The sequence below is a fragment of the Cytobacillus sp. IB215316 genome (assembly GCF_033963865.1).
Classification (GTDB): domain Bacteria; phylum Bacillota; class Bacilli; order Bacillales; family SM2101; genus Nanhaiella; species Nanhaiella sioensis.
In genome coordinates this window covers 1-230,686 of sequence record NZ_JAXBMC010000003.1, presented here as the reverse complement: position 1 = coordinate 230,686, position 230,686 = coordinate 1, and the positions used below count along the sequence as shown (strand labels likewise).

205 protein-coding genes, 1 tRNA gene, 1 other RNA gene and 2 pseudogenes (1 of these 209 cut by a window edge) are annotated in these 230,686 nt (G+C 34.6%); 42 read left to right on the top strand and 167 right to left on the bottom strand.

The features are described from left to right. The 18 genes from SLH48_RS08150 to SLH48_RS08065 all read right to left on the bottom strand — a co-directional run. Positions 1–179: the 5' portion of a hypothetical protein gene (locus tag SLH48_RS08150; protein WP_320257754.1), read on the bottom strand. The gene continues 460 nt to the left of window position 1, outside the view; the window shows 179 of its 639 coding nt (coding positions 1–179); the start codon lies at positions 177–179; its stop codon lies off the left edge, out of view. Positions 180–291: 112 nt separating this feature from the next. Next, positions 292–1,239 carry a M23 family metallopeptidase gene (locus SLH48_RS08145; protein WP_320257753.1) on the bottom strand — a complete coding sequence of 316 codons (948 nt, stop codon included), beginning with the start codon at positions 1,237–1,239 and terminating at the stop codon, positions 292–294. Positions 1,240–1,441: 202 nt separating this feature from the next. Continuing rightward, a complete protein-coding gene (locus SLH48_RS08140; protein ID WP_320257752.1) occupies positions 1,442–2,509 on the bottom strand; it encodes an S-layer homology domain-containing protein in 1,068 nt (355 codons plus the stop codon). A gap of 68 nt (positions 2,510–2,577) precedes the next feature. After that, entirely contained in the window at positions 2,578–8,316 is a 5,739-nt protein-coding gene (locus tag SLH48_RS08135) for a glycine-rich protein (protein WP_320257751.1), read from the bottom strand. Between the two features lie 20 nt (positions 8,317–8,336). Continuing rightward, positions 8,337–9,335 (bottom strand): hypothetical protein, encoded by a 999-nt coding sequence (locus SLH48_RS08130; protein ID WP_320257750.1) that lies wholly within the window; start codon positions 9,333–9,335, stop codon positions 8,337–8,339. A gap of 1 nt (position 9,336) precedes the next feature. Next, the gene (locus tag SLH48_RS08125; protein ID WP_320257749.1) at positions 9,337–9,786 is read right to left on the bottom strand and encodes a hypothetical protein; all 450 of its coding nucleotides are present in this window, start codon (positions 9,784–9,786) and stop codon (positions 9,337–9,339) included. A 19-nt stretch (positions 9,787–9,805) separates the two neighbouring features. Continuing rightward, positions 9,806–10,246: a hypothetical protein gene (locus SLH48_RS08120; protein WP_320257748.1), complete on the bottom strand. Its 441-nt coding sequence runs from the start codon at positions 10,244–10,246 to the stop codon at positions 9,806–9,808. Between the two features lie 5 nt (positions 10,247–10,251). Then, on the bottom strand, positions 10,252–10,641 hold the full coding sequence (locus SLH48_RS08115) for a hypothetical protein (protein WP_320257747.1): 390 nt from the start codon (positions 10,639–10,641) through the stop codon (positions 10,252–10,254). Positions 10,642–10,644: 3 nt separating this feature from the next. Next, on the bottom strand, positions 10,645–11,100 hold the full coding sequence (locus SLH48_RS08110) for a hypothetical protein (protein ID WP_320257746.1): 456 nt from the start codon (positions 11,098–11,100) through the stop codon (positions 10,645–10,647). A gap of 182 nt (positions 11,101–11,282) precedes the next feature. Continuing rightward, complete coding sequence (locus SLH48_RS08105; RefSeq protein WP_320257745.1) at positions 11,283–11,849, bottom strand: hypothetical protein; 567 nt, start codon at positions 11,847–11,849, stop codon at positions 11,283–11,285. Between the two features lie 121 nt (positions 11,850–11,970). Continuing rightward, complete coding sequence (locus SLH48_RS08100) at positions 11,971–13,968, bottom strand: hypothetical protein (RefSeq protein WP_320257744.1); 1,998 nt, start codon at positions 13,966–13,968, stop codon at positions 11,971–11,973. A gap of 3 nt (positions 13,969–13,971) precedes the next feature. Next, on the bottom strand, positions 13,972–15,870 hold the full coding sequence (locus SLH48_RS08095; RefSeq protein WP_320257743.1) for a hypothetical protein: 1,899 nt from the start codon (positions 15,868–15,870) through the stop codon (positions 13,972–13,974). Next, complete coding sequence (locus tag SLH48_RS08090; protein ID WP_320257742.1) at positions 15,867–16,661, bottom strand: hypothetical protein; 795 nt, start codon at positions 16,659–16,661, stop codon at positions 15,867–15,869. The genes SLH48_RS08095 and SLH48_RS08090 overlap by 4 nt, the downstream gene beginning before the upstream one ends. After that, on the bottom strand, positions 16,658–17,230 hold the full coding sequence (locus SLH48_RS08085) for a hypothetical protein (RefSeq protein ID WP_320257741.1): 573 nt from the start codon (positions 17,228–17,230) through the stop codon (positions 16,658–16,660). Before SLH48_RS08085 ends, SLH48_RS08090 begins: the two co-directional genes overlap by 4 nt. 1 nt (position 17,231) lies before the next feature. Beyond that, a complete protein-coding gene (locus SLH48_RS08080) occupies positions 17,232–18,404 on the bottom strand; it encodes an SAF domain-containing protein (RefSeq protein ID WP_320257740.1) in 1,173 nt (390 codons plus the stop codon). Between the two features lie 502 nt (positions 18,405–18,906). Next, positions 18,907–19,506: a hypothetical protein gene (locus SLH48_RS08075; RefSeq protein ID WP_320257739.1), complete on the bottom strand. Its 600-nt coding sequence runs from the start codon at positions 19,504–19,506 to the stop codon at positions 18,907–18,909. After that, entirely contained in the window at positions 19,490–19,864 is a 375-nt protein-coding gene (locus SLH48_RS08070; protein ID WP_320257738.1) for a hypothetical protein, read from the bottom strand. The genes SLH48_RS08075 and SLH48_RS08070 overlap by 17 nt, the downstream gene beginning before the upstream one ends. Positions 19,865–19,939: 75 nt before the next feature. Then, positions 19,940–20,803: a hypothetical protein gene (locus SLH48_RS08065; protein WP_320257737.1), complete on the bottom strand. Its 864-nt coding sequence runs from the start codon at positions 20,801–20,803 to the stop codon at positions 19,940–19,942. Positions 20,804–21,239: 436 nt separating this feature from the next. Between SLH48_RS08065 and SLH48_RS08060 the strand changes: the two genes are divergently transcribed. Further along, positions 21,240–23,006 carry a serine/threonine-protein kinase gene (locus tag SLH48_RS08060; protein WP_320257736.1) on the top strand — a complete coding sequence of 589 codons (1,767 nt, stop codon included), beginning with the start codon at positions 21,240–21,242 and terminating at the stop codon, positions 23,004–23,006. Between the two features lie 190 nt (positions 23,007–23,196). Here SLH48_RS08060 and SLH48_RS08055 read toward each other — a convergent pair whose 3' ends face one another. From SLH48_RS08055 to SLH48_RS08000, 12 genes are all read right to left on the bottom strand, one after another. Beyond that, positions 23,197–24,561, bottom strand: coding sequence for an FHA domain-containing protein (locus SLH48_RS08055; protein ID WP_320257735.1), 1,365 nt, complete (start codon positions 24,559–24,561; stop codon positions 23,197–23,199). Between the two features lie 277 nt (positions 24,562–24,838). Next, on the bottom strand, positions 24,839–25,303 hold the full coding sequence (locus SLH48_RS08050; RefSeq protein ID WP_320257734.1) for a DUF5085 family protein: 465 nt from the start codon (positions 25,301–25,303) through the stop codon (positions 24,839–24,841). Continuing rightward, positions 25,296–25,751: a DUF5085 family protein gene (locus SLH48_RS08045; protein WP_320257733.1), complete on the bottom strand. Its 456-nt coding sequence runs from the start codon at positions 25,749–25,751 to the stop codon at positions 25,296–25,298. Before SLH48_RS08045 ends, SLH48_RS08050 begins: the two co-directional genes overlap by 8 nt. Continuing rightward, entirely contained in the window at positions 25,748–26,506 is a 759-nt protein-coding gene (locus SLH48_RS08040) for a hypothetical protein (protein ID WP_320257732.1), read from the bottom strand. The genes SLH48_RS08045 and SLH48_RS08040 overlap by 4 nt, the downstream gene beginning before the upstream one ends. 14 nt (positions 26,507–26,520) lie before the next feature. Further along, on the bottom strand, positions 26,521–27,729 hold the full coding sequence (locus SLH48_RS08035; RefSeq protein ID WP_320257731.1) for a hypothetical protein: 1,209 nt from the start codon (positions 27,727–27,729) through the stop codon (positions 26,521–26,523). Between the two features lie 42 nt (positions 27,730–27,771). After that, the gene (locus tag SLH48_RS08030; protein WP_320257730.1) at positions 27,772–28,098 is read right to left on the bottom strand and encodes a hypothetical protein; all 327 of its coding nucleotides are present in this window, start codon (positions 28,096–28,098) and stop codon (positions 27,772–27,774) included. 228 nt (positions 28,099–28,326) lie between these two features. Further along, positions 28,327–28,629, bottom strand: coding sequence for a pore-forming ESAT-6 family protein (locus tag SLH48_RS08025; RefSeq protein WP_320257729.1), 303 nt, complete (start codon positions 28,627–28,629; stop codon positions 28,327–28,329). 33 nt (positions 28,630–28,662) lie between these two features. Further along, positions 28,663–28,965, bottom strand: a complete 303-nt coding sequence (locus tag SLH48_RS08020) for a WXG100 family type VII secretion target (RefSeq protein WP_320257728.1) — start codon at positions 28,963–28,965, stop codon at positions 28,663–28,665. A gap of 33 nt (positions 28,966–28,998) precedes the next feature. Next, positions 28,999–29,250, bottom strand: a complete 252-nt coding sequence (locus tag SLH48_RS08015) for a methyltransferase (RefSeq protein WP_320257727.1) — start codon at positions 29,248–29,250, stop codon at positions 28,999–29,001. 4 nt (positions 29,251–29,254) lie between these two features. Continuing rightward, positions 29,255–33,769, bottom strand: coding sequence for a type VII secretion protein EssC (gene essC, locus SLH48_RS08010; protein WP_320257726.1), 4,515 nt, complete (start codon positions 33,767–33,769; stop codon positions 29,255–29,257). A gap of 391 nt (positions 33,770–34,160) precedes the next feature. Then, a complete protein-coding gene (locus tag SLH48_RS08005) occupies positions 34,161–34,652 on the bottom strand; it encodes a hypothetical protein (protein ID WP_320257725.1) in 492 nt (163 codons plus the stop codon). A 623-nt stretch (positions 34,653–35,275) separates the two neighbouring features. Next, the gene (locus SLH48_RS08000; RefSeq protein ID WP_320257724.1) at positions 35,276–35,680 is read right to left on the bottom strand and encodes a PH domain-containing protein; all 405 of its coding nucleotides are present in this window, start codon (positions 35,678–35,680) and stop codon (positions 35,276–35,278) included. 939 nt (positions 35,681–36,619) lie between these two features. Here SLH48_RS08000 and SLH48_RS07995 point away from each other — a divergent pair. Together SLH48_RS07995 and SLH48_RS07990 are read left to right on the top strand one after the other, a co-directional pair. Beyond that, positions 36,620–37,378: an SDR family NAD(P)-dependent oxidoreductase gene (locus tag SLH48_RS07995; protein ID WP_320257723.1), complete on the top strand. Its 759-nt coding sequence runs from the start codon at positions 36,620–36,622 to the stop codon at positions 37,376–37,378. A gap of 442 nt (positions 37,379–37,820) precedes the next feature. Then, positions 37,821–38,414 (top strand): kinase, encoded by a 594-nt coding sequence (locus SLH48_RS07990; RefSeq protein ID WP_320257722.1) that lies wholly within the window; start codon positions 37,821–37,823, stop codon positions 38,412–38,414. Positions 38,415–38,457: 43 nt separating this feature from the next. On the opposite strand, the gene SLH48_RS07985 is transcribed toward SLH48_RS07990, so the two are convergent. The 4 genes from SLH48_RS07985 to SLH48_RS22475 all read right to left on the bottom strand — a co-directional run bounded on the left by SLH48_RS07985 (position 38,458) and on the right by SLH48_RS22475 (position 43,064). Next, on the bottom strand, positions 38,458–39,417 hold the full coding sequence (locus SLH48_RS07985) for a nuclease-related domain-containing protein (protein WP_320257721.1): 960 nt from the start codon (positions 39,415–39,417) through the stop codon (positions 38,458–38,460). A 224-nt stretch (positions 39,418–39,641) separates the two neighbouring features. Next, complete coding sequence (locus SLH48_RS07980; RefSeq protein ID WP_320257720.1) at positions 39,642–40,505, bottom strand: AraC family transcriptional regulator; 864 nt, start codon at positions 40,503–40,505, stop codon at positions 39,642–39,644. A gap of 56 nt (positions 40,506–40,561) precedes the next feature. Further along, entirely contained in the window at positions 40,562–41,785 is a 1,224-nt protein-coding gene (locus SLH48_RS07975; protein ID WP_320257719.1) for a PQQ-binding-like beta-propeller repeat protein, read from the bottom strand. Positions 41,786–42,380: 595 nt separating this feature from the next. Then, positions 42,381–43,064, bottom strand: coding sequence for a hypothetical protein (locus SLH48_RS22475; protein ID WP_413785403.1), 684 nt, complete (start codon positions 43,062–43,064; stop codon positions 42,381–42,383). Between SLH48_RS22475 and SLH48_RS22470 the strand changes: the two genes are divergently transcribed. Next, positions 43,032–43,148: a DUF2933 domain-containing protein gene (locus SLH48_RS22470; RefSeq protein ID WP_410627399.1), complete on the top strand. Its 117-nt coding sequence runs from the start codon at positions 43,032–43,034 to the stop codon at positions 43,146–43,148. The two genes, SLH48_RS22475 and SLH48_RS22470, sit on opposite strands and share 33 nt — an antisense overlap. A 719-nt stretch (positions 43,149–43,867) precedes the next feature. Here SLH48_RS22470 and SLH48_RS07965 read toward each other — a convergent pair. The 6 genes from SLH48_RS07965 to SLH48_RS07940 all read right to left on the bottom strand — a co-directional run bounded on the left by SLH48_RS07965 (position 43,868) and on the right by SLH48_RS07940 (position 48,747). Then, a complete protein-coding gene (locus SLH48_RS07965; protein WP_214481146.1) occupies positions 43,868–44,329 on the bottom strand; it encodes a GNAT family N-acetyltransferase in 462 nt (153 codons plus the stop codon). A gap of 257 nt (positions 44,330–44,586) precedes the next feature. After that, the gene (locus tag SLH48_RS07960) at positions 44,587–45,036 is read right to left on the bottom strand and encodes a carboxymuconolactone decarboxylase family protein (protein WP_320257718.1); all 450 of its coding nucleotides are present in this window, start codon (positions 45,034–45,036) and stop codon (positions 44,587–44,589) included. 325 nt (positions 45,037–45,361) lie between these two features. Then, on the bottom strand, positions 45,362–45,865 hold the full coding sequence (locus tag SLH48_RS07955) for an RrF2 family transcriptional regulator (RefSeq protein ID WP_214481148.1): 504 nt from the start codon (positions 45,863–45,865) through the stop codon (positions 45,362–45,364). A gap of 555 nt (positions 45,866–46,420) precedes the next feature. Then, positions 46,421–46,822: an NUDIX hydrolase gene (locus SLH48_RS07950; protein ID WP_320257717.1), complete on the bottom strand. Its 402-nt coding sequence runs from the start codon at positions 46,820–46,822 to the stop codon at positions 46,421–46,423. 314 nt (positions 46,823–47,136) lie between these two features. Continuing rightward, entirely contained in the window at positions 47,137–47,745 is a 609-nt protein-coding gene (locus SLH48_RS07945; RefSeq protein ID WP_214481149.1) for an alpha/beta hydrolase, read from the bottom strand. Between the two features lie 18 nt (positions 47,746–47,763). Beyond that, positions 47,764–48,747 carry a ring-cleaving dioxygenase gene (locus SLH48_RS07940; protein WP_320257716.1) on the bottom strand — a complete coding sequence of 328 codons (984 nt, stop codon included), beginning with the start codon at positions 48,745–48,747 and terminating at the stop codon, positions 47,764–47,766. Between the two features lie 666 nt (positions 48,748–49,413). Here SLH48_RS07940 and SLH48_RS07935 point away from each other — a divergent pair. Beyond that, positions 49,414–50,259 (top strand): enoyl-CoA hydratase/isomerase family protein, encoded by an 846-nt coding sequence (locus SLH48_RS07935; protein WP_320257715.1) that lies wholly within the window; start codon positions 49,414–49,416, stop codon positions 50,257–50,259. Between the two features lie 63 nt (positions 50,260–50,322). Here the strand turns inward: SLH48_RS07935 and SLH48_RS07930 are convergent, their stop codons facing one another. Both SLH48_RS07930 and SLH48_RS07925 read right to left on the bottom strand, forming a co-directional pair. Further along, positions 50,323–50,511 carry a hypothetical protein gene (locus SLH48_RS07930; protein ID WP_214481152.1) on the bottom strand — a complete coding sequence of 63 codons (189 nt, stop codon included), beginning with the start codon at positions 50,509–50,511 and terminating at the stop codon, positions 50,323–50,325. A gap of 25 nt (positions 50,512–50,536) precedes the next feature. Further along, positions 50,537–50,935, bottom strand: coding sequence for an ArsI/CadI family heavy metal resistance metalloenzyme (locus tag SLH48_RS07925; protein ID WP_214481153.1), 399 nt, complete (start codon positions 50,933–50,935; stop codon positions 50,537–50,539). Positions 50,936–51,703: 768 nt separating this feature from the next. Here SLH48_RS07925 and SLH48_RS07920 point away from each other — a divergent pair. Then, positions 51,704–52,594, top strand: a complete 891-nt coding sequence (locus SLH48_RS07920; RefSeq protein WP_320257714.1) for an alpha/beta hydrolase — start codon at positions 51,704–51,706, stop codon at positions 52,592–52,594. Positions 52,595–52,878: 284 nt separating this feature from the next. Here the strand turns inward: SLH48_RS07920 and SLH48_RS07915 are convergent, their stop codons facing one another. The 3 genes from SLH48_RS07915 to SLH48_RS07905 all read right to left on the bottom strand — a co-directional run bounded on the left by SLH48_RS07915 (position 52,879) and on the right by SLH48_RS07905 (position 54,320). After that, positions 52,879–53,286 (bottom strand): hypothetical protein, encoded by a 408-nt coding sequence (locus SLH48_RS07915; RefSeq protein ID WP_320257713.1) that lies wholly within the window; start codon positions 53,284–53,286, stop codon positions 52,879–52,881. Between the two features lie 142 nt (positions 53,287–53,428). Next, positions 53,429–54,007 carry an aldo/keto reductase gene (locus tag SLH48_RS07910; RefSeq protein ID WP_320257712.1) on the bottom strand — a complete coding sequence of 193 codons (579 nt, stop codon included), beginning with the start codon at positions 54,005–54,007 and terminating at the stop codon, positions 53,429–53,431. Beyond that, positions 54,000–54,320 carry an aldo/keto reductase gene (locus SLH48_RS07905; protein ID WP_320257711.1) on the bottom strand — a complete coding sequence of 107 codons (321 nt, stop codon included), beginning with the start codon at positions 54,318–54,320 and terminating at the stop codon, positions 54,000–54,002. The genes SLH48_RS07910 and SLH48_RS07905 overlap by 8 nt, the downstream gene beginning before the upstream one ends. A gap of 270 nt (positions 54,321–54,590) precedes the next feature. Between SLH48_RS07905 and SLH48_RS07900 the strand changes: the two genes are divergently transcribed. Further along, positions 54,591–55,997, top strand: coding sequence for a PLP-dependent aminotransferase family protein (locus SLH48_RS07900; protein ID WP_320257710.1), 1,407 nt, complete (start codon positions 54,591–54,593; stop codon positions 55,995–55,997). A gap of 181 nt (positions 55,998–56,178) precedes the next feature. Here the strand turns inward: SLH48_RS07900 and SLH48_RS07895 are convergent, their stop codons facing one another. The 6 genes from SLH48_RS07895 to SLH48_RS07870 form a co-directional block, all read right to left on the bottom strand. After that, complete coding sequence (locus SLH48_RS07895) at positions 56,179–57,378, bottom strand: hypothetical protein (RefSeq protein ID WP_320257709.1); 1,200 nt, start codon at positions 57,376–57,378, stop codon at positions 56,179–56,181. Between the two features lie 16 nt (positions 57,379–57,394). Then, on the bottom strand, positions 57,395–58,228 hold the full coding sequence (locus tag SLH48_RS07890) for a hypothetical protein (RefSeq protein ID WP_320257708.1): 834 nt from the start codon (positions 58,226–58,228) through the stop codon (positions 57,395–57,397). Then, the gene (locus SLH48_RS07885) at positions 58,225–58,914 is read right to left on the bottom strand and encodes an ABC transporter ATP-binding protein (protein ID WP_320209647.1); all 690 of its coding nucleotides are present in this window, start codon (positions 58,912–58,914) and stop codon (positions 58,225–58,227) included. Before SLH48_RS07885 ends, SLH48_RS07890 begins: the two co-directional genes overlap by 4 nt. A gap of 607 nt (positions 58,915–59,521) precedes the next feature. Beyond that, the gene (locus tag SLH48_RS07880) at positions 59,522–60,475 is read right to left on the bottom strand and encodes an NAD(P)-dependent alcohol dehydrogenase (RefSeq protein WP_320257879.1); all 954 of its coding nucleotides are present in this window, start codon (positions 60,473–60,475) and stop codon (positions 59,522–59,524) included. A gap of 267 nt (positions 60,476–60,742) precedes the next feature. Continuing rightward, complete coding sequence (locus SLH48_RS07875) at positions 60,743–61,438, bottom strand: DUF4386 domain-containing protein (protein ID WP_320257707.1); 696 nt, start codon at positions 61,436–61,438, stop codon at positions 60,743–60,745. Between the two features lie 357 nt (positions 61,439–61,795). Further along, complete coding sequence (locus tag SLH48_RS07870; RefSeq protein ID WP_320257706.1) at positions 61,796–64,432, bottom strand: LuxR C-terminal-related transcriptional regulator; 2,637 nt, start codon at positions 64,430–64,432, stop codon at positions 61,796–61,798. A 587-nt stretch (positions 64,433–65,019) separates the two neighbouring features. Between SLH48_RS07870 and SLH48_RS07865 the strand changes: the two genes are divergently transcribed. Both SLH48_RS07865 and SLH48_RS07860 read left to right on the top strand, forming a co-directional pair. Then, the gene (locus tag SLH48_RS07865; RefSeq protein WP_214481163.1) at positions 65,020–65,274 is read left to right on the top strand and encodes a hypothetical protein; all 255 of its coding nucleotides are present in this window, start codon (positions 65,020–65,022) and stop codon (positions 65,272–65,274) included. A 502-nt stretch (positions 65,275–65,776) separates the two neighbouring features. Further along, on the top strand, positions 65,777–66,271 hold the full coding sequence (locus SLH48_RS07860; protein ID WP_320257705.1) for a DUF4064 domain-containing protein: 495 nt from the start codon (positions 65,777–65,779) through the stop codon (positions 66,269–66,271). A 313-nt stretch (positions 66,272–66,584) separates the two neighbouring features. On the opposite strand, the gene SLH48_RS07855 is transcribed toward SLH48_RS07860, so the two are convergent. From SLH48_RS07855 to SLH48_RS07830, 6 genes are all read right to left on the bottom strand, one after another. Further along, positions 66,585–67,043, bottom strand: a complete 459-nt coding sequence (locus SLH48_RS07855) for a hypothetical protein (RefSeq protein ID WP_320257704.1) — start codon at positions 67,041–67,043, stop codon at positions 66,585–66,587. A gap of 269 nt (positions 67,044–67,312) precedes the next feature. Further along, a complete protein-coding gene (locus tag SLH48_RS07850) occupies positions 67,313–67,477 on the bottom strand; it encodes a hypothetical protein (RefSeq protein ID WP_320257703.1) in 165 nt (54 codons plus the stop codon). Between the two features lie 447 nt (positions 67,478–67,924). Beyond that, positions 67,925–68,698, bottom strand: a complete 774-nt coding sequence (locus tag SLH48_RS07845; RefSeq protein ID WP_320257702.1) for a DUF1129 family protein — start codon at positions 68,696–68,698, stop codon at positions 67,925–67,927. Between the two features lie 4 nt (positions 68,699–68,702). Further along, positions 68,703–69,038, bottom strand: coding sequence for a PadR family transcriptional regulator (locus SLH48_RS07840; RefSeq protein WP_320257701.1), 336 nt, complete (start codon positions 69,036–69,038; stop codon positions 68,703–68,705). A 213-nt stretch (positions 69,039–69,251) separates the two neighbouring features. Next, a complete protein-coding gene (locus SLH48_RS07835) occupies positions 69,252–70,025 on the bottom strand; it encodes a Cof-type HAD-IIB family hydrolase (protein ID WP_320257700.1) in 774 nt (257 codons plus the stop codon). A gap of 214 nt (positions 70,026–70,239) precedes the next feature. Next, on the bottom strand, positions 70,240–70,593 hold the full coding sequence (locus tag SLH48_RS07830) for a hypothetical protein (protein ID WP_320257699.1): 354 nt from the start codon (positions 70,591–70,593) through the stop codon (positions 70,240–70,242). Between the two features lie 98 nt (positions 70,594–70,691). Between SLH48_RS07830 and SLH48_RS07825 the strand changes: the two genes are divergently transcribed. Continuing rightward, complete coding sequence (locus tag SLH48_RS07825; RefSeq protein ID WP_320257698.1) at positions 70,692–71,483, top strand: SDR family oxidoreductase; 792 nt, start codon at positions 70,692–70,694, stop codon at positions 71,481–71,483. A 556-nt stretch (positions 71,484–72,039) separates the two neighbouring features. Here SLH48_RS07825 and SLH48_RS07820 read toward each other — a convergent pair. The 11 genes from SLH48_RS07820 to SLH48_RS07770 all read right to left on the bottom strand — a co-directional run bounded on the left by SLH48_RS07820 (position 72,040) and on the right by SLH48_RS07770 (position 83,068). After that, positions 72,040–73,377, bottom strand: coding sequence for a hypothetical protein (locus tag SLH48_RS07820; protein ID WP_320257697.1), 1,338 nt, complete (start codon positions 73,375–73,377; stop codon positions 72,040–72,042). 122 nt (positions 73,378–73,499) lie between these two features. After that, complete coding sequence (locus SLH48_RS07815) at positions 73,500–74,747, bottom strand: MerR family transcriptional regulator (RefSeq protein WP_320257696.1); 1,248 nt, start codon at positions 74,745–74,747, stop codon at positions 73,500–73,502. A gap of 177 nt (positions 74,748–74,924) precedes the next feature. Further along, positions 74,925–75,494 (bottom strand): histidine phosphatase family protein, encoded by a 570-nt coding sequence (locus SLH48_RS07810; RefSeq protein ID WP_320257695.1) that lies wholly within the window; start codon positions 75,492–75,494, stop codon positions 74,925–74,927. A 114-nt stretch (positions 75,495–75,608) separates the two neighbouring features. Continuing rightward, on the bottom strand, positions 75,609–76,808 hold the full coding sequence (locus SLH48_RS07805; RefSeq protein ID WP_320257694.1) for an MFS transporter: 1,200 nt from the start codon (positions 76,806–76,808) through the stop codon (positions 75,609–75,611). Positions 76,809–76,990: 182 nt separating this feature from the next. Then, a complete protein-coding gene (locus SLH48_RS07800; protein WP_320257693.1) occupies positions 76,991–77,443 on the bottom strand; it encodes a GNAT family N-acetyltransferase in 453 nt (150 codons plus the stop codon). A 133-nt stretch (positions 77,444–77,576) separates the two neighbouring features. Next, positions 77,577–78,005: a GNAT family N-acetyltransferase gene (locus tag SLH48_RS07795; RefSeq protein ID WP_320257692.1), complete on the bottom strand. Its 429-nt coding sequence runs from the start codon at positions 78,003–78,005 to the stop codon at positions 77,577–77,579. 117 nt (positions 78,006–78,122) lie between these two features. Next, positions 78,123–78,590 carry a GNAT family N-acetyltransferase gene (locus SLH48_RS07790; protein ID WP_320257691.1) on the bottom strand — a complete coding sequence of 156 codons (468 nt, stop codon included), beginning with the start codon at positions 78,588–78,590 and terminating at the stop codon, positions 78,123–78,125. Positions 78,591–78,785: 195 nt separating this feature from the next. Next, positions 78,786–79,565, bottom strand: coding sequence for a class I SAM-dependent methyltransferase (locus tag SLH48_RS07785; protein ID WP_320257690.1), 780 nt, complete (start codon positions 79,563–79,565; stop codon positions 78,786–78,788). A gap of 1,044 nt (positions 79,566–80,609) precedes the next feature. Further along, positions 80,610–81,509 (bottom strand): NAD(P)/FAD-dependent oxidoreductase, encoded by a 900-nt coding sequence (locus SLH48_RS07780; RefSeq protein WP_320257689.1) that lies wholly within the window; start codon positions 81,507–81,509, stop codon positions 80,610–80,612. A 68-nt stretch (positions 81,510–81,577) separates the two neighbouring features. Further along, a complete protein-coding gene (locus SLH48_RS07775) occupies positions 81,578–82,438 on the bottom strand; it encodes a class I SAM-dependent methyltransferase (protein ID WP_320257688.1) in 861 nt (286 codons plus the stop codon). Between the two features lie 249 nt (positions 82,439–82,687). After that, positions 82,688–83,068, bottom strand: coding sequence for an RrF2 family transcriptional regulator (locus SLH48_RS07770; protein WP_214483682.1), 381 nt, complete (start codon positions 83,066–83,068; stop codon positions 82,688–82,690). Positions 83,069–83,348: 280 nt separating this feature from the next. Between SLH48_RS07770 and SLH48_RS07765 the strand changes: the two genes are divergently transcribed. Beyond that, positions 83,349–83,798, top strand: a complete 450-nt coding sequence (locus SLH48_RS07765) for an S-Ena type endospore appendage (RefSeq protein ID WP_320257687.1) — start codon at positions 83,349–83,351, stop codon at positions 83,796–83,798. 342 nt (positions 83,799–84,140) lie between these two features. Here the strand turns inward: SLH48_RS07765 and SLH48_RS07760 are convergent, their stop codons facing one another. The 4 genes and pseudogenes from SLH48_RS07760 to SLH48_RS07745 form a co-directional block, all read right to left on the bottom strand. Further along, the gene (locus SLH48_RS07760) at positions 84,141–84,503 is read right to left on the bottom strand and encodes a hypothetical protein (RefSeq protein WP_320257686.1); all 363 of its coding nucleotides are present in this window, start codon (positions 84,501–84,503) and stop codon (positions 84,141–84,143) included. A gap of 217 nt (positions 84,504–84,720) precedes the next feature. Continuing rightward, a pseudogene (locus tag SLH48_RS07755) lies at positions 84,721–85,051 on the bottom strand (HIT domain-containing protein). Between the two features lie 211 nt (positions 85,052–85,262). Beyond that, positions 85,263–85,811: a GNAT family protein gene (locus tag SLH48_RS07750; protein ID WP_320257685.1), complete on the bottom strand. Its 549-nt coding sequence runs from the start codon at positions 85,809–85,811 to the stop codon at positions 85,263–85,265. A 91-nt stretch (positions 85,812–85,902) separates the two neighbouring features. Beyond that, a complete protein-coding gene (locus tag SLH48_RS07745) occupies positions 85,903–86,058 on the bottom strand; it encodes a hypothetical protein (RefSeq protein ID WP_320257684.1) in 156 nt (51 codons plus the stop codon). A gap of 696 nt (positions 86,059–86,754) precedes the next feature. Between SLH48_RS07745 and SLH48_RS07740 the strand changes: the two genes are divergently transcribed. Continuing rightward, entirely contained in the window at positions 86,755–87,792 is a 1,038-nt protein-coding gene (locus SLH48_RS07740) for an MBL fold metallo-hydrolase (protein ID WP_320257683.1), read from the top strand. A 528-nt stretch (positions 87,793–88,320) separates the two neighbouring features. Here SLH48_RS07740 and SLH48_RS07735 read toward each other — a convergent pair. The 4 genes from SLH48_RS07735 to SLH48_RS07720 form a co-directional block, all read right to left on the bottom strand. Next, positions 88,321–88,878 (bottom strand): isochorismatase family protein, encoded by a 558-nt coding sequence (locus tag SLH48_RS07735; RefSeq protein ID WP_320257682.1) that lies wholly within the window; start codon positions 88,876–88,878, stop codon positions 88,321–88,323. Positions 88,879–89,343: 465 nt separating this feature from the next. Next, positions 89,344–89,793, bottom strand: a complete 450-nt coding sequence (locus tag SLH48_RS07730) for a hypothetical protein (protein WP_320257681.1) — start codon at positions 89,791–89,793, stop codon at positions 89,344–89,346. 272 nt (positions 89,794–90,065) lie between these two features. Continuing rightward, a complete protein-coding gene (locus tag SLH48_RS07725; RefSeq protein WP_320257680.1) occupies positions 90,066–90,698 on the bottom strand; it encodes a LysE family translocator in 633 nt (210 codons plus the stop codon). Between the two features lie 182 nt (positions 90,699–90,880). Next, a complete protein-coding gene (locus SLH48_RS07720; RefSeq protein ID WP_320257679.1) occupies positions 90,881–91,060 on the bottom strand; it encodes a hypothetical protein in 180 nt (59 codons plus the stop codon). Positions 91,061–91,538: 478 nt separating this feature from the next. Between SLH48_RS07720 and SLH48_RS07715 the strand changes: the two genes are divergently transcribed. After that, positions 91,539–92,183, top strand: coding sequence for a hypothetical protein (locus SLH48_RS07715; protein ID WP_214483672.1), 645 nt, complete (start codon positions 91,539–91,541; stop codon positions 92,181–92,183). A gap of 299 nt (positions 92,184–92,482) precedes the next feature. Here SLH48_RS07715 and SLH48_RS07710 read toward each other — a convergent pair whose 3' ends face one another. Beyond that, positions 92,483–92,866, bottom strand: coding sequence for a VOC family protein (locus SLH48_RS07710; RefSeq protein WP_320257678.1), 384 nt, complete (start codon positions 92,864–92,866; stop codon positions 92,483–92,485). A gap of 145 nt (positions 92,867–93,011) precedes the next feature. After that, complete coding sequence (locus tag SLH48_RS07705; RefSeq protein WP_320257677.1) at positions 93,012–93,212, bottom strand: hypothetical protein; 201 nt, start codon at positions 93,210–93,212, stop codon at positions 93,012–93,014. Between the two features lie 365 nt (positions 93,213–93,577). On the opposite strand from SLH48_RS07705, the gene SLH48_RS07700 reads away from it, so the two are divergent. Then, positions 93,578–93,826: a hypothetical protein gene (locus SLH48_RS07700; RefSeq protein ID WP_320257676.1), complete on the top strand. Its 249-nt coding sequence runs from the start codon at positions 93,578–93,580 to the stop codon at positions 93,824–93,826. A gap of 223 nt (positions 93,827–94,049) precedes the next feature. Here SLH48_RS07700 and SLH48_RS07695 read toward each other — a convergent pair whose 3' ends face one another. From SLH48_RS07695 to SLH48_RS07685, 3 genes are all read right to left on the bottom strand, one after another. After that, a complete protein-coding gene (locus tag SLH48_RS07695) occupies positions 94,050–94,931 on the bottom strand; it encodes an alpha/beta hydrolase family protein (RefSeq protein WP_320257675.1) in 882 nt (293 codons plus the stop codon). Between the two features lie 191 nt (positions 94,932–95,122). Further along, complete coding sequence (locus SLH48_RS07690; RefSeq protein WP_320257674.1) at positions 95,123–96,019, bottom strand: AraC family transcriptional regulator; 897 nt, start codon at positions 96,017–96,019, stop codon at positions 95,123–95,125. Positions 96,020–96,672: 653 nt separating this feature from the next. Beyond that, positions 96,673–97,605 (bottom strand): serine hydrolase, encoded by a 933-nt coding sequence (locus SLH48_RS07685; protein WP_320257673.1) that lies wholly within the window; start codon positions 97,603–97,605, stop codon positions 96,673–96,675. A 731-nt stretch (positions 97,606–98,336) separates the two neighbouring features. Between SLH48_RS07685 and SLH48_RS07680 the strand changes: the two genes are divergently transcribed. After that, a complete protein-coding gene (locus SLH48_RS07680) occupies positions 98,337–98,528 on the top strand; it encodes a YbxH family protein (protein WP_320257672.1) in 192 nt (63 codons plus the stop codon). A gap of 296 nt (positions 98,529–98,824) precedes the next feature. On the opposite strand, the gene SLH48_RS07675 is transcribed toward SLH48_RS07680, so the two are convergent. The 6 genes from SLH48_RS07675 to SLH48_RS07650 form a co-directional block, all read right to left on the bottom strand. Next, positions 98,825–99,157, bottom strand: a complete 333-nt coding sequence (locus tag SLH48_RS07675; RefSeq protein WP_320257671.1) for a hypothetical protein — start codon at positions 99,155–99,157, stop codon at positions 98,825–98,827. A 291-nt stretch (positions 99,158–99,448) separates the two neighbouring features. Beyond that, positions 99,449–99,676, bottom strand: coding sequence for a hypothetical protein (locus SLH48_RS07670; protein WP_320257670.1), 228 nt, complete (start codon positions 99,674–99,676; stop codon positions 99,449–99,451). Positions 99,677–100,174: 498 nt separating this feature from the next. Then, on the bottom strand, positions 100,175–101,176 hold the full coding sequence (locus SLH48_RS07665) for a phosphotransferase enzyme family protein (protein ID WP_320257669.1): 1,002 nt from the start codon (positions 101,174–101,176) through the stop codon (positions 100,175–100,177). A 156-nt stretch (positions 101,177–101,332) separates the two neighbouring features. Beyond that, positions 101,333–101,599 (bottom strand): CD3324 family protein, encoded by a 267-nt coding sequence (locus tag SLH48_RS07660; RefSeq protein ID WP_320211261.1) that lies wholly within the window; start codon positions 101,597–101,599, stop codon positions 101,333–101,335. A 729-nt stretch (positions 101,600–102,328) separates the two neighbouring features. Next, positions 102,329–102,670, bottom strand: coding sequence for a cupin domain-containing protein (locus SLH48_RS07655; protein WP_214483656.1), 342 nt, complete (start codon positions 102,668–102,670; stop codon positions 102,329–102,331). A gap of 266 nt (positions 102,671–102,936) precedes the next feature. After that, the gene (locus SLH48_RS07650; protein ID WP_320257668.1) at positions 102,937–104,172 is read right to left on the bottom strand and encodes a hypothetical protein; all 1,236 of its coding nucleotides are present in this window, start codon (positions 104,170–104,172) and stop codon (positions 102,937–102,939) included. A 289-nt stretch (positions 104,173–104,461) separates the two neighbouring features. On the opposite strand from SLH48_RS07650, the gene SLH48_RS07645 reads away from it, so the two are divergent. Further along, positions 104,462–105,649 (top strand): MFS transporter, encoded by a 1,188-nt coding sequence (locus SLH48_RS07645; RefSeq protein ID WP_320257667.1) that lies wholly within the window; start codon positions 104,462–104,464, stop codon positions 105,647–105,649. Positions 105,650–106,204: 555 nt separating this feature from the next. Further along, a complete protein-coding gene (locus SLH48_RS07640; RefSeq protein ID WP_320257666.1) occupies positions 106,205–107,002 on the top strand; it encodes an alpha/beta hydrolase in 798 nt (265 codons plus the stop codon). An 832-nt stretch (positions 107,003–107,834) separates the two neighbouring features. On the opposite strand, the gene SLH48_RS07635 is transcribed toward SLH48_RS07640, so the two are convergent. Then, positions 107,835–109,172, bottom strand: a complete 1,338-nt coding sequence (locus SLH48_RS07635) for an ATP-grasp domain-containing protein (protein WP_320257665.1) — start codon at positions 109,170–109,172, stop codon at positions 107,835–107,837. Between the two features lie 14 nt (positions 109,173–109,186). After that, a complete protein-coding gene (locus SLH48_RS07630) occupies positions 109,187–110,431 on the bottom strand; it encodes an MFS transporter (protein WP_214483646.1) in 1,245 nt (414 codons plus the stop codon). 203 nt (positions 110,432–110,634) lie between these two features. On the opposite strand from SLH48_RS07630, the pseudogene SLH48_RS07625 reads away from it, so the two are divergent. Next, positions 110,635–110,727 (top strand): annotated as a pseudogene (locus SLH48_RS07625) (helix-turn-helix domain-containing protein); the annotation flags it as partial. 131 nt (positions 110,728–110,858) lie between these two features. Here the strand turns inward: SLH48_RS07625 and SLH48_RS07620 are convergent. From SLH48_RS07620 to SLH48_RS07605, 4 genes are all read right to left on the bottom strand, one after another. After that, positions 110,859–111,677 (bottom strand): SPL family radical SAM protein, encoded by an 819-nt coding sequence (locus SLH48_RS07620; RefSeq protein WP_320257664.1) that lies wholly within the window; start codon positions 111,675–111,677, stop codon positions 110,859–110,861. Positions 111,678–111,776: 99 nt separating this feature from the next. Continuing rightward, positions 111,777–112,490, bottom strand: a complete 714-nt coding sequence (locus tag SLH48_RS07615) for a 2OG-Fe(II) oxygenase (RefSeq protein WP_214483644.1) — start codon at positions 112,488–112,490, stop codon at positions 111,777–111,779. After that, complete coding sequence (locus SLH48_RS07610; RefSeq protein WP_320257663.1) at positions 112,483–113,031, bottom strand: methylated-DNA--[protein]-cysteine S-methyltransferase; 549 nt, start codon at positions 113,029–113,031, stop codon at positions 112,483–112,485. Before SLH48_RS07610 ends, SLH48_RS07615 begins: the two co-directional genes overlap by 8 nt. Beyond that, positions 113,021–113,671 carry a bifunctional transcriptional activator/DNA repair enzyme AdaA gene (locus SLH48_RS07605; protein WP_320257662.1) on the bottom strand — a complete coding sequence of 217 codons (651 nt, stop codon included), beginning with the start codon at positions 113,669–113,671 and terminating at the stop codon, positions 113,021–113,023. Before SLH48_RS07605 ends, SLH48_RS07610 begins: the two co-directional genes overlap by 11 nt. Positions 113,672–114,197: 526 nt before the next feature. Between SLH48_RS07605 and SLH48_RS07600 the strand changes: the two genes are divergently transcribed. Continuing rightward, positions 114,198–114,446: a hypothetical protein gene (locus SLH48_RS07600; RefSeq protein WP_320257661.1), complete on the top strand. Its 249-nt coding sequence runs from the start codon at positions 114,198–114,200 to the stop codon at positions 114,444–114,446. A 1,303-nt stretch (positions 114,447–115,749) separates the two neighbouring features. On the opposite strand, the gene SLH48_RS07595 is transcribed toward SLH48_RS07600, so the two are convergent. Next, entirely contained in the window at positions 115,750–116,529 is a 780-nt protein-coding gene (locus tag SLH48_RS07595) for a hypothetical protein (RefSeq protein ID WP_320257660.1), read from the bottom strand. 479 nt (positions 116,530–117,008) lie between these two features. Between SLH48_RS07595 and SLH48_RS07590 the strand changes: the two genes are divergently transcribed. Continuing rightward, positions 117,009–118,232: an MFS transporter gene (locus SLH48_RS07590; protein ID WP_320257659.1), complete on the top strand. Its 1,224-nt coding sequence runs from the start codon at positions 117,009–117,011 to the stop codon at positions 118,230–118,232. 478 nt (positions 118,233–118,710) lie between these two features. Beyond that, on the top strand, positions 118,711–119,130 hold the full coding sequence (locus SLH48_RS07585; RefSeq protein WP_320257658.1) for a hypothetical protein: 420 nt from the start codon (positions 118,711–118,713) through the stop codon (positions 119,128–119,130). 314 nt (positions 119,131–119,444) lie between these two features. Here the strand turns inward: SLH48_RS07585 and SLH48_RS07580 are convergent, their stop codons facing one another. The 7 genes from SLH48_RS07580 to SLH48_RS07550 all read right to left on the bottom strand — a co-directional run bounded on the left by SLH48_RS07580 (position 119,445) and on the right by SLH48_RS07550 (position 126,510). Further along, complete coding sequence (locus SLH48_RS07580; protein ID WP_320257657.1) at positions 119,445–120,464, bottom strand: cytochrome D1 domain-containing protein; 1,020 nt, start codon at positions 120,462–120,464, stop codon at positions 119,445–119,447. A 255-nt stretch (positions 120,465–120,719) separates the two neighbouring features. Continuing rightward, entirely contained in the window at positions 120,720–121,223 is a 504-nt protein-coding gene (locus SLH48_RS07575; RefSeq protein ID WP_320257656.1) for a hypothetical protein, read from the bottom strand. Positions 121,224–121,374: 151 nt separating this feature from the next. Then, positions 121,375–121,800: a hypothetical protein gene (locus tag SLH48_RS07570; RefSeq protein ID WP_320257655.1), complete on the bottom strand. Its 426-nt coding sequence runs from the start codon at positions 121,798–121,800 to the stop codon at positions 121,375–121,377. Positions 121,801–122,116: 316 nt separating this feature from the next. Further along, positions 122,117–122,474, bottom strand: a transfer-messenger RNA (tmRNA) gene (ssrA, locus tag SLH48_RS07565). 166 nt (positions 122,475–122,640) lie between these two features. Further along, positions 122,641–123,111: an SsrA-binding protein SmpB gene (smpB, locus tag SLH48_RS07560; RefSeq protein ID WP_214483637.1), complete on the bottom strand. Its 471-nt coding sequence runs from the start codon at positions 123,109–123,111 to the stop codon at positions 122,641–122,643. Positions 123,112–123,284: 173 nt separating this feature from the next. Next, positions 123,285–125,609, bottom strand: coding sequence for a ribonuclease R (rnr, locus tag SLH48_RS07555; RefSeq protein ID WP_320257654.1), 2,325 nt, complete (start codon positions 125,607–125,609; stop codon positions 123,285–123,287). A 154-nt stretch (positions 125,610–125,763) separates the two neighbouring features. Then, entirely contained in the window at positions 125,764–126,510 is a 747-nt protein-coding gene (locus SLH48_RS07550; RefSeq protein WP_214483633.1) for an alpha/beta hydrolase, read from the bottom strand. Positions 126,511–127,332: 822 nt separating this feature from the next. Here SLH48_RS07550 and SLH48_RS07545 point away from each other — a divergent pair. Together SLH48_RS07545 and SLH48_RS07540 are read left to right on the top strand one after the other, a co-directional pair. After that, complete coding sequence (locus SLH48_RS07545) at positions 127,333–128,187, top strand: SDR family oxidoreductase (protein WP_320257653.1); 855 nt, start codon at positions 127,333–127,335, stop codon at positions 128,185–128,187. 253 nt (positions 128,188–128,440) lie between these two features. After that, positions 128,441–129,295, top strand: a complete 855-nt coding sequence (locus tag SLH48_RS07540; protein WP_320257652.1) for an SDR family oxidoreductase — start codon at positions 128,441–128,443, stop codon at positions 129,293–129,295. A gap of 464 nt (positions 129,296–129,759) precedes the next feature. On the opposite strand, the gene SLH48_RS07535 is transcribed toward SLH48_RS07540, so the two are convergent. Next, a complete protein-coding gene (locus SLH48_RS07535; protein WP_320257651.1) occupies positions 129,760–130,836 on the bottom strand; it encodes a cytochrome D1 domain-containing protein in 1,077 nt (358 codons plus the stop codon). Between the two features lie 757 nt (positions 130,837–131,593). On the opposite strand from SLH48_RS07535, the gene SLH48_RS07530 reads away from it, so the two are divergent. Then, on the top strand, positions 131,594–132,712 hold the full coding sequence (locus tag SLH48_RS07530; RefSeq protein ID WP_320257650.1) for a glycosyltransferase family 1 protein: 1,119 nt from the start codon (positions 131,594–131,596) through the stop codon (positions 132,710–132,712). Positions 132,713–134,215: 1,503 nt separating this feature from the next. Then, the gene (locus tag SLH48_RS07525; protein WP_320257649.1) at positions 134,216–134,824 is read left to right on the top strand and encodes a transporter; all 609 of its coding nucleotides are present in this window, start codon (positions 134,216–134,218) and stop codon (positions 134,822–134,824) included. A 273-nt stretch (positions 134,825–135,097) separates the two neighbouring features. Here SLH48_RS07525 and secG read toward each other — a convergent pair whose 3' ends face one another. Both secG and SLH48_RS07515 read right to left on the bottom strand, forming a co-directional pair. Continuing rightward, positions 135,098–135,331 (bottom strand): preprotein translocase subunit SecG, encoded by a 234-nt coding sequence (gene secG / locus SLH48_RS07520; RefSeq protein ID WP_214483628.1) that lies wholly within the window; start codon positions 135,329–135,331, stop codon positions 135,098–135,100. Between the two features lie 234 nt (positions 135,332–135,565). Continuing rightward, positions 135,566–136,411, bottom strand: a complete 846-nt coding sequence (locus SLH48_RS07515) for a LysR family transcriptional regulator (RefSeq protein ID WP_320257648.1) — start codon at positions 136,409–136,411, stop codon at positions 135,566–135,568. A 152-nt stretch (positions 136,412–136,563) separates the two neighbouring features. Between SLH48_RS07515 and SLH48_RS07510 the strand changes: the two genes are divergently transcribed. Further along, on the top strand, positions 136,564–137,232 hold the full coding sequence (locus tag SLH48_RS07510; RefSeq protein WP_214483626.1) for a type 1 glutamine amidotransferase domain-containing protein: 669 nt from the start codon (positions 136,564–136,566) through the stop codon (positions 137,230–137,232). Between the two features lie 167 nt (positions 137,233–137,399). Further along, entirely contained in the window at positions 137,400–138,833 is a 1,434-nt protein-coding gene (locus tag SLH48_RS07505; protein WP_320257647.1) for an NAD-dependent succinate-semialdehyde dehydrogenase, read from the top strand. A 154-nt stretch (positions 138,834–138,987) separates the two neighbouring features. On the opposite strand, the gene eno is transcribed toward SLH48_RS07505, so the two are convergent. The 9 genes from eno to SLH48_RS07460 all read right to left on the bottom strand — a co-directional run bounded on the left by eno (position 138,988) and on the right by SLH48_RS07460 (position 148,486). After that, positions 138,988–140,280 carry a phosphopyruvate hydratase gene (gene eno / locus SLH48_RS07500; RefSeq protein WP_320257646.1) on the bottom strand — a complete coding sequence of 431 codons (1,293 nt, stop codon included), beginning with the start codon at positions 140,278–140,280 and terminating at the stop codon, positions 138,988–138,990. A gap of 12 nt (positions 140,281–140,292) precedes the next feature. After that, positions 140,293–141,828 (bottom strand): 2,3-bisphosphoglycerate-independent phosphoglycerate mutase, encoded by a 1,536-nt coding sequence (gene gpmI, locus SLH48_RS07495; protein ID WP_320257645.1) that lies wholly within the window; start codon positions 141,826–141,828, stop codon positions 140,293–140,295. Next, a complete protein-coding gene (gene tpiA / locus SLH48_RS07490; protein ID WP_320257644.1) occupies positions 141,821–142,582 on the bottom strand; it encodes a triose-phosphate isomerase in 762 nt (253 codons plus the stop codon). Before tpiA ends, gpmI begins: the two co-directional genes overlap by 8 nt. 159 nt (positions 142,583–142,741) lie before the next feature. Further along, positions 142,742–143,926 carry a phosphoglycerate kinase gene (locus SLH48_RS07485; protein ID WP_320257643.1) on the bottom strand — a complete coding sequence of 395 codons (1,185 nt, stop codon included), beginning with the start codon at positions 143,924–143,926 and terminating at the stop codon, positions 142,742–142,744. A 144-nt stretch (positions 143,927–144,070) separates the two neighbouring features. Next, on the bottom strand, positions 144,071–145,078 hold the full coding sequence (gap, locus tag SLH48_RS07480; protein WP_214483620.1) for a type I glyceraldehyde-3-phosphate dehydrogenase: 1,008 nt from the start codon (positions 145,076–145,078) through the stop codon (positions 144,071–144,073). A 47-nt stretch (positions 145,079–145,125) separates the two neighbouring features. Continuing rightward, positions 145,126–146,145 carry a sugar-binding transcriptional regulator gene (locus SLH48_RS07475; RefSeq protein ID WP_214483619.1) on the bottom strand — a complete coding sequence of 340 codons (1,020 nt, stop codon included), beginning with the start codon at positions 146,143–146,145 and terminating at the stop codon, positions 145,126–145,128. Positions 146,146–146,279: 134 nt separating this feature from the next. Further along, on the bottom strand, positions 146,280–146,531 hold the full coding sequence (locus SLH48_RS07470) for a glutaredoxin family protein (RefSeq protein ID WP_320257642.1): 252 nt from the start codon (positions 146,529–146,531) through the stop codon (positions 146,280–146,282). Between the two features lie 33 nt (positions 146,532–146,564). Continuing rightward, complete coding sequence (gene rpoN, locus SLH48_RS07465) at positions 146,565–147,884, bottom strand: RNA polymerase factor sigma-54 (RefSeq protein WP_320257641.1); 1,320 nt, start codon at positions 147,882–147,884, stop codon at positions 146,565–146,567. Between the two features lie 530 nt (positions 147,885–148,414). Further along, positions 148,415–148,486: transfer RNA gene (locus tag SLH48_RS07460), tRNA-Arg, on the bottom strand. Between the two features lie 208 nt (positions 148,487–148,694). Here SLH48_RS07460 and clpP point away from each other — a divergent pair. Beyond that, positions 148,695–149,279 carry an ATP-dependent Clp endopeptidase proteolytic subunit ClpP gene (clpP, locus tag SLH48_RS07455; protein WP_320257640.1) on the top strand — a complete coding sequence of 195 codons (585 nt, stop codon included), beginning with the start codon at positions 148,695–148,697 and terminating at the stop codon, positions 149,277–149,279. A gap of 55 nt (positions 149,280–149,334) precedes the next feature. On the opposite strand, the gene SLH48_RS07450 is transcribed toward clpP, so the two are convergent. The 7 genes from SLH48_RS07450 to SLH48_RS07420 form a co-directional block, all read right to left on the bottom strand. Continuing rightward, the gene (locus tag SLH48_RS07450; protein ID WP_214484204.1) at positions 149,335–149,592 is read right to left on the bottom strand and encodes an HPr family phosphocarrier protein; all 258 of its coding nucleotides are present in this window, start codon (positions 149,590–149,592) and stop codon (positions 149,335–149,337) included. Between the two features lie 28 nt (positions 149,593–149,620). Beyond that, positions 149,621–150,574 carry a DNA-binding protein WhiA gene (gene whiA / locus SLH48_RS07445; RefSeq protein ID WP_214484205.1) on the bottom strand — a complete coding sequence of 318 codons (954 nt, stop codon included), beginning with the start codon at positions 150,572–150,574 and terminating at the stop codon, positions 149,621–149,623. A 248-nt stretch (positions 150,575–150,822) separates the two neighbouring features. Then, positions 150,823–151,803, bottom strand: a complete 981-nt coding sequence (locus SLH48_RS07440; protein ID WP_320257639.1) for a YvcK family protein — start codon at positions 151,801–151,803, stop codon at positions 150,823–150,825. A 3-nt stretch (positions 151,804–151,806) separates the two neighbouring features. Then, positions 151,807–152,694 (bottom strand): RNase adapter RapZ, encoded by an 888-nt coding sequence (gene rapZ, locus SLH48_RS07435; protein WP_214484207.1) that lies wholly within the window; start codon positions 152,692–152,694, stop codon positions 151,807–151,809. Between the two features lie 22 nt (positions 152,695–152,716). Continuing rightward, a complete protein-coding gene (locus SLH48_RS07430) occupies positions 152,717–153,175 on the bottom strand; it encodes an 8-oxo-dGTP diphosphatase (protein ID WP_214484208.1) in 459 nt (152 codons plus the stop codon). 466 nt (positions 153,176–153,641) lie between these two features. Continuing rightward, complete coding sequence (gene trxB, locus SLH48_RS07425) at positions 153,642–154,583, bottom strand: thioredoxin-disulfide reductase (protein WP_320257638.1); 942 nt, start codon at positions 154,581–154,583, stop codon at positions 153,642–153,644. A 311-nt stretch (positions 154,584–154,894) separates the two neighbouring features. Further along, entirely contained in the window at positions 154,895–156,385 is a 1,491-nt protein-coding gene (locus SLH48_RS07420) for a tetratricopeptide repeat protein (RefSeq protein ID WP_320257637.1), read from the bottom strand. 540 nt (positions 156,386–156,925) lie between these two features. Between SLH48_RS07420 and SLH48_RS07415 the strand changes: the two genes are divergently transcribed. Further along, the gene (locus SLH48_RS07415) at positions 156,926–158,437 is read left to right on the top strand and encodes an MDR family MFS transporter (protein ID WP_320257636.1); all 1,512 of its coding nucleotides are present in this window, start codon (positions 156,926–156,928) and stop codon (positions 158,435–158,437) included. A 130-nt stretch (positions 158,438–158,567) separates the two neighbouring features. Here the strand turns inward: SLH48_RS07415 and hisIE are convergent, their stop codons facing one another. Genes hisIE through SLH48_RS07375 form a run of 8 tightly spaced genes read right to left on the bottom strand, consistent with a single transcriptional unit; the run spans position 158,568 to position 165,040 of the window. Then, entirely contained in the window at positions 158,568–159,194 is a 627-nt protein-coding gene (gene hisIE / locus SLH48_RS07410; protein ID WP_320257635.1) for a bifunctional phosphoribosyl-AMP cyclohydrolase/phosphoribosyl-ATP diphosphatase HisIE, read from the bottom strand. Then, entirely contained in the window at positions 159,191–159,949 is a 759-nt protein-coding gene (gene hisF, locus SLH48_RS07405; RefSeq protein ID WP_320257634.1) for an imidazole glycerol phosphate synthase subunit HisF, read from the bottom strand. The genes hisIE and hisF overlap by 4 nt, the downstream gene beginning before the upstream one ends. After that, positions 159,946–160,683: a 1-(5-phosphoribosyl)-5-[(5-phosphoribosylamino)methylideneamino]imidazole-4-carboxamide isomerase gene (gene hisA, locus SLH48_RS07400; RefSeq protein WP_320257633.1), complete on the bottom strand. Its 738-nt coding sequence runs from the start codon at positions 160,681–160,683 to the stop codon at positions 159,946–159,948. Before hisA ends, hisF begins: the two co-directional genes overlap by 4 nt. Further along, entirely contained in the window at positions 160,680–161,306 is a 627-nt protein-coding gene (gene hisH, locus SLH48_RS07395) for an imidazole glycerol phosphate synthase subunit HisH (protein WP_320257632.1), read from the bottom strand. The genes hisA and hisH overlap by 4 nt, the downstream gene beginning before the upstream one ends. After that, the gene (gene hisB / locus SLH48_RS07390; RefSeq protein WP_320257631.1) at positions 161,307–161,894 is read right to left on the bottom strand and encodes an imidazoleglycerol-phosphate dehydratase HisB; all 588 of its coding nucleotides are present in this window, start codon (positions 161,892–161,894) and stop codon (positions 161,307–161,309) included. Continuing rightward, a complete protein-coding gene (gene hisD, locus SLH48_RS07385) occupies positions 161,891–163,177 on the bottom strand; it encodes a histidinol dehydrogenase (RefSeq protein WP_320257630.1) in 1,287 nt (428 codons plus the stop codon). The genes hisB and hisD overlap by 4 nt, the downstream gene beginning before the upstream one ends. Continuing rightward, complete coding sequence (hisG, locus tag SLH48_RS07380; protein WP_320257878.1) at positions 163,174–163,812, bottom strand: ATP phosphoribosyltransferase; 639 nt, start codon at positions 163,810–163,812, stop codon at positions 163,174–163,176. The genes hisD and hisG overlap by 4 nt, the downstream gene beginning before the upstream one ends. 58 nt (positions 163,813–163,870) lie before the next feature. Further along, positions 163,871–165,040, bottom strand: a complete 1,170-nt coding sequence (locus tag SLH48_RS07375; protein WP_320257629.1) for an ATP phosphoribosyltransferase regulatory subunit — start codon at positions 165,038–165,040, stop codon at positions 163,871–163,873. Between the two features lie 1,083 nt (positions 165,041–166,123). Between SLH48_RS07375 and SLH48_RS07370 the strand changes: the two genes are divergently transcribed. Continuing rightward, positions 166,124–167,284, top strand: coding sequence for a cation:proton antiporter (locus SLH48_RS07370; RefSeq protein ID WP_214484219.1), 1,161 nt, complete (start codon positions 166,124–166,126; stop codon positions 167,282–167,284). A gap of 277 nt (positions 167,285–167,561) precedes the next feature. Here the strand turns inward: SLH48_RS07370 and SLH48_RS07365 are convergent, their stop codons facing one another. From SLH48_RS07365 to SLH48_RS07335, 7 genes are all read right to left on the bottom strand, one after another. Beyond that, a complete protein-coding gene (locus tag SLH48_RS07365) occupies positions 167,562–168,095 on the bottom strand; it encodes an acyltransferase (RefSeq protein ID WP_320257628.1) in 534 nt (177 codons plus the stop codon). Next, positions 168,092–168,739 (bottom strand): pyrophosphatase PpaX, encoded by a 648-nt coding sequence (gene ppaX, locus SLH48_RS07360; protein ID WP_214484221.1) that lies wholly within the window; start codon positions 168,737–168,739, stop codon positions 168,092–168,094. Before ppaX ends, SLH48_RS07365 begins: the two co-directional genes overlap by 4 nt. Beyond that, entirely contained in the window at positions 168,729–169,673 is a 945-nt protein-coding gene (locus SLH48_RS07355) for a nucleoside recognition domain-containing protein (RefSeq protein WP_320257627.1), read from the bottom strand. Before SLH48_RS07355 ends, ppaX begins: the two co-directional genes overlap by 11 nt. A 115-nt stretch (positions 169,674–169,788) precedes the next feature. Then, positions 169,789–170,601 carry a prolipoprotein diacylglyceryl transferase gene (gene lgt / locus SLH48_RS07350; RefSeq protein ID WP_320257626.1) on the bottom strand — a complete coding sequence of 271 codons (813 nt, stop codon included), beginning with the start codon at positions 170,599–170,601 and terminating at the stop codon, positions 169,789–169,791. Positions 170,602–170,645: 44 nt separating this feature from the next. Further along, complete coding sequence (gene hprK, locus SLH48_RS07345) at positions 170,646–171,575, bottom strand: HPr(Ser) kinase/phosphatase (RefSeq protein WP_320257625.1); 930 nt, start codon at positions 171,573–171,575, stop codon at positions 170,646–170,648. 706 nt (positions 171,576–172,281) lie between these two features. Next, positions 172,282–173,391 carry a DUF4097 domain-containing protein gene (locus tag SLH48_RS07340; protein WP_320257624.1) on the bottom strand — a complete coding sequence of 370 codons (1,110 nt, stop codon included), beginning with the start codon at positions 173,389–173,391 and terminating at the stop codon, positions 172,282–172,284. A gap of 116 nt (positions 173,392–173,507) precedes the next feature. Next, entirely contained in the window at positions 173,508–173,816 is a 309-nt protein-coding gene (locus SLH48_RS07335; RefSeq protein ID WP_214484226.1) for a DUF4870 domain-containing protein, read from the bottom strand. A gap of 561 nt (positions 173,817–174,377) precedes the next feature. On the opposite strand from SLH48_RS07335, the gene SLH48_RS07330 reads away from it, so the two are divergent. Further along, positions 174,378–176,099: a methyl-accepting chemotaxis protein gene (locus SLH48_RS07330; protein ID WP_320257623.1), complete on the top strand. Its 1,722-nt coding sequence runs from the start codon at positions 174,378–174,380 to the stop codon at positions 176,097–176,099. A gap of 532 nt (positions 176,100–176,631) precedes the next feature. Next, the gene (locus SLH48_RS07325) at positions 176,632–177,963 is read left to right on the top strand and encodes a sodium-dependent transporter (RefSeq protein ID WP_320257622.1); all 1,332 of its coding nucleotides are present in this window, start codon (positions 176,632–176,634) and stop codon (positions 177,961–177,963) included. A gap of 144 nt (positions 177,964–178,107) precedes the next feature. Here the strand turns inward: SLH48_RS07325 and uvrA are convergent, their stop codons facing one another. The 4 genes from uvrA to SLH48_RS07305 all read right to left on the bottom strand — a co-directional run bounded on the left by uvrA (position 178,108) and on the right by SLH48_RS07305 (position 186,062). Beyond that, a complete protein-coding gene (gene uvrA / locus SLH48_RS07320) occupies positions 178,108–180,987 on the bottom strand; it encodes an excinuclease ABC subunit UvrA (protein WP_320257621.1) in 2,880 nt (959 codons plus the stop codon). 10 nt (positions 180,988–180,997) lie between these two features. Further along, positions 180,998–182,974, bottom strand: coding sequence for an excinuclease ABC subunit UvrB (uvrB, locus tag SLH48_RS07315; RefSeq protein ID WP_320257620.1), 1,977 nt, complete (start codon positions 182,972–182,974; stop codon positions 180,998–181,000). 666 nt (positions 182,975–183,640) lie between these two features. Then, the gene (locus SLH48_RS07310) at positions 183,641–185,707 is read right to left on the bottom strand and encodes a heavy metal translocating P-type ATPase (protein ID WP_320257619.1); all 2,067 of its coding nucleotides are present in this window, start codon (positions 185,705–185,707) and stop codon (positions 183,641–183,643) included. Between the two features lie 22 nt (positions 185,708–185,729). Next, on the bottom strand, positions 185,730–186,062 hold the full coding sequence (locus tag SLH48_RS07305) for a metalloregulator ArsR/SmtB family transcription factor (protein ID WP_320207574.1): 333 nt from the start codon (positions 186,060–186,062) through the stop codon (positions 185,730–185,732). Positions 186,063–186,283: 221 nt separating this feature from the next. On the opposite strand from SLH48_RS07305, the gene SLH48_RS07300 reads away from it, so the two are divergent. The 3 genes from SLH48_RS07300 to SLH48_RS07290 are packed head-to-tail and all read left to right on the top strand — an operon-like array spanning position 186,284 to position 188,638. Further along, positions 186,284–186,544 carry a FeoA family protein gene (locus tag SLH48_RS07300; RefSeq protein WP_320257618.1) on the top strand — a complete coding sequence of 87 codons (261 nt, stop codon included), beginning with the start codon at positions 186,284–186,286 and terminating at the stop codon, positions 186,542–186,544. Beyond that, positions 186,535–187,272, top strand: a complete 738-nt coding sequence (locus SLH48_RS07295) for a FeoB small GTPase domain-containing protein (protein ID WP_320257877.1) — start codon at positions 186,535–186,537, stop codon at positions 187,270–187,272. The genes SLH48_RS07300 and SLH48_RS07295 overlap by 10 nt, the downstream gene beginning before the upstream one ends. Further along, positions 187,268–188,638 carry a nucleoside recognition domain-containing protein gene (locus tag SLH48_RS07290; RefSeq protein ID WP_320257876.1) on the top strand — a complete coding sequence of 457 codons (1,371 nt, stop codon included), beginning with the start codon at positions 187,268–187,270 and terminating at the stop codon, positions 188,636–188,638. Before SLH48_RS07295 ends, SLH48_RS07290 begins: the two co-directional genes overlap by 5 nt. 351 nt (positions 188,639–188,989) lie before the next feature. On the opposite strand, the gene SLH48_RS07285 is transcribed toward SLH48_RS07290, so the two are convergent. The 9 genes from SLH48_RS07285 to SLH48_RS07245 all read right to left on the bottom strand — a co-directional run bounded on the left by SLH48_RS07285 (position 188,990) and on the right by SLH48_RS07245 (position 200,148). Then, on the bottom strand, positions 188,990–189,838 hold the full coding sequence (locus SLH48_RS07285; RefSeq protein WP_320257617.1) for an MBL fold metallo-hydrolase: 849 nt from the start codon (positions 189,836–189,838) through the stop codon (positions 188,990–188,992). Between the two features lie 835 nt (positions 189,839–190,673). After that, the gene (locus SLH48_RS07280; protein ID WP_214484278.1) at positions 190,674–190,970 is read right to left on the bottom strand and encodes an antibiotic biosynthesis monooxygenase family protein; all 297 of its coding nucleotides are present in this window, start codon (positions 190,968–190,970) and stop codon (positions 190,674–190,676) included. 473 nt (positions 190,971–191,443) lie between these two features. Next, positions 191,444–192,295 (bottom strand): amidohydrolase family protein, encoded by an 852-nt coding sequence (locus tag SLH48_RS07275; RefSeq protein WP_320257616.1) that lies wholly within the window; start codon positions 192,293–192,295, stop codon positions 191,444–191,446. Then, positions 192,282–195,368 carry a GNAT family N-acetyltransferase gene (locus tag SLH48_RS07270; RefSeq protein ID WP_320257615.1) on the bottom strand — a complete coding sequence of 1,029 codons (3,087 nt, stop codon included), beginning with the start codon at positions 195,366–195,368 and terminating at the stop codon, positions 192,282–192,284. Before SLH48_RS07270 ends, SLH48_RS07275 begins: the two co-directional genes overlap by 14 nt. Before the next feature lie 807 nt (positions 195,369–196,175). Then, positions 196,176–196,844, bottom strand: coding sequence for a TetR/AcrR family transcriptional regulator (locus SLH48_RS07265; protein WP_320257614.1), 669 nt, complete (start codon positions 196,842–196,844; stop codon positions 196,176–196,178). Positions 196,845–196,918: 74 nt separating this feature from the next. Continuing rightward, positions 196,919–197,947 (bottom strand): ABC transporter permease, encoded by a 1,029-nt coding sequence (locus SLH48_RS07260; protein ID WP_320257613.1) that lies wholly within the window; start codon positions 197,945–197,947, stop codon positions 196,919–196,921. Further along, positions 197,944–198,672 (bottom strand): ABC transporter ATP-binding protein, encoded by a 729-nt coding sequence (locus SLH48_RS07255; RefSeq protein WP_320257612.1) that lies wholly within the window; start codon positions 198,670–198,672, stop codon positions 197,944–197,946. The genes SLH48_RS07260 and SLH48_RS07255 overlap by 4 nt, the downstream gene beginning before the upstream one ends. A 310-nt stretch (positions 198,673–198,982) precedes the next feature. After that, positions 198,983–199,342 carry an MmcQ/YjbR family DNA-binding protein gene (locus tag SLH48_RS07250; protein ID WP_320257611.1) on the bottom strand — a complete coding sequence of 120 codons (360 nt, stop codon included), beginning with the start codon at positions 199,340–199,342 and terminating at the stop codon, positions 198,983–198,985. Positions 199,343–199,386: 44 nt separating this feature from the next. Beyond that, on the bottom strand, positions 199,387–200,148 hold the full coding sequence (locus SLH48_RS07245) for a MerR family transcriptional regulator (RefSeq protein WP_320257610.1): 762 nt from the start codon (positions 200,146–200,148) through the stop codon (positions 199,387–199,389). Positions 200,149–200,544: 396 nt separating this feature from the next. Here SLH48_RS07245 and SLH48_RS07240 point away from each other — a divergent pair, with 396 nt between their 5' ends. From SLH48_RS07240 to SLH48_RS07225, 4 genes are all read left to right on the top strand, one after another. Next, complete coding sequence (locus SLH48_RS07240) at positions 200,545–201,255, top strand: type II CAAX endopeptidase family protein (RefSeq protein WP_320257609.1); 711 nt, start codon at positions 200,545–200,547, stop codon at positions 201,253–201,255. A 102-nt stretch (positions 201,256–201,357) separates the two neighbouring features. Continuing rightward, the gene (locus SLH48_RS07235) at positions 201,358–202,005 is read left to right on the top strand and encodes a hypothetical protein (RefSeq protein ID WP_320257608.1); all 648 of its coding nucleotides are present in this window, start codon (positions 201,358–201,360) and stop codon (positions 202,003–202,005) included. A gap of 665 nt (positions 202,006–202,670) precedes the next feature. Beyond that, positions 202,671–203,921 carry a polysaccharide deacetylase family protein gene (locus tag SLH48_RS07230; protein WP_320257607.1) on the top strand — a complete coding sequence of 417 codons (1,251 nt, stop codon included), beginning with the start codon at positions 202,671–202,673 and terminating at the stop codon, positions 203,919–203,921. A gap of 552 nt (positions 203,922–204,473) precedes the next feature. Next, positions 204,474–204,839: a hypothetical protein gene (locus tag SLH48_RS07225; protein ID WP_320257606.1), complete on the top strand. Its 366-nt coding sequence runs from the start codon at positions 204,474–204,476 to the stop codon at positions 204,837–204,839. A gap of 369 nt (positions 204,840–205,208) precedes the next feature. On the opposite strand, the gene SLH48_RS07220 is transcribed toward SLH48_RS07225, so the two are convergent. Further along, a complete protein-coding gene (locus SLH48_RS07220; RefSeq protein ID WP_320257605.1) occupies positions 205,209–205,481 on the bottom strand; it encodes a hypothetical protein in 273 nt (90 codons plus the stop codon). Positions 205,482–205,858: 377 nt separating this feature from the next. On the opposite strand from SLH48_RS07220, the gene SLH48_RS07215 reads away from it, so the two are divergent. Then, a complete protein-coding gene (locus SLH48_RS07215) occupies positions 205,859–206,392 on the top strand; it encodes a CueP family metal-binding protein (RefSeq protein WP_320257604.1) in 534 nt (177 codons plus the stop codon). Between the two features lie 121 nt (positions 206,393–206,513). On the opposite strand, the gene SLH48_RS07210 is transcribed toward SLH48_RS07215, so the two are convergent. After that, the gene (locus SLH48_RS07210) at positions 206,514–207,707 is read right to left on the bottom strand and encodes a PDZ domain-containing protein (protein ID WP_320257603.1); all 1,194 of its coding nucleotides are present in this window, start codon (positions 207,705–207,707) and stop codon (positions 206,514–206,516) included. Positions 207,708–208,174: 467 nt separating this feature from the next. On the opposite strand from SLH48_RS07210, the gene SLH48_RS07205 reads away from it, so the two are divergent. Further along, a complete protein-coding gene (locus SLH48_RS07205) occupies positions 208,175–208,744 on the top strand; it encodes a GNAT family N-acetyltransferase (RefSeq protein ID WP_320257602.1) in 570 nt (189 codons plus the stop codon). 97 nt (positions 208,745–208,841) lie between these two features. Here the strand turns inward: SLH48_RS07205 and SLH48_RS07200 are convergent, their stop codons facing one another. Beyond that, positions 208,842–210,302 carry a S41 family peptidase gene (locus SLH48_RS07200; protein ID WP_320257601.1) on the bottom strand — a complete coding sequence of 487 codons (1,461 nt, stop codon included), beginning with the start codon at positions 210,300–210,302 and terminating at the stop codon, positions 208,842–208,844. Between the two features lie 353 nt (positions 210,303–210,655). On the opposite strand from SLH48_RS07200, the gene SLH48_RS07195 reads away from it, so the two are divergent. Further along, complete coding sequence (locus SLH48_RS07195) at positions 210,656–210,883, top strand: hypothetical protein (protein WP_320257600.1); 228 nt, start codon at positions 210,656–210,658, stop codon at positions 210,881–210,883. A gap of 116 nt (positions 210,884–210,999) precedes the next feature. On the opposite strand, the gene SLH48_RS07190 is transcribed toward SLH48_RS07195, so the two are convergent. From SLH48_RS07190 to SLH48_RS07115, 16 genes are all read right to left on the bottom strand, one after another. Continuing rightward, entirely contained in the window at positions 211,000–211,749 is a 750-nt protein-coding gene (locus SLH48_RS07190) for a methyl-accepting chemotaxis protein (protein WP_320257599.1), read from the bottom strand. Positions 211,750–212,324: 575 nt separating this feature from the next. Next, positions 212,325–213,566, bottom strand: a complete 1,242-nt coding sequence (locus tag SLH48_RS07185; RefSeq protein WP_320257598.1) for a murein hydrolase activator EnvC family protein — start codon at positions 213,564–213,566, stop codon at positions 212,325–212,327. A 78-nt stretch (positions 213,567–213,644) separates the two neighbouring features. Further along, positions 213,645–214,532, bottom strand: coding sequence for a permease-like cell division protein FtsX (gene ftsX / locus SLH48_RS07180; protein ID WP_214484297.1), 888 nt, complete (start codon positions 214,530–214,532; stop codon positions 213,645–213,647). Beyond that, positions 214,522–215,208 carry a cell division ATP-binding protein FtsE gene (ftsE, locus tag SLH48_RS07175; RefSeq protein ID WP_320257597.1) on the bottom strand — a complete coding sequence of 229 codons (687 nt, stop codon included), beginning with the start codon at positions 215,206–215,208 and terminating at the stop codon, positions 214,522–214,524. Before ftsE ends, ftsX begins: the two co-directional genes overlap by 11 nt. Positions 215,209–215,695: 487 nt before the next feature. After that, complete coding sequence (gene cccB, locus SLH48_RS07170; RefSeq protein WP_214484299.1) at positions 215,696–216,070, bottom strand: cytochrome c551; 375 nt, start codon at positions 216,068–216,070, stop codon at positions 215,696–215,698. A 55-nt stretch (positions 216,071–216,125) separates the two neighbouring features. After that, positions 216,126–216,995, bottom strand: coding sequence for a YitT family protein (locus tag SLH48_RS07165; protein ID WP_320257596.1), 870 nt, complete (start codon positions 216,993–216,995; stop codon positions 216,126–216,128). Positions 216,996–217,618: 623 nt separating this feature from the next. Beyond that, positions 217,619–218,720 (bottom strand): peptide chain release factor 2 gene (gene prfB, locus SLH48_RS07160; protein WP_320257595.1). Its coding sequence is split into 2 segments (ribosomal slippage): positions 217,619–218,647 and positions 218,649–218,720, totalling 1,101 coding nucleotides; the frame shifts between segments, so codons are not numbered across the junction. 187 nt (positions 218,721–218,907) lie between these two features. After that, positions 218,908–221,415: a preprotein translocase subunit SecA gene (gene secA, locus SLH48_RS07155; protein WP_214484302.1), complete on the bottom strand. Its 2,508-nt coding sequence runs from the start codon at positions 221,413–221,415 to the stop codon at positions 218,908–218,910. Positions 221,416–221,913: 498 nt separating this feature from the next. Further along, positions 221,914–222,186, bottom strand: coding sequence for a hypothetical protein (locus tag SLH48_RS07150; RefSeq protein WP_320257594.1), 273 nt, complete (start codon positions 222,184–222,186; stop codon positions 221,914–221,916). Positions 222,187–222,449: 263 nt separating this feature from the next. Next, positions 222,450–222,995 carry a ribosome hibernation-promoting factor, HPF/YfiA family gene (gene hpf, locus SLH48_RS07145; RefSeq protein WP_320257593.1) on the bottom strand — a complete coding sequence of 182 codons (546 nt, stop codon included), beginning with the start codon at positions 222,993–222,995 and terminating at the stop codon, positions 222,450–222,452. An 814-nt stretch (positions 222,996–223,809) separates the two neighbouring features. Continuing rightward, complete coding sequence (locus SLH48_RS07140) at positions 223,810–224,196, bottom strand: hypothetical protein (RefSeq protein ID WP_320257592.1); 387 nt, start codon at positions 224,194–224,196, stop codon at positions 223,810–223,812. An 8-nt stretch (positions 224,197–224,204) separates the two neighbouring features. Next, positions 224,205–224,555, bottom strand: a complete 351-nt coding sequence (locus tag SLH48_RS07135) for a flagellar protein FliT (protein WP_320257591.1) — start codon at positions 224,553–224,555, stop codon at positions 224,205–224,207. Beyond that, entirely contained in the window at positions 224,555–224,956 is a 402-nt protein-coding gene (gene fliS / locus SLH48_RS07130; protein ID WP_214484307.1) for a flagellar export chaperone FliS, read from the bottom strand. Before fliS ends, SLH48_RS07135 begins: the two co-directional genes overlap by 1 nt. Positions 224,957–224,978: 22 nt before the next feature. Beyond that, the gene (locus tag SLH48_RS07125; protein WP_320257590.1) at positions 224,979–226,490 is read right to left on the bottom strand and encodes a flagellar hook-associated protein 2; all 1,512 of its coding nucleotides are present in this window, start codon (positions 226,488–226,490) and stop codon (positions 224,979–224,981) included. 18 nt (positions 226,491–226,508) lie between these two features. Further along, complete coding sequence (gene flaG, locus SLH48_RS07120; RefSeq protein WP_320257589.1) at positions 226,509–226,865, bottom strand: flagellar protein FlaG; 357 nt, start codon at positions 226,863–226,865, stop codon at positions 226,509–226,511. 257 nt (positions 226,866–227,122) lie between these two features. After that, positions 227,123–230,686: Ig-like domain-containing protein (locus SLH48_RS07115; protein ID WP_320257588.1), on the bottom strand; the 3,564-nt coding region annotated here is incomplete at its 5' end.

The following is a 230,686-nucleotide window of genomic DNA, read 5'->3' as shown; positions in this document are numbered from 1 at the left end:
TCTTCCAATTTACCGTTCACACCTACGGCTGTCTTAAGCTCTTCAAATGTGTACTTGTCTGATACTATGATAGCTTGATCATATACATCTCTATGTATATAGAAATAGGCATCATTTTTAAATAGTACGATTGTATTAATCATCGTTGGTAAGTACCGTTCTTTCGAAAAAACAATCATTCATATTCCTCCTCTCAATTAAAACTAACTTTATTATTTGTAGAATAACAAAAACCTAGTAGCAAAGTATTTGTTTGAGTACCTACTTGTCCATTAAGTTATGGAAGCTCTTTTAGCCTTTTATAAAAACAGCAGGATCTACAGCCTGTCCATTTATATAAACACCAAAATGTAGATGGGGACCTGTGGTACTTGTTCCTGAATTTCCTGATGCTCCAATCGCCTCATATTGCTGCACCTTCTGACCTACTTGAACATCAATACGATCTAAATGACCATACAATGTTTCAATGCCATTTCCGTGATCTATGATGATATGATTTCCAATAGCTGATTCATAGTTTGCTTTTTTAATCGTGCCATTAAATGCCGCTAATACAGACGTTCCTGTAGATGCTCTCATGTCCATACCTTTATGTGTGGAGATTTGTGCTCTTGTGACAGGGTCTAGCCTTGGACCAAATGGAGAGGTTACAAATACTGACCTATTAAGTGGAGATTTGAAATTACTTATCTCTCCTAGCTCTTCATATGAAGTAGCTTTCTCATAAGCTAAGCGTTGCTGCTCTACTTTACCCTCTAATTCTATTAATTTCTTCTCGGCCTCTACATCCTTATAGGTTATTTGAGAGGATTCGACGTACTGTAGCCACTCACTTCGTTGTTGATACAAAGTATCTAAAGAGGATTGGGTTGCCCTAAAGCTTGCATCTAATTGTAATAAATACGCAACCTCCCTGTTTTTACTTAGAGACATCTCCTCTTCTATCTTTTGCAATGAATCAGTCAATTCATAAATCTCTTTATCTACTTCAATTAACTTCTCACTATTCAGCTTACTAGATAATTCTGAAGAAATTGCCAACATCGTATTCAAACTTACTTCTTTCGATACCTTTCTATAATCCGCAGTCATTTGATCAAGTTTTTGCTTTTCCTCTGCTTCCCCTATTGCTGTTTGTATACCATACATATTTAATAGAACCGATGAATCTTCACCAAGCGCAACAGAGGGAAGCAAAAGAAATAATATGATGACAACCAAGAAAATCCTTCTCATATATGCTCCACCTTTGAATCAAGCGTATTCATTTAATTTAGTAAATTTATAAACCTAAAAACTTAATTGAAGAGAAAAAGCTCAAATTTAGGTTGTGAATAACCAAACATAACATGTTGCTTGAATACACTGGAATGTTCCTCAATTTAAATTCAGATAAAATGTTTGCCCTACTTAAATGACGTGATTATTCCTACCACCTTTAATTAATAGGCTTGGGATCTACTTCTACTTTCGGATAACCGTACACATGACCAACTAACGCATTAAAATACCCTGGTATGTCTTTCAATGTAAATTCGAGTAAGTGATTTTCTGTAAAAGTTTCTATTGTCATATAGCCGTAATCTACTTTTGCTCCTTCTCCTTTTAACGCTGCATCTAAAATCCATGTATAAGTTCTATTTAATAGATTACTTTGAAAACCGTAAATAACGATTGCCTTTTCGTGGTCATAGCGTACTCCCGATTCAGAAGTTGCATTATAAGTAAACCACAGTTCTCTTAAGGTTTTGTCAGAAAGACTGAACTCTCCCTCATCCTCATAGGATACATTCACATAGTCTTTTCCGACATTGTAAGTCAAATCTTCAAACCAAGCAAAAACAGTGATATCCCCTCTTAGCTGTAATGTAATATACTTGGCATAATCGAGCACTCTTATTATCGTTACAATCGCTTGCTCTCTCGTAATATGCTTTCGTGGCATAAATTGACCGTTAGACCCTTGCATAAGTCCCAAAGTGTAGGCAGCACTTACAGCAGGTTTTGCCCATTCTCCTATTTGATCATAATCCGAATAGCTCATGTCGTCTTCTGTTGCATATGATAAAATACTCGATTTATGAATTGTATTTATTAACATTTGGGCTGCTTGCTCACGTGTGATATAAGCATCTGGTGAAAAGGTCGTATCAGATGTACCATTTACACTGCCAATAATATACGCAAGCTTGACGTGATCTAAATCTGTGTCTTCAAATGGTTGATCAATCGTCACTTTTTCCAGTACCATCTCCTTTGTCCATTCATATGACCTTTCGACCATTTCTAATTTTTTAAAAGCTACATTTACTAATAACTCCGCAAACTCCTCTCGTGTAATGGGGTCAGCATAATTAGCTTGTAGTCGTTCTGGAACAATCCCTAAATCAATTCCTCGTTGAATCGTATCTTTCGACCAAGCACTTGGCTGGTCTCCAGCTGCAAATACTGACGTCACTGGGAGTATTAGTACAGTGATTAAAACGAATAATAGTATTTTTTTCATAAAAGCTTCTCTCCTTATGAGGTTAGAACAATATGCTCTAACCTTATTATTTTTTAATACTAAACACTTTAATGCGTTCCTGATATTTCTAAATCATGGGCAGATGAACGATGTGCTGAATAAACTGAAATGACTGGTAGCCGTTCACCTTTTTCATTCATAACTCCACTTAAATCATATTCTCTCCCGGCAATCTCAACGGTGTCACTCATTATATCGTACTGTAAAGCATAGGTATCACCTACTGCTTTAATATCAGCTGCCATGAGGATGACGGAACGATTATTCATTAACGTATCAATATTCGATTGTGTAATGTTAGAAAGTGTATTACCTCCATCGTGCTCAACGATCACCGCTGAGGACGGTAAGCCATAGGTGAAATGCCACCTTTGCGCTTGTAAGGCAAAATTCTCTTCGAAAATTTTTCCACCAGGATTATTATTCACACCGTAAGTTTGTGATGAACCAATAAAGGTTCTATTTCGGTCTTTTAAGTGTAGTATTTGAGCCGTTCCAAATGGATATTGAGATCCAAAGGGAACTCTTAATATCGAATCTTCATCCTTCGTACCATCACTATTCACAACTGTGAACATATCCACCACTCGCTCGGTCAAAGCTCCTTCTTCATAATTTCTTCTAACAGATTCGTTATCCCAATCTAAATTATAAATGAACTGATAGTACTTATCTGTTGAGTATTCAGAATCATATGGAAAACCAAATATATTTATTGGCTTGTAATAGCTATTAACATCCATATATACATCAACAGGAGTAACCGTAGGGTTGATGACACCTGTTTCAGTAGTCGGTGTTAGATCTAAGTGAAAATAATAAGGTACAATTTGCATATTATCATGATAGTTGCCGATTGTTTGAATATCTGCAAATACGTTATAACCTATTCTCATCGGTTGATTTTTTAAAGCAGCAATATTATTATCGGCTGGTGTCAATGGGAACCCAATCGGCTCTTGTATTTCTAAAAACGGCAATGTTCCATACGTATTTAAAAAGTCAGTGTCTACTCCAACAATATCTCCTCTTATGTTAGTCAAATCACCGTACACTCTATTTTGCATAGATAAATCTACATTTTTCACTACATTTGGGACTAGCCATTCAGTTGGATTTAATGGCTGTTTAAACAAATTAGAGAATCTAAAATCTCCTGTATCTTCTATAACCATATTCCCTATTCTTCCTACCACATCTATGTTCCATTTTTTGATCGCACTATGCTTTGCTGCTTTCCTACTATTTCTCGTTCTGTTTGTCGGCATGTCATTATCTAAATAACTACCATTATTCGCTATAGCTTTAAATTCTACTAAAGCACTCATAGCTTCTCTATTTGATAGGGGAACATAAAATTCATACATTTCTTGTTCTACCTTTAAGTCAATCCATTGACCTGCGGAATGCAAAGTGCGAGACAATATATTATCTTGGTTATTTTCATCCCTTATGACATATATTACATCAAAATCAAACTTGACTTGTTTAGAATCAGTCCACTCTGTTGTATCCATACCATTTGTATATCCCATACCACGTATTGAAGATGTCTTTGATATACCATGAGCATTATTGCCTTCAAAGTCCCCTTTATTCGGAAAATAAATATCAAATTTATAATCTATATTAATGAAATTCCCTGGAGTAAATGGCGTTAAATTACCGTCTTCATCTGGAGCCATTACGGGAGCTTCTGGATCCTCTGATACTAAAACATATTCATAAGCACTTTCTGGAGGCTCTAATTGACCAGGGTCAGTCATCACGGATACAGTAATATACTCTTCCCCTTGCGCTGGGGTTGATGGTGAGGTAATTTTAGCCTTTCCATTCCCCGAGTTTACTCCTGAATCCATATCCCCATCTAATACGCCGCCTATATAACCAGAACCACCGCCTCCGCCGTGTCCAGTGGAGGTACCACCCCCGTAGTAGCCTCCGCCACCTCCGCCGCCATCAGAACTACTTGAGGATGCTCCTTGACCTAAGCGTCCATCCCATGACCCATTTCCTCCTCTTGTTTGTGTACCTCCACCTGCTGAAGAAGAACTTGAACTTCCTGAAGTACTCTTACCATGTCCTCCAGTTTCTCCTCCTCCAACTCCTCCATCTCCGTCGTTCGTATCTACACCACCGCCGCCTCCAGCGACGATAATTCTAGAGTTTAACGAGGATGATGTTCGTATGTCAGTTGCACCTCCTCCTCCACTTTCTCCATTATCATCTCCTCCTACATTTCCTCCACCGTTCCAACCTCCATAGCGTCTCCCACCTTGTCCACCAACGTAGACTCTAATGGTTTCATCAGCTTCTAAGCTAATCGTTCCTTTAGCATATCCACCTAACGCGCCGTGTCTCCCTCCACCTGAAGTACCACCTTGAGCTCCCCAAACTTCAAGGGTATAGGTTGCTGAAGCAGGAGCTGTAAAAGTTTGATAATTCCCCGTGTAATTATATGTTTCAGAAACACCTGGAAACTCAGGTATATAATCAAGGTTACGTATTGTTTGCTCTTCATAGGTAGGCTCTGTCGGCGTAAATACGTAGCCTTCTTTCAGTACCTTTTCATACTCAGAAGCAGGTTCCTGTAAGTTACCACCAATGAGCTTACTATCATTCGTTCTCTGATCCCTACTGTCATCTAATGGTTTAACGATCGCATCCTCTGTTGATACAGGATTATGAACGACTATATCATTTACTTTGTTATGGCTATCGGAATATGCAGAAATAAATTCATGTCCAGCCTTGCTATACCTGCCGTTATATCCAGTATCATATGGTAGCGTCGTCGTACCTTTTTCAAAATTATTATCATATTGATAAAAGACACTTGCATTTCCTACAATATACTCACCATTACGCTTGGTATCTGGAATATCAATTCCTGTTTCTTCTAATCTCATAGCTTGAGAAGGTCTTGACGGCCTAGCTAAATCTGCCGGCATTGTATCAAATATTGTACTCACCTTTCGATTGCTATAAGTGGAATATTTCTGACTTGGATTTGAATAATTACCATTGTATGAACCTACAGTAATATGATCCTTCTCCCACTTGGCAGCAGAATTGGGATTATTCGTCCACATCATCTCGAAACTAGATGTAGGTACTGTTAAATTCTCAGTAGTCTTTCTAGTATCTGACTTTTTCTCAAAATACATTACAGACTGGTCTCCTTGAGATGTTTGTAATATTAAAAAGTCAGATATTGCTGTTACATTAGTGGTCATATTTCTAGCTTCGTCAAATTTCTCTTGTTCATTAACAGTTCCGCTATATCTTGAGTTATCGTCAGGATTAATATTATCCGAATCCTCCTCCCAAATAACAAGATCATGCTGGTCTGTTTCAAATGAATATCTTAATCGGTGTTCTTTGCTCGTATTTTCATCAGCGATATTACCAAATATATTAGGTGTACCTTGTTCAATCTGAGCTGTAAATTCATCTGTCGCTGTTAGCTCTTTCATACCGTCTATTTTGGATTCTACTAACTTCCACACTTTCACTTTATTAATTTTCATATAATCATAGGTTACAGTTTGTGTCCACTCATCGGTATGTCCACCAACCATAGTTGAAGGGTATCCCTCTCGTACCCACCAATATTCCGTACCCATGACAGCCGGCTTTCCACCTGTACAAGGATCTCCACTACAGGGGACCTCTGGTTCTTTTTCATATTCTCCCTCTTCCAATACCACCTTTTCTATATAAATATTTCCCCCGCTATCTTCTCTTTTTCTAGGTTCTGGCTTAGGGGGAGGAGTGTCTTTTTGCCTTGATCCCGGGTCAGGATCCATCGCCCAGCCATTTACTACTTTATTAAATATATATTTGTATGTTCGAGTTGATGTTGCATTTGACACATACTCTACTTCAATATCTACTATAAATTCTGAACCACCTGACGCAAAGTATAAGTCTCTTGTTGTAGGGGTTCCAGCCATCGCTTCGAAAGTTTCATTTTCTGGAGAACCTTGCTTTAACTCTGACCAATAACTCGGAGCTGACTGATAGTAACCTATTTCTGGCTCCGGCTCTTGCGGTCTCGTAAAGATGATAGGTTGCTCCGTTCCTACCTCACATTCATACTCAAACGGTTCACCTAAACGATTGATCCCTTTTATCGTTAATATGGCGTTGTATGTTAACTTTACTGACGAATCCTCAGCTATCGGGAAGTTAGACAAATTATCCTGATACATCTTCACCCCCTCTGTGAGAGAACTTATTAGAGCGCCTTCATCAACAGAGATCCATTGCCCTGGTGTCAACCCTGTATTGATCGGCGTAAGCTGTGGAGATGGACTTCCTGATTCACGTGTAATGTCCATTTTCATTTGTAAATTAGTAGCCCCGTCTAGTAACAGACTCCAATTATTTAATTTTGATTCATCTTTCATTGTCATATCAACATTTAGGGATACTATTTGATTTATCTTTTCTGTTTCTACCACAACATCTTTCAATTGATCTTTATTGGATATTACGATATTAGTTTCACATTCGCATACTGGAGGAGGTCCACCTCCTGTATTCTGAGGGCCACCCTGTATTAAAAAACCAAATTGGTTGTCTTGAAAATGTAAGGTGGTCATTAGTCCTGGTAAACTATTAGATTTTTCCACCGCTACACCAGTTTCAGTATGGATATTATCTCCTAATACACCAGAGTATCCGAAAGCGAAGGCATCACTCAATAATGCATTACCTCTTTTACTTGTAGTCCTCTTTCTATTAGGTGCTTCCTTAATAGAGATATTTGCAGAGTCCATTAATAATTTCACCGTATCTTTTAATGCTCCATTAGTTGCAGCAAAATCAGGTGAGGTAATATCCCCCTTCGGGGTAGCACTGTGGGCAAACATTAAAAATTTCGTGTCTGGGATGAACATATAATTCCCACTACCTAATGCGCTAATAGATGAAAATCTTGAAACAGTGTCTATCGATAGCAATAACGGTCTTTCAAGTAATGTATCCCTTTCTCCGAAGAATCTGTCTAAGGACTGTTCAAAAAAAGGTTTATCCTCAGGACTTGCTAATGCCCAGACGGTCATAATTAAATCAATATATTTTAAAACCGCTCTATGACGTTCTCCTTCAATATCATTATCTATATTTATATCTTCTGTATAGTCTTTAATTCTTTCTTCTATACCTCTAGCTTCTTGAAGTATCCAGTTCCATGTATTTTTCGATTTTACTCTGTCATCAGCACTCGGTATAATCTTTTCCTTCCATTTTCCGTTAGCTAAGTTGTCAAAATCTGCGGATGTCGGAATCTCAGCTGCTAACCTAGAGTAAAATACATTTTGCGAGTTTTGATTATTCGTTTCTATCCGTCTTATTGTATAGTCATAATATGGATAGTCCCTTGGTGTTGTAACTAAATTACCGGAGCTAGGAATATAATCACCGATTAATTTTGTCCCAACATCATAGGCACTAGGGTATGCAAACATAACATAGCTATGGACATTAGGAAAATGGTTGTCATAATGCTCCTTTATTTTATTCCTAATTGAATCGTTATCATCCTCGTTTTCCACAAATTCAGTTCCATCTTTCATCTCTTCATCAACAAGGCCTACTCGAAAAGCTGCTGGTCCCGTCGTTGGACCTGGTGGAATATGTATCCCCCCATCTTTTCCCGCACTTCCTCCAGGTGGAACTGTTCTTCCTCCCCCTACAACGGCTGAATCAACTATTATCATTGGATATAACGAAGATGCCAGTAATACGAAAACGAGCATTATTCCAACAAATTTTTTCATTTTTCATCCCTCCTGTCATACTAATCCATGTACAGACTATCATGGTAATAACCTTCTGATGCTGCTTCTCTTACAGTGCTGAATACATTAATTAATTGGATGCTAGCTCCTATATCAACTTCTGGGATTTTGTCCAAATAAGCGTAGTATTTGATATCTTCACCATTTACATTGCGAATATAGGCACCTACCATTCTAGCTTGATCTATTTTTGATCCAGAAATGGAAAAAGCACTTATCGGTCGTGGAGTGGTGAAGTCAAGACCTTGAACTAATGTGATAAACGACGGTCCTTGTATAGAGTTATTGTCTCTAACACTACTAATACTGTCTGGAATATAGAAGTTATTAGCCCAATCTGGGTTATGCTCATTTGTTTTATTAATAGAGTAAGCCATATCTTGAGATATTATTTTATTGATCATTGACCAAGCTTGCTGTTTAGTGAGCGGAACTCCGTCTCTTGGTGGTAATCCTTCATCTCTTCTCATTACATTTCCATCAATGGCGATCGTGTAGCTCATACCCATGTTCAGTGCATAACTAACTCCACTATCATTATGTGTATAGGGTGTTTTCATACCAAATATTAAATCCCAGTCGGCGTCATTTACAGGACCTTCTGGATAATTGCCACCACGATTTCTTACTAGCTGGTGATTTGCTAAATATACCCCGTCAAAGGTCGCCACTGCTGCTACTGGCATGTATTGTTTAATTGTTTGTTTATTTTCTTCACTTGGGACCATATCATAGTTAAAGGCAAAGACATTAAGAAAAGACTCTAGCGCTAATTCTGGATTTATATTAAGATATTTATGATTCCCATAGTCCATATCTAAGCTTCCTGTTCTTAGCATTTCTTGTGCACCTGCATCAGTAGCATAATCTATTGCATACGATAACCTGAGCTGTTCGATCTCATCTGTTTCATTTTTTACGTAATTGACAAACCCTACGATTAATGCGGCAAAGAATAATAACGAAGTGATGTTAATTAAGCCAAAAAACCTAGACATATCAATTCCTCACCATACCCGAAAGAGTAAATTCAAACTTTGGCATCGCAAACTTTAATAACCGATGCATAATTCTTTGACCGCCTGTATAATCAATTGCTTCTACATGGACTTGAATAATATCACCTTTATTCCACGTATTTATATTGTCACTTAACGTATAAGTTGTGTACGTCCCACCGGTACCATCTGGGTTTACAACCCGTACAAATCGTTTAATTGTCGCATTGATAGCAGTTCCATGAGAGGATATACCTAAATTAAAATCTCCTACATCACCATCATCAATAACTCCAATATCCGTAACCTTATCGATGAAATTCGTCGTTTCGTTCATTACACTTCTTTTCATTTCTAACTCCGACATTAATGTAGAAATCACTAACGGTCCAGCAACTAATAGTGCAAAGGCTAGAAAAACCCCTATGATTTTATTAATAATATCTACCACAAGAATCGTACCTCTTTTCTTATTCCTCTGTAACTTGCCAATAGCGCATTCCTGAAGGGCCAGCATAAAGATCTATTTTAATTAAATTTGATTCTATTTCATTCATAGTCGACTTCGCATTTATTAAATCCCCTGTTTTACTATTTAAGAAATCATTATTAATATTAATAGTCTGCATTACCGGGATCCCACCAGTATCTTCACTGACAATATGCAATGATTTTGGCATCGGAGTATATTCGTCTGCTACAACGAGCATGAGCATTATATCATTCGTCGTAAGCTGCCTTGCTATAGGCACAATTTCACTTTCTGTTTTTAATGCGGTCTTCTCGATTTGTGTATCAAATCCACCGAGATCGCCTTTATAAAAAGGAATGGCTTGGTTGATCGTAATTGGTAGAAATGCAACTAAAACGAGAATTAGTACTAAAACGTCTAGTATGTCATCGCCATCCATTATTATTACTCCTCTCTAATATCGACTTTGAACTTGTCTGCACTTTCAGTTACATTTACTGTAACTTTTGTATGAAAGATATTTTTAAATGCAATTTCAAACTTTTCTCGATCCTCAAAGTCAATAATTGTTCCATTTAGTGTAATTTCTTCAAGTGCATCCATGTTCTTATCTAATATGACAAATAACGAAGTGGCAGATAACGGCTTGCCATATTGCTCCGCAGCTAATATTTCGGAACCATATGTTTCTGCTTGTATGCTAGCGATATTAGTCGTATTAACACTTGCATACGTGTTCCCAATTGAAGTTAAAACTGCATATGTAGACAAAATAACACTGACAATGACCAACATTACTGCTATATCTAACGCTTTAAACAGTTCTCTCTCCATCGTTTAATCCCTTTCAATATCTATTATTAATATCTCCCCATTCTTTCCCTTGATTATCTTAGAGGTAAAAGTTCCACTCTCGCCAAACTCGCTTGCAAGTAAAGTAGAAAGATATGTAGGGGAGAAAGATTCTTTTGAAGAACTTGAATCCCATAAAAAATCAGGTATATACTTACCATTTATATCCCTACCCAACGGACGACCTTTTTTAAATAATTCGATTATCGGTATTCCTCTAGACTCCGCAATAAGTGTTACTACATCCTGGGAGTATACGGTTGTACCATCATACTGGTTGTACTTCCTATATTCCTTCATAATAGCAATAGAGTTTTGTTCTTCTTGTTGAACTGCTGCATACTCTCTTCCGAAAGTTACTAGTAATGATACTAAACCTATAATGATAGATGCTGCTAGTAGACTCGTTGCAATCCAAATATATTGTGCCCACTCATTCATAATTTCCCACACGCTTTCTATTAGATTGGAGTAGCGGTATTGGCTATTTGCGGAACAACTGTAAAAAGTAACTAAAGTATTTCTAACGTTTTATATGTAATAGTCAGTTAGGACACATTACCATTATTTCAAACTCTATAACGATTACGAGCAAGAGGCTCGTAATCGTTTAGAGTATAAAATTATTGTTGCGTGAATACCATACCTACAATTGTTCCAGTTGAATCCTTTATTAACTCACCTAAGAATTTAGCTGTAGGTCGGATATAAGCATCAGATCCTGAAGTTTTAGATTCCAAATAGTCCATATTATATGTCATACCACCACCACTCCCTGTTACTTTTAAGTTCATGGTATAAAAGCTGTTACTACCTTTCATGCCAGATATATCTTCAGTAATAATACTTACATCCGGGTCGTCTACAACAGATTTATCGAACACAGCTCCATAATTGTGACCAGTTTCACCTGTTGTAGCCATTTGTGCACTAGTTCTAACTATGATTCCAATAGGACGACCTTCATACATTTTAATTGTAGAAGCTACTTGCGTTCCTGAAAGAATTTGTTGGTCATAGCTGTCAAATTGTGATAATGTCATAGAATCCATCGTATTCTGCACTGATGTTGTACCTTCATTGGCACTCGTTCGCGTAAATGTTAGTAAAACGAAGACGATTGTTACTACTGCTAAGAACAGCAGAATACCTATCGCAATCGTTAAACCCTTACTAATTTCATCAAACATTTAAATCTCCCCTTTTAGTTATTTTCTTGGCTACTAAATAGAATAAATCTATAGAAAGAGTGTTTACTCTTACTAACATTGTGTACTCTTCTTACTATCACCACCTTTTAAATGACGGTTCTTACATATTGCTCATTGTATCGATAAACTCTTTATAACCTAATATTCCTAAAGGAATCATAATATAGAGAAAAATTGTTAAGTATAGAGGCAACATGGCTATTGGACTCACAATGGCTCTCTTTCGCATGATGGTCGTTTCTTGAGACATCTCTCTTATTCTCATCACGTGGTTTCGTTCAGATATAAGATCACTAAACGCTTCCTTTAATGTAATTTGATGAATCGTAAGTATTAGTTTATCTACAAGTCTCTTAAATTCTCCTACGACCGATTTGTTCTTTAATCTATTCAGCGATAGCTCCGGATTTGAAGGGTACTCGTGATAAGCGTCTATTAACGCATTTTTGTGCACTCTACTTTGCCTCTCTAACCAATAGATTGTATCTAGCGTATCTGAGCTTGTATTCATGAGGATGGCAATAATCGTTTGCATTTGCAAAACGTCTTCTTCACTTTCTGTCTTCAATACCCATGCTCTAGCTATTAATATAATATCCGGTATTTTCCAGCAAATTAAACTTATTACAAAGCAGACCGCCAGCATCCACCATTTTATCTCCGCATTATGATAATCTGTATATTTCTGCTGTAATCTCTTAACCTGTGCTGACTTATCGTATTCTTCAAGCTCTGGTAATTGTTCCTCTACAAATAGAAGGGTGTCCCTTTCACTAGGTAATACAGGCAGAGAAAGAAAATATTCATCCATTTCTAACCTTTTATCAATATCTTCCTGCGTTAACTTCTCTCCTCCTAATAAAGACACTTCTCTTGTATTTTCATATACGAACTCTTTTCCTATACCAATAGCAAAAATTGTAATAGCAATAGACAGAATAAAAGCAATAGAAGCATATAAGAATTTAGATGCATACAGATGTGGTATATCAATCATACTTAAGGAGCCCTTAATCGCTTTATTCTTTCTTAATAACTTCTTATATTTTTTAGGCATAATATCTTCGATAAATATCCTGAATGTCTTTTTACTCAATAGCCATAAAATGACTATGTTTCTATCATCCTTTTTCACTGTTACAGCACTGTTTATTCTAGCAATTGTTAAATAAGCAATGATTGATGATACGACGATAACTACTCTAAAAATATAACCTGTCGATCCGTTATAGATAACGGAAGTACCAGGGATTGTATTCGAGAAATAGTTTTCTATTAAACCGATAACACCAACAGGTGCAATTGGTAAATACTCAAGCTTTCCAAATTTGGCTTTTTGAGTGGATATCCGCCTAATCTCTAGATTTACTTCATCAGCTATCATTCCCATAGACTGAATAAAACTTGATGAGCCATCATCTAATTTCGCATCACCTGAGTTATTTAAGATAAAGCACGTCCCAGCAAACGTCTGTAATAATTTAAAGGGTGTGCTCGCATAAAACTCGTCCAAGCGTTGTTCACCATCAATAGCAGTTAATATTAAGTAAATATCTTCAAAAGCTCTTTGTAATTCCGAACCGATCTCTGCTTCTGTAATTGAATCTGGTATAGATCCCAGTCTTAAATAATTTTGCCTAACTGACGATAATGCGATAGATAATTGCTTAAGGATCTTAAAGTGAACACTATCAATCTGTTTGTCTACTAATACATTTTTCATGACGATTGCATATGCTAAAACTAACAAAATTGAAAATAAGTCCTGAAATATGATCGCACCTGTAACGACTAGTCCAACTGAGGCAAAAGATGATACTAAGTAAAATTTTACGGCCATGACCCTTAACTCAAGGTTAGTATATACAGACAATTCAGATAATCTAGTTCTTATTTTGTTAATACTACCTCGGGTGAAAAATAAGTTATCTAGCAATTTATATATACGAAAATAAGTAGAAATTGGAATTAACCCTTGTTTTTTTGTACCTTGTTTCTTTGCTTTTGTATTATTTTTTTTCTCCATTGAAACTAGGACTGCAACAACAACAAGCATTGTTAGGGTTAGTGCAATAAGTAGGAATAACATGATTTGCATATGCTAAATCCTCCAATTTTCACTTACAAATTGTTTAAATTCATTTCTTTTAATACTAGGCATAGCTTCTAACATTTGTTTTGTCAAAGTAGGACTAAACCAATCCAACGTTTCATAGGTCTTTGTTTCTTTGTTAAATTGCAAAATATCCCTAGTCGTAAATGTTTCCCTATCTGTTTGTCTAGCATAATACTCAGCAGTAATTTTGTTCATTGAGTTTACAGGATCATTCTCGTTATAGTGAGGATAAGGAACTCCTTCCTCTAGTCTTACGATTTCAGAAACACGTTCCACAAAGCGGTTTCCTTCTGTGTCGTAATTTAAATGAATATCTACACGAATAACATCAATTACCTGCTGTTCAGCTGTGATCATATTACCTGAGAAGCCACCAGCGTTTACTAACGAATTACGCAACGCATATACTAAATCTTGAGCTCTGTTAGCATGATGCGAAAATATTGTAAATATAGATGCTACTTGACCTAGTTGAATCATCCGAGCTGCAATAGCATCTGTTGCTACCTCACCAGCAATCGAAACAGCAGCATCAGATTTTTTAAGCGCATCCTGTAATTCTGTCGCAGTTACGAAGTCTGTTTCTTGCACTGTCAGGATGTTACGTTCAGGGTATAATTCCCTTAAGTATAATTCGAAAGCCATCTCCAACACTCGTATCGTATGTTTAGGGTCCATGAATTTAATCATTGCCGCCATTAAAGTCGTTTTACCAGAACCTTGCCGCCCTGTTACACCACACGTTACTTGGCCACTCATTAGAAATTGAATGAGCTTCATTGGAATATCTCCTCGGCCTATAAATCCTTGCTCATCTCCACCTGCTACTAATTTTGACATGATCTCTTGCGTCATCTCTTTACTTTTATCAATTGGCTTTATTAATAAACTTTCGATACTAGCGTCGGTTAACGTGAATTTCCTGACGAATACCGCCCAATACTCTGACGCAGGTGGCCTTAACGCAAGCACTCGAGATTTATCATACATCGTGTTTACTAAATACCCACGTTTCTCTGTTAATGGACCTGGATTATTGTATCGACATAATAGTTGTACTACTCTGCGCAATTCCTGTTCTGATTCAAATGTTAAAAATCTTAAATGTATATACTTACCTTTATAGTAAAGCCATACAGAACGAGGAGCTTCCATCACTCTTTCTTCACGGCTTAGAACATTACTTAAAACAGAACCTGAAGTACCACAGTTAAAGCCGTTAATATTCATTTCACGTAATGTATCAACTACACCAAAACCTTTATAACGTTGATAAATCATTACCGTTAAAATGTCTAACATCACTGGATAACTTAAATTAAATCGCTTATCATCATAAATCTTTTCAATATCTTCAATAGTGATAAGATACGAAGCTTGCGTTTTATCTTCAATCTCATACCTTTCTCTATCAAGGCTGAATTCTTGGATCATCTCTGCTAAAGCATTTTTGCCATAGTCCTTCTTATAAAAATACATTAGTATTTCGAATTTAATTCTAGGATCTAAACTCCCAGATCTAAAATTATAAACTTCTAATACCTCTTCTTCTGTTTTCAGATGCTCCTCAATGACACTTCTAATTAAATCTTGAACGATTAACTTAGCTGAATCGATACCATATACACAGTTACGCATCGCATCTTGTATACGAGCTTTACGCTTATACATCGCTTCAAAATCTTCATCTGCCAATCCAGACAAGTTTTCCTCTTTTACAAGATCAGCTAAGCTATATTTCACTATATCTAGTAAACGATCTAATGTAATCTTATCGGATCTTTGTACATCTGGTTTTTCATACTTCGCTCTTAAATAGAGAAAAATGAGGAGTACGATTATGATTACAATCGTTATGATGAGTAATATGGCATTAAAGCTCAAGACTCATCACCCCAGACTGTTACTCGGCCAAGATTAGATAATATGACCATTAAGCATTCCCTAATATCATTGTTTAGCTCTATCATCCTATAATCATTTTTAACAATGCGAGGCATAATAGTATGTAGTTTACCTACATTACTTTCCTTCTTCACAAAAGGGTTATAACTAATCTTACAAAACCTTCTATGTGGAAATCCTAATTTTTTACTATAATCTCTGAATGCACCTACATATGGGTCAAACTGATTTAATAGAAAAACGAGCCCTCTTCGGTCTAATTCCTCCAGTACACCTTCCTCATGCCATACCTTAAGCTTTCGAAAAATATCTTGAGACTGGGATAACACCATGACAATTAAGTCAGATTTGTCAAGAACTGCTTGTGTTACCGGATCATAAAGTTCTGTAGCTACATCTGTAATAACAACATCATGACTTAAATGCTCCAATGCATATTCTAATAGTTTGGCATTATCTTCATCTGTAATACTAGAGGATGCTGTATCTAGAATTTGAATATTTGAACCTATTTTAGTACAGTAATCCCCGATTTCTTTACCAGTAATGAGGTTAGCTTCCAATAGCTTTATTACTTGTGTTAAATTCCTCGTCCTATCTTCAACTTTTGTTATTCCTAAATAACTACTCATTGATATGTTATTATTTCCGGTATACGTGATACAGCTAGTTAAATTTTGGGTTTCAGCCATTGCAAGAGCCAATAATATACTAGCCGTTGTTCCACCCTGCCTTCTATCAGGTGATATGACAGCTATCCTCATTGTCATAATTTCCACCTCTTATTAAGCAATTTCTTTACTGACTTTGCTGGCATTTTTAATTCCGGAGCCATCAGTTTAGATAATCCATTCGTTAACTGGTTAGATGGTATCGGTTCCAGCACAAGGTTATGCTCTATAATTTCAATTGTCTCCCATATTCCTATATCTGGGGAAACATTGATTGCCCCTTTCTCAGGCTGACGATCAAATGTTATTTTTACAGTTTCATACTTATCTATAAGATCTAAAAAGCTTAATTCTTCTTCATCAGGTTCAAATGACTTCACATACAACATGAGGTCTACATAATCTGGTAACGATTCTTGGATGTCAAATATAATGTGATCAAAGTCATCTGAATCATAGCCAATTTCTTCGAAAATCTCATCCGGACTAGAATCTGATATTGAAATGAGTATATTAGACATATGACCTAAATTTGATTTATCTTCTAATAACCTCTTATAATGCCTATTATTACTTATAAGTACCACATCTCCTGTTGACTGCAGGAGTTTTAGTAATGGATAAATAATTGGACGTTTATCAGTATAGCCACAAACTCCTATGATCATATTAGTCTACAACTCCTTCTTCAATTTCCAGCGGTGGATTAGAGTCATCCACCATATTTTCCTCTGTTTGTGTATCTCCTGTTACAACTGGTTCATCAGCATTAAATTCTCCTTGCCCCTCAGCTTCCTCTCTTAGTTCTCTTTCTTCTATTACTTCTCTTTCCTCTATTTCTTCTCTTTCCAAACTAACCTCATTCACGACTTGAGTTTCTGACTGATCACTATCAGAATCTTCTTCTTCATCTAACGCTTCATTAATATTAGTAATGATATTTTCTCTACCATTAAATATAGATGCAAATGCAAAAATAACTTCTTCAAGCTCTTCCTCTGACAGGTCAGCAAATTGTTCATCTATCATTTCACGTACTTTATTATTTTTTTCTTGATCTTCCATCACTACAATGTTTGGATCAACTTCAATCACAGAAACTATATTTTCTGGTACAGCATAATAAGCCTCTGCAGATTTCTGTATGCCTGGTTCTACATATTTATTTATATAAATAGCAGCACCAACCCCTTTTAATTGAAAATAGTCTACTAATGCCGCTTGATAAAAGTGTATTTCCTGTTCGTTTAACCTCACCTTAATTGTTTTCCCATTTATTTCATATATTCTTTTATGTGAAAAGACAATATAGTCCTCTCCAAATGGGTAAGTAATTCGGAAATCGATATAATCGCCTTCTATAAGTCCTATTGGTATATAGTCAAGTACGATGTCGTATTCTCTTACGGTATCGTCAGGCTCATCATACATGACTAAATCACGACTAAGTGGCGTGCCTGTTTCAATACCCACTTTATAATATCTTCCAAGAATCTGCGCAGGCTTAGTAATGAAATGCTCTCCAACGACAGACTCAGGAAGTTTTATAATAGATAAGTCCTCTTGTTTAATCACTTGACCAGGTTCTGTTTTTGCTAAAACTGTATACACAGGTTTTAATTCACCAATTTGATTAAGGGTGTTTTCTAAGCTTGTTAATTCATTTTCATAATTTGCAATGAGCTTATCCGTCTTCGGTGCCCATATATAAAAATATTGTCCTACATTCGATCCTATTAAAACAGCCGTTACTAAGAAGCCTACTAATAGCTTCTTTAGCGTTATAGCCCTCTTGATACTGGAAAAGCTTAGACGACCACTTTGCCCATATTTCCTGCGCATGATACCCCAACTTTCTATAGCTTTTATATAACATCATTATTTTTATCTAGTTATAATCTATTACTGAAGCTTTATGTAATACTTTTAGACTGAATCAAAATAACTAGTTTTATAACAAAAAAAGAAAAACAAAAGAGAATCATTACTAATATTAATACAAAAAAAGCTAAATTCAACCATTATATTACTATATATCCAATAATTTTTCTCTGTTATTATAAAATTATTGAGGAATTTTGTCACTAACATTCATTTAATTATAACTTTTTTTTCAAAAATTAAGTTCTAATGGACTATTAACGATTTAATTATCAATGAGTCTAATTACCTAATTCGTACCTTTTATTATTTAAATGACCACTCAACCTACAATATAGGTCATTTAGACCTATACACTTGTTTTTTTGTTATGAAATAAAAAAAGCTCTTTAAGGCATCCTTAAAAAGCTTTTTTAATAAATATGATATTTAGTTTTAAACAAGTGGATTAAAGCACTCCTCATTATCTTAAACTATTAAGCCTTCCACTTATATATGTCCATGGGTCTGGCAATTGACCATCTATATTATAAAAAATCTTCATTTTATCTTTAAGTATAATTACTCTTGCCAAAATATTATTCTTCCTAAAGTACAAATCTACATAAGTATGATTTCTATATTTAGCTATTAATTCCCATCCATCATTTACTAAAGTTGAGACATATGTAGAACTATTTTCAATATCGGATTGATACGTATATGGAATGGAACTTGTTATTCCTATATTTAAAGTAGTCGGATCTATCATGTCAGTGTTTGTTAAATACGAAAACTTAATTTTTTCTACAGATTCCATAGGTAGTATATCTATTGCTTCTTCTATACTACCATTAACTTTCTGTATTTCTTCAATATAGTTTCCATTAACATTTTCAATATATATAATTTCTCCACTAGTAAAAATAATAAAATGATCCAATCCTATAAATGCTTCATCTAAAACTACTTTACTTTTAAATGTTGGGAGAGTATCTACCTCTCCACTATTACTTATCATTAAAGAGACTACTATAACAACGGCTACCATTAATACAAATGATATTCTATAATACAAATTCATCAACTTTCTCCCCGTTGTATTTTAAAATAATTTCACCATTATTAAGAGTATGAAAAGTAAGCCCTAATCCTCGCAATATATCAATTGCTTCTTGTGGTATATTCTCAACATCGTCTATCGTAAATACTCTAGAACCATAGTATACTTTAAACTCAGCACCTTTTTTTTCCACTCCAATATCATTGATACTCGCCACGTCCAAGTCATTTAAGGGATCGTAAAATTCATCATTTACATTTATATATTCTTTCATGGATATAAGTACTGGGTCAATTTTATTATCTTGAAACTTATATACCATAGTACTCGCAAGTAATACAATACAAAGACAACCAAATACAATAATTGCTCTAACCATCTCCTCACCTCCTAATCAATAAGTTAATACTCTTTATGACTTCTCCTTTACTTAAGAGTGAATTCTATAAAATATTTATTCATTGAGCACATTTTTATTAAATCTCACTACTACTCGTATCCAGTATTCTCTCCCTACATGATGTCTAGAATTTATAGTTAACAGTTGTATAGGCATTGTGAACGCAAATGTTTTCATAAAATCGTGATCGAACAAATCTACACTGTCAATATTTGGATTTCCAGGTATTAGTACTACTTGTTTTTCTATAGCATACACATCTTCCTCAAAGTACTCCATCCCTATCATATTATTCACATTGTAGCTAATCCACTCTTTAAGTTCATCTTTTAACAACACTTCTTTTTCACTATTTAAATCTGGATATTGTTTCAATATTAAACTGTATAATTCGTCAGATAATTGATTAATAAGATTTTCTCTTTCTATTTGATTTTCATCTAATGTTCCATTGAGGGTATGTGTAGATGTTGAGATTGCTTCAACCCCGTCGCCAAAAATCAAACCACTAACTACATTTGAACCATAATATGCTAATGTTTCATCTTTATAATAGATATTAAATATTACAACTCCGACCATAAGGACACCACACAGTTGAGCTATCATTACCAAATATAGATGCTTATCATTTTTGATTTTTATTCCCCTTCGAAAGGAATATCCACTTACATCGTTCGACTTTTGTTTATCGCCACATAATTCACTCTCTTTTTTTGCTTCAATACCGAAGCCTTTGTGATTCATTTTATGTACCAAAGCAAATATATTTATTATCAAAGCTGACAGTATGATTAATAAACATGAAATAATAATAAAAGCAAAAAACATATCACGAAAGTAGTTATTAAATACTGAAATAGCATTAACAACTACTTTGGTGCCTAGTATTTGTTCTATTAATAACGAATTTTTCATACTATCTCCCCTTTTTCTATTTTAAAAATAACATGGATATTACTAGATAACAAAGAAATTTTTTCTAGATAGTGTACTTTATATGAACTGATTTATTTTCAAAAAAATCCCAATATATCTAGTTTCAGTTATTTTTCATAGAACAAATAACTGATGGATAACTTGTGTAAAAAAGGTTGTATATGTATATTGTTGTGATTATAATAGATTTTAATTATAGTTGATTCATTTTTGGACAAAACTAATAGTCACCTCCTCCCCATTTGACATGCTAATCTTATTTAATCCTCACAACACTATATAAAGGCCTATATGGAGGGAGTTAAATGACAAAGTTTTCTACAGTCATTATTTATATAATAAAGTGATTTGAATCTTTGTTCATGAATTGTCTATCACTAAGTAAAAATGCCTTATTAATTGGAAGTGAGTCGTAATGGTACAACAATGTAAGCAATGTGGGCAGCAATTATTTGATGGAACAAATACATGCCCATCATGTAATCATCATAACCAAGTATCCTATGATCATATTTTATTTGGACGATATCAAATAGTTTCACAACTAGGGCAAGGTGGAATGGGAAAGGTTTTTCTTGCCAAAGACTTAAAATTAGAAGGAAAGCTATGGGCTATAAAGCAATCAACAATGGATTTAAAATACTCGCAACAGTTCATTGATGAAGCAAAAATACTTGTGAAAATAGACCATCCTAACATGCCAAAAATTGTTGACTTTTATCCTCCTGATGAGGATGGTCAATCGTTTTTAGTCATGGATTATATCAAGGGGAAAACGCTAGCTGAATGGTTTCAAGATACAAATCAATCCGCCGATGTTAATGAGATAATTAAATTTGCGATTCAAATCTGTGACGTGTTGGGGTATTTACATAATCAGCAACCAAATCCCATTATTTATCGTGACTTAAAACCACAAAATATAATGGTTGGCGATCATGGAGAAGTAAAACTTATTGATTTTGGTATTGCTAGAAAATATAAAGAAGGGCAGCAATCTGATACTGTCCAAATTGGCACAGTTGGTTTCGCCGCACCAGAACAATTTGAAAGTATGCAAACTGACCATCGTACAGATTTATTTTCACTAGGGGCTATGCTTTATTTTTTATTAAGCAACGGCAAGTACTTGTTATCAACACAAAGACCGCTAAAAGATATGAGAGATGATTTACCTATAAAATTGTGTGAAATCATTGATAAACTTGTTCAATTTGACCCTAACAAACGTTACCAAAGTGCACTTGAGGTAAAAAAAGATCTTCAAAATATTCATACTACCTCATTTGAAACAACTACCTTACTAAGCACACCAGCACTCGAGAATAATAAGGATTCTAACAATAAAGCAAATGTTGAACAATCCTTTATTAAGAGTCAAAAAATAGGTTTTGTAAACTTAACTATGAAGGCTGGTTCAAGTTTTATCACTACTAATCTAGCAAAAGCCTTAGCTGAGAATAGTATTTCTGTTTCAGTTCTAGAATATCCAGTTTATAAACTTGGTAAAACTCATTTATTTGATATGCTTGGAATAGAATTGTCTGAATCAGAGAAACATCCTTTCACTAGTGTACCTCATCTGATTAAAGAGAATAATTTTATTGATAAGGATAGTATCTTTCAACAATATAATATTGACTGGTTAGTTACAGACAGCCGGAAAGATAGCATTAATAATTTTTCCTACGACCAATTATTAAAGTTCATGTACACATCAAGGTCCTCTATCACTCTCCTTGATATAGGTAGCATAGATGTTAGTGCAAATGTTAGCAATAGTATTAAGGAAATGATTTATGAAATGGATTATGTATTTGTTGTCATAGATCCTCTTCCTCAAGAAATATTTGCAAACCAGGAAATTTTTAATTTCTTCGAAGACGTGCAACAAAAATCAAATAATATTGTCTTTATATTCAATCGTTGGAATGATGGGATTAACACTAAAATGTTAGGTGAGATGGGAATTGATTTAAAAAAATCTTTAAAGGTACCTTACATTGATCCAATGCATGTTTATAGAGCGCACTACCAATGTCAAATTCCATATGAAGATAGGGAAGTAAGAGAGGTTCTAACAGAGCCGATACAACAAATAATTAACATTATCGCACCAAATATTAACCTTCAGCATAGTAGAACAAAGAAATCATTTTTTTCTAAATTAATTAGCAGATAGTATTATGCACTCATACATTGAAGTGTGAGTGCTTTTACTACCATCAATATAACATTGAGAAAACACGTTATAATAAGTGCATATTGCATCTAGTATATGACATAACATCACAAATAATCCAACAGCCACGTACTCTTTTACATCGATAAGTTTAAATCCTGCGAAATAAATTTTATACTTGAGTGTAGCCTCAAGATTCCATTCTAAATTTGAGCTCTTCCTTTGCACAGGTAATGATGTCTCCATCTTTTAAAGTGTATATTTTGAATGATTCTAATTTTTTTTCATTTAACTTAGTACCGTTACTTGAACCTAGATCTTTTAATGCATACCCTTTCTCACCAGATACAATTTCAAAGTGCATTCGTGAAATTCCAGGAGATTGAATTGAATAGGTAGCAGTTTCAGAGTTTCTACCAACAGTAAACGAATCCAAATCAATTTCTACCTTTTCAATAACCCCTTCTTTATTCCTCTCAAGAATCGGATGTCTTTTCTTTGTTGGTAAAATTAATTGATCGTTTAATAAAACCGTTGCATCTGGTTGCTCTTGTGATAAACTAGTTGTCTTTTGCTGACTATTAGGTAAATCATCTACTTTTACTTCAACGATAGGTTGATTTAATGGCTTCAGATCATTGGGTTGCCTGTCAGTAAAATTATGTTGTTTTTTTCTTTTTTGATTAGCTAGTGTAGCTTTAAAGATTGTTAGGGTCATTAATGGTACACATATAACCAAAACACTTAAGGTCAAACATATATAAAATAACTTCTCACTTGGTGAGTCAAAATAGTAAATCCACATAAATATTATCCCAATAACGCAAAATATCGTCGTCATTATTTTGACAAGCCTTGAATCTTTCCCTTTGTGCACCTGTACTTCTTCGGAGATATTATTTTGTTTTTGTCCAGTGTTTTTCGACGAAGGAACAATGCTTTCCATAGACTTTGAATTAAAGGGTATTTGAGAATTGCCAGATGTAAGAGAGCTTGCTAGCTCCTTCACTTTACCGATGGAGAAAGAAGAATCATTTAACAGACTCATTAATTCCTGAAATCCATTTCCAGACATATTATTAACTGATATAATCATATTTACCAATAAACCCTTAAGCTCTTCGGAAACTGTTTTTTTATCTGTTATATATTTTAAAGGTAAGTATAGTAAATGAATATCTTGGATGTTTTCACCAACAAAAATAAAATCGGGGTGAAGGACATAGTGTTCTTCATTTAGCTTATATTTACAACCCTCATCAATGATTGAAGTTAAATTGAAAATTATTTTATAAAATTGTTCAATGGAAATTGATTTTTCTTGTAAAGCAGATGATAGAGGTCGCTTTGAACTAATGCTATATTGAAGAGAGACCGCAAAACCATTCTCACTTATTTCTAAAGGTATAAGGCCTTTAGTCAAAGGGTCTTGTATGGTTCTCGCTTGTAATAAATCTAACTCATCACTTTGAAGACGATGACCTTTGTTTCCATCAATAATAAAATACGAGTCACCTTGATATTGATAGTTTAATTGGTAGATTGTCGTTCCCATCAGAATACTCCTTTTCCCCAACCCTCTCAATTTGCGATTATAAAAAACTGGTCTAGAAAATTAAAAGAATCAGAAAAAATATTTTTCTAAATTATCACATGAATGAATACTGTTCTATCTCGCTTTATATTCTCCCCACCTTTTATAAGGCTCTTTTCGCAACTTTATTGCTATTTTACAGCTTAAAACAACTATCCAACACGATTGATTCATTCCGCAATCCTTCAATTGGATAATTAAAGGTCAAACATCACAATCAATAAACCAGTATACTGTACTATTTCCATATTTCTTTTATGTCTTCTTGAGTTACACCAATTTTTATAAACACATATTGCATTGTTTGATCTCCAGACATCACATGAAAAATAGGTGTGACTTGCCGTAAATGTTTTTGTTCCATATAGTCAAACAGTATTTTATAACCAACCTCTGTATTCGTTTCAAATTCATTATGAATACAAATGGAAATTGTGTTTTCTATATTAAAATAACTTTGAAAAAGCATGTCATCATAAATATCAACCTTATCTTCTTTTACGGGCATAAAAAATTCTACATTCATTATTTCATCTTTTGGTATATTATTAAGAGAGTAAAAGAGAGGCCCTTTAATTGTTGCATTTAGCTTTACAACATCATTCGTAAAATCAGATAAGGCCGCCTCCATCTCTTTGTAATGAAAACGGTACTTCCTAGATATTACATTCGTACATCTAATTGAATCATTATGGTTAATCATTACGCTCCTCCTTAATTGGAGCGAAGATATCTATAATTCCATCCCCATATACATCTAGATATATGTTGTAAAAAGGTTCTTGTAAAGAAAAGTCATTAGCTTCTGCACATGCTTGTAAAAGTTGATATGATTGACCTATTGATTCATCCAAATCTGCATGCCTGATAAGTAAGCCGTCAGGAATATTCAATTTATCCATGAAACGATATTTTTCATTTTCAGCCATTTTCACAGCTGCATTTACTGGGATATAAAAAGTATACTGAGCTTCATTCACAGCTTCATCAAAATCAGAAACTTGATATATGATTGGCCCTGTACCATACAAGCCATTCTTGATCACTGCATTTCTTAACTCTCTAGCTGCATGAGGCCATTCATCATGACTACACTTCGTTGTATAACTTATAATGTTATTAAAAACAATTGGACAACGTTTTATTTTCATCTTGTTACCCCTCTTTTTTTCCTATGTCGTAGTGGAACAGGTATTATAAAAGAACCAAACTTACTTTTACAGTATGCCAATAAAAAGAATTCTGGCCATAGTAAAGCCATTACGTACTGCCCACCAATAGCAATCGATAATGGAAAAAAATACATAGTTATCAAATTAAAAAAATCTACATCATTTCCGTTTGTTAATGAAACTCCTACAACTGTAGCAATTATAATAAAAGGCAAACTTAAATAGCCTTTTGATTGCTTAAAATTCAGAAGACCTGGACCATTTTCCTTACATTTACCTTGTAAAATACGAAAAAATGCTCTCATTAATGAAAGTCCAAGTAATATAAAACCACCTATTAGCAGCAGTATGACCAAATTGATCGTATTACTATTAAGCTCATCACTCATACTAAAACTAAAAAATGCATAGTATACTTCTATCTGCATTTTTAATGTAACAAAACAAAAGATGTATATTTGAGATTTTTGATATTTATAGGCTCTATAATAATTAGCATAAAAAACTGTTATGAAAAATTGTATAATTGTAAGGATAATTGATACTTTTAAAATTGGCTGCCAAATTTGGTGAACATTAAAGTTATTATTTACAGCAAAATACAAAAAGAGGTTCATCAGTATACTAACAAGTAAACAGCAAAATAAACCGGCTGAAATACCATCTGGACTCAAACGATACGTTGCGACATTTTTTAACAAATAATAGTTTGCTTCTTTTGAATTATTCTTCATATAAATGTTATCACCTACCAAAACAGATTATCTAACTTGTCACCAACTCCATCTATAAGCTTTACAGCCCCATCAAAAGCTTCTCCAACTACATCTATTGCTTCATCTACTACTTTACTAGCTAGGTCTTTTGTATGGTCAACAATACTCTGAGGTGGCTCTCCAAACTTATAATTAATTCCGAAATTGATAGCCACACCTACACCAGCACCCACCACTGTACCTATTGGTGGTACAATTAATGACCCCACAGCAGCCCCACTAGCCGTAGCACCTGCACCCATACCTATATCAACACCAACATTAACTGCAAAATCTACTACTTGATTCATACCCTGATAGTTATAAGATCCTGTTTTTGGATCATAGAAGGTTTCATGTAAATTTTCAAAGCCGGTTAATAGAGTGCCAGCTCCTCCCAAGAATTTGCCTGTTTTCGTTAATGTAGATGTATTGCTCCAATTAAAGTCATCCCATACCTTCAACTCATTTACGAAAGAACTTCCAGCAACATTAAAAACTTTCACTTTATTATCTAAAACTTCAATATATTGCTGAACTGACTTTAAATTAGAAAATTTACTGAGATCGCTGTTATTTATTCCATATTCTCCCATGTGCAATGGGATTCCACCACCGTTTATCATTCGATTGACAAACCCTTTTTTAAACGTTCCATAATTTCCACCAAGATGTTGGACAAGTAAGTTTCTGTAATTAATGTAGTCAGATGGAACTGTCATTTGTGCTCCACGTAGTGTTATAAAGCTTTTGCCATCTCTATTTATCACTTTAAATTTTAAGTTCTGATCTAACATTAACAGAGTTTCTGAGCTTGCTATCTCTTTAATAAGATCTATTATTGTATCTCGAGTGTTTAGTAACTGATATGGGTCAAGTTTCAGCCTTGAGAAATATGTATCCCCACTTTTATTACCGAGAGCTAACGCTAAATTCACCAAATAATCGTCCATCTCAAAGTATTTATTTGCAGAATTATTGACAAAATGCTCAATTTTTTGCAGATCATCTTTTACTTCTATTAAATCATCAGAAACTCTATTTAAGCTATAATGTATACCATTTCGAGAAATAATTTTCCTATCAATTCGATTGCTTAATGAATTTAATTCTAGCTTAGTTCTAGAAATATTTGATAGGCTAATAGCTAAGCCGGAATTTGTACTTTCGATTTTTTCTTTGTTAAGAGATAATTTTCCCACTGTATAACCTCCCCCCTTAACGTTTTAATATAATTATCAATTCTAGCTGAGAGCATTTTCCCTAGCTCTTTCTCGAGCTCTTTCTCGAGCTCTTTCTCTAGCTTCCGCTTCTCGCTCTTCTTCTCTTTTAATTTCATATGCAGTTGAAATAATTTTTGATTCTATAGAATCTAGGCTGGACGTTATTTTTGTAAGTTGTAGTTTTATATTGTCAATAGCCTCGTTTACATATACCATTTCCTCTGCTTTCCATCCACTATTTAAATTTGTTCTAAAATCTTCTAAACTATTTTTTATTCTTTGAAGTTCATTTCCTTTATTTCCTATTTCTCTAGCCTGACTAACTGCTCCACTAACATTTATCCCCATGGGCTATCACTCTCCCTTCAATTTCTCTATAATTTAGACAAGAACAGGAAAGTACGCCTTTCCTAATCCTGTAATAATCATTTTAAAAAAAGATCCACCATTTTGGGCAAAACGGTATATTAATTATTTCTTCCATGTCATCCAAAAGGGTGGATCAATCATCCATACTAAACAACTTCTTTGTGTTATTTTGTAGAAGTGGGGGCAAATTGCCCCCCACAATACATACTATCTAAAAGCACTTGCATTACTATTAATGTTAGTCTCTGCAGTGTTATAGTTTTGAACAGTATTATCGAGAAATTTTGCATAAGATTCTACAATCTCTCTATAGTTTTCAAATTTAGGAGCTAATGCATTAAAATTACTTCTAATTGTTTCTGATGCATCACTCTGCCAAGTTGACGCAAGATTATTCATTTCCTTCTTAATGTCCTCGAGTCTTAAATTTAAGCTTTGATTTATGTTTCGAATTGTTCCTGCTGTCTTGGAAACCTCACCTAATGATATATTGATACCTTCAGTAGCCATATTAAAAATCCTCCTTTATAGTAAATAAATAGACTAGTTTCTTAAAGTCTTAGCTTGACTAATAGTTTCACTCTGTGTCTGACGATAAACTTTGGCACTTTGTTTTAAAAACTCAGAGTAATCCATCATTAACTTTCTCATCTTCTGGAAATCATCAGTAAAACCTTTAATTTGTGTAACAAATGCCATATTATCAGCACCTTTCCAGGCAGCACCCATTCCATCAACCTCATTAAATAGTTGATTATACTGCTTTTCATAATCAGCAGCTTGAGAATCTATTTTACTAGCTGCCTCTTCAAGCCTACTTGGTTCAACAACAATTTTTCTTGACATAAGTAAGTCTCCCTTCCTTCATATCTAAATTATTTATATCAACATCAGCTTGGATCCATTCCTTATATCAAGTTCCATAACTGATTTGTTAACATCATATATACGACCAGTATTTTTCTCACAAATCACTATATCCTCTGATGCTACAAAATAACCACTTGAAATTTCACTAAAAGCAGCTGCTAATAGTTCTTCAATTTCATACATTTTGCTTATCAGTGGGAGATAAACATCATAGTATTGATTTATTACTGGTATATAAATTTCCACTAGAACTTTTTCCACAAAACTACACCTCCACTAGACTACCAGCACTTTGCTTAATAGATGGGGTTAATAGCTTGACTAGTGCTACTTTACCATTAACAAACTTATAGCCGAAGCCTTCTTCAACTTCTTGATACAGATTATTAGTCATGCTTAGCTTTAATTGATACTGATCCGAAATACCATTTCCTATCCAGATTCCATCAGTTAGTGATAAATGTTTCTTATACCAGTTGTCAAAAGAAAGAGATGATAAATTACCAATTGTATCAGATATTATAAAATTCACATTATATTCAATTTCTCCCTTTTCCAGTAAAATCGTTAATTTCTCCTTAGAATCTTCTGATATTTTCCCAAATAAACTGGTAAGAGAATGTATAACAAATGTGACTTCGTCGAAAATAGGTAGTTCATCACCATGCTCTTTTGCATCTTTATATAGGTTATTTCGATTTACTAAAAGATTAAACATTTCCTCAATTGTAGGGTCTAACTCGTTTTCACTTGAAATATAACGATATTCTTGATTATCTTCTTTAATAAATAAATGATCCTGATCAAGTACCACCACATCTGAATGACCATTAGCAGCAATAACTTGTGTAAGACCTTGAACAAAATTTGTCATATTTAAACTTTGAGAAGTAACGAGATTGATATATGACTTTCCAAAGTCATAATAAGCAACATTTAGATTCGCTTTTTCAATACCAATTGGTGTTATATTCTCACTGTAACTACCTATTTCTTCTCTAAAGTAATCAATATTAACGACCTTCGGTAGAATTGGTATTTTGCTAGCTGATTTATGATTCCATTGTTTTGTATAGTCCTCGCAATAAGTTCGAATATTATTAAATGTATCCTCTTCACTATAAAACACATTCGCAATTTGAAATTCGTAAGTTCGGTCTGTTTTATATATCCCTCTTCCTTTTGCTTTTGAAGGCAACACACCATCAATATTACCAAGTACTGCAGAATAATCTGATACATCATTAAGCTGTAATACATATAGTTGCCCAAAGTTTTGAAGGATTCTATATCTTATTGCGTTCGTATTAAGTGCAGTAACAACAAAATAGACACCATACTTCAGTCCCTCTCTTGTTAAATATGCGATTGCTTCTTCATGTTCCTCATATGTTTCTGCAAAACCAGCATAGTTGTGAATAACTACAACAATAGTTGCTATTTCTTCATTAGTTGTTCTAATATAAGCTTGATAATCACCACCATAGTCAGAGAAAAGCTTCTTTCTTTTTTCTACTGTACTATAAAGCATTTTAAAGAGATTGTTAATTTTTTCCTTATCATCAGATAATAAGACATCTCCTACATGAGGTGCTTTTGAAAAGGCTCTAAGAGTTTCTGCACCAAAATCTAAAATATATACATTGACATTCGAAGGTGTAAGGTTCTCCATGGTAGAATATAAAAATGTTGTCAAGAAAGTTGTTTTTCCACTTCCTGCGGATCCATAGATAATTGCATTACCCTCATTTGAAAGCGGGAATGTCATTCCGAACTGACGTTGATTTACTGGGTCATCGACTTCACCAATTAATGGGTTAATAATTGTCTTGGATGCCTGGATATTATATTTCTCATTTAATTCATTTAAATAAATCATATCAGGTATTGGGTCTAACCATATTGGTTTAACGTGTATATTTTCTTCTTGAGCAATAGAAGCTAGGTATTTTGTAATTTCATCCATTTGTTTAGGTGGGTTAGGGTTTAATAATTTACGTTTATCTATTTTGGTCTCTTTTACGATTCGACCTAAGTTATCAATTACAGTAACAGTCTCATCTCTCTGTTTTTCAATACGGTCTGTTGGATAGTACGGGGCTCCTCCCCAAGCTGATTGCCCCATTTCAAATAACTCATTAAAACCTACCTGTAAATAGAATCTTCCTGTCACAGACAATTCAGCAGCATCAGGCCTCTTAATAACATCCATACTATCTGCTTTTTCTTGTACCTTTAGGGAAATTCTAAATTTACTATTGCTCCAAATCTGATCATCAACAACCCCAGAAGGCTTCTGAGTTGCTAAAATGAGATGAATCCCCAAGCTTCTTCCAATTCTTGCTGCACTTACTAACTGCTCCATAAATTCAGGCTGCTGTGTTTTTAATTCCGCGAATTCATCAGAGATAATAAATAAATGTTGGAGTGGCTCTTCAACTTTACCTTCTCTGTAGAGCTTCTGATACTTATATATATCTATATTACTTATATCTAGCTTTGTACTTGTTTCACTAAAGATAGCTTGTCTTCTCTTAAGTTCACTTTGAATAGAAATTAACGATCGATTTACAGCTGCTCCATCTAAATTTGTAATAGTCCCTGCTAAATGGGGTAAATTCGAAAAGGAGTTTGCCATCCCCCCACCCTTATAATCAATGAGAATAAAAGCAACTTCATCTGGATGGTAGTTCACAGCAAGAGATAATATAAATGTCATGATGAATTCGCTTTTACCTGAACCTGTCATTCCTGCTATCAAACCATGTGGGCCATGAAACTTCTCATGTAAATCAAGGTTGAACCATCTGCCGCTCGTATCTACACCGATCCTTGATTCTAAAGTAATGGTCGGGTCATTTTCTTTCCAGCGAGTCAATGCATTTAAATGCTCGACCTTACCTACTTCAAACATATCTAAAAAGGTTATCATATTAGGTAATAAATACTCTGATGATAAAGAATTCAATTGTACATTTGCTAGTTTTACTGCAAGATTTAGCTCCTCTTTACCTAAATAGAATTCCGGTTCAAAAGGAATATATTTTCCAGAAAGATCGTTTTTATCATAAATTTTTGAGATATTTTTCTCAATATCCATAACTAGAGAACATTCTTTCGGTAAATTAACTAATTCATCATATAAATATAATAAGCTAAAGCCATAATTCTTTTTAAGATTCGATATGGAGTTAATCATTTCAGCCTTTTCAGTTAAACTTTTGTCAATCGCAAATATAACATAGTATGGTGTTACAACATTATCATCTTCTTGTTGATCATTTTCTGCTACACGTTTCACTATTTCACTTTCGATATACGCTGACATTTCTTTTACTTCATTTGAATCTGATGCAACAAAACGAATATTATCTTCTTTGTTCCAAACATGTGGTAGCCACTTAACAAATTCCCATACATCATGTTCCTTCTTGTCATAAATAAAAACAAGTTTTAATTCATCATAGCTATGTAAAGCTGCTAATTGAATAACTAAACTCTTTGCGAGATCAATTAGGTATTTTCTATTTCCAATAATGCCACTTATCCAATCTTGAGTAAGGGAAAAAGTAATTGGGACATTTATAAGTTCTTTTGGCTCTTCAGCTAGTTTATATAGTGCGTCCTGTAAATGATCATCTTCCAAAGAAAACTTCTTTTCCGGATACTTTAAATCAGCTTCAAATGGTAAATTCCCTAACCCGAGGCGTAACTTTAAAAAGTCATTTTGTTCATGAGTTCTTTCCCATAAAGCTTTTGAAATGTTCATAATTCTTTCTGCACATTCATTAACATCTACATGATTTTCGTGTAATATTTGTGTTTGTGACGAACATTCTTTCTTAATTTCTTCACGAATCTCATTTATATATGATAAATATTTATTTTGTCTAAGCTGCTCACGTTCACGCCGTTTCTTACTTTCATGCTTTCTTGTAAGAATTGGCCATAAAATGGTACCAACTAACATACTTATGGACATCATCAGTGTAGGTATCGCAAACATGATATTTCCATTACTACTTAATGCGTATTGCAATGCAAATACACCAGTAAATAAAGATGCTAATCCCATAGTAATTGATGGACCTAACATCAACATTAATGGGGTTTCTTCCATGTTTACCATTGCTGGAGGTGGGTCAATTTTAAGTTTGGGCTTTTGTATTTCCTTCTTAAATCTTGGTGAACGAAAAAAGGTTTTAGTGACCGATAAATTGTCACCTTCCCAATCTCCAAAATCAACGTCGTCTGAGACTTTAACTTGTTGTTTCTTAAATGGCCTTAATATTGTTTGATCATACACAACTAGACCATCGGGATTATTAACCATTATAAAACCTTTACCGATTATTATTTTCAGTCCAATAATATATACGATATCTCCAGGGTGTAGAGATTTTTCATAAACTTTTTTATCATTAATATAGGTCCCGTTCGAATTGCTAAGATTTTTAATTTTTATGCTATCACGGGATATATCCAATTCCGCATGTTTTGTGGATGAAAATTTACTATTATACTGTATATCACAATCCTCTGAGCGACCTATTAGCAACTTTTTTTCTATTGGTAGCAAAAGTTTATGAAAAGTTTTTCTATCGTTAGTAATGGGTTCAGAAAATAATATGACAGTTTCTTTAGATTCCTGTAAATAAATCTTATAAACTTCCATTGGCACTATTTTCGTTTCTTTAATTCTTTGTTTATTTTCGTCAATTATGTATGCATTTCTATTAGACTTTAGTATCCAATCCCCTTCAACCCCTTCAACACTCATAACTTTTTCCCCATACTCAAAATTGTTGTTGAAAGTAATCCAATATTGACCTTTTTTCTTTTCAGGAAGTACACAATTATATATGACACTTCCTTTAAATAGGGATAGTTGCATTGTTAGAAGTCAGCCCCTTTTGATGAAGTTACAGAACCTCTCTATTGGTTGGTTTTACATATTACGTAATTAGAAATAAACTAGCATTACAATTCTTGTAAACAAATTTTAAAAACTAGGAATATATTCCTCTGCAAATTATACTATTTTTTTACACGATATTCCATATAACCGACAAAAAAACTTATATATTATGAAAATCTACTTTTCTCTAGCTATATTGAACGTAAAATCTAACTTGAAATGATAAGAGTATTACTATAATGGTGTACAATCTTCATTTTCTAGCAAAATACCATTTCGAAAATTTAGAAAAAACAGGTATAGCCATGCCTATACTCACAGCTAAATACACAATTATATTCAGTAAATTCAATTCTATATTTAGCAAAGGATCAGTAATTGTTATTAAAGTGATTAATGGGACTAAAGAAATAAACGTAATCCCATTTGGAAAACCAAAAGCATTACCGAATATAAAAAATTCTAATGTGAAAACGACAGTAGCTTTTCGTAATTTCGATAAGATAAAAATAATTAGTATAAAGAAGAAAACAGTAAATAAATGCAATAACATATTCCCCCACTCTGCTTGTAATAGAGCAGATATTACTACAATAGTATTAGCATAAGCACCTATAAAACTGATAGCTGTTATAAGGAAAACCGCTACTTTAAATAGTAATGTAATAATATCTTTTACTGTGTCAAAGATATCAATTAAAAAACTGCCCTCTTCGTAGTTATTAACATTTTTTTTATTCCCCAATATGTAACACTCCCTCATACATTGTTAAATTAAGCATAACCTTTTTCTTTTTCTAACGATCAATTAAGTTACTGTGGCCACCCTAATGTATGCTCTTTTTTACCTAGTATATAAGAACTATAAAGCAAAAAGAATGAACCAGCGATTCGTTCACAGTTATACCCAATTGGAACTCAAGGAACCAGAAACAAATTTTGTGGATGTATAGGCTATATCATGACTAAGTTATACAAACAGATGGAATTGTGGGTTAAAGCTTGAAATTAAATTGTGATAAGCAACAATGTTTGTTGTAGTAAATATCATCTATACTAGATTGCGTATCTCTGAACAAAACCGAGAAGAAGCTAGAAAGGACCATCTACATTATTTTATGGATTAAAAGATGCATGGGATTCCGAGCTAAAAATATGATTGTCAAATTGGTATTAAGTTATTCTTAAAGTTAATAATACAAAATCTTAAAAAGTATGAAATTAACAAGAAATATCGAACATAAACAAAGAAATTTCTCTTATAAATATTTATTAGAAAGACTTTATATTTGTTAGAAAAGTTCAAAGAAAGAACAAAATTAACAACATAACAAATTTTGTTGCTCTTCTATTTTTTCCTTCAACAAATTATTGATATAGTTTCATCAATTTTGTTAAATTTTGTTTATGATTAGATAGGCCTATACAAAAATTGTTAGGTTTTAGCATTATACCTGAATCATCAGAGAATGTAATATTTATTTTAGTCTTAAGCAATCCTTTTTTTAGTGAAACATTTTTAACATCACTTAAATTAATATCAAATAAACCCTCTGTAAATTTTCCAGTAATGGAATCCATTTCACAAATAATAATACGTTTATTAGTAAAAGAAACTGCCATGTGCTTATTCATTAATACAGCAAATTGTTGAAACATAAGATATTTAGTTAATGGAGCCATACTCATTACATAAAAATAATGATTATATGTTTCTTCCTCTGTTAATAATTCCTTGAAGTGATTATTAAAATATTGATTTTTGTTAAACATGAAAAATTCTCCTCTTCTATTCATTTTTTTATTAATGCTTAGTTATTCATTTACAATACTGTACTTCCATACGAATGACTTGAATTTTTTTGGAAAGAAATTAAATGCACATGTATTTACAATTTTTTTGAATTTTAACCTTCTTTCGAAAAATTTAAAATTGTAATTTCATGCTAATATATCATTAGACAAAATTCAACAATTATTTCATAATTATGATATTATTACCTTCTTAATTGATCATTCAGTGTAATATCGTTGCTTTTTTATGTATATTTTAATTAAATATTGAATTCTTTACTTTAGTAGTATCAATTAAGAGTGCCTATGACATTAGTTAATCAATTCCCTTAAGGAATAAATGTGTTATTTCCTTTTTTGAATGTTTACAACTCTGTAAATAAATTCACCCTCTTATTCATGACCTGAAACAACATCCTATCTATAATTGGGCGTAAGGCGAGGCGAACCTCTAGGTTGGTAAGCATAAATTTATTTTTTTCAAATTCACAAAAAACGCCTCTCTATCAAACCTCCAATAATTTCTATTTGATCTATATTTTATTACACCTAAAAAATATAATGGAAGTAAATACATTTTTTACATTTTATAACAGGAATGTTCTACAGTCATCACGAGCTGGATTTTATTTGTAATGATTGCTCATCTACATATAGGACAATTCTAATCCATTTATTAGTATGAAAAAGTTTGACTTAGAGTAAGCTCTAAGGAATATAATTACATTGCAGTTTGAAATTAAGGATTCTTTTCGTAAACTTTGTTGTTATCATTCCTAAACTAGAAGGCAAAGATATCGTTTTATAGAAGAAAACATCCCACGAATTCTAGTTGTATACGGCTTTATTGTTCAGTAAGAAAAACAACAATCTATGTGAGAAGAATCAATTTAAATGAGTCAAGGAGGAATTTGATAAATGAAATATACCGTCATTACAGGTGCAAGTTCTGGAATTGGATATGAAGCAGCTTTGGCATTTGCCGCTCGAGGAAAAAACTTAGTTATTGTTGCTAGAAGAGAAGACAAGTTAGAAGAATTGAAGTCCAAAATCGCACAGGTAGCTCCGGACCTAGACGTTATCATACGAGTAGCTGACTTATCGGAAATTGAAAACGCGCATAAACTATATGAAGACCTCCAAGATTTAGACATAGAAACATGGATTAACAACGCGGGATTTGGAAATTTTGCAGGAATTGGTGAACAAAATTTAAATAAAATAGAAAAAATGCTCCATTTAAATATTGAAGCATTAACGATACTATCCTCACTGTATGTACGTGACTACTCAAATGTAGAAGGTACCCAGCTTATCAACGTATCTTCGGGTGGCGGCTATACAATTGTTGCAGATGCTGTAACCTACTGTGCAACTAAATTTTACGTAAGTGCATTTACTGAAGGGCTTGCTCAAGAATTAAAAGATCAAAATGCAAAAATGCAAGCAAAGGTTTTGGCTCCAGCTGCAACTGAAACAGAATTTGGAAAACACTCAATTGATGCTGAAGATTTTCAATATGAAGGCGTTATTCCTAAATATCATACTGCCAAAGAAATGGCAGCATTTATGTTAGAGCTTTATGATAGTCATCACGTTGTAGGAATCGTCAACGGTCTCACTTATGAATTTGAGCTGAAAGATCCTATTTTTAATCGAGTGACAAGAACGAGATAACTTAAAAGTCAGTAAGGGCTATATTTATATCATGCTAGCCCTTACTGATTTTTTTTTTGCTCTTTTCGTAAACTTTGTTAATGGACAGTAAGCTGGTGGCTGGTCCAATAACACGACCGCTAGATGTATACGTGCTTATGTGTTAGTACGAAAAGCAACATCCGTACGAAAACATCCTTTGTTTATGTAAAGTGAAGAAGGAATATTTTTGCAAACTTTGTTATTATGATTTTAGCATTACATAATTTCTTATAACGCAACTTCATCAATGTAACGTTTATGAATTGAGCAAAAATCATGTCCTAATTGTATCAATACTGAATGTGATGAAGGTACAGATTTCATAATAATCAAACCTTTAGATAAAGGCTGATTTTAGTTATTTCAACACGTATTGAACATCCACAACAATTTAGAAAATAGCTTACAGGGGTTTTTTAATTTGGATCATAGTGTGAATTCATTAATACAACTTCTTACTACTACCGAATACAACAATCGATTTATTATAGGCATTGATGGCTTAAGTCGTTCTGGCAAAACTACGCTTGTAAGTAAGCTTAGTCATCATTTGCAAGAATTAAATATTCCATATCATATCTTCCATATTGATGACCACATCGTTGAGCGAAAAAACCGTTACAATACTGGGCAAGAAGAGTGGTATGAGTATTATCATTTACAGTGGAACAAAGCTTGGCTAAAGGAGCATTTTTTCAAACAACTTAAACATGCAACCGAGCTCAATCTTCCTTATTATGAAGGTGACTCAGACTCATGCAATGTGAGAAGCATCTCACTTCCTAAAAATTGTGTCATTATCATTGAAGGGGTTTTCCTTCAGCGATACGAGTGGCGGGAATTTTATGATTATGTTGTTTATTTAGATTGTCCGAGGGATCATAGGTTTCTTCGTGAAAGTACAAATACACAGAGAAACATCACAAAGTTTAAAAATAGGTATTGGAAAGCAGAAGCATTTTACTTACAAAATGAACTTCCTGAGAAAAAGGCAGATCTCATTTTACAAAACTAATATGTCGACACTTCACTCTAAGGTTAAATTACAGTTTGACTAGCTAACTTAAGTAATATTTCCTCCCCTTTTTGAGATCGTTATGAGGTAGCTTCATCGAAGACAATATCTTTTTCACAATTGTACTCGATGAAACTTGCAAGAACTCTCTAGCAGATGAGTTGGTTATCGTAGAGTTTATTAAGAGAGCATAGTCTTCAAAAGTTTGTACATGGGCATCTTTTGAGATTGTGCTGCATTGTGAACATCTCCATCTACCCCAATCTCGTTCTAAAGGAAGAAAGAAGCAATTAGGACATTGGACACCTGTTTGTATATCTGATTGAGAAATGTTTTGTTGAAGAAGTATGTCCACCTCTAATGGCACATGTTTGTTAATAAATTCGTTAGAAAGGTTACGAAGCTGCTTGAATTGAAGAGCTTCCTTCTGATGTGATTTGTGTATTTCATTCACTTTATAAGGAAGTGTTGCACTATGGAGCACTTTATTGTAAATGTATTGATTATTAGAGGAAGTTTGAAGCATCGTTCTAGGGGTACTAACAACAACAAACGTTTCGATAGGAATTATGGGGTAGTTACTTATCCGCAACCACTTTGCTAGTTGAGCACTCTGTCTTTTCACTTGCAAAATGGGATCAGGAAATCCCTCTTTTATATCATCTATCGTTCGTATGAGTTGGTTAAAATGGGAGTCAAAATAGAGGGTTCCTTTAATATTTTTAACTTCTAATATGAGGATAAAACGTTGAGAAAGAATGAGGGTATCAAGTTGAAAGTAATGAGTTCCATCAAATAGCCTTAAATCATGAAAAAGGTGATATTCTTCTTCAGGAAGAAAGCTTAGTGGAAAATCTATTTCTTGTTCTCCTTTAAAGCCAGCCAAACGCTTAGATAGCTGTTCTGAAATCCCTACCCTTTTTGGATGACTTTGCGGAAGTCTTCTCACTAAAGCTTCTAGTTTTTTAATATAGATGGGGGTGGTGCGGGGCATTACAATCATATCATCTCTCCTTCTATCATTTGTAAATATATATTCTATCTACAAATTTAGCTTTCCTGCATAAGAATGATCTATATTTTGCTGTCTATCTGTTTAATCGGTCTATTACAAACATTATTGGGTCAAATTTATACTTTTTCGGGTCAAATTCTATGTTTTTCGGGTCAAATTGGCACATTTACAGGTCAAATTCATAGTTTTATAGGTCTTTAGACAAAGTCCTATTATTTTCGCTGAGTCTCTTTTCTGTATATTGCAGGACTGACACCTACATGTAGCTTAAATAACTTTGAAAAATGAGCATAATCTTTGATGCCTACACCTTTACTAATTGAATTAATGGTTTCATCTGAATTAGTTAACATATGTTTCGCTTGAGAGAGTCGGTATTGAGTTAGGAATTGAATCGGTGTCACCCCGATTGTTCTTTTCATACACCGGGTTATATAATCTGGATGGTAGAGTAAATCTCTTGCTATATTATCTAAAGTAACCTGATCTTGAAAATGATTTTTTATATAAACGATCACTTGTTCTGTTAATTTCTCAGACGTATTCTGAACAGTCATTGCTTCTTTTTGTAACTGAACAAAAAATTCTTGAAAATATATTTGTTGGTATAAATATAATTCAGGATTTTGCAGGTCATTAGAAGCAATAATTCGATCCATCAACCTTTCCATATATTCTTTTTTTCGTATCTTAGCATATTGAGGAATTTTCAAAAGTAGGTTTGCTGGTTCTATATATGACGGGATGTTCTGTACGATGTTGGACCAATCAATTGATTCATTTACTTCTAAGTCATACTTTTTTTCATACTGAAAATGCAGCCATATAAACTGACTACCTTCTATACAGTCTTTATGTCCATAATGCTCCTCACCTGGAAGGATAATAAGATATTGCCCCTCATTTATTTCATATTGGACATCATTCGTAGTAATAAATATTTTTCCGTATTTTACATATAGTAAATCGAATACAGGAAATGTCCTTCTAAAATGACGATCTCCCTTGTTAAATACATATTGGTCCCCATTCACAAATAAAGGAAATGGGGGTATCGGAAACTTTATGATATTCATACTCCACTCCTGAAGTTTGTAGGTTGTGATAAGCTCATTATAAATGTCCGCACCTATTATTCAAGTGCATAAATGCAGCCATCAGTACTACCAAAATAGATTGATCCATTTTCAATGAAAGGGGTTGAAATGATTGACCCTAATGACATAATCGTATCATAAACTTTACTATATTCGTCAATATCCTTTGCATTTCGTAGTTGTTCATTAAGTTCTTCACCTAACTTACCTTCATCATCTAACCATTTTTCGAAGCCTTCCTTACTTGATTCGGTTTCGTATACCCATTGTTGTTCTCCTGTGTGTAAGTTAAGAGCATAAAACTTCCCGTTCATATTTCCAAAATATAAAGTATTATGTGCTATTATACTTGATCCGAACGTATTAATATGGAGGGGTAAATTCCACTTTTCTCGCCCGCTTTTAGCATCCATCGCAAACATTTTAGAATGGTCTGATGAAGCAAAAAAGACAAGCCCATCTTTCACAGTTGGTGTTGTAATAACCCAAGTTCCTGGTACTTTATAATTCCATTCACCTCTGCCTGTTTCAGCGTCTATCGCGTACAGGTTGAAATCACGACTACCAAAATAGACTGTCCCATTAGAAACAGATGCCGAACCTTGAATGTCGCCATTCGGAAACCATTTGTCTCCTATTGTCCTAAACACCCATTTTTCTTTCCCAGTTTGAATATGTAGTGCGTAAAAATAACCATCGTAGCTACCTATGAACAATGTTTGATTGTATATTGCCGGTGTTGCATGTACTACACCTCCAGTCTTATACCTCCAAATTTCTTCTCCTGTTAGAGCATGAACAGCATATATATGATGATCACCGCTACCAAAGTAGACGATTCCTTCACTTACTATAGGTGATGAAAGAAAGTAATCCCAGGGGTCGACCATAGCTTCCCCGTTTGTTTCAAAACGCCATAATAGCTCACCTGAATCAATTTGGACAGCATAAAGAAAGCCGTCAGTGCAAGTAAAGTATGCCAGCTCATTGGCAATACTAGCTGCAGAACGTATCGCTCCACCGCTTGGAAAACACCACTTTACTTCCCCATTTTTCTTATCAATTGCATAGAAATGCTTATCTTCACTTCCAATATATACAGTGTCATCAAAAACTATTGGAGAAGAATATATTTTTCCATCAGTTTGAAACTTCCACTTAACTCCCTTCAATGATTTTATTTCATTTTCCTGAAAGACTCCTGATAGCTGTATATCATTACGAAAATGAACTGACTGATTATCTCCTTTATTTTCCATGACACACCTCCACTTTTGAAAACATAAGCTTATTAGGAATTATTTTAGCTGTTTTCAATATGTATGGATATGTGAATGACCGAATCATTTTGTGTTATCTCGACCAACTTATATATCAGTTATCATCACTCGTTGTTTTCCTACAACGAATCAAAGCGAATAACAAAACTGTAGATCCACTCCACAAACACATGGTGATTGTGAATAAGCTGTTGATAGCTATTTGTTTTCGTAGCACCTTTTTTCTTTTGCAGCGATGGCTGTTGTGTATAACCTACTCTTTTTTACAGGATAAAAGGTTTAGAAGCATTTTACGTATTTTTTAAAACTAAAGAAGTGGGGATCAATGTTAGAGATATTTCTTAGCAAGGATTAAAGAAAAAAATGATAAAGGTTGTACATTTTCAGCTCGTTTTTAGAGTTATTGAAAAATATTAAAAGGACCTAAACGGAAGAATAATATTTCTATACACAAATGGAAGATATGAAGAAAGGATTGTCCAAAGGTTTATATCTATTGGGCAATCCCTTTTCATTTTAACTCGGCTAACCTTTTCAGTCAGCTTTTTTTATATAAGCTTTAATCTGATCATATTTAAACGGGTTTGTACAAATAAAAATTTTCTTGCTTTTTTTCTTCACTGTTTATAAGGATTTTTAACATATGCAATCCTTCATAATGCTTTCTAGTTGATAGATCCTTAAATGAATGGGTTCTCGTATAGGTTTTTGTATCTACAAATGTATTCTCTGTTATTTTAAACTTCTTTGCTGAAGTTTTGTTATTTGCTTTTACAAAGTGAATTTCATAGTCTACACGGAGTTTTTTTGGTCTTTTTGATGTATTTGTAATAGAGAAAGAAAATGTTAGATCATCACCTACAGTTAGCTTTTCGCATGATAAAGATAACTGATCGACTGTAATTCCTTCAGGAGTATCAAAGCCAAATAGAATTAAAGCTTCAGGGTCTCCTTGCTTCAAGAGTGTACGACAGCCATGTTTGATTATCCAATTAGTGTGAGAATCATGACCATACCACTCTTTGGCAATTTTTTTCACTATATGGGGATGATCTTTTGAAATATCATTTAAATTGTTCGCCACACTTCTCCTTACGTATTCAGATGAATCCCTTTTGAGATATTCAAGTATTGGCAAAATAGGTGTTGGATCAATTTTCAAATCTTTTAATGCTATATTCCATGGTAATCTTGGGCGGCACCCTTCACTTGCAAGTCGTCTAACATGATGATTATCATGCTTTGCCCACTGAAGCATTTGTTCCATCATTATTTTTGGGGAGGCAATAATAAATGGCCTTACAGCCCCCTCCGAGGTCGAGAACTTTGTAAAGTGTTCTAATGCTGCTATAGAAATATCCCAATGTTCAAGACCATATACTTCAACAAAATCAGGAAAGAATATATATTCAATCCCTCGACACCGTGGTGCAATGCTGTATAGTATAGCTAATGCCTCTTCATAAGAAGGAGGAAATGTTTCACGTAAACATATTGTAATATGTCTCATTCGCTGCTTTAATTCTTTTGAATCCCAGTCATCACAGTAAATAAGCTTCGTAAAATGATTTGAGTCAAACTGAGGATACGCTTCCTTAACAATATTAGCAAATTGAATAAAAAATGATTCGGTGTACATATTCTTTAATGGTTCTGCCACTGAAATTGCACTCCTTCTTTATTAATAGTCCTAGTCGTAAGTTTTGTTGTTATTTGTACAAAATACCTCCCGATATTCGTACGACAACAATACGAAAACTGTCTTATACAAAATAATGTGTTGTGCTATTAAATAAAAATTAGCATACAACTACGACAATTTACGTCGTAATTAATAAGAATCTTGTAAGTGTTGGAGAAGTTTCATTCCAGTGACTCTTTGTGTGTTCAAGTAATCTGACGAAACCATGATGATATATAGACATAAGAATATAAAAAAAGAATACCTAAATAAGAAGTATTCTTTGTAAAATAGATAATCAATTATTCTCTTTGTTGATATATACATCTTGCAATTGATTAATTAAACCGTCAGACAACATAACATCGTTTTATTGCAAGTTATTGTTGATACGAAGGTTTACGAACCTTTTGCATGAAGAATTCTGGATTATTAATATGTTCAAAACCATATTTCGTATATAACGAATGAGCATCTTTCGTCGCAAGCATAAATCTTCGAACATTTGTAAGTTCGGGATGATTGTTAACAATGTCCAATAACCATTTTGCTAAACCTAATTTTTGAAAATCCGGTAATATGAATACATCGCAAAGGTAAGCAAAAGATGAGAAGTCTGAAATTACTCTTGCAAAGCCAACTTGTGCACACCCCTCTGTTCCTACTTCCCCTTTATATACCCCAAAGCATAACGAACTATTTGCTATAGATTTTATGATGTTCTCCATCGGTATCCCTTTTGACCAGTATGCTTCTTCACTCAAATAACGATGAATAATATCTAAATTTAAGTACTCGTTATTCGTACATATAGAAAACTCTTTATTTCGCCACAAATCCATATCATAACCTCCTTTTAAACATATTAAATATTTATTATTATACTAATAATTAAATTTCAGAAAACAGTTAATATGTCAAAAAGTCAGATGTTTTTATGGATTAAACACAGTTTATGAGAAAACTAGAAATTCATGATTATTGAAAATGCTATAGGTCTCCCACTTCATTTTAACCCAAAAGTCCTACCTTTCTTTTACATTCGTCTGTCAGGTGGCGTTCATTTCCACCTGACTTGTTTCAAGTTCCTTGACTGTATTTACTGTTCATTTTTCATCGGCATCATACGTGTAGCAATAGCGATTCGATTCCATGCATTTATTGTAATAATGGACATAATTAGTTCTGAAATTTCCTTTTCTGAATAGAGATTCTTCACTCCATCATAAACAGCATCAGGTACGTGTTTTTCTGATACTAATGTAATAGATTCGGTTAGTGCTAACACCGCTCTTTCCTTGTCAGTATAAAAATCCGTTTCTCGCCATGCGTTTAAGGCATATATTCTTTCTTCTGATTCTCCATTTTTCCTAGCATCTCTCGTATGCATATCAATACAAAAAGCACACCCGTTAATTTGTGACGCACGGATTTTAATAAGCTCTAACATTTTTTTGTCAATTGAGGAATGAGATACATATCCTTCTAAGCCGAACATAACTTTATATGCTTCTGGATCAACGTCTCCCATAATAAATCTTGTCTTCATTAATGAACACTCCTTCTTCAGATATAATTAAGATAAGAGTTATCTGTAATAGAAACCAAAAAAATTTAGGTGAAGCCCCAACTACTATAACTAATATCGATTTTAATTGTTGATTGATCTAATTACGACGAACATGGTATTAGCTTTAGCTTTTATAGATAACCCTTATCTGGATTATACATATTATTTCTTATTTTTGTCAACTCCCAATTTGTAATTTATTTGTAGATTCAATCATTGTGTAAAAACACAAAAAAACCTAGTTAGTTTCATTATTGAACTAGGTGAGTTAAAATAGTGCGTCAATGGATTTCTCAGGTTTTAATTAAGGTTTTATATGCTCATCAAACCATTCTGCTGTTTTTTCAATCGTTTCAGCTGGTAATTCTTGATCCAATGTATCTTTTAACCATAAAAGAGTTTTACTTTTTAAATAATCCCGCATTTTATTTTCAGCTTCTAACATCGTTAGATTTATTCGACAAGGTATGTCTGAAGAACATTCGCCTTCGCTACATGGCTCGTTAAACATATTTTTGTCAACTATTCTCCTGCATTGAAATAATGGCTTCTCTCCCTCAATTGCCCTTACTACATCCCAAAAAGTAATATTTTCAGGTCGTTGCGTTAATACATATCCACCTTTCACGCCTGTACTTGAAGTAATAATATCAGCTTTTACTAATTTCGTGAAAATTTTGGATAAATATGTTTCTGATAGCCCTTGTATTTTTGCTAAATCTTTAATTCCTATGGGTCCAATATTTGAAGTGGAACATAAATAAACTAAGCTATGAAGCGCGTACTCAACACCTACGCTGTATTGCATTACCATTTCTCCTTTATACATAAAGCTGTTTTCAGTCATTATTGTTTTACGTAATAAAAACTAAACGTGATCCAACTAGAATTTTGTGACATCTCTTCTTCTAAAAAACCATGCTATCGCATAAAATCTCGTTTAGCATAAAGTTGTTGCTAGAGATATCAACAAAATTACGAAAAGATCAGTAGATAACAATTATCTATATTGTATAAATTCTTTTTACATGAAGTCAATATATAGCTTTCCAAAAGTTCATATAGCTAAATAATACGAGAAGTTGAGCAGAAAAGTTACTTGGCCAACAAAATTAAAAGAGTATAGCAAAAGCCAACACTTACTCTACACTATATACATTGGAATATTTTCCTATTTATTGCTACTTTTCGTACTATGAAAAATCTTCATATTACAAGCTTTAGTGGCATCTTCCATCATTTATAATGAGGTCTATTGGTTGTTATTCTAATTTAGTCTCAATAGAAACAAACATAATGAGCCTTATGTTAATATAACTTTTTTACCATATTCAGTATGAATGGTGTGAAATCCTCAACCCAGTTAACTGTGTATATAAAAAGGATGCTCCTTTTCATCTAAACATTTTTGAAGTTCATACTTAAAATCTTCACGCTGTATCATTTCCATTGCATCATGGCTACTATAGAAACCTACCTCTAAACTTTCATTACATATAGTTATTTGTCCTCCAACATGTCGAGCTATCCAAAAAGTATGACACATATTGCTCTTTATATCTTGTGAAATACCACAAAACTTCAATATCTCTATATCAATTCCCGTTTCTTCTTTAACTTCTCTTATTACACAGTTAGAAATCGATTCTTCATTTTCTACATGTCCACCAGGCAGTTCCCATCCTCTAGTAGGATCTTTTTTCAGAAGTATATTCCTTTCGTTATCTACGACAACTGCTCCACCTGTAATATAATACTTGGTCATTATATTCCTCATGCGTTTTTCCAAATTTAACTCAATCTCGTTTGAGCATGATTTCGTTCCATGAAAACGTTACAAACTGTATTATAAAAAAACTACATATCTTCTCTTCTGTCATATTTTTTATACCATTAAATCATTTTTTTCCTACACCTATTTGACCATCTTCAAGCTAAAAATCTCCTAATCTTACATAGTGAATCTACTGTACATACATAAAAAAAGCCCACTTCCGAAGAATATAGGCAATAACATTTTTATGAACGCTATGTGAAACCATAAAAATATGGCTGTTGAGTTTCATCAACAGCCTTCGTTTAAATAAAATTTTCCTCAAACCAAATTTTTGCGGCATTAAGCTCTTCCGTTCGAAGTTCATGCCCTCCTTCTGTCCAATACGCTGTAACTTGTCCATGTGATTCTTCAAGATTTCTAACAAGCTCTTTTGTTTCCTTAGTAGAAATTAATTGGTCATGTTTACCACCACTGATGAACACTGGTAGATTATTTAAATGAGGAAGTGTTATCCCGCGTCGTGGAACCATCGCATGAAATAATATACCGCCTCTTAACGCATTTTTATGATGGTACATAAGGCTCGCAGCAATGTTTGCACCATTTGAATAACCAACCGCAATTACATTATTTCGTTTAAAATCATATTCATTAGCGCTGTCATCGATAAATTTATTAAGCTCACTTGTGCGAAACACTAGATCCTTCTCATCAAATACTCCTTCTCGGAGTCTCGCGAAAAAACGTGCCATTCCGTTTTCATCCACATTCCCTCTTACACTCAATATAGATGCTCTAGGTTCAATGATTTCTGCAAGAGGTAATAAATCATTTTCATCTCCACCAGTCCCATGAAGGAGAAGTAATGTTGGTAAATCTGGTCGGCTTCCCTGTTTATATATATGTTTCAAGTTATCCCTCTCCTCTGTTTATTCCTTAGTATCAAGTGGCTTTAATTTCTTCTCAATAGATTCCCTTTGACCTTCAAAAAATGGTGGTAAAGCTAACTTTTCACCTAGAGTCTCAAAGTCCTCATCTGATTCAAATCCGGGTCCATCAGTTGCAAGTTCGAACAAAATCCCATTCGGTTCACGGAAGTATAAGGAGCCAAAATAGTATCGCTCAACGAATCCAGAGTTCGCCACTCTGCTCTCAGTCAACCGCTCCACCCATTTGGTTAATTCTTCTCGATCTTCAACACGGAAAGCCAAGTGATGAACACTTCCTCTTCCTGGTCTCTCAATTGGAAGATCACTTCGTTCTTCTAGGTGAACCTCACCACCAGTACCTCCTTCACCTGATTCGAAAACACGAATATTTGTATCCTGTTCCTTTGCATAGGAAGGAAAGCTTCGAGTTTCACGAAAGCCTAGAATATCTGTTAAAAATCTTGCAGTGGATTCAGCATGTGCTACAGTTAAAGTAATAGGACCTAACCCAACAATGCCATGCTCGACTGGTACTGGACTCTTATCCCACGGCTTCCCACCTTGAACGCCCTTATTATTTTCATCTGATACAAGAACCAGTCGTTGACCCTCAACATCACGAAAGCTTAATGTCGCTCTTCCAGTATGATGAGAGATTTCATCATGATCTACACCTAAATGTTCAAACCTCTCTTTCCAGTAGGTTAAGGAATCATCACTCTTAACACGTAATGCTGTTAAGGTAATACTATTGGTTCCTTTGTAAGTTCTTCCAGCATTAGGGATTTCAAAAAAAGTCAAATCTGTCCCTGGAGTTCCTCTTTCATCTGCATAAAATAAATGATAAATAGAAGTATCATCTTGGTTGATCGTTTTTTTTACTAAACGTAAACCAAGTGTTTTTGTATAAAAATTATAGTTTTCTTTTATATTAGCTGTTATGGCAGAAACATGATGGTTGCCTTTTAATGGTCTTAAACTCATGATGCTTCACTCCTTATAATTTTTCTTTTCTTTCATAAATAGTTTACACTAAAATTATCTCTAATTCAAGATATTTTAATTAAAGATATTAACAGTGATTTATTATATGCCCTTCCCATATTTAAATGCAGTATAATTTGTTATTCGTACATCCAGATAATACTTTTGTGATTTGCACCAAAATGTAAGTTTGTCATCACATAATCTTTAACAATTACTAACACTTTATGTACAAACCGTACTATTAATGGCATGTTTTTTAGAATATTACCTCTAAAAGGTCAGATACAAAATTTTTCAAGATATTTATTGCTACAAGGTATTGTCTTTTCTAAATATTGTAATATCCTTCCCTTCTATTATGCTTCTACAATGATGAAAGATTCTTTGTACATTACAAAATCTACTCAGTAAGCTACTTTTACATTAAATGATGTTTTTCTTCTAAGCAGTATACATGTATACCTTATGGGTTCAGATAAACCCCATCTTACTATCAAATATTCATAATTTTAGAGCTTTTAGGTATATGAAAAAAAGTCGTGCTATTGCCATTTATCAGTACTCTTAAAGAGCTTCATACATTGCATAATTCAAATAAAAAAATAATATTTTCTTTGATGAAAGAAAGACTAACTAAAGTAAATAAAAAAGGGAGGTAGCATTTTGAATACAACAAGTGTAACTGTGCAGAAAGGTGAGGGCTTTACAACTTTGCTCATAGATCATGGTGAAGTAAATTTACTTTCAAATGATCTAATTGTTGAATTGCAACAAATAATAAGTGAGTTAAATAAGGATGAGCATAATAAAGTGGTTATCTTCCGTTCAAACAATAAACATTTCTTCAGTGCTCACTTAGATGTGCTTGTTATAAATCGTAAAGAAGAAGGTATAACAGGAACGGAAAATTTTATGCAATTAATTGAGGACGTTAAGAACATGCGTGCAATTACGATTGCAATAGTTGACGGTGCAGCACGAGGTGGTGGAAATGAACTTGTTATGGCTTGCGATATAGTATATGGAACTGAAAATGCAGTGTTCGCTCAACCCGAGTTAAGTACAAACATACCTCCAGGTGGACAAGGAAGCGTACAAGCTGCACGACGATTAGGCCGTACAAGAGCTTTAGAATTCCTCTTGACGAGTGCAGATATGGATGCTCCTACTGCCGAGCGTTTTGGTCTAATTACACGTCATATTCCATCAGATTCTATTGAAGAAATGCTACAACAAGTTGTACCTCCATTAACTTTCCTTGATCATCGCAATATAGACATGATAAAGGATATTGTTGATTTAGCACTTAAAGATGAACAAGCAGCCATCGACCTTGAACGCAAAATGTTTATCGAACGTGCTGGTGAAGATAAAACACAATATTTGATAGGCAAAGTATTAAAACATGGCGCACAAACATCTCGAGAAATTCACATTTCAGAGCTATTGGCTGATGTTGCCGCTGACGTTATGCATGATTTAGCCCAAATGAATCAAGGAAGCCAATAAAATTATGAAACAAAACTGCCAAAGATCAGGCTTTTCAACTGATCTTTGGCAGTTTCAATATAGTTAGCTTATGCAGCAAGGTACAGGTTGTTGTTTTCGAAATAATTTTCTAGTTAATTTAGAATAGAGGGATTTGATTGAGATAGACATCTTTGATCGATAAAAGGGCTCATATTTCCATGCCTCTCTGTTAATCAAATCCAGTTTGCGCATTTGTTCTTTCATCATTTGTTCATACTCATAATCATTCATAAGTATTTCTCCCTCCCTTTTCATATTAAGCACAGCAATTATTATTAATAGTGTCTTCCTCAGTGTCTTCTTTGGTGAAAAAGAATTCCCATTCATGGCCATCTGGGTCAGTGATCCAAAATTTATCTTGCCTAGCGTAACAACATGTTGTATCTTTCTCATCTCTAGAGAAGAACCCTTGAGTTTCCAATCTTTCTTTATGCTTTATTAACTCTTCTGGTCTAGACACTTGAAAGCCGAAATGATTAATGTGATTTCCTACTACACTATCTACAGGCCTTAATGTGAAATTTAATCCTGGCTCTTCTAGCAAGAATTTCGCATAGTTAGGTTTGACCTTTGCTGGGTTTGTTCCGAATAACTTCGCATAAAAATCAATCGAAGCGTCTAAATTTGTTACATTTAAACCAACATGAATTTTCATACTTTGTTACCTCCTAATGAATAATATATATCAACTTTTTTTGATGTATAGATCAAAAAAAGTGAACAACAAGTAGAACGAATCTGACAACTTAAATTTAAAGATAATAAATTTCTATTTCTTGTTTGGTTATGTCAGCATTTTAAAAAAATGTTACACAAAATCTCAAGTGTTTAAATTGTTCATGAAATGAACATCCATTCGTTTCTTGCTCAAATGTTTCTTCATTTCTTTATAAATCAAAATTATTTGATTAATTAATACTATATCCCACGTGAAAATATATTGCAAGTTATATATCAAAAAAAATTGATATATTTTTAATATTGAACTAATTATGTATTTTTTATCCTATAACCCAGTGATTATATCTATTTCCTTGAGTGAATCATAAATACCAATGTAATTAATTGTTCTGTTTACATATCTCCTATTGAATACTGTATTATGCACAATAATGCCTTTGTAAGTAAAGGCTGTTTTCGCATGTATAGTTGTTGTTCTTACTAATAACTATACATGGATACAACTATTGTTTCGGGGCATCTTCTCTTCTATATATGATGACAATGACATAAGACTTCTTTTTTATTTTGGTAATTTTATAAATAACAACAACGTTTACGAAAAGGGTCAATGTAAAAACACATTAACAACCCTGACAAGTATATGTCAGAGTTGCTTTGCTATAATCAATTTTGAATTAGTAAGTCTACAGTAATCACTCTTAATAAAGGAATATTGAAACAGCTTAGGAGGGAAGCAAAATTGATTGAACAATTATTCACGCTAAAGAATAGGGTCAATATCAATGTCAGATATTCAATTCCTGGAGGAGAAACGATTCTTTTTTTACATTTTAGCTCTGGGAATTCCCATATGTGGGATAGCCTTATCCCACATTTTACAAATCATTATAATTTAATTGTTCCAGATATAAGAGATCATGGGAAGTCAGATAGTCCGAAAGAGGGTTACCATATTGATGATATGGCAGAAGATATGTATTTGTTATTAAAAGAATTAGGGGTTAAGAGGTGTCATATTGTAGGCAGCTCATTAGGTGCAGAAATTGCTTTAAGCTTTGCTTCATCATATCCGGACATGGTCAAATCAATTATATGTGAAGGGGCTTTATACAATGAATTTGGACCTTATGGCTTAATAAATGATAGTGAAGAAATAATAACAGAAACAATTGACAAAAGACGTATAGATTTAATGAATTTTACAAGACCAGCTTTCAACACAAAGGATGATTTCGTTAATGCAATGAAAGATGACTTTAAAAAACAAGGTATATGGAACGAACATTTCTTAAATTTTGTTAAACATAATATGTCAAAAACTGAAGACGGGTACTTTACTAACTGTTTTCCACTGCTCGCAAGACAGGAATATATTCAACATTATTGGGATGTTAAGTTTGAAGAATATTATAAGAAAGTTAAATGCCCTATTCTCATGTTACCGAGTGATGATGAGTGGCACAACTTAACGGCTAGAGAAATAATGATAAAATTTTCTACATTAGTAGAAAAAAGTGAAATTAAGCATATTGAAGGGTCTAAGCACGCCTATATGTGGATGCAGTTCCCAAAGTTAATGAGCACTGTCGTTCATGATTATTTAAAAAGAAAAGTGCTATCAATAGATTAATAAGTTTTAACTTAGTTGTCAGGTAAACTAATCTCAATTTTTTCTATAGTAGAATTTCCTAACAAGCTATTTTACTTGGGCTACCATATGAGATTATCAAAAAATAAACCACCTACATTTCTAAACAAGGCTGTTCTCGCATTAATTCTTGCTTTTCGTCATAAGCTGCTTTCGTTTAGATTGTTGTTTTTCGTGCGAAGAAATATACATGTATACAACTAATATTCGGGGCATTTTGTCTTGTATAAAACGACAGTTTTATCTTCTATATTACGAAAAGAGCCTTAAACAAGCTTTGTTAATGCTATAGTAGGTGGATATTTTGACAACACTTCTATTACATCATTTGGTGTAAGAAATACGTAATGGCTAATATTAATAGTGTCGTATAAACCACCATTCTCTTCAAGAAACCAACTTAAATATTCCGAATCACCTAATTTGAATAGAGACCACTCACTATAAAATCTTTCGTCATAATTGTTATATAGTGAATATAGCATTTTAATTAATGAGCCTTCTTCAGTATTTGAATAAGACAATACACCTACATCAAATGTCATCGTTATCTCTGTCTCGTCATATTCATCAATAAATGTTAACGTCAGTCCTTCCTTATTATCTATAAGTGCCGAATTATATATTTTTGAAGGAATTCCTTCAATTGGTACCCACCTTTCCCACACTGCCATGTTACATTTCCCCTCAACCTAGTATTCTTTCAATTTTGTTAAATTCACAAAATTAGTAAGCAAACATTTTCAATAATAGCTTGAATCAACAAGATAAACTATAAAAATTAAAGAGCAATATAAAGCTATCAAATAAGAATGTCTACCATGGTAACGGCTGATTTTGCAATTCCTTTTCCCAAAACCGTTGTATTTGTTTGACCATATCTATTGACATTGCCTTTTCTGTAGCTGAATTATTTTCATATAGCTGTTGAATATTTTTCGTTCCTGGAATAACCGTCGAGACTTCCTGACAAGCTAAAATATACCGTAAAGCAGTTTGCGCCATCGTTGACCCATCGTTTGTAAGATAACGTAGCTTAGACAATAATTTTGCTCTTGTTTCAATTTGTTCTTTCGACCAACGACTACGCACACCTTCAAATGTACTATGTGCATTATATTTACCAGAAAGCCAACCAGAATCTAGCGGGACTTTAATAATAAGGCCAACACCCTTATCTTTTGCTAATTGAAATGCTTTAGCAGGCTCCTGATGGAAGATGTTATACATGACTTCAATCACTTGACTATTTGTGCTTTCTAGTAATTCGAATAATTCAACACTTGAATCCACCGAAGCACCATATGCACGAATTTTTCCTTCTTCTTTTAAACGCTCTAGTAATTCATAATGAGGACTTTCTCCATTAAGAAATTGAACCGGAGGATTATGCAATAATATCGAATCGACGTAATAAGCTCACATCAAAATTTTGAGTATTGTTTGAATGATGGCCAAATTTTGTATTAATAATCACTTGGTCTCTTTTACTAACTAATGCTTTTCCTAACAGCTCTTCACTTTTTCCTAATCCATAGTTAGGTGCCGTATCAAAGAAATTACAGCCTTGATTAATAGCTTCATGAACTAGCTTAATTGCTTGGTCATCATTCATTCCTCCCCAATCCTTCCTATTTCCAAGTTGCCATGAGCCAAACCCAACTTCCGATACACGAATACCTGTATTACCTAATGGTCTATATTTCATAACAAACTCCCCTTCTAATTTATTAACAAGTTGTACTTCATATCATAAGTTTGAATAACATGCACAATTACAATAATTAGTTGACCATACATTATGTTGAATGATTCCTATGTACGTTATAAAAATTCATCTTGATTATTTACATTTGTTTTCAATAAAGTTCAACTAACTCCTATCGCTTGTTATTCATATTTAACCATAGATTGATATAATTAAAAGTATCAGTTTTCATAAAATGAATGGTACCAGGAATAAATGGAGGAATTCACATTGATTGAATTAACACCCATATTAAATACTAAGAGTGAAAAACCTATTTATATTCAATTGACTAACTATATTAAAAAAGAAATCATAGCCGGAAGTATTCGACCAAAAGAAAAGCTCCCGTCTAAACGAAAGTTATCACAACATCTAGGTATTAGCCTTAACACCATTCAGGCCTCATACGATCAGTTATGTGCTGAGGGCTATGTAAGAAGCATACAAAGAAAAGGATACTTTGTAACGGATTTAGATAACAGCATATTTTTATCTCATCATCATCCTCACCCACTACAAACCAATAATAGGAAAGTAGAAAGTACAAACATTAAAGTCGATTACAACCTCGGAAGAGTAGATTTAGAAAAGTTCCCGTATACATTATGGAGAAAGTTAACTATCCAGTCATTATATGAAGACCAAGGAGAACTTTTTAATTTTGGGCACCCGCAAGGAGAAATATCACTTCGAGAGCTTATCGTAAAACATCTTTTTGCATCCAGAGGCGTTAGATGTTCCGCGGACCAAGTAGTGATTGGAGCTGGCACACAGCAATTAATAAGTCAATTATGCACAATAATAGGAATAAACCATGTATTTGCATTCGAAAATCCTGGATTTAATGGAACAATGGCTGTTATAAAAAATCAAGTAAATAAGACAGCTGCAATTCCTGTTGATGAAGACGGAATTAATATGCAATCGCTAAGACAAAGCGGAGCGAGTGTTGTTTACGTTACTCCATCCCATCAGTTTCCGCTTGGAATGGTTATGCCTATTTCACGCAGGATTGATTTATTAAAATGGGCTCATGAAAACAAGGCCTATATCATTGAGGATGACTATGATGGTGAATTTCGATACAAAGGAAAAACAATTCCATCATTACAAGGACTCGATAAGTATGACAATGTAATATATTTAGGAAGTTTTTCAAAATCGTTAATTCCATCTATTCGTATAAGCTATATGATATTACCTCCACATCTAATAGAACGGTATAAAGAGTATTTCTCTATTTATAAACAAGCAGCTTCAAGGTTACATCAAGATACATTATTTCGATTTATGAAAGAAGGGTATTGGGACAGTCACTTAAATAAAATGAGAACATTATACCGGAAGAAACAAAATACGTTAATAACATCTATTACTAATGATTTTGGGAATCAAGTAAATATCATTGGCGAAAAATCAGGGTTACATATTATTCTAGAAGTTAGTAACGAAATGGTAGAGGAAGAGCTAGTTACTTCAGCTCTAGAGGTTGGTGTAAAAGTATATCCTTTATCAACATATTACGACGAATCTACAAAGCATGAAGAGTCTAAAGTAATACTAGGTTATGGAGGCTTATCTGAAGCTGAGATTATAGAAGGTATCAAATTGTTAAAAGGTGCGTGGAAACTTTAAATACATATAAGTACATTCCCTTCTTGATCTTTGGTTGTTTTCGCTTAGTTTTCCAACTAAGAAATTACTGTTTCGCTCATTAATCTCTACTAAGAATATTATTTTGTTAAGATAAAATCTCTCATCAATGTAATAAAGACAAGCAGCCCCAAATAATCCATTATTGGGCTGCTTTAAATCATTAACTTAAACTTTGAATACCCAATTGATCATACTTTTCACTTGTAAGTTCTCCTTCATATAATAATTCCCCTGAGGATAAATCACTAACATAAAGGGCATAACCATTAGTTGTTGAGTGGAGTATATTTATTTTTCCATTTATTAACTGATATTTTATATCATAACCAGTTTGTTCATTAAGAAAATCGAAAGTTATTTTATCGCCCCATTCTTCCTTTTCTATATCATACATAATGACTCCAAATTCATCTTCTTGTTGAGATGGAAAGAATAGCGTTGAACCAACAATTGTAGATGAATTAGAAGATATTAACATTTCATCTGGTATAGTCAATGATTTGGATTGATTTGTCTCTATGTTGTATATAACAAGTTCATTAGGATTTGAACCTGAACCATCGTCATATTGTACCGTCTCACCATTTTCACTATAAATCGTAGCATCTGCTTTCATTAAAAGATATTTTTGAGGTTCAACAGATTTTAAATCATTCATTATCGTTATGGTTGCATAGAAATTGGTTATTGTACTTGGTATAATCGGTGTAGAAAGTAGTAATTCACTATTCATGAACTCTTGCTCATCTATATCAAACGTGTAAACCGTTAAATCCTCTCCTCCATCTTTCCGCTGACCACTTGCAAAGACCTTAGCTATGCCATTAATTAATTGAACCTCTCTTACGTCTAGGAAATCATAACTTTCTTTGTTTGGTAACTTCAACTGGATTGAGGTAACTTCTTCAGATTTTTTAATAAGAATATCAATATTAAATGAAATATTGGATCGAGATTGATAATCCCAAATATCACCGACATAAACTAGTACGTTATCATCTTCATAATAGTGATTTAAGTTAATTGAATTTTTACTACGCATAAAATTGTTGTACTGTTCTCTCCATTCCAAAATAATGGGGTGTATCCAGCTCTCTGACAATTGTTCAAGCAGAGACGGCGTGTTATTTCGATTAATTGTATTCTTATTTGTAATTTGCAAGTTGTGATATTCACGCGTTTCTTTTGTATAACCGCCTGCCAATATTTCTATATTTTTTACTGCATCCTCATTTCCACTTACTTTTTTCCATTCAAGTAGTTTATTTTCTGTTGCAGCTATACTAGATTGCAGATAAAAAGTTCCTATTATTATTACAGTAACAATACAAAGCAAAATTGTTTTTCCAAATCGTTTCATTAGTTTTGGCCTCCTATCAAACCATAATTTTTTTCTTTAAAAGGAAATGTCCGATCAAAATACTTCCAACTAAGATAATTCCTCCAATTCCTAGTTCCACAAAAAATAGTTCCTTGAGATACAAATAATCGTTTAAAACAAGTTTATTTATTAATAAAGGAGCCAACAAAATGAAAAGACATAAACCACTATAGATAATGCCATAGAACACCCCTTTTAAATGATAAGATCGTTCAAACAAAATAACGGTAAAAGCAATAAATACAAATGTCATGCCACTTCCGTAATAAAGTAGAAATTCAGTGAAAGTTGTTGGAATTAAATTTTTTAGTAATGTGTCTTGAGTTGTAATTTCAATGAAAGTTAAATCGGTACGAAACTCATGAGGGACCATCCATTGGAAAACTTGACCTTCAATGAGTAACAATAATAACTGGAAGGCTACGAGACCTAATATTAATAGTAGAATCGTTGTCGCCTTTGCTAAATAAAGATTAATACGTGCAGTTGGTAACGCTAATAAACGATAACTAAATGTATTTTTACCGAACCAATCACGGTACCATATAAAAAACACACATAGTATTAACGTAACGATAGCAAATAATATCGGTGCCTTAAAAAATAGCGTTTCTGAAATATTTAGAAAGGACATCGTTCCATTCTCTTGCAAAAACACATCCATTGGAATGAAATTTCCATATATTTGTTCATTAGCTCGATTTACATACCTTCTTGATTGAAAAATGACCCCGACCATTTGTGAAAAGAACGTTAGCCCCATTAATACAACATATAATTTTATAAAACGATTAAACTCAAAATCAATTAACTTCATATAACGTTTCATACTAAATACACCTCTCTCATCACATCGATGATTGATTTCCCGTGGCTCTTTCTCACTTCTTCTGTATCGAACTCTTTTAAAACTTCTCCATTTTCTAGTAAAACAACTTTATCTATTAAATGATCAATATCGTTTATTTCATGTGTGGTGATGATGACGCCACGATCTTTTATTAATTCACTAGTAAACACATTTGCAATTTCTTCACGACTAAACACATCAATACCTGAAAAAGGCTCGTCCATTAGGATATACTCAACATCCATCGCTAATCCTAGTAGAAGATTCATTTTTGCTGTATTTCCTTTCGATAAATCTGAGATTCTGTCAGCTTCATTTAATTTAAAGAATTGAAGCAGCTCTGTGGCACGTTGTTGATTCCAGCAATCGTAAAAATCAGCCATGAATGTAAAGGCTTCATGTATTTTCATATGTGGTAACATCGTTATTGAATCTGGAATAAAGGTGATTTTCTCATAGCTCCCTTTATGGAGCCTTTCACCATCAATGAGGATTTCACCACTATCTATAGGCATTAATCCCATAATCGATTTCATAATGGTAGTTTTACCTACACCATTAATACCAATTAAACAAGTAACCTCCCCTTTTTTAGCAGTAAAAGACACATCCTTTAATACACGCTTTCTACCATATTTTTTTATGACATTTTTCACTTCAATCATAAGGATACCTCCAATTCATTTTCTCTTATAACAGACCCATGTTATATTTAGGACCTAGATGTCTCTATTGTAGGAAGGTTGATACATTCTTTTTAAATTTCTATATTGCAAAATATCAACCGACCATTTATTTGATACTAATATTACTAAGTGATTCTTAAGAACCCCGATACATAATAGTGAAGAATTTCTTAAGTCTTTACTAATAATTAGTTATTAGCATTCATTACTTGGCATTTTAAGGGCTGTGAAACGAGGTGAAATAGTAGAAGAAGAAAACGATATTGCTAAAACGAGTAGCTCGATCAACAATAGCTATGTAGTATACGTGCTCCAAGTCATAAAAATGACGCCTTCTTTTGGAAAGAGGCGCCATTTTAATAAACTATCCTTATTTTTCTCTTTAAATTAACTAACAAATTTTTTATCAATATATACTTGTCATTGTCTTTTTCACTTAAAGTAGCATGTTCATCATATTTATTCCTGATCAACTGGCTTTTAAAACAGTGCGGTAAGTCAAATTTGAATTAGCTGCTATAAAAGGTCAGTTCTAGCTTCAGTTATTGGGGTAGTATGGTTATTAAACATCCTTATTCGCAAAATATTATACAGTTATGACTACATTCCCCTTTTTGTGACCTTGATCTACGTATTTATGTGCTTCAACAATCTCTTCTAATGGATAATTTCTGTCTATGACTGCCTTAACATGTCCTGCTTCAATTAACTCGTTGAGTTTAATAAGATACTGTGGATGTATCTTTAAAAATCCATCATCTACTGACACGTATTTTCCATTATTACTAAGTGCTGTTTCACATTGCCTTTTTAGTTTCGAGCTTTTGTTTTTTCCAACAGCATCAAGGATAAAATCATAAAGTTCTAATTGGTTTAATGAATCCTCTTTAGTGTAATCGATTACTTTGTCTGCACCTAGAGATTTCACTAATTCTCTATTTGTTGAGCTGCATACCGCAGTGACTTCAGCACCTAATTGTTTTGCTAATTGCACCGCAGTCGTCCCTATTGCTCCTGAAGCGCCATAAATAAGCACTTTCTTTCCATCTTGGATATCACCATCTTGCATAAAGTGCATTGCCAGAGCACCACCATAAACTATCGCTGCCGCTTCTTTATGACTTATATTTTTCGGTTTTAGCACCAATTCCCCTTGCTCAATTTCTTTCGCAGATACACATTTGTACTCAGCATATGTTCCACGGCTATTACCTGTAAATCCATATACTTGATCACCTTTATTGAATAGCTCAACATCGTTACCTACTGATTCTACGACCCCTGAGAATACGAGTCCGATTATAGGATTTCTTGGTTTTGAAAACCCAAGAAATATTCTCATCATCAGTTCCATGATTTGCTTTTTAGGAAAGCTAGGGTTGCCAGGCATGTTAAAACCTCTAATTACACAATCACTTGCAGTTACTGCAGTTGCGTGTATTTTCACGAGTACTTCATTGTTTTTTGGAATCGGTTTTTCCACTTCTTTAAGCTGAAGAACTTCAGGTGGACCGTATTTAATGCATGTAATCGCTTTTATTAGTATCTCCTCCTTACAATTATCATCACTGCTTATCAACCTATTTCTTCCGTTCAGATAATGCTTTTTGTACTAGGTTGTTTTCGTACTAAAAAAATATACACATCGGTATCTTCAAAAATCATATAGTACATCTCAGTTACTCGAGTTTTAGTGAAAGAGCAACAAATTTCTAAAAGAAGCTTATTTAAAGCAATTAGGTCGAAATAAACTCACGTCAAGCTTTTCATATATTACCTATCGTTCATATGAAATGATAATTGGCATTTATTTGCTGTGCTTAGCAGTCAGCAACTCATCAAGTGCCGCTAGGTTGAATCCCTTGATAATCAACCAAAGTGCCATTACCATCTCTTGTACACCCAACGGAGCATACAACATTTCTAAGTTAAGGCTTAGCCCAAATAACTTTAATAAGTCGACAGCCAGATAGATAACCGCTCCGATCAAACCCCAGACGGTCAACCAACGAGGGATAAGTTTGGTGAGATAGAAGAGGGTGTACAGCAGCATTGCCCCGATGATAAAAACAATAGTCGTAACGGGACTCATGATGTCATTTGCCTGAAGCAGGACATTACCAATTACCTGTAAAGATGCCTCCTCTGCTCCAGCCGCTGTGAATTCTTTGCTGAACACGCCTAGCAGGAGCCAACTGACTACAGCTAGGATATATACACTTCCCTCTAATGGTCCTCGGAAAACGACCATTCCTAGTGCCAGGGCTTCATTCTTTTTTTTGAAGAGTGGGTATAAGAACACAGGCATCGCCGCTAAAGAAAGTCCCATCATGAGAATAAAAAATGCGCCTAGGTTAAGCTGATAAGGATTGGCAGCAATTTTGCTTAAAAAATCCTCCCCAGCAAGTAGATCACCTGTAACTAACTTACTTAAAATTCCTGATGCTGTTCCGATAATGTAGAGGACACCCACGATCACTGCAGTCATTCTGTATGTTTTCATTAATTTGTTCTCCTTTCATCTTTTGTTAAATTAGCTATTATTTTTACCTACTCATTTAACGACTCAAGAGAATACAAGACGACTACCGGCTGTCTAGGTTATGAAAAACCTACAAATAGCCTCTTCATTAGTTCTATTAGTTCCTTTTTGTGAACTGAGGTTGGCAGTTTACAAAATTTCCATATCTTCCTCAATTATGATGTTATCTTCCTTATGAACATTTTTCTCAGTTATTTAAAGCAGAGTCTTAGAAGCCTGTATGTTATTTTACTTCCATTTTTTTTAAATCCATAGACACTTTAGTGTTGTTTTTCAATATGTAGGTGTAAGATATTTAAGCGACAAGCGAATAGGATTCTACAGCAACCCCATCTCACGTGCTTTGGCTACAGCCTCAGTGCGTCTTCTAACCTGAAGCTTTTCAAAAATCCTTCGATTATGTCCTTTCACAGTGTCTAATGCTATGAATAGTTTTTTACTAATTTCTTTGTTTGAAAACCCCTGCCCTATTAGCTGTAAAACCTCAAGCTCACGTTCGCTTAAAGCATCAAATAGGAGCTGGGGTTGAGTCATATTTTGTTGTGCTACATAATCAAGTTTGAATGCTTGTAGTAAAAGGTCTATATACTCTGGCATAATTCCATTAGCATATGCTTTAATCAATAATTGTTCCATATGCTCCCCTTCATCAAGGAAAGTTCGAACAAAGCGACCAGAGCTTGCTTCTAATAGATGGTCTGTTAACAATTGTAATGCTTCGTCTGTTTCACCATCTAAATAAGAAACTACTGCCTGTAAAACCTTCAACTTCAACATTTTTTCTCTCATGCCATTTTGCTTTACCTCTTGGTAGTAAGTGTGTAACTCATGCTGAGCTTTAGCGATGTCTCCTTGAGAAAGATATACTCTTGCCTGACTATGGGGGAGTTTGTATGTTTCAGCTAATTTACGTGCAGCATGAACCTTTCCCTGATTTAACAATAAAAGTACCTCTGTCTCACTGACTTCTGACATCCGATCTTCTAAGTCATACTGAAAAGCAAACTGTTTTATTTCATTTAAGATGCTAGTTGCGCTCTCAAGATCCTTTTTCGCAAGCAATGTTTGGACATATAGAAGGTTACACGTAATGATTTGATTGTAATTTTCTATATATTTCGCTAGTTGTTTACTTTTCTCTATATATTCAATGGCTACATCTAAATCGTTCCATTCGTAATAAATACGGGCTAAACCAATATATACAGGATACAAATATGATGACGGCGTTTCATCCTTCATTTTTAGAGCTTGCTCGTATGTTTTACATGCTTGCATGAGCAGGTTTTCTTTTACTTGTAAGTTCCCTAGCGCGATTGTGGATAATATTTCAATTATTCTATTTCCAGACGCATTACTAGTAGCAATAGCTTCTGAATATGCTTGTTTCGCTTTGGTATTGTCACCTTGTAGTTCATAGGCTATACCTAGCTTCCAAGTAGTTGCAGTTCGCACCGCTAAATTACTTGGGCTTAGATTCTCTAGTGCAATAAGAGACTCGGAAATAATCCCGTCCACATTATTTTGGGCTGTAGCTAGCAGCGCACGTATGGCAGCAATATGCCCTATAAGGTTCCGAGTTTTCATATTTTTCTCAAGTCCATGCAAGGCCCTTTCAGCAGCGAGTAATTTGGGTTCAACCTCATTATATTGAGCAGACATAGAGAGTACTGAAGCATATATAACCCATAATGTAGGATGAGCATCCAATGTGTCTGTTGTTAATGTTTCAAGCCATTTCATAACAGGGACAACAGCTCCACGAAAGTGAAGGGGGATCCCATTTCCCAACAATATACGTTCAGCTCGTTCTACATCACCAGCAGCTGTAGCATGTTGAAATGCCTCAATCTCGTAGTTATTTTTTTCATACCAAATACTTGCGCGTATATGTAATTGCGCAATATCTATGCCATTGCTCACTAAGGTATCATCACTGCTATGCAACAATTTTTGTTTTAACAACTCTGCAAATAGGTGGTGATACCGATACCAGCGACGCTCATTATCCAAAGGAATAATAAACAGATTCGATTTTTCTATAAACTCAAGTGATTGCTGCCCTTTAAGAAATGTATCTTGCATGATTGCATCACATAATGAGCCACATAAACGATCTAAAATTGATGTTTGCAATAAAAAATTCTGGATATATACTGACTGTTGTTTAAGAACCTCTTCTACTAAATAGTCCACTATGAAAGAGTGATTTCCTGTAAATGATTTTATAAAGCTTGATGGGTCATCATGTCCGCCCATGGAAATCCCAGCCAATTGAAGGCCAGTAATCCATCCCTCCGTTTTCGTTACTAGGTTATCGATATTGTTTTTTGACAGCTTCAAATTCATCACTTGATTAAGGAAGCTAGCAGCTTCAGAGCTGGTAAAACGTAAGTCTGAGTTGCGTATTTCCGTCAGCTGATCTTTTGCTCGTAAACGTGCCAAAGGAAGTTTAGGGTCTTCACGAGTTGTAATTACTAAATGCATCTGTGGAGGCATGTTTTCTAAAAAGAATGTCATAGCTTCGTTTATAGGTTGTGTATGGATCGTATGATAGTCATCAAGTACGAGAATAAAATTATATGGAATTAAAGTGATTTCATTGAGAAGAGAAGTTAAGATATCCTCCAATTTGGGTGGCTGGGGAGATCCGAGTAAACTCAAAAGTTCATCACCTAGATCTTCCTCTATTGTCTGTATTGCCGCAATAATATAAGAGAGAAAAGAGTGAGGATTATTATCTCCCTCTTCTAACGACAGCCAAGCTACAGCACAATTACAGTTGGCAAGCCATTCGCTCACTAATGTCGTTTTCCCAAAACCTGCATGAGCTGATATGAGAGTCAAATGCCGATACATCCCATCGTTTAGCTGCTTAATTAAACGGTCTCGTATAACTAACTCTCGCCTCATTATTGGGATATTGAGTTTCGTAGATAAGATGGAATTAGTCATTATTAACTCCCTTCTATTATCACACTTGTTTTAGATTTTACCTTCCCAAGCAGTTAAACATAGTAGTGAAAAAAATCTTATAAGCAAATCAAGCTTAAATATCTGTTAATCATATGGAGACTCTACTATATATGATCCTGGGGAAACACCTTTTCTATATCGACAGCTTATTAACATGGCTATATTCGGTTGTTTACCTACAAAGTTAAAAACAAATACACACTAAAATTTGTGGTAGCTTTTATTTTCTAAAACGATGACAAACGTTAAAACCTCATGTTTCGCTTCAAATTTGGTAACAATAGCATGATCCATTGGTCGTGCTCCTGGCTCCCCACTTATTCATTTCTAGAACAAGAATTTATCGACTCAATAATCATTATGGATTAAGGTTAGTTGTCACATAAGCCATGTAAAAATATAGGTTTAGAAATCTTAAGAAATTCTTCATATATATATTAATAATTATCTAGTATTATTAGTAGCTAGAGCTATTAATGAAAAATCAAGGTCGTATAACCTGTATGCTAATGATAAGATAAAGAGCAAATTTTTATAAGAATATTGTAAAGGGGTGGAGAAAAATAATGTTGGTACAAAGTTTATTCTTTATTGGAGTACCCTTTTTCATTGTTGTTTTCGCTTGGTGGATAACTAAAGAATTACCTTCTAAAAATCGTTCCATGCCTGGGAAGATACTGATTGGTATTGGAATCATATTATTTATTGTTGCAGAAATTCAAAGTTGGAGTTGGCCATTATCTCTTGCTATACTTCTCCCTATTTCAATATTTATAATAGGTGGAATAGTAATACTAGTCATTGTTTTGTTAAAAAGCTAAAGTATTCCATCATACTTTCAACAATCATTATGACCTCATATGTAAATAGTAAAAATTCACTCAGCACAGACTCAATTCTGGCCGTAGCATTTTTTCTTCATTAACAATAGTAGTAAGGCAACATTTACGGGTCAAATCCTCTGTTATATGGGTCAAATCTCTATGTTTACGGGTCAAATCCTCTGTTATATAGGTCAAAACACTATGTTTACGGGTCAAATCCTCTGTTATATGGGTCAAATCACTATGTTTACGGGTCAAATCTCTATGTTTACGGGTCAAATCCTCTGTTATATGGGTCAATCCTCTATATTCCCTATATCGTATTAAGTTGGATCATCATATTCAGACAAACTCCAATATAAGGTCAATATAGTATTCTCCGGCATTGTAATATTCTTAATATTCCAACAATAATTTTATCATATTTTACAAACTATAATAAATCAACATAATTATGGTAATATATTCACATAATCAACGTAGAAAGGGAGATGTTACTTTGAAGAGAACAGGAGAAATTATTATTTCAGGGATAGCATCCACCTTAAGTGCATTAATAGCTATTATTGGAGCCGGAATGATATATTATTTAAAAAACGAAGAATTTTTAAGTGAATTGGAGGGTGAGCTAGCTTTAGATTATCCTGATATGGCAGTAACTAATATAACTGATTTTATTGAAAGCATGGCTAGTACAGTATGGCTCGTTATGGTAGCCGGTTTAATTAGTCTGATGTTAGGTCTAATTGCCGTCTTAAGCCTGAGAGGAAATAAGAAGCCACTACTAGCTGGGACGTCGTTAATTATTGCTGCGGTACCAATTATCTTCATAACATTAGTAGCATCTTTATTGGATGAAATCTTAGGTTATTTAACAGCTTTGCTATTCTTAATTGCAGGAATGATGAGCTTAGTACGTAAACGTAAGCAAACATATGTATTACAAGAAACCATAAGATTAGAAGACGAGAATACCTCTCCCTTCAAGCAATGAGTATTGAGGGAGATTAAAACCACTCGAGATAAAACAAGATCATCTAGCGTACTATTGTACGAAAACATTTTGATAGTTTGTAATAATTATATTTTACTCCTCTGATGAGAGGAATCTAGCGGTGAGTAAGGACTGAATTCAGTACTTACTCACCTTAATATAGCCTATTTTAGAATTGTTTTCATAAAAGATAAGACAGCATGTAACCCCATAAAAAAGTAATATATATCATAAGTTCCACCTTGAACTTCTTCCTACTCTAGTTTAATGACTGATTTTAATACTCACTTACCCTGACCTTATTAGGCCAGGGTTATTCCTCTTTAATCATAAGTTCTTCATTAATTATTTCTTTACCGTTAGAGTTTTTAATTACTAATTTCATAGGTTCACCTTTCTCAAATAACCTTGTAGGATGAACAGTCCACAAACGTAGCTTATGTGAATTACTAGGTGTAAAAGTTACATCATCTATTAATTGTCCATATTTCATACTTACATTACCTTCTCCAACCAAGACTCCATTGTCATGATTGTCTACTATTGCTACCGTGTATTTTCCTTTTTCTAAGTTATAAACATCTACTACTAATTGTACTGAATTAGCATCTTTTATTAAGACTATATAGCCATTGTTATTTTCAAATTCGATCAGTTTTGTTAAAGGGTCTTTACTTTCAGATGTTGTAAATTCAGTTAACTTAACGGGCTGCTTATTACTATTTAAATCATCGGACTTAGCATCATCTGATGGTGTATTTGTATTATCCAATACGTTACAACCTGTCATTATTATTACTATAGAAATTATTAATACAGAAGATAATACCTTTTTGATAAGAAATCACCTAACTTTTTTAAGTAATTAGTATTATAACTAGTATTACGTTGGTTCAAACTATTGTTTCAGTGCACTGTATGTTTATTAATGGCTCTTTTTAATAGCTTTATTGCCTTTTCAACATACATTTTAAAACTGATGTGTATGATATGATTCATGAACTCCATGTGTGTACTTATTTGTTTCTTAATACAACTATCTTATTCATCGTCCCTTTGTGGCTTTCTTCCTTTCCAGCCATTTGATTCGAGGGTATGATCAAGGTCTTTAAAGAATTTTCCCCATTCAATAGAAACTGTATCACGTTCTTTCTTAGTCTCCTTATCTGATTTTGCTCCATCCTCTTCATTGTTCTTATTCTCCATATTCAACTCTCCTTCACATAACGAAATTATGTTTCACACGTATTCATTTTTTAGTAGAAGAAACATTGGAAAACTAGCTTGAGCTAAGTTCATATATTCCAAATAACTACCAATTATTTTTCTTACATTAGAAGACGTAGGTTTTTCTTATAAAGTTTCACTCATTTAAAGAAAAGATATCCATAAGGTGAGTAAAATATCTTATTCCCAACAACTATGCTAATAATATTCATTGATGCTCTTTTAACGACTCTGATTTTAGAAAGTAGCCTCTCGTCAAAGAGTTGTGGAATCTCCCCACTTTTAGTACGAAATTGAAACTATGAAAAATAAGCATTAATAAAGACATGCCTCTTCTAGGAACATGTCTTTTGATGTAAGATTTTATTAACATAAATATTCAGCTTCACTCAATGAAAGCTCCCATTATCAACTATGAATATAGTTTTATTTAGCATCTGTCATTCTTTTTCTCTTTAGTTTCTTAAATTCCAAGAACAAATAGATTCCTATTATGAAATATGTTATAACCATCCCAATAACCAACCGTACATCTTCGCTATATGTAGTGAGCGATAATATAAATGTCGGTAGATGAAGTGCTATCAAAATAACAAACATAACAGGAGTCTTTGCCCAAATTGAAAATAAAACTAAAAAAGTCAGAACAATTAAGCCAATAACTAGACTACCTAACCAATCAAAGTTGATAGTTGGGGTTTTATAAAATGTATCGACTACCATTAAGCCTACAAAGAATGTTAAGGTAATAATAATTGGAAGTAACAAAATAAGAAATTCTGTTAACTTTGAAACTTGATTGCTAGCAGTATAGCGAAAAGTTATAAAAATTCCTCCAGCGAACATCAAACTAAACAAAATCGTTCCTACGATTTGCAATAGACTATAACTTAATGTACCTTGAAATAAATCCCCTAAGATAGAAAGTGACAATGTACTAATAACAATGAGGGGAACATATTTCGCCCACAACTTATAATCGGTTTTCATCTCATTTGAAATATTTTTCATATATTCTTTGGGTGAACCCCCCACTATTTGATCAATTGACTTACCATGCTTTTCAGCTTCAATAAGATGAACTTCAAGCTCTTCAGCAATTTCATTAATTTCACTATCATTTTTTCCACTTGAAAATAAGTACAACCTTAAATCATCAATAAATTCCTTACTTTTATCAGATAGTTGATGTCGTTTCATTGTCTCAACCTTTCCTTTTTGTTTCTTGTTTAATAACTGCATTAACACTTTTCTCAAGTTGACTCCATCTACTTAAAAAATCATTCAAAGCATTAATTCCTTTTTCTGTAAGTGAATAGTACTTTCTTTTTGGGCCTGCTGTTGAACTTTTACGTACAGAGGTTACGAGACCTTCACGCTGCATTCTCATTAACAAAGGATAGATTGTTCCTTCACTTACTGCACCAAATCCATACTCACTTAACCGTTCAGCCATCTCATATCCATAGCATTCTTTGCCATGTATAATTGCCAATAGACAACCATCTAAGATCCCTTTCAGCATTTGTGTTTGTGACATTATCGTTCCACCATTCTTATTATCTTGTTTTACAAGGTATATATTTAGTATATGTATAATTAACTTGCAATGCAAGGTATTCATGAGAAAAATATCCATTTATAAAAAGTATCCATTAGCAAATGACAAAGGCGCATATCTATCTTTCAGATTTGCGCCATATGGTCGTTTAATTTATCGTTCCCTACAAAAGGTCCTATTAGTAAAATAAATTTAAATTATGCTATATTGCTTGAGTGCATAGCTAATACCATCATCACTGGATTTTTTCGTAATAAAATCTGCAGTATTCTTTAACTTTTCACTACCATTTCCCATTGCTATACCAAGTCCTACTAACTCCAGCATATCGATATCATTCTCTCCGTCACCAAAGGCAATAGCCTCTGATTTGTCTATATCAAAATACTCTAAGGTTTTTAAAATGGCTAGAGACTTTGATACTTCCTCGTTTAAAACATTTAAAACAAACGGGTGCCATCTTTTAAATGATAGATAAGGGAATGTTTGAATATACTTTTCAACTGTGTCATCATCAGCAAAAAGGCACATTAAATAAACCTCTTGTTCATAAATCAATGAATTAGTTGTAGGATACTCATCCAATGACAAAGTTTCCTTCAAAGCACTTAAAATCTTTCTATCCATGACACCATTCATACTAAATTCTTCTGTATAGAATGACAATCCATTGTTTTCTAAATTAGAAAATTCCATGACTTCTCGAATTATATCTTTATCCATAGGTACTTTATAGATGACATTTTTATTATGTTTTACGTAACCTCCGTTTGCTGTAATAAATGTATCTATACCTAATTCTTCTATTTCCTCACACATTGATAACGGTCTACCCGTGGCTGCAACAACCTTTATTCCTCGGTTAATTAATGCTTGAATCGCAGCTCTGGTAGAATCTGGAATACTTCCATCATCATGATGCGTAATTGTCCCATCCACATCTAGAAAAACAATCTTATAATCCATCCTGTCCTGCCCCTTAATTAATAATCTCTATTAAATATCTCTACTATACTTTAGTAATTGAAAACTACAATTTAAGCTACCTTTCATTTTAAAATGCACTCTACACCACCTCTATTAATAAACTCTAGTAACCAAATGTTATATCAATTTTTTTACTTATTACTGAAAATAAAGAAGGCAACGAAGAATTTCGATTGCCTAAAAGCACTTTAATTTATGGATTGCTAACTGAAGGAGGTACATTGATATTTTCAAGCCAATTCGCTAATATTTCAAAACCTTCCGCTTTTAGTACATAAAACAACCGTTTCCCATCCCTAGCTAAGTATATAAGATTATTTTCTTTAAGCTCTTTTAAGTGATAAGACAACTTAGTATTTGAGACATTAAAGCCTTCTTCTTTCAATATTTTTGCTATATCCATTGGACAAAAACCATTTAATGCTTCACTTTTATCAGATAAAAATTCTCTCCTTTCATATTCAGAATGCAAAATTTCAATGATTTTAATACGAATAGGATCTTGAAGAGCTTTAATTGTGTTTATTAAATTTTGATAATTATTCATAACATAAAGATACAATAATTCTATTGACATTTCAAATTAATTTGAAATAATAATAATAATAATTCAATTATTTTTGAAATGAAAAGGGGTAGGTTTTATTGAACTTAAAATTAGAAAATAAAAGAGTGTTAGTTACTGGTTCAACTTCAGGTATTGGGAAGGAAATTGCTAAAGCGTTTGTTAAAGAAGGAGCAAACGTTATTATTAATGGCCGCCAAGAAAAAGCGATGAAGCAAACAATTAGAGAACTTTCTCAATATCATGAAGTAGATAGTGTAGTGGCTGACATATCTACCTCAGATGGAGTTAATGAACTAGTTGATAGAGTTACTCAAATAGGCCCAATTGATATTTTAATTAATAATGCGGCTTTATGCACATCCCATCATTTCTTTAATACTAGCGCTAAAGATTTAAAAGATATATTCGAATTAAATGTCTTCAGTATGTTTTACTTAACCCAAGCATTCTTACCAAATATGATAGAAAGAAACTTCGGTAGAGTTATAAATATATCAAGTGAAGCTGCATTAAAGCCTTACCCAAAATTATTACCGTATTCCATGACAAAAGCTGCTGTTGTTAATTTTACAAAAGGAATAGCGGAATTTGTGTCAGGTTATAACATAACAGCTAATTCAATACTTCCTGGACCAACATTAACGAACGAACTAAATCACTTCTTAACTAAAAGAGCTGTTAATACCTCAAGAGACATTGAAGATATTAAGTTAGAAATACTAAAAAAGAATAATCCCACATCTGTTATTCAAAGATTTGTCGAGATGGAAGAAGTCGCTGGAATGGCTCTATATTTATCATCTAAACAAGCATCTGCTATTACTGGGTCAGCTATTAGGGTAGAAGGTGGAATATTATCAACTATTTAAAATAGGAAGGAATGATATGAAGTACAAAATTAACCGAACACGAGACGCGCATAATAGCTTTGTCAGTTAAGAAAATGATATTAGCTGGAGCTATTGTAGTGGCAGCAACAGATATACCATTAAAAACGTCTATTAAGGTGTGTGGAATTGGGATAGGAACGCTCATCATAACGAATGAAGCAATTGAACGATAAAAAGCAAACTATTGTCATGGTAAGTAAATAACCAGGGAGCCTAACCATTTTGCATGCACTCATAATTGTAGATGTTCTTCTTTTAGACATAGAAATACCCCTTTAGATAACAATATCTAGAGGGATAAAGCGGAATAATTTTTTTCAGAAGATAATTCGGTTCATTAATACATCTTCCATAATCAACTGACATACTAAACTTATTTTCTTTGTAAATTGTACTACAAACCTTTTAAAATTGAATCATCACCTATACTCCAACATCACCAATTTGTAGCTCCATTACGTGATTGAGTAAATGATTAGTCAATTATTATATTCTGCATTAAATTTATGACGGCTAACCGTGATAGATAGATATATTACGAATCATTAAAAGTTTTATGCAATTTTGCTTCTTTATATGAAGTGTCATCGTTGGTTAAAAGTGTATCTTTTGTTCCTTTAAGATAAGTATCAAAAAATGCTAATGTATATGCATTTATTATTCTATGAGCTTTTTTAGGTTTAATTTTCCCTGTAAATCCAACCATAGAAAATACCGGACTCCATAGAGGAACGTCAGAAAAATCAAAGTGTTCAGCACTATTGACTTCAAGTACAAACCCTTCTCCACGAGGAATATCTTTCATTCTTTTTCCACGATCAGTTACTATATTATCTGCTTTTTTCTTATCTAATCCCATAGCTATTAGATTTTTTCTCATGTTCAAGTAGTTTTTCCCTATTGCCCTCATGTACATAAATGGTTCTTCCACGCCAATTTCATGTGCATTTCCCAAAGGGTATCCATCCATATTTATACCAGCTTTAAATCGATCATCTAATGCAAGTGTATTAGCAACTGAAGCACCACCTGATGAATGACCAAAATAACCTACATGATCCAAATCAAACTTCCCTTTCAAAATCTTGTGATCATGATTAATTATTTCGATTTGATCTAGTATAAAAGATGCATCTTTTGATAGTGTATATACACTATCCTCTATTGCTTCCCAAGAGCTAGAATACTGGCTTTCTATTGGACCAGAATTTAATATAATTCCTGAACTAATATATGAATGTTCAATACCAACAACTATATAACCATGACTTACAAGCTCTTCTATTTGAAAAGAGTTCAATGATGTTGAAGAACCATGTGCATGAGAAACTAGAAGTACTGGATATTTATTTTTTTTATTTGAAACTCTAGCTCCCTTGATTGAATTTGTTTCTATTTTATCGACACTATTCAATAAAAATCTTGGAATATTTAAGAACTTTGATATTTCTTCAATAAAGTAAGAGCTGTTTGGATGATATGGTGCCTGATTGTTTTTTGTAATTTTCATATCTGTTGGATACCACATTTGAATAATTAATTCTCTATAGTCACCAGATTTTTTCGTAAAAACTTCTTCTCTAGATTGATCAACGTAGTGTTCAATAATTTTACCGACATTATACTCACCTGTAGGTTTTGGTAATTTTATTTTGGGAAATAAATAACTTAGTATGCTAACTACAAAAAATAATGATATATATATTGAAAAGGTCCACCACTTAAAACCCCCATTTAAATAATTTACACACACCAAAATAACTGACATGACAACTAATACATATTTAATAAGTTTATTCTTAAAGTGGTAAATCACTACACCAATAATACTAATTAACAATAAGATAATAATTAATAATTCAAAGATATCCATTTCTAATCCTCCATTTTCTTAATTGTTGATCATGATCATTAACTATTATAAAAGGTGGAGAGAACCCCACATCAATATAAGAAATTCATTTATTTATGTTAAAATACAAAAAAAAGATCGGGTTAACCCAATCTTTTACCTATGTACAGATAGTTATATGTTTTTTCTCCTTTTAAAATGTTTAACTCATACCTTCCAGGATGGCTTTCAATGTAAGTAAAAGTCGTTTCTTCTTTCCGTTCAAAATTCAGACTTTCTATTTTTTCTTTAATCACTTCCAACTGAAAGTTCTTTCGGAACTCTCTGTTAATGTTATTGTTTATATGAAAATTTTCGTAACATACATAGCTTCCCATTAAATGACTATGTTCTTTTAAATACCCCTGCACCTTTTGAAGTAAAAACTCCTCGTGGTTAAGACTATATGTTGATGTACCAGTATCAATTAAAAAATCGATCGAATGTTGTTTAATTGGTATATTTAAAAAGTCAGAGCATATAAATAGTATATTCTTTTGAGTTTCATAGGATTCAAGGATGCTCTTTAGAACCTGCATCTTTTTATAATTTGGCTCTAATGCTATATATAAACAATCCTGTGGTAGTGATTCATATATATACCTTAAGGAAGTTCCTATTCCAGTTCCCAGATGTAAAATATTTTTATATTGAAGCTGTTCGAAGTCGACCCTACTATAAGACCAATCTAGAGATTTATATACGTTATCTATAAACTGTTCATCTGTTTCCTTTATGTAATCATACATAAAATCACTAAATTCATTAATTACTTTTTTTTGATCTCGAAGTTTGTAAGAATCTTTGATTGTAGTGGAAGTAAATAAAATACCATCCTTTATTAGGTATTGTTCATTACAGTTACATTGTAGTACACCGTTTAAGATTTGATTGTTCTGTATATCTCCGTCAATTATATTTATTTCTTGTTGGCATTCTTTACATTCCAATAACGATACTGCGGATAACTTCATACCCATTTGCTTTATTACCTGGTTCTTTGTAGTATCAAAATGGTCAATTTCAGCTTGTAAATTACTTTTGATTTTTTCATATTCAATTATTTTATTATCAATCTCAACAAATTTTTCTTCGAATAACCTTTTATAATATTGATTATATTGAAGTGATGAAAGTTTACCGATCCTTCTATATTGATATATAGTTTTAATTTCACTTAATTTGAATCCTAAATTTTTTAAGTAAATTATATCTTTTAAGTCCTCTTGACATCTCTCACCAAATTGATATTGACCTGTAGTTTTTTCAGGTGTAATCAATCCCATATCCATATAATGTCTTATCGTATCAATGCTTATGTTATTTTCATTCGCAAATTGTCCTATTTTCACATCAAATTACTCCTTTCCTACATTATTATGTATACATTAATCTTATCAAAGTATGTATATTCAAATAGAGAGTTGCTAGTCAACAAGTAATTCTTTTATTCTGTTAAGAAAGGTAGAACACAGACAATATGTAAGCTAGGGTTTGTACATACCAACCTACTCCATCTTAATGGGATTCTATGTACTCCATAATCTTGTTACATCTACTAATGTTTGATCATTAAATTCCATTTTGTATACATCTGGTTTAGAGGTATTTAACAAAAAATTCAAATCGTACTTATCGTCATAATACTCCATCATCAAAGCCATTACTGCTCCATGAGTACCTAATGCTATTTTTTGTCCTTTGTACTCTTTCAATAATTTATTCAAGACCTTTATAGCTCGATGTTGACAAAGTGAATTAGATTCCCCTCCCGGTAAAGCAAAATCAGGATTTGAGTATGACTTATTCAATAGAGGGAATAATTCCTCATCAGATATTCTCTCGTTTCCATTAATGAAGATCCTTTCTTTAAGATCTTCAAATACTATTACTTTTTGTCCCGAACGCTGAGCTAATTCCTCTATCGTTAAAATTGCCCGTTGATATGGACTTGAAACGAAAACCCCGATCCCCTCTCCCTGTAATAATTCCGTTATTCGACAAGAATCTAATTTACCTTTTTCCGTTAATCCTCTTGTTCTTTCATTCCCATCCTTTGGTGACTCCCCGTGTCTTACCATGTAAATATATGTATGCATATATAGCCCTCTATGTTTCCAATATTAGTATGAAATCTTCAAATGAAAGGATATTATTTTTTTAGATACTAGTAACTTTGTTCTACCTCACTTTTTATGTACCAGTTTATTAGTTTATAACCTACGAATTGGAGATAATAATGCAATGACTACCTCTATTCCTTTTGCAATTCCTGCAACGATAAAAACTCCTCCAGGATGAAAATGGTCGGCTACATATACACCTAATAGTGCTCCTAAAGGCATAGCTAAGCGGGTAAATACTCTTGAGAAACTTAGTACTCTCCCTAACATTAATTTAGGGACACTCTCTTGTCGTACGGTCATAACTAATGTATTCCAAGCTACATTACACGTAGCAACTAAACCTAAAGATATTCCAGGTGCAAGCCAAAAATCACTAACTATTGCATAAGCAAAACCAATGGTACCAATTAATAAAAGCATAGGAATAAGGATTCCTCTACGTAACACACGTTCCAAAGGTACAACTATAAAGCTTCCTAACACACCACCAGTACCTAACAATGCATAATTTAGACTTATTTGGTTCTCATCCAATTGTAATGATGAAAGTAAATAAAACATGAGAACAGCATAAACAGTACTATACCCTAGGTTACCGACCATCGCCTGAAGTGAAAAGCTTAAATTCAGTCGATCTTTTAATAACCACATTAATCCTTCTTTCATGTCCTTATATATACTTCTAATGTTAGTTTCTCCACTGTTTTTCCCTAAGTTGGGTAGTTTCAATATTGCTAGAAATGTGAGACAGAATGAAATTACATCGATCCAAAGAATATTAAATCCACCTATAATTGCAATTAAAAAACCCGCTAGAATAGGACCAATGATATCAGCTAATTGATTAACTAGCTGAAATGCTGCGTTCGCTGTTGTTAATTTTTTACCTGTTGATTGCTTTATAATATTCGGTATAACAGTAATAATAGTTACATCAAATAACAAGCTTAAAATAGTTAATGCAAAAGAGATAACATATAGATGCCATATTTGTAAAATATTCATAAAATGGAATAACGGGATAAGAGAAATTAAAACTGCTCGTAAAACATCTGCCAATAACATTAAATTTTTACGATCCCATTTATCAACTAAAACACCAACAATAGGTCCAAACAATAAAATTGGCAGAACACTGATTGCATAAATTGTACCCATTATTAAAGCTGATTGTGTTAACTCATATGAAATCCAAGGAATAGCAAAAGTATATAAAGCATCTCCAACCCTCGATACTAATAATGAAAACAGAAACGTATTATATGAACTAAATATCTTCTTTAACATTCATTTCTTTCTCCTATTTCTGTCTAGTATTATCATCAGGGGCAATTTGATAAATTCATACAATCTGAATTTGACTCCGACACAAATTGTTGTATAACAACATTAGCCTTTACAATGAATAAAGACACGTGCTATTTCATAAACGGTACGATTTTGTGGAACAAAGGCCTTTCTTTTTAAGCTTATAAATCTTGAGATAATCGAATCATATCTCTACACTGTATACCGTTCTCAAAAATTTCTTCTTTATAATGTTTAATAAAAAAGTCCAAATCAACACCAATAATTCTAAAACCACATTTTTGATATAGAGCCAATTGACCAATACTTGAATTTCCAGTTCCAATTTCAATCGTTTTATAACATTTTGCTTTTGCTATCTGTATTGCATCCATCACCAATTGCTTCCCTATACCTGTACCATGTAGCTTTTCTACAACTCCAACATTCACCAACTCAACTGTCTCAGGTCTTGTTGGAAGTAGTACATACACTCCAATAACTTGCTGTTCACTTTCGGCTACATAACATTCTCCCCTATTTACATAATCATTGACAATATCTCTTGAAGGGTCAGCCAATAACAACAATTCCATCGGAGGTTCTTCATTTATATTTAGTTTCCGAATAATCATAATTAATCTCCCTTAATTCATATGAAATTGTTTTAATCTACGCTGTAACAATTTGTTGATTTGCTCAGAATACCTTAATAAAATCTCATTGTTATCTTTTTGAAAAAATGAGATAGATTGCAAGAGGTCAACGTTACAAATGCTTTACAAACCTATAGCCCGTTATTTCATAACCAAGAAATTTATATAGTTCGTGCGCTTTTACTCTCTTCTCACTTTTCCCACTTAAAAGATAGATAAAATTAGAGCCTCTTCTCATTGACCAGTCTTCTACAAATTTAACCAAAGATTTTGCAATACCTTGACCGCGATATTGTCTTTTCGTAACGAGCGAGGTTATTTGGATCTTTGCTTCGTTACTTGTGTATGTTGTATGAACCGTAATTCCAATCATCCCAACTAGAGATTTTTCCTTTTCTGCAACAAAGGTGTAGTAATTTGGATTGGATTCAATACGTTCCATTCTTACTTTCATATCATCGATTGATGCAGGGTAGCCTAAATCATCCATTAAACTTGCGAATTGTGCTAAATCACTAGATTCGTATTCTCTTATTTCCATTAGAAAACCTCCCCAAATCCTTGAATGAAAAGACTCTAAGTTCATTCTGTACTCCCTTAGATTAACCGTATAGCAGCTACTATGTTCAGCAATTGTCCACGTTTATGGAAAAAGACTTTAGAAGTTTTTCTCTAAACAGAGATGAGGCTTATCCTCAAAAATTACTTCTTTATATTTTTTGAAGCCTAATTTACTCCAAAAATCTATCCCTCTACTATTTTCTTTATGAACTGCCAAACGTAACTTTTCTTTTTGCTCCTGTCTAATAAGGTTTTCTATATGCTCATATGCTACAAGCGAATTACCTGCACTTTGATACTGTTTATGAATGACAAACAAGCTTATCCAAGGTGTATTATCTGATGAGTTATTAAGACAGTAATCTACTAAGCCTATGTAACTTTTATTCTTTTTAATTAAAAGGCGTGTGGTATTCAACTTTTTAGACTCTTCATACTCTGACTGTATATCTTCAAAATAAATTGTGTTTTTATTTTTAGACATAAGGTTATAATTTGAATTTGAATTCATAATCTCAAGTTCAATCTGCCATTTACTTATGTCATTCGTTTCAAATGTTATCATTTCAACCACCATTTCTATTATTTAAGCAATCCTGCCCTTTATCTTAATACCAATTATTTCAAATATTCAATACCTACCCTATAATGAAAAAGCTCTTTTCTTAAATAGGATATAAAGATATTCAGAAGAAAAGATGCCACGAAATCTAATAACTTTTACACGGTTTGAAGATAGGGTAATCTTATTGTCTATCCATTACACTTTTAGCTTTAACGCCCTCGTAGCAATAAAAGTTTTAATATACTTATCTAAAATTCTTGTTCCACCGAAATCGTCTTCATAAAAACCTGCAATGACAAAGCCAGCATCTATTTGACCTTGAATTTGGTCTTCCAAAGTATGCGCATATTCTATCGTTTGATGTGAATTGAGATAATCTTGAACCTCATCCTCAGGTAAATGATCTAGAGTAGATGAAGGTATAGCATGTTTCACATCTAAGATTCCTTTTCTTTCTTGAGTGTCATCAAAAATCCATAATAGAGGATTAGTAAATCCAGTTATCAAGATTCCTCTATCCTTCAATACTCGAGATGCTTCACTCCATACAGGATGTACATCTTTTACGAATAAATTTGAAACAGGGTTGATAATCATATCAAAAGATTCATCTTCAAAATCGCTAAGATCAACCATATCTCCTTGTATTGCTTTCAACGTTAAACCTTCACGTTTAGCAACTTTTTCATCTTGGTCTAACTGCTTATTAGATATATCGGTTACTGTTACATCTGCGCCTGCTGCAGCAAGAATTGGAGCTTGTTGTCCCCCACCAGAAGCAAGACAAAGTATTTTTAGGCCCTTTAACGAATAAGGAAACCAGTTTCTAGGGACAGGTTTTTCAGTTGTCACTGTGATCTCCCATTCATCATTTCTACTTCTTTCTATCGTTTCACTGCTAACAGATTTAGTGTAGCTAGAACCTTCTTCTACTTTCTTATCCCAAGCAGTGCTGTTTTGTTGTGTTGTATTCATTTAGTCATTCCTCCTGCCAAAAATATATAAAATTTCATCTATTTAACAATAACATAATATTTTGTTATTCTATTTGCCTATCAAAAAAATCTCCCACATAACGAAAAAAAGCACATTTCTGATTTATTACAGAACTGCGCTATTTTATGGAAGATATAATCGCTAAATAAGCACTGTTTAAAGTGCGGAAAAAGTCAAAAAAGCAAAAATTAATGAAAATTACCTAGTACATAAATACACGCTCGTTATACATAAATGGCATACTATAATTTATAAGATCCTTCTGCCAACCTCCCTGATCACCCTCCTTTCATGAACGGAACAGGGAGGTACATATATGGCTAAGTTGTATTTAGCCCTTTCCCCTCGTACAACTTTTAGTAGCTTATCTGCATCTTCAATATTAGCTGTTATCAAGGTTCATTTGGTATAAGTTTTAAAAGTCAATCAACATATTGACTCAAAAAACAGCCCTACTAAGTATGTGGGGCTGCTTTTTATAATTAAATATTTACGTAATATTTCATTAAAAGCTCCTGCTTTCTTTCTTCAATTTCTTTAAATATATCTACATTAGATGAATTTTTTCGTTTGCGTTTCAATATACCTTTTAACAATGTTATCACCCTTAAGTTTTGATACTTTAAGTATAGGCTGATACCCATTTTCTGAAACCGAGCAAAAGATTTGTTTTTCTCTCATCCTTATGACTGAAATGATCCTCCTTCATTTGCTCCATCAAACACAAATTTTCACCCCCATAATGGTTAAGGGGTACATCACCTAAACCGAACCAACAGCTTTTATCCATTACTACTCTAAGTTTATTTAGCCCAATTATATAGAAAAGCAAAAACACCCCTATCGTTTAAATAAGGCTGTTTTTGCGAACTAATAAACATTTATAAATTTGATTTGGTACCATCTTTTCTTCTATAAAACGATGAATGCTGAATAAAACGATATTGTTATTAGAAAAGTGCCTGTTATAATAACTAGAAGGGAGAGCAGTCTTTTTACTTCGACTGTATTTTTCTAAAATATTCAAAAACGTTCTACAGTTAAATCAGTATTTACAGCGATCGCAGCTTTATTTCCTTCTGCTGCCGAAATCAATAGTGATGAAGGGACCAATTTTTCAGTTTCCCCAGCTATATAAATGTTTTTTTGAGTTGTCCTTCCCATTCCATCTGTTACAACAACTCCATTTCCGTCTATTTCACAACCTAGCTGTTCAACAAATGAAATGGGGCGATAAAACCTAGGTACAACAAACCCTCCTGATCTTGCTATCGTTTCTCCTGATTCAAATTCTATTTCATGTAAATGCCCATCAGCACCTATTAATTTTTTAACTGGCTCCATCTTTATTGGTATATGGCGCTTTTGCAGTTCTAAGGCTCCACCTTCACTTATTTCAACGCCATTTGTTACCAGAACTAAATCCTTAGACCAGTTGTAAACTAATTTTGTCATATGAAGCATATATTCTTCATCTTCTGCAATAATAACGAGTGGCTTTTCTCTCATCTCCCAGCCATCACAATATGGGCAACTAAAAATGCTTTTACCATAATAACCTCTAACAGATGGTATAGGAAATACTTCTTGAACACCAGTGGCTAAGACGATTTTTTCCGCAATAAATTCTTTATCGTCTTCGGTCCTAACAATAAATTTTCCATTATCTTTAATTATCTCCGTAATCTTTGTATTAAAGTAAGATATTGCAGAATACTTCTCTAATTCTTTTAACCCTATTTCTCTAAATTCATGTGGTTTCGTTCCGTCTCTAGTTATAAACCCATGTGATTCTTGAGTGACTCTATTCCTATTGGTTCCATCATCAAACAAACCAATATTTCTTCTTGCCCTTCCTAAAGTTAAACTAGTACTTAACCCAGCAGCTCCTCCACCGATAACAATACAATCAAAAATATTCATTTTTACTCATCCTTTTCTGTTTTTATTTTTATAACAATTATTAAAGACCTTTTATATCCGTAATTAAGTTAAAGTTGAACAAGTACCTTTCCAAATCTTCCTCCCATTCTTAAAGGGATTTTACCTGTATATGTTTCACGTAAATATTCTTCGGATTTTTTTAGTAGCTTATCTTCTAAAGGGATTCCGTATTCAACAAACCATTCTGTTAATTTAGTTACGACGTTTTCGATATCTATGTCCACAATTTTCACATGTCTTTCAATTAAAGATTGATAAGAGTAACCTTTTAGAAAAAGTAGTTGTAAAAGATATGCCATATCAGAGGAACCAATTCCTTGCGAATCTACACCTATAATTGGTAATAGTTCATCCATTACATGATTTTCTTTTCTACTAGACATCCCACTTATATAACAATATTTCTTCGCAAACCCAAGTGCTTTTTCAACTATATTCCAATTGCTTATAGCCGGACACATAGATGAAAAGACGAGATCAAAGGATTGTTTATTATTGTCTTCCACAAAATCCTCAAACGGCTTTTGAATGATATTTACTTGAACAGAATGTTTTTTTGCATGTTCCGCTAACATAGTAGCTAAGTCTGAAGAAGGTTCGATAGCTGTAACCTCTGCTCCTTTTCTTGCCATAGAGATGCTAAACACACCAGATGCTGCTCCTATGTCTAACACAGATATCCCCTCAAAGCTAACACCTTGTTGTTCAATCCATGTTAAAATTCTATTGCTTCGTTGTCTACCTTCATCACTGAACGACATTTCGTTATAAGACTTAGCCCATTTTCTGAAGCCTTCTGTATTATAAGATTCCATCTGCCCCAATCTTTGCATTATTTTTACATTTGTATTACGATCATTTTCCCAAGCAGACTCCCAAGTTTTTTGATTAAATAAGTCGCTTTCCAATTATGATCACTCCTCCCATTTATATTCAATGACATTAAAGACATTTTATATCCTTAATTAGATTATAAAACAACGTTGACTGTTGTTTTATTTAAGCTACTTTCGTATTGAATGTTGTTTTTGTACAACAATATAAACACGCATAAAACAAGTTTTCCTGACTTTCTTCTATAAATCGATGACTGTTGAGAATTACGACATCAATTCTTCTTTTATAAACAATAGCAACAAAGTATATAATAAAAACCTTTATTTAATTAAGTCAGAAATTTTACGCTTTCTTAATTCTTCTTCCATTTTTTCTTCTGAACTTAACATGACTTTTTGTATCGGACATTCAGGTCCATGATCATAACAATCAAATAATGAAGATCTTCCTTCAATTGCATCAATTATATCGAGAAATGAAATTGATTCCCACCCATGAGACAATGAATATCCTCCATTAGCACCTGACGCAGAAGTAACCATGCCCTCTTTAACAAGTTTCGTTAATATTTTTGATAAATATGTCGGTGAAACATTTAATTTTTCGGCAAGAACTTGTACTCCAACAGGTTTATTAGCATTTATGGTGGCTAAGTATAACATCGTATGCAAAGCGTGACTTGTTGCTTTTGAAAATTTCATTTTCCAACCTCACTTTAACAATAATTACAGACTTAAAAGGTCTTTAATAACAATTATAATTCAAACTTATTTTGATGTCAATTTAGGACACTCTACTTTATTTTGCTCACTAACACACTTTCAAATTACACTAATCTAGTAGGTTTTTGTCATAAACTATCGGGGTGTATACTTCATCAATCACGCACCATCTATGGTTTTTATGCTCATTTCTCACACAACCCTCTATATTAAGGCATATAATGTTTCATAAAATCAAGTATAGAATAGAGTTGACAAAATGAGCACATATAAGACTACACCATGTTGTGGAAAAAGTGTCACCAAAGAGACAAGTGCTGCATGCTGTAATTGTCCCGTTTCAGCTGGAGAATTCTTTGGTAATTTTAATTTGTCTTGCGGGCAGCAGGAGACGGTTTTCTTTATAAATGAAGGGATTGCACCAACTTTGAATGGAAGTATCGAAGTAGCTCCTGAATCTGATTGTGGAGTCAATGTAGTTGTTACCTCAAATGGAAACGACATCCCTTTTAGTATTGGGAGACCATGTAACCCAGATTCTATAGGGCGAGGGAATAGTAGAAGCTTCGTATTTAAAAATGTAACTCAAATAGAAATTATATGTAATGGTGATGGGATGGATAGCTGTTGTGTAGGTAATTATTTCTTTACAATAGTAGATAGCTGTGTAACTGCCACTCCCATAGGTGTTAGAAGAATCCTAACCTGATTATACAAAATATTAACAGTTTCATTTTTTTACATATGAAGAAATGGAACTTTCTTACTCACTAATTATGAGTTTCTTAAATATGATTTATTTGACCTATCACATAAATACAAGCTTAAAACTATAATGATATACCTAATATAAAATACATCATAAAATTATCACACTCTCTCCCTGTTTCCTCTCTTCACGAGGAAACAGAGAGAGTTTACATATTTATAGGCTGTTTTCTTGCTTTTCGTACTAAGAACTAAATACGTAAAAACCAAGTATTCGTAGCAGGTCAATTGCAATTTTTACGAAAAGAGCCTATTTATAAGATTATTAATAATAACTTCCTGATCAGTAACAATCACATGGTACTTCTACGAAATCATTGTTATATACAGGTGTACCTACCGTACAGTTATCTTTGTCACGAAAATACAGGTTTGCAAATACACACATACATTTACATTTATTCTCGGTTTCGATCACGAGTTCAGCGTGTCGAGTCATATCAAAATCAAATGTTCTACGAGTTCCTGGAGGAATGATTATGATCTCTTCATTAATTATTATTGGATTATCTAATTCTTCCCAATCAAATGCTGTAGCTCTAATTGTACATTCCTCTTCACCACGATTTAGAATTTCAGTATGTCCATTATCAGCACCGACTTCTCGGTACAAGACACCAGTAGTTCGTACTTTTCCTTTGGCCATTTATACACCTCCCACAACCTTTATAGTTCATAATATTCATTAATGAGAGAATAGCTTGGACTTATATATAGAAATAAAAAAACTATGCTTATATATTTCAGAAGCATAGTTTTTTATTTGAATGTTGATAGATATCATTTCTATTATGTTTTCAATGCATCAATAAATTACTTGTGTTTACTATACCTTAGCCCGTATTTATCCATTTCAGCGTACTCTATTTTATAGGATCTCCAGATGTTATGTGCCAATGAAGGTGCTTAGAATCTTGGTAATCTCCTAGGTTAGTCATTACTCTGCAAGCACCATGTTCCTCAGTAACTTTCGAAGCAATCTGTTTTATTACATCGAACATTTCAAGTAATAACTCATTATCATCTTCTTCAAATGTAATTAAAGAAGAGATGTGTCTTTTGGGTATGGCTACAATATGTATAGGATAGAAAGGCCTTGTATGATAATAAGCTAGAACTATTAGTTTCCAATACTTTATTCACTAGAGTTTTTCCACTTAATACCTCATCGCAATAAAAATCTGCCGTCATCATAAATCTCCTAGAATTTTCTCTAATTACAATATTACACCAATTTAATATTTGTTATAGGGGCCAATTGTTTTTTCTTATTCAACCCTTCCTTATAATTGATTAAAGATCAAAAAAATGGACTGATCAACAGTCCATTGTTGTTCAATTCTTTTGAGCCATTTTGCAGATTACTTAGCTTGCAAACCTCTTTTGACCCAATCAGAATTTCCCGTTATTCGTTTACTACTGCCCATCGCATGTGATCTTCCCATACACCATTTACTTTCATCATTTTTCGAGACAAACCTTCATATTCAAAGCCTAATTTCTTTACTACTTGAATTGACCCTTTATTCCTTGGGATAATAGGTGCTTCAATACGATGTAAGCAAAAGTCTTCGAACACCACTTTAATGGCCTTTTCTAAAGCTTCAGTAATAAACCCTTGATTTATTTCATCTTTATCTATTTTGTAGCCAAGAATACAAGACTGCATTATCCCACGAACAATTACACTAAAAGAAATACAGCCTATAACTCTAGCATAGTCTTGATCTGCTTTTTTAAATATCCACAACTTAAAAGAATTTCCCTCATTATAAGATTCGAGGTCTTTTGTTATATTATTTTCTTGAACCTCTAGAGTATAAAAATCAGCAGGTCTTTGTGCCTCCCACTCTGCTAAGAAGTTCTTATTTCTTTGATAATAGGCAAGTACTTCCTCGACGAAGGTTTTATCTATTTGTCTTAAAACTAAACGTTCAGTTTCATATATTTTCATTTTTTCAACCTTCTAGTTTATATTTGTTCAGTTATACACTTATCTTCAACATTATTGCAGAAACAGCAGAAACAGTCTGTTTATGTAACCTTTACATAATTAAATTCTTTGTGAATAGAAACAAATAAATTATTGCTGCAGTAACAACAATAGCTAAACTTACTACTATGAATCCATAAATAAATCCACTGACTGACGCAAACACATCTAAAAACATGTTCTTAATAAAGTCGAGAACCTTCTTCATATATTTACCTCTCTACTAGTAATAGGTTTGTATAATTATAACTTCACTCTTTAAAACATCCTTTATATCTAAACTCTGCCCTCTAACTTAAGACCAATTATTTCAAATGTTTAGTACTTAGGCAACCTTTTGTTACCAAATATTTCACTAAAATAACAAAGACCCTTGTCTTATTTCAGCTTAACACCATTTTATTGAAAGCGAATACTTCTAATCATTTGTAATAACGCTTTGTGAAATAAAATTTTTCTTTCAGAGAAGCTATTTAAGATGACTGTTTTCCCATTGATTGTTGTGTTTCTTATTAAGAAATAAAATATGTACACAACTAGAGTTCTGGAAGCTAGTTCAATTATTTATTTAACAATTTGTGTAGTCGCCAATAAAGAAGCTTTCACGAATAAAATCTTGATTTTTTACTAAATCAGCCTACGTGCCCTAAAATATTTTATCGTTATGAGCCAATCTACAAGAAATTCTTCTTACTAATACACGTATCGCCTACATATAAGCCCCTATACTTAAATATTGACAAAGTGTTAATCATCATCTAATATATAAATTATCCTAGTTTTGAGATAAATATTATTAGAATAAATAATATTAGATTATATATAATTAGGATAAATAATATTTTTTATTGTTTAACTGGCCAGTTATCAATATAAATTTAACTACAGAAAGGTGCTGTAAATTATGAAAAAAAATTATTTAGTTGCTTTACTCTCACTTTTGTTAATGTTTGGTATAATCGGAAGCTCTTTTGCAGCTGGATTTAATGACAACAATGAAAAATTAATTCAAGATGAAAGTTCAGAAAATGAAGATAGTGAGTTATATCCAGCCCCACTTCCTGATAATGCAAAAGGAGCTATGATCCCTATGGATAAAGGGTATCTAGTCGAGGAAATAGGAGATGGAATTTATGCTGTAATGGATGGTATTTTCAGTACGATGTTTATGACAACTGGAAAAGGAGTTATAGCAGTGGATGCCCCAACTACATTGGGAGAAAAGTATTTAGCAGCGATCAAAGAAGTAACGGATGAACCGATAAAATATGTCATTTATAGTCATGCACACCAAGATCATATTGGCGCTGCATCTATGTTCCCTGATGATGTAAAGATTATTGCGCATGAAGAAACAGCAAACATATTAGAAGAAAGACAAGACCCTAACCGCCCTATCCCTACACAAACTTTTAAAGGCGATAAAAAAGTGTTATCAATTGGAGATAAAAAGCTTCAGTTAGATTACATTGGAGATAATCATCAAGAAGGAAACATATTTATTTCTGTACCAGACCAAAAAGTTTTAATGGCTGTGGATATCGTTTTCCCAGGCTGGGTACCGTTTCGATATTTAGCTCTTTCTGATAATATTCCAGGGTGGATAGATGCGCATTATAAAATATTAGAATATGACTTTGACACTTTAGTTTCTGGTCACGTTACTCGCTTAGGCACACGTGAGGATGTAGAAACTCAAATAGAATACATCGAAGATATAATTGAAACTACTAAACTTGCTATGCAAGAGGTAAGTCAATTTGAAATTGGTCAAAGAGTTGGTTTTGAGAACCCTTGGTATGTCATGGATGTTTATTATAATGAAGTAATTAAAGTAGCTAATGACGATCTTCTTCCTAGATGGATTGATCGACTAGGTGGAGCTGATATATATACATCGCAACACATTTCCAAAGTACTTGATATGTTACGACTTGAATAAATAGTATTTTCTTTTCACATGTTCATACCTTTTAAACGTCTCCTCTTAAGCGTTTAAAAGGTATGAACTGCACCTGCAATATTAGTGAGATTCTCCTACATGAACGAATTGATACGTGTAGTGTTCCTTAATGAATACTCATATTATTGAATGACGTTAGTTGTTAAATTTCATTCCTCCGATACAATTATTAACCTCGTCTAAATTCATTTACGAGGTTAGTATAATTACTTACATATAAACTGCTTTACAGCATTAAAAATATAATAGTAAAGTTGTTAAAACTCGTATATCCGATTCAAGTACCATACTTGTGGAATAACATTTACTTTAAAAACTAATCAACTCAATAATCATTTCGTCTCAAAATAACAAAAAGAACCCCTTTTGATAAAGCTTGATCAAAAGGGCTCTTTTTATGTGGATGTATACGTTATTTTATTCAAAATGGTACAAACTTTGATTCAAATGAGCATTTGTTATAAGTTTATATCATAATTATTACACATGTGTGTTGCAATTTTTTATTTATCTGTATGAATCATGTGTTGGTTGAAATAAGTCTTCTTCAGCATTTCTAACCATTGAAAAGTGTTCAACATTGTAATGGCCATGGAGAGTTTTATTATGGTGATTTATAATATCTTCTGCTCTTAAAACATCACTATCCGTTGTTGAATGTCCGTCACCGACTAATGTGACATCCAAACCACTAATAGTTGCTGTTCTTACAGCACTATCTATACAGTGCTGTGTTGCACAGCCCATAATAACAACATGCTCAATTTCTTGAGACCTTAAATGATTTAAAAGTCCTGTCCCATGAAATGCATTCGTAGCAGCTTTATCGAAAATCTTTGCATTTGAAGGTACATTTATATCATCGTGAATTTGAAACCCTTTTCCTTTACCTTCAGCAACATCCTGATCCCTTACAAAGACTACTGGAACTCCGGATATTTTTGTTTTTTCTATAACTAAATTAATATTGTTAATAAGTTGCTTTTTATTAAAAACCGCACTTTCTTCTTGATTCCCATCAATTAGTTCTTGTTGAGCATCAATAATTAATAATACTTGATTCAAGTGATTTTCCCCTTTCAAATTTGGGGAACCGCTATATTAGTTAATTAGACGTATCCCCCGTAGTATTGTTTACGTCATATTTTTTGTTAGTCATCATATCTACCTCCTTTAAAAAAATATTGCCTCATTATTTTTCATAATATTTAGGCAACTAAATATTAACACAATTTTTTTTACAACGATACTTCAAAAAATTCATTATCATCATTTTGTTAAAGATAATCCATAATAGATTTTTTCAGAAAACCGCTTTTATACACTTTCCCAAAAGATATAATGAACGTTCGCAATAGTTTACGAAATAATATTCACTACGATCTCATGCATAAATTCCAACTCCCAATCCACTCACTAGGCTTTGATTATTTATAATCTATACACTATAATTCCTAGTTAGTTTAGTTACTACACTGAAACACTTAGTTTATGTAGAGTCAGTATAAAGTGGTTTAATCCACAAATCTTCTAAATGTGTTCATGAAAAATAGTATCATTTGGCATAATGGTACGGAGTTTATGGACTTCGTCTTTGTTTGTTCTATGAACAAAAAATTCTGTTCCCCAATGACCTGAATTAAAGCATTTAGTTTCATCTTTATAAAAAAAGAGAGAAAACCATTTCACTCTCCCCATGTTATCCAAGTAATCGGATAACAGATAGTTTACCATACGAGGATGTAATTCAGTTTGTAAAATGGTGATCTCGTCTAGTACGTGTTTTATATTAGTACCTTTTATTGACACCAATTCCTTTATAGTTTTCTTTTCCACATTCCAACAATGTATTTCAACCGTATTACTTTGTGTTGAAAAGTATGTAATTAGAGGTATCCAGTAATCATAAGATATAGGGATTGCTACATCTGAGTTTTTCTCCATATACAGGGGTACAGCAAAGTACAATTTTGAGTGCATTACAACTTCCTCCTTTTTAGTCTTTTATATTAAATATTAGTTATCAAACTATCACATATGAATAGAACATTATTTGTCTATTTTTAATTAAAATACCAGGCAGTGATATGTAAATGAATACCCACACAATAAGAACTAAATTACAATACCCTCACTTCTCTTACAGTTGAAAGCTTAATAGTAATGGGTGAATGTTGGTATTTTGCCATATTCGCAAATAAACACTTTTCTGATTTGTTACATAAAAGTGCTTATTGTTTAATAACAACTATTTATTTACCTACTCGTTCAAAAGCTAGGTGTCCTGCTAAACCAGTCAACACACTACCCATAAACCACCGTTGAACCTTTTGCCATGTAGGACGTGTTGAAAACCATACAGCTATTTTACTAGCTGTTAAAACAATGAGCAGATTAACGATAAAACTAATTATAAGTTGCGTAAGACCTAGAGTAGCACCTTGGAGAAGTAATGAACCTTGTGCTGGATCTTGAAATTGAGGAAGTAAAGATACATACAAAATTGCAATTTTAGGATTTAGTAAATTAGTCATGAATCCCATTAGAAACAATTTTCTTGGCGACTCAATAGAAAGGGTTTGCGGGGTTAAAATTGAAGTCTTAGCATTAAATGAATTCCAAGCAAGCCACAGTAGGTAAGCAACACCTGCCCATTTTACGAATTCATAAATAAAGGGAACTGCACTAAATAATGAAGCAAGTCCGAGTAATGTCGCAACTAAGTAAATCACAAATCCAAGCATAACACCTAAAAGAGAGATGATTCCTGCAATTCGTCCTTGAGTAATAGAACGAGAAATAAGATAAATCATGTTAGGACCCGGAGAACATACAATACCAAGTGAAACCAATGCAAAAGCTAACAAACTCCCAATGCTAACCATAAAATTTCTCCTTTCAATATATTAAGAGTTGGAAATATCTGCTTAATAATAAATTATGACATCATTCTAGTCAAAGAAAATAATAGTCATAAAAAAAGCTGCTTCTCTATTAGACTTTCCTCCTTCTGTTCATCCTGTACTCACCTGCGGTTGTTATATTTTAAACAACTATTTAACTTCGTTTATATATCTTCATTTTTATTTGAGTAAGTTGGAATAAGTATACTTCCCATAATAAACATCACTATTGCAGCCCCAATAAAAATATAACGGAATACGTCTTCTTGATAATATACAGCCTTTATCCCAATTATGATCCATCCTAAAAGTATGAGGATTTTTCCAATAAGTCCCTTTGACATCATTACCATCCTCCTATTATTTTCCTCTGGATATATTATCAAATTTTTACATTTATGTAAATCTAATATTTTGATAGTCAGCTCTTTCCTTTTTCACAAACAAAAAGATCTATTTTCAGCTCCTTGTAACCTAAATCATTTTCATTTCAGGTTATACCTAATTTGCCAAAGATAATTGTATTATCTTTCATATTTTCAAGCAAAAATTTATGTTCTATGAGATAATTACCGATTTTCCCGAACGAGAAAGCTAAGCCAACATATACTGTTGAAGAGTAGAATTTATTACATCACTCACAATATTATATTTCACCATTTACCCATTCTATCGATCCAGGTCATTTTACTAGTTTTTTAGAATATATCCAGAGTCTCAGTTGTAATATTTATTACATCGTTTAATATTCTTAAATTATCATTATTAGGTGAAATATCTTCATTAATATTTGTACAATTTTAAAAGAAATGAGGTGAAATTATGTCAGATGCTCTACAAGTCTATACTTTTGGAAAAGATAATAAGGGCAACCTTATGCCTCTTCAAGGCGTTCAAGTGGTGACTACGACAGATAACCCTTCGGTTTCGATAAATTCATTAACTACAGATTCCAACGGATTTGGACGAGCTACTGCCAACGGTCTCGGTCAAAGTGTGAATACAGTAACTACTTTTCCCACATTTCATCCCCCTAGTGGAACTAGCTTTGCTACGAATGATATGGAAGGTGTTACGGTTACACTGAACTTCACAACACCTATTATCTCAGTGCCACCGAACCTTGATTTAATACTTAATCAAACTAACACTACCAAAATCACAGTTTACTCATTAAGTGCGCCAAATAGAATTAAAACCGTAGATGATTTGTTGGCACAAAGAAAGCCTTTAGAAGGTGCAGATGTACGTCTCGTAAGAAACCAAGTACAAAAGGATCAACAATTTAGTAATAGTGATGGCGTAGCACAACTAGACATGCAGTCTTCAACGACCATGGTTGGTTTCAATATTGAAATAGGTGCTAGTGGGTATTTTAAAATTAATCTAACTCCATTTACAGTTGGTGAAAATCTTGGGGTTACGTTTGATGCTTACCTAACAAAAGATATTGTACCTCAACCTTAGTGAAGATTTCCGTAACAACATACACATTACGTTTACAAATATAGTGGTTCAGTTCTTTACTCGATAAAGATTATTTTAAACACTAGTGTTTCTGATTCCTAAAATAATAATTAATACCCCTATCAATGAAAAAGAAGCCTTTCTTCGAGAAAGGCTCCGTATTGATGAAGGGGTTGTTTTCGTACGGATAAATAAACACGAAAACAACTAGATTTTCTGCCATATTTTCTTTAGTAAAATGACAGCTATATGGAATGATAGCAACAAATTTCACAATAGATCATTTCGTTAGTAATAAGTTACTTCTGCACTAACTGAATGAGGTTGCCACATGTATCATTGAAGATAGCTATTGTGACTTCACCCATGGCTGTCGGCTCCATAGAAAACTTCACACCTTTTTCCATTAATCGTTTGTACTCTCTTTGAATATCTGTAACACCAAACATTGTTGCTGGGATGCCATCGGCAAATATCTTCTCTTGATACTCTTTAGCGGCAGGATGGTCATTCGGTTCGAGTAAAAGCTCTGTCCCGTCCTGATCATCGGGAGAAACGAGCGTTATCCACCTAAATTTCCCGGCAGGAACGTCCTCCTTTTTTTCAAACCCAAGCTTTCCTGAATAAAAATCTAGTGCCTTGTCTTGATCTTGCACAAATATACTCGTAACAACGATTTTCATACTTGGCAGCCTCCCTTGTCTACAAAGAACATGCTATTCTGATTTGGTAAAATTACACTTGATTTGATGATAATTCGATAACATTTATCCTTCTTATCACTAATTGATATGACAATAGTTTATATAGCCATACACGTTACTAACTCTATTTTTTTCCTTTCCTTCTGTATGAAACTCCCCCTATAAAAGATGTTATTATCAAAAGAAGTAGGGGTATGACACTTTTGTCGAGACCTTCAATTAATATAGTAAACAGCATTCCTAAAAGCATTACTCCCGATATAATAAAGTATACTAAAGATCTGTCTATATATTCTTTAGCTGTAAATTCTTTTCTCTTAATCATAAATATCTCCCTTACAACCGAGTGTATTCATTAAAGTCTCATTTCGTAAACATTATTGCTATTGTAATCAAATTAGCACTATAAAAAGTGGCTTTAAATTGTTAGGTATAGTTGTACAGAAGAATAGATGCCACGAACTCAAGTTGTGTAAGTTTTGCTTCTTAAACGAAAAACAATAATCAACACTTAACACCGATTATTTCAAATGTTTAGTACTTAAGCAATCCCTTTTTACAGAATATGGACATAAAAAAGACGCTTTTCTTAATTTCAGGTTTATAGTAAAACATGTTGAAGCAACTTATTAAATGTAAAATACTAGTGGTAGAATTATAGCAAGAGAATCTGGGAAGGAAGTAGTTTTTATGTTAGAAAACAAAACAATAATAATGTTAATGAGGTTATCAGACCGTAAATATTGGGGGATGTCGATTCTGAATTATGTTGTATTGATAGGTAGCGTGTCAGTAATCGTGTTGTACGTGTTAGACACTCCTATTAGAAGAGTAATAGGTCCGTATGCTTTTCTTATTTCCATAATAAGCTTTATTGATCATCATGTTTATTATAAATTAGTTAAGAAAGTCAAAGAACAAGAAGAGGTTGAGTACTAGAAAAATAACCAGTAGAAAATATAACAAGGCCATTAAAGGATTTTCTACCTTTCCTACAGGTTCTTTCCACTCTATTATGTTTTATAAAAGGTCCTACGGATTATGAGTTCAACCAATCAATTTTCGATTATTATTCTAGCTCTACAACATTCTTGTACCATGAATAACCATGGGCTAGTACATTCACCATTCTTAGTGTATTTTAAAAATGTCATTATTTTTATTATAGATTTTCAAATAAAAATTCTGTAATTTCTTCATTTAAGTCACGATGGAACTGCTCTCTATTTAATCCAGGTGGGTCTTGTGATGGAAGAAACGATGTATTTGTCATTCCTTTTGGAAATGGGCTAAGAAACGAGAAATGTCCTGCATTTTTAACAATTTTATGTAGGATCGTTGTACTGTCAGGTATCCCATTCAATATAATGTCTGCATGAAAAGAAGGTGTAATTTGATCTTTCTCCCCTACATACATCAATATAGGGATGTTTATGTCATCCAAAGCACCCTTATCTTTAAACCAGACTGAAGCTGGTGCTAGCAGAATTAAAGATTTAATTCTGTAATCAGGTGTAACATTAACAAGATGAACTTTTCCATCAGAAGATTCATATGGAAAAGAAGTTGGTACTCCTCCTGCTGCAGCTAATGCTGTGTACCCTCCCATAGAATGTCCGATAACTGAAACAGAATCTGGTTTTAAAATTTTCGAGAAATTTTCATTATTAAAGAACCAATCGATCACCATTGAAATATGCTTTGGCCTAATCGTTAGGTTATCTACAGTACCTTCTAATGTATTGTCGTTTATATTGTTAAATGGGTGCTCAATCATTCCTACAACAAATCCTTTGCGAGCCAAATAGGAAGCAATCGTTCGATAAACTAAAGGTGAACCACCGGTGCCATGAGATATCAACACCAATTTAAACACACCTGCTTGAGGCTTAGCATTACTTGAAATATTCAATTGATATGGTCCAATGTTATCCACTTTTTCAGGAATACTCGTTGGATACATAACAAATATTGAAAATGTTACATCTAATTGTTCGTCAGTAAGCTCGACTCTTCGATAACCAGCAAACCATTCTTCATTCATAAAATTCAGCTCCTAATAATATAGAATTATATTCCCCTATATCCCAATGCAATGAACTATCTATACTCCTATTTCCTTTATAACAAAAAACACCAAACATTATTTTATAAGTAGCAATGATCTATTCCACAGATTGAATTCCTATTTAAATAAGACATACTTAGAGTTGTAGTTGAGTATCATTAATTGACTTAAAACGATACCTTTTTTATAGGAACATAAATATTATTTTGTAATAAATTTTGGGAATTTATATTACATCTCTCACTAAACTCGGTAGTACCTGCATGTTCATAACCAGAGTGTGGGAACCATTCTTCATATATTACGCGCCAAGTTTCTTGAATTGATTTACTAAAATCTGCTGGTTTTACTTTTGGTGTAGTAAAAACAGCAAACTCTGTTTCTGGAAATATTCTAGAAGTTTGACCTTCCTCCACTTGATCAAAATCATATACTTCTGCTCCGATTATATATAAAAATTCTCCAGTTTCTATATTAAAATCTGTACAAATGCCTAACTCAACCATTTTGTCACTATGAATACAATTTTTTATCTTCGCACCTAAATTTCGCTCTATATATACCTTCCAAAAATGTGGAATTTCTTTAAAATTCCTTCCATCATCTATCGTCGTTCTTAGCTCATAACCAACCACTTTATATTCAGGTTTTTTATTAATATGAAAATCCATTTCAATTCCACCTAAGTAGGGATTATATCGACGCTGCAGCACATTTGCCTTTGGATATAAATGTGTTTTAATACGTCGTTTTCTATATTCGCTAGGTGTCATTTTAAATAATTTTTTGAAAGAACGTGTAAAGGTTTCATGAGACCTAAATCCATTTTCCAAAGCAACATCAATTACTCGAATATCTGTACAGGAAATTTGATAAGCCGCTTGTACTAACCTCCTTTTTCTAACGTACTCCATTACCGATGCTCCTACCAACGTATGGAATACTCTATGAAAATGATAGATTGAAAAGTTAGCTTTATTGGCTAGTTCTTCAAGTGTTAAGTCATTTTGTAGGTTTAACTCAATATAATCAATCACTTTCTGAATCGAATAATGATATCCCATTGGTAGTTTAACTCTCCTCTCTTGTTTAATTCTATCTCTTTCAGTTTGAGATTTCTTGACGTATTTTGCTTTTGTAGAGTTACGTAAAATTCATTATATGAATCATCTTATACTATTTCATTTTCTGGGATACCTTTCACAATTGAAAACTCATCCAAATGGCAAATACAGTTGAACTATAATCTATAATATTCATCATAGTTATTATGTTCATTCTTAGGCGTATAGAATAATTAGCACAGCTAGCGCTTAGATCACCTATCTACTAGTCCATTCCATTAATGACGTTTCTTTTGTTTGATTACTCAAATTTTCACAAAGGATCTCCAGTAAACTTGTAAAGCCAACTACATAGTTTTATAAAAAATCCCCTTTGTGTGAGATAACAAGGGGATAAATTAATTTTACAATAGATTCAAACAAGCCTTATAAGTTAAAGATCTTTATTAAATCACCAGGTTATGGACTCCGTTAAAAAGCCAGGTTGTTGAATAATATCTTCATGTGATCCAATAGTAAGCTAAGTTTACCTTAGAACTAAGCGATTTATTAATCATTGTTTATCATAATGACATTTGTAGAATGAAGTGCCGTTCTCCGTTGCGTATATAAGTAGTCAGGCATTCATGCAATCTATTTAGACTTCATTTACTTCAAATTTTATTGTCTAACACGATATTACGAATAATTTTCATTGGCTTGAAACTATCATCATACGTCTCACTAGCTATTGTAACTACAAGGTTTTTTGGTGGAGAAATAATTATATATTGCCCTCCAAAACCTAGTGCAAAGTAAAAAGTATTATCATATAAAAATTCTTGTTCCTCGTCTAATTTATTCACCCACCAGTGCATCCCATAATGTCCAATGTAATCATATGTACATAAGTGTGGAGTTGTAGCTTCTTTTATCCACTGTGAGGATACGATTTTCTTTCCATTAAACGTACCATTTTGCAACACTAATAGCCCTATCTTCGACATGTCTTCAATTTTCAAAATAAGTCCGTCAGCACCTTTGTTAATTTTCATTTTATCAGCATACCAATGGTATTGTTGAATTCCTAACGGTTTAAATAAATGTTCATTAGCGAAATCCTCTGTTTTCATCTTTGTTACTTTTTGAATTATTGCTGATAAAACGTGGGAACAACCTGAATTATAGTTCATATGTTTTCCAGGATAGTGTACCATTGGGCGGTCAATTACAAACTTAACAATATCGTCATGATATGTCATTGGAACAAAACAATTCCATTCACCAAACTCTGGGAAATGCAGTCCATCGGACATAGTTAATAGATGATGTATGGTTATGTCCATTTTTCTCTTGTCTTCCTGAGCTTCAAAAAGTTCAGGAAAAAATTGATATACAGGCAAATGTATTGAATCTAAGTATCCTTTATCTAGCGCAATACCCATCAAGATAGATATGACACTTTTTGTACATGAGTTTATTTTATGAAGTTTCTCCTTTTGTTTTTTGTTTTTATAATATTCATATATATTCTTTCCCTCATGAGTAATGTAAACAGCGTTTATTTTCTTCTTCCTCAATTCCTTATTTAATTGATCTCGATTCATTTTCCAAAACTCCTTTACCTTTACAAAGAAATCATTGTGAATGATGTTTTCTTTTTTATTTATGTCTTTGTGTGTACAAAATAAAAAAAGACCAGCTATGGTCTTTTTAGTTATTTCTAGTATTAAAGAGATGTGTTTCACAATACATAATACTAGATCGCAATACTTTAGTTTATTTGTAAACTAAAGTAAATCCATCTTAACAAAAAGCCATAGAGAGCCTCTCTATGGCTTAAACATGCAAAAAAGATAAATACAAAATTTCCGTTAGAGGGCCTTCAAAGTATTTTATTAAATTCGTTGAAGTAAGTTTTATGTTTACCATTTTGAAGAGCCTCCTTATCAATTCTAATAATTTACATGATATTGTATTTTATGGAATTTGTAAACCGATTTTATAGAAAATTCAAATTTTTCTTTATGCTATTCAATGAATTCTCTCCTTTCTTTATTAAAAGAGATAGATCAACCTAATTCCTTTTTCGGTAAGTTAATTTAACAAATTCCAATATATAGACTCATCCATAGAGAAAAGCACCGTATTGCTTTATTTGAAAAACTTACTATTCTAATGTGATCACAGATTTCATCAATTAGTTATTTGTTTTAAAGTTCTAGTTGGCATTTTCGATTAACTAAGAATGGACAGAAAAATTTGAGATTATTAACTTATCATGCGTGCAATAATAAATGCATAGGTTAACTTACATTTAAGGAGCTGGTTATGACATATGGGTGCAATAGACCGGAATGGATATAGATTTGAACCTGAATATAGTTTAATTGAGAAAAATGGAGCAATTCACGTATATAACAAAGGGGAGTTTATTGATGAAGTCAAATTTTCCTTTTCTGGTAAATATCCAGAGCTTGATCAAATTGAACAGCTAGTTGATGAATATTGTGAAGAGCGAGGAATCTGATTACCTTACATTTACCTTACATTCTTTCTTCTACCTTGCGTTTCACTTGCCCAATTCATTAAGAAAAGCGCATTTCTTTCTCTAGAAATGCGCTATGTAGTGGGATCGAATCTCTGGCACTATTACATTATTTAGCTATAAGATTACCGATCAAAGAATTGATTTTATTTTCTCGTTATTTTCGAGCATTACGGTCTATGGTCATTCCTTAATTGGATGTCATATCGGTTTATAATGTAATACATACTATGTACTTGGCACCTGTGTATCCAATCATTAAGAATGGTTACATGACTTTAAAATGCATATTGATACAAACCATAATAAAGAGGAATACTGATTAATACTCCAAAAATACTTTCTATAATTGATAGTTTTTTTATATAACCTGGAGGAAAAACGATTCCTGTTATCCCCCATATTAATGCACATACAAATATTATCATCCAAATAAAAGGAGTTAACATTTGAACATTGTACACATAACCGAATAACCCGATAAAAGTGATAATGTGCATTACTAAATCAAGTTTTTGCCTTTTTGTTTTAAGCTTCTCCACGTATAAAAAAACAATCAATGAAGCTGCTAGAAAGATCAAACAAATTGACCACATTACTGTAGCAAACATACTTTCCTCCATGATATAAATAGTTTGCTCAATCTTATAATATTAAAATTGAATTGTCATTAGTAAATTTTTGGTAGAGAAAGCATATATTAATCTACAAAACAAACGCTTAAAAATGACACAATACTTACTTCTTTGACGGTTGAAGGCTTAACTATAGAAATAATATAGAAGCTAAAATAAATTCATGCTAACTTCTTTAATGGCAAACGCTAATCTCTATTTTAGATTAGCGCCAGATTGTTAGTAAGCATCCATCATATTTCCATACCTAATGTGTTTCTTTTGTAACTAGCTGATGGGTATATAGATTTCCACTTCTTCACCGTTTTCTACAGGATGATAAGTTTCTATTATGTATGAACCTTGTTTATTATGATACCCTTGTTCTTTCGCCCATTTTCCTAATTTAGAATGAAGTTCACCGACTTCCATGATACTCCCTCTCGTTACAACGAATTCATCCTTTACTTCAATATATTCCATGTCTGAAGGAAGTTCTGATATAGAATCCGACACAATAATTCCTACATAATATTCTCCTTCAAGATGGTCATCGCCCTTTTTAGGCTCAAACTTCTGTTAACGAACGAACCCTGCACTTAAACAAACTCCTAATAATAAAAAGAGCACAAATCTTTATTTTAGATTTGCACTATATTGTAGAATATCATTATATTTTTCAAAACATGTCATTTTACCAATGTGATAATCTTCTACCCTATGATAAAGAAATCATTAAACATAATATAAAAACAATACTCGATAAAGGTGTCATTACGTATCTTTCTCTTATACTTCTGAATATTAGCTTTCATACTGTATTTAAATAAACTGTTATTACTCAAAATAAAATATTTGTAGGTAAAAATTAAATATATTCTGCAAGTCAGAATGCTGTAAAAATACAATTCCCATAAAGTGTAGCCGATCCATTTTTTGATTTATATAGGAATTGGTTGTTATAGAAATAACAACCAATCCACTATACAAAGAGATCATTCCTGTATAATGTATTTATAAGTTAATGTTATATTTCTCCAAGAAATCTTTCACTCTAGATATATTTCTTTCTATAAAATTTGTTGGATTTTCACTAACCTCTAATATATAATTCAGGAAACTTACTCTTCTAGCTGTCATAAATAGATCTAGCTCATAGTCAGTTACATCAGGCAAATCACGGATCTTTCTATAACCCTTAAAATATAGTTTTTTCACTTCGTCAAAATTTAGAGATTTATTATACTTGTAGTAATACAACATAATTGATAAATCGTGTATTGGTAAACCAAGCATAGAATCTGCAAAATCAATAATGTGCATTTGTTCATTTTGCACCTTAATATTAGCTGGATTTAGATCACCATGTATTAATTGAATGTCTTTAATATTATTTTTATAGTAAGACGATAATTTATCATTTAAATAAGGGATAATACTGTCCATTATTTGATGGTATTCCTTTGACAAAAATTTCTGAAACTCTTCTTGCTTATATATTGCTTGTTCTCCCTTAAAATAAAACACTTCATCCCACATTTTGGGGGCAAGTTCTGTAGGGACCGAAATCCCGTATGTTGCGTTATGCAAATGAGCAGTTAGCTCACCTAATTGTACAAACCGCTTATCATTTTCATTTCCCTCTAGCTCTTCACCGTCCAACCAACTATATACGGCAACATGTTTCGGTGTAGAAGTATAATCAGATGTAATAATTTGTAATTTCTCACCATCTTTAGCAGGGATCATTTTTGGTGCTGAAATGTGGTTTGTTTTATTTACAATGTCCATAAAAAATATTTCAGTAAGGTTATCTTCAAGAGAGCTATATTCATCTTCAAAAATTTTTAACACATATACGTCACCCAAGCTATCTATAACCTTGTATAGAAAGTTGGTCTCTTCACTCAAAAATTCTAATCGCTTAACTTGTAGATGATATCTTTCTGTCGAAAGTTCTGCTACCTTTTGTAAAGCTTCTTTTCTTGATAATGGGTTACTTTGTTCGTATGCCATACTTTAATACACCCTTTCACATTGCAGCTTTTCTCATGATTCTTACTATTAAGACTAATTGATGATTAACCACAGACATATAGCAAGAATCATTAGTAATCAAGGTCACCATAAAAAACTGAGCATCTATTTTGCTAGATGATCAGTTCTAATTCATTAATTCTTTGTATAAATTATTTTTTTCACAGTTTCAGTTGAAAGGAAATATTGTTCAGCTAATTGATAAACAGTCTTCCCGTTTTTAAAATCATTTTTCATAGAAGTATTTCTTTCATTGATTTTTTGCCTTCCACCAGAACATGTACCCCATTTTTGAAAATTATTCTTCGTCTTAGGGATATATATTGTTTCCCCTTGAACATATTGTTGAAGTTCTTTTAGAAGTTTTTCAGGTAGAATTTTGTTTGCATTTATATAACTCATTTCTGCAGCCCCTTATTCGTAATTACTATAAATAAGGTGCAAAGCCATATATCAGAAATGGAAATACAAAGCAGCAGTGATTTTATTCTTCACTTCATGCGAAGTATTAATTTCTAATACAAGACTTTGCATGAGTAATTTCCAAATTTGCGAACGAAATAATTATCATAATAATGCCCCTTCCCAAGTTAGACTATTATATTATTTTATCAGAATTTTTAAACTTTAAAAACTAGTAATGAACACAATTTAAATTTCCACATTTCCCATAAACTTTTAGGGGGTCAGAAATATGTTAGATGATGCTGACTAGATCTATTTAAACTTTATTAGAACTAACTATATAAGACTAAGAGCGATCAAGTAGATGATATAAACTTTGTGTTTATCGAGGGCTCACCAATAGCATAGCATGATCTCTACCATTCAAATAGTGGGCGGCGTTTAAGGTATTGTCGCCTTTACGCCTGATGGGAAACTTGCTTATGTCGTTGAATTATCTTAAACATAGTGGACAAATTGTCCATTGTGGTTACTACAGTATCTGATTTACGCAATATTGTTCAAAACATACAGAAAGTCGCTATTCAGTATCATTTCTGAATAGCGCCATATAGTATTATGAAGTCAGCCAGTAACTTTTCTAGTTGACCTATTTTTATTAGGTATTATTCTGAATGTAGTCTGGATACCCTTAACCACATTCTTGCGTCAAATTGTTCAATAAATTTAATCTACCAAAAACCTATCACCTTTACTTGATGGTTGGGAAATCAACATAAACTCTACTTCATTATTTGACCTGTTACACATTTGGTGGGGTACCAAAGGAGGAACTTCAATTCCCTCTTGAGGATTTAAGGTTATCTCTTTACCATCTACCTTAATAGTTGCTATTCCTGATAAGACAAAGAAAAATTGGTGTGATTGTTGATGGTAATGATTTGATTCAGATGTATTAGCTGGCATACGTTCATGAATAACACTTAAATTTTGATTTTTCACTAAGTGCCACCCTTCAACGATATCTCCCAATATGTAATGTTCAGCATTGTTTTTGCTTATTTTCATTTTCTGTACCCCCTATCAATAAAAATCTTAGCTTTTCCAGATACATAAATAACTTCAATGTAAAAGATTCGGTTCACTTTCTAAAAATTCCTGCTCTTATTCAAGAAAAAGACGCTTATCTTTTAGATTAGCGCCAGGTTGTTGAATAACATTTTCATGTACTCCAATAGTAAGCTAAGCTTATCTTAGAACTATTCGACTCATTAATCACTATGTTTACTATAAGGTGACGCTAATTCGTTCACCTGTAACTATGGTTTCATTTTTTAGACATTAATAAATTCTTTATGCTTTGCCTCAAGTACTCCTTTTTCTTCCCACTTATCTAAAAATGATTTAAAAATACCTTCTGTATGATGATTAAGTTTTTTGGCAAAATTATACCCATTAATTCCAGCTGATATGTTGTATGTGTCCAATTTTAACGTCTTAACAAAAGCATCAATAGCCTCTTCTTCTCTTTTTAACGTACCTAAACAATGCCCAATCATATACTGGGTGAATATTAACCTTGGAAGACCAACATGTAGAGATTTTTCAAACATTTCTAATGCTTTCTCAACCTGATTAGATGCTAAAAAGACCTCTGCTACCTCATGATACGAAATACTCCAATTCGGATCTAAACTTAGAAGGTTTCGACCTGCTTTTTCAGCTGCCTGTAGATTTTTGGATACATATAAATGCTCCTTTAATTCGGATTCATAAATAGTTTTGATGGCATCTGATTTACGATATTCCTGCCAGCTATTTTTAGGAACAGCTAAATTAGCAAAGTATAAAGATTTTTCCATTTCTTTTCTTGTTTCGTTTATTAGTAAATCCTCTGCTGGAATCATTGCATAAGCACGATAAAATTGCGATAAAGCAATATGCTCTTTAAAATCTCTTCCTTCTCCTAAACTTTCGGCAGTTTTTAAACCATACTCAACAAACCAATTAAAAAGTTTCTCTCCAATGCTCTTAGCCTTTAGCTTCCACACAATCGCATTTGAGCAAACCATCAAAATTTGTGATTCTGGTAATGTGTGTACTTCGAATAATTCCATCATCTTTGTAAATTCTTTTTCATGTTGATTTTGATTTTGTCGATTCTGCAAAATAAATTTTAAAAAATAGTATTGAATTTTATTTTGTACAACTAAATCATCAATATTGATTGAAGAAAAAATAGAAATGGCTAAATCATAGCGCGCTATGTATGTTAAACGGTAGGATAAAATTAATTTTTCTATAGACGATAACGATGACATATTGCTTATATTATCTTTTATATCACGCATAAATCCACTAGTTTCATAGTCTAATTTAAGAATTTTTTCTAAGGGTAACTGTGTTACTCGAGACACCTCAACTAATGTAGAGGGCTCCAATACTTGTCCCAAATGAAAAGGTATTTCATGTTCTATTGTTCTACAAACACCCTGTGTCCAAAGTGAAGATATATTATCAACCTCTTTTAAATGTAGAATAGCTGATAAAAAAGCATTATCATTTTCCATTGTTATTATCCTCCCTTTCCTATTAAACTCTTATCTAATAAAAAAGCGATAGTGAATTCTCAGAGAGAATTCACTATCTTAGTAGCTTATGCAGGGAAAAGTGCAGATAGACGATCAACTACAGGACTCTCAAATGTCATCATGGAAAATCACCCCTTTTATGTAACTTATTAACATTGTAAACCATATTAATTGTTTTGTCAAACAATTACAAAAATATAATTTATTTCTAAAATTGGAAAATTTATACTTTTTTGTGTTATAATTAATTTTGGAGGGTGATTAATTTATGAATAAACTATGGACAAAAGACTTTATCTTTCTTTCTCTTAGTAACCTGTTTATGTTTGGAAGCTTTTATATGCTTTTACCCACATTACCATTATTTATAGTCGATTCTTTACAAGGAGAAGAAAAGCATGTAGGGCTAATTATTGGTCTTTTTTCGGCAGCACAAATCTTTTCGCGACCCTTAACTGGTAGATGGCTTGATTATTACAGTAGAAAACATGTATTCTTGTTGGCTAGGATTTTATTTGCTCTTTGTATGTTCTTCTATTTAGGAATTGCTAGTCTGTTTGTTTTTTTTCTTTTGCGTTTCGTGCATGGTTTTGGTTTTGGAATGGCTACAACTGCTTCAGGAACAATAGCTTCTGATATTATTCCTCAAGAGAGAAGAGCCGAAGGTATGGGATATTATAGTACCTTTGCAAGCATTGCCATGATTGTTGGTCCATTTTTGGGACTAGTATTATTACAGGCTTATGATTTCTATACGATGTTTCTTATTTGTACATTATTATCGATAACGAGTTTTGTATTAGGCTACTTTATCAAAGTTTCTAAGACAGAAAAATCAAAGGAACGGTCGAAAAAGAAATTTAAATTAACTAATTTCTTCGAATACAAAGTAGTTCCGATATCAATTGTATCTGGACTTATGTATGTCCTATATGGTGGAATTGTGTCCTTCATCTCCCTATACGCTAAAGAACGTGGTAATGTTGATTTAGCTGGTTATTTTCTAGGGATTTTATCTATAGCTTTAATTTTTGCACGTCCACTATCGGGAAAAGTATCGGATAAGTATGGTTCCCATCTGGTAGTTTTTCCAGGCTTTATATTAGCTATCATAGGTGTATTACTGTTAAGTCAAACTCAAACTGTCCTCACCTTTAATATATCAGCAGCACTTATAGGGATAAGCTTTGGGTTAATGCTACCTAGTTTGCATGCTACAATGCTTGAGTTAGTTCCCGCTGAAAGACGAGGAACTGCAACAGCTACATACTTTATGGGAAACGACATAGGTATTGCATCTGGATCATTCATTCTTGGTTTTATTGCTAATTATCTTGGATATGCCATGATGTACTTATCATCAACTCTTTTCATAGTACTGAGTTTCATTTCATATCTCACTGTTTTACACAAGAAAAAACTGGAACAAAAACAGGAAACATCATTATCATCATGAAATGTGATTTATATTTTAAATTGTTATTTACCTCTTAGAACGTTACTTTTAAGTAACGTTCTTTTTATTTGGCAAAAGGGAAATACAGGAATACAGTTATGATATCAAAATGAAACGCAGCATGATTTTACCTTGAGCATTATTCAGATGAAATTTGTAGTATATATCCTCCCATTTACACATAGTTTCATGGATAAACATAAATATATTTATGTTTATAGTGAGTTACAATAAGATGACACTCATTAGCTTAAAGCTCCTACTTCCATAAAAAAATGCAGTCTACAACTCTTTAATAATTCATTTCTATAACAATGCAAAAAGGACTGATTTCAGTCCTATGTAACCTAAATTTCTATAATGTTATGGAAAGTATTTTTCCTCTTGTTTATTAAGCTAAAAACTAAAAGGGTGAATAGTAGTAGAACTAAAGCATCTGTAGAAGATAACCACCTCAAAGTTGACCAACGGCTTTCTTAATATAACTTTGTTTCGAATAAAAACTATGTTTTAATAAAATTGAAATCAATCATCAACAATTGAGGTGAAAGAAGCATGGAAAAAATATTTTACGGAACAAACCAAAATCAATTTGGTGAACTACTTCTTCCTGAAGGTGAAGGGCCTCATCCTGTCGCCATTGTTATTCACGGTGGATTCTGGCGAAAACGAGTCACGCTTGAGAGAATGAGAAAGGCTGCTCAGGATTTAACAGCAAGCGGCATCGCTACATGGAACATTGAATACCGTCGCACAGGCCAAGAAGGTGGAGGTTGGCCCGGTACATTAATTGATGCTGCGAATGCGAGTGACTACATACGTACCCTTTCAAAATCTTATCCACTCGACCTGAATAAAGTTGTGACAATCGGTCACTCCGCTGGTGGTCATCTCGCAACCTGGATTGCTGCACGCCATCGTATTGCAAAGGATAGCGAGCTTTTCATCGAAGACCCTATCTCTATTCTCGGTACTGTTAGCCTTGCTGGAGTGAACGACCTTGAAATGATGCATGGTGTGCATCATTATCGTGACAAGGTGCTATCTCGCGAACCAGATAATCCAACAGCTGAATTAATTGGGGGATCGCCAGAGGAATATCCAACGCGTTACAAACATGCTTCTCCTGTTGAACTTCTTCCAATTGGTGTCCACCAGACACTTATTCACGGTGCACTTGATATCCACGTACCGATCGGAATTAGTGATCACTTTCACCGTGAAGCAGAAAGTGCAGGAGATAGTGTAAAATATGTTAACCTTCTTACTGCAGAACATCTCATGTTGACAAATACTACCTCTCCCGCATGGCCAACAGTCAAAGAAGAGGTTCTGTTACTAGTCAACAATTAAGAAATAAGCAACGCTTCTATCCAATTGAGTCACAGTGTATGGTGCCAGTTAGGATATTACATAGTGCAACATTCCAGCAGGTATCATAATGATCTAGTTATCATAAATTCTTCTTTGAGAGCTTAAATTATTTCTATCCATACCCATTTAAAATCCCCTAACACTGATCAACCCTTACGAATTAATCAGTGTTAGGATGGATTTCCAAACTAGTATCGACATAGCATTGAAGCTCATTAATCATTGTGTTTCATTATTTTTCTACCACTTAACTTTTATTAACTCCTGCTAACGCATCATTTGCATTTATTACTACATTTATTGGGATAATGGGCCCTGCAATAACAGGTTTAATATTATTTTTTTTATGGGTAGTTTTTGTACATCTGTAGCTTCGTATCATTATTTTTACAAGGTGGAACCCCAAACTTACTCCTCTTGTTGACTAGTTCCCCTAGCAAAGTATAATTCAAAAGATTTTTTAATTCCTATTAGATTTAGAGATATAATAAAGACCGTAAGTTAGAAAATCTTTCTTACAGACTAACCACCCTACCCAATATTCATTATTTCTCATTTATCACGATACTTTTTGCTTGAACACTTGTTTCCTGTACAGGCATGGAACCAACGCAACACCCCCTTATCTTGTCGATATAGCTTTTTTTGACAATCAAAATTTGATTCTCCTCCCTCTCTGAATATCTATAATAATCCTTTGTCTCTTTTCAAAGAAGATTCCTTGAAAGCAATTTACTCATCGATTGGTTTTCTGAAATTGTTTCTATTTTGAAAAGCTACGAATTTATTTTCTGGAGTAGTCTACCTATTTTTAGTTAATCGACAGTTGTCGTTTTTCTTGTCCTTTTTGATGAGATTGAGATAAAGACCAGTCATGTGTCACATTCCTTGTAAATATCTTTTTAAAAGAAGGTTTCCATTCTGATAAATCCTGATAAACAAACGTTATATTGTTACATATTTTGTCTGCAACTTCGTACATATGATTTATATCATAAGCCGTAAATAATATATAACCTTTACGTTGAGTACTGTCTACAATAGTTGGTATGGTGTCGCCCTCTTTTACTAATAGATCAATTAATACGACCTCGGATATGTTAGCTAATCCTTCATACTTGATTTCTTTTAGGCAACCTGGTTTTGGAATCAAACTTAAAGACATAGCTTGACATTTAGAAGGTACACATCTAAATTCATCAATAGTTTTAGTTGCTAACGCATCATAATAGTATCCAAATTGAGATATGCCAGTTGTTAATTCTACCATTCTCCAAATATTCCCTCCCCCTATTCTGACTTGAGACTCTATGATTATTGGGTTATTTTGTCTGTCTATCTTTACCTCTGTATGAGTAATGCCGTCTTCCAGCTGCATGTCGTCCAAAAATAGCATGACTTTCTCAATGATTAATTTTTTTTGAGATTCATCTATAGGTGCCGGCATAATAGTATAGTTTATTAAAAACGTATCTTCTTTAAATATTTCAGCTGATATAGCCAGTATAGAATGTTTTTTGTTATGAGAAACGGCTTCTACCGTATAAACGACGTCACCTTCAACGTACTCTTCCACTAAAATAGGTAGCTGAATACCGTTATCTTTAATAAATACCTCTACGTCATCTCCCCTGTCTAACTTAGATACCTCTTTACCACCTGCACCACTGGTGGGCTTTATGATAATACTATCTTTTTTGTTCAAAAATTCATCAATATCTTTTATATTATTGCAAACTATCGAATCTATCGAAAAGTCCTTGCCTGCTAAAATTTCACGCATCATGTCTTTATTACGGGTTATCATATTAGCGTTGTAAGATGTACCTTTAACATTAATAATCTTTGCAATTATAGAAGCCGTATCTAAGGCCGTTTCGTTGAAAGATACAACCATATCAAACGGTTTCTCTTTGTACAATTCTTCAGCGTAGTATACACATATGGGTATGTTTGTTGTGTCTATTTCTTTTTTATAGAAACACTTTTCTAAGATCGTTCCATCGAAATATACGTGTTTAGTGTAAGACCCTATATACGAAACAGTAAATCCTCTTTCTAAAGCATCTTGTATAGGCTTAGTCCATCCCCCTACAAATAAAACGTGTGGTGTATTTTCTAGTTCAGTTCCTTTTAATATCTTATACATCATAATCATCTCCTCTAAAGTGAAGTCATATATTCAATGTTGGTTCCTTTTGATACGCCTCGCCTTAACAACACTATTAAACACAATGTTGTTCCGAAGCCCCCTATAAATAACGTAGTTTGAAGTCCAAATATTGAAACTAACAATGCACTAGCAAAACTTCCTAATGCCCAAGCTCCCCAATTAAGCGTACGCTGTACAGCATTCACTCTGCCTAGCATGTGGCTTGGTGAGGCAAGTTGTCGTATGGTTGCAGCGTAAGGGCCAAATACTCCTTCTCCCATACCATGTATGATACTTGCAGCTACTATGCCGATAACGGTTCCCAAATATCCCATGATCGGTATAAAGCACAGACCAATAACTGATACAGTAGCGCTATAAATAAGCACTTTTGTATTATTAAATTGTTGACTTTTTTTCATAAGTATCGTATTGCCTATTAAAAATCCTACCGCTGCTGAACCTACAATAAATCCTATTTCAAGTTCAGATAGACCCATTACCTTATAAAGGAATATTACTAAAATGCTATTTAGTATGTATTTAAAAAAACCGTAAACAGCGCCACAACTTACAATTGGTTCTAACACAGGGTGTTTTTTAAAATATATCAACCCTTCATATATGTTTTTATAAATGGATTTTACATTTACGTTTTTTAAAGAGCCCTCTGTATGCGGTTTAAACCTTGAAATAAATAATACAAATACAAAACAAACAAAATACGTTACTGCGTCAACAGTGAATGAGCCTGTTAATCCAACTAGAGTAATAACAATTCCTGCTAGCATAGGACCAATTACTATAGAAAGAGACTCCGATAGAGCTAGTTGAGCATTTCCTTTTTTCAAGTTATCTTTATCTGTTAATATTTCCGGTAAGAAAGAAGGAATTGCAATATTGTAAAAAGTAGTAAATATGCCGTTTAAAAACATGAGAAACACCAATAAAGGGAACGTCATTATATTTGTTACAGTCAGTATGAAAACTGATAAAAATAAAACGCCTTGGCATATACTACAAATTAGCAAAACCCTTTTTCTGTGAAGGACGTCTATCAAAGCACCAGCTACTAATCCGAAAATTAGGTAGGGGATGAATATAATCCCACGAAGCAAGGCAGCATTCGCCTCACTTGTTTCTAGCACCTCTAATGCAAAAAGTGGCAAAGCTACTAGTGTAAACTGGGTACCTAACAAACTTATAGACTGTCCTAGCCAAAGCTTGTAAAAATTAAAATGTTTGTTATTTTTCATAATACAACCCCGTTAATTCATATTTATCATTTCCCAGTCAGAAGACCCCCACTTCAAACAAAAACAATGCAAAGCGAGTAAAGGTTAAGTGGGGGTTAATTGACCATTGGCGCAAGCCAAAACTCGCTTGTGATATCGAACAATCAACCTATTAATAGATAGGTTAGGTGAAGACAGTGCTCGTCAATAAAACCTTTTAATTTATAATCTATCCAAACAAAGAACAAAAACGATTAATTGCTAAAACTATAGGTTGCAGTCGTTTTGTATACAATCATTTTTTAGCTAAATGGCAGATACATATAAAGATCCTGTACAACATAAGTAAGATAAGGTGAAGCCATATTTTTCATATAACATTTGTACCACGTCAGTATCAAAACACTTTTAGTTCCAAAATGAAGACAAGGTGGTCCTTATGACAGCACTATGGTTCGAAACCCCTCTGGCTAATGAAAAGTTCGTCTTCTGAAAAATACTGTCGCATGCGCTTATAAACCATTTGATAGGCGGAAGGATGATACCATTCTTCCATTTCCAGATTTCTATATAATTCTTGTAAGCCCAACTTGTATGTTCGTTTCCCACCGCTGCCGTCCCCCATAAAATAATCATCAATACATACTCGGCTAACCAGGGGCCGCAATATTTCTGCAAATCGCTCGCTACTTGGCAATACAGGTGCGATGGCAACCTGTGTGGGAATACCGGATTCAGCAAGCAGTTGGAGTGTTTTAAGCCTTGCCGGAATAGGAGGAGCGTACGGCGCAAAATGCTTGCGAATATCTTCTCTATCAGTCTCTACTGTCATACTTACCCGAACTTTGGTTCCCAACTGTTGCAACATCTTAATGTCCCTGCGAACAAGTGGGCTTCGTGTTTGAACAAGCAGGAAGTCCGGTGGACTTTCCACCATGATTTTCAGTAAAGACTGCGTAACTTTCTCTTTGTGTTCGATTGATTGATAAGGGTCCGTGCTAGATGACATAAAGATGGTGACCTTTCCTCTTGTCTTAGCTCTGAGCAATTCTTTTTGAAATGTAGACGCAGCATCTTTCTTAATGTCTATCCAAGTTCCCCATTCTGCCTTACGAAAAGTGGAAACAGGCATTTGACGCACATAACAATACGAGCAGGCGTATGCACATCCCGTATATGGATTCAATGAGTGGCTATATCCGGACAAAAAACCAGTTCCCTTATTCAGCAATGTTTTCGGCGTTTTATATAAATACTCAATTGTCATCTGCAACCACCTGCTAAATCATATTTTGTGTACGGATTAGACAAGAAGCAGCAATGCTGATTTGTTACATGCTTACATGGAGGACATGTCGGCTTGGGTTTACTTCGCATCATGAAATATAACCCCCAAACTATAACGCTTTCCAGAGGTGACCGTGCCAACGCCATGTCGCAGAGTCACCCTATAATAGCCACGCGTACCCAATACCGGTCGATGTTGGGTTGGAAAGATGAGACCTTCACCTTGATTCAGCGTAATGACATGACCTCTGCTCTGTGCCCGTGGTCGCTGTTCGATGAGTAAAAATTCACCGCCTGTATAATCTTCGTTCCGTTGGTTCAGAGTAAACACGACTTGAAAAGGGAAGAAGATATCACCGTACAAATCCTGATGGAGACAATTGTAGCCCCCTGCTTCATATTTCAAAATTAGTGGAGTGGGGTGTTTCTGCCCCGCCTGATGACATTGATCGAGAAACATTGCCAAGGTTTCTGGGTACTCGGGTGATCTATTCAGCTGTTCTAACCAGCGATTGGCCACCTTCGCAAGTTCCGGATACAATATATCGCGATGTTGTTGTAATAAATCAGGAATAGGCGTTTGATAATACTTGTACTCCCCCATTCCGAAACGATATTGCTTCATGTCGATGGTCTTGCGATATAGAGATTCGTCTTCATAGCTATTGATAAGACTAGCGCACGAGTCCGCATTTAAAAGTGGTGGCAGTTTGGCGTAGCCCTGTTCATCAAGCATTTGATGCAGCTCTGCCCATTTGAGATCGGCTAAAGATGTTATATGTTGTTTAGACATGTTGTTGCTCCTTCTCATTGGTAGCTGAGCCTCGTTCAAGTTCCAACAGATGTGTTTTCATTTCCATTCCGCCGCGATATCCCGTCAGCGATCCATTTTTGCCGATCACACGGTGGCATGGAACCGTAATTAGGATTGGATTTGCTCCAATGGCCCTCCCAATTGCCCGAACCGCAGTAGGTCTTCGAATTTGACGAGCAATATCTGAGTAGGATCGAGTTTGACCGTACGGAATATCACATAGTGCTTTCCATACAGCTTCCTGAAAAAGTGTTCCGCGATAAAAGATTGGAATCGTGAAACGATTGAGTTTTCCTTGAAAATAACGATTAAGCTCATCTACAAATGGTTGCAATTTTTCGTCATCTTGAATCAGATCGTTTCCAGGCAAGTAATGATTTGACCATTGCACCAATTCTTCAAATGGTTGATTATGCGATCCGACAAAGCATAAGCCTCTTCTTGTTGCAGCAATGTAAACCTTCCAGTTTTCATAAGAAAACAAGGACCAATAGAGAGAGATGCTTTTGTTAAGTGTCATTTGAAAAAGCCTCCTTCAAGCGTTGTTTTTGCTGTCGACGATAAGCTTCAGGCGTTTGTCCGATTTTCTTCTTAAACAGCGTAATAAAATAAGGCGTATTGGAAAGCCCGACAGATTTACCGACTTCAGCAATCGGGTCATCGATAGTAGTCAATAACATTTTTGCCTTTTCCATTCGGATATGCTGAATGTAATCTACTGGGGTCATGCCTTTGATTTTTTTAAACGTTCTATGCAAGTGATAAGGAGATACGTGGCTCATAAGCGCAAGGACTTCAAGCGTCAACTTTTCATTGTAGTGGCTATCCACATATTCGGTTATGAAAGCAATCCACTCGTCATCTGGCAACCTTTTCCCTGTTGGCTTGCACCGTTTGCATGGGCGAAAATGTGCGGCTAATGCTTGATTAGCATTTTCAAAGAAGCCAATGTTTTCTCTATTGGGTAATCTTGATTTGCAAGAAGGGCGACAAAAAATCCCTGTTGTTTTCACTGCATATAAAAATTGTCCGTCATAAGAAACATCATTATTGGCAATGGCCTCCCATTGTTCATCAGAAACAGGTGCGGATAGAATTGGCTTGTAAGAGTCTGGTTGTTGAAAAGCCCAATGTGGATTCATTTTCCAATCGTCTGTCATTTTGAATCACCTCTAGCTTTAGTATAAACCTGAAACCCAGCTTATGTATGTATTTTAGAATGTAATAGCAAGATAACGAAATCTCCAATGACAAGTTGTTATATTAATATACGTAGTCAGGTCACGCTGAAAAACCTGTGAATCCAGGCAACAGTTCGACTTCAATTTATCCCAAATATACACTTGTGAGATCGGGTCAACGTTTCATAAATTGTTTGGAATCCTAAAGACGTCATGTGATAACTGGTCAAAGTGTAAAACAGCATAATGACAAATATCTTCAGGCCTTTCCTATGGTGTAAGGAATGAACACGAGAAATGTGTGTTAAAGGGAGGGACATGTAGTTTGGGTTACTGATCATGATTAAATATCTTCAAAAGCACACAAGAATAACTTTTTCAAAAGTTTTTTGGAAAAACATCGAACTTAGTGTTCGTTGTTTTTGTTCATAAAAGCCAAATGAACATATAGTTTTAGATAAAATTACATGGTATAATTTTCCAAAATAAAGAAGGGGTGATAACAATGTCAAAAGAACCTAATTATAAAGAAATTAAAAATCTTAACATATATCACCTTGAAGTGGCTAAAGTTATTTCTTTTGTTTTTATTCTAGCTTTTTCCGTTGTGACGATTATGTCTCCAATCGGTCTACGAGAATCATTTGGAGATGATACAGTAGCAACTTTTTTTATAATAATAGTTTTATTGTTCGGATCAATTGCAGTATTCCTTACATCAACAATTGCTTTAGCAAATGTTAAGAGAGATTGAAGAACATGGATAACTATTTCTATATAAATAACTAAATTTTTATTTTGACTTATTCAATCCTTTGTCTACCTTTTTAACCATTCTTTCAGTCGAGGATCATAAGGCAAGAATAACTCCGCGATTAAGATGTTCTCATTTTCTGTATGGTTCCATAGTTTCAAATAAGTCTTATCACATCTAATTAAAATAGCTTCCACTTCAATCTAATAACCTCAATAATTCAATAATTTCCATATCTTAAATTTAATCTTTTATAAATTGCATATATATTTTTTCAACATCTACTAATACAACTAATTTTTTAAAAAGATCGATGTCACTATAAACTTCTAATCATTGCAAGTACTACTTAAACAACAATGGTTGAAGTTAAACTTGACTTAAATTCTGAATTGTTATCTAAAATGCCCCTCTCTGCCCCAGTCATTCAACCATAAGGTACTATGTTTGTTGAATTAGACTTCATTCTTCAACGCTCTACTAATAATGGGCCTTTTTCTAATCTATCCACGGTAATAGCTAGAAAAGAGCTAATATATTCAAAGGACTTAATAATCCTGATAGATCATCATTAAACACTAACCATACTTGGAACAGATATACCAGGAATAGTTTGACATGTGTATCATGTATTTATGGATAACAGCACTGTGGTTGCTTGAGCAGCAATATTTGATTCACTAATGTTCTAAACTCGTTCCTTAAATGCTACTGTTTTCATCCTTATTTTGTTAAAACAAAGTTCAAAATAAGTCTGAAGTAAAAATCATTTACGGCTGCACCCCAAAGGTCTTAGTTAGTTCTTATAGAACGTGTTAGCTAGTTATCCTAAGTATGGAATTTTAAAAATCCCACTTATGTAACGAAGATGGGATTTAATTATTTTTCAGGTTATTGTTAGCAAGCAATTAAGTCTATCAAGATATAGGGATCTTCATACAATTTATAACCTACAAAATTATTAATTAATAATACTTGCTATTCCACAATATGGCCCTAAAATAAAAGAGACGCTAATCTTTATTTCAGATTAGCACCCTGTTGGTGAATATTATCAGTATATGATTAAAGAGGGGTAGTAAAACCCCTTCTATCCCAGAGTGATACAACAACTATTCGTATTACGTTATGAATTTTTTGTCAAAGCTCACTCTAATTTTTCTTTATCCATAAAAATTTCATTTACACGTGCATAAATAGAGATCGTGGCATCTTTTCATCTATAAAACGATGACTACCATATAAAAACACTATTATGGTACGAATTTGGTAACAATAGCAACAAAGTTTACGAAAAGAGTCTTTATAAAAGTAACTCCGAACTTAACCATTGATTAAATTCTTCATTTGTTTTTCTTATGCTTTCTCCATCTAAAATTATATTTATACCTTCTTGTTGATAGTAAAAAAATATATAATATTCTTTACCATTCTGTGTCCCATGAAATAGCATTGCATTATAATCATCACTTTCAAAGGTCCAATCTGGATTTTCAAATGTATGATTTAACAAATCGTACATACTCTCTTCATTCGGACCTTTAAACTTTGCCATTTGCTCCTTCATTATTTCATCAAAATCTTCCATATCTTCTCTTCGTATCGGATTCTCTTGTGATTCTTCTGTATCGGATAATGTAAACTGATTATTATTTATTGAAAATTCACTTAGCCATTCATTAAATTCTTCATTCGTTCTTCTTATGCTTTCTCCATCTAAAATTATATTTATATCTTCTTGTTGATAGTAAAAAAATATATAATATTCTTTACTATTCTTTGTCCCATGAAATAGCATTGCATTATAATCATCACTTTCAAAGGTCCAATCTGGGTTTTCAAATGTATGATTTAACAAATCGTACATACTCTCTTCATTCGGACCTTTAAACTTTGCCATTTGCTCCTTCATTATTTCATCAAAATTTTCCATATCTTCTCTTCGTATCGGATTCTCTTGTGATTCTTCACTCTCAGATAATGTAACCTTATGATCATTTATTGCAAAATCGGTTTTCTGATATACTAATCCTCCACCGATTAATGACATTGTTAACATACTAGCAATTATGATTTTTATCATGTTGTATAACCTCCAATTTTTTGGTTTTTCTTCTTGATGATTGTATTTTATTACGATTTATTTAAAAGAAGATTACAAAAAGGTTACAACTTTGATCACTAATAATGCTCCAACTTAATAATAGAAGTAAAGCGATGTAATAAATACAACAACCCTTCAATATGTAATAAATGTTTTTTGCTCCATATTTAACAATCTTCATTTATATAACTGTTCTATGTAAAAAAATAACTCATCAATTTATCGTCTCAAGTATTTAGACAAATATATATGATTCAACAGAAACAGGAATGCCTCGCCTCTCACTATTACTAACCTCTCATTCTAAAGTTGTATTAATATATCATTCTTAATTCTCATACCGTCCTTGATACATATTTAGTATAATGAAATAAGCTGATCTAGAGAAGAAAACTCTTACCACCTTCGATAGAGTTGAACGAAGGATACATAGAGTAACTCGGAGGGAGGAGTGTAAGTTGGGAATAAGAAGAATTCATCCAATAAGTCTCACCATAATCATTGGTACACTCTTTGCTCGAATGGCTACATTTATGACAATCCCATTCCTAGCAATTTACCTCACTTCAGTGAAGGGGGTTAGTCCAGGTTTTGCTGGTGCTATTATTGGAGTTAGTTCAATTGTAGGCCTATTTGGTGGTTTTATCGGTGGCTATTTGTCAGATTTATATGGGCAAGAAAAGGTCATGAAATATTCCATTTTTATTTGGATTTTTGTTTTTGTTGGCTTTGCTTTAGCAGAAAGTGTAGTTACGTTTTTTATTTTAAATGCCTTAAATGGTTTATGTCGTTCTTTTTTTGAGCCATCGTCTAGGGCGTTACTTTCAAAAGTTACTAAGCCAAAAAATAAACTGTTGGTGTTTAACCTTAGATATGCAGCCATTAATATCGGTGCTGCAGTAGGTCCCCTTATTGGATTAAAGATAGGTAGCTCATCTTCAACATCAGCATTTTTTGTGACTGCAGTTATTTATGCTTTTTACTTTATTGTTCTGCTTGCCATGTTTTCTATAAACCAAATTGATGATAGTTTAAACACTAAAACAAGTGAACGAGTAACCATGGCAAGAGCATTGAAGATACTTAGTGCTGATCGTGTATTTTTTTTCGCAGTCATTGGACTAATTATGGGGGTGTGCGGTTATTCTCAATTTAGTTCAACCATCCCACAATATTTAGCCTCCTCACCAATTATAACAAATGGTGTAGAGGTATTCTCTTACCTTATCGTGTTTAACGCTATAACAGTATTAATTGTCCAATATCCAGTAACAAGGATAGGAAAACGTTATTCCGCACTAACATCAATCATGATAGGAACATTAACGACATCTATTGGGTTACTAGGCTTTGCGTTTTTTACTTCTATACCCTTTTTATTCTTGTCAGTCTTCGTATTTACGGTCGGTGAAGTAATGATGTTTACAATGACAGATTTATTTATTGATCAAATATCACCACATGATTTAAAAGGTTTGTATTTTGGTGCGATGGGTTTTACTGCAATTGGAGGATCATTCGGTCCTTTGATTGGAGGGCTTATGTTGGAGTATTTCGGTTATACAAACCATTTTACTTTGTTTAGTGTGTTGGCACTAGTCTCTTCACTTGGGTTCCCCGTTCTTCTGTATGTTAAGGGCTTAATGAAGTCAACAAATCGGAAAGTAGGATATAGTTTATAACAGATTTTACTTAGGGATAGAGTTATGAATACCAGAGACAAAATAAGAGATGAGTATATAGCAGGTTTAATTACATTAGACCTCAATATCTTCACTCCTCCAATACAATCTTTTTAATAAAATGAAATGGTATGATTAATGATGTATACGATGAGTTTGGATTTTGATCATTATTTTCAAACCTTAATTTTTAATTAATTCAAGTTACTGGTTTGATTTCAGCGTGGTTGCGGCTATCGCTTGTGTGAATAAGCTCTTACACTGGATCTGTACCATATTAAACAGCAAAACAACCTTCCAAACTGTATATTCGGAAGGTTGTTTGTCATGGATTATTTTAGTATAGCATGGATAAATAAAGTTTTTATTGGAAAATCGTGATAATACATGAACTGGTTTATTGAAAAAAGAGCTTTTCTTATACCATTGTCTTTTATGTTAAAATTCTATTATCACTAAATTAATAAGAAGGGGAAAAATGATTTCTTACAAAAAAATTAAAGAGTATGCAATTTATTTTATTGTTTTTATAGTGTTTTGGTTCTTTAAGAGTAAGTTTGATAATTGGTTTAATGCAGAGTGGGAGCGATTTTCAATTTCGTTTTATATGTATTCTACTCTTTACGTAATTTCTAATTTCATATTCGGTATTGTGATTGGATTACCGACTTTTTACAAAGAAATCAAAAAGCAAGGTAAATGGAAACTTCATCTTGAAAAACTTCTATTACTAGGCGTACCAGCTATGTTTATTGTTATAATAAGTTATTTTTACCTTCCGAGATATCCTCTTTTCTTTGAGCTCCAGGCTCATAGCTGGGAAAGTGGTCTTAGTCTATATGCTACTATATTTTTAGGCTATGTGGTTATATCGAGCTTTTACAAAAAAATGGATTAGGGTTGATTTTAGCCCTTAGTAACCTTGTTTAACAATATTGCTCAATACATAAAGAAAGGCGCTTTCAGTATTATTACTGAACAGCGCTATATCGTATTATGAAGTCATCCAGTAACTTTCTGGTTGACCTATTTGTAATAGGTATTATTCTTAATGTAGTCTGGATACCCTTAACTACCTTCTTCTTCCAAATGGTGGAATAATAAATTCAGAATTGTCGTTAATCTAATAAATTTATAGATTTTAAATCATTGAGTTCATTAATTAAAATAAAGATACGGGCCGTCACTTATTATTTTTGTGCTTATTTATTCTTATTTTGGTGAGAATACAACATCACCTGCACTATCGAGTAAATCAATCGTCGCGATTTGTTGGTGCGTCTTCGTATCAACCACTGATATTTTATTATCATCTGCACTCGATGCATAGACAAACTGTCCTTTAGGTTCAATTGAAACAAAATTATTGCAAGCCCCAATATTACCAACAGTTGCAATGACACTATGTGTTTTTGTATCTATCACAAGTAAATCACCAATATTAAGTAATAGCACGTAGGCCAACTTTCCATCTGGGGTAAAGGAAATATCGGATACAACATCATTTACATCTAATGAGGCAATGACACTATGTGTTTTTGTATCCATAACAACTAACCTATTTGGGTTCTGACTTCTAAGATAGGCCACCTTCCCATCTGGGGTAAAAGCTATATCATTTGGAAAATCACTAACAGGTATAGTCGCAATTACACTGTGAGTTTTTACATCAATCACCGATACAATACCCTCATCATCAATAGTCACATATGCTAGTTTCCCGTTTGGCGTGAAAGCAATCTTATCCGGCTCGGCACCAATTGATATAGTCGCAATCATATTATGTGTTTTTACATTTATTACAGATATAGAGCCGTTGTCCATACCAGTGGCTGATACGTAAGCTAGTTTCCCGTCTGGTGTGAAGACGACTTTATCTGGACTGCCTCCAACCTGCACTGTTGCGATTTCACTATGTGCTTTCACGTCAATCACTGATAATGTGCTCTCCCCATCAATAGTCACATAAGCTAGTTTCCCATCTGGTGTTAAGGCTACATCATCTGGATTGTTCCCAATCTGTATTGTTGCAATCACACTATGTGTTTTCACATCTATGACAGATACTGTGTCATTGTTTTCACCAGTATCTGATACATAAGCCAACTTCCCATCTGGTGTAAAGACTATATTTACTGGCACCCCTCCAACTTGTATTGTTGCAATCACACTATGTGTTTTCGTATCAATTACAGCTATCATACTACCAGCCCTAACATAAGCAACTCCCATAAAATCCACCCCAACATCATTTTTTTATTGTTACTATACTCTATGTACGTTGGTGTGGGTTGACTCACTTTAATATCACATGTGTTTCAAAAAAAGAAGGTCTGAAATCAGCCCTTTAACTTTCACTACAAATTTCATTAATCCTTTTCTGTGGATCTTCTAATTACAATAATGGCTGATGTTAACAAATAAGAACTAGTCCTTATTCATATTCGACAAGTTGAAAGCATTATATGGGATAAAATATATAGTTCACTAATAATCTACAAGCTTTTTATAACCATCTTGAAATGTATTAAAAAAAGTATTCTCATTAAAAAAGAAACTCAAAAATTTATCTTCACCTTTCGAATGTATTACTTTGTAAAAATAGGTAGAATCCACTTTTAAACCGTTTTCGAACTTAATGATTAAATGTTTTGACTCAATTGAAGTATCATCATATGTATTAAAAAGAGGTAATATATAGGTTTGTGTATATTGGATGTCAGTATCAATAAGGTTCTCTCCTGATTTAACGATATAATAATTATTCTTACCTTTATTATAAATTATAAATTCAGAATTATCTTTTAAATACCCTTCTTGATGAGGTCGTTCATCAAACAAATCACTTTCTACAATACCTATATATTCTAATTTCTCTGCACCTATTTCTGACTTTATAGATGCAGTCTTACTAAAGAAAGAATTATAGATAACATAGATGGTAATAAACAATAATAAAATACCAACTATTACTGTGGCCTTCTTTTTCAATATAAAAGCCTCCATTCATAAAAGTTTTTTTCAGGGGGTATAACACTCTCTTTGGAGTCGAGATAGTTTTGAGTCTATCCATTCTCCGAACAATACTCTTAAAATTATAAAACATAGTGTAGAGTAATATATCCCCCCTTTAATGAACTATTTAATTTGGTTCAATACCTTGTAAATACCAAAAACTTGACCCAGCACGGTTTAAGTAAAGATAAGCATCTCCACTTGTAGTGCCCCAATGGTCGTTAATACGAACAAACTCATCATAATAAGTACGGTTGATTAAAAATTGATCTTTAAATGTTGTCTTATACTTTGCATAACCTTTTACAGTAACTGTGTGTCCACCATAAGGTTCATGATTCATACTTAGATATGATGGCCCATATGTTTTAATATAATCTTTATAAGTTTCATAGGATGGGCCTAATCTCCAACCTGGGTCATCACTTGTGGATTGTGTTCCTTCTCCTATAGCTTCTGCAGCTACCTTAAATATATCATCGTTGTTGTAATACCAAACACCATCTTTTGAGTCAAATCTGAATATACGATAACTTTTGTACCTCTTGCCCATTATTTCATAACTTTTTTATCAGTAGACACAAGGAGTTAAATATCACCAACACTGAATGACTAGAATCAAAATAGGAACAGCTTCCAATATATACAACAATAAAGTGAAAATGCAGTGTATATTATGCTTGAACAAAAAGCAGTTGTTGGAACTACTGAAAAATATACTAAGTTATTAATTTACTATGAGTTTAAAGTAAATTATTTATCAAACACAAAGTTTTTTATCTCGTTACATAAAATAAAGCATAAAGCTTCCAAAAGGAAACTTTATGCTTTACGTCACAAAATAAATAAAACCACCAAATGTATGTATTTGGTGGAGACGGTGGGAGTCGAACCCACGTCCAGAAACATCGTCACTTAAGCTTCTACGAGTGTAGTCGATATATTAGTATTTCGCAGACTCTTCAGCCTATCGACAGGCTTCCAAGTTGCTAGTCTGATTGTTCTCTTCCTTCATCCTCAGACGGTGGAATCCGGCGTAGCCCACTTAAAGTGAGTTCCTTACCCTACCACATGGGCGATGGAGGGAGGAACCGCTAGCTGACTTAAGCAGCTAAAGCGAAGTTATTGTTTTCTTTGCCAGTTATAGGCGTTGACGTTTTAACGAGGCCGATCCCCTCGACTCGCAACTTAAGCTCGAACTATCCCTGTCGAATCCGTAACGTCCCCATTATAAAATGTTGTTCAATATTTAGGATGAACAACTTTAAGGAAGTAACAAACGGATAGATAAGCTACAATATATATTAAGTTATGTTAGTTAATGTTGTTATCGTGACTACATTTATTATTATAGCACATACACATTATTTTTCAATTGACAATTTATGGGTAATCAAAATGACTTCTGACGATCGCGGAATGCCCTTTCGACCTCACGTTTTGCTTCTTTCTTCTTTAAGTCCTCACGTTTATCGTACTTCTTCTTACCTTTTCCTAGGCCGAGTAATACTTTTGCAAAGCCATTCTTCAAATATAACTTAAGTGGAACGATAGCATAACCATTTTCCTTTGTATACCCGATCAACTTGCTAATTTCCTTCTTATGCAATAACAGCTTTCTCGTACGAAGTGGATCATGATTATAACGATTTCCCTGCTCATACGGACTTACATGCATATTATGAAGAAATACCTCGCCATTTTGCACTCTCGCAAATGCATCCTTTAAATTAACTCTACCAGCTCGGATCGATTTTATTTCTGTACCTTGCAGAACGATGCCAGTCTCATATGTTTCTTCAATAAAATAATCATGATATGCTTTTTTATTTTGTGATATAACTTTTCCTTGACCGCGTGGCATCAATTGTTCCCCCTATATAAACGTATATTATATTTTAACAGAGGCCCAATTCAGATTGCAACTATATTAACAACTCCTCTATACAACTTTCAAATATTTATACGTATTTTGCAATCAATATTATTAATACTAAAGAAATCCATAGCTACGATTTTACTCGTAGCTATGTAGTACTAGCGCTTTTTCTTTTTCTTTTTACGCTTAGCGTTAGGGACATTTTCGTAAAACTTCTTTTTCTTCTTGGTTTTCTTTCCATCATTCTCGCTCTTATCATGCTGTTTGTTCCGAGAAGAATGCGTTTTTTTGCGTCCTTTGCCAGCATGGATGACCTTTGGTACGTCTTTTGAAGTTTTGCGGCGACCTTTCATACCTACTACTTCAAAATCTACTGAACGTTCATCTTTATTTACGTTAATAACTCTTACAGCTATTTCATCCCCAATACGAAATACATTTCCCGTTCGTTCACCAATCATGGCATAGTGGCGTTCATCATAGCGGTAATAGTCATCTGTTAAATAGCTAACATGAACAAGCCCCTCAATTGTATTTGGTAATTCAACAAATACACCAAAATTAGTAACTGAGCTTATAATTCCATCAAACTCTTCACCAATTTTATCTTCCATAAACTCCGTCTTTTTAAGTTCATCCGTTTCACGCTCAGCGTCGACCGCACGTCGTTCCATACTTGATGAATGCTCAGCAATTTCTGGTAGTTTCTCTTGCCAATTTTGTTGAACCTTTTCATCTAATTGACCATTAATTAAATATGTACGTATTAACCTATGAACGATCAAATCCGGATAACGACGAATTGGTGACGTAAAATGAGTATAAAAATCAGTCGATAACCCAAAATGACCAAGGCTTTCTGGATCGTATTTAGCTTGCTTCATAGAGCGTAGCATAACTGTTGATACAACAACCTCTTCTGGTTGTCCTTGAACTGCCTCAATGATCTCCTGTAAAGCACGAGGATGGATTTCATTTGCTGAACCTTTTACTACATAGCCAAAGTTTGTAATGAACTCTAAAAAGCGATTTAACTTTTCTGGATTAGGATCCTCGTGAATACGATATATAAAAGGTACATTCATCCAATGAAAATGTTCAGCGACAGTTTCATTTGCAAGTAACATAAACTCTTCAATAAGCCTTTCTGCTACTGACCGCTCTCGAAGTACGACATCATAAGGGGCACCTTCTCGATTCACTAGAACTTTTGCCTCTTTAAAATCAAAATCAATTGCCCCACGTTGCATCCTTTTGTTACGTAACAATTCAGCAAGGTCAGCCATATCCTCAAACATAGGCACTAAAGAATCATACTTGTTTCTTAACTCTTCATCCTTATCAGTTAAAATATTGTTTACATCCGTATACGTCATTCGTTCAGTCGTTTTTATGACACTTTGAAATATTTCATGATGAACGACATCACCAGCTTCATTTATTTCCATTTCACATGATAAGGTCAATCGATCTACTTGAGGATTCAAGGAACAAATCCCATTTGAAAGCCGATGTGGAATCATCGGAATCACACGATCGACTAAATAAACGCTCGTTCCTCTTTCATGCGCCTCAATATCAATTTCTGCCCCCTCTTGGACATAATGACTGACATCAGCAATATGTACTCCCAGTTTAAAGTTACCATTCGATAGTTTAGTTACCATAACAGCATCATCTAAGTCCTTAGCATCCGCACCATCAATCGTCACAATAACTTGGTCACGTAAATCACGTCTATCTTTGATGTCATCTTCTGATATAGTATCAGGAACTGAATTTGCTGCTTCTATTACTGCAGATGGGAATTCTTGAGGTAGTCCATGTTTATGAATAATGGAAAGAATATCGACACCCGGGTCATTCTTATGACCTAATATTTCTATAACTTCTCCTTCGGCACTCATTCTACCTTCTGGATAGCTAGTTAAGCGAACGACAACTTTATGTCCTTCAACTGCACCACCAGTCTTCCCTTTCGGAATAAAAATGTCATTTACAATTTTTTTATTATCAGGAATAACAAACCCAAAATATTTGCTTTCCACAAATGTCCCTACAGCTTCCTTAATACCACGATCTAATATTCTTACGATTGACCCTTCTTTTCTTGAGCCAGAAGAATGCGGGTTAATGCGAACAAGGACGACATCGCCATGCATTGCATTTTTTAATTCGTTTGGTGGAATAAAGACGTCATCAAGTGATTTGTCATCAGGAACGACAAACGCAAACCCTTTTGCATGACCTGTTAACGTGCCTCTAACTAGATTCATTTTTTCTGGTAGCCCATAGCGATTGCTTCTTGTTCTAACGACTAGCCCTTGCTCCTCCATTAAGACAAGTGCTTTTACAAATTGCTTAAAATCAGATGAATCTTCTATACCAAACGCTTCCTCTAATTCTTGTACTGTTAATGGCTTATACGCTTCTTCTTTCATAAAAGATAGCAATTTATCGGTATGTTGCTGGATTTCATCCATTGTATCTCCCCTCCTTTTTAAAGCATTTTCACACAGCCTGTTTGGAATATTATACTAGACACTCCATAACAAAGGGTAGTAACCTCATAGAAATACAACAAATTCTTCTACCCTTCTCTTTTTAAACTCGCTTGTTTCATTGATTATATAATAATTAGCTATTCCAATCTAAACTTTCTAAAAAGGCATAAACATCTTCATGCAACTGCTCCCGCTCTTTGTCAAGTGTAATCACATGGCCAGATTCCTCATACCATTTCAATTCCTTAATTGGTGATTCTACGCGGTTATAAATAATATTAGCACTGTCTGTATTAATCATGTTGTCGTGTCTTGCTTGAACGACAAATGTTGGTGCATAAATTAAATCAACTTGATCTCTAACACCAGCAATTAACTGCTGTAGTGCTTTTAAGGTCGTCATTGGCGTTTGCTGAAACTGCTGCATTTCTATGTCAATTTGTTCAACAGATTTCCCTTCAAACTTCTTATATTCTCTTGCATAATCAAGTACACCCTCGTACATGACCTCTTCACTCTTAATATACATCGGTGCACACATAGGAACAATTGCTTTTATAGGTACAGTGTAACCTAATTTTAACGAAAATACCCCCCCAAGTGATAGACCTGCTACGGCTATTTCTTCATGTCCTCTATCTTTTAAGTGTTGATAGGCTTCCATGACGTCCTGCCACCAGTCTTCTGGCCCTGTATGAACGAGCTCCTCTGGAGGAACACCATGTCCTTTATAAATAGGCGCATGACACGTATAGCCTTTCTTTTCTAAAAATCTACCTAGCATTCTTACATCAGCTGAATTACCTGTAAAGCCATGCAATAATAACACCGCACGTTCGCCTGCTTCAAAGGTAAACGGCTTTGGGACGACTTGTTTCATTGTATATTCTCCTTTTCACGATGCAAAATACTGTTATAGTTTGCTCAAAACCATATAAACGTTATTATAGATCAAATTCACCATTTTCTCACTTAATAAATCTTTATTCATAGTATGTATATCGGACTTAACCATTCATTCATGTTGAATGGAAAAATAACATCATTTTTGCACCTAAAGTTGGAGATTTTCTCCCATAAAATAATTGTCTAATCGGCAATCCAAATGGAACACAATTTAAAAATCGCTGTGGTGAAGCATTAGATATCTCTACACTCAGACGTTAACCACCAACAAAAACCACATCTAATGGTAACGGAGCATGGAAGAATTTAAAAGCGTATTACTTTTAGATTGTACGAAAGTATTCTTGGAGAAAAAAATACTAGCTCATTAAATTTTGTATATATACACGTACACAACTAGAATCCGTGGAATCTTATCAAACCCCTTTTTCGGTCTAATATAACAAAGGAACAAAGTTTACAAAAAGAGCCTATATTAAAAATAGAAATTTTTGTAATAAAAAACATCAATTTAGCTTTATGTCAGATTTGTCCATTCTCCATCTCGACCTTAATCTTTATTTTCGAGAGACCCAGCTGCTGTCATCGGAGACTTATATAGCCTGTTTCAGAACTTAAGTTGGGATTATCGTGCTAATAGACATCGAATTTTCAATCAACCCTAATTGTATCGCTATGTGATACACGAGCTACAAATCTCATATAATTGTAAAATATACGATATAATAACATTTAGATTTCCTTGTCAATATAGGAGTTATCTATAATACTACTATTTCGTGGGGAGTGAATATAAATGGATGAAAAAATCGCGATTGTAACAGGAGCTAACTCAGGAATGGGGTTGGCAACAACCGTTGAAATCGCCAAAACTGGGGCTACAGTTATCATGCTTTGTAGAAATAAAGAACGTGGTAACAAGGCTTTACAGGAAGCGATTGAACAAAGCAATTCAAACAAAATTGATTTAATGCTCTGTGATTTAGGTTCCTTTGAAAGTATTCGTTCATTCGTCAAACAATTTAAAGAAAAATATAATGCTTTGCATATATTAGTGAATAACGCTGGGGTTATCTCTTTAAAAAGGCAAGAAACAGTAGATGGTTATGAGGCACAAATAGGTGTTAACCATCTTGGACATTTTCTGTTAACTAACTTATTGCTAGGTGTTATGAAAAACTCTAAGGAAGCTCGAATTGTTAATGTATCTTCTGGAGCTCATAAAATTGGAAAAATACATTTTAACGATATTAACCTAACGAAAAGATATAGGACTTTTAAAAGCTATTCACAATCTAAACTAGCGAATATTTTATTCACTAAAGTGTTAGCTGAAAGATTAAGAGAATCCTCTATTACTGTAAACGCTCTCCATCCTGGCGCAGTAGCTACAAATATTGGTGTCGACCGCAACACAGGTTTCGGTAAGACCGTCGTTGGATTGTTGAAGTATTTTTTCCTGACACCAGCTGAAGGGGCAGCTACTGCTGTTTATCTCGCTACAAGCCCTGAAGTTAAAGGTATAACTGGAGAGTATTTTTATAAAAAGAAGATCACTCCAGTTTCAAAACGAGCTCAAGATAACGAAGCTGCGCATAGGTTATGGAGCTGGAGTGAAGATGCCGTAGAATTAACAAACGATTCTTTATAAATAAAGGCTCTTAACGTAAACTTTGTTGTTAAATAGATAAAAACGTCGTTTCACTTAACATTCATCGTTTTATAGAAGAATAGATGCCATAGAATTTTTTAGTATGTTTATTTTTTCGTACAAAAAACAAAAGATATGAAAACATCCTAAAAAAATGATAGCTAGGTACTTATAATATTACACTTTCCTATAAATAATTCTCTATCGTCACTTCCATACTATTAATAGCATTATGACGAAGGAGGATTTCCATATGAACCAAAGTAAAATACCTGCACAGCATCAAAATCAGCAACCTGGCCTGGAAAACATGATGGATCCAAAACCAGTTTCAGCTCTGCCTTCCTATAAGGCGAGTGGTAAACTAAAAGATAAAGTTGCGATTATTAGCGGTGGGGACAGTGGAATAGGAAGGTCAGTCGCTATACATTATGCAAAAGAAGGATCACATATTGTTATCATTTATTTGAATGAACATGAAGATGCGACCGAAACAAAAGACCTTGTAGAACAAGAAGGTAGCAAATGTCTGTTAATTGATGGTGATATTGGTGACGAATCTTTTTGTATGCAAGCGATAAAGCAAACCATAGAGCTTTTTGGAAAGATTGACATCATTGTAAATAACGCTGCAGAACAGCACCCACAAAGTGGGTTACTTAATATTACCTCAGCACAACTAGAACGAACGTTTAAAACAAATATTTTCTCCTTCTTTTATCTTACAAAGTTTGCATTACCCTATTTACAGCAAGGAAGTGCCATTATTAACACTACTTCTATTACAGCTTATGAAGGAAATGAACAGCTCATCGATTATTCAGCTACAAAAGGTGCAATTGTTGCCTTTACTAGATCATTGGCAAAGTCATTGGTAGGGAAAGGTATTCGTGTAAACGGTGTTGCTCCCGGGCCAATTTGGACCCCTTTAATCCCTTCCACCTTTTCAAGCGGAAAGGTAGCAACATTCGGAAATAATACGCCAATGAAACGCCCAGGACAACCATGTGAAGTTGCCCCAGCATATGTATATTTAGCTAGTGATGATTCATCATATATGACTGGTCAAATACTACATATAAACGGTGGAAAAATAGTTAATGGGTAAAAAGAAAAGCAGGATGCATATACTGGAAGCATAACACATGAAGATGAAGGTGTTTTCCTTTCGACTCAAGACTACACCACTTTAGGCTGAACATCTAGAATTGTTTAAGCACCTTGATCACCCTGAAGAAGCGCTGGAACTAATTAGGATCTTATTTATAGAAGGTAGAATTAAAAAAACAAAGCAGAAAAGCCGATTCCCTCTGGAATTCGGCTTCTTAGATTAATAACAATAACAAAGCATTTATATATAGGTTACTAAAATATTGCTCAAAACATAAAGAAAGACGTAATTAGTATCATTACTGAACAGCGCCATTTCATGAATAATATTTTCAACTAGTCCAATAGTAAGCTACGCTTACCTCTTCGAACTATTCAACTTATTAATCATTGTGTCATATAATAATGATTCATTTGCAATACATACTTTTCCAAATAACTAACATCTTTGTAAATTGAAAGTTATTTAGGCGTAAATGCGACAGCCCTAGGATTTATCCCCACTTGCACAGAAGTTAGCACACTATGCGTCTTCGTGTCTATAACAGACACGTCCCCTGATCCATTGTTTATAACATAAGCATGCTTTCCAGCTGGTGTTATCGCTATATCAACTGGACCCATCCCCACTGGTACGGTAGCTATTACGGAGTGTGTCTTTGTATCGATGACTGTCGTAAACATACCTAGCAACGGATCTGTCCCAAATACCTCTGTGTTCGTGACATAAGCGAGTTTTCCATCTGGAGTAAAAGTAACTGAAGCAGCTGCACCTCCCGTATCCACGGTAGCAAGCACACTGTGGGTCTTCGTATCGATAACCGATACATTTCTCGATCCATTGTTTGGGACATATGCGAGTTTTCCATCCGGTGTTATTGCTACATCAACTGGAGCCACCCCTACAGGTACGGTAGCTATTACGGAATGTGTCTTTGTATCGATAACTGTCGTGAACATACCTAACAACGGATCTGTGCCAAAAATTACTGTGTTCGTGACATAAGCGAGTTTTCCATCTGGAGTAAAAGCAACTGAAGCAGCTGCACCACCTGTATTCACTGTAGTAAGCACACTGTGGGTCTTCGTATCGATAACTGACACGTTTCTCGATCCATTGTTTGGGACATATGCAAGCTTTCCATCCGGTGTTATTGCTACATCAAATGGATCTGATCCCACAGGTACGGTAGCTATTATGGAGTGCGTCTTTGTATCGATGACTGTCGTGAACATATCAAACACTGTTCCTATAAACGATGCGTTTGTAACATAAGCGAGTTTTCCATCTGGAGTAAAGGTCACTGAAGCAGCATTGCCACCCGTATCAACGGTAGCAAGGACACCGTAAGTCTTCGTATCGATAACTGACACGTCCATTGAGTCATTGTTTGTGACATATGCAAGCTTTCCATCTGGTGTTATTGCTACATCAAATGGATTCGATCCCACAGGTACGGTAGTAAGGACACTGTGAGTCTTCGTATCAATGACCGACACAGTACCAGATCCTTGATTTATGACATATGCAAGTGTCATGCAAAAACACCTTCTTTCGAATAATTGAGGATCAAAACGATTTGGTCTATAGAAATACTATGAACTAAATATATTTTGATAATTATAAAGATACCCATAAACTATTTATGATGTGGTGGAGAATGAATGTTTCCTACTTTATCCCGTTACTACTTCACGTGTTAAGAAACCTTTATGCATTTGTTGGGCACATAAAAAAGCCTTTTCCTTCAAAAAAGACTCTCTTTGTTAGTGTCCAACATCTTACACTTAATATAGTGTATGTGCGACAATTGCTGTTGTAGAACTAGATATTAAGCATATACGGTAGTATAGGAAACCTTACATATTCGGCTCCTTAAAGGACTTCTAGATTTTATAAGTTGGTACCGACATATTGTCTCCCAAGCTTTATTTGAGATAAACCACATTCTTATCACGTTTGGGAATTTATGACAATATATAGTATTAGAAATGATAAATGGTTTAGGTTCTGATTTATGTTAATTATTCATATTCATTATTTAACTAAACAGACTTCTTTTAAAAATTTTTATTAATCAATTTAATTTCCCATAATTATCTTCGTTTTATATGAGAATAAACCCCATACACCTCTAATTTTTTTAATCAGATAGGTGTAGTGTCTTCACCTGATTCATCATTATTCCAGTTTACTTGAACAAAATCACTGGTCGTAACAAGCTCTTTTAGATTTTTGAATTTTTTTTAATAAGTTGAGTTGAGATTTTAAATAGGATAAAGGGGTGATTAACTATTGCTAAAAATAGGATTAGACTCAAGGGTGTTAGATTGTCAACATAGAGCCGGTGTAGCAAGGTATACTCATAATGTAATTAATGAAATAGTAAAAGATTATGAGGACCAGTTTTATTTGCTAGGTGGACCTGCTGATCATTTAAATCACTTAAATAGAATTAGTATCGATTTACCCAACTATAATTTTGAGTATGCCAATAAAAGCATAGAATTAGCAGGGAATTCATCTGATTTGGATTTAATATTTTCTCCTTTTTATCCAATTCCAGAACAACGAAATTTCAAAGCAGTATTAACAATTCATGACTTAATTCCATTAAAGCTAGAGGAGTTTTATAAAAATACGCTAATTCATCAATTAATGGATGAATTTATTCGTAAAACAGTGGAACATGTTGAACATATCATTGCAGTGTCAAATCATACTAAACATGATATTATCGAGTTATTTTCTGTTGAGGAAGAACGAATTACTGTTATATATCCAGGACTAGATAATATTTTTTTGTCAGAACAAGAAGTCGAAAGCACATCTAAAAGCCAAGCTATACTGAATAAGTACAATATAAATAAACCATATATTTTATCAGTCTGTTCGTTCGAATTTAGAAAGAATCTCCAACGAATTTTAAATGCTTATGAACAATTAAGAGAGGCTCATAACGATAATATTGGATTAGTGTTAGTTGGAGGAGGGTTGTGGCCTTATGGTGAGTTATTCACTAATATAAGACACAGTAAATATTTTAATGACATCGTTATTACAGGTTACATTCCTGATGAACACCTCCCAACCCTTTATAAAAATGCTGAAACTTTTGTTTATCCTTCATTATATGAAGGTTTTGGATTTCCAGTTATCGAAGCAATGGCTTGTGGTACTCCAGTCGTGACATCAAATGGATCTTCATTATGTGAAGTAGGCGGTGAACTAGCTGTTTATTGTGATCCCTATAAAGTTGATTCTATCGTTAGTGCGCTAGAGGAGACACTATTTAAAGCTAATAATTATAAAGAAGCAACATCATTTAAAAAATGGGCTAGACAATTTTCATGGAAAAAAGCTGGGGAACAGACTAGAGAATTGTTATTTACAACTGTAAATAGTATTAAGTAACACTCTTAATTACTTATATTAAATAAGTATTAGGAATGGAGGAATAATCCCAATTATAATCTAAAGCCATTCGACAATGATCAAATGAGCTTATCTCTTCCAATAAGTTCTCCTATTTATTATATAAATAATATATCAATACTTCTAAATACTATATGTACAATTCTCTTCTTAATTAACAACTATTTATCGTTGCTTACAGAACTAGAAAAAAATGATAATAACTTTTTACCACTCTGCTAAACACTATGTGATAGATTGCTATTCGCTATGTTTCTTTAATAAGGATAAAGTATAATTGTAATTTTATGTTAAAATAATTATGAGGATGGTGAAGGGCTGTTCTAAATTAACCAAACAAAATTATGTTTAAGACTATGGAGTAATAAGGTTGGTGAAAAACTATTAAAAAGATTTTACTCCCAGTGATTTATGTTAGTGAATGGGTATTATTTTTGTATATACTAATTTTTATCTTTATGTTCAATATGATATATTACGCTAATATAATTCTGATTGATATGCCTTGGGAAGAGCCTATTGTATTGCCATTTATAAAATCATTAATCTTTGTATTAGTAGTAGGTATAGTTAGCTTTATATATATCAAATATCTAATAGGTAGTGCGTTATACATAAAAATTAAAGGAGTTATTTGGGGGTTATTATTCAGTTCGAATCTTCTAAGTTGTCTTCTTTGGTTTAGTTTAAGCTTTGTCTTTAATTTGTCTTATCATGAACGGATTTTACTAATAATAGCTATGTTAGTAAGTGCAATATTAACAGTTCAAATTGTCTTTAAATATCGAAAAACTACAGTGACATAGTCCACTTAAAGTAAGTTGTTATACTCCCCTTCACTTATCAGATCTCACGGTCTTGATTCAAGTGGGGTATTCTGACCGTAAAATGATAAAATCTCTCTTAGCTAGTAAAATGTAATACATTTAAGGCGTAGATACTAATAATAGATTCGGACATAAGGATATAGTTATAAAGTCACCACAAAAAATCTACGATTATATTTTGGAGGTTATGGACAGATAATTCTACCAGTATAGAGGAAAATAGTAGATTTTTTTCGCGAAAGGAAGAGGAGAGAAAAAGACCATTCATAGAATCATTTTTTTATAGCGAGATTCATAGACATATTACAAGAACAATTGAGAAAATAAAAAGAAAGAACCTGTGCAAACAAGAAGAACTGAGTGCTGATCAATATAACCCAACTTTTTTTAATTCACTAAAATGGGCTTTCTAAGAGTGGTCAGCTCTGAGGGAATCGTCTATTGTGTAAGACCGTGAGTTCTATAGACACTTGCGGTCTTTCTTATTTTATGCAGATATTGCTTTTCTATATCATAAATGTTTGGAAACGTACATTTCCACCACCTGGTAACTTGTAAGATGTTACGATAGATATTGAAAAATTTCTTTAATTACAAACTGTTCGTCGTTATTCAGTTTTTTGACTGATAAAGGAATAAAAGGGGTAAGTGTATTGTGAAGATCTTATATGAGTTAATTATGATAAGCTTAGTAATTTTAATCATACTTACTTTTTGGATAGAAAATTCTTTTAATTCCATTATAAGTTGGGTAGTTTGGGTTGTGTTTTTCTTAGATTTCATTTGTAGATTAATTTTTGTGAAAAACAAATGGGAATTCATAAAAAATAACCCCTTACTCATCGTTGCAATTATTCCATTTGATCAATTTTTTCAATTGGCCCGCCTTGTAAGAATCATTTATTTATTTAGGATTAAGACCATTACAAAATATTATGTACAGCCATTGGTTCAACGGATATCTAATTTATCAAAATTACTTATTATCTTAGCCTTATTGATAATATTTTCTGTAGAAGCACTGCTATTATGGCAACTAGAGAACAATATTATATCTTTTTGGCATTCTTTTTACTTTGTGATAGGGCAATTGATGTTTTTTGGACGTGATATATATCAGGTAAATCACACTGTAAGTTATATTTGTGTAACTTTTAATTCAATAGTCGGAGTAGTCATTCACGGGTTGGTGATTCAGTGGTTTTTCAATAGAATTGAACCCTTTTATTTGAAATTTACTAGGATCCAACGCAAAGGTGAATAATTTGGTAAAACTACTCGTCTCTCTATCGTTCGTCTTTTCTAGGGGCAGTTTGAATTGAATAAGACAATACTCATAATGAAAAACGCTTGAATTAATATTCAAGCGTTTTTTTGTGTCGTCTTATATACGATAATTTACGTTACCGTTTAATATACGTTTGTATTTATTTCACCAGGTTATCTGAACCGCCTAGAGAAAAACCCTGAGCATGATAGTACATTAATGAAATAATAATATTGCTTGTAAGCTTTTTTTATTTAGCTTTGTTAACCCTTAAAGACCCATATATGCTAATACAATTGTTAACACGAAAAACAATACAGACAAAATAATCGTTAAGTTTTGTAAAACAGCATCTAATCCTCTTGCCTTTTGCTTTCCAAAAAGCTGCTCGGCTCCACCAGAAATGGCACCTGATAATCCTGCGCTTTTCCCTGATTGTAAAAGAACTACCGTAATGAGAGCTAGACAATCTATCACTAATAATGTCACAAATAATGTGGACATATGATACACCTCCAGAAAATCGTACTATTCACTTATTATAATTTAGCATATCTTAAAACTACAAACAAGTCCTTTTCAGGTAGTGACAGCATTTCAAGCACTACCGTAACAGATTATTTGTACTATTTGTTATTCCAGCTGTACCTATACTTATTTATAAGAGGAGATATTTAATGATCTTACGCTGCCACCCAATGTCTGTTGCACTATGGCATTTATAGTATTCAAGTAGAGTTACCTTAGCATTGAAACTAATTTTTTCCCGATGGCTTCGTCATTTGCTATTAGAGAAACATGACGTGATATATTAAAATCTTGAATTTCGATAGCTTTAACATTCTCTGAACTATTTTGTATAAATATTTCTGGAAGAATGGACATACCAAGGTTTGCTTCAACAAAACCTAATATACTTTGACCAAATTCAATTTCTGAGGCAACCTTTAAAGTAGAGCCCTTTGACGTAAATTCTTTGTCAACGAGCATTCTAGCATCGCATGTAGGGGGAAGTACAACAAATGATTCATCCTTTATTTCATGAAAGGAAATAGAGGTTTGGTTAGCATAAATCGGATGATTGGCATTTATAAATAAGAAAAAGCGTTCTGAAAATAAAAACTTAGAGTAATAAGAATGTTTGATTTCTCGATCATCAAATAATGCAACGTCTATTAACCCCTTCTCTAGCCCCGATAATAATTCCAAAAAGCTATGAGAAATTTTTACCCTGAATTGATCATTGAACTTATGCTTAGCAAATTTATATGGAAGATAAGACGTTGCTATACTCGGCCAAGATCCTATTGTAATATCACCAATTCCTTGACTTAGATTAATTTCTTTACGTACAGAATTGACTTCCTTTAAGATATTTTTACTGCTCTTTAATAATATTTCACCAGCTTGAGTTAATCGAACACCCGTAGAAGAGCGAATAAATAAACTAGCGCCTAAATCTATCTCAAGATTTCTTATTTGTTTACTTAAAGCAGGTTGACTCATGTGTAATAATTCACTCGATTTAGTCAAACTTTTCGTTTCTGCAGTTATTTGAAATGCTTCTAACCATTCAATTTTCATGTATTTCACCTTTATAACTTTCTGTTATTCCCATCTAACATAATGGAAGTACATAATCTTATATATTGATGATAACCTATAGAAGTAACGAAGACAATTTCCAATAAGAACAATACTACATCAATAATTATTATAATTAGGAGGTATATACATTGGCAAATATATTAATGGTTATATCAAATGGAATAGCAGTAAAATCATATCGAACAGGTTATTGGTCTGAGGAATTTCATGTTCCATTAAATGTATTAGAAGCAGCAGGTCATACTGTGTCAATTGCTTCACCAAAAGGCGGAGATGGAATGGTTGATCAGTTTTCTTTAAATGATGAAACAGACCCAGACGGGAAATCAAGAGAGTTTGAAAAGCTTGGGCGTTGGAAGGATACGTTACGTTTAGCTGACTTACAAGGAAAAGATTACGATGTCATATTATTTGTCGGAGGACATGGACCCATGTTCGATGTTTCCTACGATCCACATGCTCATCGTTTAATAAATGAAATTTATGATAATAAAGGCATCGTTGCAGCAGAGTGTCATGCACCTTCTGTGTTAGCTTTCACTTATAGAGAAGACGGTAAATCAATCATCGATGGGAAAAAGGTTACTGCTTTTCCAGATGCCTATGAACCAAAGGAAGTAATAGAATTTCTACCATATAGTGTAGAGCAAGAGCTGGCTAAAGTAGGCACATATGTCGGCAAATTAGACCAGCCAGCATTATCGATCTGGGCAGATGATCAAATTATTACGAGCCGTGACCCTGCATCATCGGAAAGTATCGCTCAAGAAATTGTAAAAGCATTAAAGAAAGATTAATTATATTGACAGCTGGCACATGAAGAATTTCAATTTGTGTTTCAGCTGTTTTCTTTTCTGAAGATTTGACTACGGAAAAATGCAAGTCTGTTCGAACGGTAAACTTATTTAAGTATACTTTCACACTTAATAACAGACTAAGATAAACAAATAAAAGGGTGAGACAGATGTTTATTAAGCAAAATTTTATAAACGGTCAGTGGATAGCATCAGAAGATGTAATTGCTATCAAAAACCCGGCAACGAAAGCAATAATAGGAGAAGTTTCAAATGGCGGGCATACAGAAGCAGTTCTAGCTATTGAAGCAGCATCAAAAGCCTTTGCTTTATGGTCGAAAAAGACTGCAAGGTATAGAAGTCAACTTCTTTATCAATGGTATCAATTAATTAAAGAGAATCAAGATGAACTAGCTCGGATCATAACGATTGAGCAAGGAAAACCATTAAAGGAAGCTTTAGCAGAGATCGAATATGCAAATGAGTATGTGTTATGGTATGCAGAGGAAGCGAAACGAAATTATGGTAATACGATTCCAGCCTCTACAACTAATAAACATATTATAGTAAAAAAAGAGCCAGTAGGAGTAGTTGCTGCTATTACACCTTGGAATTTCCCTGCTGCAATGATTACTAGGAAACTTGCCCCAGCATTAGCAGCTGGATGTACCGTCGTTGTAAAGCCCTCAGAAGAAACGCCTTTTACCGCTTTAAAGTTAATACAATTAGCAGAAAAAGCTAATTTCCCTAGAGGCGTAATAAATATCGTAACAGGTAATGCTAAACAAATTGGCGATGCTTGGTTACGAGATAAGCGGGTTAGAAAATTAAGTTTTACTGGATCAACACCTGTAGGAAAACTTCTAATGAAAGAAGCAGCTGATTCTGTAAAAAAATTATCTCTCGAACTAGGGGGACATGCACCATTCATTGTCACAGCACAGGCAGACATCGATAGAGCTGTTGAAGGAGCCATTCAATCTAAATTCCGCAATGCAGGTCAAGCGTGTGTTGCATCTAACCGTTTCTACATTCATGAAGATGTGATAGAAAACTTTACAGCTAGATTAGTAGAACGTACTTCACGTTTAACCTTGGGAAATGGGTTGAAAAATAACATTGATATAGGGCCTCTCATTAATGAGAATGCTATAGCAAAAGTTATGTATCATATTGAAGATGCTGTAGCGAAAGGTGCGTCTATTTTAACAGGCGGGAAAAAGATCTCGGAAGAAAAAGGTCATTATTTTCAGCCTACTGTCGTTGGAAATGTGACAGATGATATGGTCTGTATGCAGGACGAAACGTTTGGACCGTTAGCCCCTATTACCTCTTTTAAAACGATTGAGGAAGTAGTGAACAGGGCAAATAGCAGTCAATATGGTCTTGCTGCATATGTATTCACAACTAGTTTAGATGAAGCTACATTTTTCATGAACAATTTAGAGTATGGAGTAATAGGTGTAAATGACGGACTCCCATCAGCTGCGCAAGCTCCTTTTGGCGGTTATAAAGAAAGTGGATTAGGTAGAGAAGGCGGGTACTTTGGAATAGAAGAATATTTAGAGCAGAAGTATATCTCTGTTGACTCCTTTACGCAATAAGCCGTGATTCAAAATACAAAGCTATGGGTATAGAAGGAAAAAGTTGTAGTATTTGTCTAACCAACCATATCACGAATAGTCTAATTAAGAGTTACAGAAAGATAATAATAATCCTTTTAAAAAGACCTCACATTACGTGAGGTCTTCAATAATGTTATTTCTTTAAGTTATAGAATGATGCTAAACCATCAAAGCGTGCTGTTTCTTGTAATTGATCTTCGATGCGTAACAATTGATTATACTTCGCAACACGATCTGTACGTGATGGAGCACCAGTTTTGATTTGTCCTGCATTTGTTGCAACAGCGATATCAGCAATCGTGCTATCTTCAGTTTCACCTGAACGGTGAGAAATTACAGCCGTATAGCCCGCACGTTTTGCCATTTCAATTGCATCAAATGTTTCAGTTAATGTACCAATTTGGTTCACTTTAATAAGGATTGAATTACTAATTCCTTTTTCAATTCCTTCTTCAAGCTTTTTCGTATTTGTTACAAATAAATCGTCACCTACTAATTGAACTTTGTGTCCGATACGTTCTGTTAGTAGCTTATGACCTTCCCAGTCATTTTCATCTAATCCATCTTCAATTGAGATGATAGGATACTTTTCAACAAGCTCCTCATAGAATGAAACCATTTCTTCAGACGTTTTCACAACGCCTTCACCTTCTAAATGGTATTTGCCATCATCTTTGTTGTATAACTCAGATGAAGCTACATCCATTGCTAACATAATTTGTTCGCCTGGTTTATAGCCTGCTTTTTCAATAGCTTCAATAATTGTTTGCAACGCTTCTTCATTTGAGCTTAAGTTTGGTGCAAATCCACCTTCATCACCTACAGCTGTATTATAGCCTTTTGCTTTAAGAACAGATTTTAAACTATGGAATATTTCTGCACCCATACGAAGTGCTTCCTTGAAGTTTTGTGCACCTACAGGCATAACCATGAATTCTTGAATATCTACATTATTATCTGCATGCTCTCCACCGTTTACGATATTCATCATAGGAACAGGTAATGTTTTCGCGTTAAATCCACCTAAATATTGGTATAGTGGAATCTCTAAGAAATCAGCCGCAGCACGTGCAACTGCCATTGATACACCTAAAATTGCATTTGCACCTAAATTACCTTTGTTTTCTGTCCCATCTAATGCCATTAACGCTTTGTCAATTGCTACTTGATCAGTCACGTCAAAGCCTACCATTTTTGGAGCGATGATTTCATTTACATTATTTACTGCTTGGATAACTCCTTTACCTAAATAACGATCTTTATCACCATCACGTAATTCCACAGCTTCATATTCTCCAGTTGATGCACCACTTGGTACTAATGCACGTCCAAATGCACCAGATTCAGTATATACTTCTACTTCAACTGTTGGGTTTCCACGAGAATCTAATACTTCACGACCATAAACGTCTACAATGATTGACATAATTATCTCTCCTTATTCGTTAATTAATGATTTTCCAGTCATTTCACTTGGTTGCTTTACATTTAATAATTGTAGCATTGTAGGTGCTAAATCACCTAATTTACCGCTATCTCTTAACTCAATTCCGTTTTTTGTTACGATTACTGGAACCGGGTTTGTCGTATGTGCAGTCATTGGCTTTCCTTCTAAAGTTACCACTTCATCTGAATTTCCATGGTCAGCGGTAATAATAGCTGTTCCGCCCTTGGCTTCAATTGCATCAACTATTTTTCCTAAACATTCATCCACTACTTCTATCGCCTTAATGGTTGGTTCTAGCATTCCGGAATGCCCAACCATATCAGGATTGGCATAGTTTAGAATAATTGCATCGTGCTTATCTGCGTCAATTTCCTTTAACAACGCATCAGTCACTTCATATGCACTCATTTCTGGCTTTAAATCATACGTTGCTACCTTAGGTGAATCAATTAAAATCCGTTCTTCACCAGGGAATTCTTCTTCACGACCACCGCTCATAAAGAAGGTGACATGCGGATACTTTTCAGTTTCTGCAATCCTTAATTGCTTTAAGCCATTTTGTGATAGGACTTCACCAATTGTGTTGTCTAAATTTACTGGTTTAAAGGCTACGTATCCTTTTACCGTTTCACTAAAATGTGTTAGACAAACAAAATGTAAGTTTTTCGGATGCTTTGGTCCTCTGTCAAACGAACGAAAATCTTCATTCGTGAAAGTATTTGAAATTTGTATTGCTCTGTCTGGCCTGAAATTATAGAAGATCACCGCATCATCATCTTGGATGGTTGCTACTGGTGAGCCATCATCTTTGACAATAACTGAAGGTAACACGAATTCATCATAAATGCCGTTCGCATAAGAATCGTCTACACATTCAATCGCACTTTGATACGTCGGTCCCTCGCCATAAACCATGGAGCGATAAGATTTTTCTACACGGTCCCATCGTTTGTCCCTGTCCATAGAATAATAACGTCCAGAAATTGTAGCAATTTCTCCTACACCAATCTCAGCAATTTTTTCATTAAGACTATGAATGTAGGTTTTCGCTGTTTGTGGACCAACATCGCGACCATCTAGGAAACCATGAACATAAACCTTTTCTACACCTTCATTTGCAGCTAGTTTTAACAACGCGTACAAATGTTGTATATGGCTATGAACACCCCCATCAGATAATAAGCCAAAAATATGGAGGTTTGAACCTTTTTTCTTCGCATGATCCATCGCATTTAAGAAAGTATCGTTACTCTCAAATTCACCTTCGCGAATGGCTACGTTGACACGTGTTAAGCTTTGGTAAACAATTCGACCAGCACCAATATTTAAATGTCCAACTTCTGAGTTACCCATTTGACCCTCTGGAAGTCCTACTGCTTCCCCACTTGCTGTTAATGTTGCATGAGGATAGCTACTCCAATACCGATCAAAATTAGGCTTCTTTGCATGGGCTACAGCATTCCCTTTCGTTTCATCACGAAATGCAAAGCCATCTAAAATAATAAGTGCTACTGGTTTTTTACTCATGATTTGCTGCCCCCAAGAGCTGCAGGAAAGACTTTGGCTCTAGGCTTGCTCCACCGACGAGCGCACCGTCAATATGAGGTTGTGCCATATACTCGTTAATGTTCTCAGGCTTTACACTTCCACCGTATTGAATACGTGTTTCATCTGCCACCTCTTGAGAAAATTGCTCAGCGATAACTGAACGAATATGTTCACAAACTGCATTGGCATCTGCTGATGTAGATGACTTACCAGTACCGATTGCCCAAATTGGTTCATATGCTATAACAGTTTGTTTTGCTTGTTCAGATGTTAAACCATCCAACGCTTTTCTCACTTGATCAGCTACAAGGTCATTCGTTTGACCAGCTTCACGTTGCTCTAATGTTTCACCACAGCAAACAATAGGAGTAAGTTGATGATCAAAAGCTGCTTTTGTTTTTTTGTTTACAGTTTCGTCAGTTTCAGCAAACATCTCTCTACGTTCAGAATGTCCAATAATTACATAGCTTACTCGCAAATCTTCAAGTGCAACTGGGCTAATTTCTCCAGTAAAAGCACCACTGTTTTCGAAGTGCATATTTTGTGCACCGATTTTCAAATCAGTACTTGTAGTACTTGCCACTAACTTTTCTAAGAATAATGCTGGAGCACAAACGACTGAGTCAACTTTGCTAGGAGCAGGCACAAGCCCTTTCACTTCATCAACAAAGCTTACTGCTTCTGAAAGTACTTTATTCATTTTCCAGTTCCCAGCGATGATTGGTTTACGCATCGTACAACATTCCTTTCATTCTAGAGGATGTTCAAAAAGTTTCAATCGTTCTTGAACAAGCATTTATTGGGAAATTACTATAAGGTCGTGTTCAAAAAGGATGGACAACTCAGTAATTCGTCCCTCATTTATCTCTTACATTTTGAACAACCTCGTTAATTATTTATCTTGTAATGCTACAACACCTGGTAAAGCCTTACCTTCCATAAATTCAAGTGAAGCTCCACCGCCTGTAGAAATATGACTCATCTTATCAGCTAAATCAAATTTCTCGACTGCTGCAGCTGAATCTCCGCCACCGATAACAGAATACGTATCATTTGCATCCGCAAGTGCTTCTGCAACTGCTTTAGTTCCATTTGCAAAAGAGTCCATTTCAAAAACACCCATCGGTCCATTCCAAATAACAAGCTTAGATTTTGCAATCACATCTCGGTATGTTTCTCTTGTTTTTGGACCAATATCTAAACCTTCCCAATCACTCGGAATGTTGTCGATACTTACATGTTTTATGTTAGCCTCATTTGAAAAATCGTCTGCAACAACCGTATCAACAGGCATATAAAAGTTCACACCTTTTGCTTTTGCCTTATCAATAAATGACTTTGCAAGATCGATTTTATCTTCTTCTAATAATGATTTACCAACATCATGTCCTAATGCTTTGATAAATGTGTACGCTAATCCCCCACCGATAATGAGATTATCAACATTATCAAGAAGGTTATCAATTACACCAATTTTATCTTTTACTTTTGCTCCTCCAATAACTGCTGTAAATGGGCGCTCAGGATTAGATAAAGCTTTGCCTAGCACTTCAAGCTCTTTTTCCATTAAAAATCCTGATACTGCAGGTAAATGTTCTGCAATACCAGCTGTTGTTGCATGCGCGCGATGTGCAGCACCAAAAGCATCATTTACATATATGTCAGCAAGCTCTGCGAAAGCTTTTGCTAATTCAGGATCATTTTTTTCTTCCCCTGGATAGAAACGAACGTTTTCAAGTAAAAGTACATCACCTTCTGATAAACTAGCAATTGCATTGTTTACTTCTTCACCGTATGCAACATTCGTCTTAACTACTTGTTTCCCAAGATGCTCACTTAAACGTTCTGCAACCGCAGTTAAGCGTAGTTCTTCAACAACGTTTCCTTTAGGACGTCCAAGATGACTTGCTAAAATTACTTTTGCGCCTTGCTCCATCAAATATTGAATTGTTGGAAGTGCTGCACGAATACGAGTGTCATCAGTGACAACTCCATCTTTCATAGGCACATTAAAATCGACACGACAAAAAACTCGCTTTCCTTTTACATCAACATCTTTTACAGTCTTTTTGTTCATTTGCAAAAGGCCTCCATTTCTGATGATTCTTCATAATCATTACTAAATCATGATAAGCGAAGTATTTATATCAAATTCTCTTTTCTTAAGTAAAGGGAGGGGGAATACTTCCCCTCTCCCCTATTGCAATGTATTTATGTTATCTTACAAGCCTTTTGAAACCATGTAGTCAATTAAATCAACAACACGATGAGAATATCCACTTTCATTGTCATACCAAGATACAACTTTCACAAGATTTCCTTCCATAACCATTGTTGAAAGTGAATCAATTGTAGATGAAGCAGGGTCACCGTTGTAATCGCCAGATACTAATGGCTCTTCACTGTAGTTTAAGATTCCTTTTAGGTCGCCTTCAGAAGCTTGTTTGAAAGCTGCATTAATTTCTTCAGCAGTAACTTCTTTGTCAACCTCAGCAACTAAGTCAACTAAAGAAACGTTTGGAGTTGGTACGCGCATAGCCATACCATTTAATTTTCCTTTTAATTCAGGTAATACTAATGACACAGCTTTTGCAGCACCAGTAGTCGTTGGAATAATATTTTCAGCAGCTGCACGAGCACGTCTGTAATCTTTATGTGGTAAATCTAAGATTTGTTGGTCATTTGTATATGAGTGAACAGTCGTCATCATACCACGACGGATACCAAAGTTATCATTTAATACTTTAGCAAATGGTGCTAAACAGTTTGTAGTACAAGATGCATTTGAAACTACGTGATGGTTTGAAGCATCATATTGATCTTCGTTTACACCCATAACAATTGTAATATCTTCATCTGATGCAGGAGCAGAAATAATAACTTTTTTAGCACCAGCTTCAATATGTTTAGCAGCATCAACGCGCTTAGTGAAACGTCCAGTTGACTCAACTACAACATCAACTCCAAGATCTCCCCAACCAAGTTGTGCTGGATCACGTTCTGCTTTTACAAGGATTTCCTTACCGTCAACTACTAAATTGTTACCATTAACAGTTACATCAACATCTAATTTTCCATGAACTGAGTCATATTTTAAAAGATGAGCAAGCATATTTGCATCTGTTAAATCATTAACAGCAACTACTTCAATATTAGGGTTTTTTAATGCAGCACGAAATACGATACGACCAATACGGCCAAATCCATTAATACCAACTTTTACAGTCATGATAATTTCCTCCTTAAAATAGAAAGCTTAAATATATTAGGTAGGGATTAACCCTTAACTAACTCTTTTGCAGCACCTTCGTCGGTAATGAGCAAGGCGTTACTTGTTTGTTTAAAATAGGCTTTAATTGCTTTAGCCTTTGAGCCACCACCAGCAATTGCTATTACTGATTTATTATGTTTTAGGTCTTCAAGTTGTAGGCCAATCGTTTGAGCTTTATATACGACTTCTCCATGCTTATTAAAGTAATATCCAAAGGCTTCTGCTACAGCATTCGCCATTTCGATTTTCTTCATATCTTCATCTGAAGTTTTTCGGCGTATAGCCATAGTTTTAGCGTCTCCGATACCATGTATAACTATACTGGATGATTTTATAAGCGTGAGTACCTCTTTAATCGCAGGTTCTTCTATAATCGATTGGTAGGCTTCAGTACTAACTTGATCTGGGACATGAAGCAGTTGGTAGTTACCCATTGCTTTTTCAGCCATTTTTGCACATATCGTATTCGCTTGATTTTTTACATTCTCTCCTAAGCCACCTCGTGCAGGAACAAATAAGGTTTCCTTACTTTCGGTATTGGGAGTCATCATCTCTGCTACAGCAGCTAAAGTCGTACCTCCAGTTACCGCAACGATGCTGTTATCTTTCAAGCGCTTTTTAATACATGCAACACTCGCTCTGCCCATTTCTTTCTGAACCCAAGCTGATTGATCACTATCCCCTGATACTACAATTACTTCTTGTAGGCCTAATTTTTTCTTAACCTTCTCTTCAAGTAGCTTTAGTCCAGAGATTTCCTTCATCATCTCCTCAAGCTGCCGAAGAACGTAGACACCATCTTTCGTAATTGTCATACCAGACGCTTGTACAGAAAGTAAATCTTGATCCTTTAAGAATTGTACTTCAGCACGTAAGACCCTTTCACTCATACCTAGGCTAAGTGATAAACTTCTTCTGCCTATAGGTTGCATTAACCTTACATATTGTAAAACTTGATAGCGCCTTTGCATAACCTCTAGAAGGTTAGGTAATAATTTTTGTTGAACTTCAATTAATGAACGCATTGCAGTTCTCCTTAAAATTGGTGAAATTACCATCCGGGACTTTTTAAGTCCACCTATGACATATTATGTCCCGCATGTGGTAAAAAAAATCACCCCTGTTACAACTCTTATTCTAACAGGACTGACCCCTTTAATCAACCATTTAATCCTTGCTGTAAGCGCTTTTTTATTACATCTTTGTGAATAACTCCATACGCAATTTCTTCGCCCGCTATCTCAACTACAGGTATCATTACCTGATATTTCTCTAATAGCTGATCATCCTTGTAAATATCAGTTAATTCAAGTTGAAAAGGAATTTCAGCTTGTAGTTCAACTAATATTTTTTGAGCTTTGTCACATAAAGGGCAGTTTTCCTTCGTATACATGATTACTGTTTTGCTCATATCTTTCATCCTTTCAAAACAAAAACGCCTTCTTCAATCATATCTTTTTCTTTTTGAAGAAGACAAGATACCTAATTGATCTCTATACTTTGCAATTGTTCTTCGTGACACAATGATTTTGAAATCTCTATTTAACAGATTAACTAGTTTTTGGTCAGACAACGGACTTGCTTTGTCTTCCTCGTTTATCATTTGCTGTATTAACTCTTTAACTCTTGTTGAAGAAGCATCTTCATTAGAAGACGTATTGAGACTACTACTGAAAAATACCTTCATTTCAACTAAACCAAAGGGAGTCTGTACATATTTTCCTTTAACGGCTCTACTGACAGTAGATTCATGACATCCGACTACTTCTGCGACCTCTCTCATTGTAAGGGGTTTCAAAGATGATAACCCATGAACAAAAAAATTCGTCTGCCTCAATATGATTTGTTTTGTAACACTTAATAACGTCTGCTTTCTTTGTTCGAGGCTTTTGATAATCCATCCCCATTGTAAACCTTTTTCTCTTACAAAAGCACTCACTTTCTCATCGTCTACATTAGATAGGTCTTGCTCATATTGGACGTTAAATGATAGCTTTGGAAAATAATCTTCGTTAATAGCAGCTTCAAAATGTCCATTTTTCCGTTCAATAATTATATCAGGAATAATATAGGTTGTCTGTTCATGATGAAAAATATGTCCAGGACGAGGCTCTAATAATTGTATATGATCAAATATTTGTTGAATCTCTTTAGGCTTTACATTCAAAATCTTCGCCAAAGCCTTCCACGATTTTTGTGCAAACAATTCAAAGTAATCTTTAATAATAACTTCAGCTAATTCGTTCCTATGCTGATCCCTTTGTAGCTGTATAAGCAAGCACTCTTGAACACTCCTTGCCCCAACTCCCACTGGATCAAGGTTTTGAATAATTTCTACACATTTAGTTATATCCTGCTCAGTAACCCCAAAGCGATTAATGACATCTTGAGCCTCAAAATGAAGATAACCGTTATTATCTATATTTTCTATGAGATGATCAACAACATTTCTTTCTATATTACTTATTGGTAATAGTAATATTTGTGAACGAAGATGATCGTATAGTTTTTCAGGCTCTCCCCCGATATTTTCCAACCAATTATGTTGCTTACTTTGAGATGATGTGTTAGAAGTTTTTTTTCTAGGTATATCAAATGGTGTACTTTCCTGTATCTCAACAAGAGGATTTTCTATAGCTATATCATGTAAAAAGGTAAGTAGTTCTTGAGAGGAATATTGAAGAAGCTCAATTGCTTGAGATAGTTCCTTAGTCATCGTAAGCTTTAACGTTTGTTCTTGAAATAACCCCGGTCTCATTTCCATGCTCTCCACCCCATATCTATTTTACAATATATGAGATAATAGGTGTATGGTAAAACAATGGAAGTTAGAAAAGCGGTGCCGACTGAGCAGACTCGATAAACACTGGAAGCTTTACATTTGTAGGCGCTCTTTGCCTTTGAATGAAAAGGTGAAGTGACCTTGAGAGGCTAGGAGGCAAAGCTGGACATCTAGAAAAACGGAAGCTCCTTGGTCATCCACGACAAGCGCTGGAATCATCACACATAAAGACGCTCTTTGCCTTTGGGTGTAATGGTGAAGCGACTCGAGGTGATAGGTGCAGTTAGAAAAGTGGAGACGACTTGCTCAGCCTCGATAAGCGTTAGAGCTTCAAACTGTGAAGGCGATTTTTGCCTTTATGGTTTGAAGCGAAACGTCTCAAGGCGAATCTAGACAACTATTAAAAAGCCCTAATTTATCTGAAGCTCTATCATTTAAAGGCGCTCTTCCCTTCGAAGTTTCTTGAACAAAAAAAACCTTCTTTTGAAAAGAAGGTTTTTTCTCTTATGTAACGCCCTCGACAGGATTCGAACCCACCCTAAGAGAACCGGAATCTCTCGTGCTATCCACTACACTACGAGGGCATATAACAGATTGCTTTCAATATTATATGTTAGATTGATGTACAATGCAAGCAGAATTCAGTAGTATTTAGGTATAGCAGGTATGGATTTAAAAAAACATGAATAAGATAGTATTGTTAGTACTTTTCGTTTGACCTTTATTGACCATAGGTGTATGATAAAAATTACATAAATATCTAAATAAAGTTTAAAAAGGAGGATAATTAAATTGAATCTAATTCCTACTGTTATCGAACAGACAAATCGCGGAGAAAGAGCATATGACATTTACTCACGATTATTAAAGGATCGTATTATAATGTTAGGTAGCGCTATAGATGATAATGTAGCAAACTCAATTGTATCCCAATTTCTATTTCTTGCAGCAGAGGACCCAGAAAAGGATATTTCTTTGTATATAAATAGTCCTGGAGGATCAATTACTGCAGGAATGGCAATTTATGATACGATGCAGTTTATTAAACCGAATGTTTCAACAATGTGTATAGGAATGGCAGCATCAATGGGTGCATTTTTATTAGCTGCTGGTACGAAAGGCAAGCGTTTTGCTTTACCAAATAGTGAAGTGATGATTCACCAACCACTAGGTGGTGCTCAAGGTCAAGCAACTGAAATAGAAATTGCTGCGAAGCGCATTTTATTCTTACGTGATAAATTAAATGGCATCCTTTCTGATCGTACTGGTCAGCCATTAGAAGTGATCGAACGTGATACAGAGCGTGATAACTTTATGACTGCTGAAAAAGCCACAGAATACGGCTTAATCGATAAAGTTCTACACCCAGCGAAGTAATCATCTACTTACTAAATAAGCAAAAAACCCTCTCACTGTTGTGAGAGGGTTTTATTTAGCCATTTTGAATAACAAAATTACATAATGCTTCAAGTGCTTCTTCTTCATCTTGCCCATCAGCATACAATGTAATTGTTGAACCATTGCTAACCGCTAAGCTCATTAGGCCCATAATGCTTTTAGCATTTACCTTTTTGCCATTCTTCTCTAAAAAAATATCTGAAGCGTAACGATTCGCCTCTTGAACAAATAGAGCTGCTGGTCGAGCTTGTAATCCTGTTTTCAATTGTACCTCTACTTTTTTTTCAACCATTTCATGTTCCTCCCTTTTTCAAAAGCTATTATTTTGTTTTAATAGAATGACCTGATCGCAGCTTGTCTGCGATTTCATCTATTTTTCGAAGGCGATGATTAATCCCTGACTTACTTATGCTTCCACCAGGTAGCATTTCACCTAGTTCCTTTAATGTAACATCTTGATAAGTAATTCTTAGCTCTGCAATAACTCGAAGCTTATCGGGAAGTGAACTAAGCCCTACTGTTTCATCAATATACCGAATATTTTCTACTTGCCTAATAGCTGCACCGACTGTTTTATTTAAATTGGCAGTCTCACAGTTCACTAAGCGATTCACTGAATTCCTCATGTCTCTAACAATACGGACATCTTCAAATCTTAACAATGCACTATGGGCACCGATAATATTTAGAAATTCAGCAATCTTTTCAGCTTCTTTTAAATACGTTACAAAGCCTTTTTTTCTTTCAATCATTTTACAATTTAATTGAAAGCTGGTGTTCATTAATTCACAAAGTGCTTGACTATGTTCCCGATATAACGAAAATATCTCTAGGTGGTATGAAGACGTTTCTGGATTATTGATCGATCCGCCTGCTAAAAAAGCTCCACGTAAATAAGATCTTTTACAACATTTTTTCTTAATTAAGTCATCTGAAATCCTTCCAAGAAACGAGAAACCTTCATCGATGATTTTTAAGTCTTCAAGAATACCTTTAGCGCTTTCAATTAAGCGAACAATATATACATTATTCTTTTTCAAACGCATTTTTTTTCTAACTAATAGTTCAACTGAGACATCATACAATCTCTTTAGCAATGTATAGATACGTCTTGCAATTGCTGCATTTTCAGTTTGAATAGTTACAATGAGTTTACGATTTGAAAAAGTTAATGACCCATTCATTCTTATTAATGCAGAGAGCTCTGACTTTGCACAGCAATCTTTAATTTCAATATTTGTGAGTTCCTTTTTGGTCTCTGATGCATATGACATACCTCTCAGCCCCTTTTATCTATATGCGCGTTAAATAGGAGGACAAAAAGGTCGACGCAGAATAAGGCGGTATAGCTTCTGTCACCTCTGAGGTTACTTACATTGAGCAACCTCCTTGACTCCTTCCAATATAACTAGTATATGCAAATACAAACAAAATTGTATTTTGCATTCAAAAATTAAGTAGTTCCATTAAAATGCTATCACACTCGTACATAAAAGGTAAATGAGTACTTTGTATACGACCGTTACATTCCATGGATTTTGTGAACATTCTGTAAAAGTGAGTATAAGAGAGATGCTACTTTCTTTGTGTCATGTCGAATGACTCCATCTTCAAAGCTAATAATATTATCGTGAATAATATCTAACCCTAAATCCTTTAATCGTTCGATATCATATATGACTGGTTGAGCCATTTCTTTTGCATATCTATCTATAATGTACGCAGGGATTTCCTCTTCATTCACCATAATCACATCAAGAAAATCGCATTTCATATGATCATAAAGTGCTCTAACATGGTCACTTGCTGTATAGTTTGATGTTTCTCCAAACTGAGTCATCACATTACACATATAGACCTTTTTTGCTGTTGCAGCACAAACCTCTTTTCCTATATTAGAAACTAATAGGTTAGGTAAAATACTTGTATATAAACTTCCGGGGCCAATAACAATTAAATCTGCTTCGCGTATTGCTGCTATTGTCTCAGAAAGCGGCTTAACATCTTCAGGTGTCAAAAAGACACGTTGGATTTTCTTTCCATAATCAGGTATTTTTGATTCTCCAGATACCAATGTTCCATCTGCCATTTCAGCATGCAAATTAACGCTTCTATTAGCAGCTGGTAACACTTGACCTCTCACGTTTAACACTTTGCTCATTTCTCCAATTGCATGAACAAAATCGCCTGTTATATTTGTCATTGCAGCTAAGATAATATTTCCCAATGAATGTCCAGACAAACCATTGCCATCCTCAAACCTATACTGGAACAACTCTTCAACCAATGGTTCAACATCTGATAAAGCTACTAACACATTTCTAATATCACCAGGTGGTGGAATGTCAAGCTCGTTTCTAAGTCTTCCTGAGCTCCCACCATCATCAGCCACTGTAACGATAGCGGTGATATTCACAGGGTATTGCTTTAAGCCCCGCAATAAGACAGGTAAGCCTGTACCTCCGCCTATAATTACAATATTAGGCTGTTTTTTTCTTTCCATGTATTATTTTTCCTTTCGCTTGTCAATATCTCGATGAGATATACGAGTTTTATAGCTATTTTCAAAATACTGACCTAAATACTCCGCTAATGTTACGGAGCGGTGCTGACCACCAGTACATCCAATTGCAACGATGAGCTGGCTCTTTCCTTCTCTTTTATAATGTGGCAGCATAAAAGTCAATAAATCAACAACTTTTGTTAAAAATTTTTGCGTATCGTTCCATTTTAATACATATGATGAAACTTCTTCATTGAGACCAGTTTTAGGTCTCATATGATCAATATAATGAGGGTTCGGTAAAAAACGAACATCGAAGACTAAATCAGCATCTATCGGCAAACCATATTTAAAGCCAAAAGATACAACATTAACAGTAAAAATTTGTTTACCTTGGGTTGCAAACTGCTGTAATATTTTTTCCCTCAAGTCACGAGGTTTTAAATCCGATGTATCATAAATCAGCTGTGCTCTTCCCTTTAATTCTTCCAACATTTTTCTTTCTAGCTGAATACCTTCAAGAGGAAGTCCTTCTTGAGACAGCGGATGAGATCTCCTCGTCTCTTTATAACGACTAACTAAAGTCGCATCCTTGGCATCTAAAAATAAGATTTGAGGTGTGATCCACGATTTCTCTGCCATGTCATCTAGTGCTTCAAATAGTGTTTCAAAAAATTCTCTTCCTCTTAAGTCCATTCCAAGTGCTACTTTATTCATCTTATTACCGGAATCCTTCATAAGTTCTAGAAATTTCGGAAGTAAAGAAGGCGGTAGATTATCAACACAAAAATATCCTAAATCTTCAAAGCTTTGTATGGCTACCGTTTTCCCTGCACCAGACATTCCTGTAATAATGACCATTTGGATATCACTCATTGAGCCAGTACTCATACTATTACCCCCTCAAACACGTTTAACTAGGATCTAATCGATAAGAAAGCAACTCAAAGTTCGGCGTATATGTGAAAGTACCATAAATGATACCTTTTCCATTAACCATATAGTCAATAATGTGATAGTCACCTGGCGCCATAGGTAGCTTGGATATTTGATCCACTTTCTGCCATGCAACCTTCCCTTCCTCTGACTCTTTCACATTGCTACCATCAAATTGTGTGGATAGAAAGGTAAACATCATCCATTCCGAAATGATTTGATTTTGCTCTTTTATCAATATTGTGAAAATACCTTTGATGCTTGGATCTTTTATAAATATACCTGTTTCTTCACGAAATTCACGTATGCAAGATTCTCTAATGGATTCTCCCTGTTCCATTTTGCCACCAGGTGCTACCCACCAGCCTCTACTAGGCTTTTGTAAAAGTAATACTTGACCTTCATGAACTAAGACGCAATTAGTTACTCTTTGCACGCCTTTCACCTCGTTGTATTTATACCATTAATTATACTATTTCTACTAGCTCGTCACAATAAATGGTGTAAAACAAATACGGAAGGCACTCATTTCCACTCAATATCAACCGTCCTATCGCTAACGATTGGCATCATCTGTTTCAGAAGACAAGCAAAGGACATTGCGTTCAGGTCGTTGTATTGTCATAAATGACAAACAGAGAATATAGCTTATAACATACCTATATAATTTAGTTTTCGCATTAGTTATTACTTTTCGGTCTTAGAAATAAGTACGTATACCTCTAACGTTCAAAATTAGAGGATCCTCACGAAATAAGGTAATATAAAAAAAGGGCACGGGGTCATTTCCCGTGCCAAGGATATATTTATAAAAGGGGGTCAATTACTTATATTTATAGTACCTAATAATTGTTGCACCTGTGTTACAACTCGGTTAAAACGTTATTACGGTTTTGTTATAATTATTTCGATTTCTCTTTTAACTCTTCAATATAATGCGCTGCACTTTGGGCTGCAACACTTCCATCACCTGTAGCTGTAACGATTTGTCGAACGGTTTTTTCTCGAATGTCTCCTGATGCAAAAATACCAGGAATCTTCGTCTCCATCTGCTCATTCGTTTCAATATATCCATTATCATTCGTAATACCAAGGTTTGCGAACGGTTTTGATAATGGATTTAAACCGATGTATATGAACACACCATCAGTATTAAATTCTTGTTCTTCACCTGTTTGAGTATCAACTAGTGTCACACTACCCACTTTTCCGTCTTTTTCATTAACCTGTTTCACAGTATGGTTCCAAATAAAATCAATCTTGTCATTATCAAATGCACGCTGTTGTAGTATTTGTTGCGCTCGAAGCTGATCACGACGATGAACAATCGTCACTTTAGATGCATAACGAGTTAGGTATACCCCTTCCTCTACTGCAGAATCTCCACCACCTACAACAACCAGTTCTTTTCCTTTAAAAAAGGCTCCATCACAAACTGCGCAATATGATACACCTCGACCACCTAGTTCATTTTCACCAGGCACTCCTAGTTTTTTATATTCTGCACCAGTGGCAATAATAACTGCTCTTGCTTTTAATTCCTTACTACTAGTGACCACAGTTTTATACTCTTCACCATCTATAATTTCCTTAATATCGCCATATGCATATTCAGCACCAAATTTCTTCGAATGCTCGAACATTTTATCAGATAACTCTGGCCCTAAGATTGATTCAAATCCCGGAAAGTTCTCAACGTCCTCAGTGTTCGCCATTTGACCACCAGGAACACCACGTTCCACCATAATCGTTGACAAATTAGCTCTTGATGTATATACCGCTGCTGTCATTCCAGCAGGTCCTGCTCCAATAATTACTACATCGTAAATTGTATCTTCTGCCATTTTATTCACTCCTTCATTATTAACTGATTCATTCATAAGAATGTTATAAAATGTTCTTTCACTTAGAACATCTCTATAAGTCAATGAATATATAATACCTTTTCCTTTGGCTGTTTTCGCATTGATTGTTACTTTTCGTATTAAGATATAAGCACGTAAAGTTCCAAGCATCCTTTTATCTTTATTAACGATGATAATCTCATAAATACTTATGTGCTGTTTTAGTTTTTAACATAGCAACAAAGTATACGAAAAGCGCCTTTCCTTAATTGTATCCTATAAGACACTGAATGAATCGTCCAATAATCTGCTCACTGAAGAAGAACATTCACAAATTCACCATATTTTGAAACAGTTTTTACCGAAACATCATATTTTAAGGCAACCTCTCGTTGAGTAACTTTTTTACGTAATAACTTTTTCCATTTATATTCAATTGCTGCAGCCCAAGCTTGTGTATTCAAAAGTTCATATTTCATAATTATTCCATTATCAAATACTAAGCATGCCTTGTTGAAAAGGTCAGCCATTTCTACATGACTCAGTTTATTGCTTTTAAAAATATGATCCAATATCATGTATGAATTCTTAATGTAGTCTGTATGACTATTTAATCCCTTCTGGCTAATTTTATCTGTCATATAATGAGCAAACTCACTTTCAAATGTTGTATATTTTGTTTGATCATTTTCTTGATAAATGCCAGTTGGTTCAACATTACTTCCTTGACTAACTAAAAACAAACCATATAATCGTTCATATTTATTGTCACTCTTCAATAGTGAGTTTGCGCCTTTAACAACCTCATGAGCAACATGCACTTTCCAAGGCTCTGTGCCGTGCCTATCTGGACTGAGTTCAATAACTTTTTTCCATATATTCTTTGCAAAGCTTTCGTGATCAGAGTAATACGCGGCATTTGCTAGCCAATAATAATACGTGCCATCACCTTCAAACCCTTGTTTATAAAGCTGTTTTAACCACTTGTAGGCTAGCTTAGACTCTCCTACTAGCGCAAAGGTCGCTCCAAGCTTGTAGCGATGCTCAACCGTGATTGGGTATACTTTTTCAAGTTTATTGATAAGTGGCTTAACAAGCTCATCTTCTTTATGGTAATAAAAGAAGATAACCATATTGCAAAGCGCGTGTAGATTCCCAGGATTTTTATCAAAAACCTCGTCAAGGATTTGTATAGCACGATTTAAATCGCCTAAGTAGAAATGTGCTAACGCTAAATTATTATAAGCTGACCAAAATTCAGGGTTTTCCTTAATCATAGAGTTTAATAATTGTATAGCTTCTGAAAACTGACCATCTTCTAACAAGCTTCGCGCTCTTTCTTGATTTAAGATGAGCGCATCTTCCTCACTATCTTGCGCTTCTGTGCTTACATCATATTCAATACTTAACAGCTCGAGTAGATCCTCAGTATCTTCACTAAATTCTCCATTTGGAGCTTGTTTAAGATACTCAAGCGCATATTTGCGTGACATTTGAAATAACCCTAGGTGAGCATAATTATTTGCCATAAAATATGAACATTCCACCATCGTTGGGTCTACATTTTCCAATATATTAGCTAACATAATATTTGATTGCTGAAACTCTCCATTCTCCATAAGAACGATCGCCATTTGACATAAATACTCCGGCTCATTTGGTTTCAGTTGTATTGCACGAGATAAATACTTCTTCGCTTTATATAAATCGCTATTTCGATAAGCTTTTTTTCCTTTCAAGAAAAGTTTCTCATCATCTTGAAATGGAATGATAATCGCTGATTGTTTTGAGTTTTTCCCCATTCATGCCTCCATAAAAATATCTTCCTACTTGAACACTCAATTTGTTCAAAAGTGTATTTCCTGTTAAACATAAGGTGCTAGATTCACCAAAATCAGTCCACGCCTTGTGGACAATACTACTCATTAATATATCTGCTAAATTAGATGAAATGACAGGAAGATTACTCGTTAATCTTCTTGCATTTTGACTTTATGACCTCGCGTTGATGGCGCATGAGGTACACATACAATTCTTTCTTAATATTTAAACTGGCTCTTTCCAAAAAATTTGTTGCTGTTGGTACTAATAACCCAAAACCATTTATGATGAGAGTAGTCACATTCACAAACCTAATGGTATACAGATTTAACTCTTAGCACAAAAAACAACATTTAAAGTGTAAACAGCCATAAATAATTTCTGCTACTTATTAAATTAAATACTTAAAATTAAGTTCATTTCACCGATGGTAGTATAACATACATATGTTGTCCAAAAACAGTGTAAGTTTTAGGTTATAATACTATAATAATGTGCGTTTAAGAGGAAGGAGCAACCCTATGAGACAAGCCGCAGATGATATTGCAAATGTCCCAATGAAAAAGCAAACAAAAAAACCTTTAGTCCTGGCTGCTGTGATGCTTGCTATGTTTATGGCTGCTATCGAAGCTACCATTGTATCTACCGCTATGCCAGTCATTGTTGGAGAATTAGGGGGTTTTTCCTTATATAGCTGGGTTTTTTCAGGATATTTATTAATGAATGCTGTTACAGTACTTATTTATGGTAAACTGTCTGATTTATTTGGTCGCAAACCAGTTATTACCTTTGGTATTATCATTTTCTTATTAGGCTCTATATTATGTGGATTTGCTCAATCAATGGGCATGCTAATTCTTTTTCGTGTCATACAGGGATTTGGAGCAGGTGCTGTTATGCCGATCGCTTCAACCATTGTCGGTGATATTTATACAAAAGAGGAAAGAGCCAAAATCCAAGGATATTTATCAAGTGTTTGGGGAATTTCTGCAATTACCGGCCCTGCTTTAGGCGGGCTATTAGTTGAGTACGTTAGCTGGCGGTATGTCTTTTGGGTTAATATTCCACTTGGTATTTTGGCCATCATCGCTTTATGGGCTTTTCTTCATGAAGACGTTGAAAAAAAGAAACATGACATTGACTACCTTGGTGCTGTACTATTGACCATTTCAATTTCTTCCTTTATGTTTATTCTCGTCGAAGGCGGTAATAATCAGTCGTGGACTTCACTACCTACATTAGGTCTACTAACGATAGGAATCATTGCAATTACGTTATTCGTTTTTCAAGAAAGACGTGCTGTAGATCCGATGATGCCCTTTAACTTATGGAAAGAGCGCTCCATATTTATTGCTAATATGGCTTCTTTGACAACAGGCATTATGCTTATTGGAATTTCTAGTTTCCTACCTGCATTTGTACAAGGGGTCATGGAACAGTCACCGATTGTTGCTGGTTTTACATTGACGACGATGAGTATCGGTTGGCCAATTGCAGCGACTATTGCTGGTAGGTTATTATTGAAAATCGGCTTTAGAACAACATCCTTGTTCGGTGGGGCTTCATTAATATTCGGAAGCATGATATTTGTTTTCATGTCTCCTGATGCAGGACCTATTACTGCTGCCACTGGCTCATTTTTTATCGGTGTAGGGATGGGATTAACGACTACTTCTTTTATTGTTTCTATTCAAAGTACAGTTGACTGGAAACAACGGGGGGTCGCCACAGCAGCAAACATGTTCATGCGAAATGTTGGTAATACAATAGGTGCGGCTCTACTTGGAGGAATCTTAAACAATCAGTTTCAGCGATATATTCATGAACAGGAAACCAACACTGAAGGGTTAACGATTAATTCAGCAAATATTTTACTTAATGAGGAAGAAAGGAATCAGCTGTCTGAAGGTGTAAAACAAATACTTCAAGATGGACTAACCTTCTCTCTTCACTCTGTATATTACGTTGTTCTCGGATTTGCCATTGTTAGTCTAATATTAATTGCGCTACTGCCTAAAAAAGATACTGCTTAGTATATCAATTGAAAAACGTCAAAATTCCACCTAGCTTGATCTATACTCAAAAATACTAGGTGGAATTTTATCGTCGTTGACACAATTTCTTCTCTCTCCTAAATAAACCTTCGAGATTGGAAAGTTCAATTTATTGCTTATGCCTTTTTTCTAAAACATTTAGCACATCATCTAATGGGAGCTTCTGCTCACGTAACAATACGAGTAAGTGATAAAGTAAGTCAGCTGTCTCCCAGGTGAGTTCATCACTATTACGATTTTTTGCTGCAATAATGACCTCCGCGGCTTCTTCTCCTACCTTTTTCAATATTTTATCTACACCTTTATCAAATAAATACGTAGTATAAGAGCCTTCTTCACGTTCTGTTTCTCTTTTTGCAATAATTTGCTCTAACTGATTTATAATAGCAAAACGTTCATGTCCTAGCCGTTCTTTTGCACTTACAATTTCTTCTGTGAAGCATGTATATGTGCCTTTGTGACAAGCTACACCCGCTGGCTCAACGAGTACTAGTAATGCATCCTTATCACAATCATACTTCATTTCAATAATTTTTTGAGTGTTTCCTGATGTTGCGCCTTTATGCCACAACTGTTGTCTAGAGCGACTATAAAACCATGTTTCTCCCGTCTCGATAGACTTTTCTAAAGAATCCTCATTCATATATGCTAACATTAATACTTCCTTACTGACGATATCTTGAACAATTGCAGGCACTAATCCTTGGTCATTAAATGTAAGATGTGGTACCGTCACCTTACATGCACCCCCTTCTGATGTAAAAAGGTTTTTACCTCTCTAACTGATGTTTCCTTGTAATGAAAAATTGATGCAGCTAATGCAGCATCAGCCTTCCCTTCAGTAAATGCCTCGACAAAATGAGCTGCACGACCCGCTCCTCCAGATGCGATTACAGGTACAGAAACCGCCATGCTTACTTCTTTCGTCAAATCAATATCAAAACCACTCTTTTCACCATCACTATCCATACTCGTTAATAAAATTTCTCCTGCCCCGCGTCTAACAACCTCTTTCGCCCAGTCAATAACGCGCCATTCAGTTGCCTTCCTTCCTCCGTGTGTAAACACTCGCCATGTTTGAATCGTTTTATCATATTTTGCGTCAATCGCTACGACAATGCATTGTGAACCAAAATAATTTGCCCCTTCAGTGATAAGGTGAGGGTTGTTAACAGCCGCTGTGTTTATTGAAACTTTGTCAGCACCTGCACGCAACATCTTTTTCATATCTGCTAAACTATTAATGCCACCACCAACCGTGAACGGAATGGCTAGCTGACCAGCAACACTTTGCACGACGTCAACCATCGTTTTTCTTCCTTCATGTGAAGCGGATATGTCTAAAAAGACTAACTCATCTGCACCCTCTTGATCATAGAAGGAGGCTAATTCAACAGGGTCACCTGCATCGCGTAGTTCAACAAACTGGATTCCCTTCACAACTCTTCCTTCCTTGACATCTAAACATGGAATTATCCGCTTCGTAATCATATGTCTTTCACCGCACTCACTGCCTCACTTACAGTAAATTGATTCGTGTATAGCGCCTTTCCAATAATCGCACCACTTACACCTATTTGCTTGTATTGCATTAAGCTCTTCACATCATCAAGTGAGGAAATTCCACCTGATGCAATAACCTGCTTATTCGTAGCTTGTGCCATTTCAACGACGGCATTGGTGTTAGGACCTGACAGCATGCCATCTGTCTTAATATCTGTAAAGATAAAAGTTTCCGCTCCATGTTCTGCAAGCTCCTTACCAATTACAGTCGCTTTGATTGTCGACGTCTCCAGCCAACCTTCTATCGCTGCATAACCATCTTTTGCATCGATACCTATGGCAATATGTTGCTGATATTTCTTAAGCATTTCTTTGACAAAAGGTGGGTTGTTAATTGCTGCACTTCCTAAAATAATGCGCTTAATACCCTTCTCTAGATAATAGACGATGTCAGCCTCTGTCCGAATTCCACCACCAACCTGTACGTTTGCTTGTAATTGTTCAGCAATGTCAATGACTTTACTGTCATTCACTGGCTTTCCCTCTTTTGCTCCATCTAAATCGACAGTATGAATCCAAGTTGCTCCTTGATTTTCGAAGAGCTGCGCCATTGCTAATGGCGATTCTCCATAAATCGTTTCTTTAGCGTAGTCGCCCTGTAATAATCTAACGCATTTGCCATTTCTAATATCAATCGCTGGATAAATCATAAATTGTTTCATGACGACAACACCTTCCCTTCAACAAGCGCTACAAAGTTTTCTAGTATTCTTAAGCCTGTATCACTGCTTTTTTCTGGGTGAAATTGCGTTCCAAAGACATTACCCTTACCAACCACAGCTGGAACATCCACAGCATACTCACTACTTGCGATCACATCTGACTGCTTACCTGCTTGAACATAATAAGAATGTACAAAATATACATATCCATTTTTCACACCTTCTAGAAGTGATGAAGGTTGGCTAACATGTAGTTTATTCCATCCCATATGTGGTATTTTATAAGCGTCATTTTGAGGAAAGCGGACGACACGTCCCTTAATTAAGCCAAGCCCCTCTGTTAGTCCATTTTCTTCACTTTCATCAAACAATAACTGCATACCTAGGCAAATACCGAGGAGTGGTTTCCTTTGCTGAGCACAATCCTTCAAAAATGTAGTCAATCCGCTGTCGTTTAAAATTGCCATCGCGTCTTTAAATGCTCCAACGCCCGGAAGAATTAAACCTTTCGCTTGTTTTAGCAGACGCTGGTCATCAGTTATAACATAGTCAACACCCATCCTTTCTAATGCTTTACTCACGCTATATAAATTCCCCATACCATAATCAACAATGCCGATCATTTATAACAACCCTTTCGTAGATGGTACCCCTTTTACTCTCGGATCGATCATAGTTGCTTCATCAAGCGCTCGACCTAATGCTTTAAACACCGCTTCAATCATATGATGTGTATTATGACCATAATGAATAATTACATGTAAATTTATACGCGCCTCAAGCGCAAGCTTCCAAAGAAATTCATGAACGAGCTCAGTATCAAAGGAACCGACACGTTTACTAGGCAAGTCACCCTTCATTACAAAGTGAGGGCGATTACTGAGGTCAACGACAACCTGTGCTAGTGCTTCATCCATAGGTACGAAAGCATTTCCGTATCTTTTAATTCCACTCTTATTACCAAGAGCTTCTCTTAGCGCTTGTCCTAAACAAATACCTATATCCTCTGTCGTATGATGATCATCAATTTCAGTGTCACCATTTGCACGTATTGCTAAATCAAATTGTCCATGCTTGGTAAACAGATCTAACATATGTGTTAGAAATGGAACACCCGTTTCAAGGTCAGCATTTCCCTTCCCATCAATATCAAATGATAGCTGAATCGATGTTTCATTCGTCTCTCTATTTACACTCGTATTCCTCATCATGACCCCTCCTTATCAGCTGTTGGTAAACGAACCTCTATGGCACGGGCATGTGCTTCTAATCCTTCAGCTCGTGCAAAAGAAGCAATCTTTGCTCCGTTAGTAATTAACGCATCCTTACTATATGAAATAATGCTTGATTTTTTAACATAGTCATCCACTGAAAGAGGACTTGAAAAACGCGCAGTCCCATTAGTTGGAAGAACATGGTTCGGTCCAGCAAAATAATCACCAACTGGCTCTGAACTATACCTTCCAAGAAAGATAGCACCAGCATGACGAATACTTGCTACAATAGACATTGGGTCTATGGTCATAATTTCTAGATGTTCTGGTGCAAGTTCATTTACAACATCAATGGCTTCCACTAAATTATTTGTGACATAGATCGCTCCATAATCTCGTAATGATGCATAAGCGATTTCTTTACGCGGTAATGTTTCAAGTTGTTTTTCAATCTCATGCTGTACTTGTTTTGCAAGTTCTATAGACGGTGTCACAACGATGCTTGAGGCTAATGCATCATGCTCTGCTTGCGATAATAAATCAGCAGCAATTTCATTTGCATTAGCTGTATCATCTGCTAATACAACAATTTCACTAGGTCCCGCTATCATATCAATAGCAACATGCCCAAACACTTCACGTTTCGCAAGTGCTACATATATATTTCCTGGACCGACTATTTTATCAACAGAACGAATTGATTCAGTCCCATACGCAAGCGCCGCTATGGCTTGTGCTCCTCCAATTTTATATATTTCTTTAATTCCTGCTTCATGTGCAGCTACAATAACTGCGGGAGGTAACGCTCCATCATGTTTAGGAGGTGAAACAATAACGATGCGTTCAACGCCTGCAACCTGTGCGGGTATGACATTCATTAAGACAGAAGACGGGTAAGCCGCCGTTCCCCCAGGAACATATACCCCTACAGCATCAAGCGGCGTAATCTTTTGCCCTAATAATGATCCGTCCTCTTTCATCGATATCCATGTTTGTCGTACTTGACGTTGGTGATAATCTCGGATATTTTCTGCTGCCTCTCTCATTACTTGTATGAGTGTTTGATCTACTTTTTCATAAGCAGTTGAGATTTCTTCATCAGTCACACGAAAAGAGGATAGCTGAACACCATCATACTTCGTTGTTAAATCTCTAAGAGCTACATCTCCATCTGCTTTAACTTGCTCAATAATTGATAATACTGACTGTCTCTGCTGTTCTGTTCCACTATCAATTGTTCGCTTCAACGTCATGTCCTTTGATACCCGTTTTATGTTCATAGCATTTTTTCACCATCCATTGCAAAATCGAGTTGCTCAATAATTGATGCAAGACGTTCAACAAGCTCATCAATTTGTTGTTCCTTCATTCGATAGCTTACTGGATTTACAATTAGTCTCGAAGTTACATGTCCTATATGCTCCATTTCAACAAGTCCATTTTCCCGCAAAGTCTGACCTGTTGAAACGATATCAACGATGCGATCAGCTAAGCCGATGAGAGGTGCTAATTCTATAGAACCATTCAGTTTTATAATTTCAACTTGCTCTCCCTGCTCTCTAAAATACGTAGATGCAATATTTGGATATTTTGTCGCTACTTTGGGTGCGACATCTGTTGTTTTTACACCGGGCAATCCAGCAACTGCTAAATAACAATGACTAATATAAAGATCAAGTAGCTCATATACATCTCGCTCTTCTTCGAGCATGACATCCTTGCCTGCGATACCGAGATCAGCTACACCGTATTCAACATACGTTGTCACATCCATCGGCTTAGCAAGGATAAATTGAATTTGTTCTTCCTCTACATCTATAATCAACTTACGTGAAGCTTCAAATTTATTAGGCAACCGATAGCCAGCCTTTCTCAGTAATTCAACTGCTTCCGTAAAAATGCGCCCCTTTGGCATAGCAATAGTAAGCAAGCCTATTCATCTCCCTTCTGTGATGAGATACAATATATTAATTTCAGCTTTGTTCTCCTATAAAAAAAGAAACCTGTGCAAAAGATTTTGTATAAGCATCGACGTTCGTAAGGCCAGATATATCTTGGAGTATGACACGCTCACCATTCTTTCTACGTTCGTCTGCAAACTCGATTGCTCGTTTTAAGTTATCAGAGCTGTAAATGACGCTATGAATAAGAGGTTCTTGACCACAATATCCAAGCGCTTCTAATAGACGATCTATCCTTATTCCAAACCCTGTTGCTGGTGCATCAACATGAAATTTGGATAGTAGATTATCATAGCGCCCACCGTTTCCAAGTAAGAAACCTACATTTTCTGCATATACTTCAAATAAAAGACCTGTATAATAGCTCATATGGCTCAATAATGTAAGATCTAATTTTATAAATTGGGAAACACCAAACGATCGTAGGTGCTCACATACTAGTTGCAATTCCAGAAGCAATTGTTTACCTCTCTCCCCGTCAACAAGCTGCATAGCATCCTCTATGATATTTTCGTCACCACGTAAATGTAATAATTGTAATAAACGTTTTTTATCAATAGATGATAGAGACAAACCTTTCACATGTTCTTTATATCCGACAAAGTTTTTTTCATATAAGAAGCGTCGCAACGTGTTAGCACGTTCTTCATTACCGACCGTTTCTAAAAATAATTCATTAACAAATCCGATGTGACCAACAGTAACTGCAAATGTCTCTAACCCAATATTTTGTAATAAAGATACTAGCAGAGCGATCACTTCGGCGTCTGCACTTAGTGTCTGATCACCTATACACTCAATTCCAACCTGTTCAAACTCTGCTGGACGTCCTCCCTCGCGCTGTTGAGCGCGATAAACGTTTGCTGAATAGGCAAGACGTAACGGGTTCTTATTTGCTAATAATTTTGATGCAGCTACCCTAGCAATAGGGGCTGTCATATCCGGCCGTAAAACTAACGTATGACCTTGCTGGTCCAAGAGTTTAAACAGCTGCCTATCCGCAATCGCTGATGATGACCCTACGGTATCATAATACTCTAGCGTTGGCGTCTCAATCAGCTGATAACCCCATTGCTCAATCCCACTTAGTAACTCACTCCTAAGTTCTTTTTTAGTTTCATACAAAGAAGGTAATGTGTCTCTCATACCTAATGGCTTTTCAAACATAAAAAGCTTCTGCATTTCAATCCGCCCTTTAGTTAATAATTTGTGAAGCTTCAGCGCCTTAGGCACCCCTTACAAGCACCGGAGGCCATGTCAATTACGCGCTAGCTACATAGAAATTTATTCCAAAATTGAACCAAAACACTTTAGTTCGCTAATTTGCTAATAAATTAAAGTTTTTAGTATTGTAACTTGGCTTTTATCATCCGTCAAGATACAAATTGTTATATATTGCTCATGATTTAATTTGTTCACAATGAGGTTTTATTATTTTAAAATAATATTATAAAGAGCTTATTAATTTAATCTTCTGCTGCTTATACTGTAGTGACCTACAGGTAGCTGTATTCTAAAAGGTGTCTGTGAGAAGTTAAAAAAATACCATATTGCATACGTACAGCATTAAATATACAAATAATGGGTAAATAGCCATATTAATAAATGGCTGTTTACCTAAAGATTGTTGTTTCTCGTAATAAAAAATAAACACGTATACAACTAAAACTGATGGCACCTTTTTTTCGATAAAACAAATCCCAGCTTATAGTTTAGAAGCTAGAGCAACAATTTTTACCAACAGAGCCTAATTAATTGACAAAATTATAATGTTTATTTTATGATCATTTATATAATTAAATTTTCTCCTAAAGGGGAGTAGCTTTTACAGCAAAGTCGTCATTACGGAGTATCATACTCTCGGCTTTGTTGGCAACATACGTTGTTAGCGAGACCTTTATCATTTGGTAAAGGCCTTTTTATGTAAAAAACCTTTACCATCATTGGTAAGGGTTTTTTTGTGAGAAAAATAATGAATAGAGTACCAAAAGTTACTTCATTCATTCTAGATAAAAAATGATGGAAAGGAGAGATACTAATATAACCTACTATTACACAAGTTGAATATTACGAAAGAAATAATGAATTCTTGAATCTTTTTAAGAAGTGAGTCGTATTAAACATTGGAGTAATATCGACAAAAACACCACTAAACACGGATGTTTACTGAGGAATTATTACTTTTTAAAGGTCTTTTACTAGAGAAAAAGAATTCTACGAGCACTATAGTTGATTATTACGTATACAAAGAGGGGGAGATAAGCAGTGCTTATTATTGAATTAGCAGCTATTTTATTTGCTTCAAAAATAGCAGGGGATATTAGTGTCAGGCTAGGCCAGCCATCTGTTCTAGGTAAGTTATTAATAGGGATTGTATTAGGCCCTACCGTTTTAGGAATCGTTAACGATACAGAAATCTTGAGTGAAATTAGTCAAATCGGTGTCATTTTATTAATGTTTATTGCGGGCTTAGAAACCGATGTTGATGAATTTAAACGCACTGGAAAAGCTTCAACTTACGTAGGTGTACTTGGAATCATCGTACCTTTATCAATCGGATATTTATCAGGAGTAATTATTGGTTTACCTACATTTGAAGCTATATTTCTTGGATTATTACTTTCTGCTACAAGCGTAAGTATTTCAGTCCAAGCATTGAAAGAAATGAATAAGCTTAAATCAAAAGAAGGTGCAACGATATTAGGAGCAGCTGTCATTGATGATATTCTCGTTATCGTATCATTGGCCTTTTTAATGAGCTTAGCAGGTGGGGATGTTCATTTAGGGGAAGTAATTATAAAGAAAGTTATCTTCTTCGCCGTAGCTATAGGCTTAGCTTGGAAAGTAGTCCCTTGGGTATTAAATAAGTTTGCACCATTAAAAGTAACTGAGTCAGTCATTTCTGCAGCCTTAATCATTTGTTTTACCTATGCGTTTATCGCTGAGTATGCAGGTGTTGCAGCAATTATTGGTGCCTACATTGCTGGTGTTGCGATCAGTTTAACTAATCATAAACATGAAGTGTTCGAAAAAGTAGAAACAATCAGCTACTCGATTTTTGTACCTGTATTTTTCACATCAATTGGTGTTACTGTAGAATTATTCGGCATTGGTGATAACATTGGACTAATCGTCATTCTTAGTATCGTAGCTATCCTTACAAAACTACTTGGTTCAGCAGTTGGTGCAAAAGCCGCTGGGTTCAATTGGAGAAGTTCTATGGGTATCGGATCTGGTATGGTATCAAGAGGTGAAGTAGCATTAATTATTGCAGCGATAGGACTAGAAGCCGCATTGCTAAGCCAAGAATTATTTGCAGTAATTGTAGTTGTAGTCCTAATTACAACAATCGTTACACCACCTATGATGAAGTGGTTTTTCTCTGAAAACAAGCATGAAAACAATAAAGTGGAGACGACTGGGTAGTCTCATCAAGCATGAGAGGGCATTTTCCCCAAGTAGCTAAAAAGCTGTAAAAATTGAAAGGCTTGTTCGAAGTCCCGTGAAGCACTGAAGGTACAATTTACTTTAGGATGAAGTGATCTGAAGGGACTAGGTTAACGCACCATTTTTACTAACTTAAAGATTAAACTTTAAATAGGCAATATTTATTACTAGCACCAAAAGCAGCTACCAACTCGAGAAAAGCCTATATTATAAATAAGAACCTGTTTGTTGAAACAGGTTCTTTTCTATGTAAGCATTAGCCCATGATTTTATCGTTAACACCATTTTCGATACGTTTTTCCATCTCTTCTTTCGTGTAAATCATCTTCATGGGATTCCCGCCTACAAATGCTCCAGCAGGTACATCTTTATGTACAAGCGTCCCTGCAGACACTATCGCACGATCACCAATTACTACACCAGGTAAAATAGTGGAGTTAGCCCCAATTAGCACCTCATCTCCAATTATAACATCGCCAAGACGGTACTCTTCAATTAAGTATTCATGTGCTAATATTGTTGTATTGTAGCCAATCACAGTATTTCGTCCTACAGTAATTTTTTCTGGAAACATGACATCTAGCATTACCATTAATGCAAAAGATGTTTGTTCGCCAACTTTCATTCTTAAAAATGTACGATATAACCAGTTTTTCATCCCTAAAAATGGCGTATAGCGAGCTGTTTGGATAACGATAAAGTTTTTTACTACTTTCCAAAAGGGGACTGTTTTATAAACATGCCATAATGAATTTGCTCCATTTACAGGATATCTTGTTGTTTTTCTCACTGATTCTCAGCCTTTACAATGGAGAGTAAATCACTCATTTTATCTAAAACATAATCTGGGCTGTATTGTGTTAAATGTTCTCTACCTTTGATCGCCCACCCTACGGCGGCAGTTTTTGTTCCAGCATTTTGCCCTGCCAACATGTCATGATGATTATCACCGACCATAATCGCTTCATGTGGAAGAGCATTCAGTTGCTGTAATGCTTTATGAATTGGCTCAGGATCTGGTTTTGCACGTTCAACATCATCTAAAGTAATGACAACATCAAAGAACTGATCTAGGTTTGTGAGCTTTAGCCCCATTGTTGTCGTTAACCTCATTTTTGTTGTCACAATTCCTAACTTGAATTTTTGCTCGTGTAGTGCTTTAACGGTATCAAACACACTATCATATTCCTTTACGAGTAAATCATGATTTGCTAAATTAAACTCGCGATAGGTTTTTACCATATCCTCAACACGATCTTTATCTACTGAGTGTAATGATTCGTACAACGGTGGACCAATGAATTCGAGCACATCTTCTCTTGAGTAATCATTAGGGTAGTACTGTTCTAATGTATGCATAAACGATTGGATAATTAATTCATTCGTGTCAATCAATGTTCCATCTAAATCAAACAGTATCGTCTTAATGGTCATAGTTAGCTTCCTTTCTGTTATGTAACTCTGCTTTTTTCCATATAAAAGCGACAATCATCGTTAATAGTATTGCAACGAAAACACGTATTAATAACAATGGTAAAATTGGAATTCCTAAAGGTATAAATACGAGTGTATCTTCAATAACAGCATGGCATGAAACGAGAAATATAAATGCAAGTACAGTATCTTTTTTAGACACACCGTCTTCCTTCACTGCTTGAATCATCACACCAGATCCATATGCAAGTCCAAATAAAAGTCCAGCTGCTAAGGTTGTTGACGTATTCTCCTTCATACCTAATAATTTCGTCAAGGGTGACATCCACTTGGAGAACGTCTCTAACCATTTTAGATCTTTTAATATTTGTATACCGATCATAAGTGGAATAACGATAAGTGCAAGTTGTAAAATACCTATTAAGCCCTTCTCTACCCCAGCCACGATGATACTTCCCCAGCCTGTAACAACTTCTTCTTCCTTGGATATCAATCCATATTGAGCTAACTCATTTCCGCCTGCCCACAGAATATTAATCATGAAAGCTGATATAACTGCTAATCCTATACGAGTAACCATCATTATCCAGAGCTTTACCCCTACTCTTGCAGCAACGCTTGACTCTATTATCAAGTTATGAGAAAACGATAACATCACAGCTAAAATAAATACTTCTTTTACAGTCAAATCAAGTGTTAAAATCGCACCGATAGCAGCATACAGATTGAGAAAATTCCCTAGAACCAACGGGATTGCTGCATCTCCTGATAGTCCAAACAAGCCCATCAAAGGTGATATGCTTTTCATAATCCATTGTAGAATAACAGTGTATTGTAAAATCGTCACTATTAATGTAACTGGAAAAATGATTTTCCCTAATGTCCATGTTGTCTGTAATCCTACAATAAACCCCTTTTTAACTGACCCAACCAAATTCCCACTCCTAGCTTTTTAATTAGAATAATAACAAAATGTAAAGCAATTGGTAAATACCCAATTGCTTTAACATTTGTTCACTATGAACGTCACTTATTATGCTGTTAAGCTTCTATGAATCTTTATACCGTTTATCTGCATACCCTTTTACTCGTCGGACTATAATCATGACAATTGCAAAACCAATTAATAACAACGAGATAAACTGCGCAACACGTAAGCTTTCAGTCAGCATTAAGCTGTCTGTTCGCATTCCTTCAATGAAAAAGCGGCCAAATGAATACCAAATGATATACGTTAAGAATAGCTCACCACGTTTTAAATTAACTTTTCTTAGCAGTAGTAAAATAATAAATCCAGTGAAACTCCAAATTGACTCATATAAAAATGTTGGGTGATAATACGCTCCGTTAATATACATCTGGTTGATTATAAAGTCTGGTAACTGTAGGTTCTCCAAAAACTCCCTTGTCACAACACCACCGTGTGCTTCTTGATTAACAAAGTTCCCCCATCTACCGATCGCTTGTCCTAAAATGATACTCGGTGCAGCGATATCTGCAAGCTTCCAAAAAGAAATACCTTTTTTCCTCGCAAAGACGATAGCCGTTAACACCGCCCCAATTAAACCACCGTGAATGGCTAAGCCACCTTGATTAATCATAACAATTTCTAAAAGATTTTCTGAGTAATAATCCCACTTAAAAATAACATAATAAAGTCTTGCTGAAATAATAGCAATTGGTACTGCAAATAATACTAAGTCTACAAACGTGTCTTTATGAAGACCTCTCTTTTCAGATTCCTTGACAGCTAAATATAAACCTAAAATGACACCAATACCGATGATCGCTCCATACCATTGAATCGACAATGGACCAAGTTCAAGAAAAACACGATCTAACGGCTGTATTTGCTCTTCCATCCTCTCAACTCCTAATATTTATTTCTACATTAAATATGTATACCTTATAGCTCTTCACTATCTTCAATGACATCAGCTAATCTATTTGAAAATTGCTCTGCAGCATCCATACCCATCCTCTTTAATCGAAAATTCATAGCTGCTACTTCAATAATGACTGCTAAATTTCTTCCTGGACGAACAGGAACTGTTAAATGTGTTATTTCTGAATTAATAATTTTCATTTTATCTTCATCAAGACCAACACGGTCATATTGTTTAGCTTGATCCCAAAGCTCTAACGTGATCACTAAAGAAATTCTTTTAAAATTCCGAACTGCTCCCGCACCAAACAATGTCATGACATTTATAATTCCTAAGCCACGAATTTCTAGTAAGTGTTCCAACAGATCTGGTGCGTTTCCTATTAACGTGTTTTGGTCTTCTTCACGAATCTCAACTAAATCATCAGCAACTAGTCTATGCCCTCTCTTCACTAATTCAAGAGCAGTTTCACTTTTTCCAACACCGCTTTTTCCTGTAATTAGCACACCTATACCGTATATGTCTACTAACACACCATGAACCGCAGTTGTAGGTGCAAGCTTACTTTCTAAGTAGTTTGTTAAACGGCTCGTTAAGCGTGTTGTCTTCATTGATGAACGCATAACAGGTACTACCTCACGCTCAGAAGCTTCAATTAACTCTTCAGGAATGTCCAAATCTCTTGAAATAATAATTCCTGGGGTAATATCAGTACATAATTTATTCATACGAAGCTGTTTTTCCGATTTTGTTAACTTATCATAAAATGAAAGCTCTGTTTTACCTAATAGCTGTATTCGTTCTGCTGGATAATAAGTAAAATATCCCGCCATTTCAATCCCAGGTCTAGATAAATCACTCGTAATAATCGGTCTATTTATCCCATCTTCCCCACTTATCAACTCTAACTGAAACTTATCTATAATGTCTATCGTTCTAACCTTAGGCATAGAAACCCTCCTTTTTGAACACTCACAAACACTTTCTTTATTTTATCAGTTTTTTTCCCTACTAACAAAGAAGAAATGCCAAAGCCTATAGATTAGTCCCGACTAGCATTGGAAGCATTTCATTTGAAGGCGTTTTTTGACTTCGAATGAAATGCTGAAGTAGCCTCGAAGGACTAGGAGGCAAAGCTAGACAAAGAAGAAATGCCTAAGCGCCATGAAACCCCTAAACAGTACTGGATCCTTTTCATTTGAAGACACATTTAAAAAGTTGAAGCGACTCTAAGTGAGACGCTGAAGCTAGACAGCCAAAAGGGCTTAGCAAACCTTACAAGTCTTGAGTCTCCATCCATAAAAGCACTTATTGACTTTTTTCGTATGAAGGGGAGTGGCTGAAGGTGCTTCGAATTAATATCTATCAGACCCTTAATTGAAGTGATCTATAAACGATAAAAGAGGCTGGGACAAAAGTATTTTAACTAAATAGAAACCGAACAATGGTTGTAGTTCTAGTTACGCCGCTCCTGAAATATACTCCGCTTTCCGCGGGAAGCTGGCAAGCCTCCTCGTGCTACGCTCTGCGGGGTCTAGCCGTTGCTTTTCATCCCGCAGGAGTCTACGTATATTTCATCCGCTAAGTTATTACTTTGTTCGGAATTTTAGTTAAACACTTAAGTTATGTCCCAGCCTCGTAGAAAAGTAATCCTCATTAATCGTTACTATGTGTAGTAACGTGTACTGAGCCACTTTTTGAATCAGCAAATAAATGAAGCGGTTCAGTTGCCTTATCATTCACCGTAAACCTTAATATTTTTTGTACAATTTCGTCTTTTTCCTCAATAATATTCATATTAGGCACATAACATTTTACTTTCCCTACACTTGACTTCAAATCACCTTCCATTGTCAATCCGTCTGGGACAGTTATATCTATACTACCCGTTGTCGTTTTAGCAAAAACGGTATGTGCTTTTTCACTGTTTATCTTACATTTGATACTTCCAGTAACACTTTGTAGGTCTACTCTTTCAAAGCTACCTCTAACATTAATACCACCATTAACTACTTCAGCCTCACAGTTCCGACTATAGCTATCGAACACGTCAACAGCTCCATTTGTGGTCTCAATTTCCATCTCATCGACATGCATGCGTTCTAATGTCACTGAACCGTTAGATGTTTTTGCTTTATAGTCTTTCACCTTAAACCCTGTACTAATAACCGGCCCATTGAATACCCGAATTCTGATCTGGCTATAATCTTTCTCAGGAATATAAATTTTTGTATGAACCTTCATTTGTTTTTTCTGAACAGCAAAACGCATTAGACTATTATCAGTGGAAAATAACACGTCTTGTAAAAATACTCTTCTTGCTTCTTCATTATTTTCGACTTTGTATACTTTCGCCTCACATTCAATTCGAACATCATTTTCATTCCACGGTATTAGCTCAACGCTCCCGTTATACACATCTAAATCAACCTTATCAATGAATACATTCGAATTTTGAAAGATATGATGAACGTCAACCGAAGGTCCAAAATTAAAGTCTAAATCTAAATTCTTCACCTTCTTTACTGCTGTATTCATGAAATCAATGAGTTTTTCTTTCGTTGAAGCTTGCTTTGTTTCATGACTGTACGGACGTTGTTGAGCATTTTCATAGTCAATATCTGTCGATAAGTCCGTAATTACTACTTGCTCCGCTTTTCCCTTTTCCTTCTGATCATCTAGTGCTTCTAAAAGTGTTAACGCTTCATCCGGTGATAATTTACCTTCTTCAACCATTTTCAATATCCGTTTACGATCTTCAACCATTTAAAACACCCTCACTTTTCTCTTCGATTTTTTTAATTAAAGTTTTTTATTAAGCTAATTTTTCAGTAGAGATTGGACCTATAAAAATACTCCATTCACTCTATTTTACTTACAGTTTATTGAATCAGTACTTGGATGCCTCTAATAATATTCCAAATAACTACTCCTACATTTACAATGATAATGATGACTATTGGCCAAAATACTGTTGTAAAAGCTACACCTCCAGAAAATATATCTATAAATGCAATAATGATAGCAAGTATGATAGATACAAACGGTAATAGGTGTGAAACAAAAGCACTCTTCGCATGTGATTTAACTTCATTACTTTCAGTTACAAAATATGCAACAATCGGAAATAAAAATGGTGCAAAAAACACGCTGAAATAACTTAATGAAGACAATAATTTATTTATATCCACAATGACATCATCTCCTTTAGCCTATTATACGAATATGAGCCAGAAGAAGTTTCATGAATTTTCCTAAAACTATTTAAAAATTAATAAATGATGGTTAAATATTAAATTCTCTATTAGTTGTCCTTATTTTTATAGGAAAAAAGTTTGATTACAACACAACTAATGGGACATCTTGTCAATTTAGTGAAAAGCTATTAAAAATAAAATATTTTTTCCTTATGTGTTTTACAAAATGGTAAAATAAATAAGATAAAAATTTCGTGAATAGAGGGATTTTATCAAATTATGCCGAATTGTTTCGGTACGGACAAATATTATACGACAAAATCCGGATATTTTTTACATATTTTCTATTAATTAGTCCTAAGGAACTAAACAGCATGCACTATCTCACATATTTTACGAATTTTTTTCTGTACGCAAATTAGCAAGGCAAAGAATTTTTTCGATACACCTAATTGGAAACGCATTCAATTATAACGAACAATAAATTACTCACGTACATGAGAATGATGCTTGATTTAGTTGGCTCACAATAATTTATAGGAGGAGAATTTATTTATGCGTTCTTTTTTTACTAAAATCTTTGATATGACAATAAGAATGAAGCTCATTTTACTCATGGTTTTTGTCACAATTACTGTTATCACATTAGCCATCAGCCCCATTGTAAGTATGAACAGCTATAAAGGTCACATTGAAGAGAAATACAATAATCGTTTAGCCGTTATTGAGGATTTACATTTCATACTTGGCAAAATTGATGAAGCCCATGGGATCGTTGTCGATTTTTCTAAATCGTATGATGCATCAATGGTTACAGATTTAGATAAATCGATGGAACTGATTGATAGTTTATTAAACCAATTCACGGAAAACCCGTTATTAGATTATTACAGCACGGAAGATTCACAACACCTAGATAGCATAATAAAAAATTACAGTCAATTTGAATCCAGTTTAAAATCTATAAGAGAGCAAATGCTTAATTTTGATTTAGAAACCTTTTTAATAGACTATGATTTAGAAAAAAATAGCTACCTTACATTAATGCAAGCATTTTCAACTCATGACAGAGCCTCCTTCCAATACCTTTTACAAACTGAAACAGAGTTAGAAAAGCTTGCTGAGAACATCATTTTCACAGTCATCATATTCTCTATTACATTAGTTATACTTATCATTTCTTTTGCTAGCTGGGTTTATATAAGCACTTCTAAGGATATTGTAAAGGTTATTAATAAATACAAAGGCTTATCATCTGCTGATTTTAGAATTAGTACAGGCTCAAATAAAAAGAATGAATTAGGCAAACTAGCTGATAATATTGATGGTTTAGTAGAAGTATTGAAAACAACCTTTTTGGATATAAAAGAATTTGTTGAGAAATTACAGAACCTTTCTGTAAAGACTAAGACTAATATGACAAGTAGTAATACCAATATTGAAAATACTGCAGGGGCAGTAGAGGAAATAACTAGAGGGGTAGATCAACAAGCCAGTGCAGCTGAGGATTCTTTACTACACGTAACTGAATTAACAGATAAACTCCATGTAACGGTTGAATCGTTGGACATGTTTAAGAAGAATGTAACTAAAACAGATGATGAGATTAACTCTTTTTCTAAGAGTTTAGCTAATGTCTCAAATAATTCTAAAGACGTAGAAGAAACGAACAACACATTATTAGTTTCATTTACAGAGTTATTGTCCAGTTTCGAAAATATAGATGAGTTATCTAAACAAATTGTAAATATTGCTTCCAGCATTAAAATTGTGTCCTTAAATGCATCAATTGAAGCTAATAGAGCAGGGGCAGATGGTAAAAGCTTTAATGTAGTGGCAGAAGAGGTAAGAAACTTATCAACACAAACATCAGAAGTTTCTAAACAAATTTTAGAAGTTGTGAAAGTGAATGTTGATAAAATGGCTAATTTCCAACAATTATTACAATTTGCAAATAATAAAAATGAAGAAAATGGTAAAAATACAACAATCGTCATGAATAGCTTTGAAGACGTTAGTATTCGTTTTAATGCTATGCTAGAGGAACTAGCACTAATAAATAATAACCTTATAGACGTTCAAGAAAAGGCGACTATGATCCAAAATAACGTAAGCGAAACAAGTGCAACAAGTTTGCAAACAAGCGCTGTTATGCAAGAGATTTCCAGCAGTTTTGAAAAACAAGTCGATTCGATGAAGGAAATAGCGGATTACACGAATGAGCAAGTGACATTGGCTAATGAACTTAGTGAAAAGTCTAGTCAATTTAAAATGTAAGAACAATTATTCCTCAGGAGCTTACTAATCACATGCATGCTTAGTTCCTTCATCGGTTTCTTAACAACCTATATTCAAGGTCTGCACCCACGCTGCATAGCACAGCAAGGGTGCAGACCTTTTTGTTATAGAGATTCGCCTTGGTTGTTGTCTTTCTTACGAAGGAATTTAACGGGATACCACTTAAGTTCGTGGCATATCCAATATTAGGATAAAAAGTCAAGTAATAATAACAATGAATAGAGCGTAGAAAAATAAGACCTTTATATATGGGTAGGGAGCTCATCACATTTCACGCTTACTAATACTCGTTCACTTTTCAAGGCTAATTTGAATTCGATTGTGTTTCATGTTAATGTATTCATTAACTTTTTTAGCTTGGCTATTTTCGTATTGACAGCAGTAAACACGTATCTTTTCTACTATAAACCTCTGACAAAAGGGTATAATATATCATTGTTATTTTGTTAACAACAATGAACCATACGAAAAGAGCTTTTAGCATATCGTAAAGAAAGGTGATTTATACATCATGAAGAAAGAACAATGGAATTCAAAGCTAGGTTTTATTTTAGCAGCTGCAGGCTCAGCAATCGGGCTAGGAGCTGTTTGGAAGTTTCCATATATGGCCGGCACAAATGGGGGCGGGATTTTCTTTCTCCTGTTTTTACTTTTTACACTTCTTATCGGCATGCCTATGTTGTTGGCTGAGTTTGTCATTGGCAAAGCAACTGGTAAAAATGCCATCTCCGCTTTTAGACAATTAGCCCCTCGATCCCTATGGTACGGAATTGGTTATTTAGGTGTCATTGCAAGTTTTATATTATTATCTTTTTATAGTGTTGTGGGTGGCTGGATCATTTTATATTTGATTAGAAGTGCATCGGGGAAGTTGAGCAACCTTCCAACAGAATCTTATGGACAACTATTTGATTCAATCATTGCAAGTCCACTAGAAGCAACGATTGCACAATTTTCATTTATTCTCTTAACTATACTTGTTGTGCAAGGTGGGATACAAAAAGGGATCGAACGAGCTAGCCGTGTTATGATGCCGGCTCTATTTCTTCTTTTTATCATCTTAGTTATCCGCTCATTAACACTTGATGGTGCGATAGAGGGGGTAAAATTTTTCTTACAGCCAAATGTAGGAGAAGTTACAAAAGAGACCGTTTTTCTAGCATTAGGGCAATCACTTTTTTCATTAAGCCTTGGAATTTCCATCATGGTTACATATAGTTCATACTTACCTAAAGAAGAAAATATTGTTAAATCAGCGTCATGGATTGTAACATTGAATATTGTCATATCTTTATTAGCAGGACTAGCTATATTTCCAGCTGTTTTTTCTCTTGGTTTTGAGCCAGATACTGGTCCAGGACTAATATTTGTCGTTATACCTGCTGTATTTAATGAGTTAGCCTTTGGCGGTTTATTTCTAACAACATTCTTATTATTGCTATTATTTGCAACGTTAACTTCCTCCTTTTCAATTTTAGAAATCATCGTAGCTGCGCTGATTAAAGAACAACAAGAAAAAAGAAAAGTCGCTACTTGGATTGGTGGGATCATTATTTTCATTGTAGGTATCCCGTCAGCATTATCATTTGGAATGTTGAAAGATATCAAAGTATTTAATAAAACAATATTTGATTTAGCAGATTACTTTGTAAGCAACATATCTCTACCTGTGGGGTCATTACTTATTTCGTTATTTGTCGGTTACCAAGTATCTCGCCCAATACTAGAAAAAAGTTTTAATGTTTCATCACAGGTTGGGAGCTATTTATTTCGATTTTGGTATGTTAGCGTTCGCTTTCTCATCCCGTTAGGCATATTCCTAGTTCTATTTTTAGGAGCTTAATACTTAACGAGCAAAAGACACTGGGATTTATCCCAGTGTCTTAAATATAATCCTTTATTTAGATTTTCGTATTTATAAAACGATGATAACCGCACATACACACATCTTGCCAATATAATTAAGCCTTTAAGTTTACGAGCAGCCTTATTTTTTCAGGACAAGCTCCTCTTTTTCTTTTATCATTTCTTCCATACGCTTTCGATCTCGTTCTAAAATAGGCTTTAAATATCTTCCAGTATAAGAATCGTCTTGCTTAACTACCTGTTCAGGTGTCCCTGTTGCAATAATTTTCCCACCTTTATCTCCACCTTCAGGGCCAAGATCAATTAAATAATCAGCTGCTTTAATAATATCTAGGTTATGTTCAATAACTAAAACTGTATCTCCATTTTCTACAAGTCTTTGAAGTACCTTTAATAGCCTTGAAATATCATCTACATGTAAACCAGTCGTTGGCTCATCTAAAATATAAAGAGACCTTCCCGTTGAGCGTCGGTGTAGTTCCGATGCTAATTTTACCCGCTGAGCCTCACCGCCTGATAACGTCGTAGCAGGCTGTCCAAGCGTGATATAACCTAAACCAACATCGTAGATCGTTTGAAGCTTCCGTCTTATTTTAGGAATATTTTCAAAGAAAGAGAGTGAATCCTCTACAGTCATTTCTAATATCTCTGATATATTCTTATCCTTATACCTCACTTCTAACGTTTCACGATTATAGCGTTTCCCATGACATACCTCACAAGGAACATAAACATCAGGTAAAAAGTGCATTTCAATTTTTATAATTCCGTCACCACGGCACGCTTCACAGCGACCACCTTTAACATTAAAGCTAAAACGCCCTTTTTTATATCCTCTAACCTTTGCTTCATTTGTTGCGGCAAATACATCCCTAATATCGTCAAACACACCGGTATATGTAGCTGGGTTTGAACGTGGAGTTCTTCCGATTGGTGATTGATCAATGTCAATAACCTTGTCCAAATGGTCAATTCCTTTAATTTCTTTATGCTCTCCAGGTCTTGATTTTGCCTTGTGAAGCTTTTGGGCTAATGATTTATGTAAAACCTCGTTAATCAGTGTACTTTTCCCTGATCCAGACACACCTGTAACAGATATAAATGTACCTAAAGGAATTTTGACTTTCGCATTTTTTAAGTTATTTTCCTTTGCACCAACGATTTCAATATAACGGCCATCCGGCTTACGACGTTCTGTTGGTAGAGGAATAAACTTGATTCCCGACAAGTATTGACCAGTTAATGATTTTGGATCATTCATAACTTCTTCAGGCGTACCTGCAGAAACAACCTCCCCACCGTGGATTCCTGCACCTGGGCCGATATCAATTAAATGGTCAGCTGCTAGCATAGTATCCTCGTCGTGTTCCACGACGATTAATGTATTACCGATATCCCTCATGTTTTTTAACGTCTGAATAAGGCGGTCGTTATCACGTTGATGCAATCCAATCGAAGGTTCATCTAGAATATATAAAACACCTGTTAACCTTGAACCAATCTGTGTCGCTAAACGAATTCTTTGGGCTTCTCCCCCAGAAAGTGTTCCAGCTGACCGGTGTAAAGTTAAATAATCTAGTCCAACGTTGTTTAAAAAGCCTAAGCGCTCACTAATCTCTCTTAAAATCATATTAGCTATTGTCATTTCTTTGTCAGTCAATTTAAGGTTTTCAAAGAAATCCAACGCTTCTGTAATGGAAAAAGAAGTAATTTCACCAATATGCTTCTGATCTATTAAAACAGCTAAACTCTCTTTCTTTAAGCGATAGCTTTTACATGTTGGGCAAGACTGCTGTGCCATATACTTTTCCATTTGCTCACGAATATAATCCGAGCTCGTTTCACGATATCTACGCTCAATATTAGGTATGACCCCTTCAAAAATAATATGATTTTCGCGCACTTGCCCAAAGTCATTCTCATAACGGAAATAGATCTCTTCATTCCCACTACCATGCAGTACTTTCTCAAACAAATGCTTTGGTATGTCCTTTACTGGGACATTCATATCTATTCCGTAATGATCACAAACAGCCTTTAATAATTGAGGGTAGTATTGAGAGCTTTGTGGTTCCCACGGAGCAATAGCATGTTCTAGTAATGATAGATCCCAATTAGGAATGACTAAATTAAGATCTACTTCAAGCTTGGTACCTAGTCCATCACAACTTGGACACGCTCCAAATGGACTGTTGAATGAAAACATTCTCGGCTCCAATTCCCCTATTGAAAATCCACAATGCGGGCATGCGTGAAGCTCACTAAATAACAGCTCCTCTTCGCCTATTACGTCAATGATTACTTTACCTTCACCTAACTTCAAAGCCGTTTCTAGTGAATCTGATAGCCTTGAAGCAATGCCATCCTTGATGACAATCCGATCGATGACGACTTCAATTGAGTGCTTTTTGTTTTTTTCTAATGTTATATCTTCTGTAAGCTCGGTCATTTCCCCATCAACACGAACACGAACATAACCTTGCTTTTTAATTTCCTCAAAAGTTTTCACATGTGTCCCTTTACGCCCAGAAACGATTGGAGCAAGAACTTGCATTTTCGTTCTCTCAGGGTATTGCAAAATGCGATCAACCATCTGCTCTATCGTTTGAGATGTAATTTCTATATGATGATTAGGACATACCGGACGACCTACACGAGCATATAATAGCCTTAAATAATCATATATTTCAGTAACTGTACCGACTGTTGAACGAGGGTTACGACTTGTTGTTTTTTGGTCTATCGATATGGCCGGAGAAAGCCCATCGATTGCATCGACATCAGGTTTGTCCATTTGTCCTAAGAATTGACGTGCATATGCTGATAATGATTCAACATAGCGCCGTTGGCCTTCCGCATAAATCGTATCAAATGCTAACGAAGATTTACCTGAACCAGAAAGACCAGTTAAGACAACAAGCTGGTCTCTTGGTATTGTGACGTCGATGTCTTTTAGATTATGAGCTCTAGCTCCTTTGACAATGATTTTATCCTTTACCATGCTCTTATTTTCATCCTTCCGCTTTTAACTCGATCAATATGTCACGCAGTTCAGCCGCACGTTCGAAGTGGAGCGCTTTTGCAGCATCCTTCATTTCTTTTTCCATATCTGCAATTAGCTTTTCTCGTTCTTTTTTGGTCATTGTTACTTTTGGCTTGTCTGTTTCGTAAGTTTCTTGATTTTCCGCTGCATAAGTTGCCTGTATGACATCTCGAACTTCTTTTCTTATTGTTTTTGGCGTAATGCCATGCTTTTTATTATGAGCTTCTTGTATTTCACGGCGCCGCTTCGTCTCTTTGATTGCAATATCCATTGAGTTGGTCACATGATCAGCATACATAATGACTCTACCATTTTCATTACGTGCAGCCCTTCCCATCGTCTGGATTAGCGACCTTTCCGATCTTAAGAACCCTTCTTTATCGGCATCTAAAATAGTAACTAGAGAAACTTCCGGTATATCTAAACCTTCCCTTAATAAATTGATACCAACGAGGACATCAAATTTACCTAGTCGGAGATCACGTATAATCTCTATTCGTTCGAGCGTTTTAATCTCTGAGTGGAGATATGTAACCTTTATACCTATTTCTTTGAGGTAATCTGTTAAGTCCTCTGACATTTTCTTTGTCAATGTTGTAACTAGCACGCGTTCCTTCCGCGCTATACGCACTTGAATTTCCCCGATTAGGTCATCGATTTGTCCTTCAATGGGGCGCACATCAATTAATGGATCTAAAAGCCCTGTTGGACGAATGATCTGTTGAACCATTTCAGGGGAATGCTCTAACTCATACGGACCAGGTGTCGCCGATACATAGACTATTTGGTTTACATGCTCCTCAAACTCTTCAAAACGTAAAGGGCGATTATCTAATGCTGATGGCAACCTAAAACCATGATCCACGAGCATCTGTTTTCGAGCTTTATCACCGTTAAACATTCCTCGAATTTGTGGTAATGACACATGTGATTCGTCAATAACAATTAGAAAATCATCAGGAAAATAATCGATCAACGTATATGGTGTAGATCCCGCTTCCCGGAGTGTTAAATGACGCGAATAATTTTCAATACCAGAACAAAAACCCATTTCCCTCATCATTTCCAGGTCATATCTAGTACGTTGCTCTATTCTTTGAGCTTCAAGTAATTTGTCATTGTCACGAAGCTCTTTCAAACGCTCTTCAAGCTCTTGTTCAATATTTTTCATGGCAATTTGCATTTTTTCTTCTCGTGTTACGAAATGTGATGCAGGAAAAATAGCCACGTGTTCACGTTCACCGATAATTTCCCCTGTTAAAGCGTCGACTTCACGTATACGATCAATTTCATCTCCAAAAAACTCTATACGCATACAATGCTCGTCTCGTGATGCTGGAAAGATTTCAACTACGTCTCCACGTACGCGAAACGTTCCTCTCTTAAAGTCAATATCATTTCTATCATATTGAACATCGACGAGTTTTCTAAGCATTTGATCACGCTCAATTTCCATTCCAACACGTAATGATACGACCAGCTCGCTATATTCCTCTGGAGAACCTAGACCATAAATGCAAGATACACTCGCAATAATAATAACGTCTTTCCGTTCTAGCAATGAAGAAGTTGCTGAGTGACGCAGCTTATCAATTTCATCGTTTATACTGGCGTCCTTTTCAATAAAAGTATCCGTTTGTGGAACATACGCTTCAGGTTGATAATAGTCATAATAACTAACAAAATATTCTACAGCATTATTAGGAAAAAACTCTTTAAACTCACTATATAGCTGTCCTGCAAGCGTTTTATTATGAGCAATAATTAAAGTAGGTTTATTAACTTCCTTAATTACATTAGAGATCGTAAACGTTTTTCCCGTACCAGTTGCCCCTAATAATGTTTGATGCTTTTTCTTTTGTTTAATACCGTCTACAATTTCAGTAATTGCCTGTGGCTGGTCACCAGACGGTTTAAAAGCTGAGACTAACTCGAACTGATTCATTTTTGATGAAAGCCTCCAATCCCGTAATAGTTGTATTATCATTGTACCATATTTTATCATTAATTAAACAAAAATACGAACTTATATTCGTTTTTTTAGCAAATCCCCATTACATAAAAGAAAGAAAATAACAGGGCACTTTTCGTAAACTTTATTACTATTATTCCTATGAGACCAATAATTTTAATAACTTCAACGATAGATGTATACGTGTTTATATGTTAGTACGAAACAACATTTTTTATTAATATAGAATTGAAATGGATGAAAATGAAATGAACAGTTTTGCACTCGTGGTATAGCTCGTATATTTTTTAGAGGTTTCTGTTATTTATCGTAGAATGGCATTATGTAGAGTTTTAAAGAAAACTTGGTACGCACAGGGAAAAGTAAACATTAATAAATTGTTATTTACACTTAAGAAAAAGCTTCATTTATTCATCCAACAGTATGGTATTTATTGTATAATAGTAGCTTTTTTGAGCTAGACATTTCTGAAAGGTTTTTGGGGATAATTATGGTCTCATCTCTACAATAGGAGCTATTTTTATTACCGGAAAAGAATTTACTTATTACTGAATTTATTCAAAATCAATAAGCGGATACAAAGCTATAGGGTCTGACCCTAACTGCTCCAACTCATAAACGCAGCAGGTGTCAGACCCCTTATTTTTCTAGCATAATTGTTAAGCTGATGAGTGTCACGAGGATTGTGGCGCCCATGTCTGCTAGAATGGCAATCCATAAAGTAAGCCAGCCAGGTATTGTTAATAAGAGCGCAATGACTTTTAATCCTAGTGCTAAAGTGATATTGAGTTTGATCGTTCTATTCACCTTTTTCGCAATGGATACAGCGCTTGGTAGTTTACCTAAATGGTCTTGCATTAAAACAATATCAGCCGTTTCAATCGCACTATCTGTTCCCTTTCCCATCGCTATACCAAGATCAGCGACCGCTAGAGCAGGTGCATCATTTATACCATCACCAATCATCGCTACTTTTCCATGGTCATGTATATTTCTTATTTTATCGACTTTTTCCTCTGGAAGAAGGTTTGCATAATAATCTGTTACGCCTACTATTCCTGCTACCTTTTCAGCTGTTTTTCCGTGATCCCCTGTAAGCATAATGGTATGTTTTATACCCTTTTTGTGAAGCTCTTTCATAACATGTTTACTTTCCTCACGTATTTCATCAGATATACCAAAGATTCCTAATACATGCTGTTGATCAGCGACGATAACTAGTGTGAGCCCTTCGCTCTTTAGGCGATCAATATCTAACTGTATTTTTTCAACAAAGTGTATGTGAGGCATGCTTTTTTCATTACCGACAAAATAAGTTTTATCACTAATTTTCGCAATGACTCCGCGGCCAGTGGCCGTTTCTATGTCATCTGCTTCAACGTAAGCTATATCTTTTTCTGCTACCTTTTTCATGATCGCCTTTGCTAGTGGATGTGAAGATTTACTTTCAACAGCTCCCGCAATGTTTAACAAATTGTTATCATACTCGATAATTGTTTCTACGTGAGGTTGTCCTTTTGTTAACGTACCTGTTTTATCAAATGCGATGGATTCAATTTTCCCCAACTGCTCTAGGAAAACACCACCTTTTACGAGAATACCGTTCCGTGCATTGCGTGTAATCCCAGATACTATCGCAATTGGTGAAGATAATATTAATGCACAAGGGCAGCCTACGATTAATACAGCTAAACCTTGATAAAGCCATGGTCCCCAAGCATCCCCGAATAACAATGGGGGTACAAGCATAACAAGTAAAGAAATGATCATGATAATTGGTGTATAGTACTTAGCAAATTTGTTAATAAACTGCTCAGTTGGTGTCTTCGTTTCCTGTGCTTCTTGCACAAGGTGTAAGATTTTGGCCAAGGATGAATCCTCATATGCTTTTAAAATCTTCACCTTAAGGACACCTTCATTATTAATGCTGCCACCAAACACATTGGTGCTTGCTTCTTTTTCTACTGGTAATGATTCACCAGTAATCGCTGCTTCATTTACCGAGCTTTTCCCATCAATTACTACACCATCAGAAGGTATTTTTGCCCCAGACTTCACTAGAACGATATCACCTTCTGTTAAAGTTGAAATAGGAACGACTTGTTCAACACCATTCTTAATTAATATTGCATCTTTTGGCGCAACTTGTAGTAATTTCTCCATTGATTTTCTGGCCTTTTCCATACCGAGACCTTCAAGGTATTCATTTAAACCGAACAAGATGGCAACAATTGTCGCTTCCTTCCATTCACCGATTGAAATTGCTCCAATTAAAGCGATCGTCATTAACGTATCAATATTGAATTTAAAACGAGCCAAATTTTTAGCCCCTTTTATAAATGTTTGATACCCGCTGATGACAATTGCCACAAGATATAACGAAACAGCTAGTAGCGTTGGTATTGATGATTCAAATAAAATCGTTAACAAAAATAATGTCGTAGAAATCCCTAAGTACACCTTTATTTTATGTGTGTTATGGGAATGGGCATGTGAATGATCATGATCTTGAGTCGTTATAAGGGCTGCACCATCACTAGCAAGAATTTTTTTAACTTTGTTGAGGTCGATGCTTTCATCAACCTTTAACTTAGATGAGTTGTATAATAAGGCAGCTGATTCACCATGATCTAGCCCTTTAATCTGCTTTTCCATATCAGCTGCACAATTCGCGCAGCTCAAACCTTCAATTTTGTACTCTTTCATTGTCTAGCTCCTTTTTACTATTCTAATGATGTAGAGCATGGTTTATAGTTTGTTCAAGAATATCCATTACATGTTCATCGTCTTGAGAATAGAATAAAGTTGTGCCTGCTCTTCTGTATTTCACTAAACGTAAATTTTTTAAGAAGCGTAACTGATGAGATACAGTTGATTGCAGTAAGCCTAATTTATCAGCAATTTCATTTACTGAGCATTCTTGAGCTGATAACAAATGTAGAATTCGAATTCTTGTAGGATCAGATAACGCTTTGAACGTTTGAGAAACGATAAATAACGTTTCTTCATCTAATTCCTCATAAGCTGTTTTTATATCAATGTGATCTTTTTTGTCAGTCATTCAATATCACACCTTTTCTATAATATTTATATGTACATATGTTCATATTGACAATAATTTATTTCAAAATTATCATAGCTTTCTTATAATCGTCAATAAAATTCTTACAATTAATTAAATAAAGTTGACAATTAGGCACTTACTACATATGATGTAATTAAAAGTTGGTCGAGGGAAACATATTAAGTTCCACCCACACATTTAGGCCAGGGGGAATATTTATGAATAAATCCAATAAAATAAATGAATTGTACCATTTTACTTCTGGAGATGAAGTGAAAATTGATCGGTTAGATATCTCTGGAACAATGAGAAGAAGATTACTAGACTTGGGCTTCGTTCCTGGAGCGACTGTAAAAGTCCTACAGCGCAGCCCTTTGGGTGATCCAATTGCATTTGCGGTCAGTGACACTGTCATTGCTTTAAGAAAAGAAGAAAGCTCTAAAATTTATGCTACAAAAATAGGAGGGGAATCACGTTGAGTACATTTACGATTGCGCTCGCAGGGAACCCCAATACCGGAAAAAGCACGTTATTTAATACTCTTACTGGCTTACGACAACATACTGGTAACTGGCCAGGAAAAACGGTATTGCGAGCTGAAGGAGATTTTGAATATCAAGAAAACCAATTTAAAGTGATAGATTTACCAGGAACATACTCATTATACTCAAATTCAGCCGACGAAGAAGTAGCAAGGAATTATATATTATTTGAAAAGCCAGATGTTACAGTCGTTGTTATAGACGCAACTGCGCTAAAAAGAAATTTAAATTTAGCGCTACAAATTATGGAGATGACAGACCGAGTAATTGTCTGTGTCAATTTAATTGATGAAGCTAAGAGAAAAGGAATTCATATTAATGAAGAAAAACTAGCTAAAACTCTTGGCGTTCCTGTAGTAAAAATCTCTGCCAGAAACAAAACAGGAATTAATACTCTGTTAGATCAAATGAATAAAATGTGCCTTGGAGCAATAGAAACTAAACCATACCAAATTCAATATAACGATGAATTGGAGGAGGAGATTAATAACCTCATTCCAAAAATTCAAAATGTGCTTGGCACTCACTTACCTTTGAGATGGATTGCACTGCGTATTTTAGATGGAGATACGAGCTTGATAGAAGAACTTAAGCTTCATTTATCAGGAAAAAAGGAGGTTCAACACCTTGCAGAGTCAAATTCAGTTCAACCAGGATGCCATTGATCAATTATTTGCTCAAGGATCAGTAAGCTCTTCTGACGATAGAACGAGAGATCAAATTGTTTCTAAAATTTATGAAACATCAAATGCCATTACATCAGATGTTTTGACGTTCGATCAGCAAGATAGATTTCAAAGATCTGAAAAGATAGATAAAATTCTCACTTCTCCTATTTGGGGTTTCCCGATTATGCTAGCAATTTTAGGGCTCATATTTTATCTAACAATCGCAGGCGCGAACGTACCATCTTCTATGCTAGCCACATTTTTTAGCACCATCGAAGGTTACATTACGGCTGCATTTAATGCGGTAAATGCACCAGATTGGTTACATGGGGTCTTAGTATTAGGACTATATAGAGGAACATCTTGGGTCATAAGCGTCATGCTACCACCAATGGCGATTTTCTTCCCTGTCTTTGCTTTACTAGAAAACTATGGGTATTTGCCTCGTGTAGCATTTAATATGGATCGGTTATTCAAGCGTGCAGGCGCACATGGAAAACAGTCGTTAACGATGGCGATGGGCTTTGGATGTAACGCCGCTGCTATCATGTCGACTAGAATTATTGAATCTCCACGGGAGAGAATGCTAGCCATTCTTACAAATAACTTTGTACCTTGTAATGGACGCTGGCCAACAATTATTTTAATGGCATCATTGTTTATGGCTGCAAGCTACACTGGAGGTACTGCCACACTTGTTACAGCAGCAACTGTTATGGGTATCGTCTTATTTGGTATCGTCGTGACGTTATCAGTATCGTGGATACTATCCAAAACAGCGTTAAAGGGTGTTCCAACTCACTATACTTTAGAGCTACCGCCTTATCGAAAGCCACAATTTTGGAATACAATTGTAAGAGCTACACTTGATAAATCTTTATTTGTGTTAAAACGAGCAATTATTATCGCAGCACCAGCAGGTGTACTCACATGGGTCTTCGCAAACATTTATATTGGGGATACGAGTATCTTAATGTATGTTGTCAACTTCTTAGACCCATTCGCACAGCTGCTCGGGCTTGATGGATTTATCTTAATGGCATTTATTTTGGGCTTACCAGCAAATGAAATTGTCTTGCCAATTTTATTAATGGGGTATTTATCTACAGGTGCCATGCTAGAGGTAGAAAATTTAAATTCTTTAAAGAATATCTTCATCGATAATGGATGGACTTGGTTAACAGCCCTTAATGTCATGCTTTTCTCATTACTCCATTATCCTTGTGGAACAACATTAGTAAATATATATAAAGAAACTAAAAGTGCAAAATGGACATTTCTATCATTCTTAATTCCTACACTCATCGCAGTAGGTGTAACATTTATTATCGCACAAATCGTAAGAGGGCTAGGACTAGTATAAGAGGTCTACCCCCCATCACTTTTAAAGTGCATAAGTGATGGGGGGTTCTTTTTAACTTTAATTGGTTCTTTTTGTAAACTTTATTAATTGTTATCAAATTAGTACTATAAATAGTAATTTTTTATGTTAGTCATCGTAGTACAATAGAAAAGGTGCCACGAACGCTAGGTGTAGACATACTTATAGGTAAGAACGAAAAGCAACAATTAATGCGAAAAAGACCATGCTCACTTTTTTATCATTGAGACTTAGATACAACTGTATATATCATACATAAATTGAGTTTTCATACTACCAAAATAAAATTAAGGGATTTGACCTCCCACTCATTTAACGCTACAGCAGCGGAGATCAGACCCCTTTAATAAATGCTTTTAGTAAGAATCGTTCATCTTCATTTGGTTTTCTGTTGTAGTGGTTTACGAATTTTTGGATTGCCTGTTGTTCTGTGTCGTTACTTTCCACTAGGTCCCCTATCGCTTTTACTACATTTAGATAATAGTCGGCCAATTGCTGTTTCGTTTCAGGATTTATATGTGATGAAACATAGTAATCGACATCATAGCTTAATATTTTGTCTATTAGAGGATATATATTTTCTTTTGAATATTTAAATGATCGTTCATAAATATCAACCCATAAGCAGTCCGAGATAACAAGCACTCTCTCTTCAGGTACGTGGATCACGATAGAATCGGGTGCATGGTCTCCACCTACATGTTCCAATATACAAGTCACTCCACCTAGGTTAATAGTTAATTTACCTGAAAACGTCATATCTGGAAGCTGTATTTTTAATTGTTTTCTTTCATCCTCTGTCATCGCTCTTAATAGGTAATCCTGACAAAATTCACTTTCTATCCCAGCTTGAACACGCTCTATAATTGATTTGTCGTCCCATTCAAATCGGCTCATTTCCTCAAGCTTTTCTTTCGTCATTTCGTGTGAGATTGTAGGGAGATTCATTGTCTCAATTCCAAAAACATGATCCCAATGCCAATGTGTAATAGCTAAATAGCTTGGATAGGGAACATTTAATTGCCGGACTTCCTCTAAAAATTTTTCGGCATGTTTTGGTGAATTTCCAGCATCTATTACAAGGCTTTTTTCTTTACCTACGACAAGTAATAAAATCGGCTGATCTGTTTCTTGATTAAAATCCATATAATATATATTTTTTGTAAGAGTATGTAACATCATTAATTCCTCCTATAATAATGACTCATGGTTTATATACTAACTAACAAAATGATAAAAACGACTGTTAAGTATGTACAGTACTTTAACTTTCATTAATCTATTATTAACAATTCCTATTCATGATACATAATTCTTCTTACTATATGGGATAAATTCACCTGTATAAAATGAATTAAAACATTTGTACAATGTGATTAAATACCAATAATTAAGGCTATTTTCTCATTGATTGTTGTTTTTCTTATTAAGAAGTAAACTCATACACAACTAGAGTTCATAGCTTCTTTTCTTCTCTAAAAGACAATAAAATTCTATATATACATCAGTTTCACAAATTCAAGTGAAAATAAGCAACAATGTTTACGAAAAGGTCCATAAAGAAAGGTGCAGAAAAATAGTGAAAGAGCTAGGGGAAATATTTTCAAGTCTAATCATTGTTTTAATCATTCTCATCGGTGCGATTTTCCTCTTTAGCTTGTCTGCACCATTCACTATCCGCTGGATGATGTGAAAGAGCTAATTTAAAACGATTGAAAAGAAAAAATTAATTGAGGAGGCGTCCACATATACGACTACCTCCTCAAAGTACATCATTATTATATTTTCCGTTTAAACCATGATTTACGCACCTTAACTACTTTCATATTAACTTAATTTTCATACTAAGATAGGCATTCAAAGTAAGTACAATTACAAAATAATTTATGCTCGCCCTTTTATCATTGAAATATGCATGCCCACCAAAACATTCTTTAAAATATCGTCAATACATTCACCATAGAAGGTTCATGACAGAATAACAAGTGGTGAATAAACAGAATCTTTTCTTGTTGAATTACGAGCTATGTACGACTTCATAGATTTCTATCTTTGATCCAGTTGCAGTTGTGCCTCGTGTTCGACGCTCAGCGTGAGCTTGACGAAAAGCATCGCTTTCAGTCCATGCCTTAAAATCTTCCTTGCTTTCCCATTTTGTATACACAACTTGTTTCTCTTCTTCCGACGAGCTTAAAAATTGAAATTCTACACAACCTGGTACCTTTTTCATATTTTCAGCACTTTTGCTAAATAACTCAACCATTTTTGACTTACCGTCTTCAGGTACAGTTAACACATTCATCACTACATACATGTTATAACCTCCACTTTCTGTTATCGGATAAGATCTTTTTAATCACTTTACATTCTTATATCCATCATAACAGCATACCTTTGCTTTATTCAATTTTTACACTTAATCGTCACGGAATCACAATAATATAAACAGTAAATATTAAAGAAATAGCATTTTTTTAAAGGTAGTTGTAACATTAACTATTGTTTTGTTTTCAAATTTAAAAAATCACACATATACACCAAAAGCTCGTGGTACCATCACTTCTTTATATAATAAACATGTATAACCATCTCTTGCTGTTTAAATTGGTAACACTAGCGATAAAATTGCCTTTCAAAGAACAAAAAGACTGGCCTATAAAACCTTTGTCGAAATAGCTAACACATGTATGTATGCGTATTACAATAAAGGTTATTGACCAACCTTATCTTTTGCAAGAAATAAACGGCATTATATATCTTTTGCAAAAATAACTTAACGTTTGTTCATTATAAAAATGGTTTAATTTTTGGAAACACTTTTATTGCATTATGATAAAAAACATCCTCGTGATGCTGCTCTGGTACTAGCTCCTTCACTAAATCAATGTATGCTTGTATCGGAGCAAGTGGCCAATCTGTGCCAAATAATAGCTTGTCGTAACGATCACAAAACGTTAAAGCATGACGTATATGATCTAAAAAATTGGAGTTTACATGCTTTTCAATATCTTGTTTTGTACCAACAAGCCAACCGGATAAATCTGCGTACATATTAGAGTTTTTATATACTACTTCTGCTCCATCTAACACCCACGGATCTCCTAAGTGAGCCATCATAAAAGTGACATCACGATGCTCTACAGCAACTTCATCAAGTGTAAGAGGGTGGGAATACTTTAATAAGCCTCTCTCTGAATAAGTATCTCCTGTATGAAATACGACTGGTAGCCCATATTTCGCAGCTATTTTATAAACTGGCTTATAAACGTCATCATACGCATAAAAAGGATAGTACCCTAAATAAATTTTTATCCCGACTACTTGAGACTTCTGAACTTCTTTTTCGAGCATTCGCAATGATTCATTAGTTAAAGTATAAGGATTAACCCCTGCACAATATACAATAGAAGGAGGAATTGACGACGATAGATCAATCCCCATAGGTGTTTGTGCGTACTTTGAAGGAAACCCTTGATTGGACGTTTCAGTTAACCCCATCGCAATCCCAAGCACGACATTTGCGTCTTCAAATTCCTTTACGATTCCTTCAGATGAGTAATTAACTTTTGACATTTCATCTGCAGTTTGAAAGAAGCTATTAATATTTGAAAAATGCAAGTGAGCATCAATAATTTTCATGCGATTTTTCCTCTTTTGTCAGAACTAAATTTGCTAAATGATGCAGTGCCTTGTGATTAATTTTACCCTTGCCTACTGTAATGAGTAACGGTTTTGTAAATATTGTTTGACGATTAGCTAAGTGTAGCTTTTGATTGATACTTGTAAAATTCACATCCTTGTTCATATATACTTCAGTCTCAGATACTTCATCATGTTGAATGATGTGTAGTAATTCGTCTACTTCATCCCCACCAAACGCATGCTGAAGTTCTAATTTAGCCTCGTATTCCGCACCACCACCAGTAACCTTCACATCACCATTTTGTATAAAGGTTTTATCCAAATGTGAATTTGGTTTGATAGACAATTCAGTTTCCAATTTTTTATCGAGTAGGTATGTGCCTGTATGTTGTTCAATTTTCGAGAAATGAGCGACGACAGGTACCCCTGGTAGCATAACAAAATATTGATGAAAATTAAGTCCTTTATATTTTTCGTGTTCTGTAATGCTCGTTGAAATCTCTAAACCTTCCCATACATTGTTAAATTGATCGTTTAAAGTAGCAAACTGAACCGAAGATGATTCTTTGCTCCAAGAACGGTTACTCAAATCACTCATTGTGCTACGAATACCACCTGACCATGGATTCCACCACGATTTAGATGTTAGTTTTGGAAAGGATGAGTCTAGCCACTCTACTCCATTCATTTTTAATGAAAATAGCGTAGGGAAAAAGTCTGTTGATGCTCCTATTTCTATTAAACCGTTATTCACTCTATGAACCTTTAGGTCATCCTCTTCAACAATATGATGCACAACTTTATCATTTGAAGGTTTCAGTAAGACACGGTCTGAATAATATGCTATATTATTACGTCGATCTTTCACCTTCACATGTACGAACGGATCATGAATTTGCTTAACTGGGACAGATACTTCATGCTCTCCTGCGTATGTGTCATTTGCTAAGGTGACTTGGACAGTTCCATCAGATGAGGTATTTTTCTTTTGTTCGGTTTTAATGACGATTTCATTTGTTGAGATAACAGGGTTTCTATCATTATATACAACCTCAATTGCATCCTGTGGCAACTGTTTGTTGACAGGCTTTCTTTCCGCGAAACGACGGAAATCTTTCCATGTTTGAAAGGCACCCATGTTGATGAAGATTGGCTTTGTTTGTACAGTCACTCCTCCATCAAGCTTACCAAGGTTTTGTTCACAATATGTGTACCAGTTTTCAAATTGCAACTGCGATTGCTTTGGCCAGCAAAATCCACTAGGGTAAGGTTTGTACTGTGAAAAAATCCAGTTTTCCGTAAGCTTAGAGCTTTCCCATTCTCCGTAAAAAGTGAAGCCTTTACCGTGTTCAACGAGCTCATGATTATAATGAAAAATTGGGTTTTCCAGACTATGATAAATCGGCTGACTTATCCACACATCTTCTGATGTAGCTTCATTACCTTCGTTCGTCAGTTGTACTGCTGCCTCTATTAAACCTTCTGCAAAAAGCTTATAAATATAAACAAATGAAATATTATTCATCGACTCTGATTCAAATGTTGCCTTTAAAACCATTGCTCCTTGTTGTTGCTCAAACTCCACCTTCTTTGGTTTTTTCTTAGAAAACTCGTCGTTATACGGTTTCCCAAGCTTAGGAAACATGAGCGTTGTCGGTTGAGAATCACTCATTATACGACCGGGAATGAATTGATTATTAAACTTACTAAAATATCCTTGGTAGCTCCCATTATATATATGCCAGTATTCATCACATTCCCCGTCAAATTGTGCGCCAATTCCTTTAAAGCCAACCCCAATTCGTTTATTAAAGGTTTGTTCAGTATGACCGTCCCTAATAACAGACACTTCTATTTCTGGTCCATAAAAACCATAGTCATGTAAGTATGCATCGATCGGTAAAGACATTTTTTCTTTCCCTTGTAATGTTACTTCTATCTTTTGTTGCTTAATAGTTAGCAAATCTGTAGAAGGTAACGAGAAAGAAAATGTTTGCTCGCCCTTCGATTGATTTTCAATATCAAGGAAAAAGGTTACCTCTTCCCCTGCCATAAATTGCTCTTGTGATGCAGCAGCTTTTATATTTGCAGGTAACTTTGGATTCACTCCAATTGCAAAAGTAGCTTTTTTGCCATTTATCCACACATTTGTTTGCACAGCTGGATGCGTTCGCCACGGGCTTTGCTCTTCCACATAGTCAGCAATTGAAAACATCGCTTCAATAGTCTTTTCACCTTTTACCTTGACTTCATTCTCATATAAGAAACTAATTTGCCCTTGCTCTTCCCCTTCAAATCGAAGTTGAAGTGGCTTATCGTTTTTATTTATGACATGAAATTGGATTTGATGGGATTTGTTACAAACAAGTTCAAAACCCTCTACTGTAGCTTCTATTAAATAGTCATCCGTCTCAATAAGCCGTAAACCACGGCCTGACCTTTCAAAATGCATACGTAATTTTCCATAGTTCTCGTCGTTCCAAGAATACTCGTAATAAACAAAATGATTACGCTTAATATCGTCTGGTACGACCTCAATTTGCCGATCACTAGCAGTATACCAATCTACTTTTGCAAAATAATCTTTCACTGCATCTGTAGCGAGCACAGTTGGAATAAAATTCATCAAATGTGTAGTATCATCACGATCTTCCCAAAAGAACCCACATTTTTTGTAAAGAGGAACAGCCTTCGTATTTCCGGGCCATGTATACAAGTCAAGACGCGGCCATTTCCTTTGAATTACTTCGTTTAATACTCTTGTGACGAGCATTTTCCCAATCTTCTTCCCATGATAATCTGGGCGAACATTTAATAATGGAATATACATTGCTCCTCGATCTTCACGGTATTCAGATAAAGAACAATAACCAACTACCAATTTTCCGTCCATTGCTAAAAATACTTTAATATTACTAGAATTTGCCTCCTGTACCTTCACCTGTACACCTGTTTTAACAGATGTGGAACCTCCCCAGCCCTCTTGACTGTTATTCCACATATCTGCTACAGCTTCAGCTAATCCGTTATGATATTCTACAATATTAATATCTGATGTCACTTTACCCATGATCATTCTCCTTATTGAAATGCTCAACAAATCTGTAGATGAGTCCACTCTAGAAGCTTTTCGCTTTCATTTCGTATATTTATAGCTTAGCTCTTCTAGAACAATGCCTCGTTATTAAAAGCCGCTTGTCATTGTTGAACACTCAGTTGTAGTTTTTTCTTATTTCTACGTTTTACAATTCCTAACCTTATGAAAATCCTTCAACTTTTTTGTTATTACCATCTCAATCTCCTCCTTATATTTTTTTAGATACTAAACTATCCATTGCTAATATTCAAAAAAATAGATTAATACCCATTTTTATACTAACGAATGTACAGATAATTGTAAATATTTTTTAGAATAGTAATGTTTGTATTAATTTAATTAGCTTTTTAAATAAGAATTTTTTCCGCTTTGGTTGTTTTTTTCGTACATAGAAATAATTATGTATCCCCAACTACAGTGTCTTCGCATATGTTCTTCTATAAAGGCTGTTTTCGCATTAATTGTTGCTTTTCGTACTAAGAGCCAAACACGTAGACAACTAAAAATCGTGGCATTTTTCCTCCTGTACAACAATGACTAACCGTGTAAGAACCATATTCGCATAACAATAGCAATAACGTTTAAGAAAAGAGCCTCTATATAAGAGGTAACATTCACATTAGTTATATAAAAAAGTACAAAACTTAAGACACATAAATAACAAAAAGAAATGTATGATTTTACACACATTTCTTTTTAAATGGATCTCATATTGACTATTTTTTAACATTAACCCTGTACATACAGCTATTATTGTATTGCTCTTTGTATGTCATTTCTTTAGCTGTCTTCTTTCCCAGATAAACCATAGAGCATAAATTGAATAGTGTGCTCAATCTCTTGTTCGTCATCCCATTGAGCATCAGGTAAAATGAATAGCCTTGTTAGTATAAATCCAATACCAGTAGTTAAAATCATACGGATAACCGTTTTTGAAGGGAGATCAATAATATCCCCTTGCTGTTGGAAATGTTCAATAATCTTTTGCAATTGAACATATATATGTTCTGTAAATATACTCGTAAATTGCTCTTTCAGCTCCTCCTGAAAAGGGATCTCTTGCAACAGGATTTTCAGGATTGGTAAATGCTTCTTAGCGAATTCTAAGCGGTTAGTTAATAACGCTCGTAGAAAATCCTCCGCTTGATTGTATTGATTTTTCTTAAACACTTCTTTCACGAATGATTTTGCGAGCAATGGTGTAATAATTTTTGTCCAAGTTGGAACTACGATTGAAATTAATAGGTCATGCTTCGTTTTGTAATGTCGAAAAATTGTACCCTCAGCTACCCCAGCCCTTTTGGCTATTTCACTAGTAGATGATGCTGCAAATCCCTTTTCGGAAAATATTTCAACAGCAGCCTCAAGGATTTTCTTTTGCTTAGGGCTAAGTTTTTCGTCACGACTACCCATTTCTAGAAGCTCTTCAAGCCATTCTTTATCCTGCATTATGATTAACTCCTTACATCTGCTAGCTTTTGCTCTCTTCTATCACCATGTTGAAATTCCAGCTTTTTATACCGCTATAATCTTCTATGCTTCTTTAAAGCTACTACATTTAATACCATAAATAATAAAGAGAATCCAAGCAAGACGAATACATCAATTTGTATATCAGTCCAGCCTCCACCACGGATCATAATGTCTCTCATAGCATCCCCACCATACGTCATTGGCATAATTACACTTAATGACTGTAACCACGGTGCCATTGTTTCCAAATGGAATAATCCAGAAAAGAACACCTGTGGAATAATAACTAGCGGGATAAATTGGATCATCTGCAATTCGTTATTAGCAAATGCAGACAAGAATGTTCCTAAAGTGAGTGCAGTTAATGACAGTAGAAATGTAATGAGTAACACATACCAAATTGATCCAACCATAATAATATCAAGAATTTCTATTGAGAAGAACACAATGATAGTCGCTTGAACGGTAGTGAATATACCGTATCCTAAAGCGTAACCTATAACCATTTCCCACCGTTTGAGCGGTGTAGATAATATACGATCTAACGTACCACTCGTTCTTTCTCGTAAGAAAGAGACCCCTGCAATTAAAAATACGAAGAAAAATGCAAAATAACCGATTAAAAATGGACCAATGTTATCAAAGAGAGCCATCTCATCTGAACCATGTAAATATGTGAATTCAGGCTTTATTAACGATTGTTGCTCGTTTTCCAGCTGTTGAAATGCTTGTTGTATTGATAATAAAACCGCTTTATTGACAGTAGGATCACTACCTTCAAGGCTAATGTTCGGTACATTCTGATCCATAATAATAAATGCATCTATTTTTTGCTCAGTAAGCTTTGCTTCTGCTTCTTCTTGATTTATCGAAAGTAGCTCTACATTTTCCTCTTCTAGTTGCTCTAACAACATATCTGGGACATCAACCATCCCTATTGTAGGTGTGTATTCGTTACCATCAAATACTAGCGACATTAACCATAAAATAAACATAGGGGCTATTAACATGAGACCTATCGTTCGTTTATCTCTTAAGAACTGACGAATAATTCGTATAACCATCGCTCTTATTCTCATCCTCTTACACCCCCGAATGTTAAAAAGGCTTCTTCTAGAGTGTTAGCTCTCGTTTGCGCTTTTAACTCCTCTGGTGTACCGAGTCCGATTAAGCACCCTTCTCGTATCATACCGAGGCGAGAACACTTCTCTGCTTCATCCATGACATGTGTTGTTACGATGATTGTTTTTCCGTTATCTTTTAATCTTCTTAATTCATCCCAAATCGATTGTCTTAAGATAGGATCAATTCCAACAGTCGGCTCATCTAATAATAAAACTTCTGGCTCATGAACAATAGCAATAGCAAGTGATAACCGCCGTTTCATCCCTCCAGAAAACTGGTGAACAGGCTTTTTCTTTTCTGGTAACAGGTTGACAAGTTCTAATACTTTATCAATTCTTTGTTGCTTTGCCTGCCCTTTTAAACCATAAATCGTTGCAAAAAAATCAATGTTTTCATATGCTGTTAGCTCATTATATAACGCATCTGATTGTGCCATAAAACCGATTTTATTCATCATCTTTAAATTAGGCATCTTAGTGCCTAAAACCGATATCGACCCTTCAGTTACTTCATCTATTCCACCTATCATTTTTACAAGCGTTGTTTTTCCAGCTCCAGATGGACCAAGTAAGCCAAAAAACTCTCCGAAGGAAATATCAAATGTTACATCTTGTAGAGCAGCTTTTTTACCAAATCTCTTTGTTACATGACTAACTGAAATACAAGTATCATTATTCACGTTGTATCCCCCTATTTTAGTGAGTGATTACTCACTTTTATTATACGTTGCATTTCAATTATATGTAAATGCTTTTTTGCTCTTTTCGCATAGATTGTTGGTTTACGTACTATAAATAAACTCGTTACATTTTCTCTGCTATAAAACGATGACTGTTGAGTATTTTCTATATTGCAACAAAATTTACGAAAAGAGCCTTTATTTTTGTTGTAATAATTACATTGGCATAGATAAAAAGTGTTTTAATCTGATTGACCTTAGTCATTAATGTAATTGTTGAAGCTGTGTTTCTGTTATGCGAAAACAGCTTTTAATTTTTTTCGTTAATCTCTGCCTTTTCAGCCTTTCTTAAACTGTTAAACACTAATTCATAAGACCTATCAATCATTTGTAAGATTTGTTTATTTGGTACTGAGCCATCGACTGTAATTGTATTCCAATGTCGCTTGTTTAAATGATAACCTGGTTTAATGGCGGGATATTGCTCACGAAGCATTTCATTAACATCTGGCTCACATTTTAAGCTAATGGCAGGATGGGTTTCTCCTAGAGACAAAATAGCAAACATTTTAGTTCCTACCTTCATCACATGTGCATCATTCCCAAATGGAAAATCCTCATAAGCACCTCGTTTTGTTAAACAACTTTCCTGCAGCTCTTTGAAATCCATCTTATCTCTCCTTTTTATGATTTTGATGATTTTGTTTATCCGTTTCATATGTAATTTTCTTCTAAAATATAATCAATAGCTTGTTCGATAAAGTTAACAACATCGTCATTAATAGGATATAGTCCTAGCTTTTTAGATTTCTCCTTTGATTTGCGAACTTCCCAAAATTTCAGTTCCAGTTCTTCATCTCCATGAAAGGTTTCTTTCGACAATAATAGTATATCTTCTGCAATGAGTTGACCTTCTGCAGATTCTGGTTTTATGCTGTTTTTCAAACATAACTCCACCCTCCTAATAATGTTAATCCACTTCTTAGTTTGCTCATCGTCCTCGCCCATTTTTGGAAGGTTATTTGAGAGTGCATCAACTTCCTTTTCATTAAAAAACTCCTTCCAAATCATTTCTTTTTGTTCTGCTGACTTACGATGTTGATATTCATCTATTAGTGGTAACAAAACCTCCCAATTTAATTGCTGTTCTACTCTTATACTATTTATAATCGTCGTTGTATGATTTAACGACCCTTGTAGCTCAAGAATTTGGTTCTCTAATGACCTTTTATGGACAGCTAAAATATCTTGAACTGTGATTTGATCTAGAACTTTTTTAATGTCATCAAGAGAAAGTGAGAGAGCCTTCAGTATTGTAATCTTTTCTATTTTAATCATATCTTGCTCTGAATAAAGACGTCGACCGTTGTATTCTTTAATCGTCGGTTCGACGAGTCCAATTTGATCATAGTAGCGAAGCGTTCGTACGGAAAGATGAAGCTTCTTTGAAGCGTCACCCGTTGAATAATATGTCACTTCTATCCCCCCTATTAGCAAGCACAATTGATGAAATAATTTCATAACGAACTACGCCTAAATTATGAAAAATAACTTTCTAAAAACCATTTAGGTAAAACATTTCTATGGGTATACGAATTTTTTGGAGCATCTTTTCTTCTATAAAAAGGTGGATATTGAGCAAAATCTTCCTTTATAGGAACTATATCAACAAAGTTTACGGATAGTTATTTTCATAACGATTGTTAAACAAATGCCATCTATTCTGACAATATCCCATAAAACACTTTAGAAAAAGTACTTGCAAGTGACGTTACGTCACCTTTTACAATAATTGTATCATATGGAATTTATTCATATCGAAGTCATTCACCATTCATAGCTAAAACATACATTAATTTGGAGGATTTATTTATGGAAAGTATACAAATTAAACGATTCGATTTTAAAGATGAAGTTTGGACATGGAAGGAATTCATAGGAGCACTTATAGTAGCATTCGTTGTTGTACCCATACTTATTGAATATTTATTACATGCATATATAAATAATATATTAGCAAACGATCTATATGCAGGTACCCTCACTGGGCTAATAATGGCAATATGTTTTTTATACAGTATTTATATGATTTCATTAGAGCCTCATCATTTAACATGGAAGGATATTGGTCTACGATCGTTTCCAATTCAATATTTGACATGGATTATACTTTGGATAATACTTTTAATCATTGTTGGCATCATTATACTATTTGTTATGTCGTGGTTTGGAGTTAGCTATGAAAATAGTAAAACAGCTAGTATTCAATTGCAGGTCACTCCTGCTAACTTAATCATTGGGTTTGTATCTGCTAGTGTAATTTCTCCCTTTTATGAAGAGGTTTTTTATCGGGGATTTATTTATAAATGGCTAAGGGGAAAATGGGGGATATATACCGGTATGACGGTTAGCTCATTAATCTTTATGCTCGTTCACATACCAACATATAATGTGCTGCCAATCACTTTTGTAAGTGGGCTTGTTTTTTCATGGACGTACGAACGGACAGGTTCGGTCATACCAGCTATGATCATTCATGGTTGCTTAAATGGTATTGCTGTAATAGCTACAGCTTTGGCCTAGTATCACATATAAGGAGTTAGCTAGGGTTTAATTTCAGAGGTCATATTGAAAATTGAAATGAGAGTCCAAAGCTCTTTTAAAAATTAGGAGGAGAAGTTCGTTATGGATTTCGTTCTAGAACATAAATGGATTTTTTTAATAATTGCTGAAATCTTTTTTTGGGTGTTTATGATATCATTTTTGACTGTTCGCTATTGGTTTGGGTTAAAAAAGCTGAGCATGCTATTATTTCTCATTTTTATCATAAATGATCTATGGATTGCAGCAATGGGGTTTTTTGATTACTTAAAAACAGGAGAATTTACGAGCTATCAGATCATTATATTAGTTATTATCGTCTACGCTCTCACATACGGTAAAGCAGATGCACAAAAGTTAGATACTATTATTCAACAAAAAGTCGCTCTTTGGAAAGGAGAACCTATTCCTCAAGCTAAACCAGCTAAAGTACTATATGGTAAAGCTCATGCCAAAAATCAACGAAAACAATTTTTTTCTCACTTTCTTATCTTTGCTATTGTACATTTCATATTATTCATTTCTTACGGTTTGTCAGAAGAAATTGTTAATATTAACAGCATCGAACAACTATTTACAGTTTGGCTTAACAATAAAAATGCTACTTTCCCTTTTAACAACGCAATTGTAAATAACCTAAGCAGAATTTGGATGATCATTCTAACACTTGATGCGGTGATCTCACTATCATATTCAGTCTTTCCAAAATCGAATAAAGCAGCTTCTTCATAACAAGTAGTACAATGGTAACACTACTAGCGCTGGGAGATTTCCCTAGCGCTTGTTATCATTTCACGTAAGAAAGCCTCTATATCATGTCGACAACAGTATAATAAAAAAATTAGGCTGTTATGGGATTGCTTCTACAGCTTAAAAAATAATACTAATCGACATTTTTAGTTACCCTAACTTTAAACAATAATAAGAAAGATTGTGAAAAGAGCTTTTACAAAAGGCTATTTTCGTATAATATATTGCTTTTATTCACATATTTTCAACCGCATGCAGTGGTTTGGTATACTTTGATTTACAGAAGAAAGGCTGTCTCTAACTCTATATTTATACGTGTTAAGACCTTAGTACGAATAACAACAGTTTATGCGAAAACAGCCTACAAATAACAACTAAACTCATTACCACCTTCCACCTAAATATCATACGCAAAAAATGTAATTATTCCCTCTTCACAATAACCTAGCTACTAAACTACGATTGGATATACATACCATTGAAATGAATTAGACATCTATACTAATATCAACAAAGATTAGTTACTAAGTAATGTGCTCATTTACTTATAGCTCTCAAATTTTATTAATTGTATAATAGGTGACTATAGCATTCTATCTTCCATTATTAGTAATAATAATCAATCATCATTGGAACAAGGGGAAAATATGAAAAGGTATAAAATGATTTTTAAGTCTTTAAGTGTCATGGCAGGATTGTTTTTGCTTTTTGCATTCGTTATTGGCATTGTTCAATCTGCTATGAGTATAAATTACACACCTACAAAAGCAAGTCAACAAACAAGCATACTAAAACTAGAGCCTAATAGCGCTTTTACTCCTGTATACGATAATAGGAAGGAAGAATTCACCATTGTGGGGTATTTACAAAATGGACATACATTCGAGATACTACGTGATTATAGTAATGAATGGTGGCAAATTTCCTTTGGTAACGGAAATGGGTATGTAAAAAAAACAGATGTCATTGTTAATGAAGAACCATACAGATTGAAGTCTACAAAAAACACAAACGACATGTTTATTACGATTAAAGAAACAAATATATTTGAACAACCATCAGATTCTCTTCATCCTATCGCAACGATTGCTCAAAACTTAAGATATCCTATCATGTCTGAGTCAAACGATTATTATGAAGTGAAGATAGCAGGTAAGGTCGGCTATGTAAAAAAGTCAGACGTAGAACTTGATGATGGGATTCCAATATTAATGTACCACCATTTTTCATACGATGAAGACAATCTTTACCCTGGTAATCTCAATATCATTCCCCCGCATGAATTTTCTCAGCAAATGACTATATTAGCTGAGGAAGAAGTTGAAACTATTACACTCACAGATTTAGAAGGTTATCTAAATGGTACGACGAATTTACCTGGAAAAGTCGTCGCGTTGACATTTGATGATGGGCTACAGTCTGTTAATGAATATGCTTATCCTATATTAAAAACCAATAAACAACTTGGAAATTTATTTATTATAACTGGCCGTACTCCGAATGAAGGGGCACCATATAATCCAAAAGCTACAAAATTTCAATATTTGAGCACTCAAATGATTGATAACATGAGAGATGTTTTTTCCGTTTCCGCTCATACACATAATATGCATCGGCTAAAAGGACAAACAAGTCACTTAGTCGCTAAGCCTCTTGAAGAAGTACAAGAAGATTTACGATTGAATAAATCAATCTTGGAGACAGATTACTTTGCTTATCCTTTTGGCAAATATAATGAAGATATAGTAAAAGTTGTGAAGGAGGAAGGGTTTAAAATGGCTTTTACAACTAAACGAGGCTATGTAAAAAAAGGTGATGATCCACACCTATTGAACCGCTTGAATATTCCTCCTGGAATGACGATAAATGAATATAAAAAACTCGTTGGAATTGACTAATGTTAGTGTCGTGAACGTTTAAAATTCAAGGTAAATCTGTCTAAAAAAGCAAATGGAGACACGACGAAGGTCACTACCTTCGATGTTGACGAGCAAATAGTCACATTTACTTGGATTGAAGAGATATAGAGCGGCTTCTCAATTTTTCTCGCGAAGAGAAGCCTCTTTTTTTTGTAGTTGGACAGTAAAAGTAGACATTCGGATAGTAAACGCAGCTATTTGGATAGTAAAAGATCATTTTCCGATAGTAAACGCAGTTATTTGGATAGTAAAAGATCATTTTCGATAGTAAACGCAGCTTTTTGGATAGTAAAAGATCATTTTTCGATAGTAAACGCAGCTATTTGGATAGTAAAAGATCATTTTCCGATAGTAAACGCAGTTATTTGGATAGTAAAAGATCATTTTCGATAGTAAACGCAGCTTTTTGGATAGTAAAAGATCATTTTTCGATAGTAAACGCAGCTTTTTGGAGAGTAAAAGGGCATTTTTCGATAGTAAACGCAGCTTTTTAGATAGTAAAAGATCATTTTCGATAGTAAAAGCAGCTTTTTGGAGAGTAAAAGATCATTTTTCGATAGTAAACGCAGCTTTTTGGAGAGTAAAAGATCATTTTACGATAGTAAACGCAGTTATTTGGATAGTAACCGTGCTAATTTGGACAATAAAGTAATCTATGGACAAATACCGCTAGCCAACATAGCCAGTGAAAAATTTCTAGGAATCCCTGCAGTGTTGATTATAATAATAAGTTACTTTTACGTACCTGGATATTCTATCTTTTTTGATTTACAGGCTTTTAGCTGGAAAAATAATCTTAGTCTGTATGCAATTATTTTTCTAGGCTATGTAATTACAACAAGCTTTTATAAACAACAAACGAATACAAGTAGTAAAGATAAAAACAGTCAAACTTGAGTGTGAGTGTCTTGTAATAAACTCAATGAACATTGAACAATAATGCCAATGAAATGGATTCTGTTATTAAAGAAATTAGTAATGTCTCCATTCATCAATCCGTGAACTTTTTCTGCAAAATTAACAATTATTATCAAAAAAGAGGCGTATACCTAAGTAATGAGGTTACGCCCTTTTTCATAGTAAATAACAACAATTTGTACTCAACCTTCTATACATGTGGCTGTTTTCGCACTGAATGTATCTAACATATAAGCACATAGCATTTAGCTACTACTTAAACCCTACTAAAGGATTGTTTCAGTTATCTACATCATCTACTTATGACCCAGAGCTAATAAATCGACTTACGATTAGAATGTGTTACTATTATAATGTTGTATTTGTTAATGACTTTGAGCTTTCACCATGACAAGAATTATACATTTCTTGTAAATCCTCTTCCCCGAGATCAGGATGTACTTCCTCCATGTATTCTTTCATTTCAGTCCATTCAAAGTTATTTTCGTTCCAACCCATGTTATTCATCTTATCGTCATTAATCATGAAATTACTTGATTGACCTCCATTTGCTAAAGCAGTAGTACCAGCTCCAATTGCTAAGCTTGCAGTTAGTATGCCGACCATTATTTTGTTTTTCATCCTTTTTCCCTCCTTCATTTATTTACTGTTATTATCTTAAAAATAAATTGAGAAACTTTGCAGATTCTTAAAACATTTTGTTAACATCCAACTAAATACACGAAGGTAAACATATATACTGAATGTAGCTAATTCCCAATTGACAAACAGAATACGTGGCTGACACTTAGTTCTGCTTGCTAACTTTCTTGCCTTGTTCGTATCGCAATAAGTGTTATGTCCCTCGTACTAGACTACATATAGCTCATTCTTACTCACCATTTTAAAACGATTGAGAAACAAATTATGACATTTTAGTGATAACCATTTTGCTTTTTATCTAATTAACAGTAAATACTGTATAATACCATGTAGAAACTAATAAGGAGTGGATATTAATGAAATTGAAAAGTGTATTTGTAGTCCTCTCAACTGCGTTTTTGTTAGTAGGCTGCAGTGAAGAAAATACACAGACACAATCTCAACAAGAAATGGATCCACAGTCTATTAAAGATTTAGTAAATGACTACAGTATTGGTAACATTGACGCGGAGAATGCATCTATTACATCTGAGCAACTCATTGTAGAGGAAACTAGCGGAGAGAAACGTGAGTATGATTTACCAGATGATGAATTCTTTGTTTCAATTGCACCATATGTAAAGGATACACATCCATGTACAAACCATAGCTTGACAGGCTGCCAAGGTGAACTAGCAAATGAGCAATTTGATGTTGTAATCGTAGATGCATCAGGGAATATAATTATTGAGGAAACAATGGTTTCTGGAGAAAATGGCTTTATTGACATGTGGTTACCACGTGACAAAGAATACGAAGTTAGAATAACCCATGACGGAAAAATGGCAGAAAACAATTTTTCTACTTATAAAACAGATCAAACTTGTATGACCACAATGCAATTATTGTAAAGAGGAGCGTCTATTAACGCCCCTCTTTTCGTAAATTTTGTTGCTATAGTTCCCAAAATAGGAGAATACTCAACAGTCATATGATATATAAATAAATGGCGAGTGAACCTCTATTTCAATTTTATACCGCTTCATTATCCCATTTCTTATCATCTTGGACGAATAGTATGCCTAGCTCATGATGCTCGCCATCGTATAACGCTCTTTGTGTAAAGCGTACCTGACCATTCACATCAATGACTTCAAGCTTACAGAAAGCACTATTTTTTTGTATAGCTTCGTAAAATTCTTCTACTGATCGAACAGTTACACCATTCACTTTCGTAATCATTTCTCCAACTTGAATTGCCATTTTTTCTGCTGGAGACTGGGAGATAATAGCTAACACAACAAGACCGTGATCACGCTGTGAAAAATAAAAAGGATAGGAGTCATCTTTCAACCGTTGTTGAATGGCAATCATTTCTCTTCCTAGTATCGCAATGAATACAGCAATCGTTGCAAATACAGGTAACCAAATACTACTAATAGCAGCAGTAGCTACAATCAAACTGAGCAATAAGACGCGTTTTCCTGTTTGTTGGATCATTTCAGATGGATGCATACCTTGAATATGCATTGAAAAACCGATGACAAAAGGAACGAAACATAACGCATACTCAGTTTGTCCTATGGAAAAGACCGGCCACCAAGGTATTTGAGTAGTAATAACTTCACCCGGCAATAGAAATAGTACAGGCAACATCCAAATTCGTTGTGCTTTATGTGCCCCTACTTGTAGTCCACGCTTACTCTTTTTCAAATAAGGCGACGTTCCTACCCCACCTTTTTTCCAAATTAAAAAACCTTCCATTATCATAAATAATGCGAGTAGAATGGCCAATCCTGACAAGCTTGTCCACAACTGGTCTGACGAAAATGACAACATAGCAAAATCATTTAAGTCTAATTTCGGTAATAATATTAAAGAAAAGAATGTTAAACCTAACACATTTGCTGGTGTTAACAATCTAGGTGTGATCATAAAGCTTAATATCAAAGTAATAATTGCAACAATAACAAGAGTCTCTAGTGTTAGAACAATTCCTACCCCGATTGTGACGATTGAAAGAATTGCTCCGGCAAATAGACCGACTGAAAATAAGGATCGAAGCTCAAGAAAAGAATCATAAATACGAACATGGAAATCACGACGTTCTTTCTTCACACGGATAAAGCCGATTAGTAATGTATATGCAATAAAATAATATGTTAATGGATGAAGGAAAAAGCGACCAATCGCTTTAAGGAACTCTAATACCCATTCTTCTACCACTAAGCCACCCCCTCGGTTATCTATGAAATACGTACAATTAGTTATCTATTATTTTATCAAATTGTTGGAAAAAAGGATACGTTCAATATCAACCTCTGCATGACCTTTCATGATATGATGTGTTTACACAATTTACACCTATGACTATTACATCAAATACGAATTTATTTAGTATTTAACATGATTGTGTCTGTGATCTAGCACATGAGTTAGATCGTTATACCTCTTTGTTTACTAAAGTAAATTAGTTACATAAATTTTTATGAGCGTTTTATAAAGGATGTTTTCGCATTAAGAAATAAACAACTAGAGTTCATGGCACCTTTTCTTCTGTACATCGATAGCTAACAATATAAAACCACATTTTTGAAACTAATTTGATAACAGTAGTAACAAAGTTTACGACAAGAGCACTAGTTGTATATCTAAGTATTAAAAATAACTATTAAGTATTTAGGGGTGTTTATTTGCAGCAATTTAATACAGCTTCAGAATCAACAAGATTAGTCATAAGACCATTAGCACAAGAAGATTACGAAAACTGGCTTAACGAATTTAACAATAGATTCCAATCTCAACATAGGCATGACGAAGGAAAAATTGATATGAGTATGTGTACACGTGAGTGGTTTAACAACTTAGTAGAAAAGCATCAAGAATTAGCATTGAGTGATCAAGTGTACATATTTGGCATTTTCCTGAAAGAAGCAGGTACACATGTAGGGATGATTGATTTTTCCACTTTAGCAAGAGATCATTTTCAATGGGGAAGGATTGGTTATACAGTTCATAATCATCATTGGCGGAAAGGCTATGGTAAAGAGGCTGTAAATGAAGCACTTTATATGGCCTTCAGAGAATTAAAATTCCATCGTATTGAAGCTCATATTAATATTGATAATGCACCATCCATTCAATTAGCCAAAAGTGTAGGTATGGAGTTTGAATGTATAAGGAAAGGCTTTATCTATGAATTCGATGAGTGGACTGACAATCTTGTCTACTACAAAAATTCACATGAAGAAACAGGGATATAAATATAAAGAAAAAAGGTCTGTCACACAATCATGTCCTGCATAGCATCTCAAAAAGATTTTTATACAGAATTTAATTGTAATGTCAGACCTTCGCAACTTATTTTGTCAGTTGTTCCAATGCTGCCTTTAATTGAGCGTCATTTTCTTCTTTACCGATTTCCTCAATAATTCTATCTTCTATTTGTGTTGCTGTTTCTTGATTTATAACTCCTGTGGCTTCAAGGTTATTCGCTTGCTGAAACTTCGATACAGCTGTTTCAGTTTCTTTCCCGAAATAGCCGTCTTCACGGCCTGGGTCGAAGCCGAGTCCTTTTAACATGATTTGAATATTTTTAATGTGTTCAGAATTCATATCATAGGTTAAATCTTCTTCAAACTGGATTGGATTTGTGTAAAAATAAGCTGGTTGCTTCACTTCAATAGTTGGCTCCACACCTTTTTCATGAATCCAGTTTCCATCTGGGGTTAACCATTTAAATTGAGTAAGCTTTACACTGCTACCATCATCCATCGGAATCGCCTGTTGAACTGTTCCTTTTCCGAATGATGTTTCCCCTATAATATCGTAACCACCTGCTTCTTTTAACGCCACAGCAAAGATTTCTGATGCAGAGGCACTACCTTCATTAATTAGAGCTACGATTGGATAAGGCTTCTGTTCCTTTAATGATGAAGAACTACGTAGCTTCTCACCATTGCGGTCTTCAATTTGTACATATGGCTTATCTTTAGTAACTAATTGTTTTAACATTTTCTCTACACTATCTAAATAACCTCCACCATTACCACGAACATCAACAACAAGACCATCTATATTTTGTTTTTCAAGCTGTTCTAGCTGTTGCTCAAAATCTTCATCCGTGTCTTCAGAAAAAGAAGTAATTTGAATATATCCTAAGCTTTTCCCTGCGTGTTCTTTTACAGATGAATAGACTGTTTCAATAGGTATTTCATCTCTCACAACGTCAAAAGTTATAGTGTCAGAAACACCTTCTCGAATCACCTCTAAAACGACGGTCGTCCCTTTTTCTCCACGAATTTTTAACACTGCCTCAAATAGATCCAAGCCTTCTATACTTTCACCATCTACTTTAATAACTTTATCTTTAGACTTTAGCCCTGCTTTTTCGGCAGGAGAATTTTTAAAGGGTGTTACAATTGTAAGAATGCCATCTTCCATACTTACTTCTGCACCAATTCCTTCAAATGACGATGAAAGTGACTGATTAAATTGGTCAGCTGTCTCCTTATCCATATATGACGAAAACGGATCTTCTAACGTTTCAATCATGCCTTCGATGGCTCCTTCAATCAACTCTGAGTCATCAATTTGTTCTACATAACGATTTTTAATTAATTCAAACACTTCTTCAACTTTTGTAAAATCCTCTTCATCATTGGTGACCTCTTGCTGAACAGCTTTGTCTTCTACACTAGTCAACTGGTCCGACTGAATGACTGGTTGATCATCATCAATATACTTTACTCCAGCGTAAGTACCTCCAGCTCCTAGTAGCATCGATATAACGATCAAAATTACTGCTGTTTTTCGACTCACAACAACGTTCCCCCTTAACTTCGCACTCACTATTATATCATGATGTCCAACTTTCCATTTGAACACACACTATTAAGCGTAACCAAAATAACGTATGATCTTACATATTTATGAAAACATTGTAGCAAAGGCATCACACGATAGTAGTGCGATGCCTTTACAGCAACTATATGAATAACTATTTCATTTTATGTCGTTATATATAGTTTAAAGCTTTCCAACTCTTTTTTCAAATCCTATCGTAATTAATCCATATGTTTACATACAAAAACAAAACATCGCGCTCAGAAATCTAAACAATAACTTTTCTGTGCAATGTATTGCTTTTATTAAAAAAGGACATGCATTTGTATATGAAGAAAACCGAGCAATATCAAAAGCTCGACACAATTAGTTTATATGGATTTATTATCTTAAATATATATCGATCATTTATGATAGACTATTCAATGTTTTTACTGTCACTGTTGTATTTGATTGTCATAAAGACAGTTATTATTGCGATTCTAAGCATCCTTATCGTACATATATGTATTAAGAAATGGACATTTTCTAAGAAAATGGTGGTAGCAATTGCTTAATGGGCCATGTTAAATATGCCTGTTGTATGTATCCACAGCATGAGAGCCGTCGTTAACCGATATGGTCCAACAACCTTATGTACTGCTTGTCCTTTCTCCAGTTTTCTTATCGCTAGTTAACTATGTACGCTTATAGCTGAATCTAAACCTATTGCAATAACTTTTCTATTTTCAGATATACTTTGACTTATCGTGTTAGCCTTTTGACTCATTTGATTGATCTCTTCAGTTACATTCCTTAGCTCTTCTTTTTGGTTAGCTACAACTGAGATCGCTGAGTGGATTGAATCGAATAGCTCTTTTGACGTTTGAACACTTTGAATCCCTGTTCCTATTTTATGTTGTCCATCCTTTGAAAGATCGCTAATATCTTGAATCTCAGATAAGATGGATGAAATTGAAGTTTGCGCCTGTTTTGTTGCTTTTGCGCTCTCTTCAGATAGCTTACGAATTTCTTTTGCGACAACATCAAACCCTCTCCCTGCATCACCGGCACGGGCTGCTTCTATGGAGGCATTTAAAGCTAAAAGATTCGTCTGCGAAGAAATATTTTGTAATGATTTAATCATTTCAGTTAAATGATGAGATAATCCAGTTAATGTTTCAACCTTTATTAATAACTCCGTAGAGGCTTGTTGAATACTGTTCATCTCTTCTACAGTACGGACTACTGTTTGAGTGCCATCTTCAGCATACTGAGATGCCTCATTCACTTGATTATTAATATCGTTTGAAAGGTACGTTAGGTTATTGGATGATTCGACAATGTTATCAGCATTATTTAAAAATTCAGTCATTTCTTTTTTTTGTAATTCCATAACATTCTTTGCTTGTAAAAGCTTATTATTACTTATCGCTAGAGACAAATTTTTCACTCCTTTGCATATTATTTACACCTTAATAGCTACACCTCTTCAATGCCCTTGTCACCACTATAAACTACCACCAAATGCTGAAATCATTTCTTATGAAGGCTGTGCTTTAGAATGAGCCGGATGAAATCATCTTTTAAGCTAACCAAATCTAAAATGCTGATTCCACTAAATATAGGCTGGAACTAACTGAAGAAATTATAAATAAAGCACATTTAAACCAAGACTTTCAGCCCATACGAACAGGGTATATTGTACCCATGTTGACTTATTTTTTTGTAATGAAGCTTACCGCTTGTTTCTTATTCTATATGAATCTACAAATGATGTATACTAAAAAGCAATGCTAAAGAAAGACCGTAAGTACATGAGCACTTACGGTCTTTCTACACAGACTACCTCAAGGTATTCAATAAATTCTGTTATACGGAAGTCTGAACATCATATATAGGGAAGGTACATTCATAAGCTTTGCTGTTATTGTAAAAACAGAACAGCTAGTTTAAGGTTTATATGCTTCCTATTATTTTTCCAACATTTTACGTTGTGAATGTTTGTATGAAAAAACCTTAGTTAATATAGTCTCTAGGGTTTACGGCATTTGATTTTGATGCATTCCAATAGCCTTTATGTATTTCAAAATGAAGATGCTGACCAAAGGAAAACCCAGTATTACCCATCAAACCAATTTGCTGTCCTTGGGTTACAACTTGTCCTTCTGAAACAGCTCGACTACTCATATGTGCGTAAACAGTCGTATAGGTTTGTCCATCAATATCATGCAATAGAAATACAACATTACCATAGCTAGTAGAATAATAGGATCTGAATACAACACCTGTAGCTGATGCTACAATAGGTACTGTTCCGCGTTTTGCAATATCTACTCCAAAGTGAGTTGTACCCCATCGTGCCCCATAGCCAGATGTATATGATCCTGCGGCTGGTTTAATAAATGTCCCTGATCCTGCAGAGCCACCATTCTGCCTCGCTTGCTCTTCACGCTTTTTCTCTTCCTCCAATGCTTTTAGCAGGTTTTTTGCTGCCTGCTCTTGCTTTGCAAGAATCGCTTGTTCTTCCTCTTTTGAAAGAATCTCTCTTTCTAGCTCTTCCTCTTTATCCTTTAGCTGTTCCATAAACACTTCTTTTTCTTGTGATTGTCGCTCTAGCTCAGCCTGTAATGTTTCTAGTTCACCTAGTTTTACTTCTAATTCTTCCTTTTGTTGTGTAAGATTGGCTTCCTCTTCTTCCTTCAACTGCTTGTCCGCTTCATGAGCACGTAAAATCTCTTTATCAGCTTTAACAATTTTAGCTACAGCACTCATTCGTCCTATGAAATCACCAAAGTCTTTTGCACCAAGCAAAACTTCTAAGTAGCTAACTGCTCCTCCTCCTTCTTGTAAGGAACGAGCACGATTTTTTATAAGCTCATCTCTTGCTTCAATTCGTTCTTTCAAATCAGCTATTTTACCTTTTAATACTTCAATTTCTTCCTTTTTCTGTTCAATTTCAGCTTGCTTTGCAATAATTTGTTCATTTGTTTCTGCTACGGCAATATCTAAACGTCTAATTTCATCAAGTAACACAGCTTGTTCCTGTTGTAATTCTTCAACTTCCTTTTCTGCATCAGTAATTTCACCAGCAACTTGACTTTTCTTACTTTGGATATTTTTAATTTCGCTTTTCTTATCTTCAATTTCTTGTGTTGTTACTGCGAAAGCAGCATTGTTATCCGAAGTAACTAATAGTCCACTAAGCCCAACTGTAACTGAAACTCCAAGTAATAATAGCTTTGATTTGAAAGGCTTCAAAGTTATTCCTCCAAACATTGAGTTTTCATTATCTCATTCTTTCACACACTAAGATCATTTTTTATGTTATCTCTTTATCTATACTTTTAAGAATTTTCGAACGGACATTAAACTACCCCAAACACCGATACATGCACCAATCAGAATGAGTATTAAAGCGATTTGCAGTGCAAATGGGTAAAATGGGAGCATTTGTAGAAAGTCAGCAGATAGCATCGGCTGTGCATTTTCTTGTAAATAATAATAGGCTGTTAGAATGATAGATATTGGTAAAATTGCCCCTAATATTCCAAGCCATAGCCCTTCTAAGAAAAACGGCCAGCGAATAAATGAATTAGTTGCGCCAACTAATTTCATAATCTCTATCTCACTTCTGCGTGCTACAATCGTAATTTTTATCGTATTTGAGATCAGGAACATTGCGGTAAATAATAGTCCTATGACTAAACCTAACCCTATATTTCGTGATACATTAAAGATTTTAAATAGGTTGTTCACAACTTCTTCACCATAATCAACCTGTGCGACTGCTGAGAAATCTTCTATTTTTTTCGCTACTTCATTTACTTCAATCGGTTGATTCGTTTTCACAACGTATACATCAGATAAAGGATTATTATCACCCTTGAGCATATCAAGAACTGGTCCGAGACTTTCTACTAAGCTATCAAGCTCTTCATCCTTTGATACGAAGGTAATAGATTTAACTTCAGCTATTTTATCAATCTTCTTTTCTAACTCCTTGACCTCATCACCCGTAGCTACAGTATCAATGAACACACGTATTTCTACATCTTCTTCTATCAATTGAGTAAAGTGATACATATTCATCATAATGACAAGGAAAACACCTACTAACAGCAAAGTAACAGTCACTGCACTGATAGAAGCAAAGGTCATCCACCCGTTTCTTCCTAGGTTTTTAACACTTTCCCGTGTATGTCTTTTGAGGGTACTAAATTTCATAACCATACTCCCCTCTCATTTCATCACGGGCAATTTTGCCATTTTCAATTGCAATAACTCGTTTTTTAATTTTGTTTACGATCTCACTATTATGAGTCGCCATCAAAATTGTCGTTCCCCTATTATTAATTTCCTCAAATATGTCCATGATTTCCCACGCTGTATCTGGGTCAAGGTTCCCCGTAGGTTCATCTGCTATCATTATTTTTGGAGAGTTAACGATGGAACGGGCAATAGATACACGCTGCTGCTCTCCACCAGATAATTCATCTGGCTTAAAACGAGCCTTATGCTTCAGGCGAACTAAATCTAATACTCCCATCACTCTTCGTTTTATGTATTTTGGATTCTCTTCAATTACTTCTAAAGCAAATGCTACATTTTCATAAACAGTAAGCTTAGGAAGAAGTTTAAAATCTTGGAAGACAACTCCTATATGCCTTCGTAACAAAGGAACCTTTTTTTCTTTAAGACTTGATAAATTGATTCCATTTATCATAATCGAACCATTTGAAGGCCTTTCTTCACGGTACATCATTTTAATAAACGTTGATTTCCCAGCACCACTAGGTCCAACGACATATACAAATTCACCTTCATTAATTTTCACACTAATCCCGTTAATCGCAAGGACCCCGTTAGGATAAGTTTTATACACATCCTGCATTTCTATCATTAATATCACCTAAATTTTGTCATTTTATGTAAAAAACACTCTTGTTAGTCTGTTTTTTGACAAATTATATGGATAAATCCAATAATTTTACATTCACAATATCCATTATAACATCAAAGATAGACTATTTAGGACAAAAAATTATTACAGTTATATTTCAAAAAGAGCACCAGACTCACTCAATTAATCGTGAACATTGTCAAAAGAGGTAATAAAATAAAGCTTTTTTCCTAAATTAAAAGATCTTTGTAAATTTAGTTGCTATTTGTTTATATAGAAACTCTTCTTATTTACTATTAGGTCTAAAGCAGGTGAAAAATAGAAATAGAGTTAATAATTAATCCAAAAGGTAAAGGGGGTATTGTTTAGGGGCGTACCGCAGTAACTTTAGTCAAGAAATTATTACTGAAAAACAACTATAAATAAAAAAAGCCAAACCGTGTTAATGGAATGACTTTTTATGTAAAAGCTAATTTTTATCAAAAACTTATTTTTTCTCAGCTAACCATGCTGCAACATTTACTGCATCATCGCCAGTAATGATTCCACCACTCATAGAACCTTGACCATTCGCAATGATATCTTCAATGTCTGCTTGTGAAAGCTTACTGCCAATATCCTCTAGCTGTGGACCAAATCCGCCTTCTAAATTTCCACCGTGACAACCAGCACAGCTTTGTTTATAAACATCTTCTGCTGCAGCAACATTCACTGCACCTGTATCTCCTGTTTCTGTTTCAGTTTCTTCAGTTGGTGTAGTTTCAGCCTCTTCTTTTGGTTCTGTAGCTTCATCTCCGCCACCACCACAAGCAGCTAAAACAAGAGATGTACCCATCAATAATGCAAGTAATTTCTTTTTCATTTGCGATTCCCCCTCATGTCTGAAATTAGTAAAATATAACTTTATTATACCCAATTTAGGCCCTTTTAAAACCCTCACCAAGGACTTCGGTGGCGTCCATAGCAACGACAAATGCTGATGTATCAATGCTTTTAACCAATTGTTTCAATTTAGTGAACTCTGTTTGGTTCACAACGCACATAAGAATTGGCTTTTCGTCATCCGTATAGCCCCCAAAAGCTGAGAGCTTTGTCACTCCTCGATCAAGTTCATGCAATATTTTACTACGGACTTCCTCTTGCTCATTTGTAATAATCATTGCCATTTTTGAATAGCCTAACCCAACTTGTATGAAATTAATCGTTTTACTCGTAACAAATAATGCGATAATTGCATATAGACCACTTTCAATATCAAATACAATAGCCGCTGTTATAACGATGATACCGTCAATAAATGCGACGCATGTTCCAAGGGAAATGCCTGTATACTTATGAAAAATTTGCGCAGCTAAATCTGTTCCTCCTGTTGATGCTTGTCCACGAAAAACGATCCCTAGCCCTAGTCCGACACCCATTCCTCCAAATAGTGCCCCTAACAGCGGGTTTTGAGTAGCAGGCTCTAGGTTTTCAGATAAATAAACAACAAACGGTAAAAATACTGTACCAATTAATGTTTTCATTCCAAATTTCCGACCAAGTAATATTACGCCAGCGATAAATAATGGTACATTGAATGCCCATTGCACATAAGCAGGCTTCCATCCAAACATCTCTTTAGTAATCGTACTAATTCCACTAACCCCACCAGAGGCAACATTGTTCGGTAGTAAAAACAAGTTAAAAGCAAGAGCAACAATAGCCGATCCAATCAGTATATAACATATGTCTAGTGTTGCGATTATTTTCGGGTCCAATGCTTGACTCTTACGGCTTCGTTTCTTCATCCTTTTTTCTCCACCTTTTTAAACACAATTCTAAAAGTCATGTAGACAATTTTACTAATTGCCTATGAGAGTATAGCATGGTGGAAATATCGTGTAAATGCTAACCATATAACGTGTTAAAGGAGTAAACTATAGAAGGAACTTATTGCTTATTTTTTGTTTGAGGAACTATCTTATAAGTGGTAAAAAATGAAAAATACTTAACGCATAGAACTTAATGAGAGACATAAGAGGGAGTTTCGATGAATAATTTAATCTCGTACTTATATATAGTAGTTTTTGGTGCCAAATTGATTTGATTAAATACGTTTTATTGTTCACTCGTCATAATATCTGCATGCTTAAGTTATATGTTCTGTATATTGAGCAACCCAATTATTTATTAGTTGATCATGTTTGGTATTGTCCATTTGAATGCTATTACTTGCCAAACTTTTCTGTTTACTGTCTAGATGAAAGGTTTTTCTTGCCATATTCTTCGTTTACTATCATATGAGTGGGTTTACTTGCCGTATTCTTTCGTTTACTGTCCAAATGGAGGATTTACTTACCTAAACACAAAAAACTATTCTCATAATAAGGTACACAAAAACCCCACTCATATAGAATGGGGCAATATCAGTTTAGTTAAGTTTTGAACGAAGGTACGAATCGATGAATGAATCAAGCTCACCATCCATCACACCTTGTACGTTACCTACTTCAGTATTCGTACGATGATCTTTCACGAGAGAATACGGATGAAATACGTAAGAACGAATTTGACTTCCCCAACCGATCTCCTTTTGCTCACCACGAATTTCAGCGAGCTGCTCTTGTTGTTCTTCAATTTTCTTTTGATAGAGCTTTGCTTTTAACATTTTCATCGCTCGATCACGGTTTTTAATTTGTGAACGCTCTGATTGGCACGTAACAACAACGTTAGTCGGAGTATGAGTAATCCTTACTGCCGAATCAGTCGTATTGACGTGCTGACCACCCGCCCCACTTGCACGGTACGTGTCTATTTTCAAATCTTCAGTACGAATATCAATTTCAATGTCTTCGTTAAACTCTGGCATCACTTCACATGATACGAAGGACGTATGACGACGACCTGACGAATCAAAAGGTGAGATTCGAACGAGGCGATGAACACCTTTTTCCGCTTTTAAATAGCCGTATGCATTATGCCCTTTAATCAACAGTGTGACACTTTTAATACCAGCTTCGTCTCCTGGTAAATAATCCAAGGTTTCTACTTTGTAACCTCTTCGCTCTGCCCAACGTGTATACATACGCAACAACATTGAACCCCAATCTTGTGATTCTGTACCACCCGCACCTGGATGTAGCTCTAAAATCGCATTATTTTTGTCATAAGGTTCACTTAATAACAATTCTAATTCAAATGTATTTAAGTCCTTTGTTAATGCTTTACATTCATTTTCAAGCTCTTTTTGTAAATCATCATCTGGCTCTTCTTTGACTAGCTCATGAGTCACTTCGAGATTTTCAAATGTCTCATTTAGCGCTGTAAACTTGTTAACTAAATCCTTTATGCCATTTGCTTCATTTATGACAGTTTGAGCCGCTTGTTGATCATCCCAAAAGGATGGTGCTGCCATTAATTCTTCCAACTCATCTATTCGAGCTTGCTTCGTATCGAGGTCAAAGAGACCCCCTAAAATCAGCTAAACGAGTAGCCATTTTGTCAAGCTCTTGCTTAATTTCAACTAAATCCATTTATTTTCCACCTCAATAATAATTTTTACCTACCTTACATGTATATCCTCTTGACTGTAATCTAAATACATTAAAACAAATTATCAAAGAAAATAGGTGAGCTAGCATCCACTGCCAACTCACCTTTGTTCACAGTAAAGAATAAAATAATCTTTATCTCTGTATAGCATCGAGGGTCAGATCCCCGTTATTTGCCGTGGCACTGTTTAAATTTCTTCCCACTTCCGCAATAACATGGGTCATTTCGGCCGATGGAAACTGCTTTTTTAACTGGTTTGCGCTTTTGCTTTTCTCCGTCTTGCTTTGGATTAACCGCCTGTCCTTTTGCGACTTCTTGACGTTGGAGGTTGTTTCGAATTTGCGCTTTCATCACATACTTCGCAACGTCCTCTTCCACTGAAGCCACCATATTTTCAAACATCGAAAATCCTTCCATTTGATACTCACGTAATGGATCAATCTGGCCATAAGCTCGAAGGTGAATACCTTGACGAAGATGATCCATCGCGTCAATATGATCCATCCATTTACTATCAACCGCACGCAGAACGATAACTTTTTCAAACTCACGCATCTGCTCTGGCGCTAATTGCTGTTCTTTTTCATCATAACGTTCTTTTACTTTTGCATAGATGAGCTCACTAATTTCTTCAGGCTCCTGACCTTTAATTTGGTCAAGTGAGACATCACCTTCAGCAAGCATCGTTGCATTTGTATAATCAATGATGCCTTTAAGGTTCCACTCTTCTGGAAGCTCTTCCTTCGGTGTATGCAATTCAACAGATCGTTCAATCGTTGACTTAATCATACCTTCAACGATATCACGAAGGTTTTCTGATGACAGGACGTCAGATCTCTGTTTATATATAATTTCACGCTGCTGACGTAATACATCATCATATTGTAAAAGCTGCTTACGAGCATCAAAGTTATTTCCTTCAACACGTTTTTGAGCTGATTCAACGGCTCTTGAAACCATTTTACTTTGAATAGGCTGTGTATCATCCATGCCTAGTCGCTCCATCATCGCTTTCATATTGTCCGATCCGAAGCGACGCATCAGCTCATCTTCCATGGATAAATAAAATTGTGTCACCCCTGGATCTCCTTGACGACCGGAACGACCACGTAATTGATTGTCAATTCGGCGACTTTCATGACGTTCTGTACCGATTACCGAAAGTCCTCCCGCTTCCTTCACACCTTCACCAAGTTTAATATCTGTACCACGTCCAGCCATGTTCGTTGCAATCGTTACCGCACCAGGTTGACCGGCTTCTTCGATAATCTGTGCCTCTTTCCCATGATTTTTCGCATTTAAGATGTGATGAGGAATACCCTTTTTCTTTAAAAACTTAGATATAATTTCAGAAGTTTCAATAGCCACTGTTCCAACAAGTACAGGCTGCCCTTTTTGATGGCGTTCGGCAATATCTTCAACAACTGCTCGAAACTTCCCTTCGATCGTTTTATAAATAAGATCGGCACGATCATCACGTACGATTGGCCTATTCGTTGGGATGACGACAACGTGCATGTTATATATATTCCTAAACTCTTCTTCTTCTGTTTTTGCCGTACCTGTCATACCTGAAAGCTTTTCATACATACGGAAATAGTTTTGGAACGTTACTGTTGCCAGTGTCATGCTTTCATTTTGAATATCAAGTCCTTCTTTGGCTTCAATTGCTTGATGTAAACCTTCACTATATCGACGGCCTTTCATCAAACGTCCCGTAAAAGGATCAACGATCACAACTTCGCCATCTTGAACAACATAATCAATGTCTTTATGCATACTAGCATGCGCTTTTAACGCTTGATTTATATGATGATTTAATGAAACATGTGTAATATCAAATAGGTTATCAATACCGAAAGCACGTTCAGCCTTATTCATGCCTTCTTCAGTTAGCTGAACACCTTTTGATTTTTCATCGAAAATAAAATCTGATTCTTTATTTAGCGTACGTACGAACGCATTAGCTTGTACATATAATTGTGCTGACTTTTGTGCTGAACCAGATATAATTAGAGGTGTTCTTGCTTCATCAATAAGAATTGAGTCAACCTCATCAATCACCGCATAATACAGCGGTCGCTGAACCATCTGTTCTTTGTATAGCACCATATTATCACGTAAATAATCAAACCCTAGCTCATTGTTCGTTGCATATGTAATATCAGCTGCATACGCCTCTATTTTTTCCTCACGAGACATACCGTTTAAGTTCAAACCGACTGTTAATCCTAAAAATTCATATAGCTGACCCATCTCATGAGCATCACGACTTGCTAAATATTCATTGACAGTTACAACGTGCACACCTTTTCCTGTCAAGGCATTTAAGTATACCGGCATTGTCGCTGTTAACGTTTTACCTTCTCCAGTTTTCATCTCAGAAATATTACCATCATGAAGGGAAACACCCCCCATTAATTGTACCTTGTATGGATATAAGCCTAATACACGCTTTGCTGCTTCACGAACAACCGCAAAGGCTTCAACAAGCATATCATCAAGCTTTTCCCCTTTATCATAACGACCTTTGAATTCTGCTGTTTTTGATTGTAACTGCTCATCCGTTAAGTTAGCCATATCTGCACTTAATGAATCAATTTGTGCTGCAAGCTTTTCCAATTTAGTAATTTGACGTTTATTACCATCAAGTACTTTCTTTATCATTCCAAGCATTCAAAACGCTCCTCTATTTTTCATATAAGTTACACCCAATACGACACATTCTCACACTGGATATATAATAATGTATATACTAAGTTTTTTCCCTTATAGAAATCCTATTTTTAATATTAACATTTTGAGACAAAGTGAACAACATTTTGGAGGAATGTGGGAGCATAAGAAGGCAGAATCATATGAATATTTTTTATTTCATTCAAAAACCTTAACAAAACTTGTATGAAAAAGAGTTAGTTCATTCTTCTAAGTACATTTTTTTAAAATAACTCCGTTTACGAAAAGTATTGTTAAAAGAGGGATATGTGACAGCCACATCGTTTTTCATTGTAAATGATTCATATTTAGCTGTAGACATCTAAGACTGTTCAATGGGTAAAATTAGAGGTGCGGAAGTTTTTTTATGAAGTGATATAGATTGAGTTTTCAACTACTTTCGTTTTCATTTATACAATTTGTAGTTAGTGGTGATGTAGTACATACTAATAGCGGTATTTATTTTTTATTAATTTCATCAGTCATTAACTGAAACATGGAGTGATGTTGCTGAAGAGATTGTTCAATATGTTTAAAATGACTCCTTGACTGAGAAAGGTTATTTACAACAGCTTCCTTAATTTCCGTTACATCGTTTTCAATTTTCGATAGTCGCTTATCTACTTTTGTAAAACGCTCGTCCATTTCACCTTCTAACTTCGTGAAACGTCCATTTATCTCTGTTCTAAATTCCCGCATTTCGCTCATAAATTCTAATAAAATCTTCTCCATCACATTCACCTCCATTCATTAACATTAATTAAAAAGCCTCACAATAAACTCCTTCTCGCCATAAACCACAAATATAAGGTGACTCGCCATATACTATTATATTATTAAAAAAGTAGCGTTTCTATAAAAGAGCAATGAGTAATTGACCAATAATGCAAAAGATCATATGCAATTCCATACATAGCAAGCACTTTACTCTTACCTCACATTAACATCAAAAAACGTTAGGTTATGAACAACCTAACGTTTTCTTATCGATTTTTTTAATTCGGTTCAATTAAACCGTATTTTCCATCTTTTCTTAAATAAACCACATTTGTGCGGTTCGTCTCTGAGTTCGTAAATACGTAGAAGTTATGGCCGAGCATATTCATTTGCAGGATTGCTTCTTCACTGTCCATTGGCTTTAAGTTAAAGCGCTTTGTACGTACAAGCTTTAAGTCATCCTCTTCTTCATCAGGGATCGCTACAGGCTCATTTGTAAACATATATTTAGGAGTTCCAGTATCTCGGAACTTACGGTTCACCTTAGTTTTATGCTTGCGAATTTGTCGCTCAAGTTTATCTAGCACAAGATCAATCGCTGCATACATATCTTCATGATTTTCCTCTGCTCTTAACAATAGCTGAGACATTGGAATCGTTACTTCTATTTTAGAATGCTTATCACTATGAACTTTTAAATTAACATGAACTGTGGCATCTGAAGATTCATCGAAATACCTTTCTAATTTACCAATCTTTTTCTCAACATACTCACGCAATGCTGGAGTTACTTCAATGTTTTCACCACGAATGTTGTAAATCATACACGAACTCCTCCTTTAGTTAACTTGAGGATGTTCAAAAAAGTCCGGGAAAAATGACAGTGAATATCTGCGTTGGTTTGCTTTTCCGATCCCCATGTACCCTTAAAGCGTACACCCTGGTACTCAAAGCTCCACCGCCTTGATCTTCTTCGTCCTTTTTATCCTCATTTTTGAACTCCATTTTGAAAGGATGTTCAAAAAGTCCAGGAATAAGACTTTACAATTCCCCATCCTTCTTATCCTCATTTTCTTGAAACTTATAACTTATTCGAGTTAAGATTGTGTGGAAGTTGTTTGAAATTTATACGCCACATACCCTTCTCTTATCTCTAGAAATCCGCTAAGCGGTTTTCTTAAGCTATGTATATACATTTCTACAATGCCCTTATCATTTCCTTCTTAAACGTCAAATAATCTGTGAATAAATTGTGACGATTTTCATTATATACATAACCGATATATTACAAATTAGACGTTAGAAGAAGGGAGTATGTAAAATTAGTTAAAAGATTTTTATATCAAACCCAGCTTATGAAAAAGCGACTTACAGTTGTTGATGAAAGTGATTAATACACTCGTCCGTAACGACCGATCTTCAGCATGCTACAAATAAATTTTTTAGAGGGTAATTATTGTTATGCACAAAAAAGGATCCTTATGAATCATGACCTTTCCTTTTTGCTTTATGAAAGGAATTTAATACCATAAAAAAGGGACTGATCATTTTTAAGATGATCAATCCCTAAGAACTCTTTCTTTATAACAAATTGTTTAACAATACATGTTAAGGGAATGCTAATGAACCAACATCTTTTTACTGCTGAATATACTTACGTAGCGCCCTTTGAATGGAATTCTTCCATGTAATGAAGACTGGATTAATATTGCTTACAATTAACCTCTGCTTTGCAGCCACGTCAAAAATGACGTCTTCGAGCTTGTTCACTTCATGTACTACATCCTCGAATTGATCGATATGAGATTCTACATCCGCATCCTCACGAAAGATTTGAACCATAAACTGATTTGTTTCGTAAATCTTTAAAAATGCAGCATGAATATCAGCAAAAATCCGATCACTTTCAGTTTGCTCGTAGTTTTCAAAGCTTGAAATTACATAATCAAAGCCTTCTTCAATCGTATCTAACAAATTAAAATATTGTTTAACCATCTCAAACTGTACAGCATCAAGTGTAACCATCGTGTCACCTATTTTCGTTTATCGTAAAATACACCATCTGTAAGTAAACTTCTGTATGGGTTAACATACTTGTTTGTAGATTGCTTTCTTTTTTTGATGTCAGTCAAATCGAACTTAATTGTATTTTTTAATTGCAGTAATCTCTCATCGATATCCTTATTGATAGACACTATTTCAGCTCCCAGCCTCTTCTCTTCTACAGTATAGGGTGGCTTTAGTGCATCAATTAATGTCTGTCTTGTCGTTATCAGTTCCTCTATGCTTGCTATATGACCGTCACGTTCATCCTTTGGAATATCATTATGTAATATGTCATACAGCTGTTTAGATACGTTGTGCAACGCTGAGACAGTATCCACTATGCTCGCCCGCCTTGGTCAGGCTGTTGCTGGCGATTAATAAGGATAACTTCCTTCCATGCATCACGAAACTCAGTTATATGCCCTTCTACTTCTGTAAGTGCTTCAACATCATTGTTAATGTTCACTTCAATCAGCCTATGAAGAATATATTCATACATCGTCATCATATTTTTAGAAATTTCTATATCCATGTTTAACGATCCCATTAACTCTTTAATAATGTTTTGTGCCTTTAACAGATTAGTGTTCTTTTCTTCAATACTATTCTCTTGAATGGCTTTGCGAGCTAGATTAATAAATTTTAAACAGCCATTATATAGCATTAACGTAAGCTCACCTGGCGACGCTGTAACAACAGAGTTTGTCTGATAAGATTGATAAGGATTATTTAATGTCATATTACTTTTGCACTCCTTTTAATTAATAACCACCGCCGAATTGCTCAAGTAAATACGCAGATTGCTCGTTTGCACGTTGGATTGCTTGCTCCATCGCAGTGAACTGTCTCCAATAGCGATCTTCAATTTGAATTAATCGATCTTCGAAGCTATCGATTTGTTTATCGATCGATACTAAGTTTTTCCCTATCGAGAATTGTTCATCTGTCTTAAGTGGATTTCCTGCCTTCTCTACAATTTGTTCCATCGTTGTGCTAAGTGTATCTCGTAATCTTGTAGCAAGTCCCTTTGATTCATGAGAGCTTCCTTCTGCATTAAACAATTCATAAACTGCTTCCGGATCTTCGGCAATTTTCTCACGTAATTTGAATTCGTCAATTTCAAGCTTCCCATTTTCTAGGTAGTCTTTTGTAGTATTAATACCTAAATCATTGAGCATAATTGAACCATTGTCAACAGATACTGGAGAATATAAATCTATTCTTAATTGATTTAAACCACTCGATAACATTGAGTCATTCCTAATTAAGCCGCTTTTCGCTTGCGCATCCCATAATTCAATTTCTGTTTCACTCAATTCCTGCCTTTGCTCACTAGTTAAAGGAGGATAATCACGATTACGGCTTTCCGAAAGCTTACCATTTATTGTATCAATGATTTCATTATATTTGGCAACAAATTGCACAACTGTATCAACAATTTTATCTGTATCTGTCGATGTGGAGATACTTACTGTTGTTCCAGGGCTTTCACCTTTTAATGTATAGGCTACGCCGTTAATATTAAAATCATTTGATGAACGAGTTGTGCTTAAACCATTAATTACAAATGCAGCATCTTCCCCACTTGTTTTAATTGGTGAATCTGAGCCATCAATTACTCCATTGCCATCCGTATCACCTAGTTCCGCACCAGCAACTGCTGTAAAGCCTATTTCTTGAAAAAACGCTTCCGTCTCAGCATCGTCAATCATGATTTGCGACTGTGCACCTGGTTCATTTGATGTAATGACAATTTTATTCGTTTCAGAATCGTGGAAAATATTTAAATCAAGCTCCTTCGTATCATTAAGCTTTTTGATAACATTATCCAACGTGTCAGTATCAGAGATATCGACCGTTATATTATTACTTACAGTTCCATCACCATTTGTGACTGATAAACTAATCGTTCGATTTGTACCAGCCATAAAGTTAGCTGTCCCATCAGATATCCATGTGGCTGGCTTCGCTAAATTTAACACTTCGATCTCAGTCGAAATATCCGAAGCTGAAGAATCAGCAATTGCTGTCACAACACTGTCATCAGAGCTTACCGTTGTTTTTGACAATAGGTTACCTTCACGATCAATTCCTTCAAAAATAAAAGTATCTAATTCCTTTAACAGCGTGTTCATTTCTCGATAATCATCACGCTGCCATTCTAACAATTGCTTTTGTTGATTTAATTTATCGAGCGGCAAACGCTCTGTTCTCATTAAATCACTGACGAGTTGATCAATATCCATTCCACTAGCTAATCCACCTATACGCATCTTAATAACCTCCATATGTTATATTTTTTCATCAACCATTAAACCAATGAAATCTGTCATTGCTGCATATAAATCTAGTATTTTCTTTGCTGGTATTTCTCGTACTACTTCCTTCGTTAAATCATCTATAATTGTGACGTAATACTCCTCTAATTCTTCATGATATTCGTACTTAATAGATGTCCTTGTCGGTTCAACAAATTTCTTTAACTCATCGAACAGTTTTTCTATTCTAGATTTAGGAACATATGTTATGGTTTCTTCTAATAATTTATTAACATTCTGTTCCATATTTTTCTGATTTTTAAAAGCTTGCTGACCTTCTATATAAGGTGTGGTGTAAGGAACAATTGTTGTCATATGATTCTTATCCATAAACTCACCCCTTTACCGCTTGCTTACTCATTATATCGGTAATATTGGAAAAAAGTTGATAGAAAAGAAAAGCTTCAATATAAAAAGAAAGAATTATAAGATCATCATCTAACATAATGGAGTTAACATTACCTCATACGTTTTACAAATTGACACCAAAAAATCAAAGTTACATGATTACATAATAACAAAAAGGGGTTGACCCATATTGAGTCAACCCCTTCATGCTTATTAACTCCTGCTATTGAATGATCCTACTACTCAATATCATAAAAGCTATGTCGCATATACAAACTTCTATTAAAAGAAGGCTGTAATATCGATAAGATATTGTTAAAATCTGTAAAGCTTGGTTTCATATTTCTAAACACGAATCTTGATGTAAAGTCTTGTTGGTTAGTATTCGTTACTTCGTGTTGTTGATTAACACTTGTAAGTCTAATTGATTTTTGTTGGTTACTTGTTACGTTTATGTTCGTAATATTTGATGGTGCAGGAACAGTGACAATAGAATAAGATACTAAACCTCTGTGATATCCTCGGATGTATACTTCTCCTCCCGGTGATGTATCTGGGATCGTGATTAATCCATTTTCATCAACAGATGCAATACTACTATCACTACTATTATAGGTAGCAATCGCTGTGATATCCTCATTAGTGCCATCAGAATAATACGCTACTACTCTACCTTGGAGTGTCTCACCATGATTTAAAGTAGCTGTTTCTGGCTCAAAAATTATACTTGTTAATCTAGGTGGTTCTGGAATGGTTACCGTTAATCTCGTTGTTTTTCCCCCATAACTAATGTCAATATTTACTGTTCCTGCACTTGCTGTATTAGACACTGTAACCATACCATTTGTATCTACAGATACGTTTGTATCGTTACTGCTATAAATTGCACTGGAAGTTACATCATTTTGCGATCCGTCTCCCATCGTTGCCATTACTTGCAGTTGTTGTGCTTCTCCTACCTTTAACGTTACTGTCGAGGGATCAACTGACAAACTTATTACATCGTTTGGATTAGGAGGTTTAATAACTGTAACAATTGTATATCCTACATGCCCTCCGTAATAACCTCGAATGTATACTTCTCCTCCTGGAGATGTATTTGGAACTGTGATTAATCCATTTTCATCAACCAATGCTATGCTACTATCGCTACTAACAAATGTTGATTTGTCTGTGACATCTTCTTGAGTCCCATCTGAAGAATTCGCCATTATTCTTCCTTGGAGTGTCTCCCCATAATTTAATATAGCTGTTTCTGGCTCAAATGTTAAGCTTGTTACCCTAGGTGGTTCTGGTATCGTCACAGTAGCTCTCGCTGTTTTCTCCATATATCTGATATTAATAGTAATTGTTGAGCCCGCACTTGCTGTATCTAGCACAGTGATTAAACCACTATCATCTACGGTTACTCTAATGTCACTACTGTTATAAATTGCACTGGAAGTTACATCATTTTGCGATCCGTCTCCCATCGTTGCAATTACTTGCAGCTGCTGTATTTCCCCATGCTTTAAAGTCACCGTCGATGGAGTAACTGACAAACTTGTTACAGCATTTCCTCCTGGGGATGTATTTACTAATGACGTTGCAACATGCCCTCCATAATAACCTCTGATATATACTTCTCCTCCTGGAGATGCATCGGGAATTGTGACCAATCCATTTTCATCAACCAATGCTATGCTATTGTCGCTACTAGCAAATGTTGTTTTTGTCGTGACATCCTCTTGAGTTCCATCTGAAAAATTCGCCACTACTCTTCCTTGGAGTGTCTCCCCATAGTTTAAGGTAGCTGTCTCTGGCTCAAATGTTAGACTTGTAACTTTAGGTGGTTCTGGTATCGTTACTGTTGTTCTTGCCGTTTTTCCTTTATAACTTATATCAATATTTACTGTGCCTGCGCTTGCTGTATCTAAGGCGGTAATTAAACCATTCGTATCTACAGACACACCTGCATTACTACTACTGTAAAATGCATTTGTGGTTACATCATTTTGTACTCCATCATCCATCGTCGCTGTTACCTGCAACTGTTGTGTGTCGCCCGGTTTTAAAGTCACTGTTGACGGATTAACTGCTAAGCTTGATACTTTCGGTGGTTCTGGAATAGTTACTATCATCCTTGTAGATTTTTCTTCATATCTGATATCAATAGTAATTATTGAGCCTTCATTTGCTGTATTAGACACTGTAACCATACCACTTGTATCTACAGATACGTTTGTATCGTTACTGCTATAAATTGCACTGGAAGTTACATCATTTTGCGATCCGTCTCCCATCGTTGCCAATACTTGCAGCTGCTGTGTTTCCCCATGCTTTAAAGTCACTGTTGACGGATTAACTGATAGACTAGTTACTACATTTCCCCCTGGGGATATATTTAATATTGAAAAGCTTACTTGACCTTCATAGTAACCTCGAATATATACTTCTCCTCCTGGAGATGTATCTGGTACTGTAATTAATCCATTTTCATCAACTAATGCTATGCTACTGTCACTACTAACAAATGTTGTTTTGTCTGTGACATCTTCTTGAGCCCCATCTGAAAAATTCGCCATTACTCTTCCTTGGAGTGTCTCCCCATAATTTAATGTAGCTGTTTCTGGCTCAAATGTTAAACTTGTTAACCTAGGTGGTTCTGGTATCGTCACAGTAGCCTTCGCTGTTTTCTCCATATAGCTGATATTAATAGTAATTGTTGAGCCCGCACTAGCTGTATCTAGCACAGTGATTAAACCACTATCATCTATGGTAACTCTAATGTCACTACTGCTATAAATTGCACTTGAAGTTACATCATTTTGCGATCCGTCTCCCATCGTTGCCAATACTTGCAGCTGCTGTGTTTCCCCATGCTTTAAATTCACTGCCGATGGAGTAACTGACAAACTTGTTACAGCATTTCCTCCTGGGGATGTATTTACTACTGACGTAGCAACATGCCCACCATAATAACCTCGGATATATACTTCCCCTCCTGGAGATGCATCGGGAATTGTGACCAATCCATTTTCATTAACCAATGCTATGCTACTGTCGCTACTAACAAATGTTGTTTTGTCTGTAACATCTTCTTGAGTCCCATCTGAAATATTCGCCACTACTCTTCCTTGGAGTGTCTCCCCATAGTTTAAGGTAGCTGTCTCTGGTTCAAATGTTAGACTTGTCACTTTAGGTGGTTCCGGTATCGTTATTGTTGTTCTTACTGTTTTTCCTTCATAGCTCATATCAATATTAACTGTACCCGGATTAGCTGTATCCGGAATGGAAATAAGACCTGTTGCATCCACAATTGCAAGTGTTTCATCACTGCTACTATAGCTTGTCATATTTGTTACATCACTCTGCGTACTATCAAACATGTTAGCTAATACGAGTAGCTGTTGGCTTTCTCCAGGCTTTAATGTAATTTCCGACGGATCAGCTGTAATGCTTAATACTAATTCAGGAATTGTGACTGTTGTTGTTCCATTTATTCCTTCATAGCTTCCTGTGATTACTACAGTACCACCATTGGTGTCTGGAGAGATTGCGATTAAACCAGATGTATCTACTGTTGCTAAGCTTTCATCCGCACTGCTATATGTCACTAAGTTCGTTACATCTACTGTTGTTCCGTCAGACATATTGGCTACAACTGTGATTTGTTGCGTTTCTCCCTGAGCCAACGTTACTGTTGTTGGATCAAATGTGATTCCTTGAACAGTCGCTTGCACGGTTACTGTTGTTGTGCCTGTATGCCCTTCATAGCTTCCTGTAATTACTAATGTCCCACCTGTGGCATCTGCTGGAACTGT

What these genes read in the sequence shown, in the direction of transcription:
- SLH48_RS08025 (WP_320257729.1), bottom strand. Translation starts at nt 28,629, where the DNA reads ATGGCTACTGAAGGTATCAATATATCATTAGGTGAGGTTTCCAAGACA.
- SLH48_RS07660 (WP_320211261.1), bottom strand. Translation starts at nt 101,599, where the DNA reads ATGAGTTATATAAATGCAAACAAAATTCTACCTGAAAAACTTCTAAAA.
- SLH48_RS08085 (WP_320257741.1), bottom strand. Translation starts at nt 17,230, where the DNA reads ATGATCATAGGAGTTTGTGGCTATACTGATAAACGTCCAATTATTTAT.
- SLH48_RS07125 (WP_320257590.1), bottom strand. Translation starts at nt 226,490, where the DNA reads ATGCGTATAGGTGGATTAGCTAGTGGAATGGATATTGATCAACTCGTC.
- secA (WP_214484302.1), bottom strand. Translation starts at nt 221,415, where the DNA reads ATGCTTGGAATGATAAAGAAAGTACTTGATGGTAATAAACGTCAAATT.
- rpoN (WP_320257641.1), bottom strand. Translation starts at nt 147,884, where the DNA reads ATGGAAATGAGACCGGGGTTATTTCAAGAACAAACGTTAAAGCTTACG.
- uvrB (WP_320257620.1), bottom strand. Translation starts at nt 182,974, where the DNA reads ATGAATCAGTTCGAGTTAGTCTCAGCTTTTAAACCGTCTGGTGACCAG.
- SLH48_RS07615 (WP_214483644.1), bottom strand. Translation starts at nt 112,490, where the DNA reads ATGTCTAAACAACATATAACATCTTTAGCCGATCTCAAATGGGCAGAG.
- SLH48_RS08020 (WP_320257728.1), bottom strand. Translation starts at nt 28,965, where the DNA reads ATGTCAAGAAAAATTGTTGTTGAACCAAGTAGGCTTGAAGAGGCAGCT.
- rapZ (WP_214484207.1), bottom strand. Translation starts at nt 152,694, where the DNA reads ATGAGTACTGGCTCAATGAGTGATATCCAAATGGTCATTATTACAGGA.
- SLH48_RS07310 (WP_320257619.1), bottom strand. Translation starts at nt 185,707, where the DNA reads ATGAAAGAGTACAAAATTGAAGGTTTGAGCTGCGCGAATTGTGCAGCT.
- SLH48_RS07925 (WP_214481153.1), bottom strand. Translation starts at nt 50,935, where the DNA reads ATGAAAATTCATGTTGGTTTAAATGTAACAAATTTAGACGCTTCGATT.
- SLH48_RS07695 (WP_320257675.1), bottom strand. Translation starts at nt 94,931, where the DNA reads ATGAATGAAGAATGGTTTGCTGGTTATCGAAGAGTCGAGCTTACTGAC.
- SLH48_RS07620 (WP_320257664.1), bottom strand. Translation starts at nt 111,677, where the DNA reads ATGACAATTGAGTATTTATATAAAACGCCGAAAACATTGCTGAATAAG.
- SLH48_RS07780 (WP_320257689.1), bottom strand. Translation starts at nt 81,509, where the DNA reads ATGAATATTTTTGATTGTATTGTTATCGGTGGAGGAGCTGCTGGGTTA.
- SLH48_RS07915 (WP_320257713.1), bottom strand. Translation starts at nt 53,286, where the DNA reads ATGGCAGTGTGGGAAAGGTGGGTACCAATTGAAGGAATTCCTTCAAAA.
- SLH48_RS07635 (WP_320257665.1), bottom strand. Translation starts at nt 109,172, where the DNA reads ATGTATAAGATATTAAAAGGAACTGAACTAGAAAATACACCACACGTT.
- SLH48_RS07450 (WP_214484204.1), bottom strand. Translation starts at nt 149,592, where the DNA reads ATGGTTGAAAAAAAAGTAGAGGTACAATTGAAAACAGGATTACAAGCT.
- SLH48_RS07415 (WP_320257636.1), top strand. Translation starts at nt 156,926, where the DNA reads ATGAGACAAGCCGCAGATGATATTGCAAATGTCCCAATGAAAAAGCAA.
- SLH48_RS08000 (WP_320257724.1), bottom strand. Translation starts at nt 35,680, where the DNA reads ATGTTTAACAAAAATCAATATTTTAATAATCACTTCAAGGAATTATTA.
- SLH48_RS08040 (WP_320257732.1), bottom strand. Translation starts at nt 26,506, where the DNA reads ATGAAGAATAATTCAAAAGAAGCAAACTATTATTTGTTAAAAAATGTC.
- SLH48_RS07730 (WP_320257681.1), bottom strand. Translation starts at nt 89,793, where the DNA reads ATGCACTCAAAATTGTACTTTGCTGTACCCCTGTATATGGAGAAAAAC.
- SLH48_RS07975 (WP_320257719.1), bottom strand. Translation starts at nt 41,785, where the DNA reads ATGGAAAATAAAGGAGATAATCAGTCAGTTCATTTTCGTAATGATATA.
- SLH48_RS07645 (WP_320257667.1), top strand. Translation starts at nt 104,462, where the DNA reads ATGAATAAACTATGGACAAAAGACTTTATCTTTCTTTCTCTTAGTAAC.
- SLH48_RS08105 (WP_320257745.1), bottom strand. Translation starts at nt 11,849, where the DNA reads ATGTTTGATGAAATTAGTAAGGGTTTAACGATTGCGATAGGTATTCTG.
- SLH48_RS08055 (WP_320257735.1), bottom strand. Translation starts at nt 24,561, where the DNA reads ATGGGAACGACAATCTACCAATTAAACTATCAATATCAAGGTGACTCG.
- hisH (WP_320257632.1), bottom strand. Translation starts at nt 161,306, where the DNA reads ATGATCGGCATTGTTGATTATGGTATGGGGAATTTATATAGCGTGAGT.
- ftsE (WP_320257597.1), bottom strand. Translation starts at nt 215,208, where the DNA reads ATGATAGAAATGCAGGATGTGTATAAAACTTATCCTAACGGGGTCCTT.
- SLH48_RS07930 (WP_214481152.1), bottom strand. Translation starts at nt 50,511, where the DNA reads ATGAATGATTATGAGTATGAACAAATGATGAAAGAACAAATGCGCAAA.
- SLH48_RS07515 (WP_320257648.1), bottom strand. Translation starts at nt 136,411, where the DNA reads ATGAAAATTGAATGGTTAGAAGCATTTCAAATAACTGCAGAAACGAAA.
- SLH48_RS07475 (WP_214483619.1), bottom strand. Translation starts at nt 146,145, where the DNA reads ATGCGTTCATTAATTGAAGTTCAACAAAAATTATTACCTAACCTTCTA.
- tpiA (WP_320257644.1), bottom strand. Translation starts at nt 142,582, where the DNA reads ATGCGTAAACCAATCATCGCTGGGAACTGGAAAATGAATAAAGTACTT.
- hpf (WP_320257593.1), bottom strand. Translation starts at nt 222,995, where the DNA reads ATGATTTACAACATTCGTGGTGAAAACATTGAAGTAACTCCAGCATTG.
- SLH48_RS07150 (WP_320257594.1), bottom strand. Translation starts at nt 222,186, where the DNA reads ATGGAGAAGATTTTATTAGAATTTATGAGCGAAATGCGGGAATTTAGA.
- SLH48_RS07805 (WP_320257694.1), bottom strand. Translation starts at nt 76,808, where the DNA reads ATGTTAAAGAAGATATTTAGTTCATATAATACGTTTCTGTTTTCATTA.
- ftsX (WP_214484297.1), bottom strand. Translation starts at nt 214,532, where the DNA reads ATGAAATTTAGTACCCTCAAAAGACATACACGGGAAAGTGTTAAAAAC.
- SLH48_RS08065 (WP_320257737.1), bottom strand. Translation starts at nt 20,803, where the DNA reads ATGAAAAATTCGTTATTAATAGAACAAATACTAGGCACCAAAGTAGTT.
- secG (WP_214483628.1), bottom strand. Translation starts at nt 135,331, where the DNA reads ATGTCCACATTATTTGTGACATTATTAGTGATAGATTGTCTAGCTCTC.
- SLH48_RS07995 (WP_320257723.1), top strand. Translation starts at nt 36,620, where the DNA reads ATGAAATATACCGTCATTACAGGTGCAAGTTCTGGAATTGGATATGAA.
- SLH48_RS07720 (WP_320257679.1), bottom strand. Translation starts at nt 91,060, where the DNA reads ATGTCAAAGGGACTTATTGGAAAAATCCTCATACTTTTAGGATGGATC.
- SLH48_RS07810 (WP_320257695.1), bottom strand. Translation starts at nt 75,494, where the DNA reads ATGCATACATATATTTACATGGTAAGACACGGGGAGTCACCAAAGGAT.
- SLH48_RS07505 (WP_320257647.1), top strand. Translation starts at nt 137,400, where the DNA reads ATGTTTATTAAGCAAAATTTTATAAACGGTCAGTGGATAGCATCAGAA.
- hisF (WP_320257634.1), bottom strand. Translation starts at nt 159,949, where the DNA reads ATGATTACGAAGCGGATAATTCCATGTTTAGATGTCAAGGAAGGAAGA.
- SLH48_RS07605 (WP_320257662.1), bottom strand. Translation starts at nt 113,671, where the DNA reads ATGACAGACGATTGGAAAATGAATCCACATTGGGCTTTTCAACAACCA.
- SLH48_RS07950 (WP_320257717.1), bottom strand. Translation starts at nt 46,822, where the DNA reads ATGACCAAGTATTATATTACAGGTGGAGCAGTTGTCGTAGATAACGAA.
- SLH48_RS07550 (WP_214483633.1), bottom strand. Translation starts at nt 126,510, where the DNA reads ATGAAACAAGTCGTCCCAAAGCCGTTTACCTTTGAAGCAGGCGAACGT.
- SLH48_RS07610 (WP_320257663.1), bottom strand. Translation starts at nt 113,031, where the DNA reads ATGACACTTAACAAAAGCATCTCTCTCTATTGGTCCTTGTTTTCTTAT.
- SLH48_RS07800 (WP_320257693.1), bottom strand. Translation starts at nt 77,443, where the DNA reads ATGATTATTCGGAAACTAAATATAAATGAAGAACCTCCGATGGAATTG.
- SLH48_RS07240 (WP_320257609.1), top strand. Translation starts at nt 200,545, where the DNA reads ATGGAAAGTATACAAATTAAACGATTCGATTTTAAAGATGAAGTTTGG.
- SLH48_RS22470 (WP_410627399.1), top strand. Translation starts at nt 43,032, where the DNA reads ATGATGATTATCATGCTTTGCCCACTGAAGCATTTGTTCCATCATTAT.
- SLH48_RS07890 (WP_320257708.1), bottom strand. Translation starts at nt 58,228, where the DNA reads ATGAAACGTTATATGAAGTTAATTGATTTTGAGTTTAATCGTTTTATA.
- SLH48_RS07595 (WP_320257660.1), bottom strand. Translation starts at nt 116,529, where the DNA reads ATGATAAAAATCATAATTGCTAGTATGTTAACAATGTCATTAATCGGT.
- SLH48_RS08070 (WP_320257738.1), bottom strand. Translation starts at nt 19,864, where the DNA reads ATGGTTAGAGCAATTATTGTATTTGGTTGTCTTTGTATTGTATTACTT.
- SLH48_RS07485 (WP_320257643.1), bottom strand. Translation starts at nt 143,926, where the DNA reads ATGAACAAAAAGACTGTAAAAGATGTTGATGTAAAAGGAAAGCGAGTT.
- SLH48_RS07215 (WP_320257604.1), top strand. Translation starts at nt 205,859, where the DNA reads ATGAAATTGAAAAGTGTATTTGTAGTCCTCTCAACTGCGTTTTTGTTA.
- SLH48_RS07585 (WP_320257658.1), top strand. Translation starts at nt 118,711, where the DNA reads ATGATTTCTTACAAAAAAATTAAAGAGTATGCAATTTATTTTATTGTT.
- essC (WP_320257726.1), bottom strand. Translation starts at nt 33,769, where the DNA reads ATGAGTGTTGAAGGGGTTGAAGGGGATTGGATACTAAAGTCTAATAGA.
- SLH48_RS07705 (WP_320257677.1), bottom strand. Translation starts at nt 93,212, where the DNA reads ATGATTAAGAGAAAAGAATTTACAGCTAAAGAATATATAGACAGATCT.
- SLH48_RS07675 (WP_320257671.1), bottom strand. Translation starts at nt 99,157, where the DNA reads ATGTTTGCTACAGTAATGTGGTCAATTTGTTTGATCTTTCTAGCAGCT.
- hprK (WP_320257625.1), bottom strand. Translation starts at nt 171,575, where the DNA reads ATGCCTAAGGTTAGAACGATAGACATTATAGATAAGTTTCAGTTAGAG.
- SLH48_RS08110 (WP_320257746.1), bottom strand. Translation starts at nt 11,100, where the DNA reads ATGAATGAGTGGGCACAATATATTTGGATTGCAACGAGTCTACTAGCA.
- SLH48_RS07960 (WP_320257718.1), bottom strand. Translation starts at nt 45,036, where the DNA reads ATGAAGACAAGATTTATTATGGGAGACGTTGATCCAGAAGCATATAAA.
- SLH48_RS07715 (WP_214483672.1), top strand. Translation starts at nt 91,539, where the DNA reads ATGTCAGATGCTCTACAAGTCTATACTTTTGGAAAAGATAATAAGGGC.
- rnr (WP_320257654.1), bottom strand. Translation starts at nt 125,609, where the DNA reads ATGGATGAAATCCAGCAACATACCGATAAATTGCTATCTTTTATGAAA.
- SLH48_RS07830 (WP_320257699.1), bottom strand. Translation starts at nt 70,593, where the DNA reads ATGAATAATTATCAAAATTTAATAAACACAATTAAAGCTCTTCAAGAT.
- SLH48_RS07540 (WP_320257652.1), top strand. Translation starts at nt 128,441, where the DNA reads ATGAACCAAAGTAAAATACCTGCACAGCATCAAAATCAGCAACCTGGC.
- SLH48_RS07885 (WP_320209647.1), bottom strand. Translation starts at nt 58,914, where the DNA reads ATGATTGAAGTGAAAAATGTCATAAAAAAATATGGTAGAAAGCGTGTA.
- SLH48_RS07195 (WP_320257600.1), top strand. Translation starts at nt 210,656, where the DNA reads ATGAAGAAAACCGAGCAATATCAAAAGCTCGACACAATTAGTTTATAT.
- SLH48_RS07235 (WP_320257608.1), top strand. Translation starts at nt 201,358, where the DNA reads ATGGATTTCGTTCTAGAACATAAATGGATTTTTTTAATAATTGCTGAA.
- SLH48_RS07690 (WP_320257674.1), bottom strand. Translation starts at nt 96,019, where the DNA reads ATGGGATATCATTATTCGATTCAGAAAGTGATTGATTATATTGAGTTA.
- SLH48_RS07895 (WP_320257709.1), bottom strand. Translation starts at nt 57,378, where the DNA reads ATGAAACGATTTGGAAAAACAATTTTGCTTTGTATTGTTACTGTAATA.
- SLH48_RS08030 (WP_320257730.1), bottom strand. Translation starts at nt 28,098, where the DNA reads ATGGGGATAAATGTTAGTGGAGCAGTTAGTCAGGCTAGAGAAATAGGA.
- SLH48_RS07980 (WP_320257720.1), bottom strand. Translation starts at nt 40,505, where the DNA reads ATGAATATCATAAAGTTTCCGATACCCCCATTTCCTTTATTTGTGAAT.
- ppaX (WP_214484221.1), bottom strand. Translation starts at nt 168,739, where the DNA reads ATGACCATTAAGACGATACTGTTTGATTTAGATGGAACATTGATTGAC.
- SLH48_RS07785 (WP_320257690.1), bottom strand. Translation starts at nt 79,565, where the DNA reads ATGAATACAACACAACAAAACAGCACTGCTTGGGATAAGAAAGTAGAA.
- SLH48_RS07140 (WP_320257592.1), bottom strand. Translation starts at nt 224,196, where the DNA reads ATGGTTACACTTGATGCTGTACAGTTTGAGATGGTTAAACAATATTTT.
- hisA (WP_320257633.1), bottom strand. Translation starts at nt 160,683, where the DNA reads ATGAAACAATTTATGATTTATCCAGCGATTGATATTAGAAATGGCAAA.
- SLH48_RS07725 (WP_320257680.1), bottom strand. Translation starts at nt 90,698, where the DNA reads ATGGTTAGCATTGGGAGTTTGTTAGCTTTTGCATTGGTTTCACTTGGT.
- SLH48_RS07600 (WP_320257661.1), top strand. Translation starts at nt 114,198, where the DNA reads ATGTCAAAAGAACCTAATTATAAAGAAATTAAAAATCTTAACATATAT.
- SLH48_RS08045 (WP_320257733.1), bottom strand. Translation starts at nt 25,751, where the DNA reads ATGAAAATAAAACGTTGTCCAATTGTTTTTAATAACATTATAAGTTAT.
- hisB (WP_320257631.1), bottom strand. Translation starts at nt 161,894, where the DNA reads ATGATGAGGAATACGAGTGTAAATAGAGAGACGAATGAAACATCGATT.
- SLH48_RS07260 (WP_320257613.1), bottom strand. Translation starts at nt 197,947, where the DNA reads ATGAGAATAAGAGCGATGGTTATACGAATTATTCGTCAGTTCTTAAGA.
- SLH48_RS07630 (WP_214483646.1), bottom strand. Translation starts at nt 110,431, where the DNA reads ATGAAAAATAACAAACATTTTAATTTTTACAAGCTTTGGCTAGGACAG.
- SLH48_RS07570 (WP_320257655.1), bottom strand. Translation starts at nt 121,800, where the DNA reads ATGGGCAAGAGGTACAAAAGTTATCGTATATTCAGATTTGACTCAAAA.
- SLH48_RS07640 (WP_320257666.1), top strand. Translation starts at nt 106,205, where the DNA reads ATGGAAAAAATATTTTACGGAACAAACCAAAATCAATTTGGTGAACTA.
- cccB (WP_214484299.1), bottom strand. Translation starts at nt 216,070, where the DNA reads ATGAAAAAGAAATTACTTGCATTATTGATGGGTACATCTCTTGTTTTA.
- SLH48_RS07750 (WP_320257685.1), bottom strand. Translation starts at nt 85,811, where the DNA reads ATGAAAATATATGAAACTGAACGTTTAGTTTTAAGACAAATAGATAAA.
- SLH48_RS07845 (WP_320257702.1), bottom strand. Translation starts at nt 68,698, where the DNA reads ATGAAACGACATCAACTATCTGATAAAAGTAAGGAATTTATTGATGAT.
- SLH48_RS07305 (WP_320207574.1), bottom strand. Translation starts at nt 186,062, where the DNA reads ATGACTGACAAAAAAGATCACATTGATATAAAAACAGCTTATGAGGAA.
- SLH48_RS07685 (WP_320257673.1), bottom strand. Translation starts at nt 97,605, where the DNA reads ATGAATCGAGATCAATTAAATAAGGAATTGAGGAAGAAGAAAATAAAC.
- hisD (WP_320257630.1), bottom strand. Translation starts at nt 163,177, where the DNA reads ATGAACATAAAACGGGTATCAAAGGACATGACGTTGAAGCGAACAATT.
- SLH48_RS07870 (WP_320257706.1), bottom strand. Translation starts at nt 64,432, where the DNA reads ATGACTAATTCCATCTTATCTACGAAACTCAATATCCCAATAATGAGG.
- SLH48_RS07440 (WP_320257639.1), bottom strand. Translation starts at nt 151,803, where the DNA reads ATGGAAAGAAAAAAACAGCCTAATATTGTAATTATAGGCGGAGGTACA.
- SLH48_RS08130 (WP_320257750.1), bottom strand. Translation starts at nt 9,335, where the DNA reads ATGTCTAGGTTTTTTGGCTTAATTAACATCACTTCGTTATTATTCTTT.
- SLH48_RS07985 (WP_320257721.1), bottom strand. Translation starts at nt 39,417, where the DNA reads ATGATTGTAATGCCCCGCACCACCCCCATCTATATTAAAAAACTAGAA.
- SLH48_RS07665 (WP_320257669.1), bottom strand. Translation starts at nt 101,176, where the DNA reads ATGGCATACGAACAAAGTAACCCATTATCAAGAAAAGAAGCTTTACAA.
- SLH48_RS07280 (WP_214484278.1), bottom strand. Translation starts at nt 190,970, where the DNA reads ATGTATGTAGTGATGAATGTGTTAACTGTACCTGAAGACGGTAAGTCA.
- SLH48_RS07330 (WP_320257623.1), top strand. Translation starts at nt 174,378, where the DNA reads ATGCGTTCTTTTTTTACTAAAATCTTTGATATGACAATAAGAATGAAG.
- SLH48_RS07850 (WP_320257703.1), bottom strand. Translation starts at nt 67,477, where the DNA reads ATGGAGAATAAGAACAATGAAGAGGATGGAGCAAAATCAGATAAGGAG.
- SLH48_RS07820 (WP_320257697.1), bottom strand. Translation starts at nt 73,377, where the DNA reads ATGGATATCTTTGAATTATTAATTATTATCTTATTGTTAATTAGTATT.
- SLH48_RS07375 (WP_320257629.1), bottom strand. Translation starts at nt 165,040, where the DNA reads ATGCAGAAGCTTTTTATGTTTGAAAAGCCATTAGGTATGAGAGACACA.
- SLH48_RS07535 (WP_320257651.1), bottom strand. Translation starts at nt 130,836, where the DNA reads ATGACACTTGCATATGTCATAAATCAAGGATCTGGTACTGTGTCGGTC.
- SLH48_RS08060 (WP_320257736.1), top strand. Translation starts at nt 21,240, where the DNA reads ATGGTACAACAATGTAAGCAATGTGGGCAGCAATTATTTGATGGAACA.
- eno (WP_320257646.1), bottom strand. Translation starts at nt 140,280, where the DNA reads ATGTCAATCATTGTAGACGTTTATGGTCGTGAAGTATTAGATTCTCGT.
- SLH48_RS08100 (WP_320257744.1), bottom strand. Translation starts at nt 13,968, where the DNA reads ATGCAAATCATGTTATTCCTACTTATTGCACTAACCCTAACAATGCTT.
- SLH48_RS07795 (WP_320257692.1), bottom strand. Translation starts at nt 78,005, where the DNA reads ATGGAAATAAGAGAATACGAATCTAGTGATTTAGCACAATTCGCAAGT.
- SLH48_RS07270 (WP_320257615.1), bottom strand. Translation starts at nt 195,368, where the DNA reads ATGGGTAAAGTGACATCAGATATTAATATTGTAGAATATCATAACGGA.
- SLH48_RS07765 (WP_320257687.1), top strand. Translation starts at nt 83,349, where the DNA reads ATGAGCACATATAAGACTACACCATGTTGTGGAAAAAGTGTCACCAAA.
- lgt (WP_320257626.1), bottom strand. Translation starts at nt 170,601, where the DNA reads ATGGAAGAGCAAATACAGCCGTTAGATCGTGTTTTTCTTGAACTTGGT.
- SLH48_RS07220 (WP_320257605.1), bottom strand. Translation starts at nt 205,481, where the DNA reads ATGAAAAACAAAATAATGGTCGGCATACTAACTGCAAGCTTAGCAATT.
- SLH48_RS07790 (WP_320257691.1), bottom strand. Translation starts at nt 78,590, where the DNA reads ATGATAACATTTGAAACGAATGACATAAGTAAATGGCAGATTGAACTT.
- SLH48_RS07875 (WP_320257707.1), bottom strand. Translation starts at nt 61,438, where the DNA reads ATGAAAACATACAGAATGACTGCAGTGATCGTGGGTGTCCTCTACATT.
- SLH48_RS07965 (WP_214481146.1), bottom strand. Translation starts at nt 44,329, where the DNA reads ATGGATTTGTGGCGAAATAAAGAGTTTTCTATATGTACGAATAACGAG.
- SLH48_RS07275 (WP_320257616.1), bottom strand. Translation starts at nt 192,295, where the DNA reads ATGAAAATTATTGATGCTCACTTGCATTTTTCAAATATTAATAGCTTC.
- SLH48_RS07250 (WP_320257611.1), bottom strand. Translation starts at nt 199,342, where the DNA reads ATGGATTTCAAAGAGCTGCAGGAAAGTTGTTTAACAAAACGAGGTGCT.
- SLH48_RS07580 (WP_320257657.1), bottom strand. Translation starts at nt 120,464, where the DNA reads ATGGGAGTTGCTTATGTTAGGGCTGGTAGTATGATAGCTGTAATTGAT.
- SLH48_RS07655 (WP_214483656.1), bottom strand. Translation starts at nt 102,670, where the DNA reads ATGAAAATAAGCAAAAACAATGCTGAACATTACATATTGGGAGATATC.
- SLH48_RS07470 (WP_320257642.1), bottom strand. Translation starts at nt 146,531, where the DNA reads ATGAGCAAAACAGTAATCATGTATACGAAGGAAAACTGCCCTTTATGT.
- hisG (WP_320257878.1), bottom strand. Translation starts at nt 163,812, where the DNA reads ATGCCAAAGGGGCGCATTTTTACGGAAGCAGTTGAATTACTGAGAAAG.
- gpmI (WP_320257645.1), bottom strand. Translation starts at nt 141,828, where the DNA reads ATGAGTAAAAAACCAGTAGCACTTATTATTTTAGATGGCTTTGCATTT.
- SLH48_RS08120 (WP_320257748.1), bottom strand. Translation starts at nt 10,246, where the DNA reads ATGGATGGCGATGACATACTAGACGTTTTAGTACTAATTCTCGTTTTA.
- SLH48_RS07745 (WP_320257684.1), bottom strand. Translation starts at nt 86,058, where the DNA reads ATGAAGAAGGTTCTCGACTTTATTAAGAACATGTTTTTAGATGTGTTT.
- fliS (WP_214484307.1), bottom strand. Translation starts at nt 224,956, where the DNA reads ATGACATTAAATAATCCTTATCAATCTTATCAGACAAACTCTGTTGTT.
- SLH48_RS07940 (WP_320257716.1), bottom strand. Translation starts at nt 48,747, where the DNA reads ATGAGTTTAAGACCATTAAAAGGCAACCATCATGTTTCTGCCATAACA.
- SLH48_RS07545 (WP_320257653.1), top strand. Translation starts at nt 127,333, where the DNA reads ATGGATGAAAAAATCGCGATTGTAACAGGAGCTAACTCAGGAATGGGG.
- SLH48_RS07325 (WP_320257622.1), top strand. Translation starts at nt 176,632, where the DNA reads ATGAAGAAAGAACAATGGAATTCAAAGCTAGGTTTTATTTTAGCAGCT.
- SLH48_RS07230 (WP_320257607.1), top strand. Translation starts at nt 202,671, where the DNA reads ATGAAAAGGTATAAAATGATTTTTAAGTCTTTAAGTGTCATGGCAGGA.
- SLH48_RS08115 (WP_320257747.1), bottom strand. Translation starts at nt 10,641, where the DNA reads ATGGAGAGAGAACTGTTTAAAGCGTTAGATATAGCAGTAATGTTGGTC.
- gap (WP_214483620.1), bottom strand. Translation starts at nt 145,078, where the DNA reads ATGACTGTAAAAGTTGGTATTAATGGATTTGGCCGTATTGGTCGTATC.
- SLH48_RS07340 (WP_320257624.1), bottom strand. Translation starts at nt 173,391, where the DNA reads ATGGTTGAAGATCGTAAACGGATATTGAAAATGGTTGAAGAAGGTAAA.
- SLH48_RS08090 (WP_320257742.1), bottom strand. Translation starts at nt 16,661, where the DNA reads ATGACAATGAGGATAGCTGTCATATCACCTGATAGAAGGCAGGGTGGA.
- SLH48_RS08075 (WP_320257739.1), bottom strand. Translation starts at nt 19,506, where the DNA reads ATGAATTTGTATTATAGAATATCATTTGTATTAATGGTAGCCGTTGTT.
- whiA (WP_214484205.1), bottom strand. Translation starts at nt 150,574, where the DNA reads ATGTCATATGCATCAGAGACCAAAAAGGAACTCACAAATATTGAAATT.
- SLH48_RS07265 (WP_320257614.1), bottom strand. Translation starts at nt 196,844, where the DNA reads ATGCAGGATAAAGAATGGCTTGAAGAGCTTCTAGAAATGGGTAGTCGT.
- flaG (WP_320257589.1), bottom strand. Translation starts at nt 226,865, where the DNA reads ATGGATAAGAATCATATGACAACAATTGTTCCTTACACCACACCTTAT.
- SLH48_RS08145 (WP_320257753.1), bottom strand. Translation starts at nt 1,239, where the DNA reads ATGAGAAGGATTTTCTTGGTTGTCATCATATTATTTCTTTTGCTTCCC.
- SLH48_RS07300 (WP_320257618.1), top strand. Translation starts at nt 186,284, where the DNA reads ATGAATAAATCCAATAAAATAAATGAATTGTACCATTTTACTTCTGGA.
- SLH48_RS07760 (WP_320257686.1), bottom strand. Translation starts at nt 84,503, where the DNA reads ATGGCCAAAGGAAAAGTACGAACTACTGGTGTCTTGTACCGAGAAGTC.
- SLH48_RS08050 (WP_320257734.1), bottom strand. Translation starts at nt 25,303, where the DNA reads ATGATTAACCATAATGATTCAATTAGATGTACGAATGTAATATCTAGG.
- SLH48_RS07285 (WP_320257617.1), bottom strand. Translation starts at nt 189,838, where the DNA reads ATGATGTTACATACTCTTACAAAAAATATATATTATATGGATTTTAAT.
- SLH48_RS07710 (WP_320257678.1), bottom strand. Translation starts at nt 92,866, where the DNA reads ATGAAAATCGTTGTTACGAGTATATTTGTGCAAGATCAAGACAAGGCA.
- SLH48_RS07865 (WP_214481163.1), top strand. Translation starts at nt 65,020, where the DNA reads ATGTTGGTACAAAGTTTATTCTTTATTGGAGTACCCTTTTTCATTGTT.
- SLH48_RS07905 (WP_320257711.1), bottom strand. Translation starts at nt 54,320, where the DNA reads ATGAAATATAGACCATTAGGTAATACAGGTATTCGTGTATCGGAAGTT.
- SLH48_RS07955 (WP_214481148.1), bottom strand. Translation starts at nt 45,865, where the DNA reads ATGCAATACAGCGTAGGTGTTGAGTACGCGCTTCATAGCTTAGTTTAT.
- SLH48_RS07740 (WP_320257683.1), top strand. Translation starts at nt 86,755, where the DNA reads ATGAAAAAAAATTATTTAGTTGCTTTACTCTCACTTTTGTTAATGTTT.
- SLH48_RS07165 (WP_320257596.1), bottom strand. Translation starts at nt 216,995, where the DNA reads ATGAAGAAACGAAGCCGTAAGAGTCAAGCATTGGACCCGAAAATAATC.
- SLH48_RS22475 (WP_413785403.1), bottom strand. Translation starts at nt 43,064, where the DNA reads ATGCTTCAGTGGGCAAAGCATGATAATCATCATGTTAGACGACTTGCA.
- SLH48_RS08140 (WP_320257752.1), bottom strand. Translation starts at nt 2,509, where the DNA reads ATGAAAAAAATACTATTATTCGTTTTAATCACTGTACTAATACTCCCA.
- uvrA (WP_320257621.1), bottom strand. Translation starts at nt 180,987, where the DNA reads ATGGTAAAGGATAAAATCATTGTCAAAGGAGCTAGAGCTCATAATCTA.
- SLH48_RS07680 (WP_320257672.1), top strand. Translation starts at nt 98,337, where the DNA reads ATGGGTGCAATAGACCGGAATGGATATAGATTTGAACCTGAATATAGT.
- SLH48_RS07650 (WP_320257668.1), bottom strand. Translation starts at nt 104,172, where the DNA reads ATGGAAAATGATAATGCTTTTTTATCAGCTATTCTACATTTAAAAGAG.
- SLH48_RS07700 (WP_320257676.1), top strand. Translation starts at nt 93,578, where the DNA reads ATGTTAGAAAACAAAACAATAATAATGTTAATGAGGTTATCAGACCGT.
- SLH48_RS07420 (WP_320257637.1), bottom strand. Translation starts at nt 156,385, where the DNA reads ATGGGGAAAAACTCAAAACAATCAGCGATTATCATTCCATTTCAAGAT.
- SLH48_RS08135 (WP_320257751.1), bottom strand. Translation starts at nt 8,316, where the DNA reads ATGAAAAAATTTGTTGGAATAATGCTCGTTTTCGTATTACTGGCATCT.
- trxB (WP_320257638.1), bottom strand. Translation starts at nt 154,583, where the DNA reads ATGGCAGAAGATACAATTTACGATGTAGTAATTATTGGAGCAGGACCT.
- smpB (WP_214483637.1), bottom strand. Translation starts at nt 123,111, where the DNA reads ATGCCACGCGGTCAAGGAAAAGTTATATCACAAAATAAAAAAGCATAT.
- SLH48_RS07770 (WP_214483682.1), bottom strand. Translation starts at nt 83,068, where the DNA reads ATGAAATTTTCAAAAGCAACAAGTCACGCTTTGCATACGATGTTATAC.
- SLH48_RS07835 (WP_320257700.1), bottom strand. Translation starts at nt 70,025, where the DNA reads ATGGATTATAAGATTGTTTTTCTAGATGTGGATGGGACAATTACGCAT.
- SLH48_RS07840 (WP_320257701.1), bottom strand. Translation starts at nt 69,038, where the DNA reads ATGTCACAAACACAAATGCTGAAAGGGATCTTAGATGGTTGTCTATTG.
- SLH48_RS08080 (WP_320257740.1), bottom strand. Translation starts at nt 18,404, where the DNA reads ATGCGCAGGAAATATGGGCAAAGTGGTCGTCTAAGCTTTTCCAGTATC.